At 37.4% G+C, this 230,686-nt stretch carries 234 protein-coding genes, 10 tRNA genes and 5 pseudogenes (1 of these 249 cut by a window edge); 84 read left to right on the top strand and 165 right to left on the bottom strand.

All coding sequences use genetic code 11. The annotated features are described in order from the left end of the window. Both CVS84_RS03390 and CVS84_RS03385 read right to left on the bottom strand, forming a co-directional pair. A protein-coding gene (locus tag CVS84_RS03390; RefSeq protein ID WP_107691158.1) for a ferritin-like domain-containing protein crosses the window boundary here: on the bottom strand, nt 1–750 show its 5' portion. 60 nt of this gene lie to the left of the window's left edge; only the first 750 of its 810 coding nucleotides appear in the window; it begins with the start codon at nt 748–750; its stop codon lies off the left edge, out of view. Between the two features lie 108 nt (nt 751–858). Further along, entirely contained in the window at nt 859–1,539 is a 681-nt protein-coding gene (locus tag CVS84_RS03385) for an NlpC/P60 family protein (RefSeq protein ID WP_072594208.1), read from the bottom strand. A gap of 139 nt (nt 1,540–1,678) precedes the next feature. On the opposite strand from CVS84_RS03385, the gene murA reads away from it, so the two are divergent. From murA to CVS84_RS03310, 15 genes are all read left to right on the top strand, one after another. After that, entirely contained in the window at nt 1,679–2,947 is a 1,269-nt protein-coding gene (gene murA / locus CVS84_RS03380) for a UDP-N-acetylglucosamine 1-carboxyvinyltransferase (protein WP_107691157.1), read from the top strand. Between the two features lie 2 nt (nt 2,948–2,949). Further along, a complete protein-coding gene (locus CVS84_RS03375) occupies nt 2,950–4,110 on the top strand; it encodes a molybdopterin molybdotransferase MoeA (protein WP_107691156.1) in 1,161 nt (386 codons plus the stop codon). A 51-nt stretch (nt 4,111–4,161) separates the two neighbouring features. Beyond that, nucleotides 4,162–4,236 (top strand) — tRNA-Gly (locus CVS84_RS03370). Nucleotides 4,237–4,301: 65 nt separating this feature from the next. Beyond that, nucleotides 4,302–5,108, top strand: coding sequence for a flagellar basal body P-ring formation chaperone FlgA (gene flgA / locus CVS84_RS03365; RefSeq protein WP_107691155.1), 807 nt, complete (start codon nt 4,302–4,304; stop codon nt 5,106–5,108). After that, nucleotides 5,105–5,656, top strand: coding sequence for a UbiX family flavin prenyltransferase (locus CVS84_RS03360; protein ID WP_107691154.1), 552 nt, complete (start codon nt 5,105–5,107; stop codon nt 5,654–5,656). The genes flgA and CVS84_RS03360 overlap by 4 nt, the downstream gene beginning before the upstream one ends. Beyond that, nucleotides 5,653–6,123 (top strand): pantetheine-phosphate adenylyltransferase, encoded by a 471-nt coding sequence (coaD, locus tag CVS84_RS03355; protein ID WP_107691153.1) that lies wholly within the window; start codon nt 5,653–5,655, stop codon nt 6,121–6,123. The genes CVS84_RS03360 and coaD overlap by 4 nt, the downstream gene beginning before the upstream one ends. Nucleotide 6,124: 1 nt before the next feature. Further along, entirely contained in the window at nt 6,125–6,712 is a 588-nt protein-coding gene (gene tmk / locus CVS84_RS03350; protein ID WP_107691152.1) for a dTMP kinase, read from the top strand. 29 nt (nt 6,713–6,741) lie between these two features. Further along, nucleotides 6,742–7,968 (top strand): histidine--tRNA ligase, encoded by a 1,227-nt coding sequence (gene hisS, locus CVS84_RS03345; RefSeq protein ID WP_107691151.1) that lies wholly within the window; start codon nt 6,742–6,744, stop codon nt 7,966–7,968. Continuing rightward, on the top strand, nt 7,965–9,800 hold the full coding sequence (gene speA / locus CVS84_RS03340) for a biosynthetic arginine decarboxylase (protein ID WP_084041350.1): 1,836 nt from the start codon (nt 7,965–7,967) through the stop codon (nt 9,798–9,800). Before hisS ends, speA begins: the two co-directional genes overlap by 4 nt. An 11-nt stretch (nt 9,801–9,811) precedes the next feature. After that, on the top strand, nt 9,812–10,990 hold the full coding sequence (locus tag CVS84_RS03335; protein ID WP_107691150.1) for a pyridoxal phosphate-dependent aminotransferase: 1,179 nt from the start codon (nt 9,812–9,814) through the stop codon (nt 10,988–10,990). Beyond that, complete coding sequence (thiS, locus tag CVS84_RS03330) at nt 10,990–11,193, top strand: sulfur carrier protein ThiS (RefSeq protein ID WP_107691149.1); 204 nt, start codon at nt 10,990–10,992, stop codon at nt 11,191–11,193. Before CVS84_RS03335 ends, thiS begins: the two co-directional genes overlap by 1 nt. Before the next feature lie 7 nt (nt 11,194–11,200). Further along, on the top strand, nt 11,201–12,052 hold the full coding sequence (gene thiF / locus CVS84_RS03325) for a sulfur carrier protein ThiS adenylyltransferase ThiF (RefSeq protein ID WP_107691148.1): 852 nt from the start codon (nt 11,201–11,203) through the stop codon (nt 12,050–12,052). Further along, nucleotides 12,053–12,817 carry a thiazole synthase gene (locus tag CVS84_RS03320; protein WP_107691147.1) on the top strand — a complete coding sequence of 255 codons (765 nt, stop codon included), beginning with the start codon at nt 12,053–12,055 and terminating at the stop codon, nt 12,815–12,817. Next, nucleotides 12,817–13,971 carry a 2-iminoacetate synthase ThiH gene (gene thiH / locus CVS84_RS03315; protein ID WP_107691146.1) on the top strand — a complete coding sequence of 385 codons (1,155 nt, stop codon included), beginning with the start codon at nt 12,817–12,819 and terminating at the stop codon, nt 13,969–13,971. Before CVS84_RS03320 ends, thiH begins: the two co-directional genes overlap by 1 nt. Next, entirely contained in the window at nt 13,964–14,572 is a 609-nt protein-coding gene (locus tag CVS84_RS03310) for a thiamine phosphate synthase (RefSeq protein ID WP_107691145.1), read from the top strand. Before thiH ends, CVS84_RS03310 begins: the two co-directional genes overlap by 8 nt. A 36-nt stretch (nt 14,573–14,608) precedes the next feature. Here CVS84_RS03310 and CVS84_RS03305 read toward each other — a convergent pair whose 3' ends face one another. The 11 genes from CVS84_RS03305 to CVS84_RS03255 all read right to left on the bottom strand — a co-directional run bounded on the left by CVS84_RS03305 (nt 14,609) and on the right by CVS84_RS03255 (nt 26,077). After that, the gene (locus CVS84_RS03305) at nt 14,609–15,172 is read right to left on the bottom strand and encodes a hypothetical protein (RefSeq protein WP_199906100.1); all 564 of its coding nucleotides are present in this window, start codon (nt 15,170–15,172) and stop codon (nt 14,609–14,611) included. A 6-nt stretch (nt 15,173–15,178) separates the two neighbouring features. Then, a complete protein-coding gene (mog, locus tag CVS84_RS03300; RefSeq protein WP_107691143.1) occupies nt 15,179–15,718 on the bottom strand; it encodes a molybdopterin adenylyltransferase in 540 nt (179 codons plus the stop codon). Nucleotides 15,719–15,728: 10 nt separating this feature from the next. Beyond that, on the bottom strand, nt 15,729–17,405 hold the full coding sequence (locus CVS84_RS03295; protein ID WP_413784320.1) for an ATP-dependent metallopeptidase FtsH/Yme1/Tma family protein: 1,677 nt from the start codon (nt 17,403–17,405) through the stop codon (nt 15,729–15,731). Continuing rightward, nucleotides 17,368–18,609, bottom strand: coding sequence for a tRNA (N(6)-L-threonylcarbamoyladenosine(37)-C(2))-methylthiotransferase MtaB (mtaB, locus tag CVS84_RS03290; RefSeq protein ID WP_199906099.1), 1,242 nt, complete (start codon nt 18,607–18,609; stop codon nt 17,368–17,370). The genes CVS84_RS03295 and mtaB overlap by 38 nt, the downstream gene beginning before the upstream one ends. After that, nucleotides 18,606–20,195: a mechanosensitive ion channel domain-containing protein gene (locus CVS84_RS03285; RefSeq protein WP_107691141.1), complete on the bottom strand. Its 1,590-nt coding sequence runs from the start codon at nt 20,193–20,195 to the stop codon at nt 18,606–18,608. Before CVS84_RS03285 ends, mtaB begins: the two co-directional genes overlap by 4 nt. Continuing rightward, on the bottom strand, nt 20,192–21,229 hold the full coding sequence (gene aroB / locus CVS84_RS03280) for a 3-dehydroquinate synthase (RefSeq protein ID WP_107691140.1): 1,038 nt from the start codon (nt 21,227–21,229) through the stop codon (nt 20,192–20,194). Before aroB ends, CVS84_RS03285 begins: the two co-directional genes overlap by 4 nt. A 2-nt stretch (nt 21,230–21,231) precedes the next feature. Continuing rightward, on the bottom strand, nt 21,232–22,650 hold the full coding sequence (locus CVS84_RS03275) for a COG3400 family protein (RefSeq protein WP_107691139.1): 1,419 nt from the start codon (nt 22,648–22,650) through the stop codon (nt 21,232–21,234). 93 nt (nt 22,651–22,743) lie between these two features. Next, on the bottom strand, nt 22,744–23,304 hold the full coding sequence (locus CVS84_RS03270) for an ABC-type transport auxiliary lipoprotein family protein (protein ID WP_107691138.1): 561 nt from the start codon (nt 23,302–23,304) through the stop codon (nt 22,744–22,746). After that, on the bottom strand, nt 23,301–24,233 hold the full coding sequence (locus tag CVS84_RS03265; protein WP_107691137.1) for an MlaD family protein: 933 nt from the start codon (nt 24,231–24,233) through the stop codon (nt 23,301–23,303). The genes CVS84_RS03270 and CVS84_RS03265 overlap by 4 nt, the downstream gene beginning before the upstream one ends. After that, nucleotides 24,234–24,974, bottom strand: a complete 741-nt coding sequence (locus CVS84_RS03260) for an ABC transporter ATP-binding protein (RefSeq protein WP_107691136.1) — start codon at nt 24,972–24,974, stop codon at nt 24,234–24,236. Further along, entirely contained in the window at nt 24,971–26,077 is a 1,107-nt protein-coding gene (locus CVS84_RS03255; protein ID WP_107691135.1) for an MlaE family ABC transporter permease, read from the bottom strand. Before CVS84_RS03255 ends, CVS84_RS03260 begins: the two co-directional genes overlap by 4 nt. 79 nt (nt 26,078–26,156) lie before the next feature. On the opposite strand from CVS84_RS03255, the gene tgt reads away from it, so the two are divergent. Both tgt and CVS84_RS03245 read left to right on the top strand, forming a co-directional pair. Beyond that, nucleotides 26,157–27,287 (top strand): tRNA guanosine(34) transglycosylase Tgt, encoded by a 1,131-nt coding sequence (tgt, locus tag CVS84_RS03250; protein ID WP_107691134.1) that lies wholly within the window; start codon nt 26,157–26,159, stop codon nt 27,285–27,287. Next, nucleotides 27,277–27,975, top strand: a complete 699-nt coding sequence (locus CVS84_RS03245; RefSeq protein WP_107691133.1) for a CorA family divalent cation transporter — start codon at nt 27,277–27,279, stop codon at nt 27,973–27,975. The genes tgt and CVS84_RS03245 overlap by 11 nt, the downstream gene beginning before the upstream one ends. A gap of 198 nt (nt 27,976–28,173) precedes the next feature. Here CVS84_RS03245 and rplS read toward each other — a convergent pair whose 3' ends face one another. The 17 genes from rplS to CVS84_RS03160 all read right to left on the bottom strand — a co-directional run bounded on the left by rplS (nt 28,174) and on the right by CVS84_RS03160 (nt 40,889). After that, complete coding sequence (gene rplS / locus CVS84_RS03240) at nt 28,174–28,530, bottom strand: 50S ribosomal protein L19 (RefSeq protein ID WP_002941851.1); 357 nt, start codon at nt 28,528–28,530, stop codon at nt 28,174–28,176. An 8-nt stretch (nt 28,531–28,538) separates the two neighbouring features. Beyond that, complete coding sequence (gene trmD, locus CVS84_RS03235) at nt 28,539–29,231, bottom strand: tRNA (guanosine(37)-N1)-methyltransferase TrmD (protein WP_107691132.1); 693 nt, start codon at nt 29,229–29,231, stop codon at nt 28,539–28,541. Further along, the gene (gene rimM, locus CVS84_RS03230) at nt 29,228–29,758 is read right to left on the bottom strand and encodes a ribosome maturation factor RimM (RefSeq protein WP_107691131.1); all 531 of its coding nucleotides are present in this window, start codon (nt 29,756–29,758) and stop codon (nt 29,228–29,230) included. The genes trmD and rimM overlap by 4 nt, the downstream gene beginning before the upstream one ends. Beyond that, complete coding sequence (locus CVS84_RS03225) at nt 29,751–29,993, bottom strand: KH domain-containing protein (RefSeq protein ID WP_107691130.1); 243 nt, start codon at nt 29,991–29,993, stop codon at nt 29,751–29,753. The genes rimM and CVS84_RS03225 overlap by 8 nt, the downstream gene beginning before the upstream one ends. Continuing rightward, nucleotides 29,993–30,220, bottom strand: a complete 228-nt coding sequence (gene rpsP / locus CVS84_RS03220; RefSeq protein ID WP_009293992.1) for a 30S ribosomal protein S16 — start codon at nt 30,218–30,220, stop codon at nt 29,993–29,995. Before rpsP ends, CVS84_RS03225 begins: the two co-directional genes overlap by 1 nt. Nucleotides 30,221–30,292: 72 nt before the next feature. Further along, nucleotides 30,293–31,633, bottom strand: a complete 1,341-nt coding sequence (gene ffh, locus CVS84_RS03215; RefSeq protein WP_107691129.1) for a signal recognition particle protein — start codon at nt 31,631–31,633, stop codon at nt 30,293–30,295. Nucleotides 31,634–31,695: 62 nt separating this feature from the next. After that, on the bottom strand, nt 31,696–32,454 hold the full coding sequence (locus CVS84_RS03210) for an RluA family pseudouridine synthase (protein WP_107691128.1): 759 nt from the start codon (nt 32,452–32,454) through the stop codon (nt 31,696–31,698). Beyond that, entirely contained in the window at nt 32,451–33,587 is a 1,137-nt protein-coding gene (gene waaA / locus CVS84_RS03205; RefSeq protein ID WP_107691288.1) for a lipid IV(A) 3-deoxy-D-manno-octulosonic acid transferase, read from the bottom strand. Before waaA ends, CVS84_RS03210 begins: the two co-directional genes overlap by 4 nt. Nucleotides 33,588–33,595: 8 nt before the next feature. Then, nucleotides 33,596–34,303, bottom strand: a complete 708-nt coding sequence (locus CVS84_RS03200) for a zinc ribbon domain-containing protein (RefSeq protein ID WP_054196578.1) — start codon at nt 34,301–34,303, stop codon at nt 33,596–33,598. Nucleotides 34,304–34,319: 16 nt separating this feature from the next. Beyond that, on the bottom strand, nt 34,320–35,042 hold the full coding sequence (locus CVS84_RS03195) for a Nif3-like dinuclear metal center hexameric protein (protein WP_107691127.1): 723 nt from the start codon (nt 35,040–35,042) through the stop codon (nt 34,320–34,322). A 6-nt stretch (nt 35,043–35,048) separates the two neighbouring features. After that, nucleotides 35,049–35,909, bottom strand: coding sequence for a glycine--tRNA ligase subunit alpha (gene glyQ, locus CVS84_RS03190; RefSeq protein WP_107691126.1), 861 nt, complete (start codon nt 35,907–35,909; stop codon nt 35,049–35,051). An 18-nt stretch (nt 35,910–35,927) separates the two neighbouring features. After that, nucleotides 35,928–37,466, bottom strand: coding sequence for an AbgT family transporter (locus tag CVS84_RS03185; RefSeq protein WP_107691125.1), 1,539 nt, complete (start codon nt 37,464–37,466; stop codon nt 35,928–35,930). Nucleotides 37,467–37,471: 5 nt separating this feature from the next. Next, nucleotides 37,472–37,891: a GyrI-like domain-containing protein gene (locus tag CVS84_RS03180; RefSeq protein WP_107691124.1), complete on the bottom strand. Its 420-nt coding sequence runs from the start codon at nt 37,889–37,891 to the stop codon at nt 37,472–37,474. A 3-nt stretch (nt 37,892–37,894) separates the two neighbouring features. Beyond that, complete coding sequence (locus CVS84_RS03175; RefSeq protein ID WP_107691123.1) at nt 37,895–38,368, bottom strand: DUF3972 domain-containing protein; 474 nt, start codon at nt 38,366–38,368, stop codon at nt 37,895–37,897. A gap of 12 nt (nt 38,369–38,380) precedes the next feature. Beyond that, nucleotides 38,381–38,875, bottom strand: a complete 495-nt coding sequence (gene purE / locus CVS84_RS03170) for a 5-(carboxyamino)imidazole ribonucleotide mutase (RefSeq protein ID WP_087585835.1) — start codon at nt 38,873–38,875, stop codon at nt 38,381–38,383. Then, nucleotides 38,872–40,131 (bottom strand): peptidase U32 family protein, encoded by a 1,260-nt coding sequence (locus CVS84_RS03165; RefSeq protein WP_107691122.1) that lies wholly within the window; start codon nt 40,129–40,131, stop codon nt 38,872–38,874. Before CVS84_RS03165 ends, purE begins: the two co-directional genes overlap by 4 nt. Next, nucleotides 40,131–40,889, bottom strand: coding sequence for a chemotaxis protein (locus CVS84_RS03160; protein WP_107691121.1), 759 nt, complete (start codon nt 40,887–40,889; stop codon nt 40,131–40,133). Before CVS84_RS03160 ends, CVS84_RS03165 begins: the two co-directional genes overlap by 1 nt. A 135-nt stretch (nt 40,890–41,024) precedes the next feature. Between CVS84_RS03160 and CVS84_RS03155 the strand changes: the two genes are divergently transcribed. Both CVS84_RS03155 and glnA read left to right on the top strand, forming a co-directional pair. After that, nucleotides 41,025–41,804, top strand: coding sequence for a histidinol-phosphatase (locus CVS84_RS03155; protein ID WP_107691120.1), 780 nt, complete (start codon nt 41,025–41,027; stop codon nt 41,802–41,804). Between the two features lie 88 nt (nt 41,805–41,892). Beyond that, complete coding sequence (gene glnA, locus CVS84_RS03150) at nt 41,893–43,323, top strand: type I glutamate--ammonia ligase (protein WP_107691119.1); 1,431 nt, start codon at nt 41,893–41,895, stop codon at nt 43,321–43,323. Between the two features lie 101 nt (nt 43,324–43,424). Here the strand turns inward: glnA and CVS84_RS03145 are convergent, their stop codons facing one another. Next, the gene (locus CVS84_RS03145; RefSeq protein WP_107691118.1) at nt 43,425–44,030 is read right to left on the bottom strand and encodes a LysE/ArgO family amino acid transporter; all 606 of its coding nucleotides are present in this window, start codon (nt 44,028–44,030) and stop codon (nt 43,425–43,427) included. 152 nt (nt 44,031–44,182) lie between these two features. Between CVS84_RS03145 and CVS84_RS03140 the strand changes: the two genes are divergently transcribed. Further along, nucleotides 44,183–45,820: a DNA polymerase III subunit gamma/tau gene (locus CVS84_RS03140; protein WP_107691117.1), complete on the top strand. Its 1,638-nt coding sequence runs from the start codon at nt 44,183–44,185 to the stop codon at nt 45,818–45,820. Here the strand turns inward: CVS84_RS03140 and ccoS are convergent. Together ccoS and CVS84_RS03130 are read right to left on the bottom strand one after the other, a co-directional pair. After that, a complete protein-coding gene (gene ccoS, locus CVS84_RS03135; protein ID WP_107691116.1) occupies nt 45,807–46,049 on the bottom strand; it encodes a cbb3-type cytochrome oxidase assembly protein CcoS in 243 nt (80 codons plus the stop codon). The two genes, CVS84_RS03140 and ccoS, sit on opposite strands and share 14 nt — an antisense overlap. Further along, nucleotides 46,049–48,430 carry a heavy metal translocating P-type ATPase gene (locus CVS84_RS03130; protein ID WP_107691115.1) on the bottom strand — a complete coding sequence of 794 codons (2,382 nt, stop codon included), beginning with the start codon at nt 48,428–48,430 and terminating at the stop codon, nt 46,049–46,051. Before CVS84_RS03130 ends, ccoS begins: the two co-directional genes overlap by 1 nt. Before the next feature lie 289 nt (nt 48,431–48,719). Between CVS84_RS03130 and rho the strand changes: the two genes are divergently transcribed. Continuing rightward, complete coding sequence (rho, locus tag CVS84_RS03125; RefSeq protein WP_107691114.1) at nt 48,720–50,060, top strand: transcription termination factor Rho; 1,341 nt, start codon at nt 48,720–48,722, stop codon at nt 50,058–50,060. A 130-nt stretch (nt 50,061–50,190) separates the two neighbouring features. Here the strand turns inward: rho and CVS84_RS03120 are convergent, their stop codons facing one another. Next, the gene (locus CVS84_RS03120) at nt 50,191–50,403 is read right to left on the bottom strand and encodes a transcriptional regulator (RefSeq protein WP_002941953.1); all 213 of its coding nucleotides are present in this window, start codon (nt 50,401–50,403) and stop codon (nt 50,191–50,193) included. A 235-nt stretch (nt 50,404–50,638) separates the two neighbouring features. Between CVS84_RS03120 and CVS84_RS03115 the strand changes: the two genes are divergently transcribed. Next, on the top strand, nt 50,639–51,163 hold the full coding sequence (locus CVS84_RS03115; RefSeq protein ID WP_234411890.1) for an outer membrane beta-barrel protein: 525 nt from the start codon (nt 50,639–50,641) through the stop codon (nt 51,161–51,163). A 54-nt stretch (nt 51,164–51,217) separates the two neighbouring features. On the opposite strand, the gene CVS84_RS03110 is transcribed toward CVS84_RS03115, so the two are convergent. Together CVS84_RS03110 and nusA are read right to left on the bottom strand one after the other, a co-directional pair. Beyond that, nucleotides 51,218–51,697, bottom strand: coding sequence for a GNAT family N-acetyltransferase (locus CVS84_RS03110; RefSeq protein ID WP_107691113.1), 480 nt, complete (start codon nt 51,695–51,697; stop codon nt 51,218–51,220). Beyond that, complete coding sequence (gene nusA / locus CVS84_RS03105; protein ID WP_107691112.1) at nt 51,697–52,800, bottom strand: transcription termination factor NusA; 1,104 nt, start codon at nt 52,798–52,800, stop codon at nt 51,697–51,699. Before nusA ends, CVS84_RS03110 begins: the two co-directional genes overlap by 1 nt. Nucleotides 52,801–52,972: 172 nt before the next feature. On the opposite strand from nusA, the gene CVS84_RS03100 reads away from it, so the two are divergent. The 10 genes from CVS84_RS03100 to CVS84_RS09510 all read left to right on the top strand — a co-directional run bounded on the left by CVS84_RS03100 (nt 52,973) and on the right by CVS84_RS09510 (nt 58,686). Then, complete coding sequence (locus CVS84_RS03100; protein WP_002941786.1) at nt 52,973–53,215, top strand: HP0268 family nuclease; 243 nt, start codon at nt 52,973–52,975, stop codon at nt 53,213–53,215. Next, nucleotides 53,215–54,516, top strand: a complete 1,302-nt coding sequence (gene miaB / locus CVS84_RS03095; RefSeq protein WP_107691111.1) for a tRNA (N6-isopentenyl adenosine(37)-C2)-methylthiotransferase MiaB — start codon at nt 53,215–53,217, stop codon at nt 54,514–54,516. The genes CVS84_RS03100 and miaB overlap by 1 nt, the downstream gene beginning before the upstream one ends. After that, nucleotides 54,497–55,276: a lysophospholipid acyltransferase family protein gene (locus CVS84_RS03090; protein ID WP_107691110.1), complete on the top strand. Its 780-nt coding sequence runs from the start codon at nt 54,497–54,499 to the stop codon at nt 55,274–55,276. The genes miaB and CVS84_RS03090 overlap by 20 nt, the downstream gene beginning before the upstream one ends. Further along, the gene (locus tag CVS84_RS03085) at nt 55,266–55,712 is read left to right on the top strand and encodes a hypothetical protein (protein ID WP_107691109.1); all 447 of its coding nucleotides are present in this window, start codon (nt 55,266–55,268) and stop codon (nt 55,710–55,712) included. Before CVS84_RS03090 ends, CVS84_RS03085 begins: the two co-directional genes overlap by 11 nt. A 60-nt stretch (nt 55,713–55,772) precedes the next feature. Further along, on the top strand, nt 55,773–56,777 hold the full coding sequence (locus CVS84_RS03080) for a hypothetical protein (protein WP_107691108.1): 1,005 nt from the start codon (nt 55,773–55,775) through the stop codon (nt 56,775–56,777). Beyond that, complete coding sequence (locus CVS84_RS03075) at nt 56,774–57,295, top strand: hypothetical protein (RefSeq protein ID WP_103642909.1); 522 nt, start codon at nt 56,774–56,776, stop codon at nt 57,293–57,295. The genes CVS84_RS03080 and CVS84_RS03075 overlap by 4 nt, the downstream gene beginning before the upstream one ends. Beyond that, the gene (locus CVS84_RS03070; RefSeq protein WP_054196556.1) at nt 57,288–57,824 is read left to right on the top strand and encodes a hypothetical protein; all 537 of its coding nucleotides are present in this window, start codon (nt 57,288–57,290) and stop codon (nt 57,822–57,824) included. Before CVS84_RS03075 ends, CVS84_RS03070 begins: the two co-directional genes overlap by 8 nt. 93 nt (nt 57,825–57,917) lie before the next feature. Further along, nucleotides 57,918–58,217 (top strand): hypothetical protein, encoded by a 300-nt coding sequence (locus tag CVS84_RS03065; RefSeq protein ID WP_107691107.1) that lies wholly within the window; start codon nt 57,918–57,920, stop codon nt 58,215–58,217. A 120-nt stretch (nt 58,218–58,337) separates the two neighbouring features. Continuing rightward, nucleotides 58,338–58,541, top strand: coding sequence for a 2-hydroxyacyl-CoA dehydratase (locus CVS84_RS03060; RefSeq protein WP_141083685.1), 204 nt, complete (start codon nt 58,338–58,340; stop codon nt 58,539–58,541). Between the two features lie 22 nt (nt 58,542–58,563). After that, the gene (locus tag CVS84_RS09510) at nt 58,564–58,686 is read left to right on the top strand and encodes a 2-hydroxyacyl-CoA dehydratase family protein (RefSeq protein ID WP_141083682.1); all 123 of its coding nucleotides are present in this window, start codon (nt 58,564–58,566) and stop codon (nt 58,684–58,686) included. A gap of 602 nt (nt 58,687–59,288) precedes the next feature. On the opposite strand, the gene CVS84_RS03055 is transcribed toward CVS84_RS09510, so the two are convergent. The 4 genes from CVS84_RS03055 to CVS84_RS03040 are packed head-to-tail and all read right to left on the bottom strand — an operon-like array spanning nt 59,289 to nt 62,240. Further along, complete coding sequence (locus CVS84_RS03055) at nt 59,289–59,912, bottom strand: tetratricopeptide repeat protein (protein WP_107691106.1); 624 nt, start codon at nt 59,910–59,912, stop codon at nt 59,289–59,291. Further along, nucleotides 59,913–60,566: a tetratricopeptide repeat protein gene (locus CVS84_RS03050; protein ID WP_107691105.1), complete on the bottom strand. Its 654-nt coding sequence runs from the start codon at nt 60,564–60,566 to the stop codon at nt 59,913–59,915. A gap of 10 nt (nt 60,567–60,576) precedes the next feature. Then, entirely contained in the window at nt 60,577–61,917 is a 1,341-nt protein-coding gene (locus tag CVS84_RS03045) for a dihydrolipoyl dehydrogenase family protein (RefSeq protein WP_107691104.1), read from the bottom strand. Between the two features lie 2 nt (nt 61,918–61,919). Further along, complete coding sequence (locus tag CVS84_RS03040; protein WP_087585814.1) at nt 61,920–62,240, bottom strand: type II secretion system protein; 321 nt, start codon at nt 62,238–62,240, stop codon at nt 61,920–61,922. A 77-nt stretch (nt 62,241–62,317) separates the two neighbouring features. Between CVS84_RS03040 and CVS84_RS03030 the strand changes: the two genes are divergently transcribed. Beyond that, nucleotides 62,318–62,869, top strand: coding sequence for a tetratricopeptide repeat protein (locus tag CVS84_RS03030; protein ID WP_107691103.1), 552 nt, complete (start codon nt 62,318–62,320; stop codon nt 62,867–62,869). Between the two features lie 24 nt (nt 62,870–62,893). On the opposite strand, the gene prfB is transcribed toward CVS84_RS03030, so the two are convergent. Beyond that, complete coding sequence (gene prfB, locus CVS84_RS03025; RefSeq protein ID WP_107691102.1) at nt 62,894–63,994, bottom strand: peptide chain release factor 2; 1,101 nt, start codon at nt 63,992–63,994, stop codon at nt 62,894–62,896. A 120-nt stretch (nt 63,995–64,114) separates the two neighbouring features. On the opposite strand from prfB, the gene panC reads away from it, so the two are divergent. The 3 genes from panC to tilS are packed head-to-tail and all read left to right on the top strand — an operon-like array spanning nt 64,115 to nt 67,235. Beyond that, nucleotides 64,115–64,936, top strand: coding sequence for a pantoate--beta-alanine ligase (gene panC, locus CVS84_RS03020; protein WP_107691101.1), 822 nt, complete (start codon nt 64,115–64,117; stop codon nt 64,934–64,936). 2 nt (nt 64,937–64,938) lie between these two features. Beyond that, complete coding sequence (gene rimO, locus CVS84_RS03015) at nt 64,939–66,249, top strand: 30S ribosomal protein S12 methylthiotransferase RimO (protein WP_107691100.1); 1,311 nt, start codon at nt 64,939–64,941, stop codon at nt 66,247–66,249. Continuing rightward, on the top strand, nt 66,246–67,235 hold the full coding sequence (tilS, locus tag CVS84_RS03010) for a tRNA lysidine(34) synthetase TilS (RefSeq protein WP_107691099.1): 990 nt from the start codon (nt 66,246–66,248) through the stop codon (nt 67,233–67,235). Before rimO ends, tilS begins: the two co-directional genes overlap by 4 nt. Nucleotides 67,236–67,282: 47 nt before the next feature. Here tilS and CVS84_RS03005 read toward each other — a convergent pair whose 3' ends face one another. Continuing rightward, nucleotides 67,283–68,209, bottom strand: a complete 927-nt coding sequence (locus tag CVS84_RS03005) for a ribose-phosphate pyrophosphokinase (RefSeq protein ID WP_072594149.1) — start codon at nt 68,207–68,209, stop codon at nt 67,283–67,285. Nucleotides 68,210–68,330: 121 nt separating this feature from the next. After that, complete coding sequence (locus CVS84_RS03000) at nt 68,331–68,624, bottom strand: hypothetical protein (RefSeq protein ID WP_159070062.1); 294 nt, start codon at nt 68,622–68,624, stop codon at nt 68,331–68,333. A 241-nt stretch (nt 68,625–68,865) separates the two neighbouring features. Between CVS84_RS03000 and CVS84_RS02995 the strand changes: the two genes are divergently transcribed. Further along, nucleotides 68,866–69,225: a DUF488 domain-containing protein gene (locus tag CVS84_RS02995; RefSeq protein ID WP_107691097.1), complete on the top strand. Its 360-nt coding sequence runs from the start codon at nt 68,866–68,868 to the stop codon at nt 69,223–69,225. Nucleotides 69,226–69,234: 9 nt separating this feature from the next. Here CVS84_RS02995 and CVS84_RS02990 read toward each other — a convergent pair whose 3' ends face one another. The 14 genes from CVS84_RS02990 to gmhB form a co-directional block, all read right to left on the bottom strand. Continuing rightward, nucleotides 69,235–70,059, bottom strand: coding sequence for a pyridoxamine kinase (locus CVS84_RS02990; RefSeq protein WP_107691096.1), 825 nt, complete (start codon nt 70,057–70,059; stop codon nt 69,235–69,237). Beyond that, nucleotides 70,060–70,926: a radical SAM protein gene (locus CVS84_RS02985; protein ID WP_107691287.1), complete on the bottom strand. Its 867-nt coding sequence runs from the start codon at nt 70,924–70,926 to the stop codon at nt 70,060–70,062. A gap of 46 nt (nt 70,927–70,972) precedes the next feature. Then, entirely contained in the window at nt 70,973–71,995 is a 1,023-nt protein-coding gene (gene hemE / locus CVS84_RS02980) for a uroporphyrinogen decarboxylase (protein WP_107691095.1), read from the bottom strand. Between the two features lie 92 nt (nt 71,996–72,087). Beyond that, nucleotides 72,088–72,594, bottom strand: a complete 507-nt coding sequence (locus tag CVS84_RS02975; RefSeq protein ID WP_107691094.1) for a YqhA family protein — start codon at nt 72,592–72,594, stop codon at nt 72,088–72,090. A 16-nt stretch (nt 72,595–72,610) separates the two neighbouring features. Beyond that, nucleotides 72,611–73,636 carry an aspartate-semialdehyde dehydrogenase gene (locus CVS84_RS02970; RefSeq protein WP_107691093.1) on the bottom strand — a complete coding sequence of 342 codons (1,026 nt, stop codon included), beginning with the start codon at nt 73,634–73,636 and terminating at the stop codon, nt 72,611–72,613. A 49-nt stretch (nt 73,637–73,685) separates the two neighbouring features. Continuing rightward, nucleotides 73,686–74,840: a sigma-54-dependent transcriptional regulator gene (locus CVS84_RS02965; protein WP_107691092.1), complete on the bottom strand. Its 1,155-nt coding sequence runs from the start codon at nt 74,838–74,840 to the stop codon at nt 73,686–73,688. 12 nt (nt 74,841–74,852) lie between these two features. Then, complete coding sequence (locus tag CVS84_RS02960) at nt 74,853–75,245, bottom strand: hypothetical protein (RefSeq protein WP_107691091.1); 393 nt, start codon at nt 75,243–75,245, stop codon at nt 74,853–74,855. Further along, nucleotides 75,221–75,721, bottom strand: a complete 501-nt coding sequence (locus tag CVS84_RS02955; RefSeq protein ID WP_021087651.1) for an LPP20 family lipoprotein — start codon at nt 75,719–75,721, stop codon at nt 75,221–75,223. The genes CVS84_RS02960 and CVS84_RS02955 overlap by 25 nt, the downstream gene beginning before the upstream one ends. Nucleotides 75,722–75,766: 45 nt before the next feature. Beyond that, nucleotides 75,767–78,388, bottom strand: coding sequence for a DNA gyrase subunit A (gene gyrA / locus CVS84_RS02950; RefSeq protein WP_107691090.1), 2,622 nt, complete (start codon nt 78,386–78,388; stop codon nt 75,767–75,769). A 98-nt stretch (nt 78,389–78,486) separates the two neighbouring features. Beyond that, nucleotides 78,487–78,882: an SseB family protein gene (locus CVS84_RS02945; protein WP_107691089.1), complete on the bottom strand. Its 396-nt coding sequence runs from the start codon at nt 78,880–78,882 to the stop codon at nt 78,487–78,489. 1 nt (nt 78,883) lies between these two features. Continuing rightward, entirely contained in the window at nt 78,884–79,453 is a 570-nt protein-coding gene (gene gmhA, locus CVS84_RS02940) for a D-sedoheptulose 7-phosphate isomerase (protein ID WP_107691088.1), read from the bottom strand. Beyond that, nucleotides 79,428–80,846, bottom strand: coding sequence for a D-glycero-beta-D-manno-heptose-7-phosphate kinase (gene rfaE1, locus CVS84_RS02935; protein ID WP_107691087.1), 1,419 nt, complete (start codon nt 80,844–80,846; stop codon nt 79,428–79,430). The genes gmhA and rfaE1 overlap by 26 nt, the downstream gene beginning before the upstream one ends. After that, nucleotides 80,839–81,828 (bottom strand): ADP-glyceromanno-heptose 6-epimerase, encoded by a 990-nt coding sequence (gene rfaD, locus CVS84_RS02930; protein ID WP_087582375.1) that lies wholly within the window; start codon nt 81,826–81,828, stop codon nt 80,839–80,841. Before rfaD ends, rfaE1 begins: the two co-directional genes overlap by 8 nt. Next, the gene (gene gmhB / locus CVS84_RS02925) at nt 81,825–82,340 is read right to left on the bottom strand and encodes a D-glycero-beta-D-manno-heptose 1,7-bisphosphate 7-phosphatase (protein WP_107691086.1); all 516 of its coding nucleotides are present in this window, start codon (nt 82,338–82,340) and stop codon (nt 81,825–81,827) included. Before gmhB ends, rfaD begins: the two co-directional genes overlap by 4 nt. 91 nt (nt 82,341–82,431) lie before the next feature. Between gmhB and CVS84_RS02920 the strand changes: the two genes are divergently transcribed. Both CVS84_RS02920 and CVS84_RS09795 read left to right on the top strand, forming a co-directional pair. Continuing rightward, nucleotides 82,432–82,734, top strand: a complete 303-nt coding sequence (locus CVS84_RS02920) for a c-type cytochrome (RefSeq protein WP_072594134.1) — start codon at nt 82,432–82,434, stop codon at nt 82,732–82,734. A 431-nt stretch (nt 82,735–83,165) separates the two neighbouring features. Then, nucleotides 83,166–83,315: pseudogene (locus tag CVS84_RS09795) on the top strand (hypothetical protein); the annotation flags it as partial. 28 nt (nt 83,316–83,343) lie between these two features. Here CVS84_RS09795 and CVS84_RS02910 read toward each other — a convergent pair. The 4 genes from CVS84_RS02910 to flgL all read right to left on the bottom strand — a co-directional run bounded on the left by CVS84_RS02910 (nt 83,344) and on the right by flgL (nt 88,166). Beyond that, nucleotides 83,344–83,418, bottom strand: a tRNA-Met gene (locus CVS84_RS02910). 25 nt (nt 83,419–83,443) lie between these two features. Then, nucleotides 83,444–83,518, bottom strand: a tRNA-Gln gene (locus CVS84_RS02905). 107 nt (nt 83,519–83,625) lie between these two features. Continuing rightward, nucleotides 83,626–85,707 carry a DNA translocase FtsK 4TM domain-containing protein gene (locus tag CVS84_RS02900; protein ID WP_413784321.1) on the bottom strand — a complete coding sequence of 694 codons (2,082 nt, stop codon included), beginning with the start codon at nt 85,705–85,707 and terminating at the stop codon, nt 83,626–83,628. A 143-nt stretch (nt 85,708–85,850) separates the two neighbouring features. Further along, on the bottom strand, nt 85,851–88,166 hold the full coding sequence (gene flgL, locus CVS84_RS02895; RefSeq protein WP_107691083.1) for a flagellar hook-associated protein FlgL: 2,316 nt from the start codon (nt 88,164–88,166) through the stop codon (nt 85,851–85,853). Between the two features lie 139 nt (nt 88,167–88,305). Here flgL and CVS84_RS02890 point away from each other — a divergent pair, with 139 nt between their 5' ends. The 11 genes from CVS84_RS02890 (at nt 88,306) to CVS84_RS02840 (ending at nt 98,134) form a co-directional block, all read left to right on the top strand. Then, nucleotides 88,306–89,052: a YaaA family protein gene (locus CVS84_RS02890; RefSeq protein WP_107691082.1), complete on the top strand. Its 747-nt coding sequence runs from the start codon at nt 88,306–88,308 to the stop codon at nt 89,050–89,052. A gap of 124 nt (nt 89,053–89,176) precedes the next feature. After that, the gene (locus tag CVS84_RS02885) at nt 89,177–89,479 is read left to right on the top strand and encodes an HU family DNA-binding protein (protein ID WP_012001719.1); all 303 of its coding nucleotides are present in this window, start codon (nt 89,177–89,179) and stop codon (nt 89,477–89,479) included. A 69-nt stretch (nt 89,480–89,548) separates the two neighbouring features. After that, a tRNA-Leu gene (locus CVS84_RS02880) sits at nt 89,549–89,635 on the top strand. A gap of 66 nt (nt 89,636–89,701) precedes the next feature. Next, nucleotides 89,702–91,471: a response regulator gene (locus tag CVS84_RS02875; RefSeq protein ID WP_107691081.1), complete on the top strand. Its 1,770-nt coding sequence runs from the start codon at nt 89,702–89,704 to the stop codon at nt 91,469–91,471. Between the two features lie 98 nt (nt 91,472–91,569). Then, nucleotides 91,570–92,475, top strand: a complete 906-nt coding sequence (locus CVS84_RS02870; RefSeq protein ID WP_084108126.1) for an AEC family transporter — start codon at nt 91,570–91,572, stop codon at nt 92,473–92,475. A 62-nt stretch (nt 92,476–92,537) separates the two neighbouring features. Next, complete coding sequence (locus CVS84_RS02865) at nt 92,538–92,792, top strand: pyruvate kinase (protein ID WP_054196512.1); 255 nt, start codon at nt 92,538–92,540, stop codon at nt 92,790–92,792. Nucleotides 92,793–92,801: 9 nt separating this feature from the next. Next, entirely contained in the window at nt 92,802–93,464 is a 663-nt protein-coding gene (locus CVS84_RS02860; RefSeq protein ID WP_107691080.1) for a response regulator transcription factor, read from the top strand. Further along, nucleotides 93,457–94,626, top strand: a complete 1,170-nt coding sequence (locus CVS84_RS02855) for a sensor histidine kinase (RefSeq protein WP_107691079.1) — start codon at nt 93,457–93,459, stop codon at nt 94,624–94,626. Before CVS84_RS02860 ends, CVS84_RS02855 begins: the two co-directional genes overlap by 8 nt. A gap of 125 nt (nt 94,627–94,751) precedes the next feature. After that, a complete protein-coding gene (locus CVS84_RS02850; protein WP_107691078.1) occupies nt 94,752–96,227 on the top strand; it encodes an aldehyde dehydrogenase family protein in 1,476 nt (491 codons plus the stop codon). A 177-nt stretch (nt 96,228–96,404) separates the two neighbouring features. After that, entirely contained in the window at nt 96,405–97,106 is a 702-nt protein-coding gene (locus CVS84_RS02845) for a metallophosphoesterase (RefSeq protein WP_107691077.1), read from the top strand. Nucleotides 97,107–97,108: 2 nt separating this feature from the next. Further along, complete coding sequence (locus CVS84_RS02840; RefSeq protein ID WP_107691076.1) at nt 97,109–98,134, top strand: hypothetical protein; 1,026 nt, start codon at nt 97,109–97,111, stop codon at nt 98,132–98,134. A gap of 80 nt (nt 98,135–98,214) precedes the next feature. Here the strand turns inward: CVS84_RS02840 and CVS84_RS02835 are convergent, their stop codons facing one another. Continuing rightward, the gene (locus tag CVS84_RS02835; protein WP_107691075.1) at nt 98,215–99,036 is read right to left on the bottom strand and encodes a YihY family inner membrane protein; all 822 of its coding nucleotides are present in this window, start codon (nt 99,034–99,036) and stop codon (nt 98,215–98,217) included. A 3-nt stretch (nt 99,037–99,039) separates the two neighbouring features. Beyond that, nucleotides 99,040–99,762, bottom strand: a complete 723-nt coding sequence (locus tag CVS84_RS02830; protein WP_021090557.1) for a plasminogen-binding N-terminal domain-containing protein — start codon at nt 99,760–99,762, stop codon at nt 99,040–99,042. A gap of 113 nt (nt 99,763–99,875) precedes the next feature. Here CVS84_RS02830 and CVS84_RS02825 point away from each other — a divergent pair, with 113 nt between their 5' ends. From CVS84_RS02825 to CVS84_RS02810, 4 genes and pseudogenes are all read left to right on the top strand, one after another. Further along, a complete protein-coding gene (locus tag CVS84_RS02825) occupies nt 99,876–101,045 on the top strand; it encodes a peptidoglycan DD-metalloendopeptidase family protein (RefSeq protein ID WP_107691074.1) in 1,170 nt (389 codons plus the stop codon). 9 nt (nt 101,046–101,054) lie between these two features. Then, a complete protein-coding gene (gene mgtE / locus CVS84_RS02820) occupies nt 101,055–102,422 on the top strand; it encodes a magnesium transporter (RefSeq protein ID WP_107691073.1) in 1,368 nt (455 codons plus the stop codon). Further along, nucleotides 102,407–102,991, top strand: a complete 585-nt coding sequence (locus CVS84_RS02815; RefSeq protein WP_107691072.1) for an NUDIX domain-containing protein — start codon at nt 102,407–102,409, stop codon at nt 102,989–102,991. The genes mgtE and CVS84_RS02815 overlap by 16 nt, the downstream gene beginning before the upstream one ends. A gap of 178 nt (nt 102,992–103,169) precedes the next feature. After that, nucleotides 103,170–105,275 (top strand): annotated as a pseudogene (locus CVS84_RS02810) (RNA degradosome polyphosphate kinase); the annotation flags it as partial. Between the two features lie 145 nt (nt 105,276–105,420). On the opposite strand, the gene CVS84_RS02805 reads toward CVS84_RS02810, so the two are convergent. The 11 genes from CVS84_RS02805 to CVS84_RS02755 form a co-directional block, all read right to left on the bottom strand. Next, nucleotides 105,421–107,229, bottom strand: coding sequence for a menaquinone biosynthesis decarboxylase (locus CVS84_RS02805; protein WP_107691070.1), 1,809 nt, complete (start codon nt 107,227–107,229; stop codon nt 105,421–105,423). A gap of 326 nt (nt 107,230–107,555) precedes the next feature. Next, nucleotides 107,556–107,843, bottom strand: a complete 288-nt coding sequence (locus CVS84_RS02800) for a hypothetical protein (protein WP_234411887.1) — start codon at nt 107,841–107,843, stop codon at nt 107,556–107,558. A gap of 79 nt (nt 107,844–107,922) precedes the next feature. Next, on the bottom strand, nt 107,923–108,852 hold the full coding sequence (hemC, locus tag CVS84_RS02795; RefSeq protein ID WP_107691069.1) for a hydroxymethylbilane synthase: 930 nt from the start codon (nt 108,850–108,852) through the stop codon (nt 107,923–107,925). An 8-nt stretch (nt 108,853–108,860) separates the two neighbouring features. Further along, nucleotides 108,861–109,292: an FxsA family protein gene (locus CVS84_RS02790; RefSeq protein WP_107691068.1), complete on the bottom strand. Its 432-nt coding sequence runs from the start codon at nt 109,290–109,292 to the stop codon at nt 108,861–108,863. After that, the gene (locus tag CVS84_RS02785) at nt 109,289–110,989 is read right to left on the bottom strand and encodes a proline--tRNA ligase (RefSeq protein ID WP_107691067.1); all 1,701 of its coding nucleotides are present in this window, start codon (nt 110,987–110,989) and stop codon (nt 109,289–109,291) included. The genes CVS84_RS02790 and CVS84_RS02785 overlap by 4 nt, the downstream gene beginning before the upstream one ends. After that, nucleotides 110,979–112,262: a glutamyl-tRNA reductase gene (hemA, locus tag CVS84_RS02780; RefSeq protein WP_072594950.1), complete on the bottom strand. Its 1,284-nt coding sequence runs from the start codon at nt 112,260–112,262 to the stop codon at nt 110,979–110,981. Before hemA ends, CVS84_RS02785 begins: the two co-directional genes overlap by 11 nt. Next, entirely contained in the window at nt 112,262–113,155 is an 894-nt protein-coding gene (locus CVS84_RS02775; protein WP_107691066.1) for a polyprenyl synthetase family protein, read from the bottom strand. The genes hemA and CVS84_RS02775 overlap by 1 nt, the downstream gene beginning before the upstream one ends. Nucleotides 113,156–113,165: 10 nt before the next feature. After that, nucleotides 113,166–113,597, bottom strand: coding sequence for a hypothetical protein (locus tag CVS84_RS02770; protein WP_107691065.1), 432 nt, complete (start codon nt 113,595–113,597; stop codon nt 113,166–113,168). After that, nucleotides 113,590–113,844 (bottom strand): DUF2018 family protein, encoded by a 255-nt coding sequence (locus tag CVS84_RS02765; protein ID WP_107691064.1) that lies wholly within the window; start codon nt 113,842–113,844, stop codon nt 113,590–113,592. The genes CVS84_RS02770 and CVS84_RS02765 overlap by 8 nt, the downstream gene beginning before the upstream one ends. Before the next feature lie 48 nt (nt 113,845–113,892). Continuing rightward, entirely contained in the window at nt 113,893–114,516 is a 624-nt protein-coding gene (locus CVS84_RS02760; RefSeq protein WP_107691063.1) for an HAD family hydrolase, read from the bottom strand. After that, nucleotides 114,513–114,845 carry a hypothetical protein gene (locus CVS84_RS02755; RefSeq protein WP_107691062.1) on the bottom strand — a complete coding sequence of 111 codons (333 nt, stop codon included), beginning with the start codon at nt 114,843–114,845 and terminating at the stop codon, nt 114,513–114,515. The genes CVS84_RS02760 and CVS84_RS02755 overlap by 4 nt, the downstream gene beginning before the upstream one ends. 105 nt (nt 114,846–114,950) lie before the next feature. On the opposite strand from CVS84_RS02755, the gene CVS84_RS02750 reads away from it, so the two are divergent. After that, entirely contained in the window at nt 114,951–116,222 is a 1,272-nt protein-coding gene (locus CVS84_RS02750; RefSeq protein WP_107691061.1) for an O-acetylhomoserine aminocarboxypropyltransferase/cysteine synthase family protein, read from the top strand. 242 nt (nt 116,223–116,464) lie between these two features. On the opposite strand, the pseudogene CVS84_RS02740 reads toward CVS84_RS02750, so the two are convergent. The 5 genes and pseudogenes from CVS84_RS02740 to CVS84_RS02720 form a co-directional block, all read right to left on the bottom strand. Next, nucleotides 116,465–117,906, bottom strand: a pseudogene (locus CVS84_RS02740) (potassium/proton antiporter). 20 nt (nt 117,907–117,926) lie between these two features. Further along, nucleotides 117,927–118,364, bottom strand: a complete 438-nt coding sequence (locus tag CVS84_RS02735; protein WP_107691059.1) for a pyridoxal-5'-phosphate-dependent protein — start codon at nt 118,362–118,364, stop codon at nt 117,927–117,929. A gap of 28 nt (nt 118,365–118,392) precedes the next feature. Then, nucleotides 118,393–119,631, bottom strand: a complete 1,239-nt coding sequence (locus tag CVS84_RS02730) for an ArsS family sensor histidine kinase (RefSeq protein ID WP_107691058.1) — start codon at nt 119,629–119,631, stop codon at nt 118,393–118,395. Continuing rightward, on the bottom strand, nt 119,631–120,308 hold the full coding sequence (locus CVS84_RS02725; RefSeq protein ID WP_087578684.1) for a response regulator transcription factor: 678 nt from the start codon (nt 120,306–120,308) through the stop codon (nt 119,631–119,633). Before CVS84_RS02725 ends, CVS84_RS02730 begins: the two co-directional genes overlap by 1 nt. A 97-nt stretch (nt 120,309–120,405) precedes the next feature. After that, complete coding sequence (locus tag CVS84_RS02720; RefSeq protein ID WP_107691057.1) at nt 120,406–121,809, bottom strand: Do family serine endopeptidase; 1,404 nt, start codon at nt 121,807–121,809, stop codon at nt 120,406–120,408. Nucleotides 121,810–121,964: 155 nt separating this feature from the next. Between CVS84_RS02720 and CVS84_RS02715 the strand changes: the two genes are divergently transcribed. Genes CVS84_RS02715 through CVS84_RS02705 form a run of 3 tightly spaced genes read left to right on the top strand, consistent with a single transcriptional unit; the run spans nt 121,965 to nt 124,868 of the window. Continuing rightward, nucleotides 121,965–122,861, top strand: coding sequence for a DnaJ C-terminal domain-containing protein (locus tag CVS84_RS02715; protein ID WP_107691056.1), 897 nt, complete (start codon nt 121,965–121,967; stop codon nt 122,859–122,861). A gap of 3 nt (nt 122,862–122,864) precedes the next feature. Then, complete coding sequence (locus CVS84_RS02710) at nt 122,865–123,239, top strand: heat shock protein transcriptional repressor HspR (RefSeq protein WP_084041465.1); 375 nt, start codon at nt 122,865–122,867, stop codon at nt 123,237–123,239. A 3-nt stretch (nt 123,240–123,242) separates the two neighbouring features. After that, nucleotides 123,243–124,868, top strand: a complete 1,626-nt coding sequence (locus tag CVS84_RS02705; protein WP_107691055.1) for a cation:proton antiporter — start codon at nt 123,243–123,245, stop codon at nt 124,866–124,868. Between the two features lie 104 nt (nt 124,869–124,972). On the opposite strand, the gene CVS84_RS02700 is transcribed toward CVS84_RS02705, so the two are convergent. The 3 genes and pseudogenes from CVS84_RS02700 to secA form a co-directional block, all read right to left on the bottom strand. Next, nucleotides 124,973–126,172, bottom strand: a complete 1,200-nt coding sequence (locus tag CVS84_RS02700; protein ID WP_107691054.1) for an ABC transporter permease — start codon at nt 126,170–126,172, stop codon at nt 124,973–124,975. Between the two features lie 52 nt (nt 126,173–126,224). Continuing rightward, nucleotides 126,225–126,326, bottom strand: a pseudogene (locus CVS84_RS09790) (SEC-C metal-binding domain-containing protein); the annotation flags it as partial. Nucleotides 126,327–126,428: 102 nt separating this feature from the next. Beyond that, nucleotides 126,429–128,825, bottom strand: a pseudogene (gene secA / locus CVS84_RS02695) (preprotein translocase subunit SecA); the annotation flags it as partial. A gap of 97 nt (nt 128,826–128,922) precedes the next feature. Here secA and lolA point away from each other — a divergent pair. Further along, a complete protein-coding gene (gene lolA, locus CVS84_RS02690; protein ID WP_054196481.1) occupies nt 128,923–129,435 on the top strand; it encodes a LolA-like outer membrane lipoprotein chaperone in 513 nt (170 codons plus the stop codon). A gap of 26 nt (nt 129,436–129,461) precedes the next feature. On the opposite strand, the gene CVS84_RS02685 is transcribed toward lolA, so the two are convergent. From CVS84_RS02685 to CVS84_RS02660, 6 genes are read right to left on the bottom strand one after another with little or no spacing between them, the layout of a single operon-like run. Next, nucleotides 129,462–130,001, bottom strand: a complete 540-nt coding sequence (locus tag CVS84_RS02685) for a hypothetical protein (protein ID WP_107691052.1) — start codon at nt 129,999–130,001, stop codon at nt 129,462–129,464. Further along, nucleotides 129,998–131,317, bottom strand: a complete 1,320-nt coding sequence (locus tag CVS84_RS02680; protein ID WP_107691051.1) for an ATP-dependent DNA helicase — start codon at nt 131,315–131,317, stop codon at nt 129,998–130,000. The genes CVS84_RS02685 and CVS84_RS02680 overlap by 4 nt, the downstream gene beginning before the upstream one ends. Next, complete coding sequence (locus CVS84_RS02675; protein WP_107691050.1) at nt 131,318–133,327, bottom strand: SH3 domain-containing protein; 2,010 nt, start codon at nt 133,325–133,327, stop codon at nt 131,318–131,320. It abuts the gene before it with no gap. Next, the gene (locus CVS84_RS02670) at nt 133,324–133,818 is read right to left on the bottom strand and encodes a chemotaxis protein (RefSeq protein WP_107691049.1); all 495 of its coding nucleotides are present in this window, start codon (nt 133,816–133,818) and stop codon (nt 133,324–133,326) included. Before CVS84_RS02670 ends, CVS84_RS02675 begins: the two co-directional genes overlap by 4 nt. Then, complete coding sequence (locus CVS84_RS02665; RefSeq protein ID WP_107691048.1) at nt 133,811–134,257, bottom strand: DUF523 domain-containing protein; 447 nt, start codon at nt 134,255–134,257, stop codon at nt 133,811–133,813. Before CVS84_RS02665 ends, CVS84_RS02670 begins: the two co-directional genes overlap by 8 nt. After that, complete coding sequence (locus CVS84_RS02660) at nt 134,254–135,120, bottom strand: D-amino acid aminotransferase (protein ID WP_107691047.1); 867 nt, start codon at nt 135,118–135,120, stop codon at nt 134,254–134,256. The genes CVS84_RS02665 and CVS84_RS02660 overlap by 4 nt, the downstream gene beginning before the upstream one ends. 104 nt (nt 135,121–135,224) lie before the next feature. Between CVS84_RS02660 and CVS84_RS02655 the strand changes: the two genes are divergently transcribed. Continuing rightward, entirely contained in the window at nt 135,225–135,728 is a 504-nt protein-coding gene (locus CVS84_RS02655) for a hypothetical protein (RefSeq protein ID WP_103579680.1), read from the top strand. 123 nt (nt 135,729–135,851) lie between these two features. Here CVS84_RS02655 and CVS84_RS02650 read toward each other — a convergent pair whose 3' ends face one another. Next, nucleotides 135,852–136,145, bottom strand: a complete 294-nt coding sequence (locus tag CVS84_RS02650; protein ID WP_021090986.1) for a hypothetical protein — start codon at nt 136,143–136,145, stop codon at nt 135,852–135,854. 2 nt (nt 136,146–136,147) lie between these two features. After that, nucleotides 136,148–137,071, bottom strand: coding sequence for a 16S rRNA (cytosine(1402)-N(4))-methyltransferase RsmH (gene rsmH / locus CVS84_RS02645; RefSeq protein WP_107691046.1), 924 nt, complete (start codon nt 137,069–137,071; stop codon nt 136,148–136,150). Nucleotides 137,072–137,199: 128 nt separating this feature from the next. Between rsmH and CVS84_RS02640 the strand changes: the two genes are divergently transcribed. From CVS84_RS02640 to ftsZ, 4 genes are all read left to right on the top strand, one after another. Continuing rightward, nucleotides 137,200–137,787: a class II aldolase and adducin N-terminal domain-containing protein gene (locus tag CVS84_RS02640; protein ID WP_087584331.1), complete on the top strand. Its 588-nt coding sequence runs from the start codon at nt 137,200–137,202 to the stop codon at nt 137,785–137,787. A 139-nt stretch (nt 137,788–137,926) separates the two neighbouring features. After that, complete coding sequence (locus CVS84_RS02635) at nt 137,927–139,384, top strand: peptidylprolyl isomerase (RefSeq protein ID WP_107691045.1); 1,458 nt, start codon at nt 137,927–137,929, stop codon at nt 139,382–139,384. 5 nt (nt 139,385–139,389) lie between these two features. Then, nucleotides 139,390–140,817, top strand: a complete 1,428-nt coding sequence (ftsA, locus tag CVS84_RS02630) for a cell division protein FtsA (protein WP_107691044.1) — start codon at nt 139,390–139,392, stop codon at nt 140,815–140,817. Nucleotides 140,818–140,831: 14 nt separating this feature from the next. Continuing rightward, a complete protein-coding gene (gene ftsZ / locus CVS84_RS02625; RefSeq protein WP_103649381.1) occupies nt 140,832–141,971 on the top strand; it encodes a cell division protein FtsZ in 1,140 nt (379 codons plus the stop codon). A 66-nt stretch (nt 141,972–142,037) separates the two neighbouring features. On the opposite strand, the gene CVS84_RS02620 is transcribed toward ftsZ, so the two are convergent. The 19 genes from CVS84_RS02620 to rpmH form a co-directional block, all read right to left on the bottom strand. Next, a complete protein-coding gene (locus tag CVS84_RS02620) occupies nt 142,038–142,331 on the bottom strand; it encodes a metal-sulfur cluster assembly factor (RefSeq protein WP_021091019.1) in 294 nt (97 codons plus the stop codon). Between the two features lie 3 nt (nt 142,332–142,334). Continuing rightward, the gene (locus tag CVS84_RS02615) at nt 142,335–143,525 is read right to left on the bottom strand and encodes a peptidase M50 (protein WP_107691043.1); all 1,191 of its coding nucleotides are present in this window, start codon (nt 143,523–143,525) and stop codon (nt 142,335–142,337) included. Between the two features lies 1 nt (nt 143,526). After that, nucleotides 143,527–143,865 (bottom strand): hypothetical protein, encoded by a 339-nt coding sequence (locus CVS84_RS02610; protein WP_021090578.1) that lies wholly within the window; start codon nt 143,863–143,865, stop codon nt 143,527–143,529. Between the two features lie 73 nt (nt 143,866–143,938). Beyond that, nucleotides 143,939–144,979 (bottom strand): peptide-methionine (R)-S-oxide reductase MsrB, encoded by a 1,041-nt coding sequence (gene msrB, locus CVS84_RS02605; RefSeq protein ID WP_107691042.1) that lies wholly within the window; start codon nt 144,977–144,979, stop codon nt 143,939–143,941. Nucleotides 144,980–145,059: 80 nt separating this feature from the next. Further along, the gene (gene purH / locus CVS84_RS02600) at nt 145,060–146,592 is read right to left on the bottom strand and encodes a bifunctional phosphoribosylaminoimidazolecarboxamide formyltransferase/IMP cyclohydrolase (protein ID WP_107691286.1); all 1,533 of its coding nucleotides are present in this window, start codon (nt 146,590–146,592) and stop codon (nt 145,060–145,062) included. 23 nt (nt 146,593–146,615) lie between these two features. Continuing rightward, the gene (locus CVS84_RS02595) at nt 146,616–147,218 is read right to left on the bottom strand and encodes a hypothetical protein (protein WP_103582647.1); all 603 of its coding nucleotides are present in this window, start codon (nt 147,216–147,218) and stop codon (nt 146,616–146,618) included. Between the two features lie 30 nt (nt 147,219–147,248). Next, on the bottom strand, nt 147,249–147,815 hold the full coding sequence (locus CVS84_RS02590) for a hypothetical protein (RefSeq protein WP_107691041.1): 567 nt from the start codon (nt 147,813–147,815) through the stop codon (nt 147,249–147,251). Next, nucleotides 147,816–148,550 carry a TerB family tellurite resistance protein gene (locus CVS84_RS02585; RefSeq protein ID WP_107691040.1) on the bottom strand — a complete coding sequence of 245 codons (735 nt, stop codon included), beginning with the start codon at nt 148,548–148,550 and terminating at the stop codon, nt 147,816–147,818. It lies immediately after the preceding gene. Nucleotide 148,551: 1 nt separating this feature from the next. After that, entirely contained in the window at nt 148,552–149,613 is a 1,062-nt protein-coding gene (locus tag CVS84_RS02580; RefSeq protein WP_103649386.1) for an SDH family Clp fold serine proteinase, read from the bottom strand. Between the two features lie 3 nt (nt 149,614–149,616). Further along, nucleotides 149,617–151,806, bottom strand: coding sequence for a phosphoribosylformylglycinamidine synthase subunit PurL (gene purL, locus CVS84_RS02575; RefSeq protein WP_107691039.1), 2,190 nt, complete (start codon nt 151,804–151,806; stop codon nt 149,617–149,619). Between the two features lie 342 nt (nt 151,807–152,148). Then, entirely contained in the window at nt 152,149–152,910 is a 762-nt protein-coding gene (locus CVS84_RS02570) for a hypothetical protein (RefSeq protein WP_107691038.1), read from the bottom strand. Further along, nucleotides 152,907–153,662 carry a hypothetical protein gene (locus CVS84_RS02565; protein WP_107691285.1) on the bottom strand — a complete coding sequence of 252 codons (756 nt, stop codon included), beginning with the start codon at nt 153,660–153,662 and terminating at the stop codon, nt 152,907–152,909. The genes CVS84_RS02570 and CVS84_RS02565 overlap by 4 nt, the downstream gene beginning before the upstream one ends. 32 nt (nt 153,663–153,694) lie before the next feature. Then, nucleotides 153,695–154,432, bottom strand: coding sequence for a hypothetical protein (locus tag CVS84_RS02560; protein WP_107691037.1), 738 nt, complete (start codon nt 154,430–154,432; stop codon nt 153,695–153,697). A 29-nt stretch (nt 154,433–154,461) separates the two neighbouring features. Next, nucleotides 154,462–155,787, bottom strand: coding sequence for a tRNA uridine-5-carboxymethylaminomethyl(34) synthesis GTPase MnmE (gene mnmE, locus CVS84_RS02555; protein ID WP_107691036.1), 1,326 nt, complete (start codon nt 155,785–155,787; stop codon nt 154,462–154,464). Beyond that, entirely contained in the window at nt 155,784–156,845 is a 1,062-nt protein-coding gene (locus CVS84_RS02550; RefSeq protein WP_107691035.1) for a Jag N-terminal domain-containing protein, read from the bottom strand. Before CVS84_RS02550 ends, mnmE begins: the two co-directional genes overlap by 4 nt. After that, nucleotides 156,845–158,398 (bottom strand): membrane protein insertase YidC, encoded by a 1,554-nt coding sequence (yidC, locus tag CVS84_RS02545; protein WP_107691034.1) that lies wholly within the window; start codon nt 158,396–158,398, stop codon nt 156,845–156,847. The genes CVS84_RS02550 and yidC overlap by 1 nt, the downstream gene beginning before the upstream one ends. Before the next feature lies 1 nt (nt 158,399). Further along, on the bottom strand, nt 158,400–158,741 hold the full coding sequence (gene yidD / locus CVS84_RS02540; RefSeq protein ID WP_107691033.1) for a membrane protein insertion efficiency factor YidD: 342 nt from the start codon (nt 158,739–158,741) through the stop codon (nt 158,400–158,402). Further along, nucleotides 158,738–159,073: a ribonuclease P protein component gene (gene rnpA / locus CVS84_RS02535; protein ID WP_107691032.1), complete on the bottom strand. Its 336-nt coding sequence runs from the start codon at nt 159,071–159,073 to the stop codon at nt 158,738–158,740. Before rnpA ends, yidD begins: the two co-directional genes overlap by 4 nt. After that, nucleotides 159,061–159,195, bottom strand: a complete 135-nt coding sequence (gene rpmH, locus CVS84_RS02530) for a 50S ribosomal protein L34 (protein ID WP_002940373.1) — start codon at nt 159,193–159,195, stop codon at nt 159,061–159,063. The genes rnpA and rpmH overlap by 13 nt, the downstream gene beginning before the upstream one ends. Nucleotides 159,196–159,317: 122 nt before the next feature. Here rpmH and CVS84_RS02525 point away from each other — a divergent pair, with 122 nt between their 5' ends. After that, a complete protein-coding gene (locus tag CVS84_RS02525) occupies nt 159,318–159,971 on the top strand; it encodes a uracil-DNA glycosylase family protein (protein ID WP_107691031.1) in 654 nt (217 codons plus the stop codon). Further along, the gene (locus CVS84_RS02520) at nt 159,968–161,218 is read left to right on the top strand and encodes a hypothetical protein (RefSeq protein WP_107691030.1); all 1,251 of its coding nucleotides are present in this window, start codon (nt 159,968–159,970) and stop codon (nt 161,216–161,218) included. Before CVS84_RS02525 ends, CVS84_RS02520 begins: the two co-directional genes overlap by 4 nt. Before the next feature lie 43 nt (nt 161,219–161,261). On the opposite strand, the gene CVS84_RS02515 is transcribed toward CVS84_RS02520, so the two are convergent. From CVS84_RS02515 to CVS84_RS02455, 14 genes are all read right to left on the bottom strand, one after another. Continuing rightward, nucleotides 161,262–161,651, bottom strand: a complete 390-nt coding sequence (locus CVS84_RS02515; protein WP_107691029.1) for a YbgC/FadM family acyl-CoA thioesterase — start codon at nt 161,649–161,651, stop codon at nt 161,262–161,264. 9 nt (nt 161,652–161,660) lie between these two features. Continuing rightward, nucleotides 161,661–161,813, bottom strand: a complete 153-nt coding sequence (locus CVS84_RS09430) for a hypothetical protein (protein WP_159070061.1) — start codon at nt 161,811–161,813, stop codon at nt 161,661–161,663. 10 nt (nt 161,814–161,823) lie between these two features. Then, nucleotides 161,824–163,017 (bottom strand): Cj0814 family flagellar-dependent secreted protein, encoded by a 1,194-nt coding sequence (locus CVS84_RS02510; protein ID WP_107691028.1) that lies wholly within the window; start codon nt 163,015–163,017, stop codon nt 161,824–161,826. A gap of 114 nt (nt 163,018–163,131) precedes the next feature. After that, a complete protein-coding gene (locus CVS84_RS02505; RefSeq protein WP_107691027.1) occupies nt 163,132–163,656 on the bottom strand; it encodes a threonine/serine exporter family protein in 525 nt (174 codons plus the stop codon). Continuing rightward, nucleotides 163,649–164,431, bottom strand: a complete 783-nt coding sequence (locus CVS84_RS02500) for a threonine/serine ThrE exporter family protein (protein WP_107691026.1) — start codon at nt 164,429–164,431, stop codon at nt 163,649–163,651. Before CVS84_RS02500 ends, CVS84_RS02505 begins: the two co-directional genes overlap by 8 nt. After that, nucleotides 164,415–164,894, bottom strand: coding sequence for a DUF4149 domain-containing protein (locus CVS84_RS02495; protein ID WP_107691025.1), 480 nt, complete (start codon nt 164,892–164,894; stop codon nt 164,415–164,417). The genes CVS84_RS02500 and CVS84_RS02495 overlap by 17 nt, the downstream gene beginning before the upstream one ends. 10 nt (nt 164,895–164,904) lie before the next feature. Beyond that, complete coding sequence (prmC, locus tag CVS84_RS02490; RefSeq protein WP_107691024.1) at nt 164,905–165,717, bottom strand: peptide chain release factor N(5)-glutamine methyltransferase; 813 nt, start codon at nt 165,715–165,717, stop codon at nt 164,905–164,907. Then, nucleotides 165,707–166,909, bottom strand: a complete 1,203-nt coding sequence (locus tag CVS84_RS02485; RefSeq protein ID WP_107691023.1) for a M48 family metallopeptidase — start codon at nt 166,907–166,909, stop codon at nt 165,707–165,709. Before CVS84_RS02485 ends, prmC begins: the two co-directional genes overlap by 11 nt. An 11-nt stretch (nt 166,910–166,920) precedes the next feature. Further along, nucleotides 166,921–168,294: a sodium-dependent transporter gene (locus CVS84_RS02480; RefSeq protein WP_021090886.1), complete on the bottom strand. Its 1,374-nt coding sequence runs from the start codon at nt 168,292–168,294 to the stop codon at nt 166,921–166,923. Between the two features lie 179 nt (nt 168,295–168,473). Beyond that, nucleotides 168,474–168,914, bottom strand: a complete 441-nt coding sequence (locus tag CVS84_RS02475; protein ID WP_107691022.1) for a hypothetical protein — start codon at nt 168,912–168,914, stop codon at nt 168,474–168,476. A 136-nt stretch (nt 168,915–169,050) separates the two neighbouring features. Beyond that, on the bottom strand, nt 169,051–169,851 hold the full coding sequence (locus tag CVS84_RS02470) for a 3'-5' exonuclease (protein ID WP_107691021.1): 801 nt from the start codon (nt 169,849–169,851) through the stop codon (nt 169,051–169,053). Beyond that, a complete protein-coding gene (rpe, locus tag CVS84_RS02465; RefSeq protein WP_107691020.1) occupies nt 169,848–170,495 on the bottom strand; it encodes a ribulose-phosphate 3-epimerase in 648 nt (215 codons plus the stop codon). The genes CVS84_RS02470 and rpe overlap by 4 nt, the downstream gene beginning before the upstream one ends. A gap of 9 nt (nt 170,496–170,504) precedes the next feature. Then, nucleotides 170,505–171,827, bottom strand: coding sequence for a hypothetical protein (locus CVS84_RS02460; protein ID WP_199906098.1), 1,323 nt, complete (start codon nt 171,825–171,827; stop codon nt 170,505–170,507). A gap of 47 nt (nt 171,828–171,874) precedes the next feature. Beyond that, entirely contained in the window at nt 171,875–172,621 is a 747-nt protein-coding gene (locus tag CVS84_RS02455; RefSeq protein WP_107691018.1) for a hypothetical protein, read from the bottom strand. Between the two features lie 173 nt (nt 172,622–172,794). On the opposite strand from CVS84_RS02455, the gene rpmB reads away from it, so the two are divergent. The 3 genes from rpmB to CVS84_RS02440 all read left to right on the top strand — a co-directional run bounded on the left by rpmB (nt 172,795) and on the right by CVS84_RS02440 (nt 174,456). Beyond that, complete coding sequence (gene rpmB / locus CVS84_RS02450) at nt 172,795–172,986, top strand: 50S ribosomal protein L28 (protein ID WP_021090707.1); 192 nt, start codon at nt 172,795–172,797, stop codon at nt 172,984–172,986. A 23-nt stretch (nt 172,987–173,009) separates the two neighbouring features. Next, nucleotides 173,010–174,140, top strand: coding sequence for a potassium channel family protein (locus CVS84_RS02445; RefSeq protein WP_107691017.1), 1,131 nt, complete (start codon nt 173,010–173,012; stop codon nt 174,138–174,140). A gap of 115 nt (nt 174,141–174,255) precedes the next feature. Beyond that, nucleotides 174,256–174,456: a YdcH family protein gene (locus CVS84_RS02440; RefSeq protein WP_021091004.1), complete on the top strand. Its 201-nt coding sequence runs from the start codon at nt 174,256–174,258 to the stop codon at nt 174,454–174,456. A gap of 25 nt (nt 174,457–174,481) precedes the next feature. Here CVS84_RS02440 and epsC read toward each other — a convergent pair whose 3' ends face one another. The 13 genes from epsC to yajC form a co-directional block, all read right to left on the bottom strand. Continuing rightward, on the bottom strand, nt 174,482–175,033 hold the full coding sequence (gene epsC, locus CVS84_RS02435) for a serine O-acetyltransferase EpsC (RefSeq protein WP_103628929.1): 552 nt from the start codon (nt 175,031–175,033) through the stop codon (nt 174,482–174,484). Nucleotides 175,034–175,037: 4 nt separating this feature from the next. Next, nucleotides 175,038–175,943, bottom strand: coding sequence for a cysteine synthase A (gene cysK, locus CVS84_RS02430; protein WP_107691016.1), 906 nt, complete (start codon nt 175,941–175,943; stop codon nt 175,038–175,040). Between the two features lie 118 nt (nt 175,944–176,061). Further along, a complete protein-coding gene (locus CVS84_RS02425; RefSeq protein WP_107691015.1) occupies nt 176,062–176,730 on the bottom strand; it encodes an endonuclease III domain-containing protein in 669 nt (222 codons plus the stop codon). Then, complete coding sequence (locus tag CVS84_RS02420; protein ID WP_107691014.1) at nt 176,727–177,491, bottom strand: ATP-binding protein; 765 nt, start codon at nt 177,489–177,491, stop codon at nt 176,727–176,729. The genes CVS84_RS02425 and CVS84_RS02420 overlap by 4 nt, the downstream gene beginning before the upstream one ends. Beyond that, entirely contained in the window at nt 177,488–180,433 is a 2,946-nt protein-coding gene (mfd, locus tag CVS84_RS02415; RefSeq protein WP_107691013.1) for a transcription-repair coupling factor, read from the bottom strand. The genes CVS84_RS02420 and mfd overlap by 4 nt, the downstream gene beginning before the upstream one ends. Continuing rightward, a complete protein-coding gene (locus CVS84_RS02410) occupies nt 180,414–181,616 on the bottom strand; it encodes a Mur ligase family protein (RefSeq protein WP_107691012.1) in 1,203 nt (400 codons plus the stop codon). Before CVS84_RS02410 ends, mfd begins: the two co-directional genes overlap by 20 nt. Next, entirely contained in the window at nt 181,613–183,187 is a 1,575-nt protein-coding gene (locus tag CVS84_RS02405; RefSeq protein WP_107691011.1) for a GGDEF domain-containing protein, read from the bottom strand. Before CVS84_RS02405 ends, CVS84_RS02410 begins: the two co-directional genes overlap by 4 nt. Further along, nucleotides 183,168–183,707: an LPS assembly lipoprotein LptE gene (gene lptE, locus CVS84_RS02400; protein WP_107691010.1), complete on the bottom strand. Its 540-nt coding sequence runs from the start codon at nt 183,705–183,707 to the stop codon at nt 183,168–183,170. Before lptE ends, CVS84_RS02405 begins: the two co-directional genes overlap by 20 nt. Nucleotides 183,708–183,710: 3 nt before the next feature. Continuing rightward, nucleotides 183,711–186,176 carry a leucine--tRNA ligase gene (leuS, locus tag CVS84_RS02395; RefSeq protein WP_107691009.1) on the bottom strand — a complete coding sequence of 822 codons (2,466 nt, stop codon included), beginning with the start codon at nt 186,174–186,176 and terminating at the stop codon, nt 183,711–183,713. 8 nt (nt 186,177–186,184) lie between these two features. Then, a complete protein-coding gene (locus tag CVS84_RS02390) occupies nt 186,185–186,523 on the bottom strand; it encodes a DUF6394 family protein (protein ID WP_021090699.1) in 339 nt (112 codons plus the stop codon). A 9-nt stretch (nt 186,524–186,532) separates the two neighbouring features. Then, entirely contained in the window at nt 186,533–187,504 is a 972-nt protein-coding gene (gene secF, locus CVS84_RS02385) for a protein translocase subunit SecF (protein ID WP_107691008.1), read from the bottom strand. Nucleotides 187,505–187,506: 2 nt separating this feature from the next. After that, a complete protein-coding gene (gene secD / locus CVS84_RS02380; RefSeq protein WP_107691007.1) occupies nt 187,507–189,087 on the bottom strand; it encodes a protein translocase subunit SecD in 1,581 nt (526 codons plus the stop codon). Next, a complete protein-coding gene (gene yajC, locus CVS84_RS02375; protein WP_002941849.1) occupies nt 189,087–189,359 on the bottom strand; it encodes a preprotein translocase subunit YajC in 273 nt (90 codons plus the stop codon). The genes secD and yajC overlap by 1 nt, the downstream gene beginning before the upstream one ends. Here yajC and CVS84_RS02370 point away from each other — a divergent pair. Next, nucleotides 189,335–190,627 carry an apolipoprotein N-acyltransferase gene (locus CVS84_RS02370; RefSeq protein WP_199906096.1) on the top strand — a complete coding sequence of 431 codons (1,293 nt, stop codon included), beginning with the start codon at nt 189,335–189,337 and terminating at the stop codon, nt 190,625–190,627. The genes yajC and CVS84_RS02370 overlap by 25 nt on opposite strands. Nucleotides 190,628–190,669: 42 nt before the next feature. Here the strand turns inward: CVS84_RS02370 and metK are convergent, their stop codons facing one another. Further along, nucleotides 190,670–191,875, bottom strand: coding sequence for a methionine adenosyltransferase (gene metK / locus CVS84_RS02365; protein ID WP_107691005.1), 1,206 nt, complete (start codon nt 191,873–191,875; stop codon nt 190,670–190,672). Nucleotides 191,876–192,015: 140 nt separating this feature from the next. On the opposite strand from metK, the gene sstT reads away from it, so the two are divergent. The 13 genes from sstT (at nt 192,016) to CVS84_RS02300 (ending at nt 203,757) form a co-directional block, all read left to right on the top strand. Next, a complete protein-coding gene (gene sstT / locus CVS84_RS02360) occupies nt 192,016–193,383 on the top strand; it encodes a serine/threonine transporter SstT (protein ID WP_413784319.1) in 1,368 nt (455 codons plus the stop codon). Between the two features lie 87 nt (nt 193,384–193,470). Continuing rightward, entirely contained in the window at nt 193,471–195,192 is a 1,722-nt protein-coding gene (locus CVS84_RS02355) for a M3 family oligoendopeptidase (RefSeq protein ID WP_107691004.1), read from the top strand. A 1-nt stretch (nt 195,193) separates the two neighbouring features. Next, nucleotides 195,194–195,643 carry a hypothetical protein gene (locus CVS84_RS02350; protein WP_103580571.1) on the top strand — a complete coding sequence of 150 codons (450 nt, stop codon included), beginning with the start codon at nt 195,194–195,196 and terminating at the stop codon, nt 195,641–195,643. A 51-nt stretch (nt 195,644–195,694) separates the two neighbouring features. Continuing rightward, nucleotides 195,695–197,764: an ATP-dependent helicase gene (locus tag CVS84_RS02345; protein WP_107691283.1), complete on the top strand. Its 2,070-nt coding sequence runs from the start codon at nt 195,695–195,697 to the stop codon at nt 197,762–197,764. Continuing rightward, complete coding sequence (truB, locus tag CVS84_RS02340; protein WP_107691003.1) at nt 197,761–198,582, top strand: tRNA pseudouridine(55) synthase TruB; 822 nt, start codon at nt 197,761–197,763, stop codon at nt 198,580–198,582. Before CVS84_RS02345 ends, truB begins: the two co-directional genes overlap by 4 nt. Continuing rightward, the gene (csrA, locus tag CVS84_RS02335; RefSeq protein WP_021090864.1) at nt 198,576–198,806 is read left to right on the top strand and encodes a carbon storage regulator CsrA; all 231 of its coding nucleotides are present in this window, start codon (nt 198,576–198,578) and stop codon (nt 198,804–198,806) included. The genes truB and csrA overlap by 7 nt, the downstream gene beginning before the upstream one ends. Continuing rightward, nucleotides 198,803–199,546, top strand: coding sequence for a 4-(cytidine 5'-diphospho)-2-C-methyl-D-erythritol kinase (locus CVS84_RS02330; protein ID WP_107691002.1), 744 nt, complete (start codon nt 198,803–198,805; stop codon nt 199,544–199,546). Before csrA ends, CVS84_RS02330 begins: the two co-directional genes overlap by 4 nt. A 14-nt stretch (nt 199,547–199,560) precedes the next feature. Next, nucleotides 199,561–200,013 carry an SsrA-binding protein SmpB gene (gene smpB, locus CVS84_RS02325; RefSeq protein WP_107691282.1) on the top strand — a complete coding sequence of 151 codons (453 nt, stop codon included), beginning with the start codon at nt 199,561–199,563 and terminating at the stop codon, nt 200,011–200,013. 8 nt (nt 200,014–200,021) lie between these two features. Next, nucleotides 200,022–200,618 (top strand): thioredoxin, encoded by a 597-nt coding sequence (locus CVS84_RS02320; protein ID WP_107691001.1) that lies wholly within the window; start codon nt 200,022–200,024, stop codon nt 200,616–200,618. Between the two features lie 62 nt (nt 200,619–200,680). Then, on the top strand, nt 200,681–201,115 hold the full coding sequence (gene flgB / locus CVS84_RS02315) for a flagellar basal body rod protein FlgB (protein ID WP_107691000.1): 435 nt from the start codon (nt 200,681–200,683) through the stop codon (nt 201,113–201,115). A gap of 8 nt (nt 201,116–201,123) precedes the next feature. Then, nucleotides 201,124–201,624, top strand: coding sequence for a flagellar basal body rod protein FlgC (flgC, locus tag CVS84_RS02310; protein WP_054196420.1), 501 nt, complete (start codon nt 201,124–201,126; stop codon nt 201,622–201,624). Continuing rightward, complete coding sequence (fliE, locus tag CVS84_RS02305; RefSeq protein WP_021090507.1) at nt 201,624–201,917, top strand: flagellar hook-basal body complex protein FliE; 294 nt, start codon at nt 201,624–201,626, stop codon at nt 201,915–201,917. Before flgC ends, fliE begins: the two co-directional genes overlap by 1 nt. Before the next feature lie 7 nt (nt 201,918–201,924). Then, the gene (locus CVS84_RS02300) at nt 201,925–203,757 is read left to right on the top strand and encodes a peptidoglycan D,D-transpeptidase FtsI family protein (protein ID WP_107691281.1); all 1,833 of its coding nucleotides are present in this window, start codon (nt 201,925–201,927) and stop codon (nt 203,755–203,757) included. A 655-nt stretch (nt 203,758–204,412) separates the two neighbouring features. On the opposite strand, the gene CVS84_RS02290 is transcribed toward CVS84_RS02300, so the two are convergent. The 28 genes from CVS84_RS02290 to CVS84_RS02155 form a co-directional block, all read right to left on the bottom strand. Next, nucleotides 204,413–204,844, bottom strand: coding sequence for a fatty-acid--CoA ligase (locus CVS84_RS02290; RefSeq protein ID WP_107690998.1), 432 nt, complete (start codon nt 204,842–204,844; stop codon nt 204,413–204,415). Next, nucleotides 204,845–207,940, bottom strand: a complete 3,096-nt coding sequence (gene ccsA, locus CVS84_RS02285) for a cytochrome c biogenesis protein CcsA (protein WP_107690997.1) — start codon at nt 207,938–207,940, stop codon at nt 204,845–204,847. A 45-nt stretch (nt 207,941–207,985) separates the two neighbouring features. Continuing rightward, the gene (locus CVS84_RS02280; RefSeq protein ID WP_107690996.1) at nt 207,986–208,543 is read right to left on the bottom strand and encodes a c-type cytochrome; all 558 of its coding nucleotides are present in this window, start codon (nt 208,541–208,543) and stop codon (nt 207,986–207,988) included. Between the two features lie 92 nt (nt 208,544–208,635). Further along, nucleotides 208,636–209,910 (bottom strand): OprD family outer membrane porin, encoded by a 1,275-nt coding sequence (locus tag CVS84_RS02275; protein ID WP_107690995.1) that lies wholly within the window; start codon nt 209,908–209,910, stop codon nt 208,636–208,638. Between the two features lie 256 nt (nt 209,911–210,166). Beyond that, nucleotides 210,167–210,604 (bottom strand): hypothetical protein, encoded by a 438-nt coding sequence (locus CVS84_RS02270; RefSeq protein WP_107690994.1) that lies wholly within the window; start codon nt 210,602–210,604, stop codon nt 210,167–210,169. Nucleotides 210,605–210,737: 133 nt separating this feature from the next. Next, complete coding sequence (locus CVS84_RS02265) at nt 210,738–211,325, bottom strand: hydrogenase-4 component G (protein ID WP_107690993.1); 588 nt, start codon at nt 211,323–211,325, stop codon at nt 210,738–210,740. 82 nt (nt 211,326–211,407) lie between these two features. Continuing rightward, a complete protein-coding gene (locus tag CVS84_RS02260) occupies nt 211,408–211,842 on the bottom strand; it encodes a Dps family protein (protein ID WP_087585696.1) in 435 nt (144 codons plus the stop codon). Between the two features lie 149 nt (nt 211,843–211,991). Then, nucleotides 211,992–212,369 (bottom strand): rhodanese-like domain-containing protein, encoded by a 378-nt coding sequence (locus CVS84_RS02255; RefSeq protein WP_107690992.1) that lies wholly within the window; start codon nt 212,367–212,369, stop codon nt 211,992–211,994. Nucleotides 212,370–212,551: 182 nt separating this feature from the next. Next, nucleotides 212,552–212,628 (bottom strand) — tRNA-Arg (locus CVS84_RS02250). A gap of 76 nt (nt 212,629–212,704) precedes the next feature. Then, nucleotides 212,705–214,783 carry an elongation factor G gene (fusA, locus tag CVS84_RS02245; protein ID WP_107690991.1) on the bottom strand — a complete coding sequence of 693 codons (2,079 nt, stop codon included), beginning with the start codon at nt 214,781–214,783 and terminating at the stop codon, nt 212,705–212,707. Between the two features lie 12 nt (nt 214,784–214,795). Continuing rightward, nucleotides 214,796–215,266, bottom strand: coding sequence for a 30S ribosomal protein S7 (gene rpsG, locus CVS84_RS02240; RefSeq protein ID WP_021090980.1), 471 nt, complete (start codon nt 215,264–215,266; stop codon nt 214,796–214,798). A 78-nt stretch (nt 215,267–215,344) separates the two neighbouring features. Next, nucleotides 215,345–215,743, bottom strand: a complete 399-nt coding sequence (rpsL, locus tag CVS84_RS02235) for a 30S ribosomal protein S12 (RefSeq protein ID WP_103649434.1) — start codon at nt 215,741–215,743, stop codon at nt 215,345–215,347. Nucleotides 215,744–215,874: 131 nt separating this feature from the next. Continuing rightward, nucleotides 215,875–216,264: a DoxX family protein gene (locus CVS84_RS02230; RefSeq protein WP_054196410.1), complete on the bottom strand. Its 390-nt coding sequence runs from the start codon at nt 216,262–216,264 to the stop codon at nt 215,875–215,877. A 120-nt stretch (nt 216,265–216,384) separates the two neighbouring features. Further along, entirely contained in the window at nt 216,385–220,899 is a 4,515-nt protein-coding gene (gene rpoC / locus CVS84_RS02225) for a DNA-directed RNA polymerase subunit beta' (RefSeq protein WP_107690990.1), read from the bottom strand. Next, complete coding sequence (gene rpoB / locus CVS84_RS02220; protein ID WP_107690989.1) at nt 220,886–225,031, bottom strand: DNA-directed RNA polymerase subunit beta; 4,146 nt, start codon at nt 225,029–225,031, stop codon at nt 220,886–220,888. The genes rpoC and rpoB overlap by 14 nt, the downstream gene beginning before the upstream one ends. 118 nt (nt 225,032–225,149) lie before the next feature. Beyond that, nucleotides 225,150–225,530: a 50S ribosomal protein L7/L12 gene (gene rplL, locus CVS84_RS02215; RefSeq protein ID WP_021090592.1), complete on the bottom strand. Its 381-nt coding sequence runs from the start codon at nt 225,528–225,530 to the stop codon at nt 225,150–225,152. Nucleotides 225,531–225,560: 30 nt separating this feature from the next. After that, nucleotides 225,561–226,046 carry a 50S ribosomal protein L10 gene (rplJ, locus tag CVS84_RS02210; RefSeq protein ID WP_021090459.1) on the bottom strand — a complete coding sequence of 162 codons (486 nt, stop codon included), beginning with the start codon at nt 226,044–226,046 and terminating at the stop codon, nt 225,561–225,563. A gap of 105 nt (nt 226,047–226,151) precedes the next feature. After that, nucleotides 226,152–226,853, bottom strand: a complete 702-nt coding sequence (gene rplA, locus CVS84_RS02205; protein WP_107690988.1) for a 50S ribosomal protein L1 — start codon at nt 226,851–226,853, stop codon at nt 226,152–226,154. Nucleotides 226,854–226,912: 59 nt separating this feature from the next. Next, nucleotides 226,913–227,338: a 50S ribosomal protein L11 gene (rplK, locus tag CVS84_RS02200; RefSeq protein WP_107690987.1), complete on the bottom strand. Its 426-nt coding sequence runs from the start codon at nt 227,336–227,338 to the stop codon at nt 226,913–226,915. 10 nt (nt 227,339–227,348) lie between these two features. Beyond that, nucleotides 227,349–227,879, bottom strand: coding sequence for a transcription termination/antitermination protein NusG (gene nusG, locus CVS84_RS02195; RefSeq protein WP_054196403.1), 531 nt, complete (start codon nt 227,877–227,879; stop codon nt 227,349–227,351). Between the two features lie 14 nt (nt 227,880–227,893). Continuing rightward, on the bottom strand, nt 227,894–228,073 hold the full coding sequence (gene secE, locus CVS84_RS02190; RefSeq protein ID WP_072594862.1) for a preprotein translocase subunit SecE: 180 nt from the start codon (nt 228,071–228,073) through the stop codon (nt 227,894–227,896). A 17-nt stretch (nt 228,074–228,090) separates the two neighbouring features. After that, nucleotides 228,091–228,166: transfer RNA gene (locus tag CVS84_RS02185), tRNA-Trp, on the bottom strand. Nucleotides 228,167–228,179: 13 nt separating this feature from the next. After that, nucleotides 228,180–228,338 carry a 50S ribosomal protein L33 gene (rpmG, locus tag CVS84_RS02180; RefSeq protein ID WP_035167196.1) on the bottom strand — a complete coding sequence of 53 codons (159 nt, stop codon included), beginning with the start codon at nt 228,336–228,338 and terminating at the stop codon, nt 228,180–228,182. A 56-nt stretch (nt 228,339–228,394) separates the two neighbouring features. After that, nucleotides 228,395–229,594, bottom strand: coding sequence for an elongation factor Tu (gene tuf, locus CVS84_RS02175; RefSeq protein WP_107690986.1), 1,200 nt, complete (start codon nt 229,592–229,594; stop codon nt 228,395–228,397). A gap of 74 nt (nt 229,595–229,668) precedes the next feature. Then, nucleotides 229,669–229,743 (bottom strand) — tRNA-Thr (locus CVS84_RS02170). A 126-nt stretch (nt 229,744–229,869) separates the two neighbouring features. Beyond that, nucleotides 229,870–229,946: transfer RNA gene (locus CVS84_RS02165), tRNA-Gly, on the bottom strand. Nucleotides 229,947–229,953: 7 nt separating this feature from the next. Further along, nucleotides 229,954–230,038, bottom strand: a tRNA-Tyr gene (locus CVS84_RS02160). A gap of 53 nt (nt 230,039–230,091) precedes the next feature. Continuing rightward, nucleotides 230,092–230,167: transfer RNA gene (locus CVS84_RS02155), tRNA-Thr, on the bottom strand. A gap of 237 nt (nt 230,168–230,404) precedes the next feature. Between CVS84_RS02155 and CVS84_RS02150 the strand changes: the two genes are divergently transcribed. Continuing rightward, nucleotides 230,405–230,653, top strand: a complete 249-nt coding sequence (locus CVS84_RS02150; protein WP_021090800.1) for a hypothetical protein — start codon at nt 230,405–230,407, stop codon at nt 230,651–230,653. Nucleotides 230,654–230,686 lie beyond the last annotated feature (33 nt).

Raw genomic sequence — 230,686 nt, 5'->3', positions numbered from 1 at the left:
TAAGCGATCTTGCTCATTGATCTCTCTAACATTTTTAAATGAATTTGGATACAAACTTAAGATAATGTCAAAGTAGCTATTTTCATCAATGCCCTCTTTTTTACAAGCAAATTTAAACCACTTATCGCCTTTATAAACATGAGAGACTTCCTCCTTCAAGATTACTTTTAGGCACTCTATCAGCTCTTCATTTCCACCTTCACCTTCAAGCCTTTTTATAATATGAGCATTTGCATCAAGCCCATTTGCCTCCATATATCTTGGCAGTAGCGCCATACGACTAGTTAGACTACTTGAAGTCTTTTGGAGTGCGATAAAAAGCCCATCATGCACACTTAGCTCGCCGTATCTACCGCCACACTTTAAGAGCAAATTTTCTATCATACAAAAGTGTCTGATCTCATCTTCAGCTACTTCTAGCCAGTCTTCATAAAATTCTCTTGGCAAATTTCTAAATCTATAACAAGCATCAAGCGCGATGTCAATAGCACTAAATTCAATATGAGCTACCGAATGGATAAAATTTAAATTTTTATCCTTTGGCTTTACTTTTTTGTTTAGCTCTTTCATGCTAACTACTTCACAAAATTTTGCGTAGCTTGGCGTTATTAGCTCGTTTGGTTTAGAGCTTTCGTAAAAATTTATATTAAAATCTCGTTTAAATTTCTCATAAAATAGCTCAAATTTTAAAAATTTAAGCCCAATCTCGTCTTCATTTAAAATTTCCCAAATTTCATCAAAAAAATTCATATTTTCTCTTTATTTAAATCTGTATTTACGAGTGTAAATTTATATAAATAATGCTTAAAATTTGAGCCTAGTATTTGTTTTAAAAGGTTTTTAGTAAAAATTTCTGATTTATTTTGCTTTGCCATATCCAGCAAATCTATTTGCTGCCAAGCAACTTGAGTTTGAACATCTTACAAGGTAGCTATTTATCTCTTGATTTCCTTTTAGATGCACATTTTTTTGTTTTAGATTCATATAGCTATGAATTATCTTTCCGCCAGAATTATGTATAAATTTTACTGTCTCATCGCCAAGTACAGCAGTAACTATGCCAACATGAGTGATATTTTTCTTATCTTTATTTTTTTGAACACCCTTGCCAAGAGTATTTGAAAAAAATACAAGATCACCTATTTTTGGATTTTTATGAGTAATTAAATTTTTACTTTCATAAAAATTATAGATCGCTTTTGACTTTCTACCGCCATTATCGTAGTAGCGATTTATTGTCTTTTCATCAAAATACATATTTTGATACTTTGCATTTACGATAGAAACAAATCCTGAGCAATCGCCGCCCGCTCTTGTATTTAGGTATTTTTTAAAAAAAGAACCAAATTTTTTATCTTCTCTATCATTATCTTCATCTATGATTTCACCAATCATTTGCTCACTAAAATCAACACTTGAAGTTACGGTTTGATTTGTTTCATTTTGCGGAGTTGTCGGTTGATTAGAGGTAAAAGAACAACCTGTAAAAAATATAATGCTAAGTATAAAAAAGATTTTTTTATTTATTGAATTTGACATATTTATATCCAAAATTTTAGTGTTTGCAATTTTAACTTTTAAACGTAAATGAACCGGAAATAGTGCTTTGCTTTCTTTATTCTAAGTTAAAAAGCAATATAATATCGGCAAAAAACATATTTTCTTAAGGCAAAAAACAATGATGCACTATTTAAAGATAAAAGGAAATGCCAAATTAAGTGGCGAAGTAAAAATAAGCGGTGCTAAAAATGCTGCTCTACCGATCATCGCCCTAACCTTACTTGCAAAAAAAAGTGTAAATTTAACAAATATCCCAAATGTCGCTGATATAAAAACGCTTTGCCAACTGCTAACTAATCTAGGAGCAAAGTGCGAATTTAAAGATAAAAACTCACTAAGCATAGACACAAGCAGTGTAAGCTCAACAACTGCAAACTATGACATCGTTAGAAAGATGAGAGCATCAATCTTAACGCTTGGACCGCTTCTTACACGTTTTGGCCACTGCGAAGTGAGCCTTCCTGGAGGATGTGCGATCGGACAAAGACCTATTGATCTGCATCTAAATGCACTCGAAAAAATGGGAGCAAATATCGAAATAAAGCAAGGCTATGTCGTCGCAACAGCACCAAATGGACTAAAAGGTGCAAAGATCGTTTTTGATAAGATCACTGTAACTGGTAGCGAAAACATCATCATGGCAGCAGCCCTAGCTCACGGCACGACAGAGCTTTTTAACGTAGCACTTGAGCCTGAAGTGGTGCAAATTTGTGAAATTTTGGCTAAGAGTGGCGTTAAAATAGAAGGCATCGGCACAAGCGAGCTAAAGATAACTGGAAGTGGCCAAAAATTGCTTGAAATTTGCGATATTGAAGTAATTCCTGATAGGATCGAAGCTGGCACTTACCTTTGTGCTGGAGCTATAACAAATAGCAAAATTTCAGTCACAAAGGCAAATGCAGCCCATATGACAGCCATTTTAAATAAATTTGAAGAGATGGGCTTTGGTATCGAAGTAGACGGCGATAAGATCACGATATTGCCAGCAAAAGAGATAAAACCAGTGGAGATAAGAACCACCGAGTATCCGGGCTTTCCAACAGATATGCAAGCTCAATTTATGGCGCTTTGCCTTGCGGCAAATGGCGTTAGCACGATAGATGAGAGGCTTTTTGAAAACCGCTTTATGCACGTTAGTGAACTTGCTAGAATGGGAGCGGATATTAAATTAAATGGGCATATCGCAAGTGTTTATGCACCAGCTAAGCTAAACGCAGCCGATGTAATGGCAACAGATCTTAGAGCAAGCTCAGCGCTGATACTAGCTGCTCTTATAGCAAATGGCGAAAGCTTGGTACATAGAATTTATCACCTTGATAGAGGATATGAAAATTTAGAAGAGAAATTTCAAGGCCTTGGTGCAAATATTACTAGGCTTGAGGAGTAAAAATGCTACTAAATGATGCATTAGATGCGCTTAAATCTAAATTCAAATTAAAAACAGATAGTGAAATTTTACCTATCAGCATGGCTCTTGGTAAAACATTGGCAAATGATGTAGTGGCGGTAAAAGACTTGCCTTGCTTTGACAACTCAGCACTTGATGGATTTGCGGTCAAATTTGATGAAAAAGATAAACCTTATAAGATCATCGCAAGCGCCTTTGCAGGCGACAAAGAGCAGCTAAGCATCGGCAAAAATGAGTGCGTGAAGATAATGACAGGTGCTAAGATGCCAAAGGGTGCTGACACGGTCATGAGGTTTGAAGACTGCATCGTTGAGGGCGAGTTTGTAAAAGCGCCAGAGAAGCTTAAAAAAGGTGATGCCTACCGCTTTAAAGGCGAAGAGGCGAAAATAGGCGAAATTCTCCTAAAAAGTGGTGATATTTTAAATACAAGAAGCGTGATGATGTTAGCGGCTCAGGGCATAAGCTTTATAGATGTAAAAAAGCAGCCAAGCATTGCAGTTTACTCAAGCGGAAATGAGATCATCGAGCCTTGGCAAAGAGCGAGCGAGGATGAAATTTACAACGCAAATGCCTTTGGCATCACCGCACTTTTAAGCTCCATAGGTCAAAAAAGCTCATATCTTGGCATTATAAAAGATGAGCTAAGCGCCGTAAAACAGGCGTTTTTAAATGCTGCAAATTACGACATTATTATCTGCTCTGGTGGGGCAAGCGCTGGTGAGGCTGATTTTATGAAAATAGTTCTAAGCGAGCTTGGATACAATGAAATTTTTTCGCATATTGATATAAGACCTGGCAAACCCTGCAAGGCTTATGAAAAAGATGGCAATCTTGTCTTTGTGCTCCCTGGAAATCCAATGGCTGCATATCTATGCCTAATGATGCTTGTTTTACCACTTTTAAAAGACGAATGTTTTGTGACGCAAAAAGCAGTAAATGGTGAAAATTTAAAGGTAAAATCTGGCAGAGCAAATGCGGTATTTGGCAATGTAACTGATGGTAAATTTATAGCAACTGACGGCGGAAAATATGGCTCAGGCATGATAAAACATATCTTAAAGAGTGATTTTGTGTTGATAACTAGCCCAGATCAAAGCGAAATTTTACAAAATAGTGAAATTTCTCTTATAAAACTTCCATAAAATCTTGACAAATGAAAAACAATCTGATAGAATGCGGACTTCATTTTGACTGCGGGAATAGCTCAGGGGTAGAGCACAACCTTGCCAAGGTTGGGGTCGCGAGTTCGAATCTCGTTTCCCGCTCCATCTTTTTTATACTCATTTTTTTACTTTCCACAAAACTTTTTGCAAATGAAGTCAGCATTTATCCAATGTATTGCGTTCTAAATGATCAAATTTCACTTAGTACTTTTGGCTTTGATGGCGAAGACAATGAAATTTTAAACTTAGAGGGCAAAAGAGCAGCCAAGATAGATAGCAAAAAGCTCTATGAAATTTTAACAGCAAATTTTAAAACATATAATGACAAAAGCGGTGGAAGCGTTGCTTTTGTAAAAAACTGCTCTATTATGGATGAGATTCAAATGCAATTTTTAAGATCAATTAGTGATGAATATCCTGGTATCAGCATAAGTGATCTTAGTATTAGTCCACAAAATAAACTTCCAGCAAATTTTAAAGAGCTCGTCCTAAAAAATATATTTTTAGGTGATCAAAATAGTCAAAAAGGTACATTTAGAGCTTCATTTGAGGATATTGATCTGAGTCTAAAAAGTATCTATTTTAAATTTAGTTTTAATGCTAAAATGCCAGCCTTCATAGCAATAAATTCAATGAATACAAACCACATTTTAAGCCTGCTTGACTATCAGCCAACAATGATTGAGTTTGGCAAATGGCCAAAAGATGCACTTTCTAGCTCAAATAGCTTGGCTCTTATAACAAAAGTGCAGATAAAAAGCGGTGAAATTTTAACCAAGCGTCAGTTTAACGCCATAAGCTTAGTCAAAAAAGGTCAAATGCTAAATGCGGTTTTAAGCGAGGATGGAGTTAAAATAATTGCTGAGGTAAAGGCTCTTGAGGATGGAAATTTAGGTGATATGATAAAGATAAGAACAAAAGATAATAAAATTTTACAGGCCACAGTTTCAGGTAAAGATGAGGCAGTGATAAGATGAAAAAGATAGTTTTTGCAGCTACCGGAGCAAGCGGAGCTGGGCTTTTTCTAAAGCTAATAAATGCCGCCAAAGATAGTTGCGATACGCACGTCATAGTTAGTAAAAATGCCATGAAGGTTTTGGAGGCTGAGGAAAATTTGAAGCTAAATTTAGATGATCTTGGCGTGAAAATTTATGATGATCAAGACCTTAGCGCAGGCCCAGCTTCTGGCTCGTTTGGCACGGATGCGATGATCATAGCGCCCTGCTCTACCAACACGCTAGCAAAAGTTGCAAACGGCATAAGCGACACGCTCATCACAAGAGCCGCAAGTGTCGCACTAAAGGAGAGACAAACCTTAGTTTTAGGCGTTAGAGAGATGCCATTTTCTGCGATCGCACTTTCTCAGATGCAGCTGCTCTCATCTCTTGGGGCCATCATCGCGCCCCCAGTTTTAGGCTACTACGCAGGCATAAAGAGCCTTCTTGATATGGAAAATTTCATCATCGGCAAGTGGCTTGATGCCTTAAAAATCGAAAATAATCTTTACAAAAGGTGGCAAATTTGAAAAAATCTTGCATCTATCCAGGGACCTTTGATCCCATCACAAACGGCCATTTAGATGTTATCATAAGGGCTACAAAAATTTTTGACAAAGTGATCGTCGCAGTCGCAAAAAGTGACAGCAAACAGCCGATGTTCGCACACGAAAAGCGTATAGAAATGGCAAAAGAGGCAGTGTGCGAGCTAAAAAACGTAAGCGTTCTTGGCTTTAATAACTTGCTTGTTGATTTTGCTAAATCACACAGCATAAACACCGTCATCAGGGGACTTCGCGCGGTTAGTGACTTTGAGTATGAGCTACAAATCGGTTACGCAAATGCTGCACTTTGGGACGAATTTGAGACGGTTTATCTTATGCCAAGCTTAAATAACGCCTTCATCTCAAGCTCGATCGTCCGCTCAGTCTTACGCCACGACGGCGACGTGAGCAACCTAGTGCCAGCAAAAATTCTTAAAAATTTAAAGGCGTAAAATGTATGTTTTGTTTGAAGGCATTGACGGCGTTGGCAAGAGCACACAGATAGAAATTTTAGCTTCTAAATTTAGTGATGCCATCGTCACAAAAGAGCCTGGTGGCACGCAGCTTGGTGAAAATTTACGTGAAATTTTACTAAGCTCAAGCATAAAAATAGGCAAAAGGGCTGAAATTTTACTCTTTTTAGCTGACAGGGCTGAGCATTTTGAAAAGCTGGTTGCTCCAAATTTAGGCAAACTGATTTTAAGCGATAGAGGCTTTATCTCAGGCATCGCCTACGCTTTAGCAAATGATGAAAACTTAGATGAAAGCGTGCTTTTAGAGCTTAATAAATTTGCACTAAATGATAAATTTGCAGACAAGATCATCTTTTTTGAAGCAAGTGCTGAGCTAATAAGCACGCGCTTAAAAGCAAGAGGCACAAGCGATAAGATCGAAGCTCGCGGACTAGAGTATCTTTTAAAAGTGCAAAGCCTAATGAAGAAAATTCTTATCAAAAATGGCTTTAAAACGCTTTTTATAGACGCGTCTAAAAGCATAGAGCTAATTTCAAAAGAGATAGAAAATTTTATAAATTTTAAGTAAAATCACAAAAAAATAAAAAGGATAATGCGATGATAACGGCACTTCGTGGCATGAAAGATATGCTTCCAGCTCGCGCAAAACTTTACGCACAGATAATAAAAACCTGCGAGGAAGTCGCAAAAAACTACGGATATGAGCAAATTTTGACCCCGCACCTCGAGGAGACGGCGCTTTTTAAAAGAAGTGTCGGCGAGAGCAGTGACATCGTGGGCAAAGAGATGTATCAGTTTGAAGACAAAGGCGGCAACGACGTTTGCTTGCGTCCTGAGGGCACAGCTGGCGTGGTTAGAGCGTTTATCGAGGCAAAACTTGACAGGGCAAATGTGACAAAACGCTGTTTTTATCACGGCTCGATGTTTCGCTACGAGCGCCCACAAAAAGGCCGTTTAAGAGAGTTTCACCAGTTTGGCTGCGAGTGCTTTGGCGAGGGCAGTGTTTACGAGGATGCGAGCATTATTTTGATGGTGAGCGAAATTTTTAACAGGCTAAATATCAAAACAACCCTAAAGATAAACTCGCTTGGCGACGAGAGCTCGATGAAGTCTTACAAAGAAAAGCTTGTCAAATTTCTAAATGAAAACGACGATAAGATTTGCGAGGACTGCAAAAGACGCAAACTTTTAAACCCTATCCGAGTGCTTGACTGCAAGGTCGAGAGCTGCCAAGAAATTTACAAAAACGCTCCAGTTATCACTGATAGCCTAAGCGATGAAGCGCAGGCTGATTTTGCAAAACTGCAAGAAATTTTAACGGCAAATGGTGTTAAATTTGAGATAGACACTAAGCTTGTTCGTGGGCTAGACTACTACTGCAAGACGGCGTTTGAGTTTATTAGCAATGAGATCGGCTCACAAAGTGCAGTAGCAGGTGGTGGCAGATACGACAGGCTTGTAGAGTACCTTGGCGGTAGAGCAAGTTATGGCGTTGGATTTGCGATGGGCGTTGAGAGGATAATGGAAATTTTAGGTGAAGCTGAGGATGAGCGAGCTGGAGTTTATCTTTGCGCGCTTGATGCGACGAATTTAGACTTTGTCTATGCGCTTGGCTCAAAGCTTCGCAAAAAATATCAGGTTGAAATTTCATATGAAGCTAAAAAGCTTCAAAAACATCTGCAAAATGCCGACTCTAAAAAGGCAAAAATTTTCCTTTGTGTGGGTGAAAATGAGATGAAAGAGAATAAAATTTGGTATAAAAATTTAGAAACCAAAGATGAAAAAACGATAAATTTAGATGAGCTTGAAAAGGAGCTGGGATGAATGATTTTGGACTTAGCATTTGGGGCAATTCAAATTTTGTTATAGAAGATGGCAAAGTCTGTATAAATGCAGCCAGCAAACCAGCGATCATCGACATCGTAAAAGAGATAAGAGACGACGGATATAGAGGGCCGCTACTGCTTCGCTTTCCACACCTTATCCAAAAGCAGATTGAGCAGATCCACGCAAGCTTTGCGAAAGCAAAGAAAGAATTTGCCTACAAAGGCAGCTTTAATGCCGTATTTCCACTTAAAGTGAATCAATATCCTGGCTTTGTAAAAAATTTAGTGCGCCTTGGCAAACCCTACAACTACGGCCTTGAAGCTGGCAGTAAGGCTGAGCTACTTTTAACTATGGCCTACAATAACGAAAAAGCTCCCATAACCGTAAATGGCTTTAAAGATAAAGAGATGATAAATATAGGCTTTATCGCCGCTGAAATGGGGCACAACATCACGCTAACGATCGAGGGCTTAAATGAGCTTGAAGCGATAATTGCCATCGCAAAAGAGCGCTTTAAACCAAAACCAAAAATCGGACTTAGAGTGAGACTGCACTCGACAGGATCGGGTCTTTGGGCAAAGAGTGGCGGCATACACTCTAAATTTGGCCTAACATCAACAGAGCTAATAGAAGCTGTAAAGATGCTAAAAAAAGCAAATTTACTTGAAAACTTCACAATGATACACTTTCACATCGGCTCTCAAATAAGCGAGATCCACCCGCTCAAAAAAGCACTCATCGAGGCTGGCAACATCTACGCTGAGCTTAGAAAAATGGGTGCCTCAAATTTAAAAGCTATAAATTTAGGCGGCGGTCTAGCGATTGAATACTCGCAGTTTAAAGAGGAGAGCAGCAGAAACTATACGCTAAACGAATACGCAAACGACGTTGTTTATATGCTTAAAACCATAAGCGAGCAAAAAAAGGAGATCGAGCCAGATATTTTCATAGAGTCAGGTCGCTATATCGCCGCTTCTCACGCGCTTTTGGTCGCTCCTGTGCTTGAGCTATTTTCCCAAGAATACACCGAAGAGAAGCTAAATTTAAAGAAAAACAATCCAAATTTAATAACCGAGCTAGTTGATCTTTATAAATCAATCAAACCTTCAAACGCCCTAGAATACCTGCACGACGCTATCCATCACACAGAGAGCGTTTTAACACTTTTTGACCTTGGATATGTTGATCTTCAAGATAGATCAAATGCCGAGGTGCTTTTAAGGCTCATTAGTAAAAAAGCTGTCGTGATGCTTGGTAACAAGAGTAATTCAAGCGATCTGGCCAAAATTCAAAAAGAGGTTCAAGAGAGATACTTGCTAAATTTCTCAATCTTTCAAAGCTTGCCTGACTTTTGGGGGCTAAAGCAAAATTTCCCTATCATGCCACTTGATAGGCTCGATGAACGCCCTACTCTGCCAGCTTCGATCTGGGATATCACCTGCGATAGCGACGGCGAGATCAGCTATGATGACGAGAAAAACCCACTACTTTTGCACGACGTGGACGTGGAAAAAGAAGATTATTTCTTGGGATTTTTCCTAGTTGGCGCATATCAAGAGGTGATCGGCATGAAACACAACCTCTTCACCCATCCGACAGAGGCCACGATAGAGCTTTCAAATGATGGCTACAAGATCACAAATTTACTTGAGAGCCAGTCTATTTTAGACATTATGGAAGACATGGACTATGATATCTACGAGATCCAAGACACTCTAAACGAGCGCTTAGTGAAATCAACTTTGATAAACGAAACACAAAAGAAGCAAATTTTGGGCGAACTTTATCTATTTTTAAATGATAATAGCTACTTAAAGACAATCAACTAAAAAGGAAAATAATGCAACTAGCAAACAGAATGCAAACATTAAGCGAGTCAATCACAATCGCGATCAGCACAAAAGCCAAAGAGATGAAGGCTGCTGGTATCGATGTGATCTCGCTTTCAGCTGGTGAGCCTGACTTTATGACTCCAAAAAAGATAAGAGAAACTGTAAAAAACGCACTAGATAATGATAGCAAAAGTGGCAAATACACGCCAGTGCCAGGCCTACCTGAGGTGATAGAGGCCATTAGAGCAAAGTTAAAAAGAGATAACGGACTTGATTATAAAGCAAATCAAATCGTCACAAACATCGGTGCAAAGCACTCACTTTTTAATGTATTTCAAGCACTTATCAACCCAGGCGATGAGGTCATCATCCCTTCTCCATACTGGGTGAGCTACCCTGAGATCGTTAAATTTTGTGGCGGCGTGCCTGTCTTTATCGAGGCAAATGAGAGTACAAATTTTAAAATCACAGCCGAGCAGCTAAAAAAAGCGATCACACCAAAAACAAAAGTCTTTTCGCTAAATCACCCGACAAATCCAACTGGAGCTGTATATACAAAAGAGGAGATCGCAGCATTTGGCGAGGTTTTAAAGGGCACTGACATCATCATCACAAGCGATGAAATTTATGAAAAAGTGATCTACGGCAAGAAATTTCACGCAGTAGCCTCGGTAAGCGAGGATCTTTTTAAAAGAACGGTTACTATAAACGGCCTAAGCAAGTGTGGCGCGATGCCTGGCTGGAGATTTGGCTACATAGCAAGCTCGATGGACTGGCTAATTGCTGGCATCAAAAAGCTTCAAAGCCAAAGCACAAGCAACATCAGCTCGATCGTGCAAATAGGCGCTATCCCGTCACTTCTTGGCGAAACCGATGAAGATATCGAAAACATGAGAAAAGAGTATGAAAGAAGACGCAACGTGGCAGTTGAGATGATAAATGCTATCCCTGGGCTAAGCGTAGTTAAGCCTGATGGCGCGTTTTATCTATTTGTAAAATGTAAAGAGGTAGATGGCGACTCACTTAGATTTTGCAAAAAGATGCTTGAAGAAGCGAACGTAGCGACAGTACCAGGTGTAGGCTTTGGCATGGATGGATATTTTAGAATTTCTTTTGCGACAGACATCGAGAGCATAAAAAAAGCGATCGAGAGGATCGCAAATTTTGTAAAAAGCTACAAAATTTAATGATCAAATTTAGTGTAAATGGCAAAATTTTCGAGCTTGAAAACGATATGAGCGTTTATGAATTTTTAGCAAAAAATGGCTATGAGCTTGAATTTATAGCCCTTGAGCGAGACGGAGAAATTTTGCCAAAAAAGCTTTGGCGTGAAAGCTTCATGAGCGAGGGCAAAGCTTATGAGATCGTCACTTTAGTTGGCGGTGGATGAGGAGAAAATGATAGAGATTGTATTAAATGGCGCAAAATTTAAGGTGCCAGTAAAAAGCCTTAGCGAGCTAAAAGAGCTTGCGCTTGGCGATAAAGAGAGTGAAATTTATAAATTTTTAGAGAAATTTAACGCGACAAAGCCTGACATTTTTATCGTTGATGGCTTTGCTATAAAAGAAGATAGCGAGCTAAAAGATGGCTCAAACGTCGTATTTATAAGGCGTGGTGTGATGCCTGAGCGTGAAATTTTACGCTCGATGATCGCCTCACGAAACAGCCCTGAGCTAAATTTAGCCCTAAGTAAAGCAGTGATCGGCGTAGCTGGACTTGGTGGTCTTGGCTCAAATATCGCGCTAAGCCTTGCAAGAGTTGGCGTAAAAAAGCTAGTGCTTGCCGACTTTGACGTCGTTGAGCCAAGCAATCTAAACCGCCAGCAGTATTTCGTCTGCCACATTGGCTTGAAAAAGACGCAGGCACTTAAAGAGCTGATAAATGATGTAAATCCCTTTGTCGAGGTCGAAACTCACGATATATTTTTAGATGAAAAAAACGTGGCTAGCGTCTTTGGTGAGTGCGAAATTTTATGCGAAGCCTTTGACAACGTCGCTGGCAAGGCGATGATACTAAACGAAGCTGGGGCAAGCTTAAAAGATAAAAAGATCATTGGCGCCTCTGGCATGGCTGGATACTTTAGCTCAAATATCATAAAAACCATAAAATTTGCCAAAAATGTCTATCTTTGCGGCGACCTCACAAATGAGGCGAAGATCGGTCAAGGGCTCATGGCGCCACGCGTCGCAGTCTGCGCAAACCACGAGGCAAATTTAGCCATTAGACTACTTATGGGCTTGGAGGCGTAAGTGCAAAGTGGTAGTTTGATCCTTGGCGGCAAGGAGTTTCAAAGCCGCTTTATCCTTGGCTCTGGCAAGTATTCACACGAGCTCATCGACTCAGCCATAAACGAGGCTGGCGCACAGATCCTAACCCTTGCTCTTAGGCGCATAAACGAGAGCAAAGAGCGAAATATACTCGACTTTATCCCAAAAGGCGTGACGCTTTTGCCAAACACAAGTGGCGCTAGGAACGCCAAAGAGGCCATTCGTATCGCCCAGCTCGCACGTGAGCTTGGATGTGGCGAGCTTGTTAAGATAGAGATCATCACTGACTCTAAATTTCTCTTTCCAGACAACGCCGAGACGATAAAAGCGTGCGAAGCATTGGCAAATGACGGCCTTGTGCCGATGCCTTACATGTTTCCGGATCTAAACGCTGCAAGGGCGATGCTAAGTGCGGGAGCAAGTTGCATAATGCCTCTAGCTGCGCCCATTGGCTCAAACCAAGGGCTAGTTTTTAAAGATATCATTGAGATTTTGATAAATGAGCTTGATACGCAGATCATAGTTGATGCAGGCATCGGCAGGCCTTCACAAGCGTGCGAAGCTATGGAGATGGGAGCGGCTGCTATCATGGCAAACACAGCCATCGCCTCATCTAAAAATATACCGCTCATGGCAAGAGCTTTCAAAGAGGCGATCATCGCTGGTCGCAACGCCTATCTAGCAGGCCTTGGCGCAAAGAGCAAAAGCGCAAATGCCTCATCTCCGCTCACTGGATTTTTAGACTGATGAAATTTACAAGAACCGACCACATGCAGCTGTTACCTCACATGCAGGATGTTGGCAGCGACATTATGGATGAGATTTTAAAAGAGCGTGCAAGCTACAAGCCAGAAATTTACAGCGAAGCGGACGTAAAAGCAGCTCTAAATGCAAAGCACTGCTCGCTTGAAAATCTAAAAGCCCTACTTTCACCCGCTGCAGCGCCATTTTTAGAGCCAATCGCCCAGCTAGCTCAAGCAAAAACCAGGGCAAATTTTGGCTCAAACATCACGCTTTTTACCCCGCTTTACATAGCAAACTACTGCGATAACCTATGCGTTTATTGCGGTTTTAACGCTAAAAATAAAATAAAAAGAGCAAAGCTAAGCGACGAGGAGATCACAAGAGAGCTAAGAGAAATTTCAAAGAGCGGCTTAGAAGAAATTTTGATCCTAACTGGCGAGAGCGAGACCAACTCAAGTGTCGCATATATCGCAAACGCCTGCGCTTTGGCAAAGAAATTTTTTAAAATCGTTGGAGTTGAAATTTACCCATTAAACTCAGACGACTACGCCCTACTCCATAAAGGTGGCGCAGACTACGTGACCGTCTTTCAAGAGACCTATAATCCCACAAAATATGAAAAAATTCACCTTGGCGGCAATAAAAGAATTTTCCCTTACCGCATAAATGCGCAGGAGCGAGCGCTACTTGGCGGCATGAGAGGGGTTGGCTTTGCGGCACTTCTTGGCATAGATGACTTTAGGCTTGACGCCTTTGCTACGGCACTTCATGCAAGTTTAGTTCAAAAAAAGTATCCGCACGCCGAGATCGCATTTTCATGCCCAAGGCTTCGCCCTATCATCAACAACGACCGCATCAATCCACGTGATGTGGGCGAGCGCGAGCTTTTGCAAGTGATCTGTGCTTATAGAATTTTTATGCCAACAGCTAGCATAACGATCTCAACCAGAGAAAAGGCTAAATTTCGTGACAACGTCGTAAAGATCGCCACAAATAAGATAAGCGCTGGCGTAAAAGTAAGCATCGGCGCTCACGGCGAAGAGAAAAAGGGCGACGAGCAGTTTGAGATAAGCGACGACAGAAGTGTGGATGAGATCAAGGCTATGATAAAAGCAAACGGATTAGAGCCCTTGATGAGCGAGTATGTCTATGTTTAAAATTCTTTGCGTGGCTGACTTTGAAAGCTATGAGGGCGATGACTTTTTAAAGAGAATTCAGCTACTTTGCAAGGCTGGCGTAGATGAAATTTTGCTTCGTGCAAAGTGGCTAAGCGAGGCTCAATTTTATGATCTTGCTAGGGTTGTGGCTCAAATTTGTGAAAACTACCGCAAGAAATTTATCATTAATCAATTTTTTGACGTAGCTTGCAAGCTAAAGAGCGACTTTTGGCTCACTTCAGCGCAGCTTGACTTTTTTAAAAATCACGGCGTTTTTTTAGATGAATTTAGGAAAACAGCAAAAATTTACGCTCCAGCTCACGACCTAGAGCAGGCTAAAATTTCAACCACAATCGCCGACGTGCTCGTTGCTTCTCATATATTTGCCACCTCTTGCAAGGCTGGCTTAGAGCCAAAAGGGCTAAATTTCATAAGCGAGCTAAAAAGCTTTGATAAAGAAATTTACGCACTTGGCGGACTAGATAGTAAAAACTACAAAGAGGCCATTAAAGCAGGTGCTAGTGGCATTTGTTTTATGAGCTTAGCAATGAATGGCAATCTGGAGCTTGTAAAAAAGATAGCAGAGAGCAAAAACTGCTAAATTTAGTTTAAATTACGCAAAATCATACATAAAATTTTACTCATTTTTACTAGCGATATATGTTTTTATATCAAATATAAGTAACATCAAAAGCGATGGCAGCATATAGGAGTTTAGCACTAAAAGCAGCGACTTTGTCAAATTTGACTTTATTAAAGTCTCTATGTCAAAGCTGTTGTTGTAGTTTAAAAAATATAGCAAGGTAAACTCGCCAACAAGAACTATACGAGAGACCTTTGGCAAGATGTCATTTCCCAGTCTTGCAAATTTATCATCTACCACAAGCGACAAAGTGATCCAGCCAAGCAGCCAAATTGCGCAGGCTAAAGCATAAACAGTAATACTTTCATCAAATTTTTCAAGTAGTAAAAATACCAAGGGTTGTAAAAATACAAGGCTAGCGATAAACCAAGGAAGTGAGCTAAAGGCTAGCAGGCAAACACAGCCAAAGATAGAAATGGCCGAGATAAAGCCAAAAACCTCTAACCCAAAATAATATGCTAGCGCATAGGATAAAAAAAGAAAAACAAGCCAAATTTTAATAACAAATCGCCACCTATTTGCAAAGGCAGTGGCTTTTAAATTTAGGCTATCTATCAAACTAATTTACGAGATTTTCTTTTGTTTTGGGCGGAAAACTTTCATCACGTTTTCATCAGTCTCGATAAATGCACCCTCGATCAGGTCGATGCAGTATGGCACCGCTGGAAATACCGGCTCCAAGCACTCTTTTATCGCCTTTGGCTGCCCTGGTAAATTTATAATGAGCGCGTGGCCTCTAATACCTGCTGTTTGGCGTGATAGGATCGCTGTTGGGACGTATTGCAGGCTTGCAGCTCTCATTAGCTCGCCAAAGCCTGGCATCATCTTCTCACAAACTGCCTCAGTGGCCTCTGGTGTGACATCTCTTACTGCTGGTCCAGTACCGCCAGTCGTTAGCACAAGGTCGCAGCCAAGCACGTCCACCATGTGCACAAGCCTCTCTTTTATCAGCTCAAACTCATCTGGAATCACCTCATAAAAGTACTCATGCTCGCTCACTATCCAGCTATCAAGTACCTCTTTGATCGCTGGGCCTGATTTGTCCTCATATGTGCCTTCGCTTGCACGATCAGATAGAGTTAGTATGCCTATTTTTGCTTTCACTTTTTCTCCTTTAATAGTTTTCATTTAAAATTTTCGCCAGCGTCTCTTTATCTACGCTCTCGTATGTTAGCAAATATGAGCTTATCTTTGCGATTTGCTCATTTGTGCCTTTTAAAAAGGATGTGATCTCCTCTTTTGCTTGCTTTAAAATTTCTTCTACATCGTTTGGATTTGGCACAAAAGAGCTTCCCATGCCATATTCATAAACCATCTTTGAGGCGATCTCTTTGGCTAAATTTAGATCACTACTTGAGTTTGAAAAGATGTCGTTTTCATCTATCTCAAGCTTGCACATACCAGCGATGAGTACCTTGATACGAGATATCATCTGTGACTTTGACTCGATCTCTTGCTCTGTCGCCATAAACCTGTCTTCTATAAGAGAAATTTTTTCAAATTTCACATCAAACCAGTAAGCACTTAGTGCCTTTGCACCTTGATAGACGGCTTGGATTTTTTTCTCGCTCTCGCTATAGCTTAGCACCTTTTTCTTGCCGAGCAAGACCTTATTTAAAACAGCCTCAAAATCCCTTATCTTAAGCACGCTCTCACCGTTTCTTAGGGCATTTATCGCAGCTTCATTTACAAGCGTACTAAGTGCCGCACCTGAAAAGCCAACGCTCATTCTAGCAATATCTTCAGCTGAAACGTCACATTTTTTATCTTTTAGATAAGTATTTAAAATAGCCACTCTGTCGTTGAAATCAGGCATTGACAAAAATATACGCCTATCAAAACGACCCGATCTAAGCAGCGCCTCGTCGATCATTTCGATCCTATTTGTAGCTGCTATTACTATGACACCTGAGTTGTCTTCAAAGCCGTCCATCTCGGTTAGTAGCTGATTGAGTGTGGCTTCTCGCTCGTCGTTTCTAGTGCCACCCCTACTCTTGCCAACGGCGTCTATCTCGTCGATAAAGATGATTGAAGGTGCGTAGGATTTGGCTCTGCTAAAGAGCTCTCTTACTCTTTTTGCACCCATGCCAACATAAATTTGCACAAAACTAGCACCATTTTGGTAGAAAAATGGTACATTTGCCTCGCCTGCAACGGCCTTTGCCACAAGTGTCTTGCCAACACCTGGAGGGCCGATCATTAGCACGCCTTTTGGCATTTTGATACCAAAATTTCTATATTTTTGTGGATTTTTTAGAAAATCAACTATCTCGCTAAGCTCGCTTTTGACCTCACTAATACCTGCCACATCACTAAATCTAACATTTGAAATAACTGGCATCACATTTTGATTTAGCACGCTTTCTATCTCTAAAGCACCATCTTTTTTATTAAAAAGACCCTCGCTTTTTTTGTTAATACTCCTAAAAATGTAAGCGTACCAAAGAATAAAACAAACAAAGATGATAAATCCCCAAACCATACCAGGAGTGATGTATTGCTTCGTCTTTTCAACAGGTACTTTTTTAATAAGCTCTTTTAAATCAATGCCCTCTTTTATGATAGAAAAGCGATTGTTTTGTGCATAAAGTATGACTTCATCACCGTCTACGACTGCTCTATCGACAAAATTTCCCTCCATGAGCTGCATATACTGTGAGTATGTGATATTTCGTGGATCTTTGCTAACGGCAAATAACAGCACGCTGATTAATGCGACAGCTGCGATTATTAGAATATTTTTTTTATTAAATTTAAATTTTTGCATAATTGGCATCTGGCTTAACTTCATATTCGCTTACCTCCACCCACTCTTTTGTTATATCTTTTTGGCTTAAAATTTTAGCTTTGTTGTAAAACTGATCAAAACCTTCGTAAAACTCACCATTTTTTTGCTCGACTAAAATTTTCAAAGCTCCATTATGTTTTTTTCTAAAATTTTCATTATTTTGCAAAGCTATGCCTTGTAAAATTTTTAACCTACTTTTTGCCACATCGCCGCTAACATCGTTTTTTAGCGTAGCTGAGTGCGTATCACGCCTTGGTGAATATACAAAAGCGTGCAGATGCGTGATAGGAAATTTCTTAAAATTTTCCACAGCCTCTGTCCATATCTCCTCACTCTCTCCAGGATGACCTACAATGTAGTCCGTGCCAAGGGCAAAGCCAAGTGAGCTAAGCTCATTAAAAAGCTCTAGATCACTAAATGCATCGTTGCGTCTTCGCATGATCTTTAGCATCGCCTGACTCGTGTGCTGAAGTGCGATATGCAGATGACGCTCTAGCCACTCTTCTTTTAAAATTTCTCTAAAGCTCTCATCTATCTGGCTTGGCTCAATACTACCGAGCCGAATACGTCTAATGCCAGAAATTTTACCCAAGTTTGCCAAAAGCTTACCAAGAGAGCTATTTGTATCTTTACCGTAACTGCCTATATTTGTGCCAGTTAGGACAAGCTCATTATAGCCGTTTTGAGCTAAAATTCTTGCCTCTTTTAATATCATGGACTCATCCATACTTCTAGCCTTACCGCGAACCGAAGGGATGATGCAGTAGCTGCAGCTAAAGTTGCAGCCTTCTTGAATTTTTATAAAAGCCTTTGTGTGATTTTCATAATTTGTAACTATATTTTTATCGACTGAGTTTAAATTTCCGAGCTCAAAAAACGGCTTTTCTTGCTTTAAAAGCTCATTTAGATCGCTCTTTTTACTAGCTCCAAGTACGCCAAATATACCGCTACTAAATAGCTCCTTGCCCTTACTAACCGCGCCACACCCAGTTAGCACCACCTTTGCTCCACGTCTTTTTACACCGTTTATGTAGTTTCTGACACCGCTATCAGCAGAATTTGTAACAGTGCATGAGTTTATGACCACAATATCAGCAGCATCTTCATCATTTGTGATCTCGTAGTCTTTGATGTAGCTTTTTAAAAGCTCGGTATCGTAGATATTTGTGCGACACCCAAATGTTTTAAAAAATATCTTTTGCATCAAACACTTTCGCTCTCTTGCTCACCATGGGCTGTATGATCGCTTGGATTTTCTTTTTTACCTACAAACATGGTTTGCGTTGGATAAGCGATCTTTATATCGTCTTGAGCCAAAAAAGCCTCGATGATCTCAGCACTTATCGTGCTTCTAAGTGCCAGCGTGGCATAGGAATTTGACATAAACCAGCATGAGATATTTATGCCATAAGGCTCAAAAAATGTATAAATTCTTGGCTCGACATTTGGATTTTTGATGCTATATTGGCTTCTTAATTTATTCATTTGACGTTTTGCGATATCGGTATAGCCTTTTGAGTATTTCTTGACAACATTTCTTGCTAGATAGACGGCTTTTTTATGATTGCTATCAAAACTTATCATAATATCTATACCGTCCCAAACGGTCTTCATGCCATAGTGTGCATAGTTTGCGATTAGGTCTGTAAAAATGTAGTTATTTGGTACAAAGATGATCCTACCTGCACGGCGGTTTGTCTTATATGTTGAGTAGCTAACATCCTCAAAAACAGTTAAGCGAAGTAGCGAAATATCAATGACGTCGCCTACAAATTCGCTCCCATCATGAAATACCCTAATCCTATCGCCTACATGTATAGAGCCACCAAACATGATCACCATCCAACCAAGCATACTCATAAACATATCTTTCATCGCAATGGCGATACCAGCTGAAGCAAAACCTAGCACGGTTACTAGATATGTGACGTTTTCGATATACGAAAAAAGTAAGATTATAATGATAACGGTGATATTTAAAACGTTTAAAAATTTATTGACCGTGTAAAATCTCTCATTATCAGTAATCGTTCTTTTAACGATAAATTTAGCGATAAATGTTAGCCCGATCGTCAAAAGAATGATGATAGCTGTATAGCCCATACTTAAAAACTGAGCTTTTATATCAGAGGTTGTTAAATTTATAGCCTCATCAGCTCTTTTTTCATAGACATTATAAGTTGTATCAGCGATCTGTTTTGCCGCTTTGAAGTCGCCTATTTCTTGTTTTACTAAGTTTAGGCTTTCTCTATTTTGCTCATTTTCTTCTATCAAATTTAGTCTATTTAGTAAATTTTCTTTTGTTTCAAGCTTTTCCAAAAGCGTATCAAGCTCTTTTATATGCCTTTGATACTCGATCTTATCACTCTTTATCTTTTTGATATACGAAAAGCCAGATATAAGTGCAACAGGACTTGTTATCCTTGGTGGAGTATCCATTTCAGGGGCTGCTAGCATATTTGAAAATGGCGTTTTTTCATACTCTTTTAGTAAATTTATCTGCTCTTTTAGAGTTTGGATTCTCTTTATGATATCACTGCCTCTTCTTGAGCTTTTGTCTAGCTTTTTTAGTTCATTTTCATTTTTTTCAAGCTCATCAATAAGCCTTTGATAAGTGTTATAGTTAGCATATCTTGTGATCCAGATATTATTTTTTAGCGAATTGTCTAAGCTTGAAATTTCTTTTCTAAGCTCACCATTTTGTAAAATTTGTGAACTATTTGACTCAACGCTAGCATTTTCTTCTGCATAAAGAGCAAAGCAGCAAAGCAATAAAATAAAGATCTTTTTCATTTAAATTCTCTTAAAATTTCTAAAATATCCTCTTTTTTGACGTCATTTTTGATGATCGCACCGCCTATCCTATCTGCGATAATAAAATTTATCTTATCATCTTTTGTCTTTTTATCCATAAAAAATGCCTCGTAAAATGCATATTCATTTTCTATTTTGTAGTTTACTGGAAGGCCAAATCTCACTAAAACCTGTTTGATATCCTCTGCTTCTGCCTCGCTCATGAGCCCTAGTCTTACACTTAAGCGATTTGCCATATTCATACCTATCGCCACCGCTTCGCCGTGTAAAAATTCCTTGTAGTTTGTCTCATTTTCGATGACGTGAGCAAAGGTGTGGCCGTAGTTTAGGATGGCTCTTAGCCCCTTTTCCTTCTCATCTTGTTCAACCACTTTTGCTTTTAAATTTATAGACTTTTCAACTAGCTTGGCTAAATTTTCATCATCTAATTTTACACTCTTTAGCCAATCAAACATCTCTTTGTCAAAAGTTATCGCCATTTTTAAAGCCTCAGCCACACCAGCTGCAAATTCTCTCTTTGGCAATGTCTTTAAGAAATTTATCTCACAAAAAACCGCCTTTGGCTGATAAAATGAGCCTATTAAATTTTTGCCAAATTTGTTATTTACACCCGTTTTTCCGCCAACACTAGCATCAACTTGCGCTAGAAGCGTAGTTGGGATGTTTATGAAATTTATCCCCCTTTCATAGATGCTCGCCGCAAAGCCAGTCATATCGCTTATGACGCCACCACCAAAGGCAATTAGTGTAGATGAGCGATCAAATTTACTCACAAAAAACTGCTCTAAAATTTGCTCTATCGTTTCAAGGTTTTTATACTCTTCGCCGTCAGGCACACTTATAATAAATTTCTCATCGCATTTTAAAACACTAAGTAGCTTTTCAAGATGAAGGCCCGCTACTTTAGCGTTTGTAACGATGCCAACCTTGCCTTTTAGCTCTAGTCTCTCAAGCTCGTTTATATAAATTTTATAGCTTGACGCCTTTTCTTTAAGGTTTAAGTTTATCTGCATTTTTACTCACTTACTGGCACAAAAAGCTGTGCGTTTTGGCTTAGTTTTTTATAAAGCCTATTTAAATTTGTCGATAAAAAGGCAAATGTCCCACCATTTGCCACGCTTTTGCTAAACATCACAAAATGAAGCAAATCTTTTGTATTTTTTAGTTTTACAAGCGGATTTTTAAGATTGTGATTTTCTATCTTTATACGCTTAGAAAATAGCGCGCTAATGCTCTCAAAATGCTCTCTTAACGCTTCATCATCGCTATGCTTATTATCAAAATAGTAAAATTTCATCTCCAAATCAAGCTGTGCACAGCAGTCTGTTATCACGGCTGATTGATTCTCCACTTCTTGACTTTGATCGCCAAGTATCACGCCCTCTTTTATATTTGAAAGCAAAATTTTGCCTGTTTTTAGCACTGGAAGCTTGAGCTTATAAAAGAGCTTTTGAAATTTAAAAAAGTACTTATCATCACTTAAGATTAGCCCTATGTCGTGCTTTGCGACATCTGATTTGATCTCTTTATTGTCGCTGTTGAAATAATCCATCAAAACAAGAATATTTTTCTCTTTTATAGCCTTTAGTCTCTCTAAATTTTCACCCAAAGTCGCGTTTATAACTCTAAAAATAAGGCGTTTGTTATTTAGCTTTGAGTGCATATATAGACTATCTTCTATAAGCTTGCCAACGCGCTCTTTGCTCATTGATTTCATATCGATTAGTGCATAGATGTTGCTGCCAAATGGACTTGGAAACTGACCGCTCTCGCGTTTAATAGAACGGTAAACATTTTGAAGTACGTTTGGATCGCCGACAATTAGCAAAATATCGCTTGGTTGTATCATTATATTTGGCTTTGGCAAGATGATCTCGCTGCCTCGATATATGAGAGCTATTCGCCATTTTTTCTGAGCTACCGAGCTGATGTGACGATACATATAAGAGCTACCTATTGGTACCTTAACCTCCATGATCTCACCCTCGCTAAGACCGATATTATCAGCCAAAACCGGCAGATCAGGTAAATAATCCATAAGCCTTGAAGCTGCAATATCTCTGATATCAACAACATCTAAATGCTTATCTTTTGCAAATATCTCTTTATGCTCCTCATCAAGCTCCCATGAGCTCATAAAAACAGTCTCGGTCTTTGTGCTGATCTGTCTTAAATTTTCATAAACAGCAATCGCCTCATTTTTATCATCGCAAACTATACAAAACTGACTAAAATAGCCATCGCTCACGCTTTTTAGCTTTGAGAGGCTAGTTGGATCAAACTGGTAAAATGTAAAATTTTCATAATTTGATTTTTGACTGTAATCCTCACTTGAAACAACGATATAGTGATGCAAATTTGATTTTGTTTCAAGCAATCTGTTTAAAAAATTTCTTGCGAAAGTTCCATCTGCGATTATTAAAATTTTCTTCATCAATTCTCCGTATTTTAAAGCTCACATTATAACAAAAGGTCTTTAAAATAAGCTATTTTGGCTATAAATTTAGAAATTTACAGCCAAGAAAATTTAAGAGATTATTTCAGAGATTAGTGTGTCGATTGCTAAATTTGTAGCCTTATTTATCGTATCAAAAATAGTACTTGAGCTTGGATCTGGGCAGAAAATTTCTTTTGTAATCATACCTGATTTTAGCGAAGTGTTTGCATTGAATAGCTCATAAGCTAGCGAAACTTCGGCCTTGTCACCTCTTATTTGAAGAGAGATGATGCTTACTTTTAGTCTAAGATCTTTTGCATTTGGTGAAAATATCGGCTTAGCAGCACAGTTTGAATAAAGCCCTTTTACAAGCGATTTATAGACCATTTCGCTTGGCTCAGAGACAAATTTAGCATCGCTTAGGTATCTGATTTTATTATTCTCAGCCACAATCAAAATTTTTCTAGTATCAACCATATCAAGAGCACTCACATTTTCTATGAAGACATTTTTTAGCTCTTTTTGCTTGTTTTCAGCTGAGCACTCTTTGTTTGAATAGTGGATTTCATACATCGTAGCTTGCGGTACATCTGTCTTTAGTGAGCAGCCAAAAAAGAAAAAAGCAGTCGCTATGTATATCAAATTTCTCATTTCTTATCTCCTTTGTCGTTTAAGACCGGATTTGTGAAGAAAAACTCGTAAGGATTATCTTCGAGTCTTTGAAGCGCACCTCTAAACTCCCGAAGCGTCTTGTCAAATCCATTTAAAAAATCACTCGCTTCTCTTAATAACGGTCCAACTGTATTTCTAAGGTCGTACTCGCCGTCTTTTGCTTTTGCGGTGATAAGTTCTTGCAACGAATTATATCCATTAATAGCCGAATTTGCCGATATAAAAACTTGGTTTGCATTTGAAATTAGAGTGTTTAAATTTTTAACAAGCTCTTTTGTGTCGGTTTTGTTTAAACTATCTGTAAAATTTTTCACATTTTTAACGATACTATCAACCTCGCTTAATCCCTCCTCATCTGTTAAAACTTGTGTAAATTTATCAATATTTTTAAGGATCGACTCAACGTGTTCGATATTTTCAGGAGAGAAAAAGTTATCTACTTTATCGAGTGTTTGATTTATCTTTAAAGTGATGTTTTCTGCATTGTTTCCAAGTTTTGAAAACAAGCTCTCTTCAAGCTGCAAGATAGGCTTTTGATCTGGTGAAAAATCCTTAGTGCCACGGCTTATATTTATACTAGCAACGCCACTAATAGCCTGAACTTCAATACTTGCAATACTGTCAGCCTTGATAGGCAGATCCTCTCTTATCTTCATCGTGATGTTTATAAGAGCGTTTTTGTCATCGACAAAATTTATATCGCTAACGCTTCCTGCTGGCACGCCGATAAATTTAACCGTAGAGTCCACTTTTAAGCCGCTTGGCAGCTCGCTTGTGTGGATGTAATACTCCTTAAAATCAACCTTTGTATTATTTTTGCTAGTCATCCACCAGATAAATATGGCAAATGCTGTAAGGCAGGCTATAAAAAACATGCCGACAATGGTATAAGAATTTCTATTTTCCATCTACTTTTTCCTCATTTTAAATAGCTCTTCAAGCGGGTTATTTTCAAGATACTCAAGCTCTTTTATATCTCCCTCAAAGGCTATCTTTTTGTTATCTATTATCAAAAATCTATCCAAAATATCAAAAATACTATCCGCATCATGCGTCACCATGACAACAGTCACGCCGATGCTATCACGAAGCTCTTTTATGAGTGCATCCATCTGGCGTGAGCTAACTGGATCAAGGCCACTATTTGGCTCGTCTAAAAATAGCACCCTAGGGCTTAGCACCAAGGCTCTTGCAAGTGCGGCTCTTTTTTTCATACCGCCACTTAGCTCGCTTGGATAGAGCATTGAGACCTCTTTTTTTAGCCCCACTTTTTGTATCCAAAACATCGCTATCTCATCGATCTGGCGCTTGTTAAATTTAGAGTACTCATGAAGCAAAACGCCCACGTTATCAAGGATCGTCATCGAGCTATAAAGCGCTCCAAACTGAAACATCGTCCCACTTTTTAGCTTTATATCTTGTTGTTCTTGTTGGCTACTTTTCCACATATTGACGCCGTCAAACGTTATATCGCCATTATTTGGCTTTTTTAGATATATCATCGTCTTCATTAGCGTCGTTTTACCAGTGCCACTACCGCCCAAAAAGCCATAAATTTCAGCCTCTTTGACGCTCCAGCTCACATTATCGTGCATTATCTTATCGCCATAACTTGTCGTTATGTTTTTTCCAACTATTATCTCGTTCATATCTTTAGCCACATAAAAATTATCGCGAAAAAGGCGTCAAGCGCAATGACCCAAAATATCGCATTTACAACGCTAACGGTTGTCATCGCTCCAAGGCTTTGGGCGTTTTGACTAACGCCAAATCCCCTCATGCACCCAATGATCGCTATAACAGCGCCAAAAAACGGAGCCTTTATCATACCAACAGCAAAGTGCCTAAGCTCGACCATCTCGCGAAATCTATTAAGATAGTCGCTAAAACTGATATCAAGTATCGTTTGACAAATGATCATCTGTCCTAAAATGCTTATCGCATCAGCTATAAAGATAATGACAGGCACACAAAGCACCATGGCGATGATGCGCGGTAGCACCAAAAAGTTAAACGGCTCAAATCCCATCGTCTTCATCGCATCTATCTCTTCAGTTAGCTTCATGGCGCCTATTTGTGCAGTAAAACTAGAAGCAGACCTACCTGCAATAACGATAGCAGCTATAAGCGGAGCCACTTCTCTAAGCGTCAGCATCCCCATGATCTCGACTATAAATATACTTGCCCCAAAGCTTGCAAGCATCGCACTACCAAGATATGCAAGCACGACGCCTATCAAAAAAGCGGTGAGTGATACGATAAAAACGGCATTTACACCGCCATCTTTTATATAGTTGCTAAATTCTCTAAACCTTAAATTTGCAGGATTAAGTAAAATTTTGACGCTTTTTATCAAAAACTCACCCAAAAACGAGCCAAACTCAACTAAATTTACAAATCCCTCGCAAATTTTCTCTCCCAAGCGTGAGAAAAAATTTAGGCTATTGTGCGGTGGCATATATCTAAAGTCGATCTTCTCGTCATTTAGCAGCTCGCCCATCGCCTTTATCTTCTCGTCATTTGTGATGATCTCAAATTTCTTGCCATTTAGAGTGTTTTTTAAAAGGATCAAAACAGCGTAATCAATGCTCTTTAGCTCGCTAAAGTCAAATTTAACATTGCCGTTAAGCTTTTGGATTTTTTTAAAAATGCTTTGTAAATTTTTAGCCTCTTTGTAGCTAAACTCACCTGCAAATTTTATGGTCGCAGTGCCGTTTGCTTCGGTAAAAACGATATCATTTCTCTTTTGCAAAAAGTTCCTTTGCCTTAAAATTTCTGGATTATATTATAAATTTTGTTAAAATAAAAAATCAAAAAATTTAAGGACTTAGATGAAATTTGAAGTTATAAAAAAAGATGGCAACGCAAGGCGTGGCGTGCTTACCACAGCCCACAGCGTGATACAAACGCCAGTTTTTATGCCAGTTGGCACGGTTGGCGCAGTCAAAAGCCTTGACGCCTTTGATATGAGCGAAATTTTAGACGCAAAGATCATTTTAGCAAACACCTACCACATGTACCTGCGCCCTGGCAGCAAGGTCGTGCGTGAGTTTGGCGGACTGCATGGATTTTCTAAATTTGATCGCTCGTTTTTAACAGATAGCGGTGGTTTTCAGGCATTTTCGCTTAGATCAAACACCAAAAATGATGATGGTGGGATAAAATTTAAAAGCCATATCGACGGCAGCACGCACTATTTTACGCCAAAATCTGTTCTTGACACGCAGTACGATCTAGGTAGCGATATTATGATGATACTTGATGATTTGGTTGCCCTACCTGCTGAGCCAAAGAGGATCGATCTAAGCATAAAACGAACGATAAAATGGGCAAAAGAGGCGATTAATTATCATAAATTTATGCAAAACAAGGGCATTGGACTAAACCAAAATATCTTTGGTATCGTTCAGGGTGGAACAGATTACGATGCACGTAAATTTTGTGCCGAAGCTTTAAATGAGATGCCATTTGACGGCCTTGCCATAGGAGGTCTTAGCGTTGGCGAGAGTAATGAGGCGATGTATGACACGGTTGAGGCGGTTATGCCATTTATGGATGAGCTTAGACCTCGCTATCTAATGGGTGTTGGCACGCCTGAAGATCTCGTGGAAAACGTGGAGCGAGGCGTTGATATGTTTGACTGCGTCATGCCAACAAGAAATGCAAGAAACGGTACGCTTTTTACCAGCTTTGGCAAGATAAATATAAAATCAGCTAAATTTATAAATGACCATATGCCAATCGATCCAGAGTGCCAGTGCTACACCTGCAAGCGCTACTCAAGAGGCTATCTAAACCACCTTTTTAAGGCAAGAGAGCTAACGTTTTTTAGACTGGCAAGCCTTCACAACCTGCACTACTATCTAAATTTGATGAAAGAGATGAGAGAGGCGATAGAAAGAGGCGAATTTACTAAATTTAAGAAAAATTTTTATGCTAAAAGGGTAAAAAATGAGTTATAAAAGTTCAGTTTGTGGATATTTTTATGGCGATGAATACGACTATATTTTGCTTGTTTCTTTCACGCAAAAGCAAAGCTATAAATTTTTATTTAAAAATGGCAAAATTTACAAAGAAGACTTTGATCACGAATGCGATAAAAACGAGTTTGAAGCGGCTCTTAAAAAACTATGTAATGAATATGCAAACAAAATTTTAGAACATCAAGAAGAGCTAAACGAGTATGAAAAAATTTATGCTAGTCGAAAAAACTTTAATAAATTTATCAAAAGACATCACTTTTTAAAATATGAGATTAGAAAATTTCAAAACAAGATATCTCACTTTTATGAGACACTTTCGATTTGTCAAAGCGAGCAACAAAATTTAAAAAAAGAGCTTAAAAATAGTACTCATGAGGCAAATGTTTTTAGAACAATGGCTAATGAATATGCCTGCAGAATCGATGATATTTATACATTTATACAAAGTATAAAAAACGACAAAATCAATCAAAACATTTACATTTTAACAATGATATCGGCTGTAATGCTACCACTAAATCTGATAACTGGTTTTTTTGGTATGAATACACAAGGCTTGCCATTTAATGAAACTAAAAATGCTACCATGATAGTTGTATCAATAATGCTTGGAGTAATTCTTTGTTGTGTTATTTTTTTATTTTGGTATACAAATAAGAAGAAGTAGAAAATAAATAAATTTAGTATATAAGGTATCTGAAACTTTATATAGAAATTTTTTATATATTTTAAATTTTTATAGCCTAGCGGTAAAAACAATAAAAATAAATAGATTTTTTAATATTAAAAAACAAAAAAAATTAAAAAAATTAAATTTAAAAAGAAGATTAAAAGTCCTGAATAGACTTCAGGACAGATAGTAGAATTATTTTCTAAGTTCGCGGATTTTAGCAGCTTTACCACGTAGTTCACGTAGGTAGAATAGTTTAGCTCTTCTAACACGACCTTTTCTAAGAACCTTTATCTCTTCGATAGAATCACTAAATATTGGGAAAATTCTCTCAACACCAACACTGTTAGCACCGATTTTCCTGATGATAAATGTTTCGCCAGTGCCGCTACCACGTCTAGCTATACAAATGCCTTCAAAATTTTGAATTCTCGTTTTGTCTCCCTCGTGAATACGAGTAGCCACACGCAATGTATCTCCTGCACGGAAGTCAGGGATATTTTTACCAGCAATTTGAGCATTTTCAAACGCCTCAATGTATTTATTTCTCATGTTTTTCCTTATTTATGTGGCTTTAGCTTTTGATATAAATCAGGGCGAAAGTACCTTGTTTTGCAGTGAGCCATCTTGTTTTTTAAGTTGTGGATTTTAGCATGATTACCCTTTAAAAACTCTGAAACTACAAAGAGAGATTTAAAATTATCAGGTTTTGTAAAAGATGGAGCTTCAAGCAAATTATCCTCAAAACTCTCCACTTCAAGACTCATATCGTTTCCTAAAATCCCAGGAATATTTCTTGATATAGCGTCGCTCATACAAAGCGCAGGCAGCTCACCGCCAGTTAAAATAAAATCACCTATGCAAAAAATTTCATCCGCCCAAAGCTCAACAACACGTTCATCAAGCCCCTCATATCTGCTACAAACAAAGCAAATATGGTCTTTTTTAGAAAGCCTCTTTGCATCATTTTGGCTAAATTTTTTACCAGCTGGCATCAAAAATATCACATGAGCATTTTTATCTTTTTCTTTTAAAAATTTGATCGACTCATCTAAGGGCTGCGGAAACATTAAAAGCCCTGCTCCGCCTCCTATCATATAATCATCGACTTTATTATGCTTATCTTTGGTAAAATTTCTTGGATTTATAAAATCAATTTCAATAAATTTATTACCAATTGCACGTTTTAAAATAGAATCACTAAAATAAGGTTTGACTAAATTTTCAAAAAGTGTAATAAATGTAAATTTCATGAATTTTCTAAGATGTCTTTCGAACCTTTTACTAAAACCTCTCCACTATCCAAATTTACACTTACGATAAAATGCTCTAAATATGGAATGTAAAAATTCCTTGGCTTGCCATTAGCAATAAGTCTTTCATCTGTTTTTATATATAAAAGCGAATTAGCAAAATTGTCCTGAATATCTTCTACAATACCTAAAATTTCTCCATTTTCTACAACCCTTAAACCTATAATATCAAATTGAAAAAATTCATCTTTTTTTAATTTGCAGTTTTTTCTAGTGAGTTCTTTTGTGGTGTAGATAGTTTTATTTACTAGCGTCTTAGCAAGATCTAAGTCATCAAAATTTTCAAACAAAACCAGCTCTTTTTGTCTGTTATAGTCTTTTATGGTAAGCTGATCATTGTTTTTATAAAAAAAGGTTGCACCTTTTTTATACTGTTCTGGAAAGTCGCTCTTGTTGTGAAGTTTTAAATAACCCCTTAAACCAACACATCTTCCGATAGTAGCGACTTCAACAATATCACTATTCAATAGCTTTTACCGTTACCCTATAGCTTGTATTATCTTTGGCTTTACAACCAATAATAACGGTCTTTATAGCATTTATCATTTTGCCGTCTTTACCGATAAGTTTTCCAGTATCAATCTTGTCAGCATTTATGATAATTTCAACAAAATTTTCACCAAGTTCCTGACGATCAACACTTACTTTATCAGGAAAATCAGCAATCAACTTGGCGTATTCGTATAAAAAATTTTTAACCATTATTTTGTAATTTGTGCAACTCTATCGCTAAGTTTAGCACCAACGCTTTTCCAGTAATCTAATCTCTCTTTGTTGAAATTTATAACATTTGGCTCAACCATAGGGTTGTAATAGCCAATACTTTCTATCCAGCCACTATCACGTCTTTTTCTACTATCTGTAACAACTATACGATAAAAAGGTCTTTTCTTACGTCCCATTCTTGTTAGTCTTACTACTGTTGCCATATTATATTTCTCCTCTTGTTTTTAAATAAAGCTTAAATTTGGATAACAAATATCCAAATTTAAACCCTTTTATCAAACAGGTCTTTTAAGATTTGCTTGAGAAAGCATATTTACAAGTCCTTTTGCTCCACCTTTTCCTGAAAATTTCTTAGCAAGTTTTGAGGCATTTTCAAACTGCTTTAAAAATCGATTTACCTCTATCTGAGAAAGTCCAGAACCAGCCGCTAAACGTCTTTTTCTACTATTATTCAAAAGTTCAGGATTTTCACGCTCTTTTTGCGTCATAGAGTTTATCATAGCCTTAATATGTAAAATTTCTTTTGAATTATCAAGATCTATATCTTTTATCTGATTTGCAATATTTGAAAGACCAGGTATCATCCCCATCAAAGACTTCATACTACCAAGCTTTTTAACGCTTTCCATTTGATCTAAAAAGTCGTTAAAGTTAAACTGACCTTTTTTTATCTTTTGATTTAGACGTTTCGCTTCTTTTTCATCTATAATAGTCGATGTTTTCTCAACCAAAGTAGCTAAGTCACCCTCGCCCATTATACGGCTTACAATACGGTCTGGTATAAAACTCTCGATATCAGCAACTTTTTCACCAGTACCGACAAATCTAAGTGGGATATTTAGCTGTTTTGCGATACTAATAGCTACACCACCCTTTGAGTCAGAATCAAATTTAGAAAGGATAACTCCAGAAATTCCCAAAATTTCATTAAAACTTGTAGCTGTTTTTACGGCGTCTTGACCACTCATAGCGTCAGCCACGTAGAAAATTTCATGTGGATTTATCGCATTTTTTATATCTTTTATCTCTTGCATCAACTTTTCATCGATCGCAAGACGACCAGCGGTATCCACTAAAAGCACGTCATAAAGACCACTTTTTGCTTTTTCTAATGCCTCTTTAGCTACTTTTATAGAGTTGTTTTCATTTTCTATATAAAAAAGATCGATCTCATTTGCAACGCAGAGCTGTCTTAGCTGCTCAACCGCCGCTAATCTTTGCAAATCACAAGCTGCAACTAAAACTTTTTTCTTTCTTAGTTTTAGATAGTTTGCAAGTTTGATAGTTGTCGTTGTTTTACCGCTACCTTGCAAGCCAGCCATTAAAACAATGGTCGGTGCAACTGACGCATAGACAAAGCCTTGGTTGCCAGGAGCTGTTAAGATAGTCGTTAAATTTGACTTGATCGCATCCAAGAAATTCTTTTGACCAACGCCAGTTTGCTTTAGTTCGCTTTCGATAGATGCGAGTAGATCTTTGGTGACTTTGTGGTGAACATCGGCTTTTAAAAGAGCTTTTTTAAGCACGTCAAGTGCGTTTTTTAGAGCTTTTTCATCATCTACAAAACGTATCTTGCTAACGGCTAATCTAAAAGACTCGCTAATTTGTTCGAACACCAATCACCTTTCCAAGTTGTTATTAAAGGGCGTATATTACTAAAAAATTTCTTTATTGCTCTTTAAATTTCAAATTTATTAGATAGCTCAAATCCAAGAGAGTTAAATTCTTTTGGGATCAGCGCTTTAAATTTATAGTTTAAAAGAGCGATAGAATAGGCATGCAAAAACATTCTATTTGCCCTATTTTTACCGTATTTCTCATCGCCAACGATAGGTAAATTTAAACTAGCCAAATGTACTCTTATCTGGTGTGTTCTGCCTGTTTTTATGGCAACTTTTACAAGCGTTTTTTTGCCAACAACCATGAGTGGCGAAATTTCACTGATCGCCTCTTTGCCATCTTTTGAGATCTTTGAAATGGCGCCATTTTTATTTTTTATCGTTAAGATCGGCTCATTTACGACCACTTCCTCGCTCATGATGCCCCTAACTGCGGCCACGTAAATTTTCTCAACCTTCATCTTTTTAAACTCATTTATGGCAAGACTCGCAAAATCGTCATTTTTGACAAGAAGTAGCACGCCGCTTGTGTCCTTATCGAGTCTATGAAGGAGTGGAAATTTATAAATTTGACTGATTTTTTCGCTAGTCACGGCAGCTGGCTTACTAATGGCTATCAAATTTTCATCTTCAAAGATAACGCTTGGCTTTGGCATCTCTTCGACACTAAATTTAGTATTTTCACTCATTAAAGCACGAGCGATCATCACCTTTTGCCCCTTGGCATAGACTAGTCCACTGTCGATTAGCTCCTTTGCCTCGTTATTTGAGATGTTTTTTTGTTTGGCTAAAATTTTATATGCTTTTTCTTCACTCATAAAGTGCTCCTTATATCTTCTATGATCGCATCAGCGCTTGCTTGCACGGCTATCCTGCTCTTTTTGGCCTCACCATCCATTATGCCGACAATCTCGCTAGCTTTTGCAATATAGATGTTTTCAACTAGGCTAAATAACGCCTTTTGGTTAAATATAAACTCGCCGCTGATTATCACTGGGTTAAATTGTGCACACTCGATTGGATTATGGCCGCCGATATTTGGCACAAAACTGCCTCCAAGCACGACTATATCGCTAATAGCATAAACATTTACAAGTTCACCAAGAGTATCAAGTAAATTTATCTTTGCTTCAAATTTATGTGTTTGGCTAAATTTCGCAAAACAAAAGCCATACCTTTTAGCGTATTCGGCTGCTAACTTTTCCACTTCTGAAAATCTCTCAGGGTGGCGTGGTGCGATAATTAAAAGATCGTTTTCTTTTAAATTTAAATTTTGCAAAATCATCTCTTCTTCGCCAGCATGCGTGCTTGCTAGCACGATCACTCTAGCTTTTGGTTTTTCATAAATTTTACTCACACTTGGCAAAAATGCAGCTTTTATATTGCCAGTGACATCTATTTCACCTGCCCCAAGTGACTTTAGGCGCTCTTTATCAAGCTCGCTTTGGGCGTAAATTTTATCTATAAATTTAAAAAGATATCTGTAAAAAAAGCCAAATTTCAAGTAGCTTTTGTAGCTTCTATCTGAAATTCTAGCGTTTATCAGTATCACACGGCTGCCTTTTAGTTTTGCCATAAAAACTAGCATAAGCCAAAGCTCAGCCTCAAAAATGACTAAAATTTTGCTCTTTTTTAGCCAAAATGGCAAGAAAATTTCAAATGGTAAAAATCTCGTGTTTGAGTAAATTTTACTCGCTGCTTCAAAGCCGGTATTTGTCACTACGCTTATAGCCTTGCTCTCAAATTTTTGTATCAATGGTTTGAGTGCTTGCACCTCGCCAAATGAGCAAGCGTGAAAATGCACATCTGCATCTTGAAATTTAGGATTATTAAATAGAAAAAAACGTGCTGGAATCGACTTATGATACTTTTTTTTAAAACTTAAAAAAAATAAAAAGATAGCCCCAAAGAGATAGAGTATTGAGGCTAGAAAGTAATATATTATTATCACGAAATGTGTTATTGCTCTTGTTTGTATAAAATTCTGCCACAATGCGGACATGTAACGATATCTTCGCCCTTGATAACAGCAGAGAAAGTTTTGTCATTTATCTGCATAAAGCAACCATAACAAGCTTGTTTTTTTACAGGAACAACGGCTGTGTTATGAGCCCATTTTCTAATTTTTTCATAAAATGCGAGAATTTTTTGATTCATAGTGGCGATAAGCTTGTCTTTTTTAGCATAAACTTCTTCACGTTCTTTCCCGATATTTTCAAGCTCAGATGAAGTTTTGCTTTTTATATTTTTTAAATTCTCCTCAAGCTCAGCTTTTTTTGCACCAAGCTCATCTTTTTGACTATTTTTACTATCTATTAGCTTCTCAAGTCTGGCAATCTCTTCATTTGCAGCCTCAAGTTGTTCTTTTGCAATATCCTCTTCAAGACTTAGAGCTTTTATCTCCTTTTCGCTTTTTGCGCTTGAGCTTTTTTTAGCTACATCTTTTATCTTCGCACTAAACTCGGCAATATGAGCATTCGTGCCTGATTTTTGAGACTTTAAGTCATTTACCTCTTCATCTAGTCTTTCTATATTAACCGTTATGGTTTCGCACTCTTCTTCTATATTTTTATAAGCCTTTTCTATGTCTTGAATGCGTGGTATAAAGCCATCTATTTGTTTATCAAGATCAGATAATTCAACTAATTGTTGTAAGTATTTATTCATAATGTTTCCTTTTTTGTTAGCAATATGTAAATGGATTTTTAGAATTGCGTATTATAACTTCAATTTTCAGATTTTGCAAATATTTTGCTAAAAAATCACCAAAGTAACGTTCACTTTCATAGTGATTTATATCGATTAAATTTAGCCCGTTTTCCTTTGCATAAAGAGCTTGGTGATACTTTAGATCACCCGTTAAAAAGACGTCTGCTTTTACATCTTGGATGAGATCTGCGCCACTTCCGGTGCAGATACAAATTTTAGAAATTTCATCTTTTGCATGAACCACTCTTAAAATTTCTAATCCAAGTTTTTCTTTTACAAATTTGCAAAGCTCACTAAATTTCATCTTCACATCAGCGTAGATCAAAAAACCCTCTTTGCTTGAAATTTCAAGTCCCAAAACCTGCGTCACAAATTTTTCATTTAAAAAGGTAAGATCGGCATTTGTATGAAGCGAGATGAGCGAGATATTTTTTATCATCATCTCTCTTATGAGAGAGCTTGGATAAAAACTGTAGTCTAAGCTCTTTAGCCCCTTAAAAATGAGCGGATGGTGAGTGATGATGAGCGAATTTGGCAAGACATTTTGCAAAAGTTTACTATCCAAATCAAGACTTAGATAAATTCGCTCAAATTCGCTATCAAATGAGCCAACTTGTAGGCCACTATTATCCCAAGACTCTTGACTCGCAAACGGGCAAATTTCATCTAAAATTTTATAAATTTCAGCTATTTTCATCAAATTTTACTTTTGTTCCAAGCTTTCTTTGTAGGTCAGTGCACACTCTTTTGCAAGCTCACGAATTTTTAAGATGTAGTCTTGCCTTTGTGTTACACTTATCGCTCCACGTGCATCAAGGACATTAAAAGTATGAGCCGCAAGCATGCAATAATCATACGCTGGCAGTGAAATTTTAGCCTCTAAGCAGCGTTTGCACTCGTTAAATGCATTTTCAAACTGGTTAAAAAGCATATCAACATTTGCCACTTCAAAGTTATATTTACTCCACTCATACTCGCCTTGCTTGTGTACATCGGCGTAGGTTACGATGCTTCCATCCCTGTCATCCCAAACGATGTCGTAGACACTATTTACGTCTTGGAGATACATGGCCAAACGTTCAAGGCCGTATGTTATCTCACCAGAGATCAGCTCGCATGCGATGCCACCCACTTGTTGAAAATACGTAAACTGCGTCACCTCCATGCCGTCTAGCCAGACCTCCCAGCCTAGCCCCCAAGCGCCCAGCGTTGGGCTCTCCCAGTTATCCTCGACGAAGCGGATGTCGTGATTTTTTAAATTTAACCCAAGCTTTTCAAGGCTTTTTAAATAAAGCTCTTGGATATTTTCTGGACTTGGTTTTATAAGTACCTGAAACTGATAATAAGCGCCTAGGCGGTTTGGGTTTTCGCCGTACCTACCATCAGTCGGGCGGCGAGATGGGGCAACGTATGCAGTAGCCCACGGCTTTGGTCCGAGGCTTCTTAAAAAAGTCGCTTGGTGATAGGTGCCCGCACCTGCTGGCATGTCGTATGGCTGAAGTATAACGCAACCTTGCTCTTGCCAATAGTTTTGAAGGGTTAATATTATTTGTGAAAATGTCATTGCTTTCCTTTTAAAATTTTACTTTACATAGTGTATAACTGCGCCGGGTCCTAGTGGTAGATCAAAAATGTACCAAAATGATATTAGCGCTGTCCAAGAAATTAAAAATGCAACCGTATAAGGAAGCATAATGGAAATTACTGATCCGATTTTTAACTCTTTATTGTATTTTTGCATAAAAGCTACTATCAAAACAAAAAATGGCATCAAAGGCGTTATGATATTTGTAGTAGAGTCGCCTATTCTAAAAGCAGCCTGTGTAAGCTCTGGTGAGAGTCCAAGGTTCATAAACATTGGTACAAAAATCGGAGCCATCATCGCCCACTTTGCAGAATCAACAGCTATAAATAAATTTATAAAAGCGATCAAGAAAATAAAAACTATGATAAGGCTAAGTCCAGTTAACCCGATCTCTTTTAGAAAAATAGAACCTTTGATAGAAAGTACTAGCCCAATATTTGAGGTATTAAAAAGATATGTAAATTGGGCTGCAAAAAATATCAAAACCAAAAATCCTGATAGCTCAGAAATAGATTGCTCCATAAATTTTATGGCGTCATTACTGCTTTTTATACTCCTAGCACCTACACCGTAAGCGACACCTACCACTATAAAAAGTAACATCATAAAAACAACAATAGAATGCATAAAAGTAGATTTCATAAAGCTTTCATTGCCTTTTGCTCCAAATAAAGAGCCTGAAGGCAAAATAGCCACAAGCAATAAAATCACAAAAACAATTAACGCTATTAGTGAAAATTTTAAGCCACGTTTTTGCTCTGCACTTATCTCTCTATGCTCTTTTAGACTAAAATCACCTAAAAAATCAAATTTACCAAGCCTAGGCTCTATGATTTTATCCGTTACAAACCAGCCAACAAATACGATCAAAAATGTCGAAGCGATCATAAAATACCAATTTGCAGTTGCTAGTACTACATAATCTGGATTTAACACGCTAGCTGCTTGCATAGAAAATGCCGCAAACATTGGGTCATTTGTACCGATTAATAAATTTGCCGACCAACCACCGCTAACACCAGCAAAAGCAGCAGCTAATCCAGCAATTGGATGACGACCAAATCCAGCAAATAAAATAGCTCCAAGCGGGATTAGCACAACATAGCCAACAGAGGAAGCAACATTTGACATTACACCAAGAAAAATAACGATTGGAGTTACCCATATTTTGGAAGATTTTAAGGCAATCTTTGTCATAAGCGCTGACAAAAGTCCGGACTTGTCTGCAATACCAATACCTAGAATAATTGCAAAGACTACTCCCAAAGGATAAAAACTAGTAAAATTTTTAAGTACAGACGAAACAAAAGATCTAAGACTATCAGCAGAAAGCAAATTTATAACATTTGCATTAAGCTGTGATATTTGTCCATCTTTGATAGCCTGATAGCTTACGCCAACGCCAATCTTTTCTAATACAAACGATATTATTATCGTAATAATCGAAAGATATATAAAAAGCATAGTTGGATTTGGCAATTTGTTACCAAAATTTTCGATAAAACTTAAGATTGAACTACTGTTTTTTTTATTCATTTTTCCTAACCTAAAATAGATATAAAAAATTTTATCTCATCGCTGCCGTAAAGCTCAAAATCTGTTTCATAGGCTCTTTTTAGCTCACTACTTTCAAAATATTTCCAAATTTCACCCCAAAATTTTGCTATGTTTTGCGGCTCTCTTGCAAAACTAAAAACAGCATATTTGCCACTTTTTATCTCTAAAATTTTATCACTTTTGTGGCTTGATCTTGTGCCGATGAAGTTATCGTAATGTCCATTAAGATCACTTTCATAGTTGTAGTAAACGCTATAAATTTCGCTCTTACCATCGTAGTGCTCACTCATAAATTTAGACCATAAAGCTGGAATTTTACCCTCGCCGCCTATCTCGTCTTCATTTTTAGTACGAGTTTTTACTCCGAAAATTTCAAAGCTTTCCTCTAAATTTATAATCTTCATAAACTACTTTTGTCCATTAAAATTTTCAACCGCTTGGTTCCACATGAGCTTGTATTTTCGTTTTAGAAATTCAACTTCATCTTGTGAAATTTTAAGCTGTTTTGTAAGCGTCTCGACCGTTTTTCTATCCTCATCATAGAGTTCTTGCATCGAAATGAGCGCCTCTTTTAAAAATTTATTCTCATTTCTTAAAGTTTCAAGCGTCTCATCCTTTGCGTCAAGCACCTTTTCGTGTAAATTTAATATCGTTCCAATCGTCTTTTCAACAAAGCTGATACCATCTTGGCCTTGCGGTTGCATAGATAAATTTTGCGAAACACTAGGCACAGCACTCATCGTTCCTTCGCTCGCTTCTATCAAAATTTCTCCATTTTCCTCTTTGGTTTTCAAAACGCCACGATTTATCATATCTTCGATAACTTCACGCTCCAAGTGCACAAGTTTGCAAAATTCATCAACTCCAAGATAGGTCTGCACCGCTTCTCCTTTTTACAGTATCACTTCAACCTTTGAAGAGTCTTCCTCCAAGGCCTTTACCTTCGCCTCTCTATCAGCTTTTAGAGCACTTGCCAGACTATCATCTTCAAGGGCTAAAATTTGCACTGCCAAATAGGCCGCATTTATAGCACCAGCCTTGCCGATAGCTAGAGTTGCCACTGGCATGCCACTTGGCATTTGTACAGTTGAGTAAAGTGCATCAACGCCGCTAAGAGCTGAGCCAGCCATTGGTATGCCGATCACTGGCTTTGTAGTATTTGCAGCGATAGCTCCAGCTAGGTGAGCCGCCATACCAGCAGCTGCGATGAAGACTTTTGCGCCTTTTTTTTCTGCATTTGCGACGTACTCGCTCGTTCTTTTTGGACTTCTGTGAGCTGAGCTGATTATCAGTTCATATTTTACGCCAAATTTTTCAAGAGTCTTTGCCGCCTCGCTAACGATCTCATAGTCGCTTTTACTTCCCATTATAATAGAAACAAATTTCATATTTTCTCCCTCAAAAAGCTAAATTTTGGCAGCTTAACACCAAGATTTATCTCGTTTTCATTGCCACTGTGAATTTCACTCATGACCTTACCTTTTTTGGTGATGAGCTGTTTAAATTTGATAAATTTCTTACCATCTTGTGAATAAATCTCAGAAATTTCATTTTCACCATCTTCTATAACCGATCCAGTAGGAGCCACGATCTCGTAGCTATTGCCTGGAAAAATTTTATATTTACACTTAAAAAATTCGCCATCTTCGCTTATGGCATTTACCTGATGTGTGCCCTCTTCTAGGCTGCTAACATGATTTTGCGTATCTATTCGCTCATAAGGCCTATGCACCAAGTAGCCGTCCGTAAAGCCGCGATTTTTCAGCGTATTTATCTCATTTTCATAAATTTGTGCGTTAAATTTATCATTTAACGCATCATCTATCGCCATTTTATAGGCTCTTGCTGTACAAGCTGCGTAGTACTCGCTTTTTGTGCGACCTTCTATTTTTAAGCTATCTATCACGCCACTATTAACGATATCTTTGATGTGAGAGATGAGACAAAGATCTTTTGAGTTCATAATATGAGTGCCGCTTTCGTCCTCTTCTAAGCGAAAAAGCACACCGCTCTCTTCGTTTTTGGCGTAGAGTTCATACTTAAATCTGCAGTCATTTGCGCAGCTGCCACGGTTTGACATACGTCCGCTTTGCACTGAGCTCACCAAACACCTACCAGAGTAAGCAAAGCACATTGAGCCATGTACAAAAATTTCAATATCAAGAGTTGGAATTTCTTCTTTTATCTTTATGACATCTTTCAAGTTCATCTCGCGTGCTACGACGATACGTTTTGCGCCCATATCGTGATAAATTTTTGCATCAAGCACGTTCATGACATTTGCTTGAGTTGAGAGATGTATCTCGATATCAGGAGCGATGGCTTTTGCTAGACTCATAACGCCTGGAGTTGCGATAATAAAGGCGTCTGGCTTCATCGCTGAAATAGTTTGCAAGTGCCTTTTTAGCGGTTCTATCTGAGAGTTAAAAGGAAAGGCATTTATGGTCGCATAAAATTTCTTTCCCTTTGCATGTGTGTAGTCTATCGCCTCTTTGAATGTTTCAAGGTTAAATTCGCGCGCCGAACGAGTGCGAAGCGAAAAGCTCGCCACCGAGCCATAAACAGCATCGGCTCCATACTCAAGGGCGATTTTAAGTTTTGTTAAATTTCCAGCTGGAGATAAAAGCTCAGGCCTTTTTAGCACTATTTTTTACCCAAACTTTCTATCAAGGCTTCGATATCGTCGTTGCTGACAAGATTTTCAGTCGTTGTATCACCAGCGATATGAACAGCGGAGCTAACACGCTTATCATCGTCAATTTTACCTTCAAACAAGGTATTCATATATTTACTTAGCGCCCTCATAACGTTGATAACACGCTCGATCTTTTGTCTATGGATATCCTGATACTGCATCATATCCATAGCCATCATGATCTCATCTTGTCCCATTTGTAAATTTCCGATGATATTATCGATCGTGCCAAGAAGTGAGTTATTTTTCTCTAAAGCTTCGCTAAATGCGGCAATATTTGGAAATTTCTGACTTAGTGTCGTAAATAGCTCTATGTTTGAGTTTATCGCATCCTTTAAGCTATTTGAGTCACCCTCAGCGTCCATAAAAAAGTTATTTATCGTCTCAAGCTTGTCAAACATCTGAGTAGCTTTTTCTTCGCTATCTCTTGTTACATCGTCAAGCTGATGAACCATTTTGTGATCTTCCGTTGGTGGTGGTGGTGGCCAAACACCATCTGCACTTACTCTGTAGTTTTCTGCATTCTTTGAATTACTTTCTGATTTTGACTGTGGCTCATCTTTAGTATCAATTGCTTCTGCAACTTCTGTTACCTCGTACGTATCCTCTTTGACGTCCGCAACCTCTTGGCCAGCATCTTCTTTAGCATTATCTAACTCATCATCTAGACCACCTGCCATAAGTGCGTCAAGTTCCTCTTGGGTCATAAAAGCTCCTAATAAAATTTGGCTTGATTATATAGGATTTAAATAAAAAGTAAGTTTAAAGGCAATGCTTTTATCTTTAAATTTATAAATTTTTAGATAGCATTTTTAAAAATAAACGACCTTAAAAGGCTAAAAATGACCGTCGATCTTCACAACCACACGCCACTTTGCAAACACGCAGTTGGCGAGCCAAGAGAGTATGTACAAAACGCAATAAAAGCTGGCACAAAATACTTTGGTTTTAGTGATCACGCACCAATGAACTACGATGAAGCTTACAGAATGAGCTTTGATGAAATGCAAGGCTATGAAGATAAAATTTTACGTTTAAGAGATGAATTTAGCGGTGAGATAGAAATTTTGCTTGGCTATGAGATGGATTTTTTAGATGGATTTATGGATGAGCGAGTTTTTGCTAGAAAGGTCGATTATCTAATAGGCTCCGTGCATTTTTTTAACGGCTGGGCATTTGACAATCCAGAATTTATCGGTGGTTACGAGGGCAAAGACTTAGATCAGATTTGGCAAGAGTATTTTGATCACGTAGAAAGATCGGCCAAGCTTGGTAAATTTGACATTATGGGGCACATTGATCTTTTAAAACTTTTTAAATTTTTGCCAAAAAAGGATGTTAGAATTTTGGCTAAAAATGCAGTAAATGCGATAAAAGAAGCAAATTTAGTTGTTGAGATAAATGCTGCTGGCTTTAGAAAACCTATCGGCGAGCAATATCCAAGCGTAAATTTACTTGAACTAATAGCCGAAAAAGATATAATCATCACCTTTGGCTCAGACGCTCACACAAAAGAAGATATCGGTAAAAATGGTGAAATTTGCGAGCAAATAGCTAGAGATTTAGGTTATTCAAAATGTGCTATTTTTAAAAATAGAGATAGAGAATTAGTAAAATTTTAGATTGGGTTCAAATAAAATATAAATTTAATCTTAAATATTAGGTTTTATGATAGAATACGAAAAATTTAAAAATTAAAAGGAGAAAAAAGTGGGAAAATTCGTCCAAAATATAGATCATTTTTTTGATTTTTGTAAAGAAAATGAAGTCAAATTTGTAGATTTTAGATTTACTGATTTAGGTGGTGCTTGGCATAGCATTAGCTACAACATAAAAGCTGTTACGAAAGAAAATTTTATAAATGGTATCCCGATGGACGCTAGTTCTATGCATGGCTGGCAACCAATCGATAAGAGCGACATGATAATGAAACCAGAAGCTACAACCACATTTTTAGACCCATTTACTTCTGATATTACAGTTGTTGTTTTTTGCGATATTTACGACATTTACAAGGGTCAAATTTATGAAAAATGTCCTCGCTCAATTGCAAAAAGAGCAATGCAATATGTAAAAGACAGTGGTCTTGGCGATGAGGCGTATTTTGGCCCTGAGAATGAATTTTTTGTCTTTGACAACGTCAAAATCATCGATAGCCCAAACTGTGCGATGTATCAAGTAGATAGCGAGGAAGGCGAGTGGAACGATGCTACTGACTTCAAAGATAGCTACAACACAGGTCATCGCCCACGCAGAAAAGGCGGTTACTTGATGACTCAGCCAATCGACAGCATGGTAGATCTAAGAGCCGAGATGATGCAAGTTCTAGAGCAAGTTGGTCTTGAAGTCTTTTTAGGACACCACGAAGTCGCTCAAGGACAAGGTGAGATCGGCGTAAAATTTGGTAACTTAGTCGAAGCCGCCGATAATGTCCAAATTTATAAATACGTCGTTCGCATGGTCGCTCACCTAAACGGCAAGACAGTTACATTTATGCCAAAACCACTTTATGGCGACAACGGAAGCGGCATGCACGTTCATCAATCAGTCTGGAAAGATGGTAAAAATTTATTCTATAAAGAGGGCAACTACGCAAATTTAAGTGATTTTGCAAGATACTATATTGGTGGTGTTTTAAAACACGCAAGAAGCGTTGCAGCCTTTACTAACCCAAGCACAAACAGCTATAAACGCCTAATCCCTGGCTTTGAAGCACCGTCTATCCTAACATACTCTAGCCAAAACCGCTCAGCGAGCATCCGCATACCTTACGGCGCTGGCGAGAAGTCAGTTAGGGCTGAGATGAGATTTCCAGATAGCACAGCAAACCCTTATCTAGCCTTTTCAGCGATGCTAATGGCAGGACTTGACGGCGTTAAGCACAAATATGAGCCAGTTGGTCCGATGGATGAAAATTTATTTAAACTTCATCTTGATGAGATCAGAGAGCGTGGCATAGAGCAGCTTCCACACACACTTCGTGGCAGCCTTGAAGCACTAATTCGCGACAACGAATACTTAAAACCAATAATGACCGATCTTTTCATAGATACCTATCAACACTTCAAATTTGAAACTCAAGTTTGGCCTTACGAAGCGCGCCCAACCGCTTATGAGTTTAAAACTTGCTTCTCTTGCTAATATAAAATTTTGCCTTGGCACACATGCCAAGGCTTTTCATACCAAACACAATTCATACAAAAATACAAAATATTTAACATAAAATTTTATGTATTTTATCCTTATACTTTGGCAAATAGCAAACTAAAAGCTATCACCAGCATAACAATTCCAACAAAAATTTCTAAAATTTTCCATGAAATTTCTTTGGCAAAAATTGGTGCTAAGACTCTAGTGCCGTATCCCAAAGAAAAGAAAAAGACTAATGATGCGAGACTAGCACCGATGCCAAAAATTATGTTTTCACCACCAAATTTTATTGAAACCGATCCTATTAGAAGCATCGTATCAAGATATACATGTGGATTTAGCCAAGTAAATGCAAGCGTTAAAAGTACTATTTTGCCAAATTTATGTTCATAGTTTGTGTTTGGGATTAGGCTTTTAGGGTTTTTAAAAGCACTATACAAACTTTTAAAACCATATACAAACAAAAAAGCAAAACCACCATATATGGCGACTTGTTTTATAAAAGTAAATTTTTGTATCACTTGTCCAATGCCAAAAACACCAGCAAATATAAGCAAGGCATCGGATAATGCACATATCAAGCAAACTACAAAAATGTACTCTTTTTTTATTCCTTGTTTTAAAACAAATGCGTTTTGCGCACCAATAGCCAATATCAAAGATAAACTAGTAAAAAATCCACTCCAAAATGTAGACATTTTCATCCTTTTTAAATTACCAATTATCTAAAATTTAACTAAATGCAACCTAAAAACATAAAAATTTTAACCCAATTTAAAGATATAAATAATCATAAATTTATACCTTTTTTTATAAAATCGGCAAATAAAAAATTGCAAAAGGAAAGCAGTTGCAAGCACTAGCTTTAAAATATCGCCCTAAAAATTTTGACGAACTTATCGGTCAAGAAGCCGTTAGTAAAAGTCTGATACACGCACTTGATGAAGGTCGCATCAGCCATGCATATCTATTTTCCGGACTTAGAGGAAGTGGAAAGACTTCAAGTGCTAGGATATTTTCAAAAGCTTTAGTGTGTGAAAAAGGCCCAACTTCAAAACCATGTGAAGTATGTCCACAATGCATCATGGCTAACGAGTCAAGACACATGGACATCATAGAGATGGACGCGGCCAGCCACAGAAAGATAGACGATATAAGAGAGCTGATCGAGCAAACAAAATATGCTCCAGCAATGGCAAGATATAAAATTTTTATAATCGATGAAGTGCATATGTTAACCAAAGAGGCATTTAACGCTCTTTTAAAAACACTTGAAGAGCCACCAAGCTATGTAAAATTTATCCTAGCGACGACTGATCCATTAAAACTCCCAACAACGGTGCTTTCAAGAACACAGCATTTTAGGTTTAAGCAAATAAGCAGATACAGCATCATTAAACATCTTGAGTTTATTTTAAGCAAAGAAGGCATTAGCTACGAAAAAGAGGCACTTGAAATTTTAGCAAGAAGTGGCGGAGGGTCGCTAAGAGATACTTTGACGCTTCTTGATCAAGCTATCATTTACGGTGCAAATAATGTCACGGCAAATGGCGTAGCATCGATGTTAGGACTTCTTGATCCAGAAAAGATCGAAGAGATAATAACTCATGTTTTAAATCATGATAAAAATGCCATTAGAGTGCTTGTAAGCGAACTTGAAAGCTACGATCCAGAGATGATAATAGATGAAATTTTGGCAAATTTAAAGCAAAAATTTATAGAAAACGACTCAAAAATTTCTCTACTTGTTTATGAAAGATTTTTTAGGATTTTGGCACAAGCTAAAGGTATGCTAAATGTAAGTAGCGACAATGGCTTTGTGCTAATGCTAATGCTTTTTATGATGATAGAAGCGCTAAATTTACAAGATATCGATGACGCTATAAATGAAGTGATCTCAAAAAATAGCGAAAATTCCACTCAAATCATAGAAGCCAGCACTCAAAAAAGCCAAGTAGCTCCTGCTAAGATGCAAGGTCCATACGAACTCTTCTTAACAAAAATTTATGATAGAAATTACGATCTTGGCGAGTTTTTTAAAGAATTCGTAGAATTTAGCTTTTTTAATAACAATGAGCTTGGACTGATAGTAAATGCAAAAGATGAAAATCTTGAATATTTTAAGAAAAATTGGAAAATCTTAAACGAGATATTGCGTACGCTTTTTGGACAAAATGCGAAGATAGTAAATGCAAAGAGTGATGAGCAAAAAGTACAAACTAAGACGCCTAAAGCCTCTTTAGAAAATAATGAAAAAAGCGAACTAGACGAGCTTGATGAGGAAATTTTAAGACTAAATGCAAATAACGTTGAAACTAAAAATGAGTCAAAAATCGAGATAAAAAGCGAGCTACAAAACGAGAAAAATAACTTTTCTTTGATGCTAAATAAAGAGCCAAAAACGCCAGAAGAGCTTCAAAGGCAAAGAGAACAAGGGGCTCTAAAAGAGGCCAATAGGCTTTTTGGTGAGCCAACTATCGAAAGTTAGCCTTATCTTTACTGCTAGCCTCTAGCCTCTTTTTTAGCGCTTCTTTTTTGCGAAGCTCTAACTCATAAGCTTCATTTAGTGCCTCTTCATCGTCCAAGTTTGCTCCGTCTAAAAATTTTCGGTAGTCCTCAAATTGCTTATTTTTTATCCCCCAAAGCACGCCAAAAAGCAAAAATGCTCCCATCAAAACCGAGATAAAAACCAGCATCGCAAGTGTCGCGCTATCCATTATTTTTCCTTAAATTTTCTAACAATATAAAGCGAGTTTAAGATAACACTTAGCGAGCTAAGCGACATAAAAAGCGCAGCAAATAGCGGAATGACGTAGCCACATACGGCAAATGGCAGAGCAAGAACATTATAAAGAAGGCAAAAGAGCAAATTTTGCTTTATCGTTTTGTAAGTAAATTTCGAGATTTTTACGGCCTTCGCTAGACTTTTTAAACTATCATCAAGTAGCACTACATCGCTTCTTTCTAAGCTTATTGCCGCCCCGCTTCCCATACAAATGGCAACATGAGCAAGGCTAAGCGCTGCTGCGTCGTTTATGCCATCTCCTACCATTAGCACCTTTTTGCCCTGCTCTTTTAGTTTGCTTATAAATTTAGCTTTCGTTTCAGGCAACATCTCTGCTCTAAACTCACTCACGCCAAGCTCATCTGCTACATTTTTTACCACTTTTTGCACATCTCCACTTAAGATACACACTTTCATGCCAGCGCTCTTTAGCTCGTCTATCAAGGCCTTTGCTTCAGGTTTTATGCTATCTTTTAGGTAAAATTTCGCCACTAACTCACCATTAAGCCCCACAAAAAAGCTCACATTTTCTTCAGCTTCATCAAAGCTAATACCATTTTCAACTAAAAATCGCTTGCTTCCTGCATAAAATTTTTTACCCGAAATTTCAGCCTCAACACCCTTTGCCACGCTTAAATTTGTATTTTTAAGCTCTAATTTTCTTGCGCCTTTTTGCTTTAGAAATTTAGCCACTGCCACGCTTATTTGATGATTTGATATAAGAGCTAGCGAATAAATTTCATCTAAGCTTATGCTCTCTTTTATGAAAAAATCACTAACCTCAAATTCTGCCTTTGTAAGCGTGCCAGTCTTATCAAATACTGCTACATCGCACTTTGCAAGGCTTTCAAAAAATTTAGCCTCCTTAAAAAGCACTCTATTTTTAAAAGCCACACCAAGGGCACAGACGCTACTAACTGGCGTGGCAAGGGCAAGCGCACAAGGGCAAGCGATCACGATGACGCTAACAGCCGTGACGATAGCTTCTGAAAAGCCAAATTTAAAGTACCAAAACCAAAATGTAAAAAATGCCAAAGTTAGCACGCTAAGAGAAAATTTAGAAGCGATTTTATTGACCACTAGCTCGATATTTGGTTTTTTTAGCTCTGCAGTTTGGAGTAAATTTATAAGCTGATTTAGATAAGAATTTTTAAAAATTTCCTTTGCTTCGTAGATGATTTGTCCATTTTGACAAATGACACCACTTTTCACCTCTTGCCCCACTCCCAAGGTCACAGGCAGGCTCTCTCCCGTTAGACTTGAGCTATCCACGCTTGCCTCGCCACTAAGCACCACTCCATCAAGTAGCGCCCTCTCGCCAGATCTAAGCACGATCTTTTCGCCCAAATTTACATCTCTTGGCTCTTTTAAAATATCCTTGCCATCCTCTAAAATACACACTTTTGCAAGCAGCATATCATTTAAGAAATTTGAAGTCTCAAGCGCCTTTTTCTTACCCAAAATTTCTAAAAATTTACCGATAAAAACAAAGGTGATGATCATCGCAACCGAGTCAAAATAGCTCTCGCCACTCCTCGTAAACATCGCAAAAATGGAGTAGATATAGGTTATGCTAGCCCCCGTGATAACGAGCAAATCCATATTTGGCGAAGCATTTTTTATGGCTATCTTTGCCCCTTTGAAAAACTCGCTACCAGTATAAAAAAGCACAGGCGTTGCTAATACAAACTGCGCAAAGCTTAAAATATCTTTTATGTCGCCTCTTATGCCACTAAAATACCCACTATACTGAGCAATGGCCAGCCACATAATGTTCATCGTAGCAAAGATACCAACTAGTGCTTTTGTGTAAAAATTTCTTCTTTTCTTGGCTAATTCGTCTTCTTTCGAACTCGTAGCATAGGGCTTTGGAACATAGCCAACGGCATAAATTTCTTCAATTATCTGCTCTACCAAAAGCTCCTGCTCATCAAAAACAATGACCGCTTTTTGATTAAGCGAGTTGATATTTACCTCCAAGACTCCAGACAAGCTAAAAAGTGCCTTTTCAAGTAGCCAGATGCAAGCTGAGCAAGTGATACCATCAATTAAAAATGAAATTTGACTAAAGTCGCCCTCTTTTGTCACAAGCTCGCTAAAATTTGCCGCTAAATTTTTGATATTTGCACCGTTGCTCGCCGGTGTAAGTGTATTTTTACCAAGACGTTCATAAAACTCGCTAAGCCCATTTTCATTTAAAATTTCATAAACGCCTTTGCATCCAACACAGCAAAATTTAAGTCCGCTTTCATTTGAGATCATCACGCTTTCATCAAATTTTAATCTACAATGAGCACATCTACTTTGTGGCATTTTTACTTTCTTTTATCTAAAATTTTTACCAATATTGTTGCATCACATGCCTATTACGCACCATATAAATTTATGGTAGGCAAACTGCAAAAATAGGCATAAATTTCTTCTTTTATTATCGTTATAAAATGGCGAGATTATAGCAAATCAACCATTTTTGAGCAAAAATTTTATTTTATACCATTTCTTGACAACAAAGTTTTATTTTTATAAAATGCCAAAACTTTCAAAAACTTCTTTTTGAAACCTAGAAATTCTGCAAAATTATCCCCACATTTAAAGAGGAAATATGGAAAATAACCAAACCGAGCAAGGTGCTACTCAAAGCACAAAAACTACAAAAAAACATCAAACATCAAGAACTCATGTACCAGTAGACGGACACAAGATCGAAGAGCTAAGAACACTTAGCCTAGATGAGCTAGTGCAGATCGCAAACAGCGTTGGTGTCGAAAATCCACGCGAATTTCGCAGACAAGATTTGATATTTGAGATCCTAAAAACCCAAACAAAACAAGGCGGCTTTATACTTTTTACTGGAATTTTAGAGATCACAAACGAAGGCTACGGCTTTTTAAGGGCTGTTGATGCAAATTTAAGCGACAGCTCAAACGACGCCTACGTTTCAAACTCACAAATTCGTAAATTTGCACTTCGTGTGGGCGACATCATCACAGGACAAGTTAGAGAGCCAAAAGATCAAGAAAAATACTACGCCCTTTTAAAGATCGAGGCGGTAAACTATATGCCTCTAGCGGATGCGAAAGAGAGGCCACTTTTTGACAACCTAACCCCACTTTTCCCAACCGAAAAGCTAAATTTAGAATACGATCCAATGAAACTAACAGGCCGTGTTCTTGATCTTTTTACACCTATTGGTAAGGGTCAGCGTGGCCTCATAGTCGCACCTCCAAGAAGCGGTAAAACTGAGCTTATGAAAGAGCTAGCTCATGGCATCGCTAAAAATCACCCAGAAGCCCAGCTCATGGTACTTCTAGTCGATGAGAGACCAGAAGAAGTTACAGACATGCAGCGCTGCGTAAAGGGTGAGGTATTTAGCTCGACATTTGACCTGCCAGCGCTTAATCACGTCCGCGTGGCAGAGCTAGTCATCGAAAAGGCAAAACGTCTAGTTGAGATGGGCAAAGACGTCATTATATTGCTTGATAGCATAACCCGTCTAGCACGTGCCTACAACACAGTGACCCCACCAAGCGGCAAGGTACTAACAGGCGGTGTAGACGCAAACGCACTTCATAAGCCAAAACGCTTCTTTGGTGCAGCTAGAAATATCGAGCATGGCGGCTCTCTAACCATCATAGCAACCGCTCTAATCGACACTGGCTCACGCATGGATGAAGTGATATTTGAAGAGTTTAAAGGCACTGGTAACAGCGAGATCGTACTTGATCGCAACATTTCAGACCGTAGAATTTACCCAGCTATCAACGTTCTAAAATCAGGCACAAGAAAAGAAGAGCTACTTCAAAAGCCTGATGAGCTTCAAAAAATTTGGGCTATTCGCTCTGCGATCGCTACAATGGACGATGTCGAAGCGCTTAAATTCTTATACGCAAAAATGCTAAAAACAAAAGATAACAAAGAGCTTCTATCTATCCTAAACGAGTAAATTTAACTGAGCTTGAAGCGCTTGCTTTGAGCTCAAATTTCTTCACTTAAAATATCTAGCTAAAAATATCTTAGAAATTTTGAATTTTCTAACTATTGCTATTATAAAAGAGATTACGATTTTTAAACGATTATTTACTAAATTTTTCTATGTCTTGATTGATTAAATTTTCATATTCGCAAAGCTCGTTGCAAGTCTTTTTACTCTGCTCGATAAGCTCATCAAATTTAAATCCAAGCATCACAATACGATAAAGGTTTGGCTTGTGTTTTCGCCAGTTGTAAAGCGTTGCGACATCAACGTCTAAATGATAAGCCATATCACGTTTTGTCATCTTAGCCACTTTACACTCCTTTTTTTGAGTGATTTTATAAATTTTATTCTGATAAGAAAACAATTGAATTATTTTATGTTTTTTATATATTTAATTGAATATTTAAACTTTATTTAATCCAATAAAATTTAGAATACCAGCCAAACATTTTTAAAATAAGGAGCAAAAATGAAAAATGTAGTTTTAAAAGTTGCTTTAGGCTTAAGCCTGGCTAGTGTCACTGCTTTAGCACAAGGAGCGTTTATTGGAATCGAAGGAGATTTACTCTTTTAATTCAAAATTAACAGCAAAAAGCGACAATGACACAACTAAAGTCAAAAAAGCTCAACCAGGTCTTGGTCTAAAAGCTGGTTACGACTTTGACGTAGCTAGAGTTTATGGAGCTTATATTTACGACTTTCAAGCCAAAAAGTCACTTGGTGACGAAGATGGCACAGTAGTAAAATGGAAAACACATAAATTTATAGTAGGCGCAGACTATACACCAGAGTTAACAAAGGACATAAAACTAGTTCTTGGTGGCTACACTGGCTACTCAAAGCTCAAAATGGATGTATTTGACACTCATGATGGCTCGGAAAAAGCTAATACAAATGGCTGGATACTAGGTGCAAGAATTGGTACAGAATACTCTATTAATAAAAACAATGCAGTTGAGTTTGGTCTAAAAGCAGATAGAACAAAATATAGCTCTATAGCAAAATATGATAATGCAAAAATAAAAGAGACAAATGTAGGTCTTTATTTGGGATATACATATAAATTTTAATCGCTCACAAGCTCAAATTTAAGAGTAAATTTGAGCTTTTTATTTAAAAACGAACTATAAATTTAAAAGTTTTTCTAAATTTTCACCGTCCAAGCGGTAGTTTCTCCACTCAAGAGATTGATTTTTAGCACCCAAGCTTTCATAAAATTTAATGCTTGGCTCATTCCAGTTTAGGCAGCACCACTCAAGCCTTTTTAAATTTTCATCCTTGCAAATTTGAGCTAAAAATTTAAAAAATGTCTTGCCGATGCCTTGATTTCTAAACTCTTTTTTGACATAGATATCTTCAAGATAGATCCCGCCAAGCCCCAAAAATGTAGAAAATGTGTAAAAATAGATAGCATAGCCAATAGCCCTGCCCTCGCTTTCGCAGATAAGAGCTTTTGCGTAATTTTTATTAAATATAGAGTCTGCGAAAATTTCATTTGTAAAAGTGACTTGGTCACTCAAATTCTCATAGCTGGCAAGCTCTCTTACAAGCTCGCAGATCACGTCTATATCGCCCTCAGTCGCTTTTCTTATTTGAAATTTCATTAGTTATCACCAAAGAGTGCTTTTAGATCTTTAACCATTTCGCCATTTTCGCCGCTGCTGCTAGTTTTTGAGCCAAGTTCATTTAGCTCGATCTCATAGCCAGTTAGCATGCTTGCAAGGCGGATATTTATGCCGTTTTTGCCGATCGCTTTACTCTTTTGCTCGCTCGCAAGTGTAACAATCGCTTTGTTTTCCTCTATCTTTACTGATGTGATGATAGCTGGTCCCATCGCACGAGCGACAAATATCGCTGGTTCGGTGGCGTATTCGATCGCATCAATGCTTTCATTATGAAGCTCTTTACTTACGGCATTTATCCTAACGCCCTTTGTGCCGACTGTTGCGCCGACTGGATCGATGTTTGGAGTAGTTGAAATGAGTGCTACTTTGGCCCTTTCACCAGGGATTCTAGCACTTCCTTGAATGATGATGCCGCCATCTTTTATCTCTGGCACCTCTGAAGTTAGTAGCGCTTCAAGAAATTTAGGCGAAGTCCTTGAAAGTTCGACCTTTATGCCTAAATTTTTATCTGTAAAAACTTTTCTAATAACCGCTTTTACCACATCGCCTACTTTAAATTTCTCGCCTTTTATGCGGTTTTTACGTGGTAAGATGGCACGAAGCTCGTCTATCTCGATAAATGTGTTTTCGTCGTTATCGACCCTTACAACTGGTCCAAAGACCATGTGACCGCTCATCTCATTATATTTTTGTAAAATTTTCTCTTCAACTAGGCGTTGGATGTGATACTCGAGCTCCTTGTGAAGCGTTTGGGCTGCGGTTCTGCCAAGGTTATCAAGGCTTAGCTCGTATGTTAGCTCATCGCCGATTTCAACACCGCTGTCTATTTTCTTTGCCTCTTTTAAGCTCAAAAAGTGCTCGTTGTCCTCTTCAAGCCTCTCGTCGTCGTTTGCTACGATTGAAATTTTTTGATAAAGCTTTAAATTTTTATTAGCATCGATGCTCACGTCATACTCATAATTTTCTCCATAAACCCTTTTTGCAGTATTTATCAAGGCTCTTATAACACGCTCTTTTACATCTTCTATCTCTAAATTTTTCTCATTTGCAATTGACTCTATAATGTCTGATATTCTTTCCATTTTTTCTCCATTGTGACGATAAATTTCGGGGATTTTTCGTGAAGTTTTGAAATTATACATAAGCCATACTTTTAATAACTTTAAGCTTATTATTAACTTTTATTTAATCCTTTTTTTATGATGTTTTGGATATATTGACCGATTAAAATTTAAGATTTTGAAAGGATTAAAAATGGAGCTAAAACTTGCAAGAGCTGAATTAGACGCAAAACCAAAAACGATTTCACTAGAAAAAATAGAGGCAGCTGTCGAAAAAGAGGGTCAGAAAATTTTCTATTTTGATAAAGAAAATACACACAAACAACTAATCGCCTTAGTCGAGCATTTTGAAGAAAAAGGGCTAAGTGTCTATCACAGAACCGTAAAATACGGACTTGATGATAGCGACTACATGTATGAAGTGCATATACTTTAATGAGTAAAAAACTCTTTATCCAAACTTTAGGCTGTGCTATGAATGTTCGTGACAGCGAACATATCATAGCTGAGCTCTCACAAAAAGAAGACTACTCCTTAACACAAAACATCGAAGAAGCTGATTTAATCCTTATAAATACTTGCTCGGTTCGTGAAAAGCCAGTTCATAAGCTCTTTAGCGAGGTCGGAGCCTTTGAAAAAGCCAAAAAAAGAGGGGCAAAAATAGGCGTTTGCGGCTGCACTGCAAGCCATTTGGGTAGTGAAATTTTTAAGCGCGCACCTTATGTTGATTTTGTCCTTGGCGCAAGAAATGTCAGTAAGATCACAAAGGCGGTAAATACGCCTAAATTTATCTCAACCGACATTAACCACGATGAGAGCGAATACGCATTTGGCGAATTTAGAGGCTCACCATACAAAAGCCACATCAATATCTCGATCGGCTGCGACAAAAAGTGCACCTATTGCATCGTCCCACACACCAGAGGCGATGAAATTTCTATTCCTTCAAGCCTTATACTAAAAGAGGTAGAAAAGGCTGCAAACAGCGGCGCAAAAGAGATATTTTTACTAGGACAAAATGTCAATAACTACGGTAAAAGATTTTCAGGAGCGCAAGAAAATATCGATTTTAGTGATCTGTTAGTAAAGATAAGCGAGATAGATGGCGTTGAGAGGATAAGATTTACCAGTCCGCACCCACTTCACATGGATGATAAATTTCTTGAAATTTTCACCAATAATCCTAAAATTTGCAAGTCTATGCATATGCCACTTCAAAGCGGAAACACCAAAGTTTTACGCGAAATGAAGCGCGGATACACAAAAGAGTGGTTTTTAGACCGCGCGCTAAGACTTAGAAAGATGTGCCCAGACGTAAGCATCTCAACTGATATCATAGTCGCATTCCCAGGCGAGAGCGAGAGCGAATTTGAAGATACGATGGACGTGCTTGAGCAAGTTAGATTTGAGCAAATTTTTAGCTTTAAGTATTCGCCTCGCCCTCTTACAAAGGCAGCTACTTTCACAAATCAAATAGATGATAAAACCGCTTCAGAAAGGCTTACTCGCCTACAAAATCGCCACAATGAAATTTTAGACGAGATCGTGGCGGCACAAAAATATAAAATTTTTGATGTATATTTTGAAGAGCTAAGAGCAAATGGCGGCGTTGCTGGGCGAAGTTTTAACAACTTTTTGGTTCAAGTTGATGGCAGCGAAGAGCTTCTTGGCACTACGCAAAAAGTAAAGATCACAAACCCAAAACGAATGGTTTTGTATGGCGAGCTGCAAATTTAAAAGCACCCTTGAAAAGATCGCCCTAAACGTGGGCGTCTTTTTCATCTATATTTTAATGTGGCTCATTTTTCTAACCTGCAAAAAGAGCTACACTCCAAATTTCTTACCGCAAAATGGTTGCGTCGTCGTCTTTTGGCACGGCAGGCTTAGCTTTATGAGCTTTGCTTACAGACGCTGGTGGAGCAGTCAAAATAGAAAACAAGGCAAGGTGATAATCAGCGACCACAAAGATGGCGAGCTAATCACCAGAATAATCAAATTGTTTGGCATCGGCACCATTAGAGGCAGCAGCTCAAAAGGCGGCGCAAGAGCACTGATAGAAGCTTTAAGAGAGATAAAGCAAGACCACGACGTCATCATCACGCCAGATGGTCCAAGAGGACCAAGGCACAGCGTGGCAGACGGAGCTGCGGTGATCGCACAAAAGTCATCTTGCGAAATTTATGCTCTAAATTTTGAAGCAAGCTCGTTTTGGGAGTTTAAAAGCTGGGATAAGATGATACTTCCTAAGCCATTTTCAACTATAAATTTTAGCCTCTCAGCCCCATTTAGCGTGGCAAATTTAGAGCAAAAAGAGGCAAAAGAAAAGATACAAAATGAGCTTTGGCAAGCCTCACAAAATGATGGCGGCAAGAGCGCAGAGCAAAACAAAGATGATTTTAAATCAAATTTAAAAATTTGGTGGAAAAAATATGCGCATAAAAATCCGCAAATCAGCAACGAGATAAGAGAAATTTTGGACGAAATTTATGAAAAATAAACTATCTATTTTTATAGCCATCTTTCTAATTGTTTTATTTGGACTATTTTTTTATAGCGACAACTCCTACAAGCTCGCCCTTGAAGCAAAATTTTTATACGAAAACAAAGAATACGAAAAGGCCTTGAATTTAAGCCAAAAAGCACTTGATATAGATATTTATAACAAAATGGCAAATACTGTACTAAACCAAAGCAAGGCTGCTATCAAATTTAGCTCATACATAAAAAATGGTAAAGAGTATCTTGAGCGTATCAAAAAAATGAGCCAAAGTAGCGTCAGCAAGGCTTATAGTGAGCGCATTAAGATGATGTGTGATGTGATGATAGAGGATTTTGACGACCTTAAAAACTCGGCCCTACTTGATAGTGAGCTAAAAAATGAAGCTTTAAATACAAAAGAGATTTTCGTTAAGCTTAAAAACGAGCTGTTTTAAACTTATTTAATCCCTTTTTAGCTACCATAACGAAAATTATGCACTAAATTTAGGAGATTTATGTCTTTTAGCGTCAAAAAGCTTTTTTCTAACCTTTTTTTAAGCGTCGTGTTGGAGGGCAATGAGTGCATATTCTTCGGTCAGGTCTTTAGAAATGGCAAACTTTTAAAAACCATAAACGCTAAATTTACAGATATAAATATCGATAATATCGATGAAAAAATCATAAAATACATAGAAGAGCAAGAAAAAGCATATTTTGGTGTATATGTTTCAGTTTTTTTTAACGACGACTCGCAAGGCGCACTTCCTAGTGTTAGCTTTGACGAATACAAAAAATTTAATATAACTACTAAAAATCTTACAAGCCTTATCATGCAGGATAGCTGGAGTATTTATGCAAATTTAAATGCTATAAAAAAATATAAAAATTTATTTGGACAAGATAGTGTAGATCTCATCTACTCACCTATTGCCCTACTCTTTCACGAGCTTTTAAAACGCGGAATTTCTCCAAAAACTACACTTTATCTTTATATCCATGCACATTCGTTTACACTTGCGATCTTTAAAGATAAGCAAATGAAATTATCTACTTTTTTAAATATGTCTGGCGTTGAAGAAACCAACCAGGAAGCTGAAAGCCTAAAAGAAGAAGATATAACAGATATTGATAACTTAATCATTAAAGAAGAAAATGACGCAACATCACTTGATGATTTTAAAAGTTTAGACGATTTTTTAAGTGATGATAAACCAAAAGAATTTGAAGACCTAAATTATGAACTAAACATGCCGGCTTCTACAAATGTAGAAAAATCGGTTGCTATTTTTGGGTATGACATGAAGATGTTTGATTACATCGTAAAGGCTGTAAAAGAATTTTACGAAAATCCTCTCTACGGCGGTGATTTTATTGAACAAATAATTGTTTTTGAAAACACAAAAACAAGTGCAACCTTTTTACAATATCTACAATCTGAGCTTTTAGTGGAGACTTCGGTGTATCCAGTGAATACAAATCATATTATGAATGAAATCATGCAAGAAGAGATAATATTATGAGATTTAGCTTTATTGCTCCGGAACCAAGACCACTTATATCTATCTTTAGCAAAATTTGGCTAAGTCTTATAAGTTTTGTTTTTGTAGCTCTTTTGGCAACAAATTTCTTTATACTTTACAAAAATTATTCAATTGAAAAAAATATAATTTTTTTATCAAATGAGCAAAAAGAACTTAGTCAAAAAATAGTCACAACAGATGAAATTTCAGCTAAGCTAGCCGTACAAATAGAATCTGCAAATGATATTTTCACTTCAAATTCCATTCTCAAGCAAAGCTTGCACAATCTTTTTGATCTAGTGCCTGATAGTATAACGCTTGAAGAGGTTTTTATGGATAAAAACTCACTCATCATTCGCGGTATAACGCCGACAAAAGATGTATTTAATCAGCTTCTAGCTTCACCTTTAAGATCTATTTTTACAACTTCAAATACCAGCTTTTATCAAAGCAAAAACGGCTGGTATGGCTTTATAAGCACAAATAAAATTGATAATTCTGAGGGATATAATGAGTAAAAAAGATACGAGCTTAGAAAAAATAGATCCTGTCAAGCTTTTACTTTTTATATTTGCTTTTATTGTAGTTTGTTTCATTATGATATTTGGTTTTATCGTGCCAAATATAAAAGAATTTAAAAGCCTAACTAGACAAAATTATTCACAGACCTCATCTTATACAAAAGTAAAAAATGAATTTGAAGCCAAATTTAAAAACCTTGAAGCAACTAAACAAAAAGATGGAGCTATCATTTCAGCTTTTGAGGCTAAATTTGATAAAGATAAATTTATAGAATTTGCCTCTAAATTTTTCAGTGAAGTGAGCCTTAGCAAAATAGAAGAAAGTGATAATAACGCTAGTGAGAAATTTTTTAGATTTCGCCTAAATGTAACTAGCTCTCTAAGGACACCGCAAAAATTTTATGACTTTTTAGATGCGCTTAGCAGCTATGACAGTATCGTAAAGACCGAATTTCCTATCGTCATGAAAGGCGAAAAGGATAAAATCCATACTACTTTTAATATAAAAGTTTTTGGGTTGAAGTAAAATTTTAGATTTCATTTAATGAAAAGCTACAAATAGATAACATTTCTCTCAAGTTCTTAGTTATAGAAATTATATTTTTATAGACATAAATTTATGTATTTCATCGGTATTGATATAAGCTCAACATCTACAAAAGTAGCAATACTAAATAATCAAGATAATTTTTGTGATCTATTTTTATTATCAAGTAGTTTTAGTGCCATAAAAATAGTACGCGATATAAAAGAAATTTTAGAACAAAAAGGCTATCAATATGCCTCGATCGTAGCTACTGAATATGGAAGAGCAAGTGTAGAATACGCAAATATTGGTGCAAGCGAAATACTTTGTCAGGGGTTTGAAGCTCACCATTTATTTAAACCAGACTGCATAGTTATAGATGTCGGCAGATAAGATACAAAAGCCATTAAAATAGAAAAACGTAATTGGCACATTTTGTATATACTCTCCAAAGGAGTTGATTTATGTTACTGGTACTGTGCTAATTAGCCTTTAACCTATGGTGAAAGTCCTATAAATACTACTCACGCTGAGTTTCCACGAAATCTTTGCTCGCTTATAAAAGCAAGCTACGGATATACTGTAACCAAAAAATATCCATATATGAATGCTAGTGATATTATCATAGGTGAGATAACCTGTGATGGCAAGAACAAGATATATAAGCTTTTTAGAAGTGCATGCCCTAGAACTTCCAAATATGACAAAGAAGCGTAGTTTGGAGTTTTGAATAGATGAGATGAGTAATTTTAAAGACTATCTTGAGAAATGTCTTGGTGTAAAAAATACAGACGAAAAGCTAAAAGAGACAATAGAAATTTTTAATAAAGAAAGAGATGCACCAAGTGCTATTTGCAAGTGATTTTATATATGATAAAAAAGAAAAGATAAAAATGTTTCACTCATACATATAAGCTTTAAAACAAAAAAGATATGTGTCTAAAGCAAACCATAAAAAGCACATTATCATTAAAGAATGCCCAGGACATATAAAAAAATCGATAAAACAAATAGAAGAACTTGGCAAGGATGTAGTAGTTTTTGAAAACTGTACAGGAACTAAAAATTTAAAAATAATATGAGTACAAAAGGTAACCTTGTAGAAAATATCGCCAAACGTTACTTAAAGACGCCCCTCTTCTGTAATGTACAAAAACGACGCAATATCTGATGCTATTAAAAATTTGTAGATGAATATAAAGCAGATGGTGCAACAGATATCGTTTTAAGTGGCTGTCACACTTATGCAATAGAAACAAACAAGATAAAAGAAGCAGCAAAGAAGCTGGTGTAAGCTATATGAGTCTTGAAACTGACTACTCCAAACAAAATGTATGTTGGCCAGATCCGCACAAGTTTGAAGGTATTTTTAGAATTTCTCGATTAAAACATAAAATTTTAAAAGACTCAAGAAGAGCCTTTGTTGATTTATTACGAATTTTTAGAATAGTATTTTGACTAGTACTACTTTCTATCCACACACTTACCAAGCTGACAAGCTCTTTTGTAAAGTGCGTCTGCCTTTGCTTCATTGCCGCTTAGCTTTGCAAGCAAAAAGCATGACTGAGCATACTCAAGCTCGCAGCTCTTTGCCAAAAGCCTTAGCACTCTAGACTCAGCCTTAGCTCTATCTATCTTATGGGTCTTTAAATTTTCGCTTTCGATGTAGGATTTCAGCCCCATTGCTTCGTTATAGCAGCCAACGCCATCACCGCTATCACAAGCTAGTTTATATAGTCTTAAAGCCTTTTCTATATCTTTTTGCTCATCAATAAGCCCTTGCTCATAGATCTGACCCAAATTTGAGCAAGCCGTAGCAAGCCCAGCATTACAAGCCTTTTCATAGTAGCTTTTTGCCTTAACAAAGTCTTTTTCGTTACTAAAATTTACAGCTAGATTGTTGCAGTCGATGCTATTTCCAGCATTGCAACTTTGTTCCATCCTCTCTTTTTCAAGCTCAAGACGCTCTGCTCTCGCCTCTTCATCACTTTGCCAAAAGCCAAAGCTTACCATCTTTTGCCAAGACCAGCAACCACTAAGCATAAAGCCCATAGCCAAAATAAGACCAAAATTTAAGACCTTTTTCACTTACATTCCCAGCTTTGTGCCTAGTCTTTTCATTTGTGGGCATGCCTTGCTTAGCCCACGAAAGCAAGCGACTTTATAAATTCCATAAGCCCTTTTTTCATCTTTATTGACACCAAGACCAAGCTCATACATCGCTCCGATATTGGCACAACTTGGCAAATCGCCAGCATTGCATGCATTTGTATAAGCTTGCATTGCTAAGTAATAATCTCGCTTAACGATCTCGCCCTTTCTATAAGCATTGCCTAAATGATAGCAAGCTTGCATGCCTCCACCATTGCAACTTTCTTTATAAATTGAAATTGCTTTTTTTGGATTTTTTTTAACTCCGAGTCCAAGCTCATAAAGAGTGCCCAAATTTGCACAACCGACTTGTACCTTAGCATCGCAAGCTTTTTGATAATTTGTTAAAGCATTTTCATATTCTTTTAAAAGCTCGTAATTTACACCCAAATCATTGCAAGCTTCCGCATCACCTTCTTCGCATTTTGGTATTAAAATTTCGATCGCATTTCTTGAAATTTGCTCTTTATTTTGCACTATTTTTTCATCCTTTGGTTGCTGCCACGAATCATCTTGTTTTTGTCCTATACCAATCACATTTAAGCAGCCAGTGAAAAATAAAGCCGATAAAAGCAATAAATATTTTTTCATTCTTTTCCTTTTAAAATTGTCCAAATAAGTCATTTAGTGCTTCACTGATACTTGGATGAGTGAAAATTTGATTTTTAAAGAAATTTGCGTTTGCTTTTAAATTCATCGCAATTGCGATTTCATTTATCAGCTCATTTGCATAGATGCAGTGAAAGCTGGCTCCTAAAATTTCTCCACTTTGTGCATCAACGATAGCTTTTAGCATGCCTACATCGTGATTTAATACTTTTGCACCTGGTACTGTTGCCATGCTAAGCTTTAGCTCTTTAAAATTTAGCCCAAATTTACTAGCCTCTTTTGCATTTACTCCAACTCTTGCTAGCGGAGTATCAGTAAATAGCACATTTGCATGAATGCTTCTATTTTTAGTATTTCTCTTTTTATCACCAAAAATTTGTGAATAAACTATCCTAAAATCATCTAAGCTCGTATAAGTAAAAAGCTCTCCGCCGCGCACGTCGCCTACCGCATAGATGTTTGACACATTTGTTTGAAGATTTTCATTTGTCTTTATAAAGCCTTTTTCATTTAGCTCAACTCCAGCAGCTTTTAAATTTAAATCATCCACATTTGCCACTCTACCAAGCGCGATCAAAAATGCATCGGCTCTAAGGCATCTTTGCTCGCCATTTTGCTTGAAATTTAATACATTTTCTTTAATGCACTCTATCTCGCAACCCTCTAAAATTTCAACGCCTTGGACTCTAAGAGCATCTTTTACGCTATTAGCTATATCATCATCTTCGTTTTTAAGTAGTTTTGAACGCCCTATAATAGTCACTTTTGAGCCAAAATTTGCAAACATTGATGCAAACTCTATACCAATAAAACCGCTACCGATAATGACAAAATGCTTTGGTAAATTTTTTAGATCAAGCAAAGTTTGGCTTGAAAATACATTTGAGCTTACAACCTCAAAAGGAGTATCTGCCTCTTTTGAGCCACTATTTATGATAATAAAATCGCCCTCTATTATCTTTTTCTCACCGCTTGGCGTTGTTACAAGTACGCTATTTTCACTAGCAAATGAGCCAACGCCATCGATTACATCGATATTTTCTTTATCATTTAGCATCGCATAGTTTTTAGCATTCAAAGCTGAAATTAGTTTATTTTTATTTTCCACACTAAGCGTGTAATATTCGCTTTCAACGCTATTATTTACAAATTTTGCCTCTTTAGCGGCTGTTATTAGACGTTTGGTTGGTATGCAGCCAACATTTATGCAAGTGCCTCCATACATCTTTGGCGATCTCTCTACAAGAGCCACTTTTTTGCCAAGTGCGGCAGCTTTAACCGCTAGCGTTTTGCCAGCTTTTCCAAAACCAATAATTACAATATCATATTTCATTTTCAGTCCCTTATCTTTCCCATTAAATAATAAGTTGTTTCATTTATCTTTTTTAGCTCCATTTTATATTTATTAGCCCAGTTTTTTATGATCTCATCAACTCGCTCTTTTATTTCATTAACGGTAGCTACATTTTTTATCTTTAGTCTATCTTCACTTCCACTCATCGCCACAAAACAAAGGTGTGGTTTTAAATGATCGTTTAGTTCAATTATGCTCTTTGGCAAAAGACCATCAGTATTGTTTAAAATTCTACACATTTGAGCAGTGGTCGTTTCATTGACGTTATAGCCAAGCTGGATTAAAAGTGCATTATGATCCATATCGTTCCTTTTGCTTAAAATTTGCGGGCATTATAAGATAAAATTGGATAAAATCGCCTAAATTTTCAAGGACAAATATGAAAAAATTTATCATTTTTGTATTTATTGTTTTGCTATTTTGGGGATGTTCGTTAGAGCAAATTTCACAAAATTTTGGCCTTAGTGAGCCACCACTTGATCCAGAGGTCGAGCAAATAGCAGACGCCATCTATCTATACAATGAAGGCAACTATCCAAAGGCTTGTAAGAGATTTTATGATTATGCAAAAGATGGAAATGTTCTAGCCATGCAGCAAACTGGCATTTGTTTTCGTGACGGCAAAGGCTTTAGCAAGGATATCTTAAGAGCACTTTTTTGGTTTGAAACAGCTGGCAGATACGGCAACATAGACGGACTAAGAAGTGCTGGATATATCTACGAGTACGGTCTTGGGGTCAATAAAAATTTAGAAAAAGCGATATATTTTTACGAAAAAGCTACAAGCCTTGGCTCAAGCGAGGCCAGCTACGATCTGGGGCTTATCTATCTAGGCAAAAATGACTACAAGAAAGCTAGAATTTATCTTGATGAAGCTTGCTCTAAAGGCAAAGAAGAGGCTTGTGCAAAACTAAAAGAGATGAAATTTTAGCTCTCATCTCTTTTTATAAATTTATTACGCCTCAGCCTTTTGAGCGATCAAAACACCTTCTATCATCTTTTTGATGTCCCCATCAAGTATCGCATCAGTTTGAGAGTATGCCTCGCCGCTGCGGTTGTCTTTTACCTGCTGATACGGGAAAAGCACGTATGATCTTATCTGATGACCCCAGCCGATTTCGCTCTTTTCGACGCTATTGCTCGCTTCTTGTTGTTTCATCAGCTCAAGCTCGTAAAGACGAGACTTTAGCATTTTCATCGCTGTAGCTCTATTTTTGTGCTGGCTGCGGTCATTTTGACACTGTACGACGATGCCAGTTGGTATGTGCGTGATGCGGATGGCTGATTCAGTTTTATTTACGTGCTGACCGCCTGCACCGCTTGCTCTATAAGTGTCTATCTTTAGATCTTTTTCCTCGATCTCAATCTCTATATCATCATCTACTTCAGGGCTTACCATGACGCTAGAAAAGCTTGTATGACGGCGCCCTGCGCTATCAAATGGGCTTGTGCGAACGAGCCTGTGGATACCATTTTCTGCTTTAAAGTACCCATAGGCATTTTCACCTTTTACTATAAAGCTCACGTCCTTTAGCCCAGCCTCTTCGCCCTCTTGAAAGTCAAGAGTCTCGACCTTAAAGCCCTCACGCTCACAAAATCTAAGATACATCCTATAAAGCATACTCGCCCAGTCATTACTCTCAGTGCCGCCAGCTCCAGGGTGGATCGATACAATCGCGTTTTTGCCATCATCTTCGCCACTTAAAAGCATAGAAATTTCAAGATTTACTATCTTTTCATCTAAATTTTTAGCATCATCAAATAAAGAATTTATAGTCTCTTCGTCATTTTCAGAATTTGCTAGCTCAAAAAGCTCCTTTGCATCGCTTACTGCCTGATTAGCATCGTTAAATTTTGCAAGCATATTTGAAATTTTTGTCTTTTCTTTATTTAGCGCCCCAGCTTTAGCGATATCTTGCCAAAAGTCAGGGTCTTGCTCAGTGGCCTCTATCTCTTTAAGTCTAGCCTTTATCTCGTCAGGCTTTACGATAGAGCCTATGTTTTCAACTTTTGTTTGCAGCTTCTTTAAAAGCTCGTTGTATTCGTAATTATCCAAGTCATTCTCCATAAATTTTTGGCGATTTTAGCCAAAACTTGCTTATATTTTTAAATTTACGCCCTTTTAATCCTTTTTTGTTAAAATACCAAGTTAAATTTTTAAACCAAAAGAGTTAAAATGCAAATCATAAGAACCGTAAAAGAACTTGAAAATTTCGTCTCAAACACAAGTGGAAAGATAGGTTTCGTACCAACCATGGGTGCACTTCATGACGGACATGTTAGTCTTATCAAAAAATGCGTGAGCGAAAATGAGATAAGTATCGTCTCAACATTCGTTAATCCAACTCAGTTTTTACCAGGTGAAGATCTGGACAAATACCCAAGAAACGAACAAAACGACATTAAAATTTGTGAGCAAAATAGCGTTAGCGCTATTTTTATCCCAGATGCTAATGAACTTTACTTTGAAGATGAGCCACTCATCATTGCTCCAAAAAAATTTTCAGCTATCTTAGAGGGCAAAACTAGACCTGGACACTTTGATGGCGTACTAAGGGTGCTAAACAAGCTATTTCGCCTAACTCGTGCAAATAGCGTTTACATGGGCAAAAAAGATACACAACAATTAATCATCGTGCAAAACATGATAAAGACATTTTTTCTTAATACCAGCCTAGTGGCTTGTGATATCGTTAGAGAGCCAGACGGCTTAGCGCTTTCAAGTAGAAACGTCTATATCTGCGACGAAGATAAATGTAATGCTCTAAGGCTTTCAAGATCGCTAAATAAAGCACAAAATTTGATCCAAAACGGCGAAGAGGACGCAAGCGAGATCAAAACAAAGATGCTTGAAGTGCTAGAGCCATTAAAGGTTGATTATGTCGCTATCACGGATAGAAATTTAAATGAAATTTCCAAAATAGAAAAAAATAACACCATCATTTTAGTGGCAGCTTACGTTGGTAAAACTAGGCTAATAGACAATATCTGGATATAAAAATGCCAAAACTTCACTTAATTTCACTTGGCTGCAATAAAAATTTAGTTGATTCAGAAATAATGCTTGGTAGATTGCAAAACTACGACATCACGGATGATATCAGTGATGCTGACGTTATCATCGTAAATACCTGTGGCTTTATCAAATCCGCCAAAGAAGAGAGCATACAAACCATACTTGAGATGCACGAAGCTCGTAAAAATGGCTCTTTACTGGTGGTAACTGGCTGTCTTATGCAGCGATATAAAGACGAACTCATGAAAGAGCTACCAGAGGTTGATCTCTTTACCGGTGTGGCTGACTATGACAAGATCGATGAGATCATCTTGAAAAAGCAAAATTTATTTAGCCCGCAAACTTATCTACAAGCAAATGAAGAGCGTGTGATAACTGGCTCAAACTATCATGCTTACATAAAAATTTCAGAAGGCTGTAACCAAAAATGTAGTTTTTGTGCCATTCCAACTTTTAAAGGCAAACTGAAATCACGCTCACTTGAAAACATCGTAAATGAGGTCAAAAATTTAGTCAAAAAAGGCTACTACGACTTTAGCTTTTTATCCCAAGACTCAAGCTCATATATGCGCGATCAGGGCGTTAGCGACGGACTTATCGGACTTATTGATGAAATTGAAAAGATAAAAGGGATAAGAAGCGCTAGAATACTTTATCTTTATCCAAGCACGACCAGCAAGGAGCTAATAGGGCGTATCATCGCCTCGCCGGTCTTTCATAACTACTTTGACATGCCGATCCAGCACATTAGCGAAAATATGCTAAAGATAATGAAGCGTGGAAGCGGTGCCAAAAATATAAAAGAGCTTTTAAATTTAATGAGAAATGCTGAGAATTCATTCTTACGAACCGGTGTCATCGTGGGTCATCCAGGAGAGAGCGAGGAGGATTTTGAGGAGCTTTGCGAATTTTTAGAAGAGTTTAAATTTGATAGAATTTCAGCCTTTGCCTACTCGAAAGAAGAAGACACAGCATCTTTTGAAATGGAGCAAATCCCGGCCAAAATCATTTCAAAAAGACTAAACAAGATAGAAAAGATCACCAAAAAATCGATAAATGAGAGCTTGCAAAAAGAGATAGGTAAGCAAATTTATGCTTCTCTTGAGGGCGAAAGTAGCGAGGGTGAGATGTTTTACGCAGCCAAAAAAGATATCTGGGACAAAGATATAGATGGCGAGATATTGATCAATGAAAGCGATGTCAAAGAGCTTGAGATAGGCTCGCTCTATCTTTGCGAAGTAAGCGATGTGGTCGATCAAAAACTAATCGCTAAAATCATCAAAAAAGCAAAATGATAAGCCAAAATGTGCAAGAAAAGTTAAACTCACGTGCAAACCTACTAGCCTTCTCGCACGGTATAGACAGCACTGCACTTTTTTACATTTTAGAAGAGGCTGGGATCAAATTTGATCTAGCGATGGTTGATTACAATGTTCGAGAGCAAAGTAAAAGTGAGATAGAAAGCGCAAAAGAGCTCGCAGATAAATTTGGTAAAAAAATTTATACCAAAAGCGTTTTTTTAGATGAGTCAAATTTTGAAAAAAATGCGCGTGATGCAAGATATGAGTTTTTTGGAGAAATTTGTCAAAAATTTGGCTATGAAAATTTGATCTTAGCTCATCAATTTGACGATAAATTTGAGTGGTTTTTGATGCAGCTTAGTAAGGGTGCTGGGCTAAAAGAGCTCTTTGGCATAAGCGAGCTTGAAAAGAGAAAGCACTTTTGGTTAGTTAGGCCACTTTTAAATTTACGCAAAAAAGAGCTTCAAAGCTATCTTGACAAGAGAAATTTACACTATTTTATCGATGATACAAATTTAAAAGGCGAGTTTAAAAGAAGCTTCATAAGGCTAAATTTTAGTGAGCCATTTTTGGATAGATATTTTAGTGGCGTGCAAAAGAGCTTTGAGTTTTTAGAAGCTGATAGACAAATTTTAATGCCAAATATTACAAAAATAAGTGATAAAATTTTTATCATAAAAAATGATAGTAATGCGATACGAGGCGTTGATATGGCGGCAAAAGAGCTAAACGTGCTTCTAAGCAAAGCTCAAAAAGATGAGCTAAGTGCAAATTTAGCAAAGCAAACAAGCGTGGTGCTAAGTGGCAAGATCGCTGTCGGATACGCAGATGCTTACCTTCTAGTAACTCCATTTTGCAAAGCCATAATGCCAAAAATTTTTAAAGAGAAGGCTAGAATTTTAAAAATTCCAGCTATAAATAGAGGCTATCTTTTTGCTATAAATTTTGATTTATCAAAATTAAATTCTAATAAGTATTGAAAGATTTGGCTTTTGCCTGAAACACTCAAAACAAAAGCCAAGATTAATTAAAATAGGCTATTTACGCTTTCATTGTGATATACACGGCGTATCACTTCGCCAAATAAAGAAGCTGCACTTAGCACTTTTATACAAGGTAGCTCCTCTGCTAAAGGTATAGTATCTGTTACCACTAGCTCATCTAAAAAGCCTAGTCTTAGCCTATCGTAAGCTGGCCCACTAAGGACTGGATGCGTGCAAAACGCCATAACGCTAGTTGCGCCACGCTCTTTAAAAATTTCAGCTGCTTTTACGATCGTGCCAGCCGTATCGATCATATCATCAACCAAGATCACGTCTTTGCCGTTTACGTCGCCGATTATATTCATCACTTCGCTCTCGTTTGCTTTTTCGCGGCGCTTATCTACAATAACCATGTCAAGATTTAGATTTTTAGCCAAAGCTCTAGCACGAGCCACGCCGCCTACATCAGGGCTTGCAACGATTGGATTTGGTAAATTTTTAGCTCTTACGTAGTCATTAAAAATGATGCTTCCATAAAGGTTATCAACCGGAATATCAAAAAATCCTTGAATTTGCCCTGCGTGAAGATCCATAGTGACGACTCTATCGATACCTGCTGTTTGCATCATGTTTGCCACTAGCTTTGCAGTGATCGGTACTCTAGGGGCTGCTTTTCTATCTTGTCTAGCGTAGCCAAAATACGGCACAATCGCTGTTATTGAGCTTGCACTGCTACGTCTTAAAGCATCAGTCAAGATAAGCAGCTCCATTAAATTTGTATTTGTCGGTGCACATGTTGGCTGAATGACAAAAACATCTTTTCCGCGCACGCTCTCGCCGATTTGCACACTGATCTCTCCATCGCTAAATCTTTTTATACTTGCCTCGCTAAGAGGAAGTGAAAGATATTGCGAAATTTTCTTTGAAAGCTCAATATTAGCCGTTCCTGAGAAAATTTTATAGCCTCTCATAATGATAACCCTTTTAGTGATTTTTATATTGGGATTTTATCGAAACGAGCTTTAATTTAAATTTATTATTTTGTGAGGTTTTATTTTCATCTTTGCTTTAGAGCTATTTCTAGCTCTAAAATTAGTTTTTATCGCCACAGTCAAAAATTTGTGCTTTTATTCTATAAGATGCCGCAAACTGACTGCCTCTAGGGCAAATATCAAGATTTTGTCCATAGTAGCAAAGCGGTGATTCATTTACAATATAAAGTACGACTCTCTTGTGAAGCCCAACGATCTCAATTGCCTCATTTTTTAGATCATTCATTGCGCCTTGTCTAAGCCCTTCAATAGTTGGATTCATTCTGCCATTTGCCTCGTCACTTCCCTCTGCTTCGCCTAAAACTTTACAGTTATAAGGTGTAGAATTTACCATTGCTATACCTTTTGAATCTGGCAATAATGGCTTTGGCGTAAATTGTGGCGCTACACAACCAGAAAAAAAAATAAGATAGTGCAAAAAACTATCAAATTTGAAATTTTCATTTAACCTCCTTAAATAAATTTTGGCATTATTCTATTTCAAAAAAAAAAAAAAAACGCAAGGTAAATTTTAAAAAATTATAAGTTAATCTAAAAAATTTATTCATTAACCTTACAGCATTACAATTACAAACATGTTTAAAGCTTATAGAATTTATGATTTTATCAAAGATGATAGTTTGGATATGAAGGCGGCTTTTGTTGATAGACTCTATCCAAGAGGCATAAGAAAAGAGATATTTTCAAATTTCCTTTGGTTAAAAGATATCACACCAAGCACTACTTTAAGAGAGTGGTTTCATGAAGATAGAGAAGCTAGATTTGATGAGTTTTGTGAGAAATTTGAGCTCGAGCTTGATAATGAAAAAGCGCAATCTTGCTTTAAAATGCTAAAAAAACTAGAAAAAGAGCATGGCGATATAGTACTTCTAACAGCTAGCAAAGATATAAATCTTTGCCATATCGTTGTGTTATTAAAAATTTTAAATAAGTAGTTTGTCCGCCTATTTTGTAAGAGTGCCAAGCACCTTTTCAAACTGCACACCATACCATGCACGACTCTTATCTTTTAGCGTGATTTTAATGCTACTAAGCACAAAGTTTGCTGCCTTTTTGATGGCATTTTGCATGCTTTCGCCATTTATGAGTGAGCCAAAAAGCACAGAAGCAAATATATCTCCGGTTCCACTCGTGTGAAATGGCAAAAACTCGTGAAAATACTCTACTTTCTCTTTTGTATTTGCGTCGTAAGCTATGATGCCACATTCATTTTGCTTGTATCTAATGCCCTTTAGCACAATCTTTCTAGCTCCAAAGCTAGCTAAGCCTTCAAGCAACTCTAAAATATAATCTTGCGTATAGTCACTGCCAAAAAACGGTATCCCGCACATAAAGCTTGCTTCTGTTATGTTTGGTGTGATGACGTGAGCCTTTGTGCAAAGCTCACGCATTTTCATAACAAATTTTTCATCAAATCCGTGATAGAGCTTGCCATTGTCGCCCATGCAAGGATCTACAAGTATTAGTGGAGCAGAGTCATTAAACTCATTAAAAATTTTCTCTATCAGCTCAAGCTGGCTAAAGCTGCCTAAAAATCCAGTATAAATTCCATCAAATGCGATATTTTCTTTGTGCCAAACCTGCGTTATAGCGTCAAATTCATCAGTCAGATCACGAAATGTGAAATTTTTAAAGCCAGTATGGGTCGAAAGTAACGCAGTAGGCAATATGCACGCCTCAATGCCTTGAGCGCTAATTATCGGAAGTGCGACAGTAAGCGAACATTTGCCAATGCACGAGATATCTTGTATTGTAAGGATTCTTTTCATTTATGCTCTTAATTTATAAAATTTTACCCCAGCAACATCGGATAAATAAACCACATCATCTTGTAAAAATTTTGCTAGAGTTTGCTTTGAAGAGTCAGAAAAATTCTCTTCAACATTTGCGATAGTTTGCGGACGACGTCTCAGCATTTCCAAAATTTCATCCTCACTAAAGTTATATTTTTGCTCTATCTTGTGAGCTTTGACGATATTAACCGGCACACCACTTATCTGCTCGGCCAACTCCTCTAGTTTTTTAGCATCTACGCCTTTTACATTATAAGCTGGCGGGCGATCTACCGTGCCAATATCTACTCGGTGTGGAGCTATCTCATTTATCGCCACATTAAGTGCTTCAAACTCATTTTTTTTATCATTAAAGCCAGCCACAACTAAAATTTCAAGCACAAGCTCGCCAGCAAATTCCTTGCGAAATTTAGCCATTGCTTTTATAAGCTCGCTAGTTTCTATACCGCCTTTGCTGCGGTCTATCTTTTTAAAAGTGCTTTGCACTGCACTATCAAGGCTAAATTTAACTATATCAAGCCCTTTTAAAGCCTCACAAATTTTTGGATCACACACACCTGAACCATTACTCAAAATAAGTGTTTTTGAACTGCCTTTTAGGTTATTTATCTCGTTAATTAGCTCTTGTAAGTATGGGTGAAGAGTTGGCTCTCCATTTGCCGTAAGTGTTATAACATCGATGTTTTGATGAGTACGCAAAGCATCTTTTAGAGCCACTAAAATTTCTTCAACACTTGGCGGATCTTGTATCGCGCTGACTGTTTTTGCGCCACTTAGCTCACAATAAACACAGTCAAAATTACATGATTTTTGCTTAGGGCTTAGATCTATGCCAAGACTCATGCCAAAACGGCGTGAATTTATCGGACCAAAGACGATGCAAGGCTTATTACCTTGCACTTTTTGTCTGAACCTGTTTTATGAAATATTTTGCATTTTCAACTGGCACATCTGGTAAGATTCCGTGACCTAGATTAAAGATATGTGGAGCACCTTTCATTGTATCTAAAATTTTATCAATGCCTTCATCTATCGCTTTTTTGCTATAAAGTCTAGTTGGCTCCATATTACCTTGAAGGACGTATTTTGGACTTAGTTTTGCTTTGGCTAGTTCAATTGGAGTGCTCCAGTCAACGCCAAAAACATCAAAATTTCCTGAAATTTTATCCAAATAGCCACTTATCCCCTTTGGAAAAACGATAACTGGAATTTCTGGAAACTCAGCTTTTACGCTATCAACTATTTTATTTATATAGCTAAATCCAAACTCAAAATAAGCCCGCTCCTCAAGTGCAGCCGCCCAGCTATCAAAAATTTGCACCGCATCTACACCAGCCTTTATCTGCTCTTTGACGTAAAGGATGAGTGCTTGCGTCACTTTTTCTAAAATTTGATGCAAAAATTCTGGATTTTGATAAAGCATTTTTTTGCAAACAGCATAGTTTTTGCTGCCGCCACCCTCGATCATATATGTAGCTATCGTCCATGGGGCACCGCAAAATCCAATTAGTGCCTTATCTTTAGCTAAATTTTCTCTTGTGAGCTTGATCGTATCGTAGACGTATGCTAAATTTTTGACAGACTTTTCTATGCTAAGTGCGTCAAGTGCGGCTTTATCACACAACGGCTCTGTAAAAACTGGCCCCTCACCTTTTTCAAAACGTAGATCCATGCCCATTTCAAGCGGCACTACAAGGATGTCGCTAAACAAAATGGCCGCATCAACGCCGAGAATATCGACTGGCTGAAGCGTAACCTCACTAGCTTTTTTATAATCTTTACAAAGTGATAAAAAATCCCCCGCCTTGGCTCTTACAGCCATATATTCTGGTAAATATCTACCAGCTTGACGCATCATCCAAACGGGCGTGTATGGCGTTGGTTTTTTTAAACAAGCATCTATAAAAATCATAAATTTTCCTTTAAATTTTTAAATGGATATTATCCAAAAATAACTAAAGAAAAGATGTAGGAGAAATTTTAAGCGTAAAAACGCTTAAAATTTTAGTGATCTCCCTTGTGAAGGAAGTAAAGTCCTAGACAAAGTGCAAGGATAGAAGCCGCAAGATAGGCCATCTCAAGCGGAGTTGTGAAGTTTGCGTGAAGCACCCTTTGGAAGAAATTTACGATTAAAACCATGACGATCACTTTGCCAAGCTTGTCTTTTAGCTCATCAAGCGAATGTACCTCAAGCACCTTGCTCTGCTTTGACTGCTTTAACTGTGTGATCTCTGAGATGAAAAGCTCGTAAATTCCGAAGCTAAATATATAAAGAACAAGTGCCATCAAGTATAGATCGATCGCTCCAACGATCTCGCCAACGACTTCTGAGTGGAAATTTTCAACATGAAAATCTGCGGCAAAGAAATATTTATAAACCTCTAGAAGTACTTTGCCGACGTCGTAACTTGCGATAACAAAAAGTACGATCGCACCTAAAAGTCCAAAAACTACTGGAAAAAGTGTAAAGCTGTTGCTTGCAAGCAAAATTTTTTCAAATATCTTACGCAATAAAAATCCTTTTTATTTACTCTTGCATTGCAATCCACTTTTGTGCGATCCTGACGGCATTTGTCGCAGCCCCTACGCGGATCTGATCAGCACTGCACCAAAGATGAAGCACATTAGGTCTGTAATTATCAACTCTGATCCTACCAACATAAGTCTCATTTGTATCGCTTGAAATGATAGGCATCGGATACTCTTTATTTGCTGGATTATCGACTACAACGACGCTTGGAGCTTTGCTTAAAATTTCTCTTGCTGCATCTGCACTTACATCTTTGTCAAAGTGGATAGTAATCGCCTCAGAGTGGCTTCTAAGCACTGGCACACGCACACAGGTAGCGCTAACTTCTATATCTTTGTGAAGAATTTTTTGCGTTTCATTGACCATTTTCATCTCTTCTTTTGTGTAGTCATTGTCCAAAAAGACATCAATGTGTGGGATCACATTTAGCGCTAGGCGGTGCGCAAATACCTTTGGCTCGCACTCATCAAGCTTAAACTCAAAGAATTTTTGCATCTGAACAACAAGCTCTTCCATGCCCTCTTTGCCAGCACCGCTTGCTGCTTGGTATGTAGAAACATCGACTCTATTGATACTAAAAGCGTCGTTTAGTGGTTTTAAAATTTGCACCATTTGGATAGTCGAGCAGTTTGGATTTGCGATGATGCCGCGGTTTTTCCACATAGCGATGTCGCTTGGATTACACTCTGGCACAACAAGAGGGATATCTTTATCCATCCTAAAATGGCTGGTGTTATCGATGACTACTGCGCCACTATCAGCTGCAAATTTGGCAAATTTTTCTGAGACTGAACCGCCCGCACTAAAAAATGCTATATCGATCTCGTGCTCACTAAAAACCTTTTCGGTTAGCTCTTTTACTTTGTAATATTTGCCATTAAATTCGATCTCACTACCAGCACTTTTTGCGCTAGCAAGCGGCAAAAGCTCTCCAACTGGAAACTCAACCTCTTCCATCACTCTAAAAAGCTCTTCACCGACCGCTCCAGTAGCACCAATGACCGCTACGTTAAATTTTCTCATCTACTCTCCTTATCTTTTTTAATTTTCGTAATTTTACTTAAATTTATGGCTATTTTTTGCTTCTAGCTTGTAAAAATAGATCATTTGGCAAAATTTCATCGCCCTCGCTTAGTATCGCTGCACGCTGCACGACTGAAATGAGCTCTCTTATGTTGCCTGGGTAGTCGTAGTCCAAAAGCTCCTCTTTGGCTGCTTTTGAGAAATTTTTAGCCTCAAAGCCATACTCCTTGCAGCATTTTTCCAAAACATCCTGCGCGATAGGTAAAATTTCATCTTTTCGCTCACGAAGTGGCGGGATGAAAAGCGGGATCGTGTTTAGGCGGTAGAAAAGATCCTCTCTAAATCTGCCCTCCCCCATCGCAAGCTCTAAATTTGCATTTGTGGCGCAAATGATGCGAACGTCGATTTTTTCGCTCTTTGTAGCACCAAGCCTAGTAATCTCACGCTCTTGAAGCACACGAAGTAGTTTTGGTTGCAAATTTATAGGCATCTCGCCAATTTCATCTAAAAATAAAGTTCCACCATTTGCTAGTTCAAACTGTCCTTTTTTGGTAGTCGATGCATCTGTAAAAGCACCCTTTTCAAAGCCAAAAAGCTCGCTTTCTATCAAATTTTCAGGGATCGCCGCCATGTTTAGAGCTATAAATGCAGCGTCTTTTCTTGGCGAGTTTGCGTGGATAAATTTAGCAAAGACCTCCTTGCCAACGCCACTTTCGCCACTAAGCATGACTGAAGCATCTGTTCTTGCCGCTTTTAGCGCGATATTGAGCGTAGTTTCAAGTGCCTTTGAGGTAGCTAAAAACCCTGTAGTTTCGCTTTTTGTCTCAGTATTTTTTGAAATTTTTAGAGTCTTTTGTTTAAGAAGCTCGACCCTTTTTATCGCCTCGTAAAGCGTTGAGACGTCAAACGGCTTGGTTAAAAAGTCCTTTACGCCAAGCCTAACGCTTTCGATCGCCTTATTAAGCGTCGCATTTCCTGTCATTATGATGACGTCGAATTTGCCATTTAGCTCTTTAATAAACTCGAGTCCGTCCATCTTTGGCATGTTTATATCGGTAATGATTAGATCAGTATCGTCGCTTAGTTTTTTTAGGGCTTCAACTGCGGTTTTATAACTTTTGATATTTAGCTCTTCATACTCACCAAGTGCGATTTCAAGTGACTTTCGCATATTGATGTCATCTTCTACTATGACGATATTCATTTGATCTCTTTTTTATTGAAGTGTGCCGATGATAGCGGATTTTGGCTTAAATTCCACCATAAACCTAACTGGCAAAATTTTCAAATTTGAAGTGTGTGATATGTCATTATTTTTTCTTTTAAATTCGTTTTTTATCATCACTTTTTTTAAAACAAAGCAGTCAAAAATTTCATCTTTATGCAAATTTAAAAAATCAATAGTTGTAGTGTTTTCATCTCTAAAAGCATCTATCTGGCAAAGAAATTTTGGTTTTGGATTTGGTGTGAGAGTCATCGCTCGTGAAAAAGAAATTTCTTCGTGAGCGATGATTTGGTTTTTTGTATTAACCTTCGCCCAAAAGATAAACTCCTCCAAGCAAAAGGCAAAATTTAAAAGTATCGTTAGTAAGAAAAGACTTCTCGCCACTTATCTTCGTCTATCTTAAGCTCCATATTTACTTTATAAAGCCCATCTTTGAAATTTTCACTTACAATTCTTGCATTTTTAACAAGGCCTTGAACCTTTGAAGTGATAGATGAGTCGTTTAGCATCGCGTCTCTTACGGTGTCTTCAGCGTTGATCTTTACGCCATAAAGCTTACCAGCAAGCTGCGAATAAGCATCAGCCATCGCCGCTCTTTTTGCAAGAGTAACCGACTGAGCGTAGGAGAGCGAATTTAGCGGAGCTATACCCTCGCCTGTGGCTCTGAAAGTGGTCTCTCTTGGAGCGCTATCATATATCATCTTCTCTTTTTTCATCACCTCTCTAAGATCGTCTTTATCGACCTTTTGGATGACTACGTTGCGGTTTGATGTGCTAGTTGGCTCGCCCATAAAGCCGTTAAATGAGCAACCGCCAAAAATAGCAACCATCAAAGCAAAAGATAAAATTTTAACCTTCATAAACAACCTTTTTTATGCTTTATATTTAAAATTTAATAGCAAAATTTATTCCAAAAGCCCCATATCTTCGCTTGGTGCTTCATCCTCGTCCTCGCCGTCTTCAGCCTTAGGGCATCTTGCGATACTTACGACATCATCGCCATCTACATTTACGACGATCACACCACTTGTGTTACGTCCTGCTTTGCGGATACTTTGCATATCAACTCTGATCATCTTGCCACTTGATGTTAGAGCCATAAGATCTTGCTCTTCATCAACCATCACAACGCCCACAAGATCACCTGTTCTGCTTGTTAGCTTCATGCAGATGACGCCTTTGCCACCGCGGTTTGTCAAGCGGTACTCATCAGCGGTTGTGCGTTTGCCGATACCTTTTTGAGATATGCTTAAAATTTCTTGATCATTGCTTTCGATCACTGCTGCACCCACGACCTCGTCGCCTGGCTCTTTAAATTTAATACCAGTTACGCCGCGTGCCGTTCTACCCATTTGGCGAACTTTGCTGATCTTAAATTTAAGACACATACCCTTTTTAGTAACGACAAATAGCATTGTCTCATCGCCTGAGTTTGCGTCCTCTTCGGCATTTGCATTATCTTCATCGATCTCATTTTGTATCTCTTCTATCTCAAGCACTTCGCTCTCTACGCTTAGCTCATTTTCAGGGTCAGTTACTGGGATATCATCGTATGTTTGAGCGATGAGCGCAGTTACAAGCTCGTCATTCTCGTCAAGACTGATCGCTCTAACACCAACTGAGCGGATGTTTTTAAACTCACTTAAATTTGTGCGTTTTACGATGCCGTTTTTAGTAAAGAATGCTAGCGATTTGCTCTCGTCAAAGTCAGTCGTTGGTATGATCGCTTTTATCTTCTCATCAGGCTGCAACTGGATCAAATTTACCACCGCTTTGCCCTTTGCTGTGCGGCTTCCTTCTGGGATCTTATAGACTTTGAGCCAGTATAGCTGTCCGCGGTCTGTCACAAACATAAGCGTATCGTGAGTATTTGAGGTAAAGAAGCTCTCTATAAAGTCATCATCGTATGTCGTGACCGCTACTTTGCCCTTGCCGCCGCGTTTTTGCTTCTCGTACTGCTTACTTGGCACACGCTTGATGTAGCCGCGGTGAGTTATAGTTACTACCATATTTTCATTTGGTATAAGATCTTCAATGTCGATATCATCGTAGTCATCAACGATCTCAGTCACTCTTGGTACTTTAAATTTATTTTTGATCTCTAAAAGCTCTTCTTTGATCAAATTTTCAAGTAATGTCTCACTTTTTAAAATTTCATCAAGTCTTGCGATCTCAGCCATAAGTTCGGCTAGCTCAGCCTCTAGTTTTTCTCTCTCTAAGCCTGTAAGCTTGCTTAGGCGCATATCAAGGATAGCGTTTGCTTGAAGCTCTGAGAGGTTAAATTTACTCATCAAGCCTTCTCTAGCAACGGCTGTATCAGCACTATTTCTAATAAGCTCGATCACCTCGTCGATATTATCAAGTGCGATCTTTAGACCCTCTAAGATGTGAGCTCTTGCGCGCGCTTTTTCAAGCTCAAATATCGTCCTTCTAATGATAACTGTTTTTCTGTGATTTAAAAATAGCTTAAGTAGCTCGATAAGGTTAAATACCTTTGGCTCTTTGTTATTAATAGCAAGCATAATAACGCCAAAAGTGCTCTCCATCGTGGTTGATTTAAAGAGATTATTTAGCACGATGTCGCTCATAGCGTCGCGTTTTAGCTCGATAACTACACGGATGCCGTCTTTGTCAGACTCATCTCTAACCTCGCTAATGCCCTCTATCTGCTTATCTTTGACAAGCTCAGCGATCTGCTCGATAAGCCTAGCTTTGTTTGTTTGATATGGCAGCTCGTCGATGACAATCACATCTTTGTTTGGCTTTTTTTCTATGTGAGTTTTGGCCCTTAGTTTGACCCTGCCACGACCTGTGCGGTAGGCCTCTATGATGCCCTTTTTACCAAAGATGATACCACCTGTTGGGAAGTCTGGACCTTTTATAAATTCCATCACCTCTTCAAGTGTCGCCTCTTTGTTTTCAAGAAGGAGCAAAAGACCGTCTATTAGCTCATCAAGGCTATGTGGCGGGATATTTGTCGCCATACCGACAGCGATACCACTTGAGCCGTTTAATAATAAATTTGGCACACGGCTAGGCAAAACGTCTGGCTCAACCTCTCTATCATCGTAGTTTGGCACAAAATCAACCGTGTCTTTGTCGATATCTTTTAAAAGCTCTTCAGTAAGCATGGTCATTCTAGCTTCGGTATAACGCATCGCAGCTGCGCTGTCACCATCAATCGAGCCAAAGTTTCCTTGTCCATCAACGACTGGATAGCGCATAGAAAATTTCTGAGCCATACGAACAAGTGCGTCATAAACCGCTGTATCACCGTGTGGGTGGTACTTACCGATGACTTCACCGACGATACGAGCTGACTTCATATAGGCACTTCTGCTGCCAACGCCGAGGTTATCCATAGCGTATAAAATTCTTCTATGAACTGGCTTTAGTCCGTCTCTAGCGTCAGGCAAAGCACGTCCGACGATGACGCTCATGGAGTAGTCAAGATAGCTAGTTTTTATAGACTCTTCGATATCAACAGATGCGATATCTTGGGTTAATTCAAGTAGATTGTCTTTCATTTTTTTCCTTAAATTTAGCTTGGCTGATTTTAGCTTAAAATTAATAAAAACTTGCTAAATAGCAAATCAGCGACTTTGGCAATAGTGCGATGAAAATTTTAGTCTAAAATTTTTTCTATCTGCTCTTTTTTAAGAATAAAATCATAGCTAAAAGCATCAACCACGACTCCAGCGTAGCTGCTCTCTTTTAGCATCGCAAGATACTCTTTTAGCCCTATCTCAATGCTCTCTTGCTCACTGTCGTTTCGCCAAAGCTTCATCGCCTCTTTGCTAGTAAATGCTGGAAAATAGCTAAGCTTCTCGCCCTCATCTTCAAGTAGGATAAATTTGATATTTGAGCCCTCCTCCTCATAGACTACGCCGCCATCAGGCTTTGCGAGTGCTTGATTTAAAAGCACCGGAGCGAAAAAGCTAGCCTTTTTTAAAGCCGCTATCAAATTTACCTCATTTTTCTCGCTAGGATCACTTAAAAATTTATCCATCGCTTCTTGCATATTAACCCCTAAAAGCCTCGTCCACGGCCTGACAGATCGTGTGAATAAAAAATATGTGCGACTCTTGAATTCTTGCTGTATCGCTTGAGCTAACAACTAAATTTAGATCACATCCTTCATTCATAGCGCCACCTCCTTTACCGCTTAGTCCAAGCACTGACGCGCCCATTTTCTTGGCACTTTTTATAGCTTCAAGGACATTTTTGCTGTTGCCGCTTGTTGAGATCGCCACGAGCAAGTCACCTGGCTGAGCCAAAGCCTCAAACTGACGTGAAAAAACATAGTCAAAGCCGTAGTCGTTGCCAATGGCTGTAAGTGCCGAAGTATCAGTGGTTAGCGCGATGCCAGGAAGTGGTTGGCGCTCGCTTTTATATCTGCCAGTTAGCTCAGCTGCAAAATGCTGAGCGTCCGCTGCAGAGCCGCCGTTGCCACATATAAGCACCTTTTTACCATTTTTTAGCGTATCAGCTACCATCTGGCAAGCACGCTCTAAGTTATCAAGCAAATTTACATGCTCACTAAAGGTCTTTTGGTGAGCCTCGAGCTCATTTTTTATCATTGTTTTTAGCATCTTTTATCCTTTTTATTATCCCTGTTGTGCTTTTACCCTCGACAAAGTCAATCAGCCTGACCTCTTTTACGATATCGCTACCAATGACCTCTTTGTCTTTATAATCAGCCCCTTTTACAAGCACATCAGGCTTTATCTGTGTTATCAAATTTAAAGGCGTATCCTCATCAAAAATCACGACATAATCAACAAATCCAAGCCCACTTAGCACGCATGCTCTATCATCTTGTGAGTTTATAGGTCTTGCCTCGCCTTTTAGTCTCTTTACTGAAGCGTCTGAGTTTAGTCCGACAACTAAAAGATCGCCAAGCTCTCTTGCTCGCGCTAGGTATTTTACGTGTCCAGCGTGCAGTATATCAAAGCAGCCATTTGTAAAAACGACCTTTTTCTTGCCCTTTTGGCTCAAAATTTCTTCTAGCTCCTCAACGCTTTTAAGCTTGTGCTCGAAATTTGCCCCAAATGAGCTATTTAGCAGCTGTTCGATCTCGCTAAAGCTAGCCGTTGCACTACCGATCTTCGCCACGACGACGGCTGCTGCGAGGTTTGCTATCTTTATCGCCTCTTTTATATCAGCTCCATTTGCCAGCATATAGCCAAGTGTGGCAAGCACCGTATCTCCAGCACCAGTGACGTCAAAGACCTCTTTTGCTTTAGCGGCAAAAATGTGTAGTCTGTCATCATATAGCGCGATGCCCTCTTCTGAGATCGTGATGATCGAATAGGTTAAATTTAGCCTGTCTTTTAGCTGTTTTATCGCCTTTTCAAGCTCGGCCTTGTCTTTTATCTTTAAATTTGTAGCCTCGCTCGCCTCTTTTTTATTTGGCGTTAGAAGGGTCGCGTTTTTGTACTTTGAGTAGTCGCTGCCTTTTGGATCGATAAGCACTGGGATTTTTAGCTTCACGCACTCGTCTATGATCTCTTGGCAGACCTTTTCGCTAAGCACGCCTTTACCGTAGTCACTTAGCAAGACGGCCTTAAAATTTGCAAGGTTTTCTTTTACTTTTGAGACGAGTTCATCTTCTAAATTTATCTTAACAACGCTCTCTTTATCGATCCTGACAACTTGCTGGTGCGATGCCATAATACGGCTTTTTATCGAGCTTTCGCGTCCTTTTTCGGTGAGTATGAGCTCATCTTTTACGTTTAGCTCAGCGAGCCTCTCTTTTATCTTTTTGCCAGCCTCATCATCTCCTAAGACGCTAGCCACGCTCACGTTTGCACCAAGGGAAAGCAAATTTCTCACCACATTGCCAGCGCCACCAAGCGTGTAGGTTTCGTTATTTATCTTTACAACCTGCACTGGAGCTTCAGGCGAGATGCGCTCACAACTGCCCCAGATGTAGTGATCTAGCATGAGATCGCCGACGACTAAAATTTTAACTCTCTTAGCCATTTAGCTCTTCCTTATAAATTCTCTTTATTTCTGGCAAGTAGTCTTTTATTGCCTCTTCCAAGCTCCAAGTCGCGCTAAAACCAAATGCCTCGCGAGCTGGAGCTACGTCGGCCTCAGTGTGAAACTGATATGAGCCGATAAATGGGTTTTTTATGTATTCATTGCCTAAATTTACGCCGATCTCACGCTGCAAGATGTCGGCGATATCTTGAAAGCTTCTTGCCTTGCCAGTAGCTGCGTTATAGACGCCACTTGGCGCGTCAAGTGCTTTTATGTTTGCCTCAATGATATCTTTTATATAGACAAAGTCACGCTTGATCTGGTCGCTACCCTCAAAGAGCCTTGGGGTCTTGCCAGCTAAAATTTGCAGACCAAACTGCAGCACCATCGAGGCGGTTTTATTTTTGAAAAACTCGCCTTTACCAAAGACATTAAAATACCTCAGCCCAACAACGCTCACGCCACGCTTTGCGTAAATTTTATTGATATTATCCATGCTTAGTTTGCTAAAGCCATAGACATTATTTGGCGCTTCGCACTCGCCGACGGTTTGTGGGCTCTTTGCGTTGCCGTAAGTCGCTCCAGAGCTTGCATAGATCATCTTTGCGCCCAAACTCTCGCAGATATCAAGCAAATTTACAAATGCGTTTACATTTGTTTTTATTAGCTCGTCTTGCTCTTTTACGGTCGTGTCAGAAATCGCTGCCTCATGGTAGATAACGTCTGGACGAAAGCTCTTTATCTTTTCAAGCGTACTAGGATCGTTGATGTCTCCAGCGTAAATTTCACCCTTAAAGCCAAGTAAATTTTTAAAATGGCCAAAGCTTTTTAGGTTGCCATTGCTAAATGTCTCATCGTTTCTAAATTTATCCACGACAAGCACGTGAGCATCTTTGTAATTTTCATCAAAATAATGCGCTAAGGCTGAGCCAATAAAGCCAGCGCCTCCAGTTATAACTATCTTTTTTCCATTTAAATTCATAGTGATTTTTCCTTTTTTAGCTTATTTAAAACATCTCTTACATCTTTAAAATTTATGCTATCAAGCAAGAAATTTCTACCAACACCTGCCCTTTTGCCAGCCTCGATGTCACTTGGCTTATCGCCTATCATGAGCGAGTTTTCAAGGTCTATGTTAAACTCTTTGCAAGCATCAAGTATCATTTTTGGATTTGGTTTTCTACAAGCGCAATCCGCCTCTGGAGCGTGTGGGCAAAAGTAGACTTTGGTGATAAAAATTTGCTCTTTTTTGAAAATTTCAAGCATAAATTTAGTTAGAGCGTCAAACTGCTCCTGCGTGTAGTAGCCTCTTCCGATACCTGATTGATTTGTCACGACAAAGAGCTTATAGCCAGCATCGCTAAATTCTCTCAATGCGTCAAAAATGCCATCGATAAATTTAAAGTCTTTGATCTCGCAAACATATCCAGCATCTTCGTTTATTACGCCGTCTCGATCCAGAAAAAGTGCTTTAATAGGCTCATTTTTATTCATTTGGTGATTATAGCCAAAATATTTTAACTAGCTTCTTGCGAATTTACCTTTTTGTACTATAATGCATAAACTTTTTTACAAAGGATGAAAAATGAAAAAATTACTAATTGTTTCTAGCGTTGCGGCTCTACTTTCAACTGCTGCCTTTGCTGCAGATGGTGCTGCTATCTACAAAAAATGCATCGCCTGTCATGGTGCGAAAGCTGAAAAAATGTTCAATAATAAAGTTCCAGCTTTAACATCTCTTGATGCAGCAGCTATCGAAGAGGCACTAAAGGGTTATAAAACAGGAGCAAATAAATTTGGTCTTGGCGCTATGATGAAACCAATCGCTACTCCAATGAGCGACGAAGATGCAAAAGCAGTAGCTGAATACATCCAAACTTTAAAATAATAATTAGGGGCATTCGCCCCTCCTGTATTTTTAAATTTATACTAATAATCCATAAAACATATAGCAGATGGGAATTTCTCTTTTTATATTTAAAAGTTATGAAACCTATTTTTACTAATCTTTCTTTTTACATATTAAAATAAAACCATTCTAGTCTTTAAAGCCATAAAGCAACGCTTAGAGATAGCTGATAGCGTAAGTAAAATAGAGGCACGCAAACTCTCTTTACTGAAACAAAAGACGACCAAGTGCTTCGTATGGCTTACTACTGGGTATCTCAAGGGGCTTATGATAACTGCAAAGATTTGCCACTAGATAAGTGCCCCATAACTCATCTAAACCACGATACAGCAAATCGTATGTGATGGGCTGTAAGAAACCATCTAGGATACAAGGGAGAAAACAATACTCACGGACTATATGTATTACGCCATACAGTGGCTTCTAGGTTAGTGAGTTTGAAAGGATTTAATGCTCATAAATTAATGAGATTTATGGGTCATAAGGATATTAAGAGTAGCTTGCACTATGTCCATCTTAATGTAGAGGATATACGCGATGGCATAGGGGTTGGCGTTTAGTTTTTAGGTGGTAAAAGTAATGGGCATTTGGTTGCGGAGGACGGATTTGAACCGCCGACCTTCGGGTTATGAGCCCGACGAGCTACCACTGCTCTACTCCGCGACAAGGATTATTTTGGATTTAAAAGTGGATGGGGTAAGAGGATTCGAACCTCTGGATGACTGGACCAAAACCAGTTGCCTTACCGCTTGGCGATACCCCAATGTTTTTAAGAATTGTAATTATATAGATTTTAATGTGCTTTGTCAAGACTTTTTAGAATTTTAATAAAAATTAAAATTCTAAAATTAAAGCAATTTATGACTTTAGCTATAAAATTTCTCTTTGTCCTTTTGCATTCACTGGACTTAAAACACCCATTCTTTCCATTTGTTCGATTATATTTGCAGCTTTGTTATAACCTATTTTTAAACGTCTTTGCAGATAACTGATCGACGTTTTTTGCTCACTTAAAATGATCTCTTTGGCCTCTTCGTAAAGCTCGTCAAGCTCATCTTCTCCTAGAGTACCAGCGGCCACACTTCCGCTTGTGCCTTCTTCTATTAAAAATTTCTCATCATAAACTACATCTTGTTGCTCTTTTAAGAAATTTACGATTGTCTCTATCTCTTTTTCGCTCGCAAAAGGCGCATGCAGTCTTATCACACCAGGACTTCCAGGAGGCGTAAACAGCATATCTCCGCGTCCGAGCAAGCTCTCAGCTCCCATTTGATCCAAGATGACCTTACTATCGATTCTCTGCCCTACCCTATAGCTTATCCTACTTGGTAAATTTGCCTTTATAAGGCCAGTCACGACATCAACACTTGGGCGCTGGGTTGCCACTATCAAGTGTATGCCGCTAGCCCTTGCCATCTGTGCTAGGCGGCCGATATAAAGCTCTACATCCTTGCCACTAGTCATCATAAGGTCAGCAAGCTCGTCGATGATCACAACGATGTATGGAAACTGCTCACCGCCCTCCTCTTTCATCTTTTCATTGTAGCTCTCTATATTTTTCGTACGAGTTTGGCTCATTATCTTATATCTTCGCTCCATTTCAGCGACCATATTGGCAAGTGCAGTGATCGCTTTTTTAGCCTCTGTAATGACCGGTGTCAAAAGGTGCGGAATATCGTTATATATGCTAAATTCAAGCATTTTTGGATCTATCATCATTAGACGCAAAGTTTGTGGGCTATTTCTATAAAGCAGGCTTAAAAGCATCGCATTTATACCCACACTCTTGCCTGATCCTGTAGTTCCAGCGATTAGCAAATGAGGTAGCTTTTTAAGATCAGTCACAAAAGGAGCACCAACGATATCTTTGCCAAGTGCCATAGTTAGTGGGCTACTTGCGTTTTTAAAGACTTCGCTCTCTAAAATTTCTTTTAGATATATAGTTTCTAAATTTTGATTTGGCACCTCGATGCCTACGACATCTTTGCCGGGGATCGGCGCTTGGAGACGGATAGTTTGAGCCTTTAGTGCCATCGCTAGGTCATCTTGAAGCGTTAAAATTTTACTTACCTTGATATGTGGGGCTGGACGAAACTCAAATGTCGTGACGATAGGCCCAGTATAAGTTCTAACCACATCGCCGTCTATTTTAAACTTACGGAGTTTATCAAGCAAATTAGAAATTTGCTGATCGATTTCCGTTTCATTGACACTATGCGAGCGTTTTGGCGGATCGTTTAAAAATTTAAGCGGTGGCAAGACAAAATTCTTTGGCTTTTCCACATTTCCTCGCTCTATTTGATCAAGCAACTTCTTGTTTTCAGCCACTTCGTTTAAAATTTCAACTCCGTTTATAGTTGAGGCCCTGCTCTCTTTTTCTAGCTCAGGCTCTAGCTCTTCATCTAAATTCTGCTCATCATCATTTAGTACCTGAGCTTCGATAAGCTCTTCTTCTTTTATATCATTATTCTTTTGTCTTTTGCGTTCTATCTTTGGGATTTGTTTTGGTTTTATATCTTTTAAATTTTTACTCGCCTCGTAGCTTTTTGGCTCTCTATCGACAAAAGCCTTTCTTAAAACAATGATAAAATTTTCTCTAAAAGCAAGCCCAAGTGAAATAATAAACATCATAAGTATAGCAACCGCAGTGCCGATAGAGCCGATCACCTCTTTTAAGGCACTAACTATGAAATTTCCAATTATACCGCCATTTATGCTAGAAGTGCTCAAGGCTTGAAACATCAAAAAAGCTACAAAAAAGAGAAAAATTCCTATCAAAAACTGAGCAAAATCAAAGTCAAATTTTTTAAAATTTTTATAGACAAAATAGCCCAAAATGATCAATAAAAATGGATAAACATACGCAATAAGTCCAAAATATTTGATATTTAAAATACCAAGGCTTTGTCCAAGTGAGCCAACAAAATCAGCAGTTGGAGCAGCTGTGGCGATACCAAAATATATAAAAATGCAAACAAAAATTGTAAATAAGATATGTCGTAAAATTTTAGATCCTTTATAAAAAAGGCTTATTATAGCACGCTTGAGTTTAATTTTAAAAAATCAGCAAGCTAGGTGGCCTGCTGATTTAAATTTTAATTTAAATAATTTAGTAAGCTTAGTTGATTTATCTTTGCGCTTGCTTGTAGAGTTGCTTGATAAGATAGTGAAAGCTGCGTAAATTTCAGATATGACTCCGCATAGTCTGCATCAATTACATCATTTTTAACAGTTTGCACATTCACTTTCATTACTTCGGCTCGCTCTTTTGTAGCTGTTAAAAGTCTTGATTGAGAGCCGATCTTTGTAAGCTCTTTATTTGCATGATCTATTAAATGATCAAGCCTTTGTAATGCACCTTGCATGCCGGTATTTCGTGGGTCATTACTATTTGCATCAGCTCTATAATATCCCTTTCTAACAGCTTCGATCATATTATCAAGGTCTTGAAAAACGCTCGTGCTTGGCTCATCAATAGTTAAAGCATTATTTTCATTAAAGCTAAAAACAGAGCCTTTTCCTTGAGCGTGTCCAGCATTACCGGCTGTATCTCTGCCGGTGCTATCTCCATCAAATTTATCGCTATTTTTTGAATCATACATAGTTACTTCTATGTTTGTTACTGATTTTGTCTTGTCGGTTAAAATCATTCTGCCACGATCATCTAAAGTTGTCTCTACTGCACCTTTAGTTTTTGATAGAGCTTCTTTATATGCATTATAGTTTTGATCTCTTTTTACTTTTTCAATATCTGTATCAAAATTTGCGTTTTCTGCATGTGGAGGATTTGGGATATTATCACTTGCTGCCATAGCAACTATATCCATGAGCTGCCTATAAGTAAAATCGCTAGCATAAGTTCTGTAACTTCCAAACTCATCTGAGTTATAAACTGTTAAAGTCCTAGGTGCAGAAGGTGTGCCACCTGGTGGTGTAGATGTTATTTCAAATTGCACTGGAGTATTTGTACCCCCTGCTGTGCCCATTTTTACCTTTATGTCATATTTTGTACCGGTGATTGACTTTACTTGTAATTTTATCTCTTGGTTGTCGATATTAAAAAGCTCTCTCTTTCTAGCATCGACATCTTTTGGATATAAATTTCTATCGTAGCTCTCTTTTGTACCAGAGACTTCGCTTAGCTTTGTCTGATCTGTTGCATATTCGCCCGTTCTTCTAGCTACTTGAGGTAAATTTGCGATTAGTTCATTATCCTTTCTTTCAAATCTAACCTTATCATAGTCAAATGCATTTGTCGCATTTCCATCCTTGTCAAGATATTTACTTTTTACAAATTCTGTAATGTGAACTGTTTTTGGAACGCGATTTGCCATAGTCTCAAGATCTTCAAGAGAATTTACCGCATCAAGTGCGTTGTTTTGAGCGATTGCACCGCGATTTGGTGCTACTGATGTGGCTGCAACCATATGAAAGTCAATAGTTTGATTACCTTTAGTAAGATCTTTTATATTAAATTGTCCATCATTATTTATGCTTACATCAACAACCTTTGTTGTTTTTGTATTGCCAAATTCCATGCCGATTTTTTCCATAAGCCCAGCCATTGTTGTATTTGCACTCATCTTAAATTTGCTAGTAAATGTCGTACCGTCTGGCTTTTTGCCTTGCATAAAAAAATACGTGTCCGGAAAATTTACATTTGAATTATCTAAAAAATCATAATCCGGATTTATTGTGCCATTGTAAGAGCCATCACTTCTAACCACTGAATCACTAGCGTAATTTAGTCCGATCATATTTTTTATCTTGCTGTTATCGTTTAGAAATTTTGGCGCATAAGAGATGTCGGTTCTAGTTTGATCAGCTAAACGAACATTTGTGGTCAAAATTTTACTGTAATCACCGTCTTTTCCTAAAAATAGATCATATCCTGGGATATTGTAAGGAAGCTCAACCTGAGCACCGGCTGATGTTTTCATATAATCACGGTTGCCTTGATACTTTCCTGCACCATCTATTGGCTTTGTATCAACAGCGCTTCCAGAAAACAAAAACTGCCCATTAACCGAAGTGTTTGCAATATTCACAAGGTGATTTTTTATGCCTTGAAGATCATTTGCCAAAGCCTCTAGCGATGTCTTACTATGCACGCTGCTAGCTGCTTGGACTACTTTTGTCTTAAAATTTTCAAGCTGTTTTTCAAACTCTTGTAATGCATTATCTGTATTTTTTGAGAAATTTACAGATTTACCAGTGGCATCAACTACTTGAGTGAGAGTAGTCGCTTCATAATCAAGCCTCATTGCATCATTATAAGTCGCAGCACCATCGTATGGATCTTGAATTTTCAAACCATTTGAGAGCTGCTTGTAGCTTTTATTTACACCAGTCATATTTTTTTGGTAGTCATGCAAAGTCTGACTAAAACGTAGTTGGTTTGTTATTCTCATAATTTTTTCCTAAATTTTTATTCACTCTAAGCAAAAATGATTCCGCTTGTTTTTATATCGGTAAAAATTTGATTTTTTTTAGCACAAAAAGTTTATTGTATAATCCAACAAAAATTTATATATAAAATAGGTAAGAAAAATGGCATTAAAAATTCTCTTTTCTCCAAGCGAAAGTAAAATTTCTCTAAATACAAATAATAAATTTAATGGTAAGGATTTGATATTTCCAGAACTTTTTGACAAAAGAGTTGAAATTTTAAACAAATACGATGAGTTTTTAAAAAACGCAAATTTAGACGAGATAAAAAAGCTTTTTGGACTAAAAGAGCTTGAAGAGAGCAAGCAGTTGCGAGAAAGTCTATCTCAAAAAGGCAGCATAAAAGCTATTTTAAGGTATGATGGTGTGGCTTATAAGCATCTAAACTATCGTGGTTTAGACAATGAGGTACAAAAATATATAGATAATAATGTTTTAATATTTTCAAATTTATTTGGGCCTATCTTAGCAAAAGATGAGATACCAGAATACAAACTAAAGCAAGGTGAAAAGCTAGGTGGCTTTGAAATTTCAAAATTTTATGAAAAAAATTTTAGTAAAGCGGTTAATGATTTTTTGCAAAATGATGAGATTTTAGACCTTAGAGCTAAGTTTTATGAAAAATTTTACACTATAAAAAAAGAATACATAACTTTTTGTTTTGTAAAAAATAAAAAAATAGTGAGTCATCACGCAAAAGCGTATAGAGGCAGAGTTTTGCATGAGATCGCAAATAAATTTGTAAAAAGTAAAAATGAACTAATGAGCTTAAATTTTAAAAATTTAAGACTTATTGATATGAAAAAGATTGGGCTAAAGACCGAGCTTATGTTTGAAATTTGCGAGTAAATTTTTAAAAAAATTGCATTTTTTGTTAAAAAAATGTAAAAAAGAGCTAAATTTAGGGAAAAAGTATTGTATTTTTTTTTAAAAGAGTGTAATATAGCCACATAACTTCTTAAAAGGATGGTTCATGAAAAAAGCTGAATTTATTCAAGCTGTTGCCGATAAGGCTGGTCTTTCAAAAAAAGATACTCTAAAAGTTGTTGATGCTACTTTGGAGACAATCCAAGCAGTTCTTGAAAAAGGCGATACAATTAGCTTTATAGGCTTTGGTACTTTCGGTACTGCTGACAGAGCTGCAAGAAAAGCTAGAGTTCCTGGAACTAAAAAAGTTATCGATGTTCCTGCTAGCAAAGCAGTTAAGTTCAAAGTTGGCAAAAAACTTAAAGAAGCAGTTGCTGCTGGTGCTGCTAAAAAAGGTAAAAAGAAATAATTTCTTTTTAGGGGAGTCCTCCTCCCCCTTTTTTTATCTCACGCAATTTTAATTTCAAATCTTAACTTAGCCCGAGTGGTGAAACTGGTAGACGCGCCAGACTCAAAATCTGGTAAGGGCAACCTTGTGTCGGTTCGAGTCCGACCTCGGGCACCATTATACGTCTAAATACTTTCTAAATTTATCCGATATTATCTGCAACATCTTTAAAAAGGATTTTAGATGAATATTACACCTTTAAAATATAACTTTATAAATTTAAAAGATTTAGAAAATCCTACAGATATGCTCCATACCTTTAAGGATAAACAAGGTTTAGAGATAAATAACGAACAAATTTCAAATTTAAAAGAAAGTATCAAAGCAAGCAAAGTTATAAACATCACTGATTCCGAGATCAAAGAGCAAAACAGATACAAAATCCTACAAAAAGTAGAAGAAATTTTAAATAACTACTCAAAAAATCTCATCTACAGCAACAATAAAATTTACTCCGATGAGCTTTCTAAAGGCTATCATTTTAATGAAAATGCCTACTTTAAAAATATAAAAGCTTCAGATAGCAGCAGTATGCTATCTACACTAAAAAGTGGATACTTAGAAAATACAAAATTTAAAAATTTAAACGATTACGCCTATTCAAACACTCTAAAAACAAAATATGGCGAAGTAGAAGTATTTTTAGATATTTACGGCGATAACGACAAACTTGGCACTACAAAATTAGAAAATAATAGCTATCTTTTTAGCTTTGATAGCAACAATGACGGTGTACTAGATCAAAAAGATATACTCTTTGATAAGTTAAAAGTAAGGGGTTATGACAAAGACGGAAATGAAAAAATAGCAAATTTAAGCGATGTGATGCCAAGGGTTGATCTTAGACAGTTTATCAGCACAAATGTCATAAATCACAACCAAATAGAAAGAGAAGAGCTAAATCGTAAAGCAACGATCACAAATAATCCCGATCTTTACGTGGATACAAAAGATATTGATTATAGGCACTCTTACTACGCCTCAGATCCAAATACTTTGTTCGCTGCAGAAAACAGATATGAAAAGATAGAGAAAAATGATATAAATAATTTCTTTAAAAAATATGCCCAAAATGACGGCTGGGTCGATCTAAGACACAATAATATCTTTGGCAAAGATAGCTCTTTTAAAAATTTTGCCTATCTTAAAGTGGGTTTTGATGACACTGCAAGACTAAGCGAGTTTAATCCGATCATTGAGCCGAGCAAAGATTACAAAAAAGATGAAAATTTCTCATATACAAAATTTCAAAAAGATAGTTTTATGAAATTTTACAAAGATTATAACGCTGAGTTTGACGCATACAACAAAATGATAGAAAATCTTGGCAATAATTTAAAGAAATTTGAAGAAAATGTGGACGCTTATATATCAAAGCTTGAAAAGACAAAATCAGCCAAAATGATCGCGATGGAAAATGAATTTAAACAAGCAACTGGGCTTGAGTTTAGTATCTCAAATTTAAAAAAAGTAAAAAAGGCTTTTATAACAAATGAAGCCACAGCTGCCACATCTTTGCAAGATAGCGATAGCGTCATAGCTATGAAGCTAAACAAAGATGGCACCATAAGACTAAAATTTGATAGTGGTAGAGAGATAGACGTAAAAGAGCTTTATAACGATACTGGCAAGCTAAATACATCGAGTGAGCTAAAAACTAGCATAAATTTAGAGGCAAAAGAGATGAATAATGTGCAGCTAAATAGCTTGGATTTTAAGGATATTGGCTTCATGCAAGGTGATAAAATCGTAAGTCTAAAAGATGCCGGAGCGATCGCCATTGCCAATCTATCTAATAAATTTGAGAGTAAATTTTTAATCAGTCTAAATAATGGCAAAAGCATATCTACAAGAGAAATTTATAATATCAGCTATCTTGAGAATGATTTAAAGAGTAAAGAAAAGATAGATGAGAGAGATAAATTTTATAAAAAGGTTGATATTAAGGCATAAATTTTTGAGAGCAAATTTTAAAAAAGGTTTATTGTAATTTAATCTTATGGGTCCTATAATCAATTTTCCGTAAAATTTAGATTTAAAAGAGAAATGCTATGAATTTCACTCCACTTTTTGCAATTTTTTTCATAATCGCAACTGGTTTTTTTGCTAAAAAAGTGGGTATTGTTGAGCAAAAGCACTCGATCCCATTTGTGGATTTTGTCCTTTGTTTTGCAATGCCTGCGCTAATCTTTGACAAAATTTATCACGTAAACGTCGATGTTTCGCTTATAAATACAATTTTAATTGGCTTTGGCTCAACAGCTATCAGTGCTGTCATGGCGTTGGTACTTGGTAAGATCTTTAAATTTACTAAAGTAACAACTGTTAGTATGGTCATGTTAAGCCTTTTTGGTAATACCCTATTTGTCGGTATGCCTGTCATTCAAGGCTTCTTTGGCGATGCGATGGTAAATGAAGTCATCTTTTACGATCAAATAGCCACTGGTATCCCACTTTCGATCCTTGGGCCACTTATCCTCTCTTTTGCTGCACCAGAGAAGGTTTCACTATTTCAAAATACGATGAAAATTTTAAAATTTCCACCATTTATCGCGCTTATTATGGCTCTTATCTTAAAAGAAGTCCCTTTGCCAGAATTTATCTTTGCGCCACTTAGGATGTTTGAAGGCAGCGTCACTCCGGTAGCACTTTTTGCTATCGGTGTTGGATTAAATTTCAATAGCATCACAAGCACATATAAGGGCGTTAGCGTCGTGCTTTTATGTAAGATGATCTTGCCAGCTATCGTATTTTTCATCATATTAAAAGTCTCAGGTATCCAGATGAGCAAAACTTGGGTCGTTGGTCTCTTTCAATGTGCAATGCCAACATCAGCCCTTGCAAGTGCGATGGTCATAAAAGCTGGGCTTGATAGCTCGCTAGCCATCTCATCAGTGGCCATAGGCGTGCTTTTTTCATTTATCACGCTTCCAGTTATATATTTTGTATTTGCGTAAATTCACACTCACTTAACACTAAAGAGATAGTATTTCATCATATTTCATTTAAAGGAGACGTTATGAAGAAATTACTACTAGTTGCACTTGGTGCTATGTTTATGCTTGGTGGTCTTGCAAATGCTACTGAAATGATGAAAAAAGATGACATGGGCAAAGACGAGATGATGAAGAAAGAGCAGATGATGAAAGATGACATGGGCAAAAAACCCATGATAAAAAAAGATGAAATGAAAAAAGATGACATGGGCATGAAAGATGAAATGAAGAAAGACGACATGGGTATGAAAAAAGACGAAATGAAAAAAGGTATGTAAAGGTGCTTGATGGTTAGAATTTTGCTCGTTGAAGATGATGAAATTTTACTTGATCTCATCAGTGAGTATCTAAGCGAAAATGGCTATAAGGTCACTACTTCAGATAATGCCAAAGATGCACTTGATCTCGCCTACGAGCAAAATTTCGACCTGCTTATACTTGACGTCAAAATCCCACAAGGAGATGGCTTTTCACTTCTTTCTTCCTTAAGAGAGCTAGGTGTTAGCGCACCTAGCATCTTTACCACCTCGCTAAATACCATTGATGATCTTGAAAAAGGCTACAAAAGTGGCTGCGACGACTATCTAAAAAAGCCATTTGAGCTAAAAGAACTACTCATACGTATACAAGCACTTCTAAAGAGAAATTTCTCACACCAAAACGGCGAAGATATCAAAATTTTAGATGATCTTTGCTTTCACCCACAGAGCAAAACCCTAAGTAAAAACGGCGAAAATGTAAATATCTCGAGCAAAGAGAGCGACCTACTCGCCCTATTTTTGCAAAACAAAGGCAAAATTTTAACCAAAGATGAAATTTTTAATAAAATTTGGAAATTTGACGAGGAGCCAAGCGAGCTTAGCCTTCGTGTCTATATCAAAAATTTACGCCAAATTTTAGGCAAAGATGCCATATTAAATAGGCGTGGGGACGGCTATGTCTATGTCTGAAAAGACGCAAATTTTATTTAAAATTTTATCCCTCTATCTTGTTAGCACTGTGCTATTTTTAGGATATTTTTTCATACATGACTATAAAAACAAAAAAGAAGCGCTCATTTTAAACGAGGTGAAGTCTTTAAAAGAGATAAAAATGGGCATTTACATGAAAGCTAGAATGAATGGACTTGATTCAATTTCAAGTCTAACAAAAGAAAAAGGCGTGCATGCTTGCATCGTGCTAAAAAATGGCGAGAAAATTTATAAAGACTTTGACTGCCAAAAAATCGACAAAAGCAAAAATGTAAATTTGATAGACGGCAAAGTCGCGATATTTGAAAAGATCCAGTACATGGACGACAACACCACAGACGAGCTCTCATACGCAGATATTTTTCTAGTTGGCAAAGATATCAAGGCTGAAATTTTATCTTTACAAATTTCAACCATGCTAAAGGCGCTCTTTTTCTTTTTTGCCCTGCTCTTTGTCGCCTTTTACCTCGCAAAACTAAGCCTAAGACCGCTTTATGAAAAGATAGATACGCTAAACCGCTTTATAAAAGACTCAACACACGAGATAAACACGCCTCTAAGCGTCATCTCGATGAGCATAGAAACAGCCGATCTTGACAACCTAAATGAGCGAAATTTAAAGCGCTTTAACAATATCAGCCTTGCCGCAAAGAGCCTAAATAACATTTATGACGCGCTCGTTCATCTAAGCTTTAATCTAGATAAGCCAAGCAAAAAAGAGCTCATAGATCTAAATTTACTAACCACGCAAAGACTGAACTATTTCTCGCCATTTTTTGCCAAACGTGGCCTTAAGATAGACACCAGCCTAAAGCCTAGCTTCATAAACGCAGACCTTGAGGATATGAGCAAAATTTTAGATAATCTCCTAAGTAATGCCGCAAAATATGCAGCGCAAAATTCAGAAGTACGCATCGTTTTAGAGCCAAATTTCTTTAGCATAAGCAACCTTGGACATGGCATCAGCAAAGAGCAACAGCTACAAATTTTTGATCGCTACACGAGATTTAACGAAGATCAAGGCGGATTTGGCATAGGGCTAAATTTAGTTAAAGAGTGCTGCAAGAAAAATGATATCGTCGTAAAATGCCAAAGCGAACTTGGTAAAGAAACTACCTTTTCACTCTCTTGGAAGGACTAAATCCAAAATTTCTTATATTAGATAATAAATTTTATTAAAAAAGATAATTTATAGCAAAAATTTATTTTTGATAAATTTTATTAATATTATAATCCTTTTACAAAATCTTAATCGAGGAGAAAAGTATGAAGTTACTAGAAAAATATGGGCTTTTCATAAATGGTGAGTGGCGCGACGCAAAAGACGGCGCTACCCTTGATGCAAAAAATCCAGCAAACGGCGATCACCTTGCAAAGATCGCAGATGCGACTGAAGAAGATGTAAGTGATGCAGTTCGTGCTGCACGTGAGGCTTTTAAGAAATTTAAACACACTACAATTAGCGAGCGAGCAAAACTGCTAAACAAGATCGCTGACATAATCGATGAAAACAAAGAGCATTTAGCAAAAGTCGAGAGCATGGACAACGGTAAGCCGATCCGTGAGACGCTAAATGTTGATATTCCTTTTGCAGCAGAGCATTTTAGGTACTTTGCTGGCGTTATAATGGGCGAAGAAGGCAGCGCAAACGTGCTTGACGAGAAACAACTCTCTATCGTTTTACGCGAGCCACTAGGAGTTGTGGGGCAGATCGTGCCTTGGAATTTTCCATTTTTAATGGCAGCTTGGAAGCTAGCTCCAGTGATCGCAGCTGGCGATGCGAGCGTATTTAAGCCTTCAAGCGAGACAAGTCTAAGTGTGCTTGAGCTATTTAGGCTGATAGATAAAATTTTACCAAAAGGTTTAATAAACATCGTAACCGGCAGAGGCAGTAAGAGTGGCGAGTGGATCAAAAACCACCCAGGCCTTGACAAGCTAGCGTTTACTGGTTCAACCGAGATCGGCCGCGATATCGCCATAGCAGCAGCTAGACGTATCATACCAGCCACACTTGAGCTTGGTGGCAAGAGCGCAAACATCTTCTTTAACGATGCAAATTTAGACAAGGCGCTTGACGGCCTTCAGCTTGGAATTTTGTTTAACCAAGGTCAAGTTTGCTGCGCAGGTTCAAGAATTTTCGTAGAAGAGAGCTTTTACGACAAATTTATAGAGGCTGCGGTTAAGAAATTTAGTACCATAAAAGTTGGCGATCCACTCGATCCTAGCACTCAAATGGGCTCACAAATCAATAAAAAACAAGCTGAGCAAATTCTAAACTACGTTGAGATCGGCAAAAAAGAAGGTGCAAAAGTGGCAGTCGGTGGTAAAGCCTACACAGCAAATGGTTGCGACAAGGGCGCATTTGTCGAGCCAACACTGCTAGTTGATGTGACAAACGACATGAGAGTAGCTCAGGAAGAAATTTTTGGCCCAGTTGGCGTTGTCATTAAATTTAAAGATGAAGCCGAGCTTATCAAAATGGTAAATGATAGCGAATATGGCCTTGGTGGCGGAATTTTCACGCAAGACATCACAAAAGCGCTCCGCGTTGCAAGGTCTATGGAGACTGGCAGAGTCTGGATCAACACCTATAACCAAATCCCAGCAGGCAGCCCATTTGGCGGCTATAAAAACTCAGGTATCGGCCGAGAAACTCACAAAATCATCCTTGAGCACTACACTCAAATGAAAAATATAATGATTGACCTAACCGGTAAGGTTAGCGGCTTTTACGCACAATGATTTTAGGGAGCTTAGGCTCCCTTCTACTTTAAATTCCTTAAATTTTAAATATCTTTTACTAGGTTTTAACTTTATATATCGCTAGCATTACGCCAATATAGTACAGCTATACAAAAGTGTTTTTTAACACTACATTTTTAAGCTTAATAGACTAAAATTTGGCACAAAGGAGAAAAATTGAGCGAGCAAATTTATATTATAGGCGATGTGCACGGCTGTTTTAACACACTTTTAGAGCTTATCAAGCAGTTTCCAGACAAAGAAAAATCACAAATTTGCTTTGTCGGAGATGTGATAGATCGGGGGCTTTTTAGTTGCGATGTAGTCGAGCTTATCATGCAAAATAACTATAAAATGGTAATGGGAAATCATGAGCGCAGGCTGCTAAGTAATAAACTTGAATTTCTAAACAACAAAGTGCCATTTGACAGGAGCTGGTTCTTTGGAAACGGCGGAGAAGAGACATATAGATCATACCTTGGACAAAGTGTGGAGTTTAAGCAAAGGCATGTGGATTTTTTAGAAACAAGGCCAGTTTATCTGGAGTTTAAAGAGTGTAAAAACCAAAATGGCGAGCATTTGGTCGTTTCGCACTCGGCTGTTGGTAAATTTTGGACTTTAAGAGATGATGATAGCTCAAGAGATGAGTTTAGAAGGCATGTACTATCAGGCAGAGGCGATATGATGCAAGTTGAAGGCATATTTAATGTCTATGGCCACACGCCAGTGCGCGAGGCTAAGCTCTATACAAATAGCGCAAATATCGATACGGGATGTGTTTTTAATGAAGAAGGATATGACAAGCTAAGTGCCTTAGAATTTCCATCGATGAAAATTTATACGCAAAAAAATGTTGAAAATTTTAATAAACAAGGATAAAAATGTGGTTTTCTAAAAAGAGCTCTAGCTTTGCAAGCAGAGTTGATAAATTTTGGAGCGAGTTTGGCAAAAATTTAGACGCCATCAAACAAAATTTAGAAGATAAAAATTTTGAAGCAGCAAGCAAAATGACCGAAGAAGCACTAAATTTATGTTTAGTTGATCCAACTTTTATGATAGGCCTTATTGATGGAAAGATCGATCTAGTACTCACTCCAGAAGGACTCAAACATAGGCTTTTATGGCTTAAATTTATAAAGTCGCGCATGCCAAAAGAGTATGAGTCAAAGCTTACTTGCACACTTGGCAAGCCACGTGCACCACGAAACGTCGCTACTATACAAATGTATGGTGTAAGCGTTGATGCAAATGAGGTCATGGTCTATGCAAATTTCAACGACAAAAGCGTAGATATGTGCCTATATAACGAAACTCTAAGCAAGCTTAAAAGCGAAGATGAAAATAAGGCATATACATTATCGCTCATACTTTGTGACAACGTAGTTGGCGAGATGATCATGATAAATATGCTTGGAGAGTTTGAGATAATAGACAAACCAAGAGAAAAAGGCGTGCCACTGATCGACTTTGCCGATCTTATAGATGATAAATTTGGTAAAGAAGCCTCAAATGAGCCGCTTAAGAATTTTATGGTCTACGAGCTAGAGCCTCGCTCAAATGAGCTACGTGACGACGTTTTTACAGGATATACATCTCTTAGCGAGCTACTAAATGAGTACTACGACGGCATAAGCGATACTTATAACGAAGCTTTTGAACTTGGCATAAATTTTTGCTTTTTAGCCCTATCTCACGGCGGCGACATACAGTTTGGCGTTGATAGCAAAAATAAAATTTCAGATGCGCTAAAGGAGAGTAAAATTTGCGAGATCATAGGTGAAGCAAATGGCGAGATGCGATCTTACATAGATCTTATCTGCTTTGACAAAGATGAACTAGATAAGGCTGTGAGCAAATTTAGCAAAGAGCTTGGTACAAAGATAGAAATTTGCGAATTTAAACGCTGATCCACATAAAATTTTACATAAAATAATACACACGCTAGCTGGTAATTTTATAAATATATCCAGCTAGCGAAATATCAAATTTATCTTTTAAATTTTAAGCTATTTGAAAGATAAGCACAAAGTTTTAGCCCATATAAAAAGATGATCCACGATATATAGATCCAGACAAAGAAGAAAAGCACAGCCGAAAACGAGCCGTAGACACTAAGATATGTCTTATTATAAAGGACATAATATACAAAGGCTGATTTGCCAAGATACCAAACAAGCGAGGCTGCAAATGAGCTAAAAAGTGCGCTTTTAAACTTTATCTCGTCATTTACTGAGATGAGATATGTGACACAAAATATCGCCCAGATGATGAGATATGGAAAGATACTTAAAAAATTTATCGAGCTTGTGATCACGTTTGAGTCTAGCATCTCTTGAATGAGGCTTGAGAGATAAAAACTGCCAGCAAGACCAAGTGGCGCAAGCGTGATAAGAGTCCAATACGAGCTAAGCGCCGACCAAAATCCTCTAGCCTTATTTGCACGTGTCACTTTCAAAACTACATACTCGTAGTCGCTAAAAAACATGGCTGATGTAAATATCATTGCTACGAAGCCAACTATGCCTAAATTTCCGCTATTTTGTAAGAAATTTTGCAAATAGTTTGAGATGATCTCTTGATTACTTGGCAAAAGAGCCGAAAATATAAAGTCCTGAATCTTGGCGTAATAATCCTCAAAACTAGGCAGTTTTGTAAAGATAGAAAACGATATAAGAAGTATCGGAATGATCGATAAAATCGTATGAAAACTAAGGCTTGAGGCATAGTGAAAGAGCTCTTTGTCCTTAAGCGTTGGGAGCAAATTTAAAAACTCTTTTAAGCTTTGCTTACTTAAGGACAAACGGCTCATTTATCAGTTATCTTCTTCGAAAAGTTTTTCGTAGTGAGCGTCGTAGTTGTTAATGTGCTCACTATTTAACTTCCAAAACACAGTGTCTATGTCGCTAACTCTTGTATAAAATGGAAGTTGATAGTACTCAACCTCACCACTTTTAAATTCTTTTAGCACTTTAAAGCTTTGGCAATCAGCAAAAACGCTTCTGCCATCCATCGCTACGAAAATTAAACCAGCTGCACTTTGAGCGCACATTTTTCTAAAGTCATCTCTACTTGGATTTGGCTTGTACTCGTAGCTTAGATATGCTCCTATAATATCTGGGTGGATAAATATCATATTTGGAAACGCAGAAGTGATCTCTTCGTAAATTTCTTTATTTGGCACGATGATTAATGAGCGGTTATAAAGATAGTTTAGCACGACCATATCACCATTTGCAGGTGCGATGCCTGGAAGTGGGAGCGCCTTTTGCTCAAGCAGATCAAACACCTCAAATCTAATCTTAGCAAAGCCAGAATTTTTTGAGATAACACTAACTCTTGCGATGATAGAGCTATCAGTATCAAATTTATGAAGCACAACGCCACTTGAGCCGATTAAAATTTCTGGACTATCAACTATCGTCGCTGTGCCATCACTATCGACGCTAATTATAGGAGTTCTATACTCATTTAAAGAAAAATCAGCCCCAAAAGCAAAGCCAAAAACTAGCGATAAAATCACAAATATACGTTTCAAAAATATCTCCTAAGTTTAAATTTTTAGAGCGATTATAGCCTAAAATGCTTTATCTTTTGCAAAATTAAAGCAAGTTTTAGTTAAAATCCCACCAGCTTTTTAAAAGGACATTAATGCCTCGTATTTTTATAATTTTTGCAATATTATCTATAAATTTATACGCTATAAAGCCAAGTGTCGAAGAGCTTAGCTGGCCAAATGGAAGTAACTTCTTAAATTTCTTAGAGACAAACAAAATCCCACTTTCACTTTACTATAACTTAGCAACCGAAGATCAAGAACTAACAGAAGAGATCATCGCTGGCACAAAGTATCAAATTTATAAAGACAATAACGGCAATACCAAACAAGTACTAATCCCTGTTAGTGACGAGCTTCAAATGCATATTTTTAGAGATGATAATGATAAATTTAAGCTCGAATTTCTTCCCATCTCTTATCAAAGCGAGGATAAATTTTTAGCCTTAAAGGTCGATAAATCAGTCTCTGAAGACATTTTTGACTACACTGGCTCTGGTACACTAGCACTTGGCTTTAAAGAAATTTTTAAAGGAAGTGATATTGATTTTAAAAAGATAAACAAAGGCGATACGATTGCTATCGTTTATAATCAAAAAATACGTATGGGCCGCTCTTTTGGCACTCCAGAAATCTATGCTGCGATGATAGAAACGAAAAATAAACGATATGTCATGTATAAATTTGAAGATAAATTTTATGATAAAAATGGCAAGAAGAATGATAAATTTTTATTAGTCCGCCCTCTTGCAAACGCCAGAATCACATCAGCTTTTACCCTAAAAAGATGGCATCCTATTCTCCAAAGATATAGAGCGCACCTTGGTGTTGACTACGGTGCTCCAAAAGGCACACCTATCAAAGCCGCAGGTGATGGCACGGTTAAATTTGTCGGACAAAAAAGCGGATATGGCAGAACCGTCATCATCTCTCATGCTGGTGGCTACGAGACACTTTATGCTCACCTAAATGGCTTTGCTAAAGGCATAAAAGGTGGTCTAAAAGTTAAGCAAGGTACGCTCATAGCCTACGTTGGCACAAGTGGTATGAGTACAGGACCGCACCTGCATTTTGGTCTTTATAGAGATAATAAGCCTATCAATCCAGAAAGTGCAATAAGGGTTGTTAAAAGCCTAGAAGACAAGAAAGAATCAGCTAAATTTAAAGCAGTTGTCAGCAAAAATGACGAGCTAATAAAAAATGCTTTAAGCAATGAAAAAGAGTATCACAAAGTGGAATTTTTTCCTAATGTAATAGAATTTTAAAGGTAAAACTTGAGCCAAGAACTAGAAGAAGCAAAAGAGCTGATAGATCAGCATTTAAATGAAAATTTAGAAGATAATGAACTCTCACCTTATGAGCTAGCCCAACACCTAAAAACACTTAAAAAGCACGATGAGGAGCTCTTTGCTCACTATCTTGAGAAACTAGATCCTGAAATTTTAGGTGATGTTGCTATCGAGTTACCTGATCACATGCTAAAAGATGTGATCGAACAGCTTCCAGCTGAAAAGATCGTAGAAGCTCTTGAAGAGCTAGAGAGTGATGATGCGACTGATTTGCTTCAATACATCGAGGATATTGACGAGGATAAAGCTAGAGAGCTTTTTAACGAGCTTGACAGAGAAAACCAAAATGAAATTTTAAGGCTTAGAAGCTACGAAGAAGATAGAGCCGGTGCTCACATGCAAACAGAGCTTTTCTCGGCTCACCTTGAAGAAAAGCTTGGCAGTGCAGTAGCAAGACTTAGACGTGAAAAACAAGAAGGCAAGCTAGAAAATATCTCACAGCTTTTCATTATAGACAAAGACGGTGTTTTGCAATACGCTATCCCACTTGAGGATCTTATACTATTTGACTTCACAAAAACGCTGAAGCAAAATATAGAAACTACGCAGATCGATCACTACAAGCCACATGTTGCAAATGATATGGATCTTATGCAAAATGTCGCTGATATGTTTCAAGAGTACGATCTAAACGTTATTGCAGTTACAAGTAGCACTGGCATACTACTAGGTCGTATAACATCTGATGATATTCACGACTACATTCAAGAGAGTGCAACTGAGCAAATTTATAACCTAGCCGGCGTTGATGACGAGTCAGAAGAGGACGATACGCTTTTTAAGGCTGGTCGTGGTCGTGCGGTTTGGCTTGGCGTAAATTTACTAACAGCTCTTTTTAGCTCGTCTATAATCGGACTTTTTGACGAGACAATCGCAGCCTACGTCGCTCTTGCTGTTTTAATGCCAATAGTTGCATCAATGGGTGGAAATACCGGCACACAAGCGCTTGCCGTTACGGTTCGCCGTTTAGCGCTTGGTGAGATCGAGTTTAAAGATGCCAAAAATGTCTTAAAACGTGAGGTTAGTATTTCACTCATAAATGGACTAATCTTTGGTGTGGTAATGGGCATAATCGCCTCTGTTTGGTTTGACAAAGGTATGCTTGGTGTTGTTATCGGGCTTAGTATGGTTACGAATTTATTCTTTGCTGGTTTTTTTGGCACGATCATACCTTTGACGCTAAGGCGCTTTAACATAGATCCTGCAGTCGGCTCAGCCGTCATTCTTACTACTTTTACTGATGCGATAGGATTTTTTAGCTTTTTAGGACTTGCAAAATGGATACTGCTATAACAAATTTAGAAATTTTACCTCTGGGTGAGTCAAAATATCTAAAGCCATTTAAGATGAAATTTATGCAAAATGGTGTCCAAAGAGACTGGGACTGCGTAAAAGTGATGAATAGCGTTAGTATTTTTTTATATCACGAGCAAAAAGATGCCTTTTTGTTTGTAAAGCAGTTTCGTCCTGCTGTTTGGTACTCGCAAGAGAAAGAAGGCATCAAAACAAATGAACAAGGCTTTACTTACGAACTTTGCGCAGGGCTTATGGATAAAGGGCTTAGCGAAGAGCAAACAGCCAGAGAAGAAGCGATCGAAGAAGTGGGCTATGAGCTAAAAGAGATAGAGCGTATCACAATGACATACGGTGCTTTTGGCTTTGGAGGCAATATGCAAACGATGTTTTACGCTAAAATCGATGAGAGCATGAAGGTAAATTCTGGCGGTGGCGTCGATGGCGAAGATATCGAGCTTGTTTTCATAAAGCGAGAAGATATGATGAAATTTGCCTTTGACGAGAGTAAAGTCAAGGGTTTTGGGCTCATCTTTGCTTATTTGTGGTGGGAGAAATTTAAAAGCTAAAACGATATCTTTTTAATAAGTGCAAAAACAACGACTGCCACTAAAAAGATACCAACCAATATCACATAATCAGACATAACAAGCCTTTAAATTTAAGTTTTGGCTTATTGTAACCAAAAATTTAAATAAAGTAAGAACTTTATAACCGCACATATCATAAAATAACTCAAAAACACACAAGGAGAAGATGATGAGCGAAAATGAAACTCTTTTTATAAACCGAGAATTAAGCTGGCTACGCTTTAATTCAAGGGTACTCGCTCAGTGTGAAAAGGAAATTCCTTTACTTGAAAAGCTAAAATTTATAGCCATTTATATGACAAATCTAGACGAGTTTTATATGATCAGAGTTGCTGGCTTAAAGCAGCTTTTCGCAGCTGGAGCTACTACAAGCAGTGGCGATGGCATGAGCCCACTTGATCAGCTAAGAGAGATTAGAAAATATCTACAAAACGAGCAAAATTTAGTAGAAGATCACTATAAAAAAACAGTAAATGCTCTTAGCAAAGAGGGGCTTTTTATAAAAAATTATGACGAGCTTGATGATAGTTTGAAACAAAAGTGTGACGAATACTTTTTCTCAAATATCTTGCCAGTCATCGTTCCTATCGCTGTCGATGCGACTCACCCGTTTCCGCACTTAAACAACCTTAGCTTCTCTCTTGCCGTTAAGCTTGCTGATATCGAGCATCCAGAAATTTTAAAATACGGCATGATAAGAATTTCAAGAGTCTTGCCACGTTTTACACAGCCAAGTAGCAATGTTTTTGTGCCGATTGAAACGATCGTACATCGCCACGCAGAAGAAATTTTCCCAGGATATAAGCTACTTAGCTCGGCTGCTTTTAGAGTGACAAGAAACGCTGATATCGTCATCGAAGAAGAAGAAGCGGATGATTTTATGATGATACTTGAGCAAGGACTAAAGCTTCGCAGAAAAGGGGCTTTTGTTCGTATGCAAATCGATAAAAACGTAGACGCTGATATCTTGGAATTCTTAAATTTTCATATGAAAATTTTTCATAAAGATGTCTATTTTCCAAGCATTCCGCTCACTCTTAGCTCGCTTTGGGAGATAGCTGGAAGCAAAAATTTTACCCACCTAGCAAATGCACCTTACGTTCCAAAAACGCTACCACCATTTGGCAATGGTATATCTGTATTTGACGCCATAGATAAAGAAGACGTGCTCTTAGTGCATCCATTTGAGAGCTTTGATCCAGTTGTAAGCTTTATCAAAGAAGCTAGCAAAGATCCAAAAGTTATATCCATTAGAATGACACTTTATAGAGTCGATAAAAGTTCACCAATAATTCAAAGTCTAATAGACGCCGCAAGTGACGGCAAGCAAGTAACTGTAATGGTTGAGTTAAAAGCAAGGTTTGACGAGGAAAATAACTTGCACTGGGCAAAGGCGCTTGAAGACGCTGGAGCGCACGTGATATATGGCATCACAGGTTTTAAGGTGCACGCAAAAGTTAGCCAGGTCATCCGCCAAATCGGCGATAAGCTTAAATTTTATATGCACTTTGGTACAGGCAACTACAACGGCAGTTCGGCAAAAATTTACACCGACGTGAGCCTATTTACGAGCAAAGAAGAATTTAGCCAGGATACGACTTCGTTTTTTCACATCCTCTCAGGATATAATAAAAATCGCCGTCTAAACGCTCTTAGCATGTCGCCTTTTCAGATAAAAGAGCGTATCATCGAAAAGATAAGAGTGGAAGCAAGCAAAGGCAGCGAGGGTAGGATCATTGCCAAAATGAATGCGCTAATCGACGAAGATGTGATAAATGAGCTTAGCCGCGCATCAAACGCAGGTGTGAAGATCGACCTTATAGTTCGTGGTGTGTGCGGACTAAGGCCTGGCATAAAAGGCAAAAGTGAAAATATAAAAGTTCGCTCAATAATCGGCAAATACTTAGAGCACGCTAGAATTTTATATTTTAAACATGCTCAGCCAAAAATTTATATTTCAAGTGCTGACTGGATGCCAAGAAATCTAGAACGTCGCTTAGAGCTTATGACGCCTATTTTTGAGCCAAGACTTCAAGAGAGACTACTTGAAATTTTAGAGCTTCAGCTAAGCGATAATGACCTAGCTTTTGAGCTACAAAATAGCGGTGAATACGTAAAAGTAGCAAGAAGTGAAAACGAAAAAGTAATATCTTGCCACGAAGTTTTGGAAAATTATATATCTAAAATTTATAAATCTGTAAAAAAAGATACAGATAAAGCAAAAGCCGATATGCTCGCAAGCAAACTCTTAAAAGAGAGCTAAAAATAAATTAAGCTTTTAGACCTAGTCTAAAAGCTATTTTTTAATCAGCATAAAAAACACTAGCATTTGATTAAGCAAGTCTTATTAAAAATTTCAAATCCGTAGCAAAAAGCAAAATTTATAAATTTACTTGAGCTCCTCAAAGCTAGCCAAATATTTCAAATTTTTTAAATAACTCTGGCTCATCTTTTACTATGCCGCGCTTAACTAGATCAGCAACCACTTCGCGGTCACAATCCGTTTGTAATGGCCAACCTCTCGTATATCCCTCACGCTCATCTTTACTAGTGGCATCTACGCAGAAATTTTCACCATCTATGAAAATATCGCGCAAAGCATCGATATTATTTGTCACACGCCAAAGTAGCATATATGGGTTTTCAAGGTGATTTTGTATATCTACAACGATGAGGAGTTTGAAAAATTCTCTAAATGTCAAAAGTTTGTCAAAAAGCTCTTTTACCACACAATCTTTTTCAAATTTCACCACACAAATAGGCGTTTTGGTATCCGTTTTAAACTGCTTAAGCTCTTTTACATTTGGCGTAACGCTTTGAAATTTAGCCAAAAGCTCGCTGTCACTTAAAACCACAGGGCTAAATTTACAAAAGTCTTGTGTCGCATCTACGCCGAGTTTGCCACCAAAACACGAATTTGGACTAGCATGATCAAGCTGATCGCACACGCCTTGGCTTATTAGCACACTCTGGCTACCAAAACGACTTAGGACAAAGCTAGTAAATTCATCATAATCTTTAAGCTCAGGCGCATCGGCTCCAACAAAAATAGCATGTTTTACAAAGCTCATCTGCCCAACGCCCCAAAATGCGTGCATGGCCTGCTTTGCATGAGCTGGATAGAGCGTATTTATCTTGGCTAAGATTAGGTTGTGAAAGACGCCATTTTCAGGCATATTGTAGTCTATTAGCTCTGGCACAGTCGTTCGTAAAAGCGGCAAAAAGACTCGCTCAGTCGCCCAGCCCATATATTTATCCTCAAGTGGCGGCTTTCCAACCACAGTCGCGTGAAATACCGGCTCACGCTTGCTAGTTATCGCCGTTACATCCATCACCGGAAAAGGCTCGACAGGCGTATAAAAGCCAGTATGATCGCCAAATGGGCCTTCAAGCTCACACTTAGCCGTATCCACAAAGCCCTCTATTACGTAGTCTACATCGTGCGGGACGTAAATTTCATTAGTGAGCGACTTTACAAGCCTTGCTGGCTCTTTGCGGATAAAACCATAAAGCAAAAGTTCAAAAATTCCCTTTGGAAGCGGCGCTTGCCCACACCAAATATAAAGCGGATCACCGCCAATGGCTACAGAGACTGGCATTTTTTTGCCTGCACGCTTGTACTCGTGAAAGAAATTTGCACCGTCTTTGTGTATCTGCCAGTGCATGCCGAGACGGTTTTTATCATAAATTTGCAGTCTATACATGCCTAAATTTTGCAGCGCGCCATCTAGGCTTCGCGTATAGACCTGCCCCATCGTGATAAAAGCACCTCCGTCATGCGGCCACGTCTTTAGCGCAGGCAGGCTCAAAAGATCGGCCTGCTCGCCTAAAAATTTAACCTGCTGGCACTCGCCCTCGCCCTTTAGCCTCTTGGTAAATATCTTTCTCATACTAAAAAGATATGATAAAAAGTCAAGCTTTTCTTTGAAATTTTCAGGTTTTTTGGGCTTTAAAAGCTTTTCTATCTCGGCTGCGATCTCATTAGGATTTAGCCCAAAGATAAGCTCAAGTGCGCGTTTTGAACCATAGATATTTGTAAGTACTGGGGCAAATTTACGCCCAGTTTTTTTGCAGACTGGGTTTGCAAAAAGTAGCGCTTGCGAGCCCTCACGCTTGACCTCGATATAGCTTGCATGTGCAATCTCAAGATCAATATCTGTTGGCTCATCGATAACACGAAGTAGATTATTTTCTTTTAAAAGCCTGATGTAGTCCATATTTTGCCTTTTTGATTTTTGGGCGATTGTAGCCAAAAATAGCTGAAAAAGGCGAAGCAAAGCGGGTATTTATTATTTGCCGCACGTACCGATAGCTATCAGAGTATCGATCGCTGTTTCGGGCGCATTCTTTGCGATATTGCCTCGCCGTTTAAATAGACGCAAGTACTAAATTTATACTCCATTGTCATAATGTCCGCAAACTAGCGCTCAACGCACAGCCACACATGGCCGGCATACTTACATCTTTTCCAAAGTGATTCATTACAATTTTTTTAAACGCTAGATAGCATCGTGGTTTTGAAAACGGTAGTAAATTTTATTAATTACTCCGACATATTACATTTTAGTAGCTCGCCAAATATCTCTTTGCTATATTTCATAAAGCGATCACTAAGCTTAACACCCTCTATATCAACGCTAATAACGCTATCTTGCACCTCAAAAATGATAGTTTTATCAGTGATAGTTACGCATTTGCAAGCGTTGTAGCAAACTTCGCCATTGCACTCTGCGTATAGGCCGTTTATGTCGGCGTTTTCGTCGTCATCTTTTTTAAGTTTGATCGGTCTTTGAAAGATTATGTAGTTTATAGCCCTATTTACCCTCTGCAAGACCGATCATATAGTAGTTGTCTTTGTATTTTTAGTGGCGGTTAGGGCTTTTGCTTTAAAATTTAGCAAAAACTTTGCTCTACGCCATCTCCTCGGCGCGTTTTAGCAGCTCTCTAGCTCCTTTTTCTATAAATTTATGAGCTAGCTCCTTGCCGACACTTTGAAATTTGTCTTTGCTGACCTTTAAGCTATCTTTTATAAACTCGCTTCCATCAGGCAGACCAACGATCGCATCGATAGAAATTTCATCACCTTTTAGCCTTGCACTTATGCCAATTGGTACCTGGCAGCCGCCTTCTAAAACGCTTACAAAATCACGCTCTATGGTCGTTTCTATAACCGCATTTTCGTCGTTTAAAAAAGAGATCTCATCTAAAATTTTCTTCTCATCTCTAGCCTCTACCCCAAGAGCACCCTGCCCCATTGCAGGTATCATCTCGTCAAAACCAAATGTGTAGATATGTGCCACTTCAGCCTTGATATTTAAGCGATTTATGCCAGCCATCGCCAAAATGATTGCGTCAAATTCGCCCTCTTTTAGCTTTCTAAGCCTAGTTTGCACATTTCCACGAAGCGAAATGATCTCAAGATCAGGCCTCATGATAAGTAGCTGCATCTTGCGACGTAAGCTAGTTGTACCAACTTTTGCGCCGTGCGGTAGGTCGCTAAATTTAGCAAATTTTTCACTTATCATAGCATCTCTGGTGTCCTCACGTGAGCAGATGGCTGCTAGCTTTAGTCCTTCTGGAAATACGACAGGCACGTCTTTTAAACTATGCACTGCAATGTCAGTCTCGCCTTTTAGCATACTATCTTCAAGCTCTTTTGTAAAAAGCCCCTTACCTCCGATCTTTGCAAGTGGCGTGTCAAGGATCACGTCGCCCTTTGTCTTCATACCAATAAGCTCAACTTTTATATCATTATGTTTTGATTCTATTCTAGCTTTGATATGTTCGCTTTGCCAAAGTGCTAAGATGCTCTTTCTAGTTGCTATTTTTATCTCTTTCATCATCTCTCCTAATTTACTCTTTTTGGCTCTTCTACAACCTCAACGTCGATAATCTCGCCCTCATCTTTTTTAGTGCCTTGCTCGCTAAAATTTTGAAATTTAAACTCCTGATAGCTCTCGTTTTTTGCCACATTTTTCTTAAATATCAAAGAAAAAATAACTACGGCTATGCCAAAAATATCTGTTAAAATTCCCGGCAGAAATAAAAGCATTCCGCCAAAGCTAAGCCCTAACTGGCTGAATAAATTTCTGCCAAGAAAGCTCTTAAACGCCACTTGAGGCGAATTTAAGCTAGAAAATCCAGCATTAAAAAGAAGTGCAATACCTACAAATCCAGAGACTAGCACCTCGAGAAAATAGTTTAAAAAGCCAAATTTATCAACAAAAAGATAGATAAATATCGCTTCTATCAAAAAAAACAAAAATGCAAAAAATCTCATAAGCTTTCTTTTATCTTTCTAAAGGCGTCGTTTGCGCCTATGGCCTCTTTGCTTAGCCCATCTCTTGTGATAAACTCGACCTTGCCATTTGCAAATTCTTTACCCACAAGCAGCGCATAAGGGAAGCCGATGAGTTCAAAATCATTCATCTTAACGCCAAATCTCTCGTTTCTATCATCGATGATGACGCTAACGCCAGCTTTTTTAAGGCTCTCGTAAAGCTCGAACGCAAATTTCACACCCTCTTCGTCTTTTAAATTTGAAATGATGATCTCGACGTCAAACGGTGCGCACTCTTTTTTCCAGATGCAGCCCTTCTCGTCGTGGCTAGCCTCTATCATTACGGCTATTAGTCTACTGATACCAATACCGTAGCAGCCCATCAAAAATGGCTTTGCCTTGCCATTTTCATCAAGATATGTAGCGTTCATCGCAGCTGAATATTTATCACCTAGCTGAAAGATATGACCGACCTCGATACCCTTGCTAAGCTTTAAATTTCCACCACACTCTGGACATTTATCGCCCTCTTTTACCTTTACAAGATCTTTAAATCTCTCTTCGTTAAATCCGCTAACACTAACGCCAACAAAGTGGTAATCCTTTTCGTTGGCACCACATATCATATTATTTGCGCCTTTTAGCTCGTTGTCTATAAAAAATTTCACATCTTTTAGCCCAACTGGCCCGCAAAATCCAGCCACAAGCCCAGCTTTTATAATCTCTTCTTCACTAGCATCGACAAGTTCGAGCGCCTTGCAAGCATTTTGCGCCTTTGTCTCTTGAAGCTCGTCATCGCCCCTTACGAAAAAGACCACGACCTCTTCCTTGTCCTCGTAGATAGCCTTTTTCATAACAGCTTTTATGCAGTAAAACTCGCTAATTTTGAAAAATTCCGCCACGTCTTTTATGGTTTTTGCATTTGGCGTTAGAAATTTAGCTGCGTCCGCCTCTGGAGCCTCAGTCTCACTAACTCTTGGCTTGCGTCTTGCAGCCTCGACGTTTGCAGCGTATCTGCAAGCCTCGCAGCAAAGTATATCGTCCTCGCCATTACTTGCAAGCACCATAAATTCTTTACTGCCGCTACCACCGATAGCTCCACTATCAGCCTCAACAGCTCTAAAATTTAGCCCTAGGCGGGTAAAAATTTTACTATAAGTTGCCTCCATAAGGTCAAACTCACGCTTTAGATCCTCTTTGCTTGAGTGAAAGCTATAAGCATCTTTCATCGTGAATTCTCGTCCTCTTAGCAATCCAAAGCGTGGTCTTGCTTCGTCACGGAATTTAGTATTTATCTGGTATAAATTTAGCGGTAACTGCTTGTAGCTAGTCACCTTACCACGTACCAAAGCAACGGCTGCCTCTTCGTTTGTAGGGCTTATAACAAAGTCATTCTCTTTTCTATCTTTAAAGCGCAAAAGCTCCTTGCCAAAGACATTGTAACGTCCACTTTGCTTCCAAAGCTCGCCTGAAGTGACCACGCTAAAGCTAACCTCTAGCGCACCAGCCTCATCCATCTCCTCTCGCGCGATACGAGAAATTTTCTCATGCATGATCTTTCCAAGCGGTAGATAGTTATAAAGTCCTGAGCCTATCTGCTCGACAAATCCACCTCTTATTAAAAATTTATGACTTGGCAAAGATGCGTCTTTTGGTGCTTCTTTGGTCGTTGGTGCATAAAATTTACTAAATCTCATCTATATCTCCCACTTGAAAATTTTGCTCTTCTTTTATATCAAATAAAAATCTAACTCCATTTGAGAGCTCGCTAGATCTCTCCTCGTCCGCAAGGCTTTTTAGCTTCATCGTTGGCTGGTGCAAAAATGCTTTAAAAACTTGATGAATGAGCTTTTGTGCCTCCTCATAATCACTATGCTTTAAATATCCTTTTTTTATCGCTTTTTCTAGCTCGTTTTTAGCGCAAATTTCAGCTTGTTTGCGGATCGATTTTATGAGTGGCACACTCATATCTTCTTTTAAAATTTTTAAAAATTCGCTTGTGCCTTGACCTACAATCGAATAAGCTTTTTGTGCTTGCTCCTCTCTTAGGGCTAAATTTTTCCTTACTATCTCCTCTAAACTATCGACCGTATAGACACTAATAAATTCTGTATTTATAAGATCAATGTCCCTTGGTACGGCAATATCAAAAAAGTATCTGTGAAATTCTCTTGGTTCGATTATGGCGTTTGTGATGATAGCGTGCGGGGCCGCGGTGCTTGAAAATATCAGATCGTAATTATTTACATACTCTTTTAATTTTAAAATGCTATCCCAGCTAGCGTTGTCCCCTAGACTATCAACTAGCTGCTCAACACGCTCGGAGCTTCTGTTTATGATGATGACTTCTGCACCACTTGAGATTAGGTGTTTTGCTGCTAGCTCGCCCATCTCGCCAGCTCCTACGACGATAGCAGTTTTTCCTTCAAGCGTGCCAAAAATTTCTTTTGCTTTTGCCACAGCCACGCTTGAAACTGAGATTGGATTTTTAGAGATTTGGGTTTCGTTTCTGACTTTAGCAGCACATTTGCATGCATAATGGATAATCTTACTAATCTGTTCGCCACAAGCTGAGCTATCATAGGCAAATTTAAAGGCATTTTTTAGCTGTCCTACGATCTGTGTTTCGCCAACAACTAGGCTATCAAGCGAGCTTGCCACGGCAAAGAGGTGGTGCACGGCTCCGCTATCTTCATAAATATCAGCCCTTTCATAAAGCTCATCTTCAAAAACACCTGAAAATACAGACATGCACCTAAATGCATGCGTCGTTGCACTTTCTAAATCACTAACGCTTGCAATTATCTCGACGCGGTTGCATGTATTTAAAACCATACATTCGTTTATACTTTTGTTTGATCTTAGTAGTTTTAAAATTTGCTCTTTTTTCTCATCACTATCAAATGCAAGCTTTTCTCTAACTGAAATATCAGTATTTTTATATGTAAAACTTATATCTAAATAGTGCATCAAAATTCCCTATCTATCATGCTTTTTATGATCCCTTCAAGCTCGGCGTTTTTATACTCTTTTATCGCTTCTATCGCTTCAGTCCCAAGCCTTTTTGCCTCGCTTATAGCTTTGCTAACCGAGCTAGTTTTATCAAAATTTTCTTTTAGCCATGAAATTTCGCCCGCGTTTAGCTTCTTTGACCAAAGCGATCTAAGCTTTGTCTTACCAGCTTCGTCTAAGCTCTTATAAAGATATATGTAAGGGAGTGTCGTTTTGCCCTCGACAAAGTCGTTAAGCGCTGGTTTGCCAAGCGTTTTTTCATCTTGAGTTATGTCTAATATATCATCAACGATCTGAAATGCAAGACCTAAATTTTTGCCATAAAGTCCAAATTTCTCGCTATCTTTGCCAGCTAGCTTTGCCCCGCAAATAGCCGTGGCTTCTATCAAAACAGCTGTTTTATAGTAGATCATTTTTAAATATTCTTGCTCGTTTTCATTAAAATTTTCAGCCATTTTTACATCCATCATCTCGCCGATGCTTAGCTTGCTGACCGCGTCTGAGATGATAGCTGCGATGCTTGGATCAAATTTTGTAAGCTCAAAATAAGCCTTTGAGTAGAGGATGTCGCCTAGCATGACTGAGTTTTTACTGCCAAAAAGTACGTTTATACTTGGCTTGCCACGCCTTATATTTGCCTCATCTATGACGTCGTCATGAAGTAAGCTTGCAAGGTGGATAAGTTCGATGATAGCGCAAAGTTTAAGAGAAATTTCGCTCTCGCCCGCGATTTTTAAAAGAAGTTTTGAGCGAAGCTTTTTGCCTGAGCTTATCTTTAAAAACATCTCAAACGCCTCTTTGTAGCCAAGCTCGCTTATAAATTTACCCATTATTTCATCGATTTTATCCATTTTTATCCTTCTATTTAGCCTCGTCTGGATCTCTAAAACCCACATCCACACGCTTGCTCTCATCTAGCAGAGCCACCCTAAAATGCGCCTTTTTATCCTTAAAATCAATAAACGATATGTAAAGGCTCACGCTCTCATTTGGCGGCATCGTAAAATCAGACAAAACTCGCTGCATGTAGGTGTTTTGTCCTTGTCTTAGTGAAAAGACCATCTGCCTTGGATAGCGCCTAAAAAAGCTTTGCACGGTGATATTTGTACTATCAAATAGCATCCAGCGAAAGTCAAACGTTTCAACCCTTTGAGTTCGCTTTTCAGTTATAAAGACCCGCGCCCACTCACCTTTTTTAAGCTCAAATGTATGCACTGAGCTTGGATCAAAATTTGGCTCTTTTGCAAAGACAAGAGCGGTTAGCAAAGCAATGAGCACAAAAATTCTACTCATTTTGGCTTAAAATTTCTCCGCTAAGCTCGATATATAGGTCATTTACTCCGTTATAAATTTTATCTTGCTCTGAGACTATAAAATTTCTGATCTCATCCTCATCAATGCCATACTTTTCGCAAAGCTCGCTCATAGCCACAAATTTCTCAAAAATTTTATCTATCTCATTTTTAACCAAAACGGCATTTGCGTTAAACAAAATGTCATAAAATTTATCCCTAGCACTGCCCTCAAATATATCTATCATCGCTGTTTCTTTGAAAATTTCTTAAGATTATAGCCAATTAAAACTAAGTTAAAAATTTAATATTATCTCCCAAGCCTCGCTAACATTTTTAGCGTTATAGGTCGCAGTTTTACTCTCCTCACCAAATCCCCAACTAACTTGTACATAAGGCATATTTGCATTTTTAGCTGCTAGCTCGTCTTTTAGGCTATCTCCAATAAAGATCGCTTTGCTAGCTCCAGTTTTACTAACAGCTAGATGAAGCATCGCAGGATCAGGCTTTTGCGGTATCTCTTTGCTAGCGCCGATAACCTCGTCAAATAGCTCATAAATTTCATTTTTCTTTAAAATTTTCTCTAACGTATCATGTGGCGCGTTGCTTGCCAAAACAACCTTGTAATGAGCCTCTTTGCACTTTTGCAAAAGCTCTTTTACGCCCTCATATGTAGTCGCGCACTCATCGTAAAATTTCTTAAATTTCTCTTCAAAACCCTCTTTTAAGCTCCTGCTTGGCGTGTCGATGCCGTAAAATTCAAGGGCCAAATTTCTACCTGGCTCATTGATCACTTTTATGATAAATTCCTTATCAAGTGGCGCTAAATTTAGCTCACCCCTTACTTCATTTACCGTTTTATATATCGCCTCGCCGCTATCGATCACCGTGCCGTCCATATCAAAAATAACTACTTTCAATTCTCATCCTTAAATTTATTTTTATGCTTTTCTTTTTTATATGTCTTTTGATTTTTTAGCTTATCAAGTAGATTTGCCGCCTTTAAAAGCTCCTCTTTTGAGGCGTTTTTGATAAGTAAATTTATAAAATTTTCTAGCGCCTTTGAGTATGGCTGATCAAGATATACAGCCTCTACTTTTTCCATAATCTTTGCATTTTTCTCGACTCTTTGACGAAATTCACTCTCGTCAAAGTCATCTCTTTTTAGACCATTTATCGCTGATTTTGCAAATTTTTCTAGCGCACGAAGATATTTTACACGTTTAAATTTGTCCGTGACTTGGTTCAAATTTTTCCTTTTTTTGGCAAATTATATCAAAATTTGATTTTATCCCCTAAATTTTGGCTTTGCTAATGTATAATTTACGCCAAAATTACCTTAAAAGGAGCAAAAATGAGGCAAGAAACCGCTGCGATCCACGTAGGCTACGACACAAACGAGGGCTTTGGCACGATGGCTGTGCCTATTTTTCAAAGCACAGCTTACGACTTTGGAAGTGCCGAGACCGCGGCTGCTAGGTTTGATCTAAAAGATGGCGGCCACATCTACACAAGACTTGGCAATCCAACGACAGATATCTTTGAAAAAAGGGTTGCCGCACTTGAAGGCGGAGCCGCTGCGATAGCGACTGCAAGCGGTCAGTCAGCTTTGTTTTACAGCATCATAAATTTAGCCCAAGCAGGTGATAATATCATCATCGCTAAGAAAATTTATGGCGGCACGACGGTGCTTTTTACACACACGCTAAAAAGATTTGGCATAGAGGCTAGAGTCTTTGACAGCGACACTGCTGATGATCTGGAGGCTTTGATAGATGAAAAAACTAGGGCTATATTTTTTGAAACGCTTTCAAATCCGCAAATTTCTATCCCAAATATCGAGAAAATCGTAGAAATCGCAAACAAATATGGCATCATCAGCATAACCGACAACACCGTGCCAACGCCTATCATCTTTCAGCCGCTTCGCCACGGCGTCGACGTTTGCGTGCATAGCGCTAGCAAATATATGAGCGGTCAGGGTCTTAGCCTAGCAGGTGTAGTCGTAAGCGCAAATCACCTAAACGAAAAGCTAAAAGGCAACAAGAGATATGAGCATTTTAATGTGCCAGACGCGAGCTATCACGACATCGTCTATGCTGATATGACGGATCGTTTTGATATCTATACGCTAAGAATGAGGCTTGCTATCGTGCGCGATATCGGTGCTGTGATCTCTCCGTTTAACTCTTGGCAGCTTATACAAGGGCTTGAAACGCTTGCTGTTAGAGTTGAAAGACACTCGCAAAACGCGCTAAAAGTGGCTAAATTTCTAAACTCTCACAAGCATATAAAAAGTGTGGCATACCCAGGGCTTGCCGATAACGTAGATCACGCAAAAGCGCAAAAATACTTTAAAGATGGCATGGCAAATGGGCTATTTTGCTTTGAGACTGATAGCTTCGAGCGTGCAAAAAAGATGCTAGAGCGCGTAAAACTCTTTAAGATCGTAGTAAATATCGGCGATACAAAGTCGCTCATCACACACCCAGCATCAACGACTCATCAGCAGCTAAGCAGTGAAGAGCTTATAAAAGCTGGTATCACAAAAGAGCTAATAAGAGTTAGCATAGGGCTTGAAAACGCTGAGGATCTAATAGCCGATCTGGCTCAAGCCTTAGAATAATCAAATTTCTAGCTCATTTTGGGCTAGAAATTTAACTTACGTTATAGACAGCATGCAATTATGCTAACACACTGCATGTGTTTATGTCAGAAAAATTTTAAAAATTTATGAGCGAGCATATCACGGCTCTAAATTTAGTGCTAAACGAAGTGTAGCCTAAATTTAGTAGTCTGCTAAGGCGAGTGAGTAAAGTTTTAAAATTTACAAAGAGAAATAAAATGTGGCAATTTTTATCAAAAATTTTAATAGGTCAAATACTTAATCGTATCTTGATAAAGCACTTGATTTTCGCATTGTATCAGTAACAGATCATTTTCTTCAAAGATTGTTGAGCCAGTTGGCTTTTGATACTCGTTTTTACGCTTTATTAGGATTATTAAAAACTCAGTTGGAAGCTCAAGCTGAGCCAAATCTTTGCCAATTAGTTTTGAGCCATAGTGAATGGTATGCTGACGAAGTGTGTAGCTTAGGATCGGGGAGTTTTATACTGCCTTAACATCCTCTTGCTCACTCTCTTTGACCTTAAATTTATCAGCCGCAAAGCCAAGTGACATACCCTGTATCAAAATCGAAATCAAAACCATAAAAAATATAATGTTAAAAATCATATCCGCATCACGTACGCCATCTACATAAACATAGGTAGCTAGCACAACTGGCACAACGCCTCTTAGCCCAACCCAGGAGATAAAAATTTGCTCATTTATCTTAAATTTTGAAAATGCAAGCGATGCAAAAACACCAAGTGGCCTTGCAAAAAACATAAGCCATAAGGCCAAAACAAGCGCCATTAGTGCCGTTGCTGGAAGCTCGGAGGGATTTACCAAAAGACCAAGTGTTAAAAAGACAACTATTTGCATCGTCCAAGCGATACCATCGTGAAAACCGACTAAATTTTTCTTATGAGAAAACTCTTTTTTGTTTATAAAAATTCCAGCAATATAAACAGCCAGGTAGCCGTTGCCGCCAACCTTAAAGCAAAGTGTGTATAAAAGCAATATCCAAGCGATAGAAAAAACTGGATAAAGGCCCCAGCTTTTTAGACGAAGTCTATTAAAAATAGCTGGTAAAGTGACGCCAAACAAATAACCCATGGCAATACCTATACCAAACTGCTTAACAAGCGTAATAGCCCACTCAGATGCTGTCGGTGTGCTATTTAGCGAGATCATTTGAATGATGGTCATAGTTAAAAATATCGCCATTGGATCGTTTGAGCCAGATTCTAGCTCAAGAAGCGGTGCAATTCTATTTTTAAGTGAAATTTTCTTAGCTCTTAGTATGGCAAATACTGCTGCTGCATCTGTCGAAGAGATGATAGAACCTAGCAAAAATGCCTCCGCCCAGGTAAAATCAAGAAGATATTTTGCTACTGGAGCGATAGCTAGTGCGGTTAAAAAACACCAAGTGTAGCAAGAGCCAAACCTCTACCAAAAATCGGCTTTATCGCTGCAAAATCAGTATCTAGCCCACCAGCATAAAGTACAAATATGAGTGCCAACATGCCGACATTTTGAGCGATCACTTGATCATCAAAATTTACACCAAGCAGCCCATCTGAGCCAGCTAGCATGCCAACGCCTAAAAATATTATTAAAGATGGAATTCCAAATTTATCAGAGATCTTGCTAAGAAGAATACTGGTTATAAGCAAAACTGCAAAAAATAGTAGTAAATTCTCCAATCCGACTCCACAAAATTATATTAAATCATGCTTTCAAAAGCTTCAAATTTTTCTTGATTTGAAAGCATTTCAAGCAATACACCGTAATTGTCTTTTATCTCATCTTGAAGCTTAGTAGTAAGCTCTTTAGCGTTTCTTCCGTCTTTTGGATAGCTTACTATCAAATCAATTGGCTCAGCGTTTAAAAACTCCTGAATACCCGATAATAGTTCACTAGCTCCTCTTTCATTTGTTCCATGAAGTACAACCACATAATGCTCATTTTCTCTTACAACAACATCAGTTTGTCTTAAAAATTTTTCAAATAGTTCACTATACTCTTTGGTGCTTGGCAAAGAAAAATATATCAAAGATAAATTTTTTGCATAATCTTTTACATTTTTATAGCGTTTGATCAAAGCTATCTCAAGATCTATTATTGATAAAATATCAACTGGTGAGAAAATTTTTGCTGCCATTTTTAACCTTTTATCCTATTTTTTAATTTTAAATTATTATATCTTGTAAATTTTCAAAAACAAAGACATTCATTCCGTTTTTATATTCATATCTAAATTTGAGCCCATGCGCATCAAGTATATTGCTAACTATATATAAACCAAGACCAAAACTTTTTTGCGCATCCTCTCCTTTAATAAATGGCTGGATATAAAAATCAAGGTCATTTTTTAGCTTCTCACCTTGAGTTATAAATTTCATATGTTCTTTATTGACGATGATATTTACATGCTTATCAGTTGAGTATTTTATACCATTGTCTATCATATTTTTTATAGCGACTGAAAATAGCTTGAAATCAACAAGCACCCTAACCTCATCAAGCTCACTGATACCAACACACTCTTTTTCAACCATGGCTATATCGATTGCCTCATCGATAAGATCTCTCATAAGACAAGGTGTTTTATTGTTAAGTCCGATTTTTGATGTTATCTGCTCGATCGCAGCAAGCTCGTTTATCAAATTCTCAAGTTTGTGGAAGACAGAGATTAGTCTCTCTTGATTTTTACTTTTTTCTATCATTTGAGCAGCTATCAGCCCTTTCGTGATAGGAGTTTTTAGCTCGTGCATTATATTTCTTAAAAAAAGATGCCTTGAGTCATTAAGTGCCTTAATCTGACAAACTGCCTCATAAAATGCCTCTGAAACTTCAGAAATTTCATCCTTGCCATTGCCAACGTTTTGCACACCTTCAAGCTCACCATTTGCAAATTTTACGATCTGGCGCTTTAGCTTTCTAAGTGGTTTTATCTTATAGATAACAAAAATGTAAGCACCTAGTAAAATGACCGCGACAACCAAAAAGACAGCCTTTATCACCTCGTATCTGTAAGGCTGAAATTCTTTATCCATTAAAAGTTTTAGTTCATCTAAATGCTCAATCCTTAAGTAGTGGTGCTTGTCATAAAGCAAGATCGCACTTGAGCCTAGATCACTTGAAATTTCTTCTAAAACGGTCGCTTGCTTTAAAATTTCATCTTTTTTCTTCTCATCTTTGATCTCTGGCATATCGATGTTTGAAAGCTGGCGGTCATACTGAGTTTTATTTATGATGCCACCCATGTAAAATAAATTTGTCCTAGCAACGTTTGAATATTTGTTATTTAGCTCTCTTGTATAGTTTTGCTTATCAAAGCCCATGAGCCATAAAAAAGCTAGAAATATCGAAACGAGCGCAAGGGCAAAGATAAAAGTTATGGTTATAAAAATAGACGATCTTGGCATCAAAGAACCAATTTATAGCCGATACCACGGATAGCGTGGATATACTTTGGCTCTTTTGGATTTTCATTTAGTTTTTGGCGAATCCTGCCGATGATGACGTCAATACTTTTATTTGAGCTATCTTCGTTTATGCTCTCACAGTTATAGATAAGCTCCTCTCTAGTAACCGCTCCGCCCTCTTTTAAAAGTAGATATTTTAAGATGTCGTATTCTGCGGCAGTTAAATTTAAGACGCTGCCTTTAAATAAAATTTCATGTTCAAATTCTTTTAAAACTAGGTCTTTATTTAAATTTCTCGCCTCACTTGCCGGGGTGATACTCTGCCTTCTTAGATGACTTTTGATACGAGCCAAAAGCTCTTGTGGGTCATATGGCTTTGGCAAATAATCATCTGCTCCGTTATCAAGAGCATTTACCTTATCTGTTATATCATGTCTTGCACTTGATATGATAATAGGAATATTGTGGTTTTTCCTGATCTCTTTACAAACTTCTAATCCATCCATACCAGGCAATGTAAGATCTAGTATAACTAGGTCAAATTTACTTGTATTTAGCGTAGATAGTCCGATATATGGCTCTTCGGCAGTCACTACTTCAATATCATAGTTTTCTAGATATTCGGTTAAAATTTCAGCAAGCTCCATATCATCTTCTATCATTAAAATTCTAGTCATGATCTTTCCTGTTGTAAATTTATTTTTAAGGATTATAGCAGATTAAGATTTTAAAAATTTAAAAGGGTTAAGAGCTGAAATTTCAGCTCTTAGATGATTATTTTATAACAAGACCTTGTATGATACCGCCGCGATTTATCCACACCAGCGTCTTTTTACCTTTTGTATTTTTGATTGTATTTGCAAATGTTTGAAGATCTTTTATGCTCTCTTCACCAACTTGTACGATCACATCGCCTCTTTCAAAGCCAAAGTCTTCAGCTTTTGAGCCTGATTTCACATCAGTTACTAGCACACCTTGAGTATCTGGGCTGATTTTGTATTTATATCTTATCTCATCGCTTAGATTACTGACGCTAAGTCCTTCTATGATAATGCTTTTTGCTATGTCTTTTGAATTGTGATCAGCGTTTGCAAGCTTGATTTTTGCATTCATTATTTTATTTGATCGCTCGTAAGTTATATCAACGCTGCTATTTGGAGTTAGTGAGCCGATGAAATTTTTAAGATCATTTGCATTTTTGATAACTTTATCATTAGCCGATATAACCAAATCGCCTCTTTTTAGCCCAGCTTCATCTGCTGGCATACCTTGCTCTACGCCACTTATTAAAGCACCTTCTTTATTTGTATAAAGCTCTTTTTGCTCATCAGTTAAATTTGCAATCGTAACGCCTATAAAGCCACGCTCGATCTTGCCGTCAGTTATCAGCTTTTTAGCGATATCTTTTACCATATTTGATGGGATAGCAAAGCCAATGCCGTTATTGCCACCACTTTTTGAAAGTATGGCTGAGTTTATTCCAACTAAATATCCCCTGCTATCAACCAAAGCTCCACCTGAATTCCCTGGGTTTATAGAGGCGTCTGTTTGGATGAAATTTTCATATTGATTAAGTCCGATATTATCTTTATTTAGCCCTGAAATGATACCTTGAGTGATACTTTCACCAACGCCAAATGGATTACCTATTGCAAATACGACGTCTGCATCAAGCAGCTTTGATGAGTCTGCAAAAGTGATTGCATTTAGTCCGTTTGCCTCTATCTTTACGACAGCTAGATCGGTTTTTGGATCGCTGCCTATTAATTTGGCTTTAAATTCTTTGCCACCATTTGCAAGAGTTACTACTATTTGATCGCTATCTTCTATAACGTGATTGTTTGTAACGATATATCCATCATTTGAGATGATAACGCCAGAACCAAGCGAAGTAGTTTTTTCTTTTTCTTTTGGTTTTGCAAAGTTAAATCCAAAAAATTCATTGAAGAAAGGGTCATTAAACATCTGCTCAATACCAGCATTATTTACCGTTTTTGTAGTTGAGATATTTACAACTGAAAGCTTTGCCTGAGCGATCGAGTCATAATAAGAAAGTACGCTATTTTTATCGCTAAGTGGCGAGACTCTCGTGATATTAGAGTTAGCTTCATTAAATTTAATATCAGCCCCCACTAAAAAAGAAGCTGCCACTAATGAAATTAGCACAATCTTTTTCATTTTTTTCCTTTAAACTAAAAATTTTTGCAAATTATAAATATAGTGAAAAAATAAAATCTTAACACTTTTTCTTGTTATTAAACAAAAATAAACTTGACTTGCATAGACTAAAGCTTTGTGATATAATCCGTATCAAAAAAATATAAGGAGAATATATGAGTGAAAGCTTGTATGAGACTTTAGGGGTTTCAAAGGGTGCCTCAAGCGACGAGATAAAAAAAGCTTATAGAAAACTTGCTAGAAAATACCACCCAGACATCAACAAAGACCCTGGAGCAGAAGATAAATTTAAAGAGATAAATGCTGCTTATGAAATTTTAAGCGACGATAAAAAACGAGCTCAATACGACCAGTACGGCGATACTATGTTTGGCGGTCAAAATTTCCACGACTTTGCTAGTAGTTCAGCCGATATGGGCGATCTAAATGAAATTTTAAAGAATATCTTCTCAGGTGGCTTTGGCGGTGGTGGAGCTAAATTTAGCAGCGGATTTGGTAGTAATTTTGGAGGCTTTGACGGATTTAGTAGTGGTGGATTTGGCTTTGGCGGAGCTGATCTAGACGTAAATGCGAAAATTTCTATACCATTTGACGTGGCTGTAACTGGTGGCGAACATAAGATAAATTTTAATGGCGAAAGCATTAAGATAAAAATTCCAAGTGGCATAGAAGGTGGCGAGAAGCTTCGTGTAAAAGGCAAAGGTAAAAGCGCTGGTGGTCAAAAAGGCGATCTTATACTTGCCATTAGCGTTGAGCCAAGCAACGAATATGAAAGAGTCGGAGACGATCTTTATAAAGATATAGAAATTCCACTAAAAACTATGCTTTTTGGCGGAAAAGTCGATGTACATACTTACAAAAAAGATGTCACGATTAAAATCGCTGAGAACTCAAAAACAGGCACAAAGATCCGCTTAAAAGGATATGGTGTGCAAAATAGAAAGAGCGGAATTTATGGGGATCTTTACTTAAAAGCCAGGGTAAAACTTCCAAATATTAGTGAGCTTGATGAAGGCTTAGTAAAAGAGTTAAAAGAAAAATTACCGGAGTAAAAAATGCAAAATTATGAAGAACCACTTTTTTTAATAAGCGTTGTTGCAAAGGTTTTAAGCATACATCCACAAACTTTAAGACAGTATGAAAGAGAGGGACTTATCGAGCCATCAAGAACAGATGGCAAGATGAGGCTCTACTCACAAAAAGACGTTGATCGCGTAAAAACTATACTAAATTTAACCCGTGAACTAGGTGTAAATTTAGCCGGCGTTGATGTGATACTTCAGTTGAAAGAAAAAATTGACGATTTAGAATCAACTATTGATGAGCTAAATAAAAAATTGCACGAAGCTACCAGTCAAACTAGCACCAAAAGATCGCTCGTAAAAAGAAAAAGTAGCTTTGATCTAGTCTTTTATGAAGGTAAAAAATAATTTATGGAACAAATTTTAGAAGGTTTCTTGCTTGTTGCAGCGATCTCAGTCGCATTAAACGTTATTTTTAAAAAATTTCAGATACCAACCATCATCGGCTACATCGTAACAGGTACGCTTATATCAGAATTTTTCAACCTAAAAAGCAATGATGAAATTTCTCATATCGCGGAATTTGGTATCGCGTTTTTGATGTTTACCATTGGACTTGAGTTTAGTTTTAAACATCTCATGGGCATGAAAAAAGAGGTCTTTTTAAATGGCGGCTTACAGGTTTGTTTAAGCGGCTTTATAATGGGTGTGATGCTTTATTACGCCCTTCACTTAAAAGACGAAACGGCACTTATTGCAGGTCTTGCGCTTGCACTCTCATCAACTGCGATCGTGCTAAAGACGCTAAACGATAGTGGCGATGTGAGTAAAATTTACGGCAGAAAAGCACTTGGAATTTTACTATTTCAAGATATTGCAGTCATTCCTATTTTGCTTATGATAGATATGTTTAGCTCGCAAGATGCTTCGATAAATGAGCTTTTACTAAAGACATTTACAAGTGCGATTATTCTTATTGTTGTGCTATTTTTACTTGGTAAATATGTCATCAACTGGATATTTTATAAAGTTATTCAAACAAATTCGCAAGAAGTTTTTATAGCTACGATTTTATTTATGGTTGTTGGCTCTAGTACTTTGGCTCACTTTTTTGGCTTCTCATACTCTTTGGGTGCATTTTTGGCCGGTATGATGATGGCTGAGACACAGTATAAACACCAAATCGAAGTTGATCTCATACCTTTTAGAGATTTGCTCTTAGGGCTATTTTTCATAACCGTTGGTATGCAGATAAATTTTGCTGTCGTCATCTCAAATATCTGGCTTGTTCTAGGCCTAGTATTTAGTGTCATGATAATAAAAGCAGTTGTCGTTTTTGCTATCTTAAATATCTATTTAAAGCGAAGAGTTGCTGCAAAAACCGCACTTAGTGTTTGTCAAATAGGCGAATTTGCACTAGCTGTTTTTGGACTAATGACTACTAGAAATTTACTTGATATACAAACTGCTCAAATTTTTATCGCAGCATCAGTTGTGTCGATGTTTGCCACGCCTTTTATACTCAAAAAACTAGACGCAATAGCAGACCTCATAGAACGTGAGATCGTTGTTGAACCGAATGAAACTCTAAAGCCGCAAAAAATCAAAAATCACATCGTAGTCTTTGGCTATGAAAGGCTTGGACAAGAGGTCGTTTTAAGACTAAAAGAGACAAAGCTTTTGTACCTTGTGCTTGATAATGATATTAGTCTAGTTGAGCTTGGCAGGAGCCGCGGGGAAAATGTATTTTTAGGTAACGTTCTTCAAAGCCACACACTTGAAAATGCCTGCCTAAGCGATGCAGCTGCTGTTATTATAACCGTTAATAATGAGCAAAGAGTGGAGCTCATCGCGCAAAAGATAAAAGACTACGGCGTAAATACCCAAACTATAATAAAAATAAATGGTGAGGGCAATAAAGATATTTTTGGTGAGCTGGGTAAAAATTTTCACCTAATAAATGAAGAGCGTGTCATGGCAAAAACACTCGTACATGAGGCTCTTCAATGCAAAATCGACCATGATATAAGAGCGTAAAAGTATAAATTTATCCTAGAATTTTTACTAGTTTATGCTAGTTTTAAAATAATCTTTTAAAAATAACTTTTACAAGCAATGAGCAAGCCTAAGCATCTAGGCTCTTACTCATTTCTCAAAGTTTGAAGAACATTTATCTCAGTTGCTTTTTTAGCTGGATAAAATGACGAGATAGCAACGATAAATACAGCTCCAACGATGATAAGCACAAGATCGATTATGGATAGCTCAAGAGGCAGTTTGCTTGAGCCATAAACATCAGCCGGCAAGTCTATGATATTAAAATTTCCAAGTAAAAATAGTCCCAAAAACCCAAGCACTAGACCAAATATAATGCCACCGCCCCCGATTACTAGCCCTTGATAGAAAAAGCTTCTTTTTATCTCACTTTTACTAGCGCCAAGCGCTAAAAGCAAGGCAATCTCCTGCCTGCGGTTCATCACAGTCATTAGTAGTGAGCTTATGATATTTAGCGACGCCACAAGGATAATAAGCATCAAAACGATAAAAAGCGCTCTTTTTTCAAGTGCGAGCGCTGAGAAAAAGTTACCATTTTGCTCCCACCAGCCAATGGCTACAGTGCCAGCCGGAAGCCCTTCGCGCACTCTTTTTATATCATCAAATGGCTTACTTGAAAAGATATGAATACCATCATACACGCCATTTGGATAGTCCAAAATTTTCCTCAAAGCCTCGACCGAAGTATATGAGAATGCCTTGTCATAGGCGATAAGCCCAGATGTAAATGAACCGCCGATATCAAAGCGCTTCATCTTTGGCGTTAGCGAAAAGCCAGCAGGATCAGCCTTTGTAAAGATAAGAGTTAGTTTTTCATCATCTCTTAGTCTAAACTCGCTCGTTATGCCACTTCCCACAAGTATCTCAAAACCATCTAGCTCTTTGTCTTTTAAAGCTTCATTTACGACTGAGTTTATCTGTTTTTCATCTTTAAAATTTACGCCATAAACCAGTCCACCTTCAAGCGCATTTGCCGAGCGGTAGATCACCTGCGTGCTGATAAATGGGCTAAATTTAAGGTCGCTAAATTTAGCCTTTAGCTCATCCACAAAGTTGTCATCAATAGAGCCCTTAAAGGCACTTTGAACAGTTATAGGGTAATTCATCGTAAAAAGTTTGCGCTCAAATTCTTTATCAAATCCATTCATGATAGCCATAGCAACGATCAAAACCATAAGCCCTATGCTCACACCAAGAAAAGCGAGCAAGGCACTTAGGGAGATAAATGGCTGAGTTTTATCAAATCTTAAATATTTAAAAAGTAGGTACTTTGGTAAGCTTGTCATTAAATAGCCTTTAAAAAAGTTAAGGCGCTTTCACGCCTTAGAAGTAGAAATTTTAAGCAAATATGCCTTTTTTAGGGCCACTTTTGCCGTGGCAATCTTTATATTTTTTTCCGCTTCCACAAGGGCAAGGCGAATTTCTTGGGATCTTTTTCTCTGGTGTAAATTTCTCGTCCTGGTTGTTGTAGTTTAAATGCTCATTTTCAGCGTTTTGGTTGGCCTCGATCATCATTCTAGCTTGCTCTTCTTGCTCCTCGCGGCTCTTAAATCTCACCACCTGAAGCGTCTTAACACTCTCAGTTTTTAGCCTATTTACTAGCTCCATAAAGAGGTTGTAACTCTCTTTTTTATACTCCACTAGCGGATCTTTTTGATTATACCCTCTAAGGCCGATACCAGTTTTTAAGATATCCATCTGATAAAGGTGCTCTCTCCACGCATTATCAAGCACTTGAAGGTATAAAATTTTCTCTATATCCCTTCTTTGCTCCTCGTTTAGCACGCTCATTTTTTCGTTATATCTTACTTCAAAAATTTGTGCAAGCTTTTCTATTAGCTCATCATACTCTAGGCCTTTTAGCTCACTCTCGTCTATCTCTTCGCCACAATCTGCAAGAATGATAGAGCATAAATTTTTAATATCAAAGTCATCTTTCAAGCCGCCGTGGAAAATTTCAGCTGTATCAAGTAAATTTGCAGCGTACTCTTTCCTATTTTGAGCTATCTTTTCGCTCATATCGTAGTTTTTATCAAGTAGCTCGTCGCGGTATTTATAGATAGTCTTTCTTTGTTCATTTGCCACATCGTCATACTCAAGCAAGTGCTTTCTAGCCTCAAAGTGCAAGCTCTCAACTTTCTTTTGAGCATTTTCAACAGCTCTTGTTACCATGCGACTCTCGATACTCTCGCCCTCGTCGATACCAAGCCTATCCATGATCGCTTTTATGCGGTCGCTACCGAAAATTCTTAAAAGATTATCCTCTAAGCTTAGATAAAATCTACTCATACCAGGATCGCCCTGACGTCCGGCACGGCCACGAAGCTGATTATCTATCCTTCTACTCTCGTGCCTTTCGGTACCTATGATATATAGACCGCCAAGGTCTCTTACCTCGTCGTTTATCCTGATATCAACACCACGTCCAGCCATGTTTGTAGCGATAGTTACAGCGCCTTTTACACCAGCTTGAGCGATTATCTCGGCCTCTTTTTCGTGGTTTTTAGCATTTAACACAGAGTGTGGGATGCCAGCTTTTTTAAGCATCTCATGAAGCACCTCACTACGCTCGATACTTGCAGTTCCCACAAGCACTGGCTGACCTTTTTCGTGAGCCTTTTTGATCTCGTCGATGACAGCTTTAAATTTCTCATTTTGAGTTTTATAGATAAGGTCGTTTTGATCGATCCTCTTAACTGGCACATTTGTTGGGATCGAGATAACTTCAAGGTTGTAAATTTGAGAAAACTCGGTAGCCTCAGTCTGAGCCGTACCAGTCATGCCTGCAAGCTTTTTATACATCCTAAAGTAGTTTTGATATGTTGTATCAGCAAGCGTTTGGCTCTCTTCTTGAATTTTCACGCCCTCTTTTGCCTCAAGCGCTTGATGAAGTCCCTCGCTAAAGCGCCTACCCTCGCTTAGACGTCCTGTAAATTCATCAACGATGACAACCTCGCCATCTTTCACGACATAATGAACGTCTTTTTCAAAGAGATTGTGAGCCTTTAGAGCTTGATCAAGGTGGTGGCTTAGCACAGCGTTTTCAAGGTTATATAAATTTTCAACACCAAATAATTTTTCAGCCTTGCTGATGCCAGCTTCTGTGATCATTATCGTTCTATTTTTTTCATCAACTATGAAGTCCCCTGTTGGCTTTGAGCCTGGCACATTTGGATCAGCTGGAGTGCCTCTAGTAAGCTGTTTTGCGACTTGATCAGCTCTTATGTAGCCATCAAGCGTACGGTTTGTTGGACCAGAGATTATAAGCGGTGTTCTTGCTTCATCTATCAAGATACTATCCACCTCATCCACGATAACGAAGTTATGGCCTCTTTGCACCTTTTGGCTAGCTTCAAATTTCATATTATCACGCAGATAGTCAAAGCCAAATTCTGAGTTTGTGCCGTATGTTATGTCAGCGTTATATGCAGCTTGTCTTACTTCATCGTCATATCCGCCACTTAGTATCACATCAACGCTTAAGCCCAAAAAGTTATAAAGCTCGCCCATTTGCGTCGCGTCACGCTTTGCAAGGTAGTCGTTTACGGTAACTACATGCACGCCCTTGCCACTCATCGCGTTTAATATAACTGGCAAAGTTGCCACCAAGGTCTTACCCTCGCCTGTCTTCATCTCAGCGATCCTACCCTCATTTAGCACCATGCCACCTATTAGCTGCACGTCAAAATGGCGCATCTTAAGCACCCTTTTACTAGCCTCTCTAACGATCGCAAAAACATCATTTAAAATTTCATCTAAAGTGACTTTTTCTTCTACTACTTGGGCTTTTAGCTCATTAAATTTGATCTTAAGCTCATCGTCGCTCATCTTTTCATAAGTTGGCTCGAGTGCATTTATCTGTGCAACGCGTCTTATATACTTTTTTACTTCTCTATCGTTTTTGGTACCAAAAATCTTTCTAAATACCGATGAAATCATTATTTTACCTTCCTAAATTTTTAAACTTTGGATCTTAGCATAGTTTAACTATTTATTTAATTAAACTGGGCTAGAATACGCCAAAAAAGGATAAAAAATGAGAAAATTTCTAGTTGCATCTCTCGTTGCAGTTTGCTCATTTGGTGCTGGCTTAAATTTCAAAAGTCTTCAAAGTGACTTTACGCAAACTGTATTTAGCGAAGGCAAAAGCATAAACTATAAGGGTAGATTTTACGCAAAAAACGACAATACTGCACTTTGGATATATGAAAGTCCAACGCCAAAGAGAATTTATTTTAACAAAGAGCGTGTGATCGTGATTGAGGACGAGCTTGAACAAGCTATCATTTCAAAGCTTGATGATACGCCAAATTTGACGCAAATCTTGGCTCATGCTGAGCAAATTCAACCAACACTTTACAAAGCGATATATGACGGAGTTGAGTACTTTATAACTATCAAAAACACGCTTCCAACGACGATTGACTATAAAGATAAACTTTCAAATAAAATAAAAATAACTCTAAGCAACCCAGTAAAAGACGCGCTCATACCACAAGAGACGCTAACTCCGGTTATCCCGCAAGGTTACGATATAGTAAATCAATAAATTTGGCTAGCTTTAGCCAAATTTACTCACTTTTCTCCAAAATCTTTTCCAAATTCTTGAACGTTATTTAGATCGATAGGCTTTTGAACTACGTCATTTGGATCTGGCGATATGATGATCTCATTGCCTTTTTTCTTCTTTTCTGGTTTTGTTACAATCTCTTCATTAACACTTGGATCGGAGCATAAATTTTGGCTTTTTATTGCTTTTATAATCTCGCTTAGCTCAAGATTATTTATCACTTTTATATTTAAAATAAGCACATCATCGATATCAAGAGAGTGCTTTTTGGCTGCGTATTTTATGAAAAGCTCTTTAAATTTCTCTTTTCCCATTGAGGTTAAAATATCTTCCACATAAAAGCTACCAACTATTATGTTTAAAGCATCAAGCACATACGCTTCATTTTCTTCAACATCACGTCCGACAACTTCAAGGTTCATATTTATCTTTTTTGTTAAATTTTGTCCAGCTTTTGAGTAGATATCTGTTTGAAAGTCGCTCACTTTTAGCACATCTGCAAATGCAAAAACACAAAAAGCAAGGCTTAAAAATAGCTTTTTCATAAATTCTCCTTAATATGCAAAAATACGTTTTCTTGGTAAAATTTCTTAACTTCGTCGTCAATTTTAACCACTTTTCTTAAATGCTGCCTAAAATCACTTTTTTTATCATAAAAAAGTTTTAAATTTTTAGGACTTACTGCACGAGAAAGTGCGACGTAGAGTTGTCCTTTGGCAAAAATGTGGTTGATATTACAAATGAGCGAGTTTATGCTCATTCCTTGAGATTTGTGGATAGTTAGAGCGTAAGCAAGTTTAAATGGAAACTGATAAAGCGATGCCTGCACATTTTCTTCGATCTCATCTTCGTTTAAATTTAACGAACTAAATATATAAGCAGCTTTTTCTATCTCGCAAATTTCACCGCTATCTTTTTTCACGATCACGCTTGAAATGACTCCGTTTTCTTTTAAGATTTGCATGATCTTGCCTTGCTCGCCGTTATAGTACTCACCCCATTTATTTGACGTAAAGATGATCTTAGCGCCTATCTTCATCTCCAAATCCCTTGAGATATTTAGCGTATTTGCCCATTTTTCAAACTCTTTTTTATCTAAATTTTCATCCAAAATGCTCACATCTGAGTTTGAAATTTCAAGTGGCGTGCTAAGTTCTGAAAGCCTTTTTTGATTTAGCATTTCAGCCTCGGCATTTCTGCCAAAAAGCACACTCGTATCATCATCTGGCTCTATCTTGGTCACTCTTAAACTCTCTATATAGCTCATTATTTCATCATCTAACTCACCAACTCTAAGACGAGAGAGAATCTCATAAAATTTAAGATCATTTGTGCGTTTTGAGACTAGTAGCTCAACATTTGTAAATTTCATATCCTCCCACGCACTGGAGTTAAAAGCGTATAAAAAATTAAAAAGCCTATTTTCGTTTTGCTCCTTTTGCACTGGCGGAAGCTGATAAAAATCGCCCACTATAAGCACCCTACCTTTAAATTTGGAAGTAAGTAGTCGGTATCTTATCATCTCCATTAAATCTGAGCTCACCATTGAAATTTCATCAATTACAAGCAGATCACATGCATCTAGCATATTTCTTAGCTTGCTTAGTTTGTCTTTTTGATGATAGTCAAAGCGCCTTAGCTCCTCATAGTCCTTACAGTAGCCAAATTTAAAAAAACTATGCAAGCTAACTCCTCCAAGACTAACGGCACTTATGCCAGTTGAGCCAAGGATTATGACGTTTTTAAAATTTTCTTTGTAGTGTCTGATGACAGAGGCAGTTAGATAGCTCTTGCCAACACCGCCACCGCCTGTTAAAAAAACGTTTGAGTGAGATAAAATTTCTAAAATTTGCTCTTTCATCTACTCAAACATCTCTGGGCGATACTCAAAGTGCATCGTATCAAAGTGCTTCCAGCGTCCACCCCAGATAAATTTATGTTTTTCAAAAACACGCACTATCTTTTCAGGAATGAGGTTTTGGTAGCCATTGCTCCACTGCCAATAGTGGCTCTTTTTCACATTTATATCGATCGCAATGCCGTAGCTGTGAGCGCTCAAGCGGTTTGTGCCAGCGATGATGCGCCATTTAAATGTCCCGCCTGGATCTTTTAAATACTCAAGCAAGCTCGCATCACTTTTTACCATCTCATTTAGCTCATTGCTTACGTCTTGCAAGGCGGCTGCAGCTCCATTTTTAGAGTTAAATGGTAGTTTCAGCGCAAGGCTATCTTTTAGCCAAATGACATCTACTAAATTTGCCTTTACCGCGCTCTCGCTTGAGCCATAAATTTTGCCTAAAAGCTCGTAGTTTCTACATCTACCAGCATCACTTAAAGACGCGCTAAGTGGCGCAAACGCAGCGTAATCAAGCGCGTTCATATCCTCTATGTCAGCCCCAGTGCTGCACTCTTCATCTTTTTGTTTAAAGTCATCATAGACAAATATTACTCCATCACCGAATTTGACCAAATTATCCTCAACCTTAACACCATAAGCCCTTTGTAAAGCTGAAATTTTTCTAGCTTTATCACTTATTACACTTTCGGGCTTTATCACATTTATAGAATCGACCTTTGAAATGAGCAAATTTGAGTTTTGTATATCGCTTCTATTTTGTCCGATATTTAGCGTAGTTACTGCCGTAGCACCGATTAGCGCACGGCCGTTGTTTTCAGTCTTTATCCCCCAAGCGTCATGCACCACGTAGATATCATCGCCCTTGTATCCAGCATAAAGCATGATATGCCCTGGCAGATGCACAAGCGTAAGATATGGCACACCTTTTTCTTTTATCTCTTTTGTCTTAGCAGCGTTACTAAGTCCTTTTAAATCAAATTTTTGTCCCATATTTGCTTGAGCCCTTGAGTTTCTAGGCAGCCACACGCCAAAGCTTGCTAACAAATCTTTAGTAAAAAGTGAGCAATCCCTTAGCTTATCGACCCCGCCCCAACCATAAGGCTGAGTAAGAAGGGAGCTAATAAGTGTTTTTAGATTTGAGTCATTAAATTTAAGAGGAAAAAGAGCGCCAACAGACTTTGGCAACACAAATTCTCTCAAGAGATTTCTTACATAAATTTTTCCGTAGTAGTTTTTACTATCCTGTGCCAAAACAGGTAGTATCGCTCCGACTCTTGAATAAAACAAGAAATTTCCAGCCTTGTCATAAACTGGCATCTTGTCCGTTTTTATGGTCACAAAACTTGACTTTTGATAGGCATTTGCCTCATCGTCGCTTATAAATTTTATATCCTCGACCTTTACCCAGCCCCAAACCGCATCATCGCTAACAAACGCCCATGCCCTGTCTTTAGAAAGATGTGAGACAAAAAGTGGATGAGCAATGCTTAGGGTTGACTCTTGCAGATAATCAAACGGATAGCCTTCTCCTGGAGTTTGCGGATTTAAAAATATCGGCTCATCGGTTGGAAAATTTCTTAAAGCTGTGTTTGCCGAAGTTAGAGCATAAGCAGAGATGCTTGAAAGAGCTGAAAAATTTGCATTGTCCTTTTGTGCGTCAAACCAGCTTTGAGGTATCTCTCTAAAATTTGAGCCAAAATACTTTCTCTTTTTGCTCGGCTTATATATATTAAATGCCCAAAAGACATCGTTTGGATTAAATTTTACGCCCCTTAATGTAAAAACCTTAAACCTTCTTTTTAAAATTTCTTCTTGGTCAAAGCTTGCACTTTGTATATTTTGCGGTAGCGACGAGGCATCTTGCTTCATTTCAAAATCAAGCAAACTAATGCGTTCATTTGGCTTATATACATTTTCATCCGGTAAAGAATTTTGCACACTTGGCTTTGGCTGGGTCTGTGAGCATCCCAAAAACAAAGCAACACTAAATGCTAAAAATATACCCTTTTTCAAATTTTTTCCTTATCCTTAAAAATATCTTCTACAATTAAAACAAAAATATAAAACATCTTTTCATCGTTATTTTTACAAATTTGTTTCATCGTCTCATTCTCGCTTTTTACTTTTATGTTATTTGATTTTAAAATTTCTACAATATCAGAGCCAAATTTCTTTGATAACTCGCCAACCTTTACATCGTTTAGAGCGTTTAAAAATCTAGTAGTATTACAATCCATCTGCACTGGCTTGTGATTTAAAATATTTTTAAACTCAAGGCTTAGCTTCTTTAACTTTTTCTTCTTAACATAACTATGAACAATCGTCAAAACAACCAAACTAAAGCCAAAGAAAATGTGTAAATTCAGCGAATTTTCACTCATCTCCCCATTTAAGAAAAGAACGCCGCTTGCAAAAAGCCCAGCCACACAGATAAAAAGTAGCAACAAGATGATGTACTTAAAAATCACCTCAAACATAATGTTGTCTTTTAGCCTATCAAACATCAAACCCTACTATCTCATCTTCGCTGTAAACTAAAATTTCATTTTCTTTTAGCAGTTTTGCTGTGATGCCATCACCTAAAATAAGCCTCTTACTAAAGCTTCCGTCATAAATTTGTCCACTTCCACAACTTGGACTTTTTGATTTTAAAATAGCCTTTTTACAACCATTTAGTTTGGCTATCTTTAGGCAAATTTCTGCTCCTTTTATGAAATTTTTACTCACATCTTTGCCTGAAAATTTACATATGATTGAGCCATTTTTCATCTCAGCCGGTTCCCTTGGTGTACTAAGTCCACCATAAACCTCAGGACAAACAAAAAGCAGATGAAATTTCTTTGAAATTTCATCTAAAACATCTTTATTTAAAAGATTATTTTCGCCGTTAAATTTACAATTTATGCCGACTAGGCAAGCACTTATTAAGATTTTTTCTCTCAAAGCCCGGCTTCTTTTAAAAGTTCACCAGCATAAATTTCACGAAGTTTGCTTGAAATTTCTCCTACTTTTGCACCGTTTATCGCCTTGCCATCAGCATAGACGACTGGTAAGAGTATGAGCGTCGCAGCCGAGATAAAGACTTCATCAGCATTATAAACTTCATCCATACTAAATTTTCGCTCCTCTATCTTAAGGCCAATATCTTTAGCAATCTTTAAAAGTCTCATACGGCGAATGCCTGGCAAAATTTCATTTGAAAGTGGTTTTGTGATTAGAGTTTTATCCTTGATAATAAAAGCACTCGAACTACAGCCCTCTGTGACAAAGCCATTTTCCACCATAAAGCCCTCGTCTGCGCCTTTTTTGTGAGCTTCATTTTTAGCGTAGCACTGGGCCAGAAGTGAGATAGACTTGATGTCACGCCTTTTCCACCTGATATCCTCGACACTCACGACTTTTATGCCAGTTTTTGCAGCAGGATTGTTTAAAATTTCACTCTGGTAACAGAAAATAAAGACACTTGGTGTTAAATTTTCTATGAAATAGAAATTTCTAAACGCCACACCTCTTGTTACTTGCATGTAAATTCCGCCCTCTTTTAGGCCATTTTTAGTGATTATCTCGTTTAAGATCGCTTCAAATTTTTCCTTTTCGTATGGCAAACTTATATCTATTTCATTTAAGCTTCTTTCAAATCTCGCCCAAAATCCATCTTTATCAACCATTTTTGAATTTATCACAGGCACAACCTCATAAATTCCATCACCAAATATAAATCCTCTATCAAAAGCACTAACTTTTGCCTCGTCTTTTTGCAAAAATTCTCCATTTAAAAAGACGGTTTGTAAAGCTTGATCTGCCATTTTTAGCTCCTTAAATTTTGGGCAAATTGTATCTAATTTTGTTTGAATTTATAGATTCTTAGATATAATGAGCCAAAATTTCAAAGGTAAAAAGTCTATAAAAAATGCAAGAAACTTTAAAAGATAGAATCATAAAAAACGTTTTTTTTGTTTCAAAACAGCCAGTTTTATTCAGGGATCTACTTGAAGCAAATGCCCTTTTTAACGAAGGTATGCTAATAGACGGAGCAAAGTTAAATTTTAGATTTAACCATATCAAGCTCTATCAGATTTACGCACTTATCTGTTTTGTCATTTTATTTCCATTGTTAATCATCACGCATCATTTTTTAGCAAAAACTGACGCACATATATCGATAATAGCGACTGCTGTCGTTACTTCGGCCGTTTTTATTGGCTTTGATATGTTTAAAGTTTGGGCAAGAAGAGAGATAAGTCACGATCTTATCAAGAAAGCTTGGAGTGTGCATTTTCCATATTTTGGCTATGAAAAATACTCAAGCAAGGTCGAAGAAATTTATAATACTGCTATAAAAAATGACATATCAAAAAAAGATTTAGAACAATATATATATGAAAAGCTAATCTCTCAAAAAGAAAGTAATTAGCAAGTTAAACTTGGCTTTGTTTTTATTGAGCTAATTTTATTTTTATGCAGTTATATACAAAATGGCTATATTATTTGCCAATATAATTAAATCGCCAAAATTTAAAAAACTTTAAATGTTTCGTTATTTCCATTGACGCTCTTGCATATTATTTAAAATTTGATTTTTATAACGTAAATTTTCAAGCTTTATATTAAGAGCTCTATTTTCCTCTAAAAGCATATCTCGTTTACCGCTTATGTCAGCTATATCTCTACTTATATAATAAATTTGATTTGCTATGTAAATTTTTGGCAAAAATATAGCTAGAGCTATAAAAACAGCTAAATAGACCATCACTAATGTCTTAAAGCTTAAATTTACCTCACGTTTTTGCTCCTCGTCGTGAAGCGTTAGTAGCTCTTCTTTTTCTTGCATCTTTATCCTTTTATCTTAAAAACCCGCAGTTTTGCGCTCTTGCTTCGTGAGTTTATCTTTAGCTCATTTTGGCTTGCTGTTAGTGGCTTTTTGGTTAAAATTTCTCCTAGTTCGTGGTTATTTCCGCACTCACATTTATAAACACCAGGTAGACAGATACAGCTATTTGCCCATTTTTTAAAGCGCTCTTTTACGATCCTATCTTCAAGCGAATGAAATGTAATAATCGCCACAAGACAATCTTTAAACCCACATTTTTCTATACTATCAAGTAAATTTGTTAGCTCATCTAACTCACCATTTACCTCTATCCTGATCGCTTGAAAGGCAAGTATTGCAGGGCTAACTCCACGCCCTTTTATCTGGGCTGTACCTATTAAATTTGCAAGCTCTTTTGCACTCGTTATCTTGCCAAAATTTCTAGCATTTATAATCTTGTTCGCAATCCCAGCAGCATTTTTTAGCTCGCCATAATCTCTAAAAATTCTAACCAACTCATCAAAAGAGTATCCATTTACAACATCAAATGCGCTAAAATTTCGCTCTTTGTCCATTCTCATATCAAGCGTGCTTGAGCCAAGACTAAAGCCTCTATCGTCTTTATCTATCTGAAGTGAGCTAACACCAATGTCAGCCAAAATTCCTCTAACATTTAAAATTTCTTCTTGACTTAGCTTGCTAGTCAATTCAGAGAAGTTACTTTTATAAATTTTAACCCTACTACCAAATGGCTCAAGTTTTTTTAGTGAAAAATTTATAGCTTCGTTATCTCTATCACAGGCAATTAAATTTAAATTTTCATTTTGAGATAAAATGGCACTAGAATGTCCGGCATATCCAAGCGTGCAATCTATAAAATTTCCATTTAAATTTTTAAAAAAAGATAGAACTTCATCAAGTAAAACACTGATATGTGGACTTTGCAACACTGCCTCTTTATAGTAAATAGTGTGGAAAATTTATCGAAATTTTACTTAAAAAGCTATCATTACACAAAATTTTACATAAATTTTAAGATAGCTTAAATATAATCGCTTAAACGTAGGAGAAAAAAATGGAGCTAGAACACTCAATAAATGAGATAAAAACAATATCACTTTCTATGTTTAGAAAGAATTTTTTTGGCGTCTTTCACGGCTCGATTTCGGCAAGAGTCGAAAAAAATCAATTTATAATCAATAAACAAAATGCCATTTTTGATAATTTAAAAGATGATGACTTGACGCTTCTTTCATCAAAAAAAGACTATCGTTGGAATGAAGCTAGTCTTGATGCTGATATACACTTAAATATTTATAAAAATATAAATGAGGCAAGATTTGTTTGCTACGCGATGCCACCATACGCAACTGCCTATGCAATGAAACATGAAAAAATCGTACCGAAAGATTATTTTGGGTATATGAGATTTAATGAAATTTCAGTCTATGATCCAAAACAATATGATGACTGGTATGAGCGTGCAGAAACTGAAATTTATAGATACATGCTAGAAAAAAATACAAACATTATTATTATTAAAGGATATGGTATTTATGCATACAGCAGAAGCCCACAACTTCTTGCAAAAGAGATAGCTTTGCTAGAAAATAGCTGCAAATTGCTTCATTTAACTAGTGGTTATAGCGATTATAGTATTTAAAAATTTTGCTAACAATGCTAAAAAATTGTTAGCAAAATTCTTCACAAAGGTATTTTTAAAGCCCCTATTTTAAGCTTATTTAAGGCAATTTTATATAATATATCATACAAATTTCGTTAGTCTTTTAAAGGAAAATTTAATGTTGTCTTGGATGCAAAAACATAAAAAATACCTAGTTGTTACCATTTGGGTAAGTACAATAGCCTTTGTCGGAGCAGGCTTTGTAGGCTGGGGAGCATATGATTTAAACAGCAATCGAGCCACTTCAGTAGCAAAAGTAGGACACAGAAATATAAGCATTCAAGAACTACAACAAAAATATGATAGTTTGTATCAATACTACAATAATCTTTTTGATGGTAAATTAACGCAAGAAAAGGCCAATGAGTTAGGATTACAAAATGCTGCACTTCAGGCTACAATTCAAGAGAATTTACTATTAAATTTTGCAGACGATATAGGTCTTAGTGTTAGCAAAGATGATATTTTAAAATATATAATCGTTGATCCAACATTTCAAAAAGATGGTGCTTTTGATAAAAATTTATACTACGATATTTTAAGAAGGGCCAGAATAAATCCAACTGATTTTGAAGAAAATTTAAAACTAACAATACTGCTTGATAAGCTTAGAACTATTTTAAATTTACCAGCCAATAAAGAAGACATTGCAATGATGGAAGCAAGCTTTTTTATGCAAGACAAATTAGCAATACAGATAATAAATGCTAATCAAAGTGATATAAAAATAGATGAAAAAGAGCTAAAGGATCTTTGGGAAATAAATAAAAACAACTATATGACAAAGACCATATACGGTCTAGAAACATACTTTATAGAGTCAAATAAAAATGATGCAAATCAAACTACTTTGAGTGACTACTATAACGAAAATAAGGAGAGATATAAAGGCTCTGATGATAAAATCAAATCATTTGACGAAGTAAAGACTGAAGTTATTAAAGACTACAATATCGAGAAAAGTAAGACTGATGCTTTAAAAAAATATACCTCTATCAAAAAAGCCGAGCTTGCAACAAATGAATTTGTTAGTGTAAATGAAGATAATGCGACATTCTCACTTGATGAAATAAAAGGGGCAAAAGTTGGTGAGGTTATAAAACCATTTACATATAAAGATGGATATTTGATAGTTAGGGTAAAAAGCATAACTCCTCCACAACCCATGAGTTTTGAACAAGCAAGAGCAATGGTACTTGAAATTTACAAAGATAAAAAGAAAAAAGAAAACTTAACAACTATGGCAAAAGAGTCTTTACAAAATTTCAAAGGAACTGATATAGGCTTTATTAGTAGAGATATAAATAGCTCTATCTCAGGACTAAATGAAAGTGAGACTAGAACTTTTGTTTCTCAACTTTTTGAAACTAACAATAAAAAAGATTATGTTATATTAGAGGATAAGGCCGTTATATACGATATTTTGGAACAAAGGTTGCTTGTAGATAATATGGATAATAACTATAAGCAAATAACACAGCAAAACGTTACAATGCTTAAAAATAATGAGTTAATAAAAGATTTAACAAACAAACTGAAAAAATACTATGAAATTAAAGAATATATCAAAAGGTAATTATCTTGAGTACAAAAATTTTAGGTATAGATATCGGCTCTTTTCAGATTTGTGCAGTAATAGCACAACATGATGAAAATGGTATTAAGATAATTGGAATTGGAACTGAAAAAACACAAGGAATAAGAAAAGGTGTTATAACCAATATTGAGCAAGCTGCAAAGTCAATAAAAAATGCATTAATAGAAGCACAAAGAGTTGCAGGAACACGCTATGAAAAAGTCATAGTTTCTATTTCTGGTGCGTATACAAAAAGCGTTGACAGTAGTGGTGTAGTGAATATACCAAATCATGAAATAGGTATAAAAGAGATCGAACGTGCTATGCAAATGGCCGATCATACAGCTGATATACCTCATGAGTATGAAAAGCTACATGTTCTTCCTTACAATTTTAAAGTAGATGGACAAGAACATATTGAAGATCCAATAGGCATGAATGGTAGCAGGCTAGAAGTTCAAACACATATTGTTACAGTACAAAAGTCATCTATTAGCAACCTAAGAAAAGCCGTAAATTTAGCAGGTGTTCAACTGGATAACATAGTCCTTTCAGGATATGCTTCTGCGATAGCAACATTAACAAAAGATGAGAAAGAACTTGGTGCCGCACTTGTTGATATGGGTGGTGCTACTTGTAATCTTGTAGTACATTCTGGAAATTCTATAAGATACAATGAATTTTTACCTGTTGGCTCAGCAAATATTACAAATGATCTTTCTATGGCTCTTCATACACCTCTTCCAAAGGCAGAAGAGATAAAATTAGGCTATGGTACTTTAATAAATAAGTCAGTTGATCTAATAGAGCTTCCGATCCTTGGAGATGAAACAAAAAGCCACGAAGTTTCACTAGACATAATATCAAATGTTATATATGCCAGAGCAGAAGAAACCCTTATGGTACTTGCTAAAATGCTAGAAGATAGCGGCTATAAAGATAGCATTGGTGCCGGAATAATACTTACTGGCGGTATGACTAAGTTAGAAGGTATTAGGGATCTTGCATCCGCAATATTTGACAAAATGCCAGTTCGTATAGCAAAACCAAAAGAAATGGATGGATTATTTGAAATTTTAAGAGATCCAGCAAATTCTTGTGCTATAGGGCTTTGTTTGTATGGTGCTGGCAACTTTAGCCCATACGAGATTGATTCTGAGAAAAAAATGAGATACCAAGGGGAAATAGCCTCAAAACCGAAAGCAAATTTTAGAAATGTTTTTGTAGAAGAAGATAATGTACAAAATTTTGGACAAGAGGTGCAGGATCCAAATGAAAAAGAGGATAGTTTTTCTGATAAAGATTTTGAATTAGAGGCAGCAAATAAAACAAAAAATAAAGAAGAGCTTGCCAATATTGCAGATATTAGTAAACAAGAAAAAAAGCCAAATGCTTTTGCAAAATTTTGGTATAGTATTACACAATTATTTTAAGGAGAATTTCAAAAATGAGTAGCTTCACAGTAGAAGAAAATAAAAGCATCTATGGTGCAAAGATAAAGGTCGTAGGTGTAGGTGGAGGTGGTGGCAATATGGTCAACCACATAATAAGAGTTAATCCGAATTTAAATATAGATCTTATTGTTGCTAATACAGATGCTAAGGCTCTTGAAAATTCTCTTGCACATACAAAAATACAGCTTGGAGAAAAGACGACAAAAGGTCTAGGTGCGGGTATGAGACCTGAAATAGGAAAAGCTGCTGCTGAAGAGAGCTACGATGAAGTAAAAAGTGCACTTGAGACATCAGATATAGTTTTCATTGGTACAGGACTTGGTGGTGGAACTGGTACAGGCGCAGCTCCAGTAGTTGCTCAAGCTGCAAAAGACATTGGTGCGCTAACAGTTGCAGTTGTTACTATGCCTTTTATGTTTGAAGGAAAAAAACGTAGAAAATTGGCTGATTGCGGCCTTGAAGAACTTAGAAAAGAAAGCGATTCTATTGTAGTCATTCCAAACGATAAACTCCTAACATTAATTGATAAAAATGCTGGCATAAAAGAAAGCTTTGAAATGGTTGATGAAGTACTTGCAAGAGCCGTCAATGGTATGAGTACGATCGTACTTGACTCAGGAAAAAGCGACATAAATCTAGACTTTGCAGATGTTAGAACGATTATGAGCCATAGAGGACTAGCTTTAATGGGTGTTGGCGAAGCAAGTGGCGAGGATGCAGCGCAAGAAGCTATAAAAAATGCTATACAATCACCACTTCTTGATAACATGACAATAAATGGTGCATTTGGTATTTTAGTTCATTTTAGAATAAGCCCTAGTTGCCCACTAGCTGATATCAATAATGCGATGAGTATTATTCATGAGGCAGCGGATGAAGATGCTGAAATTATATTTGGTACAACAACTGATGACAAAATAGAAGACAATAAAGTTGAAGTTACAATAATAGCAACAGGTTTTCAAAGCTCACAAAAAGAAGCTGAAAAAAAAGATGAAATACAAACTTCTAATGCAAGCGATATCATAAAAAAAGAGCGTATATTAAGACTTAAAAAAGTTAGTGGTGGATATGACGAAGACTATATGTCACAACTTGATGTGCCATCATTTATGCGCCATCAAATGGACTAATAAAAAACAAACTCCTTAAAATTTCTAGAGAGCTTTTGCTCTCTAGCAAATCTAAAAACTTAAAATTTAAACTCCAAGTTGTGCTTTTACAAAATCACTTGCCATTTGTATATTCCACTCAGGCTCCCAGACAAGATCGATCTCACACTCTTTGACACCTTCTATATCAAGCACGGCAGTTTCTACCCAGCCAAGTATCATTTCGTGCAGTGGGCAAGATTTGGTTGAAAGCGTCATAGTAACTTTTGCTTTGCCATTCTCATCGCAGCTCGCATCATATATAAGTCCGAGCGAAACGATATCAAAGCCAACTTCTGGATCAACGATATTTGACAGTGCGTTATAAATTTTTTCTTTCATTTTTTATCCTTTAAAACCAGTAAATCTAAAAATATTTATTATATTTATCGATAGCAAAACTATACTAAGAGCTATAAACATCATACTAGCTTGCACTAAAATTTCTAGTTCAAAGCAAGTTGAGAGAAGATAGCAAAGAAGCGAGATAGCATTAAAAGCTATACCAAAATAAGCTATCTTTTTTAGTATCATGGCATCAAGAAGTGGCACTTTTACCTTTCCGACAAAAGGAGCTACGTAGTGATACCATATGAGAAATGGTGCGATCTTGTAAAGATGAGCTACGATAAAAGCAAACAAAAAGCCATATATTAAAAAATATGCAGCTAAATTTAATTTATCCAAAGCTATAAAAACAGCAGCACCAAGCAAAGCCACCAACGAAAGTACGATATTTACATTCCAGTAATCATACGCCTTTCTAACGCGTTTTTTTAAAATATAAAGCGCTTGAGCTATAAAAAGTAAAGCCGCCACACATATTGACAAAACAGACAAATTTTCATTAAAAACTAGTAAGATACCACCCAAAATATAGCATGCTAGTGAGGCTTTACTAAGTGTAAATTTTAGATCATGAGCTAGCGCAAACATAGGCAAGAGTACACTAGCAGCTCCAAGTATCACAAGAAATACAAATCCCAGCACAAAATAAACGTGAAATTTTAACGTCATCTCAAAATCAAGCATCAGCGTGCCACTAAGTATCATAAGCAAGCAAAAACCAAGCGTTATTCCAATTAGCAAAAATATAGCTGAAACAAAAAGTGCAAAGGCCGCAAAGCTCTTTTTTTCATTATCCATAAAGCTTAATGCATAAGTCGTAGCAAAAAAAGCAAGCGAGCAAAAAAGCAAAACTCCACTAATTTGTAAAATTTTAGCCTCAGCAAATAGCATCCCGTAGCACATGCCCAGCAACGATAGACAAAAAATAGCCAAATTTAAAATAGCACCTTTTGCGGTAAAAAATGGCTTTTCTAAGATGACTGAGGTTAGCTGATAGAGCGCTCCGATGATAATGCTCATAACAAAGCCAACAAAAAATATATGCAAAAAACCAGCTGTATTTAGTGAGCTGATAGCATCAAAATCTGCATAAAAGAATGCCACCACACTTAATACTAAAAAGAAAATTCCAGCAATAAAATATCCACCAACTAGCTTAAATGGTGGTGCATAAGTATTTAAAAGCATCTTAGTGGCAAAGACTCGTATCTACGTCTTCTATGTTTGCACCGTCTTTTAGGCTAAAAATCATCTTTACAGCCCCACCATCTATATCTTCACGCTCTATATCAAAGCTCTTATCTATCTTTGGTATAAGACCAGCTGGAAATTTATGATTTAGCATCATAATTTTTGTGTTTTTATCAGCAAATTTAATAGCGATTAATGCATTGACCATTGGCTCTGGCGGCACGCAAGGACGTGAGTCAAAGCCAACAAAATTTACACCATTTTCATTAAATTTATAAAATGGCACGGTTGCACCATCGACATTAAACTGCTCCGCATTTTTGAAAAAATCGCTCATTTTTTCTCCTTTTAATTTTGGAGAATTATACTCTGATTAAACTTTTTAAACTATTGATTTGCTTCAACAAAAGCTATTTTACGTAAGGTATAAATTCCTCATATCCCAGCCTAGCCATGTCTTCAAGCGGTATAAATTTAAGGCTCGCACCGTTTATGCAATATCTTAGCCCACCCTTATTGCTTGGGCCATCGTCAAAAACATGCCCAAGGTGCGCATCGCTATTTTGAGACTTAACTTCGACCCTTTTCATCATAAACGAGTTGTCCTCCTTATACGAAAGAGCTGTTGTCGTGATAGGCTTTGTAAAGCTTGGCCAGCCACATCCTGCATCAAATTTATCTGCACTTGAGAAAAGTGGCTTTCCACTCGTGATATCTACATAAATTCCTTTTTGATCAAATTTATCATACTCGCTACTAAATGGCCTCTCAGTCGCTGCTTCTTGCGTCACGGCATACTGCTCGCTACTTAAATTTTTCTTTAGCTCATCTTTACTAAGCGGCTTAAATTTCGCCTCATCGTAAAGCGGTTTATCAGCTAAGCCTAGATCAATGTGACAATATCCAAAAGGATTTTTATCAAGATAGTCTTGATGATACTCTTCGCCTAAGACGAAATTTTTAAGTGGCGCCACCTCAACCACGATCTTATCTTTAAATTTCTTTTGCTCTATCTTCATAAAGCTCTCTATCGTTGGCAGATCACTTTCGCTCACATAGTAAATTCCGCTTCTATACTGCCTACCAACGTCATTGCCTTGTTTGTTTAGCGAGGTCGGATCGATCACTCTAAAAAAGTGAGCCAAAATTTCAGCCAAAGCGACTCTATTTTCGTCGTATTTTACATAAAGTGTCTCAGCATGATCACTCTCATGAAGCTCGCGGTAGCTAGTATTTTCGCTCTTGCCATTCGCGTAGCCTACCTTTGTATCCACTACGCCAAATATCTTTTTAAAATATCCCTGCATACCCCAAAAGCAACCGCCTGCTAGATAAATTTCTTTTAAATTTTGCCCTGCCATCGTCTGCTCCTTTATAAGCTCATCTTTTGCCATCAAATTTAGACCAAAAAACACTGCCGCCATTAAGATAAATTTTAAGATTTTTTTCATTCTATCTCCTTTCATTTTTGAAAGATTATACGAAAATTAAAGTTATAAAGTGTGAAGAAAGGGGCAAGCGCCCCTAAATTTTAGTGTAAAAAGTGTCTAACGCCAGTAAAGTATAGCGACATGCCATGCTCATCAGCAGCCTCTATCACCTCATCATCTCTGATGCTACCGCCTGGCTCGATGACGCATTTTACGCCCACTTTGCTGGCGATATCGATACTATCTCTAAACGGAAAGAATGCCTCACTTGCAAGTACGCAGCCACTTAGATCGATCTTTAGCTCTTTTGCCTTTGCCACGGCCGCACGAGCAGCATCAACGCGGCTTGTCATACCCATGCCAATAGCTACCATTGCGCCATCTTTTACATAAACTACACAGTTGCTCTTCGTTAGCGCAGCCACTTTCCACGCGATCTGAGCATCTTTTAGCTCGCCACCAGTTGCAAATTTCTTACTCATTTGCTTCATATTTTCAAGCTCTTCGTCTTTTACATAGTCTCTTTCTTGAAATACAAATCCACCATCAACGTGCTTAAAGTCAAATTTATCATTTGAGCGAACTAAAAATTTATTGTCTTGAGTGAAAATTTTGATGCGTTTTTTACTCTCAAATACTTTAAGAGCTGCATCATCGACATTTGCAGCGATTATTACCTCAACGTAAATTTCATTTATCTTTTTTGCTAGCTTCTCATCAAGTGTGCCATTTATTGCAACCACACCGCCGTAAGCTGAGATCGGATCGCACTTAAGCGCAGCCTCGTAGCTCTCAAGCAAGGTATCTTTTACTGCAAAGCCGCAAGGGTTAGCGTGCTTGATGATAGCCACTGCTGGAGCATCATCAAAGCTAGTTGCAAGCATCAATGCTCCGTTTATATCGGTCATGTTATTAAAGCTAGCCTCGCCTTTTAGGGCTCTAAAGTTGTTTGTAAAGAAATAATCAAACTCATAAAGCGCGCCTTTTTGATGTGGATTTTCGCCGTATCTGGTGTTAAAAACCTTACTTCCCACGATAAATCTAGCATCGCCAAAACCGCCGTTAAATCTATCATTCATATAGTTTGCGATCATGCTATCATAAGCTGCTGTGTGCTCGTAAGCCTTTATCATCAGCGATCTTCTAAACTCGTAACCATCGCTTTTTTCTTTTAAGCGCTTTAAAATTTCATCATAATCAAGCACACTTGTAACTATAAGTACGTCTTTAAAGTTTTTAGCAGCACTTCTTACCATAGCTGGGCCGCCGATGTCGATATTTTCGATGATCTCAGCAAAGTCATCAGTCCTGATGGTAGTCTCTTTAAATGGATATAAATTTACGCAAACTAGGTCAATGCCCTCGATGCCATACTCTTTTGCCTGAGCCACATGTGTAGCATCGTCGCGCTTATGTAAAATACCGCCATGTATTTTTGGATGAAGAGTCTTTACCCTGCCCTCAAACATCTCAGGTGACGCCGTAAATTCGCTAACTTCAGTCGCTTTGACACCCTCAGTCTTTAAAAGTTTATAGGTGCCGCCAGTTGAAAGTATCTGCCAGCCAAGCTCTTCTAGCCCCTTTGCAAACTCTACAATGCCCTCTTTATCGCTAACGCTAAGCAATGCTCTCATTTTTTCTCCTTTATTAAATTTTATCATCTACACTCTTTACTCAAAATATCTCTTATAAATTTTAGCTTATGAGAACCATATAGCTTGATTATCTCTCCACTAATCACTTTTGATTTTTCCTCGCCACCATTAGCATCCAAGAAACTTCTACTAACATACAATTCATTAATTTTTTGCATTTTGGACTCTTTTTTGTCTAACGTGCCCTCAAAAGTGTATGAAAAAAGTATATCTTCTTTGTTATAAACACTTGCGAATCCACTAATATCTAAATTCTCTCCTGCCATATAAGCGTAACAAATGCTATCACCACTACCCTTTGTTGTGATAGCAGCAAATTCCGATTCTCGCTGAAACAGATATATAGTTGCCGACTTCACGCCTTTTGTTTTATAAATATTGAAATTTACATAGGATTTGCCACTATCATCTCTAAGTAACACCTGTGTTTCCCGTGAGATATCAGTGTAGTCTCCGAGTAATTTTCCATCTTCATATAATTTACCTTTGTCGTCAAAACTATATTCGACAACCTTGTCTTGCGTCTTAAAATACATAGGTTCTGGAGGAGCAAAACACCCGCTTAATCCTATCGCTATAATAACTGCTAGCAAAATTTCTCTCATTTTTTCTCCTTTAGATTGATTAAATTTATTTTATTTCTCTGCCAAACACATCGCTTTTTCAAGCACAAGTAACCCCATAGCTGTATCTTTTTTAATATTTTGTTCTGTTATGCTTTCAAGTTTTTTTAAATTTTCATCGCTTGATTTTATGACAAAATGGCTATTTTTATTTAAATTTTCTAACTTGCCATCAACGATATCAACACTAAAAGCATATCTTGAAATTTGTCTGCCATTAAAGTAGCTAGAATTTAGCACGCTTAAATTTATCGCTTCACCTTTGCTAAAAGCCTCACATATCGGCGCTTTTGAGCTAAATTTGACGACCTTTATGCCGCCTTCATCTGAAAATATATACTCTTTAAATTCATTTAAATTTTTAGTCTTTACGGCCTTAAAACTACCCTCCATGCCACTATAGCTGGCGAGAATAATACTAACACTACTTGTTTTGTTGTAGTCGCCTATTTTTTTACCATTTTCAAAAAGTGCGTTATTTTTTAGTTCAAATTTGATCTCATTGCCATTAAGATCGGTCACGCTTAGCTCTTTACAAAAGGCAACCGCCGCCAAAAGCAAAATAGCAATTTTCTTCATCTAAACTCCAAATTTCTCTTTTAATCGTCCATAAGCCTCGTTTATCTCCTGAAGCTTTTTAGTTGAGCGCTCTATCACCTCTTTACTCTCGCCCCTACCCATTAAAATGTCGGGATGATACTGCCTTACAAGCTCTTTATAGCGAGCTTTTACCTCTTCAAGACTTGCATTTTTACTAAGTCCTAAAACCTCAAATGCATCTTTTTCTTGGACCATTTCATCGGGATTTGCCTCAAATCTTGAACCATAAAAGCTATCAAATTTATAGATTATCTCATCAAGCGTCTCTTTGTCGATGCCAAATCCATAAGCGATATTTCTTATAACATCTTGCTCGCTTTTGTTAAATTCTCCATCAATATAGGCTAAATTTAGAAAAAATGTGAGTCTAGCGACACATGTATCGTAGTTTAGATTAAACGCACGCTTATAGTTTCTAGCAGTTTCATAGGCGTTATCTACATTCTCTTTTTGACTATTATAGACATCTTTTAGATACTCACGCACACCGCTAACGCCACTAACTTTTTTACTTAGATCATCAAGTACCTGACTAATAAGCCTAGCTTCTAACTCGCCTACTCTGCCGTCACTTTTAGCCACTTTTGCCAAGAGTGAGACTAAAAATTTAGCCTCATTTACGTTTGCTTGTTTTCTGCGGTTATTGCTTAACTGTACCTTTAGCAGCAAAAATATAGCACCGCCTAGTATCAATAAAAATAAGATACCAGACATGTTACCACAAGTGATAGATAGTATTTTTTATTTTGCCATTTACTAGCTCGTTTTTACGCCAAGAGCTCTCGTCGTTCATCACATTCCAGCGACGCTCTTCAGGGCGGTAGAACCAGTCTTTATCTATCTGATAATAAATTTGCTTGCCATTTGTTTCAATGATATTTGCGATATTGTTATCGTGGTAGCTATTTTCATCATAGTCAGTAAAAGCTCGCTGACCCATCTCAGAGTAAAGTAGCGTTAGCTCCTGAAGCATTTCATTTAGATCATCATCCATCTTTTTTACATGAAGGCCGATCTCGTGCGCCTCTCTAAAGAGGATTGGATATTCATGAGCTGGGTAGTCGCCATTTAGCCTTTCAGAAATTTCTGCGATCTTTTTATCGTCCTCGATGTGATACCTAAGAAGCTCGGTGCAAATCTTAAGCGATAGCGAGCTAGCACGATCAACCGCACCAAATACTAGCGGATGGATATACTCATAAAGTGAGTTATAAGGGTTTGTATCATTTGGCCTATCTTTATCTTGCTCTTTCCAAAGCTTGACCACACGACTAAGTTCATCCATCGAAACGCTCACAAGCTCATTACCTTTGTTTGTCGGGCTAAGCTCGTGTTTGAGCGAGGTATCAACAGGCGTTAGATAGGCAAGTGGCCCCATGACGATCTCATTTGCACCAAGTGCCATCATGGTAGCAGCCGAGGCGCAGTTTGCAGGTATTAAGGCTATTAAATTTTTGCAGTAATTTCTAAGTGTAGTAATGATCCTAAGAGCGGCAATACCACTTCCGCCGTCACTTTTTATAAAAAGATAAGCAGTATCTATCTTTTTACCCTTTAAAATTTCATACATAGCACTCGCATCGTTGCCACAAACGCTACCAGCATTTGAATTATAGTAAGTTATCAAAGTAGCATTTAGTCTTTTTTCGATCGATTTTATTAAATTTTGTGTCTTACTAAAAAGCACTGGCGGCTTTGCTACGCCTCGCTTTTCAACTTGCTCTGTTTCCTTTTGCTCATTTTCAGCCTCAGCGACCTTGCTCTTTTTTAAAGCCATTTTTTAATCCTCTTTTCTAACGATTTTTGCAAACTCATTTAGATAAATTTCTCTTATCTCATCCACACTCTCATCGATATCATTTAGTTTAAATCTTCTGCCACCACTAACGCCGATCTTTTCAAATTTCACACCAAATTTAGCCGCAAGCGCTTCAAATTTAGCCTCATCTTTCACGCCCACAACCGCTCTTGAAAAGCTCTCGTCAAAGATAAAATTTGGCTCTTTAAATTTCACTTCACAATTTACGCCGATGTTTGAGATGCTAGCCATTTTTGCTAGCGTGATAGCAAGACCGCCCACACCCACGCTATTTGCAAACTCTAAAATTTGCTCTTTATTTGCTTCGATTATTAGATCCCAAAGAGCTCGCTCAGCTTTATAATCAATCTCTTTTAGCTTTCCGCCGACCACATCAAATAGCGCCTTTGCGTAAAGCGAAGCTGCAAATTCTCCACTTGTCTCGCCAAGAAGGTAAATCGCCCTGCCCTCGCTTAAAAATGTGCTTTTTAGGTTTAAATTTGCATCTTCATTTACTCCAACCGTGACGATGGCTGGCGTTGGATAGACGCTAACGCCGTCAGTGTCGTTATAAAGGCTCACGTTGCCACTAACGACTGGTGTATTTAGCTCACGGCAAGCCTCTTTTATGCCTTCACATCCTTCTTTAAACTGCCACATTACCTCTGGATTTTGTGGGTTGCCGTAGTTTAGGCAGTCGGTGATCGCAAGTGGTACAGCACCACTCATCGCTACCTTTCTGCCAGCTGCAGCGACCGCTCTTGCAGCGCCAATTTTAGGATCAACAAAATTTGCTCTAGGATCGCACTGCGCAGCCATAGAGACAGCCTTTTTAGTACCTTTTACTCTGATACTTGCAGCGCCTAAGTGCCCAGGCTGCTTTATAGTATTTGTCTGGATATTTGCGTCATATTGATCATAGATAAAGCTTTTATTTAGTACTTCTGGCTCTTTTAAAAGCTTAAAAAATGCGGTTTTGTTATCAACATTATTTGGAATTTCTAAATTTGCTATCTCATCAAGGTATTTTGGACGTGCAACTGGGCGATCAAGCACCGGAGCTGCCTCACTAAGTGGGCCGATAGGGATTTCGCCTGCTAGCTCACCATGCCAGTAAAGCTGCATCACGCCGCTACTTGTGACCTCGCCGATGATCTCAGCGTCAAGATCCCACTTTCTAAAAATTTCAAGCACTTTTTGCTCAAAGCCTTTTTTGGCGCATATTAGCATGCGCTCTTGAGACTCGCTTAGCATTAGCTCATAAGGCGTCATGCCAGTTTCTCGCATTGGCACGCGGTCTAGATACATCTTCATGCCGCTACCGCTTCTGCCAGCCATCTCAAAGCTAGAGCTAGTTAGTCCTGCTGCGCCCATATCTTGGATGCCGATGATATAGTCTTTTTTAAAGAGCTCCAAGCACGCTTCCATGAGTAGCTTCTCGGCAAATGGATCGCCTACTTGCACAGTTGGACGAAGCGATTTATTCTCATCATTAAAGCTATCACTAGCCATAACAGCGCCACCAAGGCCGTCTCTGCCGGTCTTTGAGCCCACGTAAATGACTGGGTTGCCCACACCTTCAGCCTTACCGTAGAAAATTTCATCACTTTTGCAAAGCCCAAGTGCAAAGGCATTAATTAGGATATTGCCATTAAAGCTAGGATCAAATGTGGTTTCGCCGCCAACTGTTGGAATACCCATGCAGTTGCCGTAGTGTCCAATACCAGCCACGCTTCCTTTTAGTAAATATCTATGCTTTTTGGCTAGTTCGCCATCGCCTCTTATCTCGCCAAAACGAAGTGAGTTCATGTTTGCAACGACTCTTGCACCCATCGTAAAGACATCTCTTAAAATTCCACCAACGCCAGTGGCAGCACCCTGAAATGGCTCGATAAAGCTTGGGTGGTTATGACTCTCCATCTTAAACACAGCTGCGATCCCATCGCCAACGTCGATGACGCCAGCATTTTCGCCAGGTCCTTGGATGACCCAAGGTGCTTTTGTCGGAAAGCCGTTTAGGTATTTTTTACTTGATTTGTAGCTGCAGTGCTCGCTCCACATTGCTGAAAATATGCCAAGCTCTAGTAAATTCGGCTCGCGGCCTAGGATTTTTAAGATCTCTTCATACTCTTCATCGCTGATTTTGTGCGCTTCTACGGTAGTTTTGTCCATTTTTAGCCTTTAAAAAATTTTGGTTGATTTTACTTAAATTCGCATAAAAACTTGATAAACCAAAGGGACGAAAACGAGACAAATTTGACAAATAAAACAAGAGCCTAAATTTCATACGGCAAGCTAAAAATATTCTGTTTGTAGTTATTGATTCGGCTCTAAATTTAACCGAAAATCGGCATTTTTGCAGTGCGGGTCACGGCGAGCGGCTCAAATTTTAGACAAATGCCAAATTTGAAGTAGCTGTGGAAATTAAAATTTAAATATATTAGTAGCCTAAATTTGACGCAAGCAAATTCGATTCTGCGTCAAATTCGGCGGGTGATTACCCGCCACAAACGCCTACTTGTTCGGCATGCTATAGTAGCAAAGTATGTTTAGCAGGATACGCCCTTGCTTTTTGAGGTCTTGCTCGATGACATCTTTTCTAAATTTCGCAGAGGTCGCCTGCTCTTTAGCTTCGGCTAGTTTGCCGCTTGGCAGGTTAAATTTAAAATCCAAATTTTTTATCTCAAAGCCCTTATTGCCGACTATCTTCGCGTCGATCACGGTAGCGAAAAACTCGTCAGATGCGCCCACGTAGTAGTTCATTACGCTTCTGGCGTTTATAGGTTCGCCGCCGAAAAACGCCTCGCAAACGGGAGATTTTTGCGCGCTATAAACCACACTCTCAAGGATCCCGCCGCCAAATTCGTAAAACTTAAATTTCTTTGAGCTTTGCAGCTTTTTTATCTCGTCTTTATCGCTCAAATCTACATTTTTACCGCTATCCAGATCAATCACTATCAGAGTTTTTACGCCGTCGCCGCTTGCATAAACCCAGCCTAGATTTTGGCTCGCCGAGTCGCTCTCGCCCGGCGATTTCACCTCGGCTCTACCCATATAATCGCCGAATTTTTCCTCGGTTTTACCGCCGCTCATCTCGTAGACCGTAGTCTCGGTTATAAATCCGATCTGCTGTATGCTAGCGTCGTTTTCCATATACGTACGCCACGCTCTCTCGCCGCCTATGTCGCTGGTGATGCCAGCACAACCGCTAAATGCTAACGCCGCGACAGCCGCGACAGCCGCGACAGCCGTCTTAAAAATAATCGTGTTTTTCATTTTTGCTCTCTTTTTTTCGTGCCAAAAGCGCAAATTTGGTTAAGCCTCAGCTCATACCCGCGCAACTCATTTTGGATTTTTTCCTCAAATTTAGGCGTTTTTACGGCAACCTCTCGCGGGCCGTCTGGATTTGTAAAATTTTCTATATGAGATTTTAAAAGTGGCGCACCGCTTTTAGAGGAAATGTTTGCCTGCGTTATAACGGCCGTAAAATACCTTTTTTCTAAATTTTGCCCGCCGCCATAGTAGCTAGATGCTGATTTCACGCTCACGTTATCGCCTTTTTGAAACGCCTCGCAAACCGAAATCGGCGCCTCAAAAACCGCTACTTTCGTGAAATTTGAGCTAAATTCGTAAAATTTGATCCGCCGAGCGTCCCGAAGCTCGGTTACACTTGCTTCATCTTTTAGATCAAATTCCGCCTCGGTATCGGCATCTTTTAGCATAAACGCTCTATCGCCGCTTTTATAGACGGCTCCAAGCCTAAAAGGCAGCCTGGCGCCGTCTTTTTTAGTAAGCGCAAAGCCGGTAGCCTCGCCGTCCTCAGGCTGAGTGCGAAAATCACGCGAGAAAAACGCTGTCAAAAAGGCAACCTCTCTAACGACGCCGTCCGTATCCAGATATCTCGTCCAGTCATCCTCCGGAACATCGATATTTGAGACATCTCGCTCCGCTATATTTGCGCTGCTAGCGATGCCAGCGCAACCGCAAAACGCCAATGCCGCAATAGCAGCTAGAAATAAACTTTTCATCTCGCACTCGCGTTTAAATTTGATAAAAACGATCAGTTTTTGGGCGCGGCGCAAACGATGTTTGATAGGATTTGCTCTTGCTTTTTAGCGTCGGCGTCTATGACTTTACTCCTAAATTCCGCAGATCGAGCCCGCGTCTGCATACTAGCTAGCTTACCGTCGCTAACGAAAAATTTAAAATCTAGATTTTTGATCTCGGCGCTTTTGCCTTTTTTCACTCCGATATCCATCACGGTCGCAAAAAACTCGCTATTATCGGCGATTTCTTTATCGTAATAATTAGTCACGGCATGAGCTTTTACCGCCTTATCCGCCGCAAAACTCTCGCACACCGCACCCGAGTCCGCGCTAAAAACTACGCTCTCTAATATGCCGCCGCCAAACTGATAAAATTTGACCTTTTTAGCATTTCTTAGAGTCGCAAGCTCATTTTTATCGCGCATATTTACGTAGCGATAGCCGAATTTTTCCTTGTCGTCAAGCTCAAGTACCGTAAACGAAAGCCCGTTTAGCGCATACATATCGCCCAGTTTCAGCGCCATATCAGCCCTTTTTACGATCGCCATACCGATGACGTCGCCGTCTTTTAGCGCGTAAGTTTTGCTTAAATTTTCCGAGAAAAATGCTATATTGCCGACGCTGCCGTCATTTTCTAGATATTTGATCCAGTCCGGTTCAGGCGATACTACGTTAGCCGTTAGATGATCCTGTGAAGGCATGCAACCGCCCAGCAACGCAGCTAGAGCGGCTATAGATATGATTTTTTTCATTGTTTTCCTTTTCTAGAGAGTAAATTTGATCATTTGCCTAGACAAAAGCTGCTAAACATTTCGTCTAAAATTTCGCTTCTCTCAAACGGCTTCGTAATACTTGCAAGTGCTTTTATCGCACTATTTAGCTCATAAGCAAAAATTTCTAGCTCCTCTTCGCTGAGTCTCAAAAAGGCTCTTTTTAAAGCCTCACTCGCCTCTTTACAGCTTAAAATTTGGCGGTTTGAGCTTAGCATGATCTCGTCGGTATCTTGTGTCTTGAGGTAGCCCTCAAGCTCTTTTAAAACTACGCTCGTATCGGTTTTTGCTGAAATTTTGATAGCGCCATCTAGCTTGGTGTCAAATTTAAAAGATAAATCACTTTTATTTAATATAAAAAAAGCCTTTTTATTTGAGTCTAAAACGAGCTTGATTATCTCTTTATCTTGCTCATCGCTTGGGTTTGAGCCATCAAAAACAGCTAGGATAATATCAGCTTCGTTTATGGCAGAAATCGAGTAGTTTATGCCGATTTGTTCGATCCTTCCAGCATCTTTTCTGATGCCAGCAGTGTCTATTATGCGAACTAAATGCGAACCTATCTTAAAATTTTCTTCTATTCTATCTCTGGTTGTGCCTGCTTCATCACTTACAATCGCTCTCTCGTAGGCCAAAAACGAGTTCAAAATAGAACTTTTACCAACATTTGGCTTGCCAACGATCGCGATCTTAAAGCCATCTATGAGTCCTCTTCTTTGCTCACTAAGAGTGGCTATATGCTCTAACTTCTCGCTATTTCTTAAAAGCATCTCTTTAGTTTGATCTAGCAAATTTGTGGGCAGATCGTCATCAGCATAATCAATCATCGTCTCAACAAAGGCAAGAGTTTTGACCACTTCACCCCTTATCTCTCCTACAAATTTACTAAGATCGCCTTGCATCTGACGAGTTAAAATTTTAGCTGCGATCTCACTTTTTGAAGTGATAAGCCCTTGCATCGCCTCTGCCTTTGCTAGATCCATCTTGCCATTTAAAAATGCTCGCTTGCTAAACTCGCCAGGCATAGCAAGCCTTGCACCAGCTTTAATTAGTTCGTTTAAAATTCTTTCACTAACTACGATACCGCCATGCGTTTGAAACTCGACTATATCTTCGCCAGTAAAGCTAGCTGGGGCTTTAAAATATATAACAATGCCCTCGTCTAAAATTTCATCATCAAGAGAGTAAATTTTTGCTAGTTTCGCGTATCTTGGCTCTAATTTTGAAAGTTTAAGAAGTTTTAAAGAGGTAGTTAAGGCATCCTTGCCACTAAGCCTTACGATAGAAACTGAGCCAATGCCATAGGCTGTGGCAAGGGCCGCAATAGTTTCACTCATTTTTTAAAGAAATCATTTACAACGACAAATTTGCCGTCATTGCCACTTTTTATGCCGACATATTTCTCTGGAAATTTTTCACGAAGCTTTTCAAGTGCGATCTTAACCAAAACCCCATCAAGTGGCTTCGTCTGGGCTCTACCGCTATTTTGCACACGCTCGATCACGCCATTTAGATACTGATCCATCATCGCTTCTTGATTTTGTAAAAATCGTGCGATCTCAAGGCGGATAGCAAGGTTGTATTTTGAGTTTAACCAGTTATAAAGCATGTAAGATATCGCTTTATATCTATAACCTTCTTTACCTATAAGTAGAGCCGCGTCAGCTCCATCAAGCTCTATAAGTACAGTTTCATCGTCAAATTTGCTAACTTCAATTTTACTAATATCAAAACAACTTGCCTTAAAAAGACGGTCCATGCCATCTTTGATCTCAGGTAAAATTTTATCAAAGTCGATTGCTGCTTTTTCTTTTTTTTCTTTTTGTAAAGCTTGAGCTGCACTCTCTTCATCAGTTTGGTTAAAATTTTCAATAATAGAATTATCTAAAATATTTTTAGGAGCATTTTTACCAGCTTGTGACTCCTTTATTTCTTTTGGCTCATCAAGTCTCTTTATCACATATCCTGGTTCGGCCTCTTCTTCACTCTTTTGAGCAAATGCATCTTTAGCTAGAGCTTCATTTTTTTCACTTAAATTTGACTTTTCATTTTTATGCTCTTTTTGCTCAAATTTAGTTTCGCTTTTTTCATCTCTATGTTTTTTAGGGCCTCGCTTTTTATCACTATGATCGTGTTTTTTAGCTTGCTTTTTATCTTCTTTTACGGTCTCATTCTCATCATTTTTTTTAACAAAATTTTTATCATTTTTTGGCTTGTGTTGTGGTTTTGGCTGATTTTCTAAATTTGCTTCAATGATCGCACTTCTTTTAAAAAATCCAAAAAAACCACTGCTTGGATGCTGTAAAACTTTTATATCAAGCTGGGTTACTGAGCAGTTAAGCTTCTCAGCTGCCTTTTGAAATGCCTCTTGAAGGGTATTTGCTTCTATTTTCATTAAGCCTTTACCTCCGCAGCTTTTTTATGTTTTTCAAAAAGTTTATTTACAAATACTTGCTGAACAACCGAGCAAACGTTATTTACAAACCAGTAAAGTGTAAGACCAGCTGGGAATGTCACGAAGAAAAATGTAAATATAAGAGGTAAAAATTTCATCACCTTTTCTTGCATAGGATCAGTAAATGTCGTTGGTGTAAGCTTTTGCTGTAAAAACATCGTAAGACCCATCAAAATAGGTAATACAAAATATGGGTCCATTACCGAAAGATCGTGTATCCAAAGTATCCAAGGAGCGCCTTTTAGCTCGATCGCATTTAGTAAGACGCGGTAGATCGCAAAAAATACCGGGATCTGAAGCAAGATCGGTAAGCAGCCACCCATTGGATTTGCTCCATGCTTTTTATAAAGCTCCATCATATGAACTTGCATTTTTTGCTTATCATCTTTATATTTTGTCTGAAGCTCTTTTACCTTTGGAGCAAGCTCTTTAAGCTTATTCATAGATAGCATACCCTTGTATGTAAGTGGGAATAAAACTATCCTTATAACAAGTGTTAGCACAACTATAGCCCAGCCCCAGTTGCCAATGTAGTTATGCAAGAAATTTAAAAATGCAAACATCGGTTTTGCTATAAATGTAAACCAACCATACTCAATAACATCGTTTAGTCTCTCGTCCATCGAACTTAAAATTTTATGCTCTTTTGGCCCGATATATGCGCCTAATTTTAAATTATCATTTGCCTTTACAAAAAGAATAGGATTATTGTTAGAATCTTTGTCTACGGCTACTTCAAATGGCTTTTCAAATGAGTAAAATAGCGTCGTATAGTATCTATCAGATGCGGCCGCTATTGTGGTATTTGCATAGTTTTTAACCTCTTTGGCGTCACCATCTTCTATAATATTTAGGCTATCATCCGTGTTTCTAAGCATAACGCCATGAACTGTGTAGCTATCTACTGCGATGTTTGGCCTAAAGCCAGGAGTGATGAAATAATCAACATTTTTACTTAAATTTACTTCAACTTCATATCTACCATTTGGGTAAAATTTGATATTTTTTGTAATCGTAACGCCATCTAAATTTTGAGTAAGTTTTATGGTTCTAGGCTCCCTGCTGGCATCTATCTCGCTAGCGTCACTGCTATATGCAACCTTAAAAGCATCGGCATTTAGCGTACTATCGTTAAATCTAAGCTCAAGTGGCAATGGATTTTGCGAAACAAGCTCGATTTTGTTACCATCTTCAGTTTTATACTTCTCTTCAGTTAGATAGAATTTTGAAATTCTTCCTAGCTTATCTATTTTTGCTTCGTAGCTTTGACCTTTGATAGTAGCGATTATCTCATTTGAAGCTAAATTTTCATTTGATTTCGGAGTATTTTGATTTGTATTTGGAGCTTTATTTTGATCTATTGCTTGAGACATTGTAGTTTGGTTTTGCTCAGGCACCACTCTTTTTGGCATAAAAAAATCATACACTATAAAAAAAACAATAGATAAAAGCGCTGCAAGAAGCAACCTTTTTTGCATAGACATCTGTTCCATTTTATTTTTTTTCCTTTAATTTATCTAATACTTTTACGACATAAAATTTACTATTCTGACAAGGGACAAACCAAAAATTTACATTTTTGGTATCACTTTTTTGAGATATAAAACATAAGTTAAATTTTTTGTAGATGATTGGGTAGTTGATACCGCCTTTGAAAAGTTGATTGCATCTTAAAATTCGCATAAATGTTGCAAAAAAAGCAGAAAAAAAACTATTTGTTTGAAATTCCCAAATCGCGTATTGTGAACAAGTCGGATAATAGCGACAGCTTTTTGGTAGAAGTATGGAAATATATTTTTGATAAAAAGCGATAGCTTTAATCGCAATTTTTTTCATTTTAAACATCCCATTTTTTTTGTAGACCAACTTAAATTTTTACAAATTTTTTCAAATGAAATCTCTGTAATTCCATTTTTTGCGATCATAATATATGTGCCATCTTTTAATTCACTAGAAATGTTAAAAAAAGCGGCTCTCAAAAGTCTTTTAGCTCTATTTCTAACTACCGCTTTTCCTACTTTTTTACTAGCAACTACTGCTATTTTTTTTTCATTTGTTGGTTTATAAAAAACAATGCAAGCATCACAATGCCACTTGCTAGCCTCTTTATAAACTTGAGAGAATTCTTTTGAGCCGTTTAACGACTCAAAACCAGCTAAGCAGCCAATCTTTTTCTACCTTTGGCACGTCTAGCATTTATTACTTTTCGGCCATTTTTAGTTTTCATTCTTAAGCGAAAGCCATGAGTGCGTTTTTTAGGGGTTTTATGAGGTTGATAAGTCCTTTTCATTTCTATCCTTAAAGTTAATATAAAAAGTGGGATTTTATCAAAGCAATACTTAAATTCCTTTGAATAACTTAGCTTAAAAAGCCATAACTCAAACTTTAAGCAAATCAAGTTATAATCCAAAAATGAATTTTAATAAAGACAATAGGCTTTTAAAAAAATTATTTTTCTTAAAACTAATTGGCTATAAGTTTATTGATAAAAATTTTCTTAGTCTAAGTAATTATCATGATTACAACAATATTGATGAGCTAAACCGCGAAGTAAAAAAATGTTCTCTTTGCTCTTTGCGAAATAGCTCAAAAGGTGTAACAGCCGGCATCGGCAATGAAAATAGCAAAATCATGTTTATATTATTTTCTAAAAAAAATGATTCTTATGAAAATAACAGTAAAAAATTTTTAGAAAATGCCATAAAAAATAGTTTAAATTTAGATATAAAAGAAATTTATATAAGTTCTCTACTTCGGTGCGAAATTTCACAAAGTGATGATAAAAGTCCGATTTTAAGCCGTTCTATCGAACTTTGTCGTCCTTATTTGTTTGAAGAGATTAGACTGATAAAACCAAAGATAATCGTGACTTTAGGGGAAAAAGCTTTTATGCATTTATATCCAAATTTATTGTTAAAAGGTGGATTTTCAAGCATAAGAGGTAGTATTTTAAAAAATGAAAATAGCCTTATTTTACCAACGTTTTCGCCAGAGTGGATCAGCAAAAATCCTAGTTTTGAAAATATTTTTATAGATGATTTAAGAAAGATCAAAGGAGTGATATGAGAAAAATTTTACTTTTTTTAGCCATTTTTTCGACTATTTTTGCATCACAAGATGAGATAAATTTTGAGAGTAACGTTACAAAAAACCAAAGTCTATCAAGCATACCTCCAGCAAAGATTACTTATATAAATTTAGAACCAGAATTTTGTGATAATACCTGCTTAAATGAGCTTATCAAGGCTGATTTACTGGCTAGTTTTATGGCGAGATTTGAGCCAGCAAAAATAGACGATACCGCTCTTTTAGAGCTTTATATCTCTCTTGGTGGTGAAGCTATTTTAAAAGTTAATAAAAGCGGCAAAATCGCTGTAATCATCCCACAAAAGATTATAAAATCTTATGCAAATGTTGTATCAAATGCGGTCTTAAGCTATGTCTTAAAGCAAGACGCAGATATTGAGATCAAATTTATAAATAGCAACGATGAAAGCCCACAAAGTCTTACAAATGCTATGCAAACGGCTAGAGTCCAAGGCTTTAATTATTTTATCGCAGCCCTTACATCAAATGGTGCAAACATTATAAATTCGCTAGTTCTATCAAATGAGCTTATCTACATTCCAAGTGTTCATAGCTCTTTTATCATAAATCCAAAGCCAAATTTGATCTTTGGTGGCATTGATTATAAAGAGCAAATTTCAGCTTTGCTAGCTTACTCGAATGAAAAGATAGTTGCATTTGATGATGGCAGTTCATTAGGGCAAAAGCTAAATGAATATGTCCGCATGCAAAGTAGTGATTATCACGAGGCCTCTATCGTAGGCAAAGATATAAATTTAAACGACACTTTAAGTAAAAAATCCAAGTTTGATGATGCAAGTATATTTTTAAACATCCCAATCGTCAAAGCTTCTCTTGTAGCAACGCAGATGAGGGGCTTTGAGATAAAACCATACGCACTTTTAAGTACGCAGATAAATTTTTTACCAAATATCTTTAATGCCATCGCACAAAGAGATAGACAAAATCTTTTCATCGCGAACTCACTAAATCCTGTTAACGACTTATTTTTGGGGCTTGGTGATCTTTTTGATGTAGATTTTAGATATTCGCAAATCGGCTATTCAAGTGCTTTTGGTGCCGAGTATATATATACAAATTTTATAGATAAAAGTACTGATAGAATCTTTACCGAAAGGGTTGAAAACTCTCAAGTCTTATATGGAGTTAAAATTTATAACGCAAAAGGCGACCACTTTGACGAAGCAAATCAAGAAATTTTGCTCGATCAAAATAGCTCGATGTAAAAGCACAAAGTGGCTAAAGTTAAATTTTTAATTTAGCCACAATTTAAAATTTAGAATTCTCCAAAAATTTTTTTATCTCATCATTTATCTTAGCAAGCTTCTCTTCTTTCATAAAGGCTAACGTAATCGTCGCTCTAAAGAGTAGTTTTTCCGTATTTTTATCATCAAATTTATAAATTTCTTGCTCTAAAACAATACTTGCTTTTTTAATCTCCAATATCTTGCTTTGCACAAAAATTTCATCTCCAAGTACGGCTGAAGCAATAAATTTAGCCTCCAGCGACGAAACCACAAAGTATCCGCCCTCTTTTGTGAAATTTAATCCAGCCTGGAAAAATGCTTCACTTCTGGCTCGCTCGCAAAATTTAATGTAGTTTGTGTGATAGACTATTCCGCCAGCATCGGTATCTTCGTAGTAGATTCGTATTTTCACAATATTTCCTTAGGCTCTTACATTAAGCCCTATTTTACTGAATTTTCTTAAAAGCCCCATTACTTCCGCCTCTTTTTCCTCGCGTGCTTTTAAATTTCGCTCGTGAGCACTACTAAAATCATAATTTACGTTTGCGTTAAATCCGTTTATGCTGCTTATCATATTAATCCTTTTAAGCCTTTATATCCACGCTCTTAGCGTTAAATTTCATTATCGCCTCAAGTTCTTCTAAATTTTTTCTAGTATTTTGCTCTAGCTCTTTGTCGTATTTTCTGTTTTTACCCAGCATCTTTTGCGTTCGCTTTTCTTGCTCTATTAGCTTTTCTAGGCGTTTTTGCGCCTCTTTCATATCCTCTTGCATTATTTCAAAGAGGCTTTTTGATTCTTTGCCGTCGGAAGTTATGTTAGAGTTGCCGCTTAAGGCAGTGCTACCGGGTAAAAGCGACTCTTGCATTTTTTGAAACGTTAGTACATATTCTTGGTAATCCTTGCTAAGCCCGTCAAGCTCGCTTCCTTTGATGCTGTAGATGTTGCGCGAATCAATAAAGGCGTCCAGCTTTTGTCTGTATTCTTTGCTGCTTATGCTTTTGTCATAACCTTGCATCTTGCCCCAAACCGTAGTTTCGCCCTCTCGTACATCTAAATTTGAGTTTATTACGGCTGCTAACAAGCCTCCTTTAGTTATACTACCGTCAGGGTTAGTGTATCTTTCGCCGTGAGGATTTATAAACACGCTCACGTTTTCGCTCTCTTTGCCGCCGTTATTGTTATCAAAGATATTGGTTGACGGCTTATATTGCGGCGTCGTTGTTAACGCATGATATGAGCTATTAAAAAATAGCGTTTCCATGTTGGTTTTCCCAGACTTATCGTCAAAGGCGCTACGTGCCGACGCATAGTCGTAGATGTTTTTATTTACTTTAGTTACTTTTAGACTTGATTTCTCATACTCGTATCCTTGAGGAAATTTGGTGATGTCTTCTTTGTTAAAACTTTCTTTGGAATTTAAAACGTCCACGCCGACTACTTGGGATAAAATTTTATATGCATTGCCGACTGTTTTTGCTATGTCGATTTTTGAAAACATTTTATTAAATGCGATCGCTTTATCATTTACGTTCACGAGAGATTTTAAGGTATCTGAGTGGATTTTGTAGTCCTTCGGGATACCTGCGGCTTCATTAAATTCGGACGTAAAATATCCGTCCGCACCTACTTTATATCCTAAAACTTCGTTAAATTTGTGCTCGACTGTGTCAGGCTGCGAGATTTCATTTTTATATATGATTTGACTCTTTATGCTATGTTTTTCATTTAGCTGAAAATTTTTAGCGACGCTAGAAAATCCGCCGATACCGCTTAACATCATAAATCCTTTTGAAATTTGGTTTTAAGTTAGATCGGCAAAATTGAAAAAATATCTAGTAAAAATAATAAAAACTATCAAAAAGCCATACAAATTTCTATGCCAAAGTTAAAATTATCCGTGCGTCTTTCTCGTAGCCAGATCGCACTTAGCGCCGCGGGTAATCATCAAGGACTGATCATAAAATAAAATCAGCACCACCGAAACCCCGACGCCAAGCGCTAGCGAGACCGTCGTGGTCGTGATCGCGTTATCGAAAAATATGATTAGGTATTCGTTTTTCTTAGCAATATCAGGCTCGTTTAGAAACGAAAACAGCGCCAAGATGCCTTTATACGCATAGACTCCCGGCACCATCGGCAAAAGCGCGGGAAATGCGATGATCTCGGCGGGCACTTTTAGCCGTTTGGCAAAGAGCATACCTAAAATCCCGCTTAAAAATGATACTATAAGAGTGGCGACGCTGATGTTAAAAAATCCCATCTGCATGATCCAAAAACGGCTAGCGTGCGCAAACGCCGCAAGCAGCGCGCAAAAGGCAAGAGTCCTTTTTGGCGGCGAGCTAGCATAGGCAAAGCCAAGCCCCGCCACCGCAGCAAAAGCGCCGTCTATGAGAGTTGCGGTAAAAAGCTCAAACATGTAAAATCTCCGCATTGCTAAGCGAGAGCGTGATATAGACGCCCACTGCTATGCAAAGTATCAGGATGCCCGTGCTCACGGCTCTACTGATGCCTACAAGCGTGTTATCGTTTATGATATCAAAGACCGAGTTTATGAGAAAAACGCCCGGCATTAAAAAGAGTATCGACGAGCCGATCGCCACGTCGCTAGTGTGCGTAAAGCCGTAAAATACGCCAAGATAGGCGATAAAAGAGACGACGAACGAGACCAAAACGTATTGGATTTTTAAATTTACGCCAATTTTAGCAAGCGCGAATTTAAGGCTATATCCAACAAGCGTCGCGAAAAATACGCATACGACCGAGCCCGCGTCGCCGCCAAAAAGCCTGCAAAACGCCGCATTTGCAAGGCTGATCAAAATAAGCGAGCTTGCAAATTTATTTGCGCCGATGCGCATGACGCCCTCAAACTGCTCTTTGGCCTCGTCTAAGCTCAAATTTTCATCCAAAATCCGCCAGCTAAGCGACGAAAGCTCGGAAATACGGTTAAAGCTCACCTGCCCCAGCGGGATCTTTTTCACGTAGGTTCGGCGTAGGGAGTTGTCAGCCGAGTCCATGACGCTAATGGTAAAATACTTCACGAAAATCGTCACGCTAACGTCGTATCCGTAGTGGTTAGCTATGCGGTCTACGCACTTTTCTACGCGTGCGGTGTAGGTGCCAGCGCTCACCATCGCCGTCGTGTATTTGGCTAAAAAATTTGTTAAGACTTGAATATCAGGCTTCGCGTTCATTTTGGCTAATCTTAAATTTCACAAAAAATAAAATAATTTGTAAAACAAGCATAATTTTCATCACATATTCACTCGCACTATGCATTTTGGCAAATTCGGCCGTCTGTGTCGAGTCAACACCCAAATTCTGAGCGTAAACTACAAAAGGAGTAAAGAAAAATACAAAGCTTAAAGCTAAGGCTAAATTTAAAAAAGCAAGCATTAACATGCTAAATTTTAGTGAAAAAATAAGCTTTTTTCTAAGATCAAATAGCTCGCTAATCATTACAACTATGCTTATAAAAAGCAAAATATAATTAAATTTCAAAAATATCTTTGTCATCATTTGACCGCTCATAAAATGCGTAAGTATGCCATCTCCTATGATGCTTTGTGGGAAAAATATGACTGGCGCCACCAAAATACCAAGCGTTAGCTCAGCTCCTATAAGTACTGCCAAAAGCAAAAAATAAACTCCTCTCAAATTCTCTCCTTTATATTTTTAACTTCGCGCAAAAGCCTCTATCAAAGCCAGCCAAATCTTTGTAAAAGCTATACTCAAAACCATTGGCCTCTAAGAAATTTTGTATACTTGCTTTTTGATCGTACCCCATCTCACAAGCAACGTTTTTGATATTACGATCTTTGGCTATGAGAATAATATCTTTTAAGATTTCATCTCCTACTTCGCCTCCAAAGAGCGCACTTTCTGGCTCATTTAGTACAAATTTACTAAGTTTATAGCCTCTTGCAATATATGGCGGATTTGAAACCAAAATATCAATATCTTCTAAAATTTCATCCACATAAGAGCAGTTTAAAAATTTGATCCTCCCGCCTACATCAAATTTATCTGCATTTTTTTTAGCAAGCATCAAAGCTTTTTCGTTGATGTCTGTCGCTACGATATTTGCCTTTGTTTTTAGAGCTAGTATGATACTAATAATGCCGCTTCCTGTGCCTATTTCTGCGATCTTTGGCTCATTATATTCGCGTGAAATTTCTATTACTTTATCCACTAAAATTTCTGTTTCAGGTCTTGGGATAAGCACTCCGCTTTCCACATAAAAATCAAGCCCATAAAAGCTAGCTTTACCAGTTATATATTCAAGAGGCTCGTAGTTTTCATACCTTTTAACTAGAGCAAAATAGCCGCTCTCATCAAATTCATTTTTTTGATTTAAAAATATCCATTCAATGCTTACATCAAGATAGTTCATAAGCAAAATTTTAGCAACTCTGCTTGGATTTTGACAAAGTGAGCTTAGCCTTAAACTAGCCTCTTTAAGAGCTTCTTCAATTTTCATTTTCTAGCTCATTTATACGCTCAAAAAGGCTTGGGTGCGAATGATAGACGAACGCATAGAGAGGATGAGCCTTTGGAAAGGCCTTGTTTTCGGAGCCTAGCTTTTTTAGCGCGCTTATCATGTCGGCTTTGTTTGAGACCTCGCCAGCGAATCTATCGGCGCCAAATTCGTTCGCGCGGCTAAAATACGAGCTCACCGGCGAAAATAAAAACCCGAAAATCGGCGAAAAAAGTAGCAAAAACACGATCACTCCGCCGCCTCCGCTATGAAGCCCAAGCGCTTGATACGCCGCGTCAGGGATGTTGCCAAATATAAAAAACATCGCAAAAAGCATAACCGCGCTTAGAGCGATCATTTTTAGGATATCTTTATGCTTAAAATGCCCCAGCTCATGCCCCAAAACAGCGATTATCTCATCTAAGCTTAGCTTTTTAACGAGCGTGTCGAAAAGCACCACTCGTTTAGTCGTGCCAAGGCCGCCGAAATAGGCGTTTAGGCGGTTATCGCGCTTGCTAGCGTCTATCGTAAAAACGCCGCTACTTTTAAACCCGCACCGCGCCAAAAGCCCTTCAATACGGCTTTTTAGCTCGCCCTCTTCTAGCGGCTGCATTTTGTTAAAAATTGGCGCGATGAGCGTCGGGTAGATGAGATTTATAACAAGCGCGATGGCAAAGCTAAGCAAAAACGCCCAAAACCACCAAAAATCGCCCAAAAATCTAATGCAAAGCAGCACTAGCCACACAAACAGCGTGCCAAACACTAGCGTTAGTGCGAGCGTTTTAAGTAGATCGAGCGCGAAAATTTTAGGCGTTACGTTTGAAAAGCCGAGCTTTTTGTCTTTGACGAAGGTTTCGTAGATATTTAGCGGCAGTTCTAGCAGTGACGAAACGAGTAAAAATACCATAACCATAAAGACGTTATCGCCTATATCTCCCGTTTTGTAGGCATGCCCCGATATCGCGCCAAGCCCCCAGCACGACCACATCATAAATATCACGGCGTGATAAAAAAGGCTTGCTATCTCAAATTTTTGATTCGTTATCGCTGCAGCGGCGGCGGTTTTATACTCCCCCTGCTCTAGCACGACGGCCGGCTTTTTAGCCTCCGCACGTATAAAATTTATCTGTAAAATCGCCAAAATCGCCTTTGCGGCAACGTAAAAAAAGTAAATACCAAGTAAAAAATAAAACATATTTTTACGCCCTATTTTAAAAAATTATCGTAAAACGAGCTGATAAAAAGCACCAAAATGATAAACGGTACGACAAATTTTATATACCAAAACCAGACATTTATTAGTTTTGTATGTTTTTCACTACCTTGCAAAATTTCTTTTTTTGCATCATCTTTTAGCACCCAACCTACGAATATTGCACACCCAAATGAAGTAAATACAAAAAATATCGTTGCGCTTATTGCATCATATGCATCAAAAATATTCTTACCAAAAATGCTTACGTGACTTAGTATGTTTGTAGCCATTAGCGAAGGTAAATTCCCTAAAACAAATATACCGCCAAGGACCAAAAATATTGCTTTTTTGCGTTTTATCTTAAATTTTTCTTGAAGTGTTGTGATTATTACTTCATATATTGGTAGCGATGTTGTAAGTGCAGCGATCATTAATAGTGTAAAAAACGCAACCGCAAAAAAACCACCAAATGGCATGTGAGAAAAAACAATTGGTAGTGATTTAAATACCAAACTTGGGCCACTATCTGGCGATACGCCGTAGCTAAAAAGAGAAGGAAATATCATAAAGCCTGCAAGTACGGCAATTACCGTATTTAAAATACCTGTAATGATAGAAATTTTAACCAAACCCTCATCCTTTTTCACAAAGCTAGAAAGCGTGATCATCACACCAAAACCAAGCGAAAGAGCAAAGAAGACCTGCCCCAAAACATCGACAAAAAGCTTTAAATTTATCTTTGAGAAATTAGGCGTTAAGTAAAATTTCACACCTTCTATTGCACCATCTAGCGTGATATTTTTAGCGATCATAATAAGCATTAAAATAAAAAGTAGTGGCATTAAAAATTTCGCTGATCGCTCGATACCACCGACCGCACCCTGTACCAAAATAGCGTAATTAACTAGCACAAAAACAAGCGTTGCAAAGCTGATAGCAAGTGGATTGCTTACGATATTTTGCTCATAAAACGCACTTGTCTCCTCAAAACTAACCACATGCGAGAGATCAAGTAAACCAAATGAAATTTGGGCGATGTAGTTTAGCACCCAGCCACCAATAACCATATAGTAAGCCATAATGCCAAAAGCACCAACAAGCCCCATCCAGCCAACGATCTGCCACTTTTTGCTGATCTTTTTGCCATTTATCGATCCACCAAAAGCATCCACAGCGTTGCATTTTAGGCGTCTACCGATCGCATTTTCAACTAGAATCATCGGTATGCCAATCACGATCATCGCGATACAAAACACGAGCACATAGGCGCCACCACCGTTTTGCCCGACTAGATACGGGAAGCGCCACGTCGCACCAAAGCCAACCGTAGCTCCTGCAACAGCTAAAATGTATGTGAGCCTTGAACTCCAAGATTTTCTATCCATCTTTTTGCCTTTGTGAAAAATAGGGATTATATAAAAAAATTGATTAAATTTTGCTAGCAATAAGCGGTGTTGGAATACAAGCTCAGTTTTTTGTTAATTTTAAGAATTTTTACGAATAATTTTTCTTTCACGTTTTGTTTTTATTGACAATTTTAGACAACTGCTTAAAAATAAATTTATTAGTGCAAAACACCAAATTCCACATATCCCTCCATCGCAATGAACAATATCCAGCCTATCTTAGGGTTACAAAAATAGTGATGCTCTGGGATATTCTCAACTACAAATTTTAAAAAATCGTAAAAATACTCAGGTGTAAATTTAACCTCCGCACTGGTTAGATTGTCGCCGATGTAGCTTATCTCGCCGCTTAAAATTTTACTTTTGATGCTTGGATCTGAGCTGAGAAATTTTTTAATGTCGGCAAAATTTTTATATTCAGCCGTTTTATAACACTTTAAATTTCTCAAAACTGGCTTTGAGCCAATAAAGGTAAAATTTTGCTCTATAAACTCCGCTCCATCACTGCTCGTGCGCCACTTCTCACTAAAATTTGACAAAAAAGCAAGCACCTCATCGTCAGCTGGGATGAAATTTGAAATAGGATTTTTCTGGCTCATTTGTCTCCTTTTTGTAAGATCGCCGTAAATTTTATAAAAACGTAAAATTTAGCAAAATTATCTATAAACCTTTAAAAGCCAGGGATTGCATAAAAGTTAATGCGATTTTATATTGATTGTGAATAGTTTTTTATCGCTAATTCGCACACAAAACTGGTTCAGGTTTTAGCTTCACACTTGGAGCTGTTTTGCTAAAGTTTATGAGATCCTCTGTCGTTTGGATACTAAAAGGTAAGCGTGTAAGGCAGACTTTAAAAATTTCAGCTGCAGCTATTGCGTCATTTAGGGCTCTGTGGTGGGTATTGTTTATGCCAAGAAGCTCTTTTAGCGAGCCAAGGCCGTATTTTTGCGAAGCGATAGTGCGGCGACTAAGATCGATGGTACAAAGCTTTCTGTTTAGCAACATGCCAAGGCCGATCTCATTTAGGCTGTGAGAGATAAAGCCATAGTCAAAATTTACGTTATGAGCGATAAAGACGCTAGTTCCTAGAAAAATTTTAAACCGCTCAAGCACATTTAGTAAATTTGGCGCACCAACTAGATCGCTAGTCTTTATGCCAGTTAGTTCGGTGATATTTTCAGGCACCACATTAGCTGCCACAAAGCTTTCAAAACGCCCTATCTCAACGCCATTTTTCATTTTTATTGCACCGATTTCAATGATCTGTCCGCTCGTCGTACCGCCAGTCGTTTCGATATCAACCACGCAAAATTCCTGCTCGCTAATATCTCTAAATCTCGTGCCAAGCTCGATCTCATTCTCTTCATTTCTAGTGATGTCAAGCCCAAGAGTTCGCCACATATCAAGGTCACGCACGTCAATTAGCGACGAAATTTCTTCTATATCGCCAAATCTTAAAATAAACTCATGATAGCTTAAATTTTGCCTAGCTAAAATTTCTATGCTATTTTCTAAACGCTGTTTTTTTGGTTTCAAAACTCAAGCTTTATGGCACGGATGGCTTGTTCGTAAGAATTTGATGAGAAGATGTAGTTGCCAGCCACCAAGATGTCAGCTCCAGCCTCTTCAAGATCAGGTGCATTTAGTCCGTTTATGCCGCCATCTACTTCAATCAGACACTTAGCGTTTTTTCGTTCTATCAGCTCTCGTAGCGCCCTTGTTTTTTCAAGCACGACTGGCATAAATTTTTGACCGCCAAAGCCAGGATTTACACTCATCAAAAGCACCATATCAACTTCATCAATAATATACTCGATCGCACTAACTGGCGTATGCGGATTTAGCACGATGCCAGGGCTAACGCCGTTTTTCCTGATGTGATCGATGAGCCTTAATGGGTGCTTCTCTTCTTCGATATGAAAGGTTAGAAATTTTGGCTTTAGCGGCAAGAAAAGGTCGGCAAAAAACGAGTTATTCTCAACCATCAAATGTATATCAAGTGGCTTTGTAGCTGCTTTTGCAACGGCATTTACCACAACTGGGCCGATAGTTAAATTTGGCACAAAATGCCCATCCATAACATCAACATGCACCAGATCGCACCCAGCCTCGCAAATGGCTCTTATCTCAGCTGCCAAATTTCCAAAATCAGCCGATAAAATACTAGGTGCAACATACATTTCTTCTCCTCACTTGGTTACAAATACAAAGCCTATTTCGTCATCTTTTACATCTAGTCTATTCATGATGCCTACACTATTGTGATCAAAAAAAACATCATCGGATAAAATTTTAGGCAAACTAACTTTTACTTTTATGCCTTTTTGCCAAAGATGAGTCAAAAATTTATCCGTAATGATACTAAAAATTTGAGAATATCCACTTAAATAATCATTTGAATCATTGCCTTCAGGCATAAAAATAGAGCAAATTTTGTCTAATTTATCTTTTTTTACTCCAAATAGCACTCTTGCGTAAATATCACCATAATACTGAACACAAATACGCAAGTAATCGCATTCATCTTCTATGTCAAGCGCACTAACTTTGGTATCAACACACAAAATTTCTTCTTCTGCTAATTGTGAGATAATTTTGCTCGCAATTTGCGTCACATAAGATGAAATTTGAGCAACGCTCTTGTTAATATCTACTGGCTCTGCATCAAAGTCTCTTTTTTTAAGATAAAAAATAGTGTCGTCTTTGTAAAAGTCATTTAAATTTTTATAGATAAATATATTTGCATCTTTAAGATACGTTACTAATTCAATAGATAAATTTGATTCGTTTATGCCACAAAGCGAAATAAATGCACCTGATCTTTTGCTAATGCTAGCAAGTTTGATTAGAAATTTTGCACCCCTTATATTTAGAGCACCGGAAATATTTACCCATAAAATAAAAAATTTATATCCGATTTTTAGCATAATGTCATGAGCTGACATATCAAAATCTTCAATAAAATCTGAGTCCATAAAACTTTTTATGGCATAAATAACGACACCATCTTTTATAAAAGTATCTATCTGATTTTGTCTTAATCTTACATGATTTAGCTGTGATATTGCATAATTATATAAATTCTTTTTTTTATTAAACTCGATCGTATCTCTAGCCTCAACCACATCAAATGAGCGATTTTTGAGATAATTAGCTAAATAGTGCTTGTACTGCTCAGTTGAGTTATAAATGAAAACTTTGTCATTTGTGTTATTTAGAAATTTATTTAAAAACAAGCTTGCGATATTTTCACTTTCAAACATTGAAATATTTAAAATATTCTTAACTGTTTTCATCATCAATTCATAAAAAATTTCATTGTAATCGCAAATCGCAAATACTACGCCAAGCTTTTGCGCTTCTTCGCTTAAATTTTCAATTACTCTACCAAGCCAAATAGGGCTAAAAAATGTAACATTTTTTAGTGAAAGCAGTATAGCACTGATATCACGCGATGAAATTTGGTTTATATATTTTTCACTTAATTTTAATGGAACATTCTCTGCTTCCAAAAAACCAAAAGGCCTTATAATTGCCATAGAACCATTAAAAGTTAATTTCATTTTTGTAGAGCTTTTTTAATAAATATAATGGTTTGCATCTCTGGATAAACATTGATATCTAAAATTTTATCAACTCCAAAATCATAAAATTCAGGCCTGCTGGACTCATAAGAGAGCAAAATCTCAAAAAAGCAAAGCATCTCTTTATCAATCTTGCTTAATGATTGTTTATTCATATTCATTGCTTTTAAAAAAATATCCCAAAGACTAAAGCCATATTTTTTTTGCAAAATTTTATTATAGCTTACATCAGAATACAAAATAACATCTGACATGCAAGATGGAAATTTCGAAAATAAATTCTCACACACTATAATACAGGCCATAGAATACGGAGCAAGCGATAAATAGTTGTAGTGCTTTTCTTTAAAAGAGTTTAATATCTTTAGCCAATCTGATAAAATTTTAGCATTAAGCTCGATCAAATCGACGATTTTAAAATTAAATACCTTATAAATTTTTGGGGATTTTAAAAATATAAAATAAGAAAGCACTATCGCTCTAAAAGTATCAATGCCAAGCATATTTGCTATTACTACCAAATCGTTGCCATCATAAGGAATATCAAATTTTGCACGTTTAAAAATGGAGTTAGAATAAGTTTTAAAAGATGCTATATTTTGTAAAGTAGTAACTGCCTCAGTTAGATTACCAGCTAATAAAAAACGCTCGACCTTTTCAAAAAGAGTTGGCATCTGCAAAACAAAATCAACATTTTTTTCGATCAACTCTTTACTAAGCATTTTATATCACTCAAGATTTCTAAATATTTTTGCTATTTATAATTATAGGCAAAGGTGTTATTTTATCTAGATTATTAATAAAAATCAATTCTTTTAAAAGAGAATCTATTTAAGCATTACTTTTGTTTGTTTTAGATAAAATCAGCAGAAATTTTTGTTTATAAGGAAAAAAAATGTCAAAAAGATGTGCGATAACAGGCAAAGGACCGATGATAGGCAACAATGTGAGCCATGCTAACAATAAAACTAAAAGAAGATTCTTGCCAAATCTTAGAACGATTCGCGTTACGCTAGAAGATGGTACTACAAGAAAGATAAAAGTTGCTGCTTCTACTCTAAGAACGATGAAGAAACAATCAAACTAAGAATATAAAATGAAGAGGAATTTATGTCTTTTCTCTCAAGACTTTTAAAATTCCTCAACTGGTCAAACTCTACAAAACCAGAAATAAGCCTAGATATTGAGCTTTACGAACAATTAAAACCTTTTAGATTTCCACTAATTTCAGTCGTATTACTGTTACTTTTTGGAACATTAGGTTATGTCTTAATAGATAATTTCTCGCTAATAGATGCCTTTTACCAAGCTGGCATGACTTTTACAACAGTTGGTTTTACCGAAGTTGCTCCAATAACTCCAAAGGGCAGAATTTTTACTATCACGTTTATACTTATTGGTTTTATTATATTTACACTATCGATCGGTATTGTGGTTGAGGTTTTAAAAAGAGGTACATTAATTAGCATTTTAAAGGAACGACGCATGCTTTATAGGATCGCAAGACTAAAAAATCACTTCGTTATTTGTTATCACAATCTATACACAATCGAACTTAGTGCTCAATTTCGCGAAAATCATATACCTTTTGTAGTGGTCGATGATAGAGAAGATATTGCAGAGCTAGCTCAAATTTATAAATATCCATATTTCATAAAAGCTCAGCCACATACACAAATTGCCTTTTTAAAAACACATCTATCAAGCGCAAAAGGACTTATAACTCTTAGCTCAAATATTGCTGATAACATCGCCCTTATAGCATCTGTAAGACTTTATGAAAAAGAGATAGGTCGCAGAAAGCCTTATCATATCATAACAAATGCAGAGACAGAAGACGATACACAAAGATTAAAAAAATTAGGCGCTGACAATGTGGTGAGCCCATCTCGTCTGGTCGCACAACGCCTAAGCGCCATGAGCGTAAGGCCGGACATGGAAAATTTATTAGAGCAGTTTTTGTATACAAAAAATTCACCTATCGATATAGAAGAAATTCTTGTGCCTGATTACTCTTGGATAAGATTTAAAAGATTAAAAGAAACTCACCTACGAAACATAACAAATGCAGACATAGTGGGCATTAGAGATATAAATAATAATTTTGTACCAATGCCAAATGGCGATACATTAGTGGGGACAGGATCAAAGCTTTTAGTCATCGGTACCGTTGATGGAATACGTCTAACCAAACGCGTTGTAAAAAGCAAACACAAACCTGAAGAATTTAAATACGTATAAAATAAATTTTTCTACTCGCTCTTTTTAAAAATTTAAGCAATGTCTTGGTACTTTTTTTATATCCAAGCATTTACAAAGCCTTGATAAAATTTCTCAAATTTTTATAGGAGCCGATATGTTACATGAATATACAGACCTTATAAATGAGCTAAAGAAAACCGATGCTCGTTTTGCTGCTCTTTGCAAAAAACATGATGAGCTAAATAAAAAAATAGACGACAATCTGGCAAAACCATCTGAAATTGATAATTTAAAGAAAGAGAAGTTAAAACTAAAAGACGAAATTTATGCTCAAATTTTAAAGCATAAAAAGTAAGAATAAATTTATCTAATCTTTAAGGTTAGATAATAAATTCTGGTTCAAATTTTGTCCCATTTACTCGAACTATTCTCGCTGGTATACCAACGACTGTCGCGTTTGCTGGGACATTTTTTAGCACGACCGAGTTTGCGCCGATCTTGGCATTTTCGCCGATCGTTATGGCACCTAGTATTTTCGAGCCAGCTGCGATAGTCACACCATTTTTTACAGTCGGATGCCTTTTGCCACACTCTTTTCCAGTGCCTCCAAGTGTTACTTGATGATACATCATTACATCATCGCCTATCTCAGCTGTCTCACCGATAACCACACCCATACCATGATCTATGAAAAATCTCTTGCCGATCTTTGCTCCAGGATGGATCTCGATGCCCGTTAAAAATCTCGCAATTTGCGAGATGAGTCTAGCTAGAAAAAAATGCTCTTTTTTATATAAAAAATGAGAAATTTTATGAAACAAAACCGCATGAATACCAGGAGTGTTTATAAGTATTGCCAAAAAGCAACACTTATGTACCGATGGGTCTTTTTCACGAACAGTTTGAACTAGCTCCTTTAGACTCTCCCACATATTTTTATGCTCCGTAAAGCTCTGTGCTTAAGTATCTTTCGCCATTATCTGGAGCTATGAAAAGTACTTTTTTGCCAGCGCCAAGTCTTTTAGCCACTCTTTTTGCAGCCACGTAAGCAGCACCACCGCTTATACCTATCATGAGTCCATCACTTTTAGCGATTGCTCTAGCTGCGTTTAGCGCATCATCGTTGCTCACTTTTTCTACTTCACTAACTAGGCTCATATTCATAGTATTTGGTAAAAATCCGGCTCCAATGCCTTGAATTTTATGCGGTCCTGGGTTGCCACCACTTAAAACTGGCGATGCTTCAGGCTCTACTGCGATGACCTTAGTATCATAGCCTTTTTCTTTTAAAATTTTTGCTACGCCACTTATTGTACCACCTGTGCCAACACCAGCTACAAAGGCATCAAGCTTGCTAAAATCGGCCACGATCTCAGTAGCTGTTGTTAGTTCGTGAGCTTGTGGGTTATACTTGTTTTCAAACTGGCTTAGCATTACGTGATTTGGCTGAGCTGCTAGCTCTGTAGCTCTTGCGATCGCTGCTTTCATGCCACCAGACGCAGGAGTAAGCTCAAGCTGTGCACCATAAGCAGCTACTATTTTGCGTCTTTCGATACTCATGCTTTCTGGCATGCAAAGGATCACTTTAAAGCCAAGTGCAGCACCGCACATCGCTACACCAATGCCAGTATTTCCGCTCGTTGGCTCAACGATAGTATCGCCATATTTAAGAGTGCCATCAGCTAGCATTTTGGTTACCATATTAAATGCGATCCTATCTTTTACAGAGCCACCTGGATTAAAAAACTCTAGTTTTACGTAAATTTCGGCTTCATCAGCACCTGTTTTTATCTTTACAATAGGTGTATTACCAATCGTTTTAACGATGTTATCGTAAATCATCACTCCTCCTAAATTAAATAAGATAAATTTTGTGTAAATTTAGCACAGAATTTTAAAATAGATTATAAAAAGCCCCAATCTTTGGCAAATTTATAAAGAGTTGTTACATATTAGTAGTTTAATTTTTAATGCTACTTAATATTTTTTGACCATTTTGGCTTAAGATTTTACCTTTGAAATTTTCTTTACAAAACTCCAAAATAAGAGCGTGATAGAGTTTTAAAATTTCAACTTCATCAAATTTCGAGCTATCAAGAAATTTATAAATCTCATCATAATTAAGCGAGCTAAGCCACTCAGCCGCCTCGTCGTAGCACTCGAAATTATAGTCAAAATACGCCATTATCCTAAGCACATAAGCATCAACGACCATGTATGGCTTACCACAAGCATATGCCAGTATAGCATCACAAGTCTCAGCCCCAACACCTTTTACGTTTATGAGCCACTCGCGACTGGTATTTTCTTTAAAATTTTCAAAATCGCCAAACTCGTTTTTTATGGCTAGACAAAGCGTTTTTAGCCGCTTTGCCTTTGTGTTGTAAAAACCACTTGGCTTTATGAGCGTGGCAAGCTCGCTGTTTTCAAGCTCGCAAATACCATTTAGGCTATCTTTTCCAGCATTTTTTAGATTATTTAATGCTTTTTCTACATTTTTCCAGTTGGTATTTTGCACCAAAATAGCGCCTAAAATAACCTCAAAAGTACCCTCACCTGGCCATTTTAGCTCATCCAAATTTCTGCTTTTGTGATTAAATAAGGTTAAAAATAAATCAGTTGATGTCATTTGAAATTTTCTTTAAATGTGAGATAAAACTGCTTTGCTGTCCTACCACTTCTGCTAGCTCTTAGCGTGGCGAAATTTTTAGCAAGTGCGTAAAGCTCATCTTTGTCGCCTATGTAATCCTTAAAGTAAAAATCAACCATTTTTAGATACTCATCGTAGTTACCCTGATAAAAACTAATCCAAAGGCCAAAGCGATCGGATAGAGAAATTTTCTCCTGAGCTGCATCGCTGTAATGGATTTCTCCGTCAATTAGCTCTGAGTTTTCATTCTCGCTTTTAAACTCGCTTATTAGATGTCTGCGGTTTGACGTAGCGTATAAAAGTACGTTTTTTGGCGGCTTTTGGATAGAGCCATCCATTATAGGCTTTAGAAATTTATACTCATTGCTGCCATTTTCAAAGCTTAGATCATCACAAAAAATGATAAATTTAAACTCACTCTTTCTGATCTCATCGATGATGTCGCCAAGATATTTTAGATCCTCGCAACCGATCTCAATGATGCGAAGCCCAGCTTTATAAAATTTAGTAAAAACAGCCCTTACAAGGCTTGACTTGCCACATCCTCTCTCGCCCCAAAGAAGCACGTGATTTGCGTCTTTACCTTCTATAAAATTTAGAGTATTTTTTAGTAAAATTTCTTTTTGTTTTTCTAGTCCATAAAGTGAGTCGATATCTACAAAATCAATATCATCAACTGGTTTTAGCATGCTTTTTGTGCTTTTATAAATCGCTGCGTATTTCACACCCCAATCTATCACTTCTTATCCTTTCTTAGATAGACTAAAATTTCAGCCAAAACATCGTCATCGTCCTTGCTACGTGACTTTAGCCTGATCTTCTCATCATCATTTTTTGTTATTAGTATGTTTTGCTCGCTGTTTGAGATCGTTTTTATGCCGGCTTTTAGAGCTAAAATTTTAATGATAATGACATCTAAAAACTGCTTTGTAAACGTATCTATTTTGCCAAATCTATCCTCAAGCTCACTTTGTATCTCATAGACCTCGGCAACCTCTTTGCACTTGCTAAGGCGCCTATAAATTTCAAGCCTTAGTCTATCTTCTCTTATAAATTCTTGATTTAAAAAGGCGCTCACACTAAGCTTTAGATCGATCTTGTCAAGCTTTGCGGAGTCTTGATTAAGAAGCTTATTTATCTCATCTTCTAGCATTTTTAGATATAGCGAGTAGCCGATAGCCTCGATGTGACCGCTTTGTGCCTCGCCAATGATGTTACCACCACCTCTTATCTCAAGGTCGTGATAGGCTAGCACTGAGCCAGCGCCCAAAAATGAGTTGCCCTCAAGTGCGACAAGACGTTTTAGTGCGTCTTTGCTAATGGCGTTTTTATCTTCCACCAAAAAGTAGCAGTAGGCCTGCTTGTCGCTTCTACCCACGCGACCACGGAGCTGATGCAAGTCAGCCATGCCAAATTTATTGGCATTTTCTACGATTATGGTGTTTGCATTTGGCAAGTGGATGCCGCTTTCAACGATGCTGGTGCAAAGCAGCAAGTCATACTCGCCTCGCTCAAATTTCATCATCTCATCTTCGGTAACTTTCGCATTTACCTTTGAATGCAGGATCAATATCCTAAGCTTTGGCAAAATTTTTCTTAGATCGTTTGCCGTCTGCTCGATGTCTGCGATGTGGTTGTGAATGTAAAAAGTCTGCCCACCACGTCTTAGCTCACGCATGATCGCCTCTTTGACGACCTTTTCGTCCCACTCTCTCACACTTGTTCTAACATCCAACCTTGAACTTGGCGGAGTGGCTAAAATACTATATGTTTTTATCTTGCTAAGCGCCATATTTAGGCTTCTTGGTATAGGAGTGGCACTCATGCTTAAGATGTGTGAATTTTGAGAAATTTCTTTTAGTTGCTCTTTTTGCTTAACGCCAAATTTATGCTCTTCATCAACCACTATAAGCCCCAAATTCTCAGCCTTTACGCCAAGAAGCGCATGCGTACCCACACAAACTATTGGCTCATTTTCTTTTAGTGCTTTTTGCAGGCTCGACTTCTCTTTAGCACTTGAGAAGCGATCTAACCTAAAGACCTTTATGCCAAATTTGCTAAATCTTTGGCTTAGCGTCTTGTAATGCTGTGAGCTAAGAAGCGTCGTTGGCACAAAGAAAAATGCACTAAAACCTGATTTTATGCAGGTAAATATAGCATTCATCGCAACTTCGGTCTTACCAAAGCCAACGTCTCCGCTAAGCAGCCTATCCATGACCCTTCCGCTTTTTAGCTCATCCCTTATATCATTTACCGCTTTTTGCTGATCACTCGTATATGAAAAGCCAGCGTCTTGGACAAAATTTAGATAAGAGATGTCTTCTTTTTGCAAAATTTTACCAGCCACAAGCTCTCTTTTTGCCGCCATAGCTACGATCTTTGAAGCGATCGCAAAGAGTTTTTCTCTAACCTTTTCTTTTATCTTGGCAAAATTTGCCTTACCTAAGCGGTCCAGCACCGCCATAGAGCCATTTTGTGCGATGTAGCGATCGATTAGATTTAGATGCTCTACTGGCAAAAGAAGCTTGTCATCATTTTGATAAGCAATGACCACAAATTCCTTCGTAGCACCCAAAACTTTAATCTTTTCAAGCCCTAGAAATTTACCTATACCATAATCTTCATGCACGACATAGTCATTTACTTTTAGCTCGTCTACCACAAGACTTGAGCGTTTAACTCGTCTTTTTTTCTCAAATTTATTAAGTGAAACTACGATCTTATCACTTGAAGTTATATTTACCACAAGAGGCGAAATTTCAAGCTTTACGTTGGCAAAGCTATCAAGCTCATAGCCCTTAAAAAGCCCCTCATTTCTTGAAAGAACGGTTATGCTTTTGCTTTTATTTAGCTCAAAAAAGTCAAAATTTAAAGTAACTTCTAGATCTTTATAGACCTTTGGCTCGGGTAAAATTTCAATGCCCTTGAATTTCTCCTTGGGCGCATCATAAATTTCAAAATCGATCTTTTTAACAAGCTTTGAGTCAAATTCTTTTAAGTAGTCACTAAAGCTATCTATCGCCCAAAACCCAAGCGAATTTAGATCACTCACCAAGGCGTCGCTTTGCATATCCTCGATCTTTTGGCTAACTTTTTCAAACTCGTCTTTGCTAAGATTTGCGATAAAAGGAACGATCTCAGCCTCGCTTAGCTCGGCTTTATTGCTAATTTGCGTGGCGGTGTTGTAGTTTCTTATGCTCTCAACCTCATCACCAAAAAGCAAAATCCTAACAGGATCATCCATATTTACGCCGTAAATATCAATGACTTCGCCACGGATACTAAACTCACCAACGCTCTCAACGATATCTACACACTCATAGCCAAATCGTATAAGCAGATCGGCAAATTCATTTAAGTTTATATTATCTTTTAACTTGACCGTGGAGCTCTCTAAATTTTTTTGCGTTGGTAGTGGATTTAAAAGCGTGCTAAATGGACTAATGATAATCTTTTTGCCATCAAATTTATAGTATTTGCTAAGCACTGATGAAATTTCAAAAAGCTCTTCGTTAAAGCTTCTTAAATCATCACCCTTTTTAGCTCTAAAATCAGGCAACCTAAATGCATTAAAACCAGCAAAACTAGCCGCATCAGCACAAAGAGCTGCCTCCTTATCATCTTCACAGATAAGAATTTGCGGAGCGTTTGCTAAAAGATACTCATAAACCTTTGCTTGCATAGTACTCTTTTAAAAAAGCTTCAACTAGATGAAATGAGCCAAAAGCTAGATAAATTTTGCCGTTTATAGCCTCTTTTACGTCGTTCATATCACTTGACTCAAAGTCTTTATATGAAATTTCTAGCTCACTTAATGCCTTGCTTATAAGTTGTCCGCCAAGCTCTCTACCCTCGCAGTGATAGTGATATAGTAGTACCTCTTCAACAACTGGCTTTAAAGCTGCCAAAACCGCTTTGAAATCTTTATCTAAGAACGAATTATAGACCAAGGTAAGCTTTTTGCCGGTAAACTCACCTTGGCTAAATTTCTTAGCCACAGCCTTTGCACCAAGCTCGTTATGGCCGACATCAACGTATAAATTTGAAGCGATCTTTTCGCATCTGCCTCGAAGCGTAAGAGCGCCAAGCTTTTTGATATCTATGCTGCTATCTAAAATTTTAGCTGCGGCGTAGGCTAGAGTTAAATTTGAGCGCAAAAACTCTGGTAGATTAAATTTATCTGCATAGTTTGCGATCTCATTTAAATTTTCTTTGGTCAAAATTTCTCTTGGAAAGCTTAAAACCGCTTTTTTCTCGCTTGCGATCTCTTTTGCGATAGCAACGCTTATCTCGTTCATCTCATCATTTAAAATAGCTCTTTTGCCCATGGCTTCAAATTTCGTACGTGAAATTTCTTCTAAGCTACTACCCAGTATCGCCGTGTGGTCGAAGCCGATCGGAGTAAAGATGCTTAGCTCTTTTTCAAAAACATTTGTCGCATCAAGCACACCGCCCATACCAGCTTCGCAGACAAAATAGTCGCAACCCTCAAAAAGCACCGCAGAAAGCAATGTCATATACTCAAAATAGCTCGTTTTTATCTTATATTCATCATTTAGAAGAGCCTGCAAGCGCTCATGAGCTGCCTCTAAAATTTCATCACTAGCGACCTCGCCATTTAGCCAAAATCGCTCATTAAACTTAAATATATGAGGGCTTGTGTAGTGCCCTACTTTTGCGCCATTTTGGCTTAAAATTTGTGCTAAAAAGCGGCCGCTGCTACCTTTGCCATTTGTGCCTATTATGTGAATAATCTTAAATGGCTTTATGTGCTCTTTTATAGTCGCATACGCTCTAATAATCCTGCCATAGTCAATCTCTTTATAGTAAAGTGGTTTGCCATCAAGAAATTTAGCTAGGCTCATTTTTCCTCGATTATCTTTGGCATTACTTGATTTCTACCATTTTCTTTTGAGAGATAAAGCATCTTATCAGCAGCCTCAAGCGTCATCGTCTCGCTTAAATTTGCACTTCTTGTCGCTATACCGGAGCTGATAGTAACCTTAATACGCTCATTTTTATAGATAAATTTAAAATTTTCTATCATACTTCTTAGCTTATCTCCAAATTTAACACTATCTTTTAAGCCAGTGCTTGGAAGCAAGATTACAAATTCTTCACCACCATATCTACCAACAAAATCAACCTTTCTAGCGTTTTTCTTAAGTACTTGAGCCACTGCTGAAAGAATAACATCTCCAGCCTCATGCCCATAAGTATCGTTTATGCTTTTGAAAAAGTCAATATCAACAAAGCATATAGAGTAATCAGTCCCATAGCGTTTATATGCCTCTTCAATGCGTTGAATCTCATTCATCAAAGCACGTTTAGTAGATACTTTTGTCAAAAAGTCTTCTTTGCTCTCCAGTTTAGCTTCCTCAAGCTCTTTTTCAAGACTATTTACTCTATTTTGAAGCTCTAAAATAGTAGCTTGTCTATTGTGCATCTCGATACCTAGCTCTTTGCTCTCGATCTCCAAAGCACCAGCGATCTCAATAAGCATGCTTCTTACTTGATCAATGCTATTTGTATTTAAATTTACATTTTTTAGATCATTTTTAATGCTTTTTACTTTATCAGAACTACTTTGTGAACTAACTGCAATATCAGAAATTCTCTCGCTTATATTTTGTAAGACATTATTTAGCGAACCAACTTTTTCTATGATCTCTGTTCTATCTTCCTCTATTCTGCGATCAACGAATGCCTTTACCTTTTCTTGAAATTCTTTGCTATTTAAAGTTTTAGGATTTTGTTTTAAAGCACTTCTTATCGTGCTAAGCTCTTCATCAAGATCCTTTGTGATAGAAGGCTCAAGAGTAAGGCTTAAAAGCTGAATCAAAACATCCTCTTCGCCATTTTCGTCTTTTTGTGTAAGAAATTTCTCAAGTTCAGAACTCATTGTCTTTAAATCATCAAAATTTCTAACACCATAATATTTCAAAAATTCTAAAAATTCAGTGTCATACGAGCTAACAAAATCAAACCATCTAAGGCACATCTCTTCAAGGTTTTTCTCATCATATCTTCTGGCAAGCAGCTGCATACTTTGCTCTGCTAAGCTTTTTGCATCTTTATTGTGAAGCATTGAGATAGCTTGTAGAATTCTTCTAGCAAATGCATTTAGTGACTGTAGTTTTTTATCATCAGTCGCAAGTCCTACTCCCTGTTGAGCACCTCTAGAGAGCCTGGCAGTCATAAAAGCGACAAACTCATCGACCGTCTTTATATGAAGGCTTAGGGCTTGATTTTTATATTCATCACCAAGTCTTGAGATATATTTTTCTATCTTTTTACTCTCTTCTGTTGTAAAGCCATGTTTTTTAGAAATTTCATTATAGACTTCAGTGTAATTCTCTGGCGTTAGCATCAAATGGCGATCTTTGATCTCATTTAAGGCTTCCTTGACTATTTGATTAACGGTTACTGCTGCCATTTCTATATCCTTTTACCGCTAAATTTGCGATATACTCATCAAAGGCCTCTTTTGATGCCTCTTTGATAGCTTCGTATTTTTGAGTATCACTAAGAATACTGTCAGCAAATCTTACATCTTTTTGACGTCTTGCGACACTAAAGTCATACTCGCCAGTGGCTGGAATATCAACTACGCTGCCATCTTTAAATTTAGTCTTATAATTTAAGCTTAAATGTGCTTTATATGACGTAATGTAGCCAAACTCATCATAAATGATCGCTTCATAGCTTAAATTATTAACTGAAACTATTATCGAAGTATCAGCACTCTCTTTACTTGATAGATTTTTATTTAGCCTTGCGACCATACCCTCTTTTACAGCATCCTTTATCCAAACACTATTTTTTGGCTCTTCTTTGCTGATAATCACATCAACGTAAATTTTATCGCCAACTAGATCATGTGTGATCTTTGAAACTGGTTTATAACCACATCCGCAGATAAATATCGCAATAAAAAACGCTAAAAAATATCTCAAAATTTATCCTTTAATGACAAAATTTACTAATTTGCCTTTTATATAAATCTCTTTTAAAATTTCTTTTCCTTCAAGCCATTTAGCCACATTTTGCTTAGCTAGCTTTAAAATTTCACCCTCACTCTCGCTTGCTGCCACTTCAAACTCAGCCCTTTTTTTGCCATTTACCGTAACTGCAAGAGCGATGCTATCTTTTACAAAAACCTCTTCTTTTACGTCTATCTTTGTGAAATTTTTCCTACCAAAAAGCTCTTCGCTAAGCTCGTTTGCAATATGCGGCACGATAGGCTCTAGTAAATTTAAGATAATGAAAAAGCCTTCAGTATTTACATCGTCGTTATCCTGAGCATTTATAGCATTTAGTGCCTCCATACAAGCAGCGATTAGTGTATTAAAAGCAAATGTGTCTCCAAAAACTTCGGTTGATTTTTTAAGCGCTTCATAAATTTTAAGCCTTGCAAATTTCTCATCTTTGTTTAGGCTTTCATGGTCTATCTCAGGCAGTTTATCTATCTTTTTGATAGTTTGTGCCTTTTCCCAAAGTCTATTTAAAAACCTAAACGCACCCTCAACTGCGCTGTCGTTCCACTCAAGCTCTTTTTGAGGAGGTGCTGCAAAAAGGATAAATAGCCTTGCCGTATCGGCACCATATTTATTGATAATATCATCAGGATCTACGACATTACCCTTGCTTTTGCTCATCTTTTTACCATCTTTTAAAACCATGCCTTGAGTTAGTAAATTTTCAAATGGCTCGTCATCCCTTAGATAACCAAGATCTCTTAAGACCTTTTGGAAAAATCTAGCGTATAAAAGGTGCAAAATCGCATGCTCGATACCGCCGATATACTGATCTACATTCATCCAATAATTCACACTCTTTTCATCAAGTGCTTTTTGCTCCCACGTCTTCTCATCGCTTGCAAATCTAGCAAAATACCAGCTACTCTCCACAAACGTATCCATCGTATCAGTCTCTCTGATCGCATCTTTACCGCATTTTGGACACTTTGTAAATTTCCAAGTTGGGTGTTTATCAAGTGGATTGCCCTCGCCTGTAATCTCAACATCTTCTGGTAACGCGATAGGTAAATTTTCCTCTTTTTCAGGCACTACGCCGCAGTATTTGCAGTGCACGACCGGTATTGGCGCACCCCAGTATCTTTGACGAGAAATTCCCCAGTCTCTTAGTTTGTAGTTTGTGATCCTTTTGCCAAGACCATCTTTTTCAAATTTCTCTATTATGAAATTTTTAGCTTCTTCTGAAGCAAGCCCATTTATCAGCTCAGAATTTATAGAAATTCCATACTCCGAATAGGCCTTAGAGCCGTCACTTTCGCCCTCAAGTGGCTTTACTACTGGCTTTATAGGAAGATTAAATTTACTTGCAAACTCGAAGTCTCTTTGATCATGTGCGGGGACAGCCATGATAGCGCCGCTACCGTAGTCAGCTAGGATAAAATTTGCAACCCAAACTGGGATTTTTTCATTAGTAAGCGGATGAACGACGTAAATTCCTAAAAATTCTCCGTCTTTATCACTTGCTTGGCGCTCTCTTGGGCTTTGATTTAGGATTGTTTTTATCTTTGTCTTTTTGCTTTCATCAATTTTATCACTCTCAAGCAACGCTTTTACGATAGGATGCTCAGGTGCAAGAGCTGTGTAGCTAACGCCGTAAATCGTATCAGCCCTTGTAGTAAACACCTCAAAGCCATCAAATTTACCATCTAAAGCCTCTTTTGAAGCTTCATCAAGATAAAATTTAAACTCTAGGCCGTAGCTTCTGCCGATCCAGTTTTCTTGCATTGTGATTACTTGATTTGGCCATTTGCCTTCAAGAAGTTTTAGATCATCAAGTAGCTCGCTAGCGTATTTTGTGATATTGAAGTAATATCCTGGAAGCTCTTTTTGCACCACTTCATTACCACATCTCCAGCATTTGCCATCCTCTACCTGCTCATTTGCAAGCACGGTTTGATCGTATTCGCACCAATTTATAATTGCATTTTTTCTATAAACAAGCCCTTTTTCAAACATCTTTATAAAAAAGCTTTGCTCCCATTTTGTGTAAAGTGGATCAGACGTGGCTAAAATTCTCTTTTTAGAAAATGAAAAGCCAAGGCTTGCTAGCTCTTTTTTCATATAGTCGATATTTTCATAAGTCCAAATTTTAGGGTGAATTTTATGTTTTATGGCTGCGTTTTCAGCTGGCATACCAAAGCTATCAAAGCCGATAGGATGAAGCACGTTGTAGCCGCTTTTTCTATATGATCTAGCAAGTGCATCGCCGATAGAGTAGTTTCTTACATGCCCCATATGTATGCGTCCGCTTGGATAAGGAAACATACTTAGGATATATTTTTTTGGCAAGCTTAGATCGTCTTTTGGTTCAAATTCCTCATTTTTATCCCAAATCTCTTGCCATTTTTTTTCTATCTTTAAAGGCTCATATTTTCTCTTTTCAGCCATTTTTTCTCCTAAAATTCTTCTTGAGCTTTGCTTGATTCTATTAAAACCAAGGCTAGTGAAAATATATTTGCAATGACTGCGCCAATAGCCAACGAATAGCTAAGTGTTATATTTTCAGAGACTTGCAAAATAACAAAAGCTGGTATAAGGTGTAAATCAGCAACCAGCGAGCTTGCAAAAAGCTCAGCTGAGAGTAAATTTTTAACACCGATCTTAAGTAGCGTTGAAACTAAATTTATACTAGCTGCCACAAAAAGGGCAATCTCGTTTTTATCATATAAAAATTCTGCTGTAGTCGTAAGACTCATCAATGCAAAAAATATGTAGATAACTTTTCCCCAGTTCATTATCCCTCCTTACACAACGCCTTTCTCAAACATGGCACGCTCTTTTTCGCGCTCTTTTTTTATCTTTTGTTTTTCAGTCTCTCTACTTCTAAAATGCTCGATGCTAAATTTAAACCAGATAAGAAACGGCGAAGAGATGTAGATCGAACTGATCGTTCCAATGACAATACCAACGATAAGAATAAATGAAAATCCATGTATCATATCTCCACCGAATAAAAATAACACAAGAACCGTCATCATCGTAGTTGCTGAAGTTAGAATAGTTCTTGAAAGTGTGGCTGAAACTGACTCATTGATAACACCCTCGATGTCAGTTCGCTTGCTCTCTTTTATGCCTTCTCTGATCCTATCAAAGATAATAATCGTATCATTTAGAGAGTAGCCAAGTACCGTTAAAACAGCCGCTAGCGTATCCAAATTTACATCAATATTAAATAGCGAAATAGCACCGACAGTTATGACTATATCGTGAATTTCGGTTGCAATAGCAGCAAGTGCAAATCTCCACTCAAATCTAAATGTGATGTAGATTAATATGCCAATTAGTGAAAGTCCAAGAGCCATCAAGCCTTTTTCTCTAAGCTCATCACCAACCTTTGGTCCAACGATATCAACACGTCTTACTTCAAAATTTCCAGTATCTTTTAAAATTTGCTTTATCTCAGTGCCGATGTCGCCAGTTAAATTTGAGCTTGAACCTGAAAATCTAATAATAGCCTCATCTTCGCTTCCAAACTCAGTAACAGAGGCGTTTTTAAGTACTTCATTTGTGCCAAAAGCGTCGCGGATTTTATCGAGTGGTGCTTTGGTGTCGTATTTTAGCTGAATAAGCGTACCGCCAGAGAAATCAATGCCGTAGTTTAACCCCTTTGTAGCAAGTAAAACAATAGAGCCAACAAATAAAAATATAGAAAATGCTAGTGAAGCAAATCTAAAACGCATAAAATCATAAACTTTTGCTTTAGTAAAAATTTGCATCATTAGCTCCTTTTATAACCAAACCAAAGTCTGGTATTTCCACTTTTTTCTATCTTATCCATAGCAGCATCAAACATACCATGGGTGCCAAGTATAGCTGTTAGCATCGAAGCCATGATACCTATTGCCATTGTTACTGCAAAGCCTTTAACTGGGCCAGTGCCATAAGCGTAAAGCACCGCAACTGTGATGATAGTAGTTAAATTTGAGTCGATAATTGCGCTCATGGCGTGCTCATAACCCTTTTGAACAGCTGTTCTTATCGCCACGCCTTCACGCAAAAGCTCGCGGATACGTTCATTTATGATGACGTTTGCATCAACCGCCATACCGATAGTTAGCACGATACCAGCCATACCTGGCAGAGTAAGCGTCGCTCCAAAAAGTGCCATAACAGCGACTAATATAACGACATCCGCAACTAGTGCGATATTTGCAAAAATTCCAGAAATTCCATAATAAACTAGCATAAATAGCACAACCAAGATAGATCCGGCAGCAAGAGCCACCATGCTTTGGTTGATGCTCTCTTGTCCTAAAGATGGACCGACACTTCTTTTTTCCAGCATCTTAACAGGGGCTAAAAGTGCGCCACTTCTTAGTGCAATCGCTACGTCGTGAGCCTCATCAAGGGTAAAGCCACCACTTATCTGGCCACTGCCACCACCTATTCTTTCATTTATAATAGGAGCTGAATAAACCTTACCATCAAGCACGATAGCAAGCCTTTTTCCGACATTTGCACCAGTAAAATCACCAAAAATTCTAGCGCCCTCTGAGTTAAGAGTGAAATTTATGATCGGTAGGTTATTTTGCTGAGAAAATGCAACCTTTGCGTCAGTTAGCATCGAGCCATCAAGCACTGGGATGTTTTTAACGACATATTTCACGCGGTCGTTTTTAGCATCTTTAAAGATCACGTCACCATAGCTTTCAGCCTCAGCCTCACTCATTGTATTAGCCTGATCTTGTCTTTTATCATCAACTGCCATTAACTGCAAGTGAGCAGCCTTTGCGATGAGATCTCTTGCTCTTTGTTCATCCTCTTCAGTCTTTATACCAGGAAGCTCAACCAGGATATTATCTTTGCCCTGTCTGGCAACAGTTGGCTCAGCTAGACCAAACTGATCGAGTCTGTTTCTAATAGTTTCAACAGCTTGCGAGATCGCATATTCGATCGTATCCACTCTTTCTTGTTCTGTTAAAGATATGCTGTAGTTTAAACCATCTTTTTTTATATCAAGCCCCTTTATCTCAGCAAGTGCTTTATCTACTTTTGGAGCTTCGTCGCCATCAAGGAGAGTAAAGTCAATGTTCTCTTCTTTAATCTTAAATTTATCAATTAATACATCTTCTTTTTTAGCATAATAATTTATACTTCCAGCTATTGATTTTATTTTTGAGTGAATAGCTTCGCTCGTTTCAACACCAAGCAGCATATGAAGGCCGCCTTGAAGATCAAGGCCAAGTGAAATTTTAGCTCCGCTTTGTGTTTGAAAAAAAGATGGCACCGAAAAGCCAAAACCAAAGATCAGGGCTAATATTAAGATAATTAGCCTATATGTGACTCTTGCGTTACGCATTATTTATCTTCGATCTTTTTAGCTACAAACTCGCGTGCTATGCGAACGATTACATCATCGTTAAGTTTAACTTTGATAAAATCATTTTCGGCTTTAATCACTTCGCAGATAAGTCCACCATTAGTTACTATCTTATCGCCTTTGTCAAGAGCTGCAAGCATTGCTGCGTGGGCTTTTTGTTGTTTTTGTTGAGGTCTGATAACCAAAAAGTAAAATATGGCGAAAAGCACAACAAGAGGTAGTAATGATGTTAAAAAATCAGCGTTTTGCATGGATTTCCTTATTTGTAAGATTTTTAAACGGACATTTTAGCACTAAAATTATAATAAAAGCCTTTGTCGGTGCTTTTTTGCTCTCCAACTTTATTTTTTTAAGCCTCTTCGAAAATTTACTCTTAAATTTTATCTCGCCATTTTTAACTTTGACTGGAATTTACATCATCATAAATTTAAGCAGAGCTGGTTTTTTCGTGGCTGGATTTTTCACAGGAATTTTATGGTTTTATTGGATCAGCTTTAGTTTTATCTACTATGAACTAGTCTGGCTTATACCATTTGTCATTCTCTTTGTGGCCATTGTTTACGGATTTATGTTTTGGGCAGCCTCTTTTCCCAGTTTTGTCATGCTAAGAGCTGTTTTACTATTTTTAGTAAGCTACGTTCATCCATTTGGCTTTAACTGGTTTAACCTTGAAGCCACGCTTGTTTTAGGGTCTTTTGAACCAAGCACGAGAGGGCTTATATTTATATTTTTAGCAGCCATCTCTTTAAGCTTAAGTAATAAATTTTTAAAATTTGGCCTAGCTTTTATCTGCCTGATCGCCGCTTTACAGTTTAAAAGTGGCGAGGCAAAAACTCTGCCATTTAACGTGGAGCTAATAAACACTAATGTCGCTCAAAGGGTGCGCTGGGATAAAAATCTACGTATGAAATTTACAAATGAAAATTTAGACATGATAAGTAGCGCTATAGCTGGGCAAAAACGCCTTATTGTCCTTCCAGAGAGCGCGTTTCCACTATTTATGACAAATGAGCCGCTACTTGTTGATGAGTTAAAAGAGCTTTCTAAAAAGATAACTATCGTAGCTGGTGCGCTTGCCTATGAAAATAAGCAAATTTATAACTCTGCATTTTTGTTTCAAGATGGCGATCTAAGGCGAATGGATAAGAAATTTTTAGTGCCTTTTGGCGAAGAAATTCCTCTGCCAAAATTTATGCAAGATGCGGTAAATAAGCTATTTTTTGGTGGAGCTAGTGACTTTAAAAAGGCTGAAAATTTTAGCGACTATGAGATAGACGGAGTTAAAATTAGAAATGCTATCTGCTACGAGGCGACAAGAGAAGAGCTTTATAATGGTGAATTTGACGTGGTTGTAGCTATCACAAACAATGGTTGGTTTGTGCCAAGTAGCGAACCTGTGCTTCAAAGGCTACTAATAAAGTACCTTGCCACAAAATACAATAAAGCAGTCTATCACAGCGTAAATGGCTCAAAAAGTGAGATCATAAAGCCTAAAAAAGCGTTTTGGGATGAGTTTTGAAGAGAAATTTAAAGTGGCTTTTAGATAAAGCCACTTTTTTGATTATTTTTTTAGTAAAGCCTTGAAGGTATCAACCGCATCAAGCTTTTCCCAAGGGTATTTTGCATTTCCTACTTGACCTTTTGCAGCTACTTTTGCATATAAAAATGTATCTTTACTTGGCTTATCAAGACCAAATTTATTTGTTATCCAGCGAGGTGTTAGAGAAAAATGCTCGCTTACAAAATTTGAAAGCATATCGTCATTTACGCCGTTTGCGTGAGTTCCCATAGTATCAACGCTAACTGAAGTTGGCTTTGCAACGCCGATCGCGTAGCTTATCTGAACGATACATTTTTTAGCAAGGCCAGCTGCGACGATATTTTTAGCTATCCAGCGCGCTGCGTAAAGTCCGCTACGATCAACCTTTGTGTAGTCCTTGCTTGACTGAGCACCACCGCCTATTGGACTATATCCGCCAAAGCTATCGACGATTAGTTTTCTGCCTGTTAGACCGCTATCGTGAAGTGAGCTGTGATTTACATATCTGCCTGTTGGGTTTATATAGATGATCGTTTTTTCTTTATTATATAGTTCTTTTGGAAGACCAGTTTCATCTATTAAATTTTGTATTAGTGCGCGAAGCTCTTCTATCTTCATGCTCTCCACGCAAGGGGCAGAGACAACGATAGTGTGGATACTTTGAGGTTTGCAGTTTTCAAAGTTATCTTTGCTACCGTAATCAATAGTAACTTGCGTTTTTATATCAACACCAAGCTTATCAGGGTTTGCTTTGGCAAATTTATATACTTTTTCGCAAAGCATTCTTGCGTAAGTTATAGCTGCAGGCATAAATTCTTTCGCTTCGCAGCTTGCAAAGCCAAACATGATACCTTGATCGCCTGCCCCTATCTCACCGCTACTTTGATCAACGCCTTGATTTATATCTGGGCTTTGTTGATTTATGCAGACTTTGACCTCGATATCATCTGGATGCAAGCACTGCTCTTTTGTAAAATTACTCTTTCCATCATATCCGATATGTGCAAGAGCATCTTTTACGATCTTTTCATAATCTTTAAAAGAGAGTTTTACTTTTGAGTTTATCTCTCCGCCTATTACTATGTTTTTCCCAGCCACAAAGACTTCACTTGCAACACGCCCATTTGGATCTTGTGTTAAAATAGTATCCACTATGCTATCAGCGATTATATCAGCACATTTATCTGGATGACCTGGACTTACAACTTCAGAGGTAAATAGATACATTTTCATCCTTTTTTTTCTTGACTAAATTTTGTGCAATTGTAACAAATCTATTTAAAAGGCTAATTAATCTTTATCAAATTCTTTATATTTAAAAATTGTTTAGCTAAAATCAACAAAAAACTAATTTATTAAGGTGTCAAATGAATATGCTTAAAAACATAGCAAGAAGATACGCCGATGGAAATTTGATAGTTCAAATTTTAGTTGGTATCATCCTAGGTGCCCTAGTTGGCTTTTACACACACTACGAAGCTACTCCTTATAACAAGATCTCGGCTAAAATTCAAACTATTCAAAACGAAACTGGTTTGAGCGTAGATGAAGTTATAAAAACTCACCTTAGTCAAGATGAAGCCAAGCAGCTAAACGAAGCCAAAGAAAAAGCTAGTTCAGCCGATTCTATCGCAGCTTCAGCTTCAGTTTTAGGCGATTTATTCAAAGGCGCTTTAAAAGCTATCGCACCAATTCTTGTCTTTGTTTTAGTGGCAACATCCATCATTTTAAGAGATTTTGGTCATACAAAAGGTATGCAAAAGATCATTACACTCTATCTAATTGGTACATTTTTAGCAGCCGTTGTTGCAGTTATTGCTAGTTTTTTATTTCCAGTGGAGCTTTCTTTAAAAGGTCTTGCAAGTGCTGATATGTCAGCGCCTCAGGGAATTACTAATGTTTTAAAAGATCTCATTTATAAAATGGTTGAAAACCCGATAAATGCTTTAGCAAATGGTAACTATATAGGTATAATCACTTGGGCGGTTGGTAGTGGTATCGCACTTAGAAACTCCACAGCTGAGACCAAAAAAGTATTTAAAGATATAAGTGATGGCGTAACTCATATCGTTAAATTTATCATTAGACTAGCTCCGTTTGGTATCTTTGGTATGGTTACTATTAGCATTCATGAAACTGGATTTGAAGTACTTGCAGGATATCTAAAACTAATTTTAGTTCTTGTTGGAGCAATGCTTGTTGTCGCATTTATCATCTATCCAGCCATGGTTTTTGTATTAACTAGAAAAAATCCTTATCCACTTGTCATGATCTGTCTAAAAGAGAGCGCTATTTCAGCATTTTTTACAAGAAGCTCGGCCGCAAATATCCCTGTAAATATGGCACTTTGCAAAAAGCTTGGTCTAAAAGAGGAGCTTTACTCTATCTCTATCCCACTTGGAGCCACCATAAACATGGGCGGTGCGGCAGTTACCATTAGTATCCTAGCGCTTACCGCGGTAAATTCTATCCCATCTATCACAGTTACATTTGGCGATGCGCTACTTCTTTGCTTTATCTCAGCTCTTGGTGCATGCGGCGCTTCAGGTGTGGCTGGAGGATCGCTTCTTCTAGTGCCATTAGCGTGCGGTCTTTTTGGTATCAGCAATGACATAGCAATGCAGTTTGTCACAGTTGGCTTTACGATAGGCGTCATCCAAGACTCAGTTGAAACTGCGTTAAATAGCTCATCAGACGTTCTTTTTACAGCCGTAGCCTCAGAGACTTCAAACTAATCTTCATAAAATTTCAGCTAAATTTTGGCTGAAATTTTACTTTTATCCATTTTTTTGTAAAATGTCCCAAAAATTTAAAGGATAAATATGCAAATTTGGGATCTAAAAGCACTTTTTGCAAACGAAAAAGAGTGCGAGCAAAACGCACTAAATTTACAAAAAGAGTGCGAGAAATTTAAAGATAAATACCTAGAAAATTATGAAAATTTAAAAACAGACGAGTTTTTAAAGGCATTTGGCGAATATGAAAATTTAATCGCTAAAATTTCAAAAGTAATGACTTACGCTTTTTTAAATTTTGCCAAAGATACAAGCAAGGGTGCATTTTATGCAAAGATCGATGAGATAGCGACAAAAGCAAATGAAAATTTGATATTTTTTGAGATCAAATTTAATGAGCTTAGCCCTAAAAAACAAGAAGAGATCATAAAAAGCTCTAAAAAATATGGCTACTATCTAAGCAACCTCGCCAAAGCAAAACCGCACCAACTAAGCGTTGCCGAAGAGAGGGTACTACTTCGCACTGCTAGCACTGGAGCTGAGGGCTTTTCAAGGCTTTTTGATGAGAGCATGAGCAAGATGAGGTTTAAATTTAAAGGCGAGCTTTTAAACGAAGAGGAAATTTTAGCAAAGCTTCATGACAACGACCAAAGCGTGCGAAAACTAGCCGCCAAAAGCCTCTCAAACGAGCTTAGCAAACACCAGCACCTTCTTGGCTATATATACAATATGATAAAAACTGATCTAAAAACAAGCTGCGAGCTTAGAAATTTCAAGCTACCCGAAGAACCAAGACACCTTGAAAATCAAATCAGTAAAAAAAGCGTTGATTCGCTAATTGCTATAACTGAGAAAAATTTTGATCTAGTTGCTAAATTTTATGAGCGAAAAAGAGAAATTTTAGGCCTTAAAAGGCTTCATGACTACGATAGATACGCGCCTCTTAGCAGCGAGGGTGAGTATAAATTTGATGAGTGCAAAAAGATAGTTTTAAAGGCATTTGGGGCATTTTCGCCCAAATTTGGCGAGATCGTAAAAAGCGCTTTTAGTAATGGCTGGATCGACGTTTATCCAGCGCCAAACAAGCGAGGTGGGGCGTTTTCTCACTCAGGATCAAGCGACACTCACCCTTATGTTTTGCTAAATCACACCAACCAACGAAGAGACCTTTTCACGCTAGCTCACGAGCTTGGCCATGCCGTGCATCAAAAGCTCTCATATGGTGTAAGCTACCTAAATTCAGACACTCCGCTAACCACGGCTGAGACGGCTTCAGTCTTTTGCGAGATGCTAGTTTTTGATCACATTAAAGACGGCCTTAGCAAAAAGGAGAAAATTTCGCTGCTCGCTGGCAAGATCGAGGATATATTTGCTACGCTTTACCGCCAGATAAATTTCACCACATTTGAGCGAGCTGTGCACGCACATGAGGGCGAGATCAGCCTAGATGAGCTAAATAAAATTTGGCTAAAAGAGAGCAAAAAGATGTTTGGCAAAAGCGTCACACTAAATGACTACTACAAAATTTGGTGGAGCTATATCCCGCACTTTATACACACACCATTTTACTGCTACGCCTACTCTTACGCGCAGCTTCTTGTGCTTGCACTTTTTGGACTTTATAAAAGCGGCAAATGCGAAAATTTTGTTGAAATTTACACCGAGTTTTTGAGCCTTGGCGGCAGCCTTAGTCCAAAGGAGCTTGTGGCTAAATTTGGCTTTGACATAAATGATAAAAATTTCTGGCAGATCGGCATAAACGAGGTTAAAAAGCTAGTAGATGAGTTTTTAGAAATTTCAAAGGATTAAGATGTTAGACGAAATTTTAGATGATGAGAAATTTTCACTTTTGATGAAGATGCATGTCTATGAGTGCATTGATTTTTTGCTTGAAAAAGGGGTAAATTTCTCAGTTATGGCAAATTTACCGCTAGTTAGCTTTGAGCCAAGCTTGCCAGATGAGATAAGTAGAAGCTTTAGCATGCCAGTCATTATGTTTTCACTTGGTGGCTATACGCTTGAGAGTGCGAAACTAACGCAAGATGAGCTTAGCTTCGAGGCTGGATTTGGTAGTGAAAATTTTGCCTCTGTGGTCTCCTTTCCACTCGGTGCAGTGGTTCAAATTTTGGTTGAAAATAGCCCGATCCTTGTAAATTTTTCTATTCATAAGCCAAAAGAGAAGCAAGCGGACCACACAAAAAAATCGGTTTCAGTCTTTTTACAAAATCCTAAAAATAAAGATATATTTAAGAAAAAATAGTAATTTTAAGCATTTTTGGCTAAAATCAAAAGAAAATTTAAAAAGCAAAAAATGGAAAAATTACTATCAAATTTAAACGAATCTCAGCGCGAAGCAGCTACTCATATAGATGGTCCGATGCTCATACTTGCAGGAGCTGGCAGCGGCAAGACAAAGACGATCACTACTAGGCTTGTCTACCTCATCGGCGAGGTCGGTATAGATGCGGCAAATACACTAACTCTTACTTTTACAAACAAAGCCGCCAACGAGATGCGTAGTAGAGCCATGGCGATGCTAAGCCAAAGCGGTAAAAACTATTCGCCGCTACTTTGCACATTTCACAAATTTGGACTTTTGTTTTTAAAGCTTTACATTGAAAAGCTTGGCAGAAAAAATAATTTCGTAATAATCGACACAGACGATAAAAAACGCATCATCAAAAGCTTTGAAAGTCCGGTCGCAACTGCGATTTTGTCAAGTGAAATTTCAAACTATAAAAACTCGCTTTTAAGCGTCGAAGAGGTCTATAAAAATGCAAATTTCTCTTCATTTGACAAGAGCAAGGACAACTTTTACAAGCAAGCAGCGCAAATTTATGAAAAGTATGAGGACTATTTAAAGGCGAACAACCTTGTTGATTTTGACGATTTGCTAGGGCTTACATATAAAATTTTAGACGAAAACGAAGATCTTGCTAGAGAAATTTCAAACCGCTACAAATACATAATGGTCGATGAGTATCAAGATACAAACGACCTTCAGTATAAGCTCCTAAAAAAGCTCTGTCTATGCCACGAAAACATCTGCGTGGTGGGCGATGATGACCAAAGCATTTACGGCTGGCGCGGCGCTAAAATAGATAATATCTTAAATTTCAAAGATCAATTTAACAACGTAAAGATCATCAGACTTGAGAAAAACTACCGCTCGAGCGAGGCGATACTAAAGGCTGCAAACGAGCTGATAGATCATAACCGCAACCGCCTTGGCAAGAAGCTTGTGGGCACAATGGGCGAAGGCGAGGCTGTAAATTTGATAGAGAGCTTTGACGAGAGCGTCGAGGCTGGCAAGATCGCAAAATGTATAAAAGAGCTTTTAAGCAAAGGCGTGCAAGCAAAAGATATCGCGATCTTATACCGCATAAATGCACTCTCTCGCTCGCTTGAAGATGGATTAAATAAAGAGCAGATCGCTTATAAAATGGTCGGCGGCGTAAAATTTTACGAAAGAGCTGAGATCAAAGATATCATAAGCTACTTAAGGCTGATAAATAATCCAAACGATGACTTTTCAATAAGACGCATCATCAACCGCCCAAAACGAGGACTAGGCAAAGTGAGCCTTGATAAGCTTGAAAAAATGGCATTTGATGGCAAAATTTCCATCTTTGAGGCGATCTCAAACATCTCTGATAACGACGAAGCCTTTAGCAAAAAGGTGAAATCAGCTCTTGTTGAGTTTGCAAACAACCTAAAAGAGCTTCAAGAAAGCAGCTCGGTTTTTGACCTGATAGATAAATTTGAAGCTAAATTTGGCGTGAAAAAATACTACGAGAGCTTGCCAGATGGCGCTGAAAGAGCGGCAAACATCGACGAGTTTTACGCTGTTTTAAAAGATCAGATCAAGCAAAATCCAAGCTTTGATCTAGAGGAGTTTTTAAACGAGATCACGCTAACAAGTGAGCAAGACGGTATCAGCGACGAGGCAATTAGTATCATGAGTGTACATGCGAGCAAGGGGCTTGAGTTTGAACACCTTTTTGTGATCGGCCTTGAAGAGGGATTTTTTCCACTCATTGGCGACGGCAGCGATATAGAAGAAGAACGCAGGCTAGCTTACGTAGCGATCACAAGAGCCAAAAAAACACTTAGCCTAAGCTTTGCAAACTCACGCTTTTACAAGGGTCAGCGAACAAGACTAAATAAAAGTAGATTTCTAGGCGAAAGTGGTATCACACATGGCTCGCTAGTCATCGAAACAAGCAATGAATTTAAAAAAGGCGACCTTGTTAAGCATAAAATTTTTGGTATCGGTAGGGTGAGCGCGGTTAGTAAGATCAAAAAAGAGTTTAAACTAACTATAAATTTTGGTGGCAACGTAAGAGAGATCATGTCAAGCTTCGTGGAAAAAGCTGTATGAACGCCATTTTTGTGGCAAACAAGCCAGCTGGCATGAGCTCAAACCACTTTTTAGGAAAGCTTAAAAGAAAATACGGTGTTAAAAAAGCTGGATTTTCAGGCACACTTGATCCATTTGCGAGTGGTTGTCTGATAGTCGCTTTTGGCTCGTATACGAAATTTTTTAGATTTTTAGACAAAAGCCCAAAGGTCTATGAGGCGACGATCTGGCTAGGGGTAAGTAGTCCTAGTATGGACAATGAAAATATCACTGAAATTTCAAATGTAAAAGAGCTAAATTTAGAAAAACTTGAAGCCATAAGAGGCGAGCTAACAGGCAAGATAAACTATGTCCCGCCAAAATTTAGCGCTAAACACGTAAATGGCACAAGAGCTTACAAGCTAGCAAGAAGTGGCGAAGAATTTGAGCTAAAGCAAGAAACTATGGAAATTTTTGATAGCCAAATTTTAAACTACTCGCATCCATTTTTGACACTTCGTTTAAGTGTAAGCGAAGGAAGTTATATCCGTTCGTATACAGAAATTTTTGGAAAAAAGCTTGGTTATAATGTAACTTTAAGCTCATTAAAAAGGATAAGTGAAGGCAAATTTTGCTACAAAAATGAAAAATTTTTGAATATTTGTGATTTTCTAAACATTCAGAAAAATACATACCTTGGGGATATAAACGATATTCTTGATGGTAAGAAATTAAAAATTAACGATTTTGAAACACAAAAGCAAGGAATTTATTTGCTAAATTATGATAAATTTATGAGCGTAATCCAAATCACGGATGATACTATAAATTACACTCTAAATAAGGTTGAAAAATGTTAATCCTAGCAAGAAAAGAAAATGAAGAAATTTTAATAGGAAATGACATAAAAGTTGTCATAGTAAATATTTCAAAAAATACTGTTAAACTCGGTATCGAAGCGCCACGAAATACAATGATACTAAGAAGCGAACTAGCAAACGATATCAAAAACGAAAATATCCATGCCACAAAAACTGCAAGTGAAGCCGATATTCATGAGCTAGCTAAAAAAATTGAGAAATGAAAAGCTTTGCAAAGATAAATATATTTTTAAAGATAGTTGGCACTAGAGGCAGCTACCACGAAATTTTATCGCGCTTTATCCTCTGTGAGCAGCTTTTTGACGAAATTTATTTTGAAAAGTCAGATTCTTTTGCCATAGAATGTAATAACCACGATATAAAAGATAACATCATCCAAAAAGCGGTAGATGAGCTAAAAAAAGCCGGCTTTTCAAACGAGCTCGACAAGTTTTTTAGCTCTCATAAAATCATCATCAACAAAAATATCCCAATTGGTGCGGGCCTTGGTGGAGGTAGTTCAAACGCTGCCACCTTTTTGCTAATGGTAAATGATGAGCTAAATTTAAGTATAAAACATGAAAATTTGATGCAAATAGCGTCTAAAATCGGCGCAGATGTAGCTTTTTTCGTAAGTGGCTACAAGGCAGCAAATGCAAGCGGCATAGGCGAAATCATAGAAGAATTTGATGACGAAGTGCCAAATTTAAATATTTTCACACCAAATGTTTTTTGCTCCACACCGATGGTTTATCAAGAATTTAGAAGCAATTTCTTACAATACATAGACGTTAATGCTGCAAAAAAGATGCAAAATTTAAAAAGCAAAGAGCTACTTGAAATTTATAAAAACGAGGAGCTAAACGATCTTTTTGCGCCATGTTTTAACCTCTATCCACAGATGAATGAGTTTAGAGATAAATTTCTAAGTGGCAGTGGCAGTAGCGTATTTAGCGTAAATTAAAAGGTAAAATTTTGATAAAAGATCTAGCAAAAAACAAGAAAGCTTTGCATGACTTTAGCATACTTGAGACCTTCGAGGCTGGTATTGTACTAAAAGGCAGCGAGGTCAAAGCACTAAGGGCTGGCAGGGCAAATTTAAAAGATAGCTTTGTGCGTGTCATAAAGGGTGAGCTTTTTTTATTAAACGCCCACATCAGCTATCTTGAGACTACACACAGCGCATTTCGTCCAAATGAACGAGCAGCTAGAAAACTTTTGATGCATAGAAAGCAGATCGATAAAATTTTCGGTCAAGTCTCACAAGATGGACTAGCACTAGTTGTTTTAGCACTTTATTTGAGTGATAAAAACATCATAAAAGCAAGGCTTGCACTCGCAAAAGGTAAAAATTTACACGACAAGCGCGAGACTCTAAAAAGACGCGAGGCAGACAAAGAGGCAAGAGCTGCCATAAAAAGATATGTTTAAGGGATAAGATGAAGAATTTGCTTGTTTTAATAATCACTTTATTTGCTTTTTTTGGCTGTGGTGACGATGAGAGCAGTAGTGTAAATTTTAAAGAATTTAGTCCAAATGAAGAGGTTAAGCTTGTAGATGTAAGCGGCAAGGAGCTTACTTTAGTTCGAAAAAATCATGGCTTTGCTATCAAAAATGATGAAAATAAAGTTTTAATGATCGATATTTTTGGTACATTTTGCCCACCTTGCCAAAAAGAGGCAGTTGAGCTTACAAAATATCAGCTTGAAAACAAAGATAAATTTACGCTAATAGGACTAACTCATTTTGAAAATGTCACAAATGAGTATGTTTTGCACGAATTTATGCAAAAATTTAACGCCTACTACTTCATAACAAACGATCAAAAGATAAATGACAGACTTGCCGAGCAGATCGTAAGAGACATCGAATACAAACACGAGATCGCACTACCTTTTAAGGTCGTGATAAAAAATGGCGAATATCAAATTTTAACAGACGTAGATAGCGGACAATACGGAGTAAAATACTATCTTGGTGGTATAAAAGTCACAAAAATGAAAGAAGATCTGGCAAAAATTTATGAGACAAAATAAATTTGCCCTATATTTGGAACATCGTTTGCTTATAAAAATGTGAAGTTTCATAAGGATTTTAAATGTTTGTTTTAGATAAATCAAAATCTAGCCCACTTGTTGAATCAGCTCTTGCAGGCAGAGAACTACGCCAAAAACTAATCTCTGGCAATCTTGCAAACGTTGATACACCGTTTTATAAAGCTAGAGATATAAGATTTGAAGATGTCTTAAAAGAAAAAGCAAATGAAATTTATAACACTTCAAACCAAAAAAAGCTACAGCTTGCTAAGACAAACGAAGCGCATATGGCTGTGGTTGATTTTCCAAAAAGTGACACAGCTCAAATTTTCTTGCGTGATGGTCACATGGCTAGAAATGACGCAAACACGGTTGATCTTGATGTTGAGACAACAGAAATGGGCAAAAATACAGTTATGATAAACGCTCTTGATAACGCCTACAAGGCTCAAAGCAATATTTTTAAAAGTGTAATAGACGCAAGTGCTAAAAACTAGGAGAGATGATGTCATACTTAAATGATTTTGATATTAGTGGATACGGACTAAGTGCGCAACGCTTCAGGATGAACGTCATCAGCTCAAACATAGCAAATGCTCAAACTACAAGAACGGCTGAAGGTGGCCCTTATAGAAGGCAAGAGGTCATCTTTAAAGAGATGAACTTTGATAAAATTTTAAACGATCAGCTTAAAAGCTCACAAAGTCTACTCGAGTATGAAAATCCACTCGACGACCCAAGCTCACCAAGAAACGCTCACCCTGCCCTAACTAGCGTGATCGTGGATAAAGTGGTGCGTGACGATAAGGACTTTCAGCTAAAATATGATCCAAGCCATCCAGACGCAAATGCAAATGGCTACGTCGCATTTCCAAATATAAATCCGGTTATTGAGATGTCTGACCTACTTGAAGCAACAAGGGCATATCAAGCAAACGTGGCAGCCTTTCAAAATGCAAAAACAATAGCACAAAGTGCGATATCACTTATTTCAGGACAAGCATAATGATAAATAGTATAAATTTAGACAAAATAAATAAAAATGAAAATTCAAATAAAATAGCAAAAGCAGGCGAAGAAGGTGGCTTCGAAAATGCTCTAAACGACTCTTTAAAAGAGCTAAATAAAGTGCAAATCAACGCAGATAAAGCCATAGCCGATCTTGCAACTGGCGAGGTAAAAGATCTTCACCAAGCTGCTATTGCGATAGGCAAAGCAGAGACTAGCATGAAGCTTATGCTAGAAATTCGCAACAAAGCACTAAGTGCTTATAAAGAAATTTCTAGAACACAAATTTAAGTCATTAATGAATTCCAGAAAATCAAAAATAACCATACTTTTTTTATTAATTACTTTTGGAATTTCAATATTTGTACTTGTCATATTTTATAGGGCAAGTATCGAACGAAAGCTTCCTAGGCTTCAAACAAGCGATATAAATACGGCAATTCGTGGCAATATAATCACAAAAGATGGCTTTAGCATCTCTTCAAGCCAAAAACTCTACAAAGTGATGCTTGATACTAGAAACATCGATCCTAATAAAAAAGAAATGTTTATCAAGCTATATTCGCTTTACAGCGGCGACGATCCAAACAAAGTAAGAAAGATCATAAATGGTACAAAAGGCATCGTTACACTCTCATATAGTATTGATGCAAAGGGTGCTACCTACCTTCAAGAGCTCTCAAGAAAGCTAAATCGCAAGAGCATTTTGGTTTCATATCTTGATCCAAAAACAGGTCTTGCTTCATTTCAGGGCATGAGAGTAATGGAGAGCGGCCAAAATCGTAAATTTATGTCAAAAGACGCCCTCACACCAGCTATTGGCTACGTGAGCAAAACTGAAAGTGACGCGCTTACAAAAAGCAAAGGCGTAAAAGGTCTTGAGAGATATTATGAAGATTATTTAGCTCCTATACAAAATGCAAAAATTTTAGGGCCTCGCGATATTGGAAATAATATTATTTTAACAAGTGACTCAAATTTAGCAACAAGAGTAGATGGCTACAATGCGGTGCTTTCTATACCGCTTAAATTTCAAACCAAACTAGAGCAAATTTTAGATGAAAAACGTGAATTTCTAGATGCAAAAGAGTTAGTTATATGCATAATGAATAGCAAAAATGGAGAAATTTTAGCCCTAGCTTCTAGCTCAAGATATGATCCTTCAAACATAAGAAAGCAAGATTATAGCGCTCTAAATTCGACCGTTAGCGAATATGCTTATGAAGTTGGCTCGGTTTTTAAGCCATTTATATTTTCTATCTTACTTCAAGAGAAGAAAGTAAATCCATTTGAGCTTGTAAATACCTATAATGGCCGATACCAACTTGGCAAAAGGATAATCAAAGATACCCATCCAGAGCCTTTTATGAGTGCTGAGGATATAATCGTACACAGTTCAAACATAGGCATGATTCAGCTTGTTGAGCGACTAAATGGGCCACAAATTTATCAAGGACTTTTAAATTTTGGCTTTTCAAGAAAAACAGGCATAGATCTACCTTACGAGCAAGTAGGTATGATGCCAACAGTTACAAAGCTAAACTCATCGACATATAAGGCGACTGTGAGCTACGGATACGGCTTGCAAGCTACATTTATGCAGCTTTTAAAAGCCTATAATACATTTAACAATAAAGGCATTGAAGTTACTCCTCACATGGTTGCCTACTTAGAGAGAAATGGAAAAAGATACGATTTGCCAAAGTCCGAGCCAGCTCAAGTTATATCACAAGAGACTGCAAAGATAATGAAGAGAATTTTAATAAAAACGGTTGAGAAAGGTACTGGACTAAAAGCCTTTACGCCAGGACTTGAGATAGGTGGCAAGACTGGAACTGCACACATTGCTTCAGGTAGTGGTGGATACAGCAACACCTACAATGGCTCATTTTTTGGCTTTGTGAACGACACAAGAGGTAATAGCTACACAATAGGCGTTTTAGCAAGGGATCCTAAAAGACCTTACTACTACTTCGGCGCTCAAAGTGCCTTGCCTATGTTTAAAAAGGCAGTTGATCTGATGGTTGAGGATGGATATTTATTTCCTGATGCAAATATAATAGCTGAGTTTGAAGCCAAAAAAGATAAGCTTAAAAATGATAAGACAAAACAAAAGCCTGCTTTGGACTAAAATTTTAAAAACAAAAAAGACCTAAAAACTAAGCAAAAACTAAATGTAAAAATTTTGGCGTTTTCTCTAATTGCAAAACCTTTAATGCTCTTAAAATACTTTTAGTTTATAATAGCAATTAAATTATAAATGGAAAATCTAAACTGATCAAAAAATTTTAAGTCTTTAATATTTTTAGAAGTTATCTCTTTGTCATCTTTGTAGTTTTTTCCGCCTAAAAAGAGCAGATAAATAAGTGGGGTAACATAATTAAATCTTAAAAAAAGCGCTACGATACAATGAAAAAAGCCGTAGTTATATTTGATGCAAACATAAAAGCCATAAATTATATAGGATATCATTAGAATCAAAAAAGCATAGAACACAAAGCTTAAACCAGTATAATCTGAAATATTTAAAAAGCTACAAACTAAAATAAAAGCACTTACCAAAGTAGGTAATATAATGATTGGAAAAATTAGATGAAGTCCAATTAGATCAAATTTACTCGCATAAACCTTTATATTATACCTACCTGTAGGAATTATCAAAAATATAGGCAATACGATTGAAAAGAAAATAAAAAATATCACGTACACAGAATCAAAATCATAAGAACCCATTTTTAAACCAAACTTAATTTTAAGATATTTTAACTACACTTTTTTGAATAAATTTATCTACGATTTTTGCGATTTTCTATGCCGATTTTCTCACTCTCTTCTATCTCGACAATATAGCTTGGATTTTTCTTTTTAGCCTCTTTGTCTAAAAAACTGATGAGCTTTGCATCAGAATTTTTATGAGAGCAGATTAAAATTATGAAATTTATATAGTTATTTGCCTCTTTTGGCATGACTTGGTTATTTTTAGCTGGTATACTAAAATTTCCTACGAAAATTTGAATAAGTTCGAAAAGCTCGTTTTTACTTAGGCTATTATCACCGGCAAGCTTTTCAAGCTTTTCGATCGTTATCTCTTCTTTTTCTAATGCGAGCTCCTTTGTTTCGATGCTATAATCCCTATTTCTTAAAAGTATATAGATTAACACACAAATTGCAATTAATAGCAATACAACAAAGAAAACTATTAGACCTTTTATTAGCATCTAAAGCCTTGAGCAAAGTGATCGCTTTGTAAATGCTAAAACACTCATAAGCACCATTATCACGATACTAATCCAGACAAAATCAGGCACTGGTAATGGATCTCCTGCTGCATATGAGTGCATGCCAGCTAAATAAAAATTTACACCAAAATAAGTCATAATAATCGACCAATAAGCAAAGAACGAAGCAACTGCAAACGCATATTGATTGTTTAGCCTTGAAATAAATCTTATATGAAGAACTGCGGCATAAACAAGTATAGAAACTAGCGCCCAAGTCTCCTTACTATCCCAGCCCCAATATCTACCCCAGCTCTCGTTTGCCCAAACACCGCCTAGAAAATTTCCAAGAGTAAGTAAGCTAAGTCCTAGTATCATAGCCATCTCATTTATACGAGTAGCTTCGAGGATATTGCGAGAAATTTCTGGATTTGGCTTTTTCTTATTTTGTAAAATGATAAGCAATAGTGTAAAGCCACCAAGTAACGCGCAAAGCCCTAAAAATCCATAACTTGCAGTAATGACAGAAACATGTATTGTTAGCCAGTAGCTTTGAAGCACCGGTACAAGTGTAGTGATCTGCGGATCCATCCAGCTAAGATGTGCAACAAATAATGTAACACCAGCCAATATAGACGTAAGAGCAAGAGCGATAGGGCTACGTTTTGCAAAGACGATACCAGAAAATCCTAGAGCCCAAGCGATATAGACCATCGATTCATAAGCGTTACTCCAAGGCGCATGCTCAGCAATGTACCAACGAAGCCCAAGCCCAACAGTATGAGCAAGAAAAGCTAGTAAATTTATAATGTATACAACTCTTACAATGCCATTTATCTGAACCTTTGGAGCTAGCATTTTGACAAAAACAAAAAATAAAAGCGCGAGGCCAGCCAAAAGATAAACCGGTGTCAATCGCTCAAAAATTTGAATTTTATTAAACAAAATTTCTATATTTATCTTTTCTTCACTTGGAATTACAGCAGAGCCGTACTTTTGCTGATAGGCTGAAATTTTATCAAGTGCAGCATCAGCCTTGCTCCAATCATTATCTTTTGTTGCTGCATCAACTGCTGCAAAATACTCTCTCATCATATTAATGACTAGATCGGCCTCCTTAGGCGGAAAGTACATCATTGCACTAGCAGGCGAATACCAAGAGTTTGATGGGTCATCTTGCTTTGGAAAAATTTTAAAAATTTCACCAATAAATATCATATAAAAAACATTCAATCTCTCGTCGATCTTGATTACGTCTTTATCAAATGTATTGCGTGATCCAGGATGCTTACGATTAGCAATTTCAGCAAATTTTGTGAGTTTATATTCACTTCCGCCATCTTTTGTGGCTCTAAAAAAATCATTAAAACTTGCATACTTTGCATTTTCATCTATGCCAAGCTCTTTTTTTAGCTCCTTACTTTGCCCAAGTGAGATAATTTTTTCACTTCGCCAAAAATTAGGCGTTACCATTATTGAAAGCATAGCTTGATTCGAGTTTAGGCTATTTATATTCTCGCTTCTATGTATTTTATTTAAAATTTCTTTGCTAAGAGTGTCAAATGGCTTCATTCTACCATCTGAGCTTTGCACAATAAGTCTAGAAAGCTTTTGTGTGTGCTCTTTGCTGATATTAGGCAAAAAGTCTTCAGCCTTTAATGAGCTAAAATTTAAACTTAAAAGCATAATGGCGATGATAGCAACAACCTTTTTACCACCCTTTGTTGATTCATTGTCTATTAACTTAGCTAGCTTTCTAAAACGACTACCAGGATTTACAACATTTAACACAAAGCCAAACCCAAGTAAAAAGTAGCCGATATAAGTTGGTATCTTGCCTGGATCTTTATTTACAGAGAGAATGGTTCCTTTTTCATCTGTATCGTATGAACTTTGGAAGAATCTATAACCATCATAGTCAAGCACATGATTCATATAAATTTTATAGTCAAGCCCCGACATGTTTGTATCATCTTTTACAATAACTTCACTTGAGTAGCTCATAGGCGAATTTGAACCAGGATATCTTTTAAGCTCAAAGTCTTTTAAGTATAGGCTAAACGGAAGTTTAACTTGCTGCGCGCCCCATGAAGCGTTAAATTTTTGTCCAGCCACAGCCAAGCGTGAAGGCTCTGTTAGGTTATAAAAAATATGCATCTCTTTACTCTCGCCTTTATAATTTAATTCAGCTATCAAGGCGTTAAATTCGCTATCTTTTGTACTAACTAGCTTTCTTGAAGCATGAGCTGAAACTAATCTTGGAGCAAAATTTATATTTGAAATAGTATAAAGACTACCCATGCCAAATTCATTTACGCTACCAGCTTTTAACTCAGTTTTTGAGCTATCGTTCATTGTAAATTTTGAAAGATCAGTATTTGAAGTAACTGTAAAATTTCCGTCCACTAATTTAAAAAGTACATATTTTTTACTCTCGTCTGGCTTAGCATTAAAGATAAAACTAATATCTGCAACTCTTGCTTCCTCTTCTTCTAACAAGAAGATTTCTTCACTTTCACTCTCGTTTGAAACCACAAATTCCACTACTGGTTGCCCATTTTTATCATCCACAAACTTATAACTTGCATTTGGCACAAATTCTTTAAATTTTAAATTAGCTTCATTATCTGCTATTTTTAGCTTTAGATCAAAACCTTTTTTTGCATCAGAAAGTCCTAGTGGCAAAGCAGCATTTATCTCTTCTCCATTATCGTTTAATGCGGTTAAATTTAAATAGGATATTTTTGTCGTAACGATATTTGACTGAGTTTTTTCTCTTATATGCATATCGGCCTCAAAGCCAATATATCTTGTTATACCAGCACCGATTAAGATAACGATAAAACCAAGGTGAAAGATAAGCGAAGGGAGTTTTTTAGGATCTATTAAGTTGTATCTAAAGATATTATAGGTCAAATTTATGCCAAGAAGTAGTTGAATGAGAGCAAACCAGCTAGCACCATAAACATAGTACCATGCAGCTTCTGTGCTAGTTTTACTTTCTATTATCGTAGCGACTCCGCTAGCTATGGCAAAGATTATCATCAAAATGATAGCTGAGCCCATACTTAAAAATAATGATTTTGGATTTAACATCTGCTTCCTTTTATTTACATCATGACAAAGCTATCAAAGTGAAACTTATCTTAAATAACTGCCTTGCTTTGTTTGGGTAGAGACTGGCTTGTTTTCATTTGTGTCTTGTTCAACAAAAGCATCTTTGCCTTTTAGATAGGCAAGAATCGCGCCAAGATCATTATTTGAAAGAATTTTAGCTTGATTTTGCATTACATTTTTACCGCTTCCACCAAAACTTGAGTCACTTCTATAAGAGATGATGCTATCTTCAATATCCTTAGCATCCATATTTTTTAGAGGCGTTGAACCAAATGGTCTTTTATCAGCATTTTCACCATGGCAGCTAGCACATTGCTTTTCATAAAGCTCCTTACCCAAAGAAACACTATATCTGCCCTTCCTATCAACGCCTAATTTTAAAATTCTATTATCTTTATAGCGTCTTGGATCTTCATCGACATAGACATTTACTTTTTCATTTCTATCATTAGCCTGCTTTTTTGCCATTTCAGCAAGTTCTTTACCAAACTCACCACGAGCTTCTATATAGTAGACTTGTGAAGCTGCAAAGGCATTTGCCACCAAAAAACACGCCAAAAAAGAAATTTTGATATTTTTCATGAGTTTCCTTGAAATTTTGCTCTAAATTTAAAAATCCCGGATCAGATTGCTCCGACCCGGGATTATATCATAAGTTGATTAATGAGCTACGATTAGAATGAGTATTTAGCTTCAAATCTGAATTGATCTTCTTTGTTTTTAGCCTCATCAGCAAATTTTGAAGTTTTGAATGCATAGTATGAGCTAAATGTTAGCTTTTTGCTATACTCATATGCAAATCTTGGAGTAATCTCTTCAACTTTTTCTTTGCCATTTTCGCCAGCAGCTGCAGCGTGTTTAATGTGGCCTTTTATGTAATCAACACCAACTGTAAATTTATCAAATGTATATCCAGCTGTTCCATATACTAGGTTTGCTTTTCCATCAGCCCAAGTTGGATCAAGTGTAAGCTCACCAACATCTATTAGACTACCTTTATCTTCAAGAGCAAATGATGTTACGCCTTTATTATCAACTTTCCAACCCATATAACCAGCTCTCAAATCAAAGCCAAATAGTGAAGCTGTAAGTTCGCCAGCATAGAAGTTACCATCATTATAGTTTGCAACGCCATTAGATTCACTTATAGCTTTAGAAAGATGTGCTTTTGCACTTTTATCTACAGTAGTATTTATATAGTTAACTCTACCTCCTAAGCTAACATCATCATTAATAGCAAAATTTGCTGAAACATCAGCTGCAAGTAGATCAGCTAGATTTGTTAGGCTAGCATACCATAGTTGGAAATTGATAGGATCATATGAACCAGCGATACCAGCTGCATATAGATTACCTGCATCATAATCATTTAAATAACTTGTAATTTCATACAACTCGCCATCACTTTCAACACTATCACCCTCAATTGCGTCAAAAGCTAAAGCAGTAAGTGTTAGTCCTTCGATGTCTTCATTTACTACTCTTACACCAGTACCGATAGCGTCATCTGTAAAGAATGAGCCGATCTCTTGTTTGCCAGCTGTTATAGTAGTGTTTCCAGCTTTATAACCAAGATAGAACTGATGAACTCTAAATGGCTCAGTTGTATTAGTTTTATCTGTGCCAATTTCTTGACTACCTTGATCGTTCTGAGTATTATCACCAGAATTATCAGTAGCGTTATATCTTAAACCAATAACGCCAAAGAAGTTATCATCAATAGCAGCTTTAAAATTTGCTACTGCTTTAAATTGATGACCAGCTTTTGAGCCAGACTCTGATTTTGTATTAGAAAACTCACCGTGTTTTTTATCATTTGTATATCTATATCTTGCAAATCCTGAAAGATCTACATTTTTTATAGCTTCTTCAAGTGGAGTAGCACTTGCTACGCTTGAAAATGCACCTAAAGCAACCAAAGTGGCTAAACTAATTTTTGTTAGTTTCATTTTTTCTCCTTTTAAGGTTTTGTGTCGACGATTATAATCAATAAAATTTAATATGAAGCTTAAAATTCTTTAATTTCAGTTACCGATCGTTTACCTTAATTAATCAAAAATAGATAAAAGTTGATAATTTTAAACAGACTAAGGATAAAAATTAAAATGAGTAAAAAGAAAAAGGGGCTATTGCTTTGCCCCTTAAAAGGAGTTCTAGTTTTGATTGCTACTGAAATTATATAAGCAAGCAGTAAATCAACGGTAATTAAAAAGAAATTTTTTCCTCTTTTGGCACTTCGATATTTGTTTTTACATTTTTTCTTTTAATAACCACTTCATTTTGCGGCTTTTTTATACCATTATATAAGCCACTAGAGCCACCCTCTTTTATAAGCAACATATCTATAAGTTTATCTGCATAAAAGGTCGCATAGACTAAGTCGCCTTTATCATAATAGTATCTATTTGCACAAAAATTTGCTTTATTGAGTTTGTGATTTTTTGTATCGCTCGCCACTATTTCATAGCAGTATTTTGAATCTTTATAAGTAACCTCTTTTATAAAACCTTTGATCGAGCTTTTTACTGGTGTATTTTGCATGACCTGTCTTGGCTGTTTTCGTACTGGTGGATTGTCTTCAAAAAATGAGCAACCCAAAAACATGATAGTAGTTGCCAGTGGAAGTAAAATTTTAGCTTTCATCTCTTCTCCTTAGTGTAAAACGGCGAAGTATAACTTTTAAGATTAAATAAATTTTGTGGGAAATTAAAGGCTCGTATCTAAATTTATATGCACAATCATATAAATTTATCTTAGGCGAGCCTGCCCAAGATAGTTAAGCTGAAACATTTAAAACGTTACCGCCAAGCTCGGCGATCTTTTTATCAAGTGTCTCAAGGGTCTTTTCAATAGTCTTTTGTGAAATTTTAGGAAGCTCACCTCCCCAAATTTTCTTCGCATCCTCAAAACCCTTTGCCACACCCTCTCTACCAGCTTTTAGTTTTTCTACGTCATCGCCTGCACTATTTAGCACAAAGCTAGCTATCCTATCAGCCGTATTTGTGATACCAAAAAATCCATTCTCGCTAATAAGATCATCTGCCTCGTCACTACTTAGCTCGTTTAAAGATTTACCGTTATAGCCGATACTTGCAAAATCAAGTCCTGATAAAATTTCTGATAAATTTTTAGGTGCATTAAAGCTTAAGCTACCTTGGGCTAATAAATTTGAACTACTACTTTTAACGATCTCTTTTTGATACTGCAAAAAGTAGCTATTTGAAATGTCTTTGGCTGTTAAATTTGTAATTTCAGACTCTTTTTTAGAGATATCCTTTTCATCTTTATGAAGCGAAATTTCTGATTTTACATTTTCTTTTATACTTGAACTATTATATGAGTTTGCGATTTGAGAAATTTTCATTTTGGCTCCTTAGAATTTATAAAATCAATATCGCCAAAAAGTAGAATTTATTTAGATAGAGCGGGAAAACTCCCGCTAGTAGTTATTTACTAAGTGTTGCGTTTAGCATCCAGATGGCTTTTTCAAATTTTGCGATTTGATCTTGTGCATACATTTGAGTTGTTGTATCACCTTCTGCAAGCTCGTCAAGCTTTTTAAACTCGCCCAAAAGGTGTTTATAATCAGCCAAGACAATCTCTAAAACCTCTGTTGGAGTGTAAATTTCTTTTGGCTCGTGTTTGATATGAGTAACTTTTGCTAGCTCTTCAGCCTTAACTATAGGTCTACCACCAAGCATAAGAGCTCTCTCAGCTGCATCGTCAAATATCTCACTCATATCTTCGTAAGCCTTTTCTGTGTATTCATGAACGCTAAAAAATTGAATACCTTTTACATTCCAATGAAGATCGTGAAATTTAATATAAAGTGCATTTGCATCAGCCTGAATAACATTTAATTGTAAAACAACTTTTGACATTTTGTCTCCTTCTTTATTATAAATATGATGAAATTATATGCAGTTAGAGTTAATCAGCGGTTAATCAAATAATAATTTTTATTATTTGATATAAATTTTAACTACAAGAAATTTATCTTGTAGTTAGAAAGTAGATTTTAAAAATTTGTTTATTTTTTATATGGTGTAGTTTTATAGCCTTGCTCAATCAAACTACCCATACCGCCATCTAAATTTATGATATTTAGATCAGCATTATCAATAATGGCCGCAGCAGCCGCACTTCTTCTACCACTTCTGCAAATAATAGCAACAGGCTTTTTGAGATCAACTGATTTTGATAACTCGTCTACAAATGCTTCTTTTTGGCTTGGATCAAAAGTAATAGTTTTTGCTCCTGCTATAATACCAGTCTCTTGCCACTCAAGTGGAGTTCTGATATCAACGATCTGATCATAATTTTTGATTACGTCTGGAGTAACTCGAATAGTTTTAACATCCGCAGACAACATAGAACAAACAGCCCCTAAAAGTAAAATTCTTTTCATTTATCATCCTTAAATAAAAATTTGTGTGATATTAGCATAGATTGTTAAATATATAAAATTTTGTTTGATAAATTTTATTGCTTGTAATTATTGAAATATTATGGATTGGCAGTCTTCTTATAAAAATTTAGTATAAATTTTTAAAATAAAAAGTGTTTTACAAAAAATTATATATGATACAATGGTGTCCCCAACAGGGTTCGAACCTGTGGCCTTAGAATTAGGAATTCTACGCTCTATCCAGCTGAGCTATGAGGACAAATTTGTGAGTTAGTTTATTTTTAGCCAAGCGGTTAAATTTAAAGGGCAGATCGCTCTGCCCTATTTTTGGCTAACTAGCCATTTCTCTTTTTAATGATCTCTTCACTTACGTTTTTAGGAACTTCTTCGTAGTGGTCAAATTCCATAGAGTAAGTCGCACGACCTTGTGTCATTGAGCGAAGGTCTGTTGAATAACCAAACATTTGTGCTAGTGGGCAGTAAGCAGCGATAATCTTGATGCCACTTCTATCATCCATTGAGTTTACTTGACCACGGCGCTTGTTAAGGTCACCGATAACGTCACCCATATACTCTTCTGGAGTCTCAACTTCAACCTTCATCATAGGTTCAAGAATAACAGCACCTGCTTTTCTAGCACCCTCTTTAAAGCCCATTGAAGCAGCAAGTTTAAACGCCATCTCAGATGAGTCAACTTCGTGGTAGCTGCCATCAAATAGTGTAACTTTGACGTCTTCAACTGGATAGCCGGCAAGAACACCACTTTGAAGTGCCTCTTTACAACCCTTTTCAACAGCTGGAATGTATTCTTTTGGAACAACACCACCTTTGATGTCGTTAACAAACTCAAATCCGCTAGCAGCTGAAAGTGGCTCGATACGTAGGAATACGTGACCATACTGACCACGGCCGCCTGATTGTTTAGCGTATTTATACTCTTGCTCAACTGTCTTGCGGATAGTCTCGCGGTAAGCAACTTGTGGTTGACCAACTTCAGCATCGACTTTAAATTCGCGAAGCATACGATCGACAATAATTTCCAAGTGAAGCTCACCCATACCGCTAATGATAGTCTGTCCGCTCTCTTCATCTGTGCTAACTCTAAAGCTTGGATCTTCTTGAGCTAGTTTTTGAAGAGCTATCGCCATCTTCTCTTGATCAGCTTTTGTTTTTGGCTCAACAGCAACGCTGATAACCGGATCTGGGAAATCCATTCTCTCTAAGATAACTTTATCTTTTTCGCTAGCCAAAGTATCGCCAGTTAGAGTATTTTTAAGACCAACAACAGCACCGATCTCACCAGCAAAAAGCTCTGAAATTTCTTCGCGCTTATTTGAGTGCATTTTTAATAGACGGCCAATTCTCTCTTTATTGTCTTGAACTGTGTTGTAAGCATAGCTACCACTTTCAAGGCTTCCTCTATATACACGAATAAATGTTAGCTGTCCAACAAATGGGTCAGTCATGATTTTAAACGCAAGAGCAGCAAATTCGCCATCATCAGTACTATCAACAGTTACTTCAGTACCATCTTCATAAACGCCTTTGATTGCTTCAATCTCATCAGGAGCTGGCAGATAATCAACTACAGCATCAAGTAAAGGCTGGATACCTTTGTTCTTAAACGCAGTACCACAAAGCATAGGTGTAATAGTCATTCTTAAGCAACCTGCTTTAATACCTTTTTTAATCTCTTCTTCAGTTAGTTCTTCGCCTGCAAAGAATTTCTCCATCAAGCTATCATCTGTCTCAGAAACAGCTTCGATTAGTTTTGCACGGTATTCTTCAGCCTTATCTTTAACTTCAGCTGGAATTTCTTCTTCAACATAATCAGTTGGTTTTTTATCATCATTCCAAACGTAAGCTTTCATTCTTACAAGGTCAACCACACCTCTAAAGTTATCCTCAGCACCTATAGGAATTTGAATAGGTATTGGGTTTGCTTTTAGTCTTTCCCTAATCTGCTCTTCAACTCTAAAGAAATTTGCACCTATTCTATCCATTTTATTAACAAAAACGATTCTTGGTACGTGATATTTATTTGCTTGTCTCCAAACAGTTTCTGATTGTGGTTGAACACCACCAACAGAACAAAATACTGAAACAGCACCGTCAAGAACACGCATAGAACGCTCAACTTCGATAGTAAAGTCAACGTGTCCCGGAGTGTCAATTAGGTTTATTTGATAACCCTTCCAAAATGCCGTAGTTGCAGCTGAAGTAATAGTAATACCACGCTCTTTTTCTTGTTCCATCCAGTCCATGGTAGCAGCACCATCATGAACCTCACCTATTTTATGGCTCATGCCGGTAAAGAATAAAATTCTCTCACTAGTAGTTGTCTTTCCAGCATCAATGTGAGCCGCAATACCGATATTTCTTACCTTATGTAAAGGCGTTTTTCTCTCTGCCATATTAATTCTTTCTTACCAGCGGTAGTGAGCAAATGCTTTATTAGCCTCTGCCATCTTGTAAGTATCTTCCTTCTTCTTGAAAGATGCACCTTTTGAGTTTGCCGCATCTAAGAGCTCATTCGCTAGTTTATCTATCATAGTTCTTTCGCTTCTCTTTCTAGCGTAAGTTATAAGCCAGCGAATAGCAAGAGCTTGTTGGCGAGCTGGGCGAACCTCAACTGGTACTTGATAAGTAGCACCACCAACACGGCGTGATTTAACTTCTAAAATAGGTTTTACATTTTCAATAGCATCGTTAAAAACGTCAATGCCTTTAACTTCAGCATTTTTCTTTTCGATAGCTTTGATAGCACCATACATTATCTCAGTAGCGACACTTTTTTTGCCATCATACATAAGAGAATTAATAAATTTAGTGATTATTTTATTTCCGTAAATCGGATCAGGTAAGACTTCCCTTACAGGGGCTTTTCTTCTTCTCATTTTGATCTTTCCTTCAAATTTTTATGAAATTTTACTCAAACGTTTGCAAATTTTAGCAACGTCTGCGAACCTAAATTTTTACTTTTTTGTTGCAGCTGCAGCGCCAGCTTTAGGGCGTTTTGCACCATATTTAGAACGAGAAACTGTTCTTTTTGCAACACCAGCAGTATCAAGTGCACCACGAACGATGTGATATTTAACACCCGGTAAGTCTTTAACCCTACCACCGCGAACTAAAACGATACTGTGTTCTTGTAGGTTATGACCTTCACCGCCGATATAGCTGATGACTTCAAAACCGCTTGTTAGCCTAACTTTGGCAACTTTCCTCAAAGCTGAGTTTGGTTTTTTAGGAGTTGTAGTATAAACCCTAGTGCAAACTCCTCTTCTTTGAGGGCACTCTTTTAACGCTGGAGATTTTGACTTAACAATCACTTTCTTGCGTTCTTTTCTGACCAATTGATTTATGGTTGGCACAATAATTCCTTTCAACTAAATTTATTAAAAAGACCTAATTTTATTTAAAATAAACTTAAATAACGGTTAATAAGTTAGATTTACTCATCTAATTCTTGATTTTATAAAAACTCTGCTGTCTTTATTTTGTATTAGTCTTGTTTGACAGCATATTTGCCACTACCTATCAAAAGAATACAAAGTGAAATAGCAATATAAAGATAGATAAGTTCCGATTTAAAGCCATTAACCTCATTTAATGCAAATAAATTTGCAAATCCATAGTACGAGTATAAAATAGTAATACTAGTACCTAAAACTAGGATAGCGCCTACCCTTGAATAAAAACCAATAATTAACATAATTGGCGCTAAGACCTCTCCAAGGTAAGAAAAATATGCCAAAAATCCAGGTAAACCAGCATTTACTAGTATACCTTTTACCCCACTAAGTCCATGTAAAATTTTACCAAAACCATGCATAAAAAGGCAGATACCAAGTCCTAAACGTATAAATAAAAGTCCAAGATCAATGTTTTTCATAAATTCTCCATGATGTGATTTAAAGATAAGGATTTTATTAGGTGATAGTTAATAGCTTGTAAATTTTTAATTGATTTAATTTTATAAAGAGGTTAAGCCCCAAAATAGGGGCTTGAAGTATTAGTTTTCTTTGATTTTTACTTTTTTATCCTTATAAAAACCAGTTCCAACTGGGATCATACGTCCGAGGATAACGTTCTCTTTTAGATCTTCAAGATAGTCAAATTTAGCAGCAATCGATGCTTCTGTTAAGACTTTAGTTGTCTCTTGGAACGATGCAGCAGAGATCACACTATCACTTCCAATAGCCGCTCTTGTAACGCCTAACAAGATCGGCTCAGCAATAGCTGGCTCACCACCCATGTTCATGATGCGCTCGTTCTCTTCTTTAAATTTATTTCTTGAGACCATATCGCCAACTATGAAATTTGTATTTCCACTATCAACGATTTTGACTTGGCGAAGCATTTGAGAGACAATGATCTCGATATGTTTATCTGCGATCGCAACACCTTGGCGACGATAAACTTGTTGAATCTCGCTAATCAAATAATAATGAAGCGCTTTTTCGCCAAGAATTCTTAAAATATCGTGGCTTGAGATTAGCCCATCAGTTAGTTTCTCGCCAGCATGGACAAATTCACCGTCTCTTACTTGTATCTGACGACTTTTCTCGATCAAATACTCAGCAGTTGTGCCATCTTCGGCTTGGATAATTATGCGCTCTTTTGAGCGAAGTGGCTTATCAAATCTAACCACACCATCAATCTCTGCAACGATAGCTGTATTTTTAGGACGTCTTGCTTCAAATAGCTCACTAACTCTTGGAAGACCACCGGTAATATCTTTTGACTTAGCAACAGCTTTTGGAGTCTTAGCCAAAATATCAGCCTGTGCTACTTCATCGCCACTTGAGACAAAGATCGCGGTTTTTGGATCAAGCGGATACTTAATTAAATTTCCTTTTTTAGTAGCGATAATAATCGCAGGTTTTACACCGCTTGGCAAATACTCATTGATAACAAGACGTCTTTGTCCAGTCGCCTCATCTGCTTGCTCAGTAGCGCTGTATCCTGGCTCAATATCTTCAAAACTAACCACACCGGCTTCTTCAGCAATAGTTGGAGTTGAGTATGGATCCCACTCAGCAATAATCAACTTATCATCTTTTTCAGGTAACGAAACTACTGTCGCTCTCTCAACTGCATCATTATCAGAAACTTGGATGATAGAATTTCTTGGGATATAATGGCGAACCGCCTCACGTCCATCTTTATCAGAAACAACTACAAAGAAACCTTTTTCAGTTACTTTGTGACCTTTTTTGATATCTTTAACCCTATCAAGATAATCACCTTTTAATATGAAAAATTTAACTACACCATTTGCGTCGGCTAAAATTTTACGAGTTACAGGATCTCCGTCTGAAATTTTAAGTTCACTAGCGTATGGGATACGATTTGGGATATTCCAACCCTCTTTTATGATCTCAACGATACTTTCATTCTCTTTTACTTTATCGCCACTTACATAAGGTATATACATCTTTCCTTCGATCTTTCCGCTAACACCAGCTAATTCGTTTGGCTTAGCAAGATCATTTCTTCTAATTGTATATTTAACCTCTTCTTTTTTACCTTTTATCACGATATTTACATCTTCGTGGGCATATTCGATCTCTATTTTGCCGTCAATTGTTGATTTAATCTTTGGTTCAACAAGTAGCACAGCCGCACTTCTTCTATTTGCAACGATCTTTTTACCGTTATTTTCGTATGTGCTAAGGTTGTAATATCTAATAAAGCCTTCTTTTTGAGCGATAACTTGGCGATCTTGTTGCTCAGTAGAAGCCGTACCACCGATGTGGAATGTTCTTAGCGTTAGCTGTGTACCTGGCTCACCGATAGATTGAGCTGAAATGATACCAACTGCTTCACCTGGTTTTACAAGTTTGCCCTCACCCAAGTTTAAGCCGTAGCATTTTGCACAAACGCCTTTTGGTGCCTTGCACGTGATAGGCGTTCTAATGCTCACTGATTTTATACCAGCCTCAGTTATAGCTCTAGCTTTTTCTTCATCAAGTAGAGTGCCTTCGCTAAATAAAATTTCATTTGTTATAGGATCGATCACATCATCTGCTAAAACACGGCCCAAGACTCTTTCTTCAAGGCTTTCTATTAGCTCGCCGCTCTCTGTGATATCTGTGATCTCAACACCCTCGTGCGTACCGCAGTCATGCATAGTGACTTTAACGTTTTGAGCAACGTCGATTAGTTTTCTTGTTAAATAACCGGCGTTAGCGGTTTTTAGCGCGGTATCTGCAAGACCCTTTCTAGCTCCGTGGGTAGAGTTAAAGTACTCCATTATATTTAGACCTTCACGGAAGTTTGAAATGATCGGTGTTTCAATAATTGAGCCATCAGGTTTTGCCATAAGACCACGCATACCAGCTAGCTGGCGAATTTGTGCTGCACTACCTCTCGCACCTGAGTCTGCCATCATATAAATTGAGTTAAATCCACCTTTATCGTTTTGAATAAGTTTCATCATCTCGCTTGCAACGCTGTTGTTTGTATCTGTCCAGATATCAATGATCTTGTTGTATCTCTCACTGTCTGTTAAAAGACCAGCGCCGTATTGCTTTTGAATTTCACGAACTTTTTTCTTAGCTTCGTCAATATATTTTTGCTTGCTATCAGGCACGATGATATCAGCAATAGAGATAGAAATTCCCGCTTTTGTAGCATATCTAAAGCCTAAATTTTTAAGCTTATCAAGGAAATCGGCCGTTACTTCAAGGCCGCCATTTCTATAAACATAATCAACCAAATTTGCAATGTCTTTTTTCTTCATGATCTTATTCCACATATTTTCAGGGACAAAATCAGGAAGTATCGCTCTTAAGATCAAGCGACCAGCTGTTGTAAAGATGATCTTGTTATCAACCATTGTTTTGATTTTAGCGTGAAGACCAAGGGTATTAGCCTCTTCAGCGATCATTACTTCATCAACGCTTGAGAAAATTTTATTTGCACCTTTTTCGTCATTTCTCTCTAGGCTTAAATAATAAATTCCTAAAACCATATCTTGTGAAGGAACTGTGATAGCCTTACCACTTGCAGGAAGCAAGATGTTCATTGAGCTAAGCATCAAAATTTTGCACTCAGCGATAGCCTCTTGTGATAGTGGCACGTGAACAGCCATTTGGTCGCCGTCAAAGTCCGCGTTGAATGCAGCACAAACTAATGGATGAAGCTGGATCGCCTTGCCCTCAACAAGCACTGGGTGAAACGCTTGGATAGAAAGCTTGTGAAGTGTTGGAGCACGGTTTAGCATAACTGGATAGTCTTTAACGACCTCTTCTAGGCACTCCCAAACCTCATTTGTCTTATCTTCTATCATCTTTTTAGCTTGCTTAACAGTTGTTGCATAGCCTTTTTCTTCAAGGCGAGCAAGCAAATGTGGTTTAAATAGTTCTAGAGCCATTTTCTTTGGAAGACCACACTGATCCATCTTTAGCTTTGGACCAACAACAATAACAGAACGTCCAGAGAAGTCAACACGCTTACCTAGCAAATTCTGACGGAAGCGGCCTTGCTTACCTTTGATAATCTCGCTTAGTGATTTTAGTGGGCGCTTATTTGCACCTTTTACTGCATTTGCTCTGCGGCCATTATCAAATAGCGCATCAACAGCCTCTTGAAGCATTCTCTTTTCATTTCTTATAATGATCTCAGGTGCGTCAAGCTCAAGTAGACGTTTTAGACGGCTATTTCTGTTTATTACGCGACGATATAGGTCGTTTACGTCTGAAACAGCAAATTTACCACCATCAAGGCTGACTAGCGGTCTAAGATCAGGTGGAAGAACTGGTAAATTTGTTATCATCATCCACTCTGGGCGGTTGCCTGAATTTAAAAAGCTCTCGATAACTTTTAGGCGTTTTACGATAGTCTTTTTCTTGGCCTCAGAATTTGTAGACTCCATCTCTTCTTTTAGTTGATTTAAAATTTCCATCAAATCAAGCTCGGCTAGCATGTCATAGATGACCTCACCACCCATTCTAGCTGTAAAACCAGTCTCTTCATATCTTGAAGCTAGGCTTTGATATTGCTCTTCATTTAAAACGTCGTATTTTTCAACTTTTTTAGAATTTTCATTGTCGTAATAAGCCTCGCCAGCATTATCAACAATGTATGCCTCATAGTAAAGTACGCGCTCAAGATCCTTCATCTTAATACCAAGAAGTGCACCAATACGGCTTGGCAAGAAATTTACATACCAGATGTGAGCCACTGGAGTTACAAGCTCAATGTGACCCATGCGAGAGCGGCGTACTTTAGATGTCGTTACTTCAACACCGCACTTTTCGCATTTGATACCCTTATAACGCATCTTTTTATATTTACCACAAAGGCACTCGTAGTCACGGATCGGTCCAAAAATTTTCGCACAAAACAATCCATCACGCTCAGGCTTTAGTGTGCGGTAGTTGATAGTTTCTGGCTTTTTAACCTCGCCGTAACTCCAAGATTTTATCTTCTCAGGACTTGCTAAACGAAGTTGAAAAGCTTCAAAATCACGAGGTCTATGCTCTTCTTTTATCTCAACTGGTTTTAAATTAGTTAGTTTCATTTGTCTCATCCTCATCATATACTTCTACATCAAGAGCTAGTGATTTTAGCTCGTTTGTTAGAACAAAGAACGTCTCAGGGATACCAGTCTCAGGAACGTTTTCACCTCTTGTTAAAGCTTTGTAAGCAGAAAGTCTTCCCTCAACATCATCTGATTTTACAGTTAGCATCTCTCTTAGTGTATGAGCGGCACCATAAGCCTCAAGTGCCCAAACCTCCATCTCACCAAACCTTTGACCACCAAATAGTGCCTTACCGCCGACTGGTTGTTGTGTAACAAGGCTGTATGGTCCCGTACTTCTTGCGTGAACTTTTTCATCAACCAAGTGGTGAAGTTTTAGCATATACATACAACCAACATTAACGCGTTCTCTTATCTTTGAGCCTGTGCGTCCGTCATATAGTTCAGTTTTACCATCGCTATCTATCTTTGCCATCTCAAATAGTTTTGCAAATTCATCAGCCTTAACGCCTTCAAAAATTGGAGTTGCAAATCTTACGCCATTACTCCAATCTTTTGCGTATTCAAGAAGCTTCTCGTCACTCATCTTGCCAAGAGCTTTTTTAGCATCCATTAGCTTAGCAACGCCTGCTATCTCTATCATCTTAGCTCTTAGCTCTTTTATCCACTCGCCTTTTTTGGTCTCAAAAATTTCATTGATCTGCTCGCCTAAGCGGTAGCCAACAAGGCCAAGGTGGCTCTCTAAAATTTGACCGATATTCATACGGCTTGGAACGCCAAGTGGGTTTAGCACGATATCAACGATCTGACCGCTTGGAAGATAAGGCATATCGACTTCTCTAACTATATTTGAAACGATACCTTTATTACCGTGACGTCCAGCCATTTTATCGCCAACTTTTAGTTTGCGTTTTGTAGCTATATAAACTTTTACAAGTTTTACAACGCCACTTGGTAAAATGTCATCTTTTTCTAAAATTTCTATCTTAGCATCGTGCTCTTCTTTGAGCTTTTTCTTCTCATTTTGGAAGTAATTTTTTAGCTCATCATATTTCTTTTGGATATCTTTTGAAAAGCTTTTAACGATAGCATTTAGAGTAAATCTATTTATATTTTCAAGATCAGCCTTATTGATCTTTGAGCCTTTCTTATACTCTTTTTTATTTACCTCTTGATCACTTGCTAGTGGATTTTTAGAAAGAAGTGCTGTAACTTTTAACATCTCTTCGCGGTCTAGCATAAGTAGTCTATCATGATGTTCTTTTTCTAAAAGAGTCTTCTCTTCTTCGTAAGCTTTATTTGTTCTGCTATCTTTTTCATAACCTTTTTTGGTAAAAATTTTAACATCAACAACTACGCCTTCCATTGAAGCTGAAGCGTATAGCGATTTATTTACGACGTGGCCAGCTTTTTCACCAAAGATAGCGCGTAGTAGCCTCTCTTCTGGAGTTGGCTTAACTTCACCTTTTGGAGATACTTTACCAACAAGGATCATACCAGGCTTAATCTCTGTACCAATTTTGACAATACCACTCTCATCAAGGTGCATAAGCTCCTCTTCTTTGACGTTTGGTATATCTTTTGTTATCTCTTCAACACCATCTTTTAGCTCACGAGCCTCGATCTCTTTTTCATAGATATGGACACTTGTAAAAGCATCTTCACGTATCATTTTTTCACTAATAACGATCGCATCCTCGTAGTTGTAGCCATTCCAAGGCATAAATGCAATTAGTGCATTTTTACCGATAGCTAGCTCGCCTTTTTCCATACTTGGACCGTCAGCAATTATTTGACCAGCAACGATCTCATCGCCTTTTTTAACAATTGGATGTTGTGAAAATGTCGTATTTTGGTTTGTTCTTAAATTTTTCTCTAAAGAGTAGTGATCGATATATGGACCAGCTTCGTCTTCGCCTAAAATGAATATATTTTTATTATCAACCTTTTCAACCACACCACTACGTCTTGCTTTTACGCTTTCCCATGCATCTCTTGCAATAACGCTTTCCATACCTGTTCCAACAATAGGAGCAGTTGAACGAAGTAGTGGTACTGCCTGACGTTGCATGTTTGAACCCATTAGAGCACGGTTAGCATCATCATGCTCTAGGAATGGAATAAGTGAAGCCGCAACACCAGCTATCATACCAGAACAAAGGTCGATCAAAGTAACATCTTCTCTACGCGCAAGCATCATCTCGCCATCTTTTCTAACCTCAATCAAGTCCTCAACGATATGCCCATTTTCATCAAGTTTGGTTGATGCTGGAGCTATAACATTACCCTCTTCTTGAGTTGCGGTTAAATAAACTATCTCATCAGTTACTTTGCCATCTATAACTTTTTTGTAAGGAGCTTCAACAAAGCCAAGATCATTTACTTTTGCATAGGTTGAAAGCGTATTGATAAGACCAATATTTTGACCTTCTGGAGTCTCAACTGGACAAATTCTACCGTAATGAGTTGGATGAACGTCGCGCACTTCAAATCCAGCACGCTCTTTTACTAAGCCACCCTCGCCAAGTGCAGATAGACGGCGCTTGTGAGTAACTTCACTAAGTGGGTTTGTCTGGTCCATAAACTGGCTTAGCTGACCGCCTGTGAAAAATTCCATAATTGTGGCAGTAATCATTTTTGGATTAATGAGGTCATATGGCATAATCTCTTCAGTATTATTGCTTAAGCTTGTAAATTTGTCACGGATTGCCTTTTGCATCTTTACAAAACCAAGGTGAAGTTCGCTAGCGAGTAGCTCACCGATTGACCTTATACGGCGGTTACCAAGGTGGTCGCGATCATCAATGTGACCTTGTCCGTTTTTAACCTTTATAAGATATTTTGCAGTTTTTATGATATCTTCACTTGTTAGTAAAGTAACGTATTCTGGCACGTCAAGAGAGAGCTTATGGTTCATTTTCATACGACCAACTTTTGTTAAATCGTATCTCTCAGGGTTAAATAGCATATCATTTACAAAACTCTTTGCAGCCTCTTTTACAACTGGCTCTCCTGGTCTCATAACCTTATAAATTCTAATAGCCGCAAGATCATTTTCATCATCCACGCCCTCAGTTTGTTTTAAAACCTTAAGCATATCGTTGTCAGCTATGAAAGAATTTATAATTGCATCATCAACACCAGCAGCAGAGTTATTTATAATCTCAATACTTTCATGCTCAGCTAAAATTTTTGCAAGTTTATTCTCGTCAAGAGCAGATAGTGTATCATATAAAATTTCTCCACTCTCTGTATTTATTACAGGATTTGCCAAATATCTACCAATAAGTGCTTCAACTGGGTATTCAACAAATTTTACTCCATCCTCGATCAACTTGTCAGCTTTTTTCTTAGTAAGACGTTTGCCTGCTTGGTGAAGAATTTCTCCATCTTCGTTTTTTATATCATATTCAACTCTTCCCAAATAATCTTCAGGATTAAAAAGAGTTAAAAATTTGTTATTTTTAATAATTAAATTTTGTATCGGGTAAAACAACTTAATAATATCTTGTTTTTTATATCCAAGTGCCCTAAATAATATAGTTACTGGTACTTTTCTGCGTTTATTTATCCTAACATATAAAATATCTTTTGTGTCATATTCAAAGTGTAGCCAAGAGCCACGGTCTGGTATTATTTGAGCTGTATAAATTAATTTATTTGCAACGGTCGCGCTCTCTTCTTGTTTAAAAATAACACCTGGGCTTCTATGAAGTTGATTTACAACAACACGCTCAACACCATTTATAATAAATGAAATTCTATCAGTCATTAGTGGAATTTCACGTATAAAAATTTCTTGTTCTTTTATATCTTTAACACCGACTTTATCACCTGTCTTATCATCTTTCTCATGAACGATAAGGCGTATTTTCATCTTTAAATTTACAGAGTATGTAAGACCTCTTTCTATACACTCTCTGATCGTATATTTTGGTTTTCCAATTTCTGAGCCAACATATTCTAAAGTCAAACGATTTTGCGGATCATGTATTGGAAAGATTGATTTAAAAACTTTTTCTATACCGCTTTCTGCTTGATTGTTATTTAAATTTAAAAAATTATCAAAGCTCTTTTTTTGTAGTTGTAGTAGGTTCGGAACGTCTATCTCCTTAACGACATTAGAGAAGTCAACCCTAAGACGATTTCCTGAGTATAAGCTATTTAACATTGCATCTACCTCGTGGTAATTTTGAAAGAAAAGTATAGCCTTTTAAAAAGGCATCTAAAATTTAAAAAAGAGAGGGGCTTTGCCCTCTCTTGAAATATTAAGCTCAAATAATAAAAAATTATTTAAGTTCAACCTTAGCACCAGCTTCTTCAAGCTCTTTTTTAGCTGCCTCAGCCTCATCTTTGCTAACACCTTCTTTAAGAACAGATGGTGTTCCCTCAACTGCGTCTTTGGCTTCTTTAAGACCAAGACCAGTAAGCGCTCTAACAACTTTAATAACGTTGATTTTCTTATCACCAGAATCAACCAAGACAATGTTAAATTCTGTTTTTTCCTCTGCTGCAGCTGCTGCACCGCCTGCTGCAACAGCACCACCAGCTACCATTACAGGAGCTGCGCTAACACCAAATTTCTCTTCGAACTCTTTTACAAGTTCACTAAGTTCAAGTACAGAAAGATTAGATATAAACTCTAATACATCTTCTTTAGTAATTGCCATTTTTAATCCTTATTATTTTTTTAATTTAAATTAAGCTGATTGTTCTTTTTTCTCTTTAAGCGCATTCAAACCAATTGTGAAATTTTGAATTGGCGCATTCCAAACTTGTAAAAGCATCGCAATAAGCTCATCACGGCTAGGCATTTTAGATAGAGCTTTAACTTTATCAACGCTAGCAACTTCGCCATCAATATAAGCTGTTTTTATTTTGAAAAGATCAGCATTAGACTCTTCAAATTTTGCGGCTACTTTTGTTACTGCCAATTGATCTTCGCTCCAAAGATAGATATTTGTATCTTTGAGTTCCATTCCGACTTTATCAGAATTTTTAAGAGCAATATTTGCAAGAGTATTTTTAATCACCTGAACTTTTACATTTTGTTCTTTAGCAGAATTTCTTAAAACTTCAAGTTTCTTTACTGAAAGGCCACGATAGTCACAAACTACAATAGCTTCAGCAGTTTTAAATTCACTCTCTAATTTTGCAACAACTTCAGTTTTTTCGTTACGTGTCACTTTTTCTCCTTTCCGACCGGTAATTTCAAGCAGAGCGGGTCGAATCAATTAAGCCCAATGGCCTCGGCTATCTCCAATCTAAGATATAAATTTTAATTTTTAGTTTTATTTTAAGTCCATAACTTCTTGAGTATCAAGAGCTATAGATGGGCTCATTGTCAAAGACAATAAAGCATTTTTAACATATCTACCCTTTGCGGTTGCAGGCTTATGTTTATTGATCGCTTTAATAAATGTTGAAATATTTTCATTTAATTGTTCTTTAGTAAAATTAACTTTACCAAGGCCTGCATGTATATTTCCTTGCTTATCAACACGGAAATTTACTTGACCACTTTTTGCATTATTAACAGCTTGTGCAACATCCATTGTAACTGTACCAGTTTTTGGATTTGGCATTAATCCTTTTGGTCCCAAAATTCTACCGACCTTACCTACAAGACCCATTAAGTTTGGAGTAGCTATAAGAACATCAAAATTCATTATACCTTTTTGTATATCTTCAATTAAATCATCTGCACCAATAATATCAGCACCAGCTGCCTTTGCCTCATCAGCTTTAGCATCTTTAGCAATAACAGCAACTCTTACAGTTTTACCTGTACCGGCCGGCAAAACAACTGAACCACGAACCATTTGATCAGCATGTCTTGGATCAACATTTAATTTTAATGCGATCTCAACTGTTTCATTAAATTTAGCAGAAGCCAAAGTTTTAACTGTGTCAATAGCTTCGCTAAGGTTATAAATTTTATCTTGCTCTACTTTTTTGAGCAATTCTTGAAATCTCTTGCTAGTTTTTCCCATAAATTTCTCCGCATATATATTGCTTCCGTCTTTTGCTAATCAACCTGACGGTAAAGGTTTTAGTCTATTACTTCGACACCCATTGATCGAGCTGAACCAGCAATAATTTTAGCTGCTTGCTCTCTATCGTTTGTATTTAAATCAACAAGTTTTTTCTCAACTATTTCCAAAACTTGAGCTTTTGTTAGTTTGCCTACTTTATTTTTTAAAGGATTATCAGTTCCTTTTGTTATACCTGCAGCCTTTTTAATAAGATCTGTAGCAGGAGGCTGTTTTGTGATAAATGTAAAACTTTTATCAGCATAAACAGTTATAACAACTGGAATATTAAACCCAACCATATCTTTTGTTCTCTCATTAAAGGCTTTACAAAATTCCATAATATTAACACCTTTTTGTCCAAGAGCTGGACCAACCGGCGGACTAGGGTTTGCTTTTGTTGCAGCAATTTGTAATTTTATTTCACCTATAACTTTTTTAGCCATTTTTTGCTCCTTAAATTATCTTCTCAACTTGTGAATACAAAATATCAACAGGGGTGCTTCTACCAAAAATAGAAACATTAAGCCTAAGTTTGCCATGTATCATGTCATATTCTTCAACAATACCTGTAAAGTTAGCAAAAGGACCTTCTGTTATACGAACACTCTCACCATCCTCAAAGAATATCTTAGGTTTTGGTGCAGCCCTTTTTTGAACTTTTTCCAAAATAGTATTTATATCTTTTTCAGATAATGGCGTAGGTTTTTTGGCCTCACCAATAAAACGTCCAACTTTTGGTAAAGATTGAATCCTGTGCCAAAGAGCTGTATCAAGGTCTAAGCATGCAAAAGCATAACCTGGATAAAGAGTTCTTTCGTTGATTTTTTGCTTACCATTTTTTATCTCAATTACGTCTTCTGTAGGAACTATAACTTCTTTTAGCTGATCTTCTATTCCATGATCTTTTACTAAATTTTCAATTCCTCTTTTTACTGCCATTTCGCTTCCAGCGTAAGTCTGTATAGCATACCATTTATGTGACATTACTTTTCCTTATATCATATAACTTTAGATAGAACAAAGGACATAATAACATCGACAAGAGCTAAAAAAAGTGATACAACAGCAACTACGATAAAAACTGCAAAAAAAGCATTTCTAATTTGTTCTTTTGTAGGATAGATAACCTTCATTATTTCCAATTTAGAAAGCTTAATATAATTTATAATTTTCTCCATAATCTTAACCTTAGTCGTGGCAGGGCAAGAGGGATTCGAACCCCCAGCCATTGGATTTGGAATCCAGCGCTCTACCGTTGGAGCTATTGCCCTAATAGCTTCTTAATTAACTTTTTAATTTAACTTCTTTATGAATAGTATGTTTTTTTAATCTTGGGCAATACTTTTTAAGTTCAACTTTATCCGTAGTAGTTTTACTATTTTTAGTTGTTGTATAATTTATATCACCACTTTCGGAGCATTTTAAACCAATTTTAATTCTCATATAAGTCCTTATTAAGATATCAAAGGGATATCCTCCCTTTGACAAATTTTTATAAATTAACCAAGTATTTTTGAAACAACACCTGAACCAACAGTCCTACCACCTTCACGGATAGCAAAACGAGTGCCTTCTTCAAGTGCTACTGGAGCAATCAATTCAACAGAAATTCTTACATTATCACCTGGCATAACCATCTCTGTTCCTTCTGGGAGTGTAATTGAGCCAGTAACATCAGTTGTTCTTACGTAGAATTGTGGTCTATAGTTATTAAAGAAAGGAGTATGGCGACCACCCTCTTCTTTTGTCAAGATATAGACTTCGCCTTCAAATTTTGTATGAGGGGTAATTGATTTAGGTTTGCAAAGAACCATACCACGCTCGACATCCTCTTTCTTGGTACCACGGAGAAGAACGCCGACATTATCACCAGCTTCGCCTTGATCCATCTCTTTTCTAAACATTTCAACACCAGTAACTGTTGTTGTTTGAGTTGGCTTAATACCAACAATTTCAATTGTGTCACCAACTTTTATAACACCTTTTTCAATTCTACCAGTTACAACTGTACCACGACCTGAAATCGAAAAAACATCTTCGATTGGCATAAGAAGATCTTTATCTGTTGCACGAACTGGAGTTGGAATATAGCTATCAACTGCGTCCATTAATTCCATAATTTTTACTGACCATTCGCCATCTTGACCAGCTTTTGCCTCTTCAAGAGCTTTAAGTGCTGAACCAGAAACAATAGGTGTATCATCGCCTGGAAAATTATACTCATTAAGTAATTCGCGGATTTCCATTTCAACCAACTCAAGTAGCTCTGCATCATCAACCATATCAGCTTTGTTCATGAAAACAACAATGTATGGAACACCAACTTGGCGTGATAATAAAATATGCTCTCTAGTTTGTGGCATTGGACCATCAGCTGCAGAAACAACCAGAATAGCTCCATCCATTTGTGCAGCACCTGTAATCATATTTTTTACATAGTCGGCGTGACCAGGGCAGTCAACGTGGGCATAGTGGCGTTTCTCTGTCTCGTACTCAATATGTGAAGTAGCAATTGTAATACCACGCTCTTTTTCTTCTGGAGCATTATCAATATTATCATAATCTTTTAGCTCAGCAAGTCCTTTGCGTGAAAGAACAGCAGATATTGCAGCTGTTAATGTAGTTTTACCATGATCTACGTGACCAATAGTACCTATGTTTACGTGCGGCTTGTTACGTGAAAATTTTTCTTTAGCCATCTTTTCCTCCGTATGTGATATATGTCTTTTTTCTTACCAAATTTGTATAATCATAATAAAATCATATTAACCAGTGGAGCTCATAGCGGGACTTGAACCCGCGACCTCTTCCTTACCAAGGAAGTGCTCTACCTCTGAGCCATATGAGCGAAAAACGCTTGGCAGAGATGATTCCAATTAAATAATACAAACAACTAAAAATTTTGAAAATAAAGTAAGGAATAACTGTGTTTAGTAAAATCTAGATACAGCTCCCAGTTTATTTTCCCAAATTTTGGAGCGGGAAACGGGGCTCGAACCCGCGACCCTCAGCTTGGAAGGCTGATGCTCTAGCCAACTGAGCTACTCCCGCATAACAATGGTGGTGAGACGTGGATTCGAACCACGGAAGACATAGTCAGCAGATTTACAGTCTGCCCTCGTTGGCCGCTTGAGTATCTCACCTTAAACATTAATAAACTATTTTGGTATTTTCTGGTCAAACACTGTTACAAAAATGGAGCTGGTGAACGGACTTGAACCGCCGACCCACTGCTTACAAGGCAGTAGCTCTACCAACTGAGCTACACCAGCACCTGTTTTGTGAAGTGGCAATTATATATCAAAACAAGGTAAAAGTCAAGGGAAATTTAAAAAATTTTCATAAAAATTAAAATCATAAAATACAGCCATTTAAGAATACAAATTTTTATTACATTTAAATCCGTAATGCATTATTAAGTATTTATAAAATATGTATAATTTTTATGGTTTTATTTTTTTTAAAAGCTAAAATTTCTATAATTACAAAAAAATATATAAGGATTTAATATGCAATTTTTACCTTGGGCGATAATTTTATTACTAATTTACGTAATTTATTTTCTAATGATACGTTATGAGAAAAGAATATCAACTCTTAGCAAATTAATTGAACAAAATAGTGATGGCATTAAAGAAAATAGGGATTTGATTGGACAAAATAGATCACTTATTGAAAAAAATAAACACGATATCGAAAAAAATACAAAAGACATCATAACAAATGTTGAAAAAGTAGATATCGATTTGGAAGACTAAAGTTTCTGATTTCTTATCTCGGCTATTAATAAA

Origin of the sequence: Campylobacter concisus (assembly GCF_003048575.1) — a bacterium.
Lineage (GTDB): Bacteria > Campylobacterota > Campylobacteria > Campylobacterales > Campylobacteraceae > Campylobacter_A > Campylobacter_A concisus_U.
Note: the sequence above shows the minus strand (reverse complement) of the source record. Positions and strands in the feature narration are given on the sequence as shown.

What these genes read in the sequence shown, in the direction of transcription:
- CVS84_RS03385 (WP_072594208.1), bottom strand. Translation starts at nt 1,539, where the DNA reads ATGTCAAATTCAATAAATAAAAAAATCTTTTTTATACTTAGCATTATA.
- murA (WP_107691157.1), top strand. Translation starts at nt 1,679, where the DNA reads ATGATGCACTATTTAAAGATAAAAGGAAATGCCAAATTAAGTGGCGAA.
- CVS84_RS03375 (WP_107691156.1), top strand. Translation starts at nt 2,950, where the DNA reads ATGCTACTAAATGATGCATTAGATGCGCTTAAATCTAAATTCAAATTA.
- flgA (WP_107691155.1), top strand. Translation starts at nt 4,302, where the DNA reads ATGTATTGCGTTCTAAATGATCAAATTTCACTTAGTACTTTTGGCTTT.
- CVS84_RS03360 (WP_107691154.1), top strand. Translation starts at nt 5,105, where the DNA reads ATGAAAAAGATAGTTTTTGCAGCTACCGGAGCAAGCGGAGCTGGGCTT.
- tmk (WP_107691152.1), top strand. Translation starts at nt 6,125, where the DNA reads ATGTATGTTTTGTTTGAAGGCATTGACGGCGTTGGCAAGAGCACACAG.
- hisS (WP_107691151.1), top strand. Translation starts at nt 6,742, where the DNA reads ATGATAACGGCACTTCGTGGCATGAAAGATATGCTTCCAGCTCGCGCA.
- speA (WP_084041350.1), top strand. Translation starts at nt 7,965, where the DNA reads ATGAATGATTTTGGACTTAGCATTTGGGGCAATTCAAATTTTGTTATA.
- CVS84_RS03335 (WP_107691150.1), top strand. Translation starts at nt 9,812, where the DNA reads ATGCAACTAGCAAACAGAATGCAAACATTAAGCGAGTCAATCACAATC.
- thiS (WP_107691149.1), top strand. Translation starts at nt 10,990, where the DNA reads ATGATCAAATTTAGTGTAAATGGCAAAATTTTCGAGCTTGAAAACGAT.
- thiF (WP_107691148.1), top strand. Translation starts at nt 11,201, where the DNA reads ATGATAGAGATTGTATTAAATGGCGCAAAATTTAAGGTGCCAGTAAAA.
- thiH (WP_107691146.1), top strand. Translation starts at nt 12,817, where the DNA reads ATGAAATTTACAAGAACCGACCACATGCAGCTGTTACCTCACATGCAG.
- CVS84_RS03310 (WP_107691145.1), top strand. Translation starts at nt 13,964, where the DNA reads ATGTTTAAAATTCTTTGCGTGGCTGACTTTGAAAGCTATGAGGGCGAT.
- CVS84_RS03295 (WP_413784320.1), bottom strand. Translation starts at nt 17,405, where the DNA reads ATGAAGTTAAGCCAGATGCCAATTATGCAAAAATTTAAATTTAATAAA.
- CVS84_RS03285 (WP_107691141.1), bottom strand. Translation starts at nt 20,195, where the DNA reads ATGAAAAAGATCTTTATTTTATTGCTTTGCTGCTTTGCTCTTTATGCA.
- aroB (WP_107691140.1), bottom strand. Translation starts at nt 21,229, where the DNA reads ATGCAGATAAACTTAAACCTTAAAGAAAAGGCGTCAAGCTATAAAATT.
- CVS84_RS03275 (WP_107691139.1), bottom strand. Translation starts at nt 22,650, where the DNA reads ATGAAGAAAATTTTAATAATCGCAGATGGAACTTTCGCAAGAAATTTT.
- CVS84_RS03270 (WP_107691138.1), bottom strand. Translation starts at nt 23,304, where the DNA reads ATGAGAAATTTGATATACATAGCGACTGCTTTTTTCTTTTTTGGCTGC.
- CVS84_RS03265 (WP_107691137.1), bottom strand. Translation starts at nt 24,233, where the DNA reads ATGGAAAATAGAAATTCTTATACCATTGTCGGCATGTTTTTTATAGCC.
- CVS84_RS03260 (WP_107691136.1), bottom strand. Translation starts at nt 24,974, where the DNA reads ATGAACGAGATAATAGTTGGAAAAAACATAACGACAAGTTATGGCGAT.
- tgt (WP_107691134.1), top strand. Translation starts at nt 26,157, where the DNA reads ATGAAATTTGAAGTTATAAAAAAAGATGGCAACGCAAGGCGTGGCGTG.
- CVS84_RS03245 (WP_107691133.1), top strand. Translation starts at nt 27,277, where the DNA reads ATGAGTTATAAAAGTTCAGTTTGTGGATATTTTTATGGCGATGAATAC.
- rplS (WP_002941851.1), bottom strand. Translation starts at nt 28,530, where the DNA reads ATGAGAAATAAATACATTGAGGCGTTTGAAAATGCTCAAATTGCTGGT.
- trmD (WP_107691132.1), bottom strand. Translation starts at nt 29,231, where the DNA reads ATGAAATTTACATTTATTACACTTTTTGAAAATTTAGTCAAACCTTAT.
- CVS84_RS03225 (WP_107691130.1), bottom strand. Translation starts at nt 29,993, where the DNA reads ATGGTTAAAAATTTTTTATACGAATACGCCAAGTTGATTGCTGATTTT.
- rpsP (WP_009293992.1), bottom strand. Translation starts at nt 30,220, where the DNA reads ATGGCAACAGTAGTAAGACTAACAAGAATGGGACGTAAGAAAAGACCT.
- CVS84_RS03210 (WP_107691128.1), bottom strand. Translation starts at nt 32,454, where the DNA reads ATGAGTGAAGAAAAAGCATATAAAATTTTAGCCAAACAAAAAAACATC.
- CVS84_RS03200 (WP_054196578.1), bottom strand. Translation starts at nt 34,303, where the DNA reads ATGAATAAATACTTACAACAATTAGTTGAATTATCTGATCTTGATAAA.
- CVS84_RS03195 (WP_107691127.1), bottom strand. Translation starts at nt 35,042, where the DNA reads ATGAAAATAGCTGAAATTTATAAAATTTTAGATGAAATTTGCCCGTTT.
- glyQ (WP_107691126.1), bottom strand. Translation starts at nt 35,909, where the DNA reads ATGACATTTTCACAAATAATATTAACCCTTCAAAACTATTGGCAAGAG.
- CVS84_RS03185 (WP_107691125.1), bottom strand. Translation starts at nt 37,466, where the DNA reads ATGAATAAAAAAAACAGTAGTTCAATCTTAAGTTTTATCGAAAATTTT.
- CVS84_RS03180 (WP_107691124.1), bottom strand. Translation starts at nt 37,891, where the DNA reads ATGAAGATTATAAATTTAGAGGAAAGCTTTGAAATTTTCGGAGTAAAA.
- purE (WP_087585835.1), bottom strand. Translation starts at nt 38,875, where the DNA reads ATGAAATTTGTTTCTATTATAATGGGAAGTAAAAGCGACTATGAGATC.
- CVS84_RS03160 (WP_107691121.1), bottom strand. Translation starts at nt 40,889, where the DNA reads ATGACCCAAGAGGAACTTGACGCACTTATGGCAGGTGGTCTAGATGAT.
- CVS84_RS03155 (WP_107691120.1), top strand. Translation starts at nt 41,025, where the DNA reads ATGACCGTCGATCTTCACAACCACACGCCACTTTGCAAACACGCAGTT.
- CVS84_RS03145 (WP_107691118.1), bottom strand. Translation starts at nt 44,030, where the DNA reads ATGTCTACATTTTGGAGTGGATTTTTTACTAGTTTATCTTTGATATTG.
- ccoS (WP_107691116.1), bottom strand. Translation starts at nt 46,049, where the DNA reads ATGGATAGCGCGACACTTGCGATGCTGGTTTTTATCTCGGTTTTGATG.
- CVS84_RS03130 (WP_107691115.1), bottom strand. Translation starts at nt 48,430, where the DNA reads ATGCCACAAAGTAGATGTGCTCATTGTAGATTAAAATTTGATGAAAGC.
- rho (WP_107691114.1), top strand. Translation starts at nt 48,720, where the DNA reads ATGGAAAATAACCAAACCGAGCAAGGTGCTACTCAAAGCACAAAAACT.
- CVS84_RS03110 (WP_107691113.1), bottom strand. Translation starts at nt 51,697, where the DNA reads ATGAAATTTCAAATAAGAAAAGCGACTGAGGGCGATATAGACGTGATC.
- nusA (WP_107691112.1), bottom strand. Translation starts at nt 52,800, where the DNA reads ATGGAAAGAATATCAGACATTATAGAGTCAATTGCAAATGAGAAAAAT.
- CVS84_RS03100 (WP_002941786.1), top strand. Translation starts at nt 52,973, where the DNA reads ATGGAGCTAAAACTTGCAAGAGCTGAATTAGACGCAAAACCAAAAACG.
- miaB (WP_107691111.1), top strand. Translation starts at nt 53,215, where the DNA reads ATGAGTAAAAAACTCTTTATCCAAACTTTAGGCTGTGCTATGAATGTT.
- CVS84_RS03090 (WP_107691110.1), top strand. Translation starts at nt 54,497, where the DNA reads ATGGCGAGCTGCAAATTTAAAAGCACCCTTGAAAAGATCGCCCTAAAC.
- CVS84_RS03085 (WP_107691109.1), top strand. Translation starts at nt 55,266, where the DNA reads ATGAAAAATAAACTATCTATTTTTATAGCCATCTTTCTAATTGTTTTA.
- CVS84_RS03080 (WP_107691108.1), top strand. Translation starts at nt 55,773, where the DNA reads ATGTCTTTTAGCGTCAAAAAGCTTTTTTCTAACCTTTTTTTAAGCGTC.
- CVS84_RS03075 (WP_103642909.1), top strand. Translation starts at nt 56,774, where the DNA reads ATGAGATTTAGCTTTATTGCTCCGGAACCAAGACCACTTATATCTATC.
- CVS84_RS03070 (WP_054196556.1), top strand. Translation starts at nt 57,288, where the DNA reads ATGAGTAAAAAAGATACGAGCTTAGAAAAAATAGATCCTGTCAAGCTT.
- CVS84_RS03065 (WP_107691107.1), top strand. Translation starts at nt 57,918, where the DNA reads ATGTATTTCATCGGTATTGATATAAGCTCAACATCTACAAAAGTAGCA.
- CVS84_RS09510 (WP_141083682.1), top strand. Translation starts at nt 58,564, where the DNA reads ATGAGTAATTTTAAAGACTATCTTGAGAAATGTCTTGGTGTAAAAAAT.
- CVS84_RS03050 (WP_107691105.1), bottom strand. Translation starts at nt 60,566, where the DNA reads ATGAAAAAATATTTATTGCTTTTATCGGCTTTATTTTTCACTGGCTGC.
- CVS84_RS03045 (WP_107691104.1), bottom strand. Translation starts at nt 61,917, where the DNA reads ATGAAATATGATATTGTAATTATTGGTTTTGGAAAAGCTGGCAAAACG.
- CVS84_RS03040 (WP_087585814.1), bottom strand. Translation starts at nt 62,240, where the DNA reads ATGGATCATAATGCACTTTTAATCCAGCTTGGCTATAACGTCAATGAA.
- CVS84_RS03030 (WP_107691103.1), top strand. Translation starts at nt 62,318, where the DNA reads ATGAAAAAATTTATCATTTTTGTATTTATTGTTTTGCTATTTTGGGGA.
- panC (WP_107691101.1), top strand. Translation starts at nt 64,115, where the DNA reads ATGCAAATCATAAGAACCGTAAAAGAACTTGAAAATTTCGTCTCAAAC.
- rimO (WP_107691100.1), top strand. Translation starts at nt 64,939, where the DNA reads ATGCCAAAACTTCACTTAATTTCACTTGGCTGCAATAAAAATTTAGTT.
- tilS (WP_107691099.1), top strand. Translation starts at nt 66,246, where the DNA reads ATGATAAGCCAAAATGTGCAAGAAAAGTTAAACTCACGTGCAAACCTA.
- CVS84_RS03005 (WP_072594149.1), bottom strand. Translation starts at nt 68,209, where the DNA reads ATGAGAGGCTATAAAATTTTCTCAGGAACGGCTAATATTGAGCTTTCA.
- CVS84_RS03000 (WP_159070062.1), bottom strand. Translation starts at nt 68,624, where the DNA reads ATGGTAAATTCTACACCTTATAACTGTAAAGTTTTAGGCGAAGCAGAG.
- CVS84_RS02995 (WP_107691097.1), top strand. Translation starts at nt 68,866, where the DNA reads ATGTTTAAAGCTTATAGAATTTATGATTTTATCAAAGATGATAGTTTG.
- CVS84_RS02990 (WP_107691096.1), bottom strand. Translation starts at nt 70,059, where the DNA reads ATGAAAAGAATCCTTACAATACAAGATATCTCGTGCATTGGCAAATGT.
- CVS84_RS02985 (WP_107691287.1), bottom strand. Translation starts at nt 70,926, where the DNA reads ATGAGTCTTGGCATAGATCTAAGCCCTAAGCAAAAATCATGTAATTTT.
- hemE (WP_107691095.1), bottom strand. Translation starts at nt 71,995, where the DNA reads ATGATTTTTATAGATGCTTGTTTAAAAAAACCAACGCCATACACGCCC.
- CVS84_RS02970 (WP_107691093.1), bottom strand. Translation starts at nt 73,636, where the DNA reads ATGAGAAAATTTAACGTAGCGGTCATTGGTGCTACTGGAGCGGTCGGT.
- CVS84_RS02965 (WP_107691092.1), bottom strand. Translation starts at nt 74,840, where the DNA reads ATGAATATCGTCATAGTAGAAGATGACATCAATATGCGAAAGTCACTT.
- CVS84_RS02955 (WP_021087651.1), bottom strand. Translation starts at nt 75,721, where the DNA reads ATGAAGGTTAAAATTTTATCTTTTGCTTTGATGGTTGCTATTTTTGGC.
- gyrA (WP_107691090.1), bottom strand. Translation starts at nt 78,388, where the DNA reads ATGAAAGACAATCTACTTGAATTAACCCAAGATATCGCATCTGTTGAT.
- CVS84_RS02945 (WP_107691089.1), bottom strand. Translation starts at nt 78,882, where the DNA reads ATGCAAGAAGCGATGGATAAATTTTTAAGTGATCCTAGCGAGAAAAAT.
- gmhA (WP_107691088.1), bottom strand. Translation starts at nt 79,453, where the DNA reads ATGCTAAAAACAATGATAAAAAATGAGCTCGAGGCTCACCAAAAGACC.
- rfaE1 (WP_107691087.1), bottom strand. Translation starts at nt 80,846, where the DNA reads ATGGCTAAGAGAGTTAAAATTTTAGTCGTCGGCGATCTCATGCTAGAT.
- rfaD (WP_087582375.1), bottom strand. Translation starts at nt 81,828, where the DNA reads ATGAATTTAAATGGAAAAAAGATAGTTATAACTGGAGGCGCTGGCTTT.
- gmhB (WP_107691086.1), bottom strand. Translation starts at nt 82,340, where the DNA reads ATGAATAAAAATGAGCCTATTAAAGCACTTTTTCTGGATCGAGACGGC.
- CVS84_RS02920 (WP_072594134.1), top strand. Translation starts at nt 82,432, where the DNA reads ATGAAAAAATTACTAATTGTTTCTAGCGTTGCGGCTCTACTTTCAACT.
- flgL (WP_107691083.1), bottom strand. Translation starts at nt 88,166, where the DNA reads ATGAGAATAACAAACCAACTACGTTTTAGTCAGACTTTGCATGACTAC.
- CVS84_RS02890 (WP_107691082.1), top strand. Translation starts at nt 88,306, where the DNA reads ATGGCATTAAAAATTCTCTTTTCTCCAAGCGAAAGTAAAATTTCTCTA.
- CVS84_RS02885 (WP_012001719.1), top strand. Translation starts at nt 89,177, where the DNA reads ATGAAAAAAGCTGAATTTATTCAAGCTGTTGCCGATAAGGCTGGTCTT.
- CVS84_RS02875 (WP_107691081.1), top strand. Translation starts at nt 89,702, where the DNA reads ATGAATATTACACCTTTAAAATATAACTTTATAAATTTAAAAGATTTA.
- CVS84_RS02870 (WP_084108126.1), top strand. Translation starts at nt 91,570, where the DNA reads ATGAATTTCACTCCACTTTTTGCAATTTTTTTCATAATCGCAACTGGT.
- CVS84_RS02865 (WP_054196512.1), top strand. Translation starts at nt 92,538, where the DNA reads ATGAAGAAATTACTACTAGTTGCACTTGGTGCTATGTTTATGCTTGGT.
- CVS84_RS02860 (WP_107691080.1), top strand. Translation starts at nt 92,802, where the DNA reads ATGGTTAGAATTTTGCTCGTTGAAGATGATGAAATTTTACTTGATCTC.
- CVS84_RS02855 (WP_107691079.1), top strand. Translation starts at nt 93,457, where the DNA reads ATGTCTGAAAAGACGCAAATTTTATTTAAAATTTTATCCCTCTATCTT.
- CVS84_RS02850 (WP_107691078.1), top strand. Translation starts at nt 94,752, where the DNA reads ATGAAGTTACTAGAAAAATATGGGCTTTTCATAAATGGTGAGTGGCGC.
- CVS84_RS02840 (WP_107691076.1), top strand. Translation starts at nt 97,109, where the DNA reads ATGTGGTTTTCTAAAAAGAGCTCTAGCTTTGCAAGCAGAGTTGATAAA.
- CVS84_RS02835 (WP_107691075.1), bottom strand. Translation starts at nt 99,036, where the DNA reads ATGAGCCGTTTGTCCTTAAGTAAGCAAAGCTTAAAAGAGTTTTTAAAT.
- CVS84_RS02825 (WP_107691074.1), top strand. Translation starts at nt 99,876, where the DNA reads ATGCCTCGTATTTTTATAATTTTTGCAATATTATCTATAAATTTATAC.
- CVS84_RS02815 (WP_107691072.1), top strand. Translation starts at nt 102,407, where the DNA reads ATGGATACTGCTATAACAAATTTAGAAATTTTACCTCTGGGTGAGTCA.
- CVS84_RS02805 (WP_107691070.1), bottom strand. Translation starts at nt 107,229, where the DNA reads ATGGACTACATCAGGCTTTTAAAAGAAAATAATCTACTTCGTGTTATC.
- hemC (WP_107691069.1), bottom strand. Translation starts at nt 108,852, where the DNA reads ATGAAAGAGATAAAAATAGCAACTAGAAAGAGCATCTTAGCACTTTGG.
- CVS84_RS02790 (WP_107691068.1), bottom strand. Translation starts at nt 109,292, where the DNA reads ATGAGATTTTTTGCATTTTTGTTTTTTTTGATAGAAGCGATATTTATC.
- CVS84_RS02785 (WP_107691067.1), bottom strand. Translation starts at nt 110,989, where the DNA reads ATGAGATTTAGTAAATTTTATGCACCAACGACCAAAGAAGCACCAAAA.
- hemA (WP_072594950.1), bottom strand. Translation starts at nt 112,262, where the DNA reads ATGCACTATTTAGATATAAGTTTTACATATAAAAATACTGATATTTCA.
- CVS84_RS02775 (WP_107691066.1), bottom strand. Translation starts at nt 113,155, where the DNA reads ATGGATAAAATCGATGAAATAATGGGTAAATTTATAAGCGAGCTTGGC.
- CVS84_RS02770 (WP_107691065.1), bottom strand. Translation starts at nt 113,597, where the DNA reads ATGAGTAGAATTTTTGTGCTCATTGCTTTGCTAACCGCTCTTGTCTTT.
- CVS84_RS02765 (WP_107691064.1), bottom strand. Translation starts at nt 113,844, where the DNA reads ATGATAGATATATTTGAGGGCAGTGCTAGGGATAAATTTTATGACATT.
- CVS84_RS02750 (WP_107691061.1), top strand. Translation starts at nt 114,951, where the DNA reads ATGAGGCAAGAAACCGCTGCGATCCACGTAGGCTACGACACAAACGAG.
- CVS84_RS02735 (WP_107691059.1), bottom strand. Translation starts at nt 118,364, where the DNA reads ATGGCAGCAAAAATTTTCTCACCAGTTGATATTTTATCAATAATAGAT.
- CVS84_RS02730 (WP_107691058.1), bottom strand. Translation starts at nt 119,631, where the DNA reads ATGCCAAGATCGTCTATTTTTATAACCATAACTTTTATCTTTGCCCTT.
- CVS84_RS02725 (WP_087578684.1), bottom strand. Translation starts at nt 120,308, where the DNA reads ATGACTAGAATTTTAATGATAGAAGATGATATGGAGCTTGCTGAAATT.
- CVS84_RS02720 (WP_107691057.1), bottom strand. Translation starts at nt 121,809, where the DNA reads ATGAAAAAGATTGTGCTAATTTCATTAGTGGCAGCTTCTTTTTTAGTG.
- CVS84_RS02715 (WP_107691056.1), top strand. Translation starts at nt 121,965, where the DNA reads ATGAGTGAAAGCTTGTATGAGACTTTAGGGGTTTCAAAGGGTGCCTCA.
- CVS84_RS02710 (WP_084041465.1), top strand. Translation starts at nt 122,865, where the DNA reads ATGCAAAATTATGAAGAACCACTTTTTTTAATAAGCGTTGTTGCAAAG.
- CVS84_RS02705 (WP_107691055.1), top strand. Translation starts at nt 123,243, where the DNA reads ATGGAACAAATTTTAGAAGGTTTCTTGCTTGTTGCAGCGATCTCAGTC.
- CVS84_RS02700 (WP_107691054.1), bottom strand. Translation starts at nt 126,172, where the DNA reads ATGACAAGCTTACCAAAGTACCTACTTTTTAAATATTTAAGATTTGAT.
- lolA (WP_054196481.1), top strand. Translation starts at nt 128,923, where the DNA reads ATGAGAAAATTTCTAGTTGCATCTCTCGTTGCAGTTTGCTCATTTGGT.
- CVS84_RS02685 (WP_107691052.1), bottom strand. Translation starts at nt 130,001, where the DNA reads ATGAAAAAGCTATTTTTAAGCCTTGCTTTTTGTGTTTTTGCATTTGCA.
- CVS84_RS02680 (WP_107691051.1), bottom strand. Translation starts at nt 131,317, where the DNA reads ATGAAAGAGCAAATTTTAGAAATTTTATCTCACTCAAACGTTTTTTTA.
- CVS84_RS02670 (WP_107691049.1), bottom strand. Translation starts at nt 133,818, where the DNA reads ATGTTTGATAGGCTAAAAGACAACATTATGTTTGAGGTGATTTTTAAG.
- CVS84_RS02660 (WP_107691047.1), bottom strand. Translation starts at nt 135,120, where the DNA reads ATGGCAGATCAAGCTTTACAAACCGTCTTTTTAAATGGAGAATTTTTG.
- CVS84_RS02655 (WP_103579680.1), top strand. Translation starts at nt 135,225, where the DNA reads ATGCAAGAAACTTTAAAAGATAGAATCATAAAAAACGTTTTTTTTGTT.
- CVS84_RS02650 (WP_021090986.1), bottom strand. Translation starts at nt 136,145, where the DNA reads ATGCAAGAAAAAGAAGAGCTACTAACGCTTCACGACGAGGAGCAAAAA.
- CVS84_RS02640 (WP_087584331.1), top strand. Translation starts at nt 137,200, where the DNA reads ATGGAGCTAGAACACTCAATAAATGAGATAAAAACAATATCACTTTCT.
- CVS84_RS02635 (WP_107691045.1), top strand. Translation starts at nt 137,927, where the DNA reads ATGTTGTCTTGGATGCAAAAACATAAAAAATACCTAGTTGTTACCATT.
- ftsZ (WP_103649381.1), top strand. Translation starts at nt 140,832, where the DNA reads ATGAGTAGCTTCACAGTAGAAGAAAATAAAAGCATCTATGGTGCAAAG.
- CVS84_RS02620 (WP_021091019.1), bottom strand. Translation starts at nt 142,331, where the DNA reads ATGAAAGAAAAAATTTATAACGCACTGTCAAATATCGTTGATCCAGAA.
- CVS84_RS02615 (WP_107691043.1), bottom strand. Translation starts at nt 143,525, where the DNA reads ATGCTTTTAAATACTTATGCACCACCATTTAAGCTAGTTGGTGGATAT.
- CVS84_RS02610 (WP_021090578.1), bottom strand. Translation starts at nt 143,865, where the DNA reads ATGAGCGATTTTTTCAAAAATGCGGAGCAGTTTAATGTCGATGGTGCA.
- msrB (WP_107691042.1), bottom strand. Translation starts at nt 144,979, where the DNA reads ATGAAAAAAATCTTAAAATTTATCTTAATGGCGGCAGTGTTTTTTGGT.
- purH (WP_107691286.1), bottom strand. Translation starts at nt 146,592, where the DNA reads ATGAGAGCATTGCTTAGCGTTAGCGATAAAGAGGGCATTGTAGAGTTT.
- CVS84_RS02595 (WP_103582647.1), bottom strand. Translation starts at nt 147,218, where the DNA reads ATGAGAGAAATTTTGCTAGCAGTTATTATAGCGATAGGATTAAGCGGG.
- CVS84_RS02590 (WP_107691041.1), bottom strand. Translation starts at nt 147,815, where the DNA reads ATGAAGAAAATTGCTATTTTGCTTTTGGCGGCGGTTGCCTTTTGTAAA.
- CVS84_RS02585 (WP_107691040.1), bottom strand. Translation starts at nt 148,550, where the DNA reads ATGTCTGGTATCTTATTTTTATTGATACTAGGCGGTGCTATATTTTTG.
- CVS84_RS02580 (WP_103649386.1), bottom strand. Translation starts at nt 149,613, where the DNA reads ATGGCTTTAAAAAAGAGCAAGGTCGCTGAGGCTGAAAATGAGCAAAAG.
- purL (WP_107691039.1), bottom strand. Translation starts at nt 151,806, where the DNA reads ATGGACAAAACTACCGTAGAAGCGCACAAAATCAGCGATGAAGAGTAT.
- CVS84_RS02570 (WP_107691038.1), bottom strand. Translation starts at nt 152,910, where the DNA reads ATGAAAAACACGATTATTTTTAAGACGGCTGTCGCGGCTGTCGCGGCT.
- CVS84_RS02565 (WP_107691285.1), bottom strand. Translation starts at nt 153,662, where the DNA reads ATGAAAAGTTTATTTCTAGCTGCTATTGCGGCATTGGCGTTTTGCGGT.
- CVS84_RS02560 (WP_107691037.1), bottom strand. Translation starts at nt 154,432, where the DNA reads ATGAAAAAAATCATATCTATAGCCGCTCTAGCTGCGTTGCTGGGCGGT.
- mnmE (WP_107691036.1), bottom strand. Translation starts at nt 155,787, where the DNA reads ATGAGTGAAACTATTGCGGCCCTTGCCACAGCCTATGGCATTGGCTCA.
- CVS84_RS02550 (WP_107691035.1), bottom strand. Translation starts at nt 156,845, where the DNA reads ATGAAAATAGAAGCAAATACCCTTCAAGAGGCATTTCAAAAGGCAGCT.
- yidC (WP_107691034.1), bottom strand. Translation starts at nt 158,398, where the DNA reads ATGGAACAGATGTCTATGCAAAAAAGGTTGCTTCTTGCAGCGCTTTTA.
- yidD (WP_107691033.1), bottom strand. Translation starts at nt 158,741, where the DNA reads ATGAAAAAAATTGCGATTAAAGCTATCGCTTTTTATCAAAAATATATT.
- rpmH (WP_002940373.1), bottom strand. Translation starts at nt 159,195, where the DNA reads ATGAAAAGGACTTATCAACCTCATAAAACCCCTAAAAAACGCACTCAT.
- CVS84_RS02525 (WP_107691031.1), top strand. Translation starts at nt 159,318, where the DNA reads ATGAATTTTAATAAAGACAATAGGCTTTTAAAAAAATTATTTTTCTTA.
- CVS84_RS02520 (WP_107691030.1), top strand. Translation starts at nt 159,968, where the DNA reads ATGAGAAAAATTTTACTTTTTTTAGCCATTTTTTCGACTATTTTTGCA.
- CVS84_RS09430 (WP_159070061.1), bottom strand. Translation starts at nt 161,813, where the DNA reads ATGATAAGCAGCATAAACGGATTTAACGCAAACGTAAATTATGATTTT.
- CVS84_RS02510 (WP_107691028.1), bottom strand. Translation starts at nt 163,017, where the DNA reads ATGTTAAGCGGTATCGGCGGATTTTCTAGCGTCGCTAAAAATTTTCAG.
- CVS84_RS02505 (WP_107691027.1), bottom strand. Translation starts at nt 163,656, where the DNA reads ATGTTTGAGCTTTTTACCGCAACTCTCATAGACGGCGCTTTTGCTGCG.
- CVS84_RS02500 (WP_107691026.1), bottom strand. Translation starts at nt 164,431, where the DNA reads ATGAACGCGAAGCCTGATATTCAAGTCTTAACAAATTTTTTAGCCAAA.
- prmC (WP_107691024.1), bottom strand. Translation starts at nt 165,717, where the DNA reads ATGAAAATTGAAGAAGCTCTTAAAGAGGCTAGTTTAAGGCTAAGCTCA.
- CVS84_RS02485 (WP_107691023.1), bottom strand. Translation starts at nt 166,909, where the DNA reads ATGTTTTATTTTTTACTTGGTATTTACTTTTTTTACGTTGCCGCAAAG.
- CVS84_RS02480 (WP_021090886.1), bottom strand. Translation starts at nt 168,294, where the DNA reads ATGGATAGAAAATCTTGGAGTTCAAGGCTCACATACATTTTAGCTGTT.
- CVS84_RS02475 (WP_107691022.1), bottom strand. Translation starts at nt 168,914, where the DNA reads ATGAGCCAGAAAAATCCTATTTCAAATTTCATCCCAGCTGACGATGAG.
- rpe (WP_107691020.1), bottom strand. Translation starts at nt 170,495, where the DNA reads ATGTATGTTGCACCTAGTATTTTATCGGCTGATTTTGGAAATTTGGCA.
- CVS84_RS02455 (WP_107691018.1), bottom strand. Translation starts at nt 172,621, where the DNA reads ATGCTTAGTAAAGAGTTGATCGAAAAAAATGTTGATTTTGTTTTGCAG.
- rpmB (WP_021090707.1), top strand. Translation starts at nt 172,795, where the DNA reads ATGTCAAAAAGATGTGCGATAACAGGCAAAGGACCGATGATAGGCAAC.
- CVS84_RS02445 (WP_107691017.1), top strand. Translation starts at nt 173,010, where the DNA reads ATGTCTTTTCTCTCAAGACTTTTAAAATTCCTCAACTGGTCAAACTCT.
- CVS84_RS02440 (WP_021091004.1), top strand. Translation starts at nt 174,256, where the DNA reads ATGTTACATGAATATACAGACCTTATAAATGAGCTAAAGAAAACCGAT.
- epsC (WP_103628929.1), bottom strand. Translation starts at nt 175,033, where the DNA reads ATGTGGGAGAGTCTAAAGGAGCTAGTTCAAACTGTTCGTGAAAAAGAC.
- cysK (WP_107691016.1), bottom strand. Translation starts at nt 175,943, where the DNA reads ATGATTTACGATAACATCGTTAAAACGATTGGTAATACACCTATTGTA.
- CVS84_RS02425 (WP_107691015.1), bottom strand. Translation starts at nt 176,730, where the DNA reads ATGACATCAACTGATTTATTTTTAACCTTATTTAATCACAAAAGCAGA.
- mfd (WP_107691013.1), bottom strand. Translation starts at nt 180,433, where the DNA reads ATGCAAGCAAAGGTTTATGAGTATCTTTTAGCAAACGCTCCGCAAATT.
- CVS84_RS02410 (WP_107691012.1), bottom strand. Translation starts at nt 181,616, where the DNA reads ATGAGCCTAGCTAAATTTCTTGATGGCAAACCACTTTACTATAAAGAG.
- CVS84_RS02405 (WP_107691011.1), bottom strand. Translation starts at nt 183,187, where the DNA reads ATGGCAGCAGTAACCGTTAATCAAATAGTCAAGGAAGCCTTAAATGAG.
- leuS (WP_107691009.1), bottom strand. Translation starts at nt 186,176, where the DNA reads ATGGCTGAAAAGAGAAAATATGAGCCTTTAAAGATAGAAAAAAAATGG.
- CVS84_RS02390 (WP_021090699.1), bottom strand. Translation starts at nt 186,523, where the DNA reads ATGAACTGGGGAAAAGTTATCTACATATTTTTTGCATTGATGAGTCTT.
- secF (WP_107691008.1), bottom strand. Translation starts at nt 187,504, where the DNA reads ATGCAAATTTTTACTAAAGCAAAAGTTTATGATTTTATGCGTTTTAGA.
- secD (WP_107691007.1), bottom strand. Translation starts at nt 189,087, where the DNA reads ATGCGTAACGCAAGAGTCACATATAGGCTAATTATCTTAATATTAGCC.
- CVS84_RS02370 (WP_199906096.1), top strand. Translation starts at nt 189,335, where the DNA reads ATGTTAAAAAATCAGCGTTTTGCATGGATTTCCTTATTTGTAAGATTT.
- yajC (WP_002941849.1), bottom strand. Translation starts at nt 189,359, where the DNA reads ATGCAAAACGCTGATTTTTTAACATCATTACTACCTCTTGTTGTGCTT.
- metK (WP_107691005.1), bottom strand. Translation starts at nt 191,875, where the DNA reads ATGTATCTATTTACCTCTGAAGTTGTAAGTCCAGGTCATCCAGATAAA.
- sstT (WP_413784319.1), top strand. Translation starts at nt 192,016, where the DNA reads ATGAATATGCTTAAAAACATAGCAAGAAGATACGCCGATGGAAATTTG.
- CVS84_RS02355 (WP_107691004.1), top strand. Translation starts at nt 193,471, where the DNA reads ATGCAAATTTGGGATCTAAAAGCACTTTTTGCAAACGAAAAAGAGTGC.
- CVS84_RS02350 (WP_103580571.1), top strand. Translation starts at nt 195,194, where the DNA reads ATGTTAGACGAAATTTTAGATGATGAGAAATTTTCACTTTTGATGAAG.
- CVS84_RS02345 (WP_107691283.1), top strand. Translation starts at nt 195,695, where the DNA reads ATGGAAAAATTACTATCAAATTTAAACGAATCTCAGCGCGAAGCAGCT.
- truB (WP_107691003.1), top strand. Translation starts at nt 197,761, where the DNA reads ATGAACGCCATTTTTGTGGCAAACAAGCCAGCTGGCATGAGCTCAAAC.
- csrA (WP_021090864.1), top strand. Translation starts at nt 198,576, where the DNA reads ATGTTAATCCTAGCAAGAAAAGAAAATGAAGAAATTTTAATAGGAAAT.
- CVS84_RS02330 (WP_107691002.1), top strand. Translation starts at nt 198,803, where the DNA reads ATGAAAAGCTTTGCAAAGATAAATATATTTTTAAAGATAGTTGGCACT.
- CVS84_RS02320 (WP_107691001.1), top strand. Translation starts at nt 200,022, where the DNA reads ATGAAGAATTTGCTTGTTTTAATAATCACTTTATTTGCTTTTTTTGGC.
- flgB (WP_107691000.1), top strand. Translation starts at nt 200,681, where the DNA reads ATGTTTGTTTTAGATAAATCAAAATCTAGCCCACTTGTTGAATCAGCT.
- flgC (WP_054196420.1), top strand. Translation starts at nt 201,124, where the DNA reads ATGTCATACTTAAATGATTTTGATATTAGTGGATACGGACTAAGTGCG.
- fliE (WP_021090507.1), top strand. Translation starts at nt 201,624, where the DNA reads ATGATAAATAGTATAAATTTAGACAAAATAAATAAAAATGAAAATTCA.
- CVS84_RS02300 (WP_107691281.1), top strand. Translation starts at nt 201,925, where the DNA reads ATGAATTCCAGAAAATCAAAAATAACCATACTTTTTTTATTAATTACT.
- CVS84_RS02290 (WP_107690998.1), bottom strand. Translation starts at nt 204,844, where the DNA reads ATGCTAATAAAAGGTCTAATAGTTTTCTTTGTTGTATTGCTATTAATT.
- ccsA (WP_107690997.1), bottom strand. Translation starts at nt 207,940, where the DNA reads ATGTTAAATCCAAAATCATTATTTTTAAGTATGGGCTCAGCTATCATT.
- CVS84_RS02280 (WP_107690996.1), bottom strand. Translation starts at nt 208,543, where the DNA reads ATGAAAAATATCAAAATTTCTTTTTTGGCGTGTTTTTTGGTGGCAAAT.
- CVS84_RS02275 (WP_107690995.1), bottom strand. Translation starts at nt 209,910, where the DNA reads ATGAAACTAACAAAAATTAGTTTAGCCACTTTGGTTGCTTTAGGTGCA.
- CVS84_RS02270 (WP_107690994.1), bottom strand. Translation starts at nt 210,604, where the DNA reads ATGAAAGCTAAAATTTTACTTCCACTGGCAACTACTATCATGTTTTTG.
- CVS84_RS02265 (WP_107690993.1), bottom strand. Translation starts at nt 211,325, where the DNA reads ATGAAAATTTCTCAAATCGCAAACTCATATAATAGTTCAAGTATAAAA.
- CVS84_RS02260 (WP_087585696.1), bottom strand. Translation starts at nt 211,842, where the DNA reads ATGTCAAAAGTTGTTTTACAATTAAATGTTATTCAGGCTGATGCAAAT.
- CVS84_RS02255 (WP_107690992.1), bottom strand. Translation starts at nt 212,369, where the DNA reads ATGAAAAGAATTTTACTTTTAGGGGCTGTTTGTTCTATGTTGTCTGCG.
- fusA (WP_107690991.1), bottom strand. Translation starts at nt 214,783, where the DNA reads ATGGCAGAGAGAAAAACGCCTTTACATAAGGTAAGAAATATCGGTATT.
- rpsG (WP_021090980.1), bottom strand. Translation starts at nt 215,266, where the DNA reads ATGAGAAGAAGAAAAGCCCCTGTAAGGGAAGTCTTACCTGATCCGATT.
- CVS84_RS02230 (WP_054196410.1), bottom strand. Translation starts at nt 216,264, where the DNA reads ATGAAAAACATTGATCTTGGACTTTTATTTATACGTTTAGGACTTGGT.
- rpoC (WP_107690990.1), bottom strand. Translation starts at nt 220,899, where the DNA reads ATGAAACTAACTAATTTAAAACCAGTTGAGATAAAAGAAGAGCATAGA.
- rpoB (WP_107690989.1), bottom strand. Translation starts at nt 225,031, where the DNA reads ATGTTAAATAGCTTATACTCAGGAAATCGTCTTAGGGTTGACTTCTCT.
- rplL (WP_021090592.1), bottom strand. Translation starts at nt 225,530, where the DNA reads ATGGCAATTACTAAAGAAGATGTATTAGAGTTTATATCTAATCTTTCT.
- rplA (WP_107690988.1), bottom strand. Translation starts at nt 226,853, where the DNA reads ATGGGAAAAACTAGCAAGAGATTTCAAGAATTGCTCAAAAAAGTAGAG.
- rplK (WP_107690987.1), bottom strand. Translation starts at nt 227,338, where the DNA reads ATGGCTAAAAAAGTTATAGGTGAAATAAAATTACAAATTGCTGCAACA.
- nusG (WP_054196403.1), bottom strand. Translation starts at nt 227,879, where the DNA reads ATGTCACATAAATGGTATGCTATACAGACTTACGCTGGAAGCGAAATG.
- secE (WP_072594862.1), bottom strand. Translation starts at nt 228,073, where the DNA reads ATGGAGAAAATTATAAATTATATTAAGCTTTCTAAATTGGAAATAATG.
- rpmG (WP_035167196.1), bottom strand. Translation starts at nt 228,338, where the DNA reads ATGAGAATTAAAATTGGTTTAAAATGCTCCGAAAGTGGTGATATAAAT.
- tuf (WP_107690986.1), bottom strand. Translation starts at nt 229,594, where the DNA reads ATGGCTAAAGAAAAATTTTCACGTAACAAGCCGCACGTAAACATAGGT.
- CVS84_RS02150 (WP_021090800.1), top strand. Translation starts at nt 230,405, where the DNA reads ATGCAATTTTTACCTTGGGCGATAATTTTATTACTAATTTACGTAATT.